This is a genomic window from Spongiactinospora sp. 9N601, assembly GCF_044326295.1.
In the GTDB taxonomy this organism is placed as follows: Bacteria; Actinomycetota; Actinomycetes; order Streptosporangiales; family Streptosporangiaceae; genus Spongiactinospora; species Spongiactinospora gelatinilytica.
In genome coordinates this window covers 514267-743365 of sequence record NZ_JBIRBB010000001.1, presented here as the reverse complement: position 1 = coordinate 743365, position 229099 = coordinate 514267, and the positions used below count along the sequence as shown (strand labels likewise).

General features: G+C 71.3%; 208 protein-coding genes, 2 tRNA genes, 2 pseudogenes and 1 riboswitch (2 of these 213 running past the window's edge). Of the genes and pseudogenes, 109 read left to right on the top strand and 103 right to left on the bottom strand.

Going from position 1 to position 229099, the window contains the following annotated elements; translation table 11 throughout:
* Positions 1-843: the 3' portion of an SRPBCC family protein gene (locus ACH34R_RS03275; protein WP_397559770.1), read on the top strand. 15 nt of this gene lie to the left of the window's left edge; the window shows 843 of its 858 coding nt (coding positions 16-858); the start codon falls outside the window, past its left edge; its stop codon occupies positions 841-843.
* A 568-nt stretch (positions 844-1411) separates the two neighbouring features.
* On the opposite strand, the gene ACH34R_RS03270 is transcribed toward ACH34R_RS03275, so the two are convergent.
* Together ACH34R_RS03270 and ACH34R_RS03265 are read right to left on the bottom strand one after the other, a co-directional pair.
* A complete protein-coding gene (locus ACH34R_RS03270; protein ID WP_397559769.1) occupies positions 1412-1765 on the bottom strand; it encodes a hypothetical protein in 354 nt (117 codons plus the stop codon).
* Complete coding sequence (locus ACH34R_RS03265; RefSeq protein WP_397559768.1) at positions 1762-3615, bottom strand: hypothetical protein; 1854 nt, start codon at positions 3613-3615, stop codon at positions 1762-1764. Before ACH34R_RS03265 ends, ACH34R_RS03270 begins: the two co-directional genes overlap by 4 nt.
* 562 nt (positions 3616-4177) lie before the next feature.
* Between ACH34R_RS03265 and hemW the strand changes: the two genes are divergently transcribed.
* Complete coding sequence (gene hemW / locus ACH34R_RS03260) at positions 4178-5410, top strand: radical SAM family heme chaperone HemW (protein ID WP_397559767.1); 1233 nt, start codon at positions 4178-4180, stop codon at positions 5408-5410.
* A 27-nt stretch (positions 5411-5437) separates the two neighbouring features.
* Here hemW and ACH34R_RS03255 read toward each other — a convergent pair whose 3' ends face one another.
* The gene (locus tag ACH34R_RS03255) at positions 5438-6253 is read right to left on the bottom strand and encodes a DUF3097 domain-containing protein (RefSeq protein WP_397559766.1); all 816 of its coding nucleotides are present in this window, start codon (positions 6251-6253) and stop codon (positions 5438-5440) included.
* 235 nt (positions 6254-6488) lie between these two features.
* Between ACH34R_RS03255 and hrcA the strand changes: the two genes are divergently transcribed.
* Genes hrcA through ACH34R_RS03240 form a run of 3 tightly spaced genes read left to right on the top strand, consistent with a single transcriptional unit; the run spans position 6489 to position 9405 of the window.
* Complete coding sequence (hrcA, locus tag ACH34R_RS03250; RefSeq protein WP_397559803.1) at positions 6489-7502, top strand: heat-inducible transcriptional repressor HrcA; 1014 nt, start codon at positions 6489-6491, stop codon at positions 7500-7502.
* Positions 7503-7523: 21 nt separating this feature from the next.
* Complete coding sequence (gene dnaJ, locus ACH34R_RS03245) at positions 7524-8660, top strand: molecular chaperone DnaJ (RefSeq protein WP_111170494.1); 1137 nt, start codon at positions 7524-7526, stop codon at positions 8658-8660.
* Positions 8661-8673: 13 nt separating this feature from the next.
* A complete protein-coding gene (locus ACH34R_RS03240; RefSeq protein WP_397559765.1) occupies positions 8674-9405 on the top strand; it encodes a 16S rRNA (uracil(1498)-N(3))-methyltransferase in 732 nt (243 codons plus the stop codon).
* Between the two features lie 10 nt (positions 9406-9415).
* Here ACH34R_RS03240 and ACH34R_RS03235 read toward each other — a convergent pair whose 3' ends face one another.
* Entirely contained in the window at positions 9416-10120 is a 705-nt protein-coding gene (locus ACH34R_RS03235) for a hypothetical protein (RefSeq protein ID WP_397559764.1), read from the bottom strand.
* Positions 10117-10596: a SigE family RNA polymerase sigma factor gene (locus tag ACH34R_RS03230; RefSeq protein WP_397559802.1), complete on the bottom strand. Its 480-nt coding sequence runs from the start codon at positions 10594-10596 to the stop codon at positions 10117-10119. The genes ACH34R_RS03235 and ACH34R_RS03230 overlap by 4 nt, the downstream gene beginning before the upstream one ends.
* Before the next feature lie 268 nt (positions 10597-10864).
* Between ACH34R_RS03230 and ACH34R_RS03225 the strand changes: the two genes are divergently transcribed.
* The 10 genes from ACH34R_RS03225 to ACH34R_RS03180 all read left to right on the top strand — a co-directional run bounded on the left by ACH34R_RS03225 (position 10865) and on the right by ACH34R_RS03180 (position 19877).
* A complete protein-coding gene (locus ACH34R_RS03225) occupies positions 10865-11218 on the top strand; it encodes a histidine triad nucleotide-binding protein (RefSeq protein WP_397559763.1) in 354 nt (117 codons plus the stop codon).
* A gap of 124 nt (positions 11219-11342) precedes the next feature.
* On the top strand, positions 11343-12398 hold the full coding sequence (locus ACH34R_RS03220; protein WP_397559762.1) for a PhoH family protein: 1056 nt from the start codon (positions 11343-11345) through the stop codon (positions 12396-12398).
* A complete protein-coding gene (gene ybeY / locus ACH34R_RS03215) occupies positions 12395-12874 on the top strand; it encodes an rRNA maturation RNase YbeY (RefSeq protein ID WP_397559761.1) in 480 nt (159 codons plus the stop codon). The genes ACH34R_RS03220 and ybeY overlap by 4 nt, the downstream gene beginning before the upstream one ends.
* Positions 12871-14175: a hemolysin family protein gene (locus ACH34R_RS03210; RefSeq protein ID WP_111170488.1), complete on the top strand. Its 1305-nt coding sequence runs from the start codon at positions 12871-12873 to the stop codon at positions 14173-14175. Before ybeY ends, ACH34R_RS03210 begins: the two co-directional genes overlap by 4 nt.
* Positions 14176-14647: 472 nt before the next feature.
* The gene (locus ACH34R_RS03205; RefSeq protein ID WP_146607776.1) at positions 14648-15301 is read left to right on the top strand and encodes a hypothetical protein; all 654 of its coding nucleotides are present in this window, start codon (positions 14648-14650) and stop codon (positions 15299-15301) included.
* A gap of 10 nt (positions 15302-15311) precedes the next feature.
* On the top strand, positions 15312-15638 hold the full coding sequence (locus tag ACH34R_RS03200) for a cytidine deaminase (RefSeq protein WP_111171198.1): 327 nt from the start codon (positions 15312-15314) through the stop codon (positions 15636-15638).
* Positions 15635-16546, top strand: a complete 912-nt coding sequence (gene era, locus ACH34R_RS03195) for a GTPase Era (protein ID WP_397559760.1) — start codon at positions 15635-15637, stop codon at positions 16544-16546. The genes ACH34R_RS03200 and era overlap by 4 nt, the downstream gene beginning before the upstream one ends.
* A 254-nt stretch (positions 16547-16800) precedes the next feature.
* Positions 16801-17070 carry a hypothetical protein gene (locus ACH34R_RS03190; protein ID WP_397559759.1) on the top strand — a complete coding sequence of 90 codons (270 nt, stop codon included), beginning with the start codon at positions 16801-16803 and terminating at the stop codon, positions 17068-17070.
* Positions 17071-17777: 707 nt separating this feature from the next.
* Complete coding sequence (locus ACH34R_RS03185; RefSeq protein ID WP_397559758.1) at positions 17778-18851, top strand: transporter substrate-binding domain-containing protein; 1074 nt, start codon at positions 17778-17780, stop codon at positions 18849-18851.
* A 3-nt stretch (positions 18852-18854) separates the two neighbouring features.
* Positions 18855-19877, top strand: coding sequence for a hypothetical protein (locus tag ACH34R_RS03180; RefSeq protein WP_397559757.1), 1023 nt, complete (start codon positions 18855-18857; stop codon positions 19875-19877).
* A gap of 44 nt (positions 19878-19921) precedes the next feature.
* Here the strand turns inward: ACH34R_RS03180 and ACH34R_RS03175 are convergent, their stop codons facing one another.
* The gene (locus tag ACH34R_RS03175; RefSeq protein WP_397559756.1) at positions 19922-20779 is read right to left on the bottom strand and encodes a carbohydrate-binding protein; all 858 of its coding nucleotides are present in this window, start codon (positions 20777-20779) and stop codon (positions 19922-19924) included.
* A gap of 241 nt (positions 20780-21020) precedes the next feature.
* Here ACH34R_RS03175 and ACH34R_RS03170 point away from each other — a divergent pair, with 241 nt between their 5' ends.
* The gene (locus ACH34R_RS03170; protein ID WP_397559755.1) at positions 21021-22439 is read left to right on the top strand and encodes a carbohydrate-binding protein; all 1419 of its coding nucleotides are present in this window, start codon (positions 21021-21023) and stop codon (positions 22437-22439) included.
* A 212-nt stretch (positions 22440-22651) separates the two neighbouring features.
* Here the strand turns inward: ACH34R_RS03170 and ACH34R_RS03165 are convergent, their stop codons facing one another.
* Positions 22652-23638, bottom strand: a complete 987-nt coding sequence (locus tag ACH34R_RS03165; RefSeq protein WP_397559754.1) for a GNAT family N-acetyltransferase — start codon at positions 23636-23638, stop codon at positions 22652-22654.
* A gap of 68 nt (positions 23639-23706) precedes the next feature.
* Complete coding sequence (locus tag ACH34R_RS03160) at positions 23707-23952, bottom strand: DUF2630 family protein (protein ID WP_397559753.1); 246 nt, start codon at positions 23950-23952, stop codon at positions 23707-23709.
* 247 nt (positions 23953-24199) lie between these two features.
* Between ACH34R_RS03160 and leuA the strand changes: the two genes are divergently transcribed.
* Positions 24200-25885: a 2-isopropylmalate synthase gene (leuA, locus tag ACH34R_RS03155; RefSeq protein ID WP_397559801.1), complete on the top strand. Its 1686-nt coding sequence runs from the start codon at positions 24200-24202 to the stop codon at positions 25883-25885.
* Between the two features lie 42 nt (positions 25886-25927).
* Here the strand turns inward: leuA and ACH34R_RS03150 are convergent, their stop codons facing one another.
* Positions 25928-26629, bottom strand: a complete 702-nt coding sequence (locus ACH34R_RS03150; RefSeq protein WP_397559752.1) for a TetR/AcrR family transcriptional regulator — start codon at positions 26627-26629, stop codon at positions 25928-25930.
* Positions 26630-26760: 131 nt separating this feature from the next.
* Here ACH34R_RS03150 and ACH34R_RS03145 point away from each other — a divergent pair, with 131 nt between their 5' ends.
* Entirely contained in the window at positions 26761-27705 is a 945-nt protein-coding gene (locus ACH34R_RS03145; protein WP_397559751.1) for an NAD-dependent epimerase/dehydratase family protein, read from the top strand.
* A gap of 921 nt (positions 27706-28626) precedes the next feature.
* Here ACH34R_RS03145 and ACH34R_RS03140 read toward each other — a convergent pair.
* Positions 28627-29937, bottom strand: a complete 1311-nt coding sequence (locus tag ACH34R_RS03140; RefSeq protein ID WP_397559750.1) for a Glu/Leu/Phe/Val dehydrogenase — start codon at positions 29935-29937, stop codon at positions 28627-28629.
* A gap of 193 nt (positions 29938-30130) precedes the next feature.
* Here ACH34R_RS03140 and ACH34R_RS03135 point away from each other — a divergent pair, with 193 nt between their 5' ends.
* Entirely contained in the window at positions 30131-31702 is a 1572-nt protein-coding gene (locus ACH34R_RS03135; protein WP_397559749.1) for an alkaline phosphatase D family protein, read from the top strand.
* Here the strand turns inward: ACH34R_RS03135 and rocD are convergent.
* The 5 genes from rocD to ACH34R_RS03110 form a co-directional block, all read right to left on the bottom strand.
* A complete protein-coding gene (gene rocD / locus ACH34R_RS03130) occupies positions 31686-32903 on the bottom strand; it encodes an ornithine--oxo-acid transaminase (RefSeq protein ID WP_111167220.1) in 1218 nt (405 codons plus the stop codon). The two genes, ACH34R_RS03135 and rocD, sit on opposite strands and share 17 nt — an antisense overlap.
* On the bottom strand, positions 32900-33703 hold the full coding sequence (gene ddaH / locus ACH34R_RS03125) for a dimethylargininase (RefSeq protein WP_397559748.1): 804 nt from the start codon (positions 33701-33703) through the stop codon (positions 32900-32902). The genes rocD and ddaH overlap by 4 nt, the downstream gene beginning before the upstream one ends.
* Before the next feature lie 133 nt (positions 33704-33836).
* Positions 33837-34286 (bottom strand): Lrp/AsnC family transcriptional regulator, encoded by a 450-nt coding sequence (locus tag ACH34R_RS03120; protein WP_199536880.1) that lies wholly within the window; start codon positions 34284-34286, stop codon positions 33837-33839.
* Between the two features lie 73 nt (positions 34287-34359).
* Positions 34360-35076: a DUF5941 domain-containing protein gene (locus ACH34R_RS03115; protein ID WP_397559747.1), complete on the bottom strand. Its 717-nt coding sequence runs from the start codon at positions 35074-35076 to the stop codon at positions 34360-34362.
* Positions 35073-36665 carry a CDP-alcohol phosphatidyltransferase family protein gene (locus tag ACH34R_RS03110; protein WP_397559746.1) on the bottom strand — a complete coding sequence of 531 codons (1593 nt, stop codon included), beginning with the start codon at positions 36663-36665 and terminating at the stop codon, positions 35073-35075. The genes ACH34R_RS03115 and ACH34R_RS03110 overlap by 4 nt, the downstream gene beginning before the upstream one ends.
* A gap of 147 nt (positions 36666-36812) precedes the next feature.
* Between ACH34R_RS03110 and recO the strand changes: the two genes are divergently transcribed.
* On the top strand, positions 36813-37541 hold the full coding sequence (recO, locus tag ACH34R_RS03105; protein ID WP_397559745.1) for a DNA repair protein RecO: 729 nt from the start codon (positions 36813-36815) through the stop codon (positions 37539-37541).
* 21 nt (positions 37542-37562) lie between these two features.
* A complete protein-coding gene (locus ACH34R_RS03100) occupies positions 37563-38339 on the top strand; it encodes an isoprenyl transferase (protein ID WP_397559744.1) in 777 nt (258 codons plus the stop codon).
* 41 nt (positions 38340-38380) lie between these two features.
* On the opposite strand, the gene ACH34R_RS03095 is transcribed toward ACH34R_RS03100, so the two are convergent.
* From ACH34R_RS03095 to ACH34R_RS03070, 6 genes are all read right to left on the bottom strand, one after another.
* Entirely contained in the window at positions 38381-38929 is a 549-nt protein-coding gene (locus tag ACH34R_RS03095) for a CGNR zinc finger domain-containing protein (protein ID WP_397559743.1), read from the bottom strand.
* 123 nt (positions 38930-39052) lie between these two features.
* A complete protein-coding gene (locus ACH34R_RS03090; RefSeq protein WP_111167228.1) occupies positions 39053-39442 on the bottom strand; it encodes a Fur family transcriptional regulator in 390 nt (129 codons plus the stop codon).
* Positions 39439-40272 (bottom strand): metal ABC transporter permease, encoded by an 834-nt coding sequence (locus tag ACH34R_RS03085; RefSeq protein ID WP_397559742.1) that lies wholly within the window; start codon positions 40270-40272, stop codon positions 39439-39441. Before ACH34R_RS03085 ends, ACH34R_RS03090 begins: the two co-directional genes overlap by 4 nt.
* Before the next feature lie 33 nt (positions 40273-40305).
* On the bottom strand, positions 40306-41097 hold the full coding sequence (locus ACH34R_RS03080; RefSeq protein ID WP_397559741.1) for a metal ABC transporter ATP-binding protein: 792 nt from the start codon (positions 41095-41097) through the stop codon (positions 40306-40308).
* A gap of 105 nt (positions 41098-41202) precedes the next feature.
* A complete protein-coding gene (locus tag ACH34R_RS03075; protein WP_397559800.1) occupies positions 41203-42219 on the bottom strand; it encodes a metal ABC transporter substrate-binding protein in 1017 nt (338 codons plus the stop codon).
* A gap of 115 nt (positions 42220-42334) precedes the next feature.
* Positions 42335-42778, bottom strand: coding sequence for a DUF6703 family protein (locus tag ACH34R_RS03070; RefSeq protein WP_397559740.1), 444 nt, complete (start codon positions 42776-42778; stop codon positions 42335-42337).
* Positions 42779-42846: 68 nt separating this feature from the next.
* On the opposite strand from ACH34R_RS03070, the gene ACH34R_RS03065 reads away from it, so the two are divergent.
* From ACH34R_RS03065 to ACH34R_RS03025, 9 genes are all read left to right on the top strand, one after another.
* Positions 42847-43149, top strand: a complete 303-nt coding sequence (locus tag ACH34R_RS03065; protein ID WP_397559739.1) for an antibiotic biosynthesis monooxygenase family protein — start codon at positions 42847-42849, stop codon at positions 43147-43149.
* A 39-nt stretch (positions 43150-43188) separates the two neighbouring features.
* Entirely contained in the window at positions 43189-44571 is a 1383-nt protein-coding gene (locus tag ACH34R_RS03060; RefSeq protein ID WP_111167232.1) for a glycine--tRNA ligase, read from the top strand.
* A gap of 156 nt (positions 44572-44727) precedes the next feature.
* The gene (locus ACH34R_RS03055; protein WP_397559738.1) at positions 44728-44895 is read left to right on the top strand and encodes a hypothetical protein; all 168 of its coding nucleotides are present in this window, start codon (positions 44728-44730) and stop codon (positions 44893-44895) included.
* A complete protein-coding gene (locus ACH34R_RS03050; RefSeq protein WP_397559737.1) occupies positions 44892-45902 on the top strand; it encodes an AAA family ATPase in 1011 nt (336 codons plus the stop codon). The genes ACH34R_RS03055 and ACH34R_RS03050 overlap by 4 nt, the downstream gene beginning before the upstream one ends.
* Complete coding sequence (locus ACH34R_RS03045) at positions 45902-47209, top strand: DUF58 domain-containing protein (protein WP_397559736.1); 1308 nt, start codon at positions 45902-45904, stop codon at positions 47207-47209. Before ACH34R_RS03050 ends, ACH34R_RS03045 begins: the two co-directional genes overlap by 1 nt.
* The gene (locus tag ACH34R_RS03040) at positions 47206-48153 is read left to right on the top strand and encodes a VWA domain-containing protein (RefSeq protein WP_397559735.1); all 948 of its coding nucleotides are present in this window, start codon (positions 47206-47208) and stop codon (positions 48151-48153) included. Before ACH34R_RS03045 ends, ACH34R_RS03040 begins: the two co-directional genes overlap by 4 nt.
* Before the next feature lie 18 nt (positions 48154-48171).
* On the top strand, positions 48172-49026 hold the full coding sequence (locus tag ACH34R_RS03035; RefSeq protein WP_397559734.1) for a S1C family serine protease: 855 nt from the start codon (positions 48172-48174) through the stop codon (positions 49024-49026).
* Between the two features lie 9 nt (positions 49027-49035).
* Positions 49036-49710, top strand: a complete 675-nt coding sequence (locus ACH34R_RS03030; RefSeq protein WP_397559733.1) for a response regulator transcription factor — start codon at positions 49036-49038, stop codon at positions 49708-49710.
* Complete coding sequence (locus ACH34R_RS03025; RefSeq protein ID WP_397559732.1) at positions 49707-50906, top strand: ATP-binding protein; 1200 nt, start codon at positions 49707-49709, stop codon at positions 50904-50906. Before ACH34R_RS03030 ends, ACH34R_RS03025 begins: the two co-directional genes overlap by 4 nt.
* Positions 50907-52674: 1768 nt before the next feature.
* Here ACH34R_RS03025 and ACH34R_RS03020 read toward each other — a convergent pair.
* Together ACH34R_RS03020 and ACH34R_RS03015 are read right to left on the bottom strand one after the other, a co-directional pair.
* A complete protein-coding gene (locus ACH34R_RS03020; protein ID WP_397559731.1) occupies positions 52675-52974 on the bottom strand; it encodes a hypothetical protein in 300 nt (99 codons plus the stop codon).
* Positions 52958-53305, bottom strand: coding sequence for a hypothetical protein (locus ACH34R_RS03015; protein ID WP_111169903.1), 348 nt, complete (start codon positions 53303-53305; stop codon positions 52958-52960). The genes ACH34R_RS03020 and ACH34R_RS03015 overlap by 17 nt, the downstream gene beginning before the upstream one ends.
* Positions 53306-53500: 195 nt before the next feature.
* Between ACH34R_RS03015 and ACH34R_RS03010 the strand changes: the two genes are divergently transcribed.
* Complete coding sequence (locus ACH34R_RS03010; RefSeq protein ID WP_397559730.1) at positions 53501-54994, top strand: multiprotein-bridging factor 1 family protein; 1494 nt, start codon at positions 53501-53503, stop codon at positions 54992-54994.
* 93 nt (positions 54995-55087) lie between these two features.
* Here the strand turns inward: ACH34R_RS03010 and ACH34R_RS03005 are convergent, their stop codons facing one another.
* A complete protein-coding gene (locus ACH34R_RS03005) occupies positions 55088-56176 on the bottom strand; it encodes a methyltransferase domain-containing protein (RefSeq protein ID WP_397559729.1) in 1089 nt (362 codons plus the stop codon).
* Between the two features lie 681 nt (positions 56177-56857).
* On the opposite strand from ACH34R_RS03005, the gene ppdK reads away from it, so the two are divergent.
* From ppdK to ACH34R_RS02990, 3 genes are all read left to right on the top strand, one after another.
* Positions 56858-59503 carry a pyruvate, phosphate dikinase gene (gene ppdK, locus ACH34R_RS03000; protein WP_397559728.1) on the top strand — a complete coding sequence of 882 codons (2646 nt, stop codon included), beginning with the start codon at positions 56858-56860 and terminating at the stop codon, positions 59501-59503.
* A gap of 60 nt (positions 59504-59563) precedes the next feature.
* Positions 59564-60796, top strand: coding sequence for a deoxyguanosinetriphosphate triphosphohydrolase (locus ACH34R_RS02995; RefSeq protein ID WP_397559727.1), 1233 nt, complete (start codon positions 59564-59566; stop codon positions 60794-60796).
* A 61-nt stretch (positions 60797-60857) separates the two neighbouring features.
* Positions 60858-62051 carry an NAD(P)/FAD-dependent oxidoreductase gene (locus tag ACH34R_RS02990; protein ID WP_397559726.1) on the top strand — a complete coding sequence of 398 codons (1194 nt, stop codon included), beginning with the start codon at positions 60858-60860 and terminating at the stop codon, positions 62049-62051.
* A 49-nt stretch (positions 62052-62100) separates the two neighbouring features.
* Here the strand turns inward: ACH34R_RS02990 and ACH34R_RS02985 are convergent, their stop codons facing one another.
* Entirely contained in the window at positions 62101-63045 is a 945-nt protein-coding gene (locus tag ACH34R_RS02985) for a M23 family metallopeptidase (RefSeq protein WP_397559725.1), read from the bottom strand.
* Positions 63046-63200: 155 nt separating this feature from the next.
* Here ACH34R_RS02985 and dnaG point away from each other — a divergent pair, with 155 nt between their 5' ends.
* The 4 genes from dnaG to ACH34R_RS02965 all read left to right on the top strand — a co-directional run bounded on the left by dnaG (position 63201) and on the right by ACH34R_RS02965 (position 68512).
* Positions 63201-65081: a DNA primase gene (gene dnaG, locus ACH34R_RS02980; protein WP_397559724.1), complete on the top strand. Its 1881-nt coding sequence runs from the start codon at positions 63201-63203 to the stop codon at positions 65079-65081.
* 287 nt (positions 65082-65368) lie between these two features.
* Positions 65369-66472 (top strand): RNA polymerase sigma factor RpoD, encoded by a 1104-nt coding sequence (gene rpoD / locus ACH34R_RS02975; RefSeq protein ID WP_397559723.1) that lies wholly within the window; start codon positions 65369-65371, stop codon positions 66470-66472.
* A 181-nt stretch (positions 66473-66653) separates the two neighbouring features.
* Positions 66654-68027, top strand: a complete 1374-nt coding sequence (locus ACH34R_RS02970) for an amylo-alpha-1,6-glucosidase (protein ID WP_397559722.1) — start codon at positions 66654-66656, stop codon at positions 68025-68027.
* Positions 68024-68512, top strand: a complete 489-nt coding sequence (locus ACH34R_RS02965; protein ID WP_397559721.1) for a hypothetical protein — start codon at positions 68024-68026, stop codon at positions 68510-68512. The genes ACH34R_RS02970 and ACH34R_RS02965 overlap by 4 nt, the downstream gene beginning before the upstream one ends.
* Here ACH34R_RS02965 and ACH34R_RS02960 read toward each other — a convergent pair.
* The gene (locus ACH34R_RS02960) at positions 68500-68811 is read right to left on the bottom strand and encodes a YtxH domain-containing protein (RefSeq protein WP_397559720.1); all 312 of its coding nucleotides are present in this window, start codon (positions 68809-68811) and stop codon (positions 68500-68502) included. The two genes, ACH34R_RS02965 and ACH34R_RS02960, sit on opposite strands and share 13 nt — an antisense overlap.
* A 160-nt stretch (positions 68812-68971) precedes the next feature.
* Here ACH34R_RS02960 and ACH34R_RS02955 point away from each other — a divergent pair.
* Positions 68972-69047, top strand: a tRNA-Asn gene (locus ACH34R_RS02955).
* Between the two features lie 71 nt (positions 69048-69118).
* Here ACH34R_RS02955 and galK read toward each other — a convergent pair.
* Positions 69119-70240, bottom strand: a complete 1122-nt coding sequence (galK, locus tag ACH34R_RS02950; protein ID WP_397559719.1) for a galactokinase — start codon at positions 70238-70240, stop codon at positions 69119-69121.
* Positions 70241-70289: 49 nt separating this feature from the next.
* Here galK and ACH34R_RS02945 point away from each other — a divergent pair, with 49 nt between their 5' ends.
* Positions 70290-71210 carry a 1-aminocyclopropane-1-carboxylate deaminase/D-cysteine desulfhydrase gene (locus ACH34R_RS02945; protein WP_397559718.1) on the top strand — a complete coding sequence of 307 codons (921 nt, stop codon included), beginning with the start codon at positions 70290-70292 and terminating at the stop codon, positions 71208-71210.
* Here the strand turns inward: ACH34R_RS02945 and ACH34R_RS02940 are convergent.
* Complete coding sequence (locus ACH34R_RS02940; RefSeq protein ID WP_397559717.1) at positions 71144-71818, bottom strand: DUF6766 family protein; 675 nt, start codon at positions 71816-71818, stop codon at positions 71144-71146. The two genes, ACH34R_RS02945 and ACH34R_RS02940, sit on opposite strands and share 67 nt — an antisense overlap.
* A gap of 98 nt (positions 71819-71916) precedes the next feature.
* Positions 71917-72306, bottom strand: a complete 390-nt coding sequence (locus ACH34R_RS02935; RefSeq protein WP_397559716.1) for a hypothetical protein — start codon at positions 72304-72306, stop codon at positions 71917-71919.
* Positions 72307-72397: 91 nt separating this feature from the next.
* Between ACH34R_RS02935 and ACH34R_RS02930 the strand changes: the two genes are divergently transcribed.
* Together ACH34R_RS02930 and ACH34R_RS02925 are read left to right on the top strand one after the other, a co-directional pair.
* A complete protein-coding gene (locus ACH34R_RS02930) occupies positions 72398-73390 on the top strand; it encodes an acetylxylan esterase (RefSeq protein ID WP_397559715.1) in 993 nt (330 codons plus the stop codon).
* A gap of 256 nt (positions 73391-73646) precedes the next feature.
* Complete coding sequence (locus ACH34R_RS02925) at positions 73647-75128, top strand: MFS transporter (protein ID WP_397559714.1); 1482 nt, start codon at positions 73647-73649, stop codon at positions 75126-75128.
* Between the two features lie 46 nt (positions 75129-75174).
* On the opposite strand, the gene ACH34R_RS02920 is transcribed toward ACH34R_RS02925, so the two are convergent.
* The 3 genes from ACH34R_RS02920 to ACH34R_RS02910 form a co-directional block, all read right to left on the bottom strand.
* A complete protein-coding gene (locus ACH34R_RS02920; RefSeq protein WP_397559713.1) occupies positions 75175-75408 on the bottom strand; it encodes a hypothetical protein in 234 nt (77 codons plus the stop codon).
* A 196-nt stretch (positions 75409-75604) separates the two neighbouring features.
* The gene (locus ACH34R_RS02915; RefSeq protein ID WP_397559712.1) at positions 75605-76318 is read right to left on the bottom strand and encodes a lytic polysaccharide monooxygenase; all 714 of its coding nucleotides are present in this window, start codon (positions 76316-76318) and stop codon (positions 75605-75607) included.
* An 89-nt stretch (positions 76319-76407) separates the two neighbouring features.
* Positions 76408-76953 (bottom strand): GNAT family N-acetyltransferase, encoded by a 546-nt coding sequence (locus ACH34R_RS02910; protein ID WP_397559711.1) that lies wholly within the window; start codon positions 76951-76953, stop codon positions 76408-76410.
* Between the two features lie 72 nt (positions 76954-77025).
* On the opposite strand from ACH34R_RS02910, the gene ACH34R_RS02905 reads away from it, so the two are divergent.
* A complete protein-coding gene (locus tag ACH34R_RS02905; protein ID WP_397559710.1) occupies positions 77026-77646 on the top strand; it encodes a GNAT family N-acetyltransferase in 621 nt (206 codons plus the stop codon).
* Between the two features lie 5 nt (positions 77647-77651).
* On the top strand, positions 77652-78497 hold the full coding sequence (locus ACH34R_RS02900) for a phosphotransferase family protein (RefSeq protein WP_397559799.1): 846 nt from the start codon (positions 77652-77654) through the stop codon (positions 78495-78497).
* Here ACH34R_RS02900 and ACH34R_RS02895 read toward each other — a convergent pair.
* Both ACH34R_RS02895 and ACH34R_RS02890 read right to left on the bottom strand, forming a co-directional pair.
* Positions 78488-78685 carry a DUF397 domain-containing protein gene (locus tag ACH34R_RS02895; RefSeq protein ID WP_111166467.1) on the bottom strand — a complete coding sequence of 66 codons (198 nt, stop codon included), beginning with the start codon at positions 78683-78685 and terminating at the stop codon, positions 78488-78490. The genes ACH34R_RS02900 and ACH34R_RS02895 overlap by 10 nt on opposite strands.
* Before the next feature lie 3 nt (positions 78686-78688).
* Positions 78689-79546 (bottom strand): helix-turn-helix domain-containing protein, encoded by an 858-nt coding sequence (locus ACH34R_RS02890; protein ID WP_397559709.1) that lies wholly within the window; start codon positions 79544-79546, stop codon positions 78689-78691.
* Positions 79547-79608: 62 nt separating this feature from the next.
* On the opposite strand from ACH34R_RS02890, the pseudogene ACH34R_RS02885 reads away from it, so the two are divergent.
* The 7 genes and pseudogenes from ACH34R_RS02885 to ACH34R_RS02855 form a co-directional block, all read left to right on the top strand.
* Positions 79609-79967, top strand: a pseudogene (locus ACH34R_RS02885) (zinc ribbon domain-containing protein); the annotation flags it as partial.
* Between the two features lie 150 nt (positions 79968-80117).
* On the top strand, positions 80118-80732 hold the full coding sequence (locus ACH34R_RS02880; RefSeq protein WP_397559708.1) for an MFS transporter: 615 nt from the start codon (positions 80118-80120) through the stop codon (positions 80730-80732).
* 117 nt (positions 80733-80849) lie between these two features.
* Entirely contained in the window at positions 80850-81461 is a 612-nt protein-coding gene (locus ACH34R_RS02875) for a copper resistance protein CopC (protein WP_397559707.1), read from the top strand.
* Positions 81462-81743: 282 nt separating this feature from the next.
* On the top strand, positions 81744-82022 hold the full coding sequence (locus tag ACH34R_RS02870) for a hypothetical protein (RefSeq protein WP_397559706.1): 279 nt from the start codon (positions 81744-81746) through the stop codon (positions 82020-82022).
* 74 nt (positions 82023-82096) lie between these two features.
* Positions 82097-83446, top strand: a complete 1350-nt coding sequence (locus tag ACH34R_RS02865) for a hypothetical protein (RefSeq protein WP_397559705.1) — start codon at positions 82097-82099, stop codon at positions 83444-83446.
* 59 nt (positions 83447-83505) lie between these two features.
* Positions 83506-84084, top strand: a complete 579-nt coding sequence (locus ACH34R_RS02860) for a hypothetical protein (protein WP_397559704.1) — start codon at positions 83506-83508, stop codon at positions 84082-84084.
* Between the two features lie 39 nt (positions 84085-84123).
* Positions 84124-84699 carry a TetR/AcrR family transcriptional regulator gene (locus ACH34R_RS02855; protein WP_397559703.1) on the top strand — a complete coding sequence of 192 codons (576 nt, stop codon included), beginning with the start codon at positions 84124-84126 and terminating at the stop codon, positions 84697-84699.
* 19 nt (positions 84700-84718) lie between these two features.
* Here the strand turns inward: ACH34R_RS02855 and ACH34R_RS02850 are convergent, their stop codons facing one another.
* Positions 84719-86896 carry an alpha-galactosidase gene (locus ACH34R_RS02850; protein WP_397559702.1) on the bottom strand — a complete coding sequence of 726 codons (2178 nt, stop codon included), beginning with the start codon at positions 86894-86896 and terminating at the stop codon, positions 84719-84721.
* An 86-nt stretch (positions 86897-86982) separates the two neighbouring features.
* On the opposite strand from ACH34R_RS02850, the gene ACH34R_RS02845 reads away from it, so the two are divergent.
* Positions 86983-87810: a hypothetical protein gene (locus tag ACH34R_RS02845; RefSeq protein WP_397559701.1), complete on the top strand. Its 828-nt coding sequence runs from the start codon at positions 86983-86985 to the stop codon at positions 87808-87810.
* Between the two features lie 104 nt (positions 87811-87914).
* Here ACH34R_RS02845 and ACH34R_RS02840 read toward each other — a convergent pair whose 3' ends face one another.
* Positions 87915-89183 (bottom strand): M14 family metallopeptidase, encoded by a 1269-nt coding sequence (locus ACH34R_RS02840; RefSeq protein WP_397559700.1) that lies wholly within the window; start codon positions 89181-89183, stop codon positions 87915-87917.
* A gap of 184 nt (positions 89184-89367) precedes the next feature.
* Between ACH34R_RS02840 and ACH34R_RS02835 the strand changes: the two genes are divergently transcribed.
* Positions 89368-90390 (top strand): LacI family DNA-binding transcriptional regulator, encoded by a 1023-nt coding sequence (locus ACH34R_RS02835; RefSeq protein WP_397559699.1) that lies wholly within the window; start codon positions 89368-89370, stop codon positions 90388-90390.
* Here ACH34R_RS02835 and ACH34R_RS02830 read toward each other — a convergent pair.
* From ACH34R_RS02830 to ACH34R_RS02820, 3 genes are read right to left on the bottom strand one after another with little or no spacing between them, the layout of a single operon-like run.
* Positions 90380-90850 (bottom strand): hypothetical protein, encoded by a 471-nt coding sequence (locus ACH34R_RS02830; RefSeq protein ID WP_397559698.1) that lies wholly within the window; start codon positions 90848-90850, stop codon positions 90380-90382. The genes ACH34R_RS02835 and ACH34R_RS02830 overlap by 11 nt on opposite strands.
* Positions 90843-91439, bottom strand: coding sequence for an RNA polymerase sigma factor (locus ACH34R_RS02825; protein ID WP_397559697.1), 597 nt, complete (start codon positions 91437-91439; stop codon positions 90843-90845). Before ACH34R_RS02825 ends, ACH34R_RS02830 begins: the two co-directional genes overlap by 8 nt.
* A 41-nt stretch (positions 91440-91480) precedes the next feature.
* A complete protein-coding gene (locus ACH34R_RS02820; protein ID WP_397559696.1) occupies positions 91481-92767 on the bottom strand; it encodes a S8 family peptidase in 1287 nt (428 codons plus the stop codon).
* A gap of 102 nt (positions 92768-92869) precedes the next feature.
* On the opposite strand from ACH34R_RS02820, the gene ACH34R_RS02815 reads away from it, so the two are divergent.
* Positions 92870-95521 (top strand): CHAT domain-containing protein, encoded by a 2652-nt coding sequence (locus ACH34R_RS02815; protein ID WP_397559695.1) that lies wholly within the window; start codon positions 92870-92872, stop codon positions 95519-95521.
* Positions 95522-95601: 80 nt separating this feature from the next.
* Positions 95602-96027: a hypothetical protein gene (locus ACH34R_RS02810; protein WP_397559694.1), complete on the top strand. Its 426-nt coding sequence runs from the start codon at positions 95602-95604 to the stop codon at positions 96025-96027.
* Between the two features lie 91 nt (positions 96028-96118).
* Here the strand turns inward: ACH34R_RS02810 and ACH34R_RS02805 are convergent, their stop codons facing one another.
* The 4 genes from ACH34R_RS02805 to ACH34R_RS02790 form a co-directional block, all read right to left on the bottom strand.
* On the bottom strand, positions 96119-97054 hold the full coding sequence (locus ACH34R_RS02805; protein WP_397559693.1) for a LysR family transcriptional regulator: 936 nt from the start codon (positions 97052-97054) through the stop codon (positions 96119-96121).
* Positions 97055-97239: 185 nt separating this feature from the next.
* A complete protein-coding gene (locus ACH34R_RS02800) occupies positions 97240-97497 on the bottom strand; it encodes a hypothetical protein (RefSeq protein WP_397559692.1) in 258 nt (85 codons plus the stop codon).
* A 636-nt stretch (positions 97498-98133) separates the two neighbouring features.
* A complete protein-coding gene (locus ACH34R_RS02795; protein ID WP_397559691.1) occupies positions 98134-101001 on the bottom strand; it encodes a BTAD domain-containing putative transcriptional regulator in 2868 nt (955 codons plus the stop codon).
* A gap of 241 nt (positions 101002-101242) precedes the next feature.
* Positions 101243-102025, bottom strand: coding sequence for an enoyl-CoA hydratase/isomerase family protein (locus ACH34R_RS02790; protein ID WP_397559690.1), 783 nt, complete (start codon positions 102023-102025; stop codon positions 101243-101245).
* Between the two features lie 478 nt (positions 102026-102503).
* Between ACH34R_RS02790 and ACH34R_RS02785 the strand changes: the two genes are divergently transcribed.
* The 3 genes from ACH34R_RS02785 (at position 102504) to ACH34R_RS02775 (ending at position 105861) form a co-directional block, all read left to right on the top strand.
* Positions 102504-103055, top strand: a complete 552-nt coding sequence (locus tag ACH34R_RS02785) for a snapalysin family zinc-dependent metalloprotease (RefSeq protein WP_397559689.1) — start codon at positions 102504-102506, stop codon at positions 103053-103055.
* A 103-nt stretch (positions 103056-103158) separates the two neighbouring features.
* A complete protein-coding gene (locus ACH34R_RS02780; RefSeq protein WP_397559688.1) occupies positions 103159-104508 on the top strand; it encodes an MFS transporter in 1350 nt (449 codons plus the stop codon).
* A 99-nt stretch (positions 104509-104607) separates the two neighbouring features.
* Entirely contained in the window at positions 104608-105861 is a 1254-nt protein-coding gene (locus ACH34R_RS02775; RefSeq protein WP_397559687.1) for a M28 family metallopeptidase, read from the top strand.
* Positions 105862-105900: 39 nt separating this feature from the next.
* Here the strand turns inward: ACH34R_RS02775 and ACH34R_RS02770 are convergent, their stop codons facing one another.
* The 3 genes from ACH34R_RS02770 to ACH34R_RS02760 all read right to left on the bottom strand — a co-directional run bounded on the left by ACH34R_RS02770 (position 105901) and on the right by ACH34R_RS02760 (position 110590).
* Positions 105901-106272, bottom strand: coding sequence for a hypothetical protein (locus tag ACH34R_RS02770; protein ID WP_397559686.1), 372 nt, complete (start codon positions 106270-106272; stop codon positions 105901-105903).
* Between the two features lie 30 nt (positions 106273-106302).
* On the bottom strand, positions 106303-109806 hold the full coding sequence (locus tag ACH34R_RS02765) for a CHAT domain-containing protein (protein ID WP_397559685.1): 3504 nt from the start codon (positions 109804-109806) through the stop codon (positions 106303-106305).
* Between the two features lie 226 nt (positions 109807-110032).
* Positions 110033-110590, bottom strand: a complete 558-nt coding sequence (locus tag ACH34R_RS02760) for an AAA family ATPase (RefSeq protein WP_397559684.1) — start codon at positions 110588-110590, stop codon at positions 110033-110035.
* A 273-nt stretch (positions 110591-110863) separates the two neighbouring features.
* On the opposite strand from ACH34R_RS02760, the gene ACH34R_RS02755 reads away from it, so the two are divergent.
* A complete protein-coding gene (locus ACH34R_RS02755) occupies positions 110864-111919 on the top strand; it encodes an amidohydrolase family protein (RefSeq protein ID WP_397559683.1) in 1056 nt (351 codons plus the stop codon).
* Between the two features lie 18 nt (positions 111920-111937).
* On the opposite strand, the gene ACH34R_RS02750 is transcribed toward ACH34R_RS02755, so the two are convergent.
* On the bottom strand, positions 111938-112870 hold the full coding sequence (locus ACH34R_RS02750; protein ID WP_397559682.1) for a GlxA family transcriptional regulator: 933 nt from the start codon (positions 112868-112870) through the stop codon (positions 111938-111940).
* Positions 112871-112923: 53 nt separating this feature from the next.
* Here ACH34R_RS02750 and ACH34R_RS02745 point away from each other — a divergent pair, with 53 nt between their 5' ends.
* The 14 genes from ACH34R_RS02745 (at position 112924) to ACH34R_RS02680 (ending at position 129218) form a co-directional block, all read left to right on the top strand.
* Positions 112924-114141: an MFS transporter gene (locus tag ACH34R_RS02745; protein ID WP_397559681.1), complete on the top strand. Its 1218-nt coding sequence runs from the start codon at positions 112924-112926 to the stop codon at positions 114139-114141.
* Complete coding sequence (locus ACH34R_RS02740) at positions 114138-115724, top strand: amidase (protein ID WP_397559680.1); 1587 nt, start codon at positions 114138-114140, stop codon at positions 115722-115724. Before ACH34R_RS02745 ends, ACH34R_RS02740 begins: the two co-directional genes overlap by 4 nt.
* Before the next feature lie 108 nt (positions 115725-115832).
* Positions 115833-116663, top strand: coding sequence for a metallophosphoesterase family protein (locus tag ACH34R_RS02735; RefSeq protein WP_397559679.1), 831 nt, complete (start codon positions 115833-115835; stop codon positions 116661-116663).
* A 337-nt stretch (positions 116664-117000) separates the two neighbouring features.
* Positions 117001-123189: an RHS repeat-associated core domain-containing protein gene (locus ACH34R_RS02730; RefSeq protein ID WP_397559678.1), complete on the top strand. Its 6189-nt coding sequence runs from the start codon at positions 117001-117003 to the stop codon at positions 123187-123189.
* On the top strand, positions 123189-123449 hold the full coding sequence (locus ACH34R_RS02725; protein ID WP_397559677.1) for a hypothetical protein: 261 nt from the start codon (positions 123189-123191) through the stop codon (positions 123447-123449). Before ACH34R_RS02730 ends, ACH34R_RS02725 begins: the two co-directional genes overlap by 1 nt.
* A gap of 335 nt (positions 123450-123784) precedes the next feature.
* A complete protein-coding gene (locus ACH34R_RS02720) occupies positions 123785-124414 on the top strand; it encodes an SUKH-4 family immunity protein (protein ID WP_397559676.1) in 630 nt (209 codons plus the stop codon).
* Positions 124415-124761: 347 nt separating this feature from the next.
* Complete coding sequence (locus ACH34R_RS02715) at positions 124762-124986, top strand: hypothetical protein (protein ID WP_397559675.1); 225 nt, start codon at positions 124762-124764, stop codon at positions 124984-124986.
* Between the two features lie 218 nt (positions 124987-125204).
* Complete coding sequence (locus ACH34R_RS02710; RefSeq protein WP_397559674.1) at positions 125205-125564, top strand: hypothetical protein; 360 nt, start codon at positions 125205-125207, stop codon at positions 125562-125564.
* A gap of 540 nt (positions 125565-126104) precedes the next feature.
* On the top strand, positions 126105-126560 hold the full coding sequence (locus tag ACH34R_RS02705) for a suppressor of fused domain protein (RefSeq protein ID WP_397559673.1): 456 nt from the start codon (positions 126105-126107) through the stop codon (positions 126558-126560).
* 94 nt (positions 126561-126654) lie between these two features.
* Positions 126655-126909, top strand: coding sequence for a hypothetical protein (locus ACH34R_RS02700; RefSeq protein ID WP_397559672.1), 255 nt, complete (start codon positions 126655-126657; stop codon positions 126907-126909).
* 67 nt (positions 126910-126976) lie between these two features.
* On the top strand, positions 126977-127318 hold the full coding sequence (locus ACH34R_RS02695; RefSeq protein ID WP_397559671.1) for a hypothetical protein: 342 nt from the start codon (positions 126977-126979) through the stop codon (positions 127316-127318).
* A gap of 89 nt (positions 127319-127407) precedes the next feature.
* Positions 127408-128049 carry a hypothetical protein gene (locus tag ACH34R_RS02690; RefSeq protein ID WP_397559670.1) on the top strand — a complete coding sequence of 214 codons (642 nt, stop codon included), beginning with the start codon at positions 127408-127410 and terminating at the stop codon, positions 128047-128049.
* Between the two features lie 309 nt (positions 128050-128358).
* Positions 128359-128514 (top strand): hypothetical protein, encoded by a 156-nt coding sequence (locus ACH34R_RS02685; RefSeq protein WP_397559669.1) that lies wholly within the window; start codon positions 128359-128361, stop codon positions 128512-128514.
* 101 nt (positions 128515-128615) lie between these two features.
* Positions 128616-129218: a hypothetical protein gene (locus ACH34R_RS02680; RefSeq protein WP_397559668.1), complete on the top strand. Its 603-nt coding sequence runs from the start codon at positions 128616-128618 to the stop codon at positions 129216-129218.
* A 224-nt stretch (positions 129219-129442) separates the two neighbouring features.
* Here ACH34R_RS02680 and ACH34R_RS02675 read toward each other — a convergent pair whose 3' ends face one another.
* The 3 genes from ACH34R_RS02675 to ACH34R_RS02665 form a co-directional block, all read right to left on the bottom strand.
* Complete coding sequence (locus ACH34R_RS02675) at positions 129443-129997, bottom strand: EF-hand domain-containing protein (protein WP_397559667.1); 555 nt, start codon at positions 129995-129997, stop codon at positions 129443-129445.
* 153 nt (positions 129998-130150) lie between these two features.
* Positions 130151-130369 (bottom strand): DUF397 domain-containing protein, encoded by a 219-nt coding sequence (locus tag ACH34R_RS02670; RefSeq protein WP_397559666.1) that lies wholly within the window; start codon positions 130367-130369, stop codon positions 130151-130153.
* Positions 130360-131181, bottom strand: a complete 822-nt coding sequence (locus tag ACH34R_RS02665) for a Scr1 family TA system antitoxin-like transcriptional regulator (RefSeq protein ID WP_397559665.1) — start codon at positions 131179-131181, stop codon at positions 130360-130362. The genes ACH34R_RS02670 and ACH34R_RS02665 overlap by 10 nt, the downstream gene beginning before the upstream one ends.
* A gap of 145 nt (positions 131182-131326) precedes the next feature.
* Between ACH34R_RS02665 and ACH34R_RS02660 the strand changes: the two are divergent.
* Positions 131327-131719: pseudogene (locus ACH34R_RS02660) on the top strand (ATP-binding protein); the annotation flags it as partial.
* Positions 131720-131812: 93 nt separating this feature from the next.
* On the opposite strand, the gene ACH34R_RS02655 reads toward ACH34R_RS02660, so the two are convergent.
* The 11 genes from ACH34R_RS02655 to ACH34R_RS02605 all read right to left on the bottom strand — a co-directional run bounded on the left by ACH34R_RS02655 (position 131813) and on the right by ACH34R_RS02605 (position 149774).
* The gene (locus ACH34R_RS02655; RefSeq protein WP_397559664.1) at positions 131813-133045 is read right to left on the bottom strand and encodes a TIGR02679 family protein; all 1233 of its coding nucleotides are present in this window, start codon (positions 133043-133045) and stop codon (positions 131813-131815) included.
* A gap of 372 nt (positions 133046-133417) precedes the next feature.
* Positions 133418-137500, bottom strand: a complete 4083-nt coding sequence (locus ACH34R_RS02650) for a TIGR02680 family protein (RefSeq protein ID WP_397559663.1) — start codon at positions 137498-137500, stop codon at positions 133418-133420.
* Positions 137500-138651: a TIGR02678 family protein gene (locus ACH34R_RS02645; RefSeq protein WP_397559662.1), complete on the bottom strand. Its 1152-nt coding sequence runs from the start codon at positions 138649-138651 to the stop codon at positions 137500-137502. Before ACH34R_RS02645 ends, ACH34R_RS02650 begins: the two co-directional genes overlap by 1 nt.
* The gene (locus tag ACH34R_RS02640) at positions 138648-140180 is read right to left on the bottom strand and encodes a TIGR02677 family protein (RefSeq protein ID WP_397559661.1); all 1533 of its coding nucleotides are present in this window, start codon (positions 140178-140180) and stop codon (positions 138648-138650) included. The genes ACH34R_RS02645 and ACH34R_RS02640 overlap by 4 nt, the downstream gene beginning before the upstream one ends.
* An 84-nt stretch (positions 140181-140264) precedes the next feature.
* Positions 140265-141101 carry an NAD-dependent epimerase/dehydratase family protein gene (locus ACH34R_RS02635; protein WP_397559660.1) on the bottom strand — a complete coding sequence of 279 codons (837 nt, stop codon included), beginning with the start codon at positions 141099-141101 and terminating at the stop codon, positions 140265-140267.
* Positions 141102-141106: 5 nt separating this feature from the next.
* A complete protein-coding gene (locus ACH34R_RS02630; protein ID WP_397559659.1) occupies positions 141107-143326 on the bottom strand; it encodes an FAD-dependent oxidoreductase in 2220 nt (739 codons plus the stop codon).
* The gene (locus ACH34R_RS02625; RefSeq protein ID WP_397559658.1) at positions 143323-145557 is read right to left on the bottom strand and encodes a hypothetical protein; all 2235 of its coding nucleotides are present in this window, start codon (positions 145555-145557) and stop codon (positions 143323-143325) included. Before ACH34R_RS02625 ends, ACH34R_RS02630 begins: the two co-directional genes overlap by 4 nt.
* A gap of 22 nt (positions 145558-145579) precedes the next feature.
* Positions 145580-146431, bottom strand: coding sequence for a carbohydrate ABC transporter permease (locus tag ACH34R_RS02620; protein ID WP_397559657.1), 852 nt, complete (start codon positions 146429-146431; stop codon positions 145580-145582).
* Positions 146428-147360: a carbohydrate ABC transporter permease gene (locus ACH34R_RS02615; protein ID WP_397559656.1), complete on the bottom strand. Its 933-nt coding sequence runs from the start codon at positions 147358-147360 to the stop codon at positions 146428-146430. The genes ACH34R_RS02620 and ACH34R_RS02615 overlap by 4 nt, the downstream gene beginning before the upstream one ends.
* A complete protein-coding gene (locus ACH34R_RS02610; protein WP_397559655.1) occupies positions 147357-148718 on the bottom strand; it encodes an ABC transporter substrate-binding protein in 1362 nt (453 codons plus the stop codon). The genes ACH34R_RS02615 and ACH34R_RS02610 overlap by 4 nt, the downstream gene beginning before the upstream one ends.
* Before the next feature lie 84 nt (positions 148719-148802).
* Positions 148803-149774, bottom strand: coding sequence for a LacI family DNA-binding transcriptional regulator (locus tag ACH34R_RS02605; RefSeq protein ID WP_397559654.1), 972 nt, complete (start codon positions 149772-149774; stop codon positions 148803-148805).
* Positions 149775-149927: 153 nt separating this feature from the next.
* Here ACH34R_RS02605 and ACH34R_RS02600 point away from each other — a divergent pair, with 153 nt between their 5' ends.
* Complete coding sequence (locus tag ACH34R_RS02600) at positions 149928-151070, top strand: mandelate racemase/muconate lactonizing enzyme family protein (protein WP_397559653.1); 1143 nt, start codon at positions 149928-149930, stop codon at positions 151068-151070.
* Between the two features lie 93 nt (positions 151071-151163).
* Here the strand turns inward: ACH34R_RS02600 and ACH34R_RS02595 are convergent, their stop codons facing one another.
* From ACH34R_RS02595 to ACH34R_RS02585, 3 genes are all read right to left on the bottom strand, one after another.
* The gene (locus ACH34R_RS02595; RefSeq protein ID WP_397559652.1) at positions 151164-155021 is read right to left on the bottom strand and encodes a ricin-type beta-trefoil lectin domain protein; all 3858 of its coding nucleotides are present in this window, start codon (positions 155019-155021) and stop codon (positions 151164-151166) included.
* Positions 155022-155717: 696 nt separating this feature from the next.
* A tRNA-Ile gene (locus ACH34R_RS02590) sits at positions 155718-155791 on the bottom strand.
* Between the two features lie 81 nt (positions 155792-155872).
* The gene (locus ACH34R_RS02585) at positions 155873-156103 is read right to left on the bottom strand and encodes a hypothetical protein (RefSeq protein ID WP_397559651.1); all 231 of its coding nucleotides are present in this window, start codon (positions 156101-156103) and stop codon (positions 155873-155875) included.
* Positions 156104-156179: 76 nt separating this feature from the next.
* On the opposite strand from ACH34R_RS02585, the gene ACH34R_RS02580 reads away from it, so the two are divergent.
* Together ACH34R_RS02580 and ACH34R_RS02575 are read left to right on the top strand one after the other, a co-directional pair.
* Positions 156180-157247, top strand: a complete 1068-nt coding sequence (locus ACH34R_RS02580; RefSeq protein WP_397559650.1) for a LacI family DNA-binding transcriptional regulator — start codon at positions 156180-156182, stop codon at positions 157245-157247.
* An 80-nt stretch (positions 157248-157327) separates the two neighbouring features.
* Positions 157328-159031 (top strand): AMP-binding protein, encoded by a 1704-nt coding sequence (locus ACH34R_RS02575; protein ID WP_397559649.1) that lies wholly within the window; start codon positions 157328-157330, stop codon positions 159029-159031.
* On the opposite strand, the gene ACH34R_RS02570 is transcribed toward ACH34R_RS02575, so the two are convergent.
* From ACH34R_RS02570 to ACH34R_RS02545, 6 genes are read right to left on the bottom strand one after another with little or no spacing between them, the layout of a single operon-like run.
* On the bottom strand, positions 159032-160051 hold the full coding sequence (locus tag ACH34R_RS02570; RefSeq protein ID WP_397559648.1) for an ABC transporter permease: 1020 nt from the start codon (positions 160049-160051) through the stop codon (positions 159032-159034).
* Entirely contained in the window at positions 160048-161064 is a 1017-nt protein-coding gene (locus ACH34R_RS02565) for an ABC transporter permease (protein WP_397559647.1), read from the bottom strand. The genes ACH34R_RS02570 and ACH34R_RS02565 overlap by 4 nt, the downstream gene beginning before the upstream one ends.
* Complete coding sequence (locus ACH34R_RS02560; RefSeq protein ID WP_397559646.1) at positions 161061-162557, bottom strand: sugar ABC transporter ATP-binding protein; 1497 nt, start codon at positions 162555-162557, stop codon at positions 161061-161063. Before ACH34R_RS02560 ends, ACH34R_RS02565 begins: the two co-directional genes overlap by 4 nt.
* 55 nt (positions 162558-162612) lie before the next feature.
* A complete protein-coding gene (locus tag ACH34R_RS02555; protein ID WP_397559645.1) occupies positions 162613-163650 on the bottom strand; it encodes an autoinducer 2 ABC transporter substrate-binding protein in 1038 nt (345 codons plus the stop codon).
* A 26-nt stretch (positions 163651-163676) separates the two neighbouring features.
* Complete coding sequence (locus ACH34R_RS02550; protein ID WP_397559644.1) at positions 163677-164510, bottom strand: BtpA/SgcQ family protein; 834 nt, start codon at positions 164508-164510, stop codon at positions 163677-163679.
* Positions 164507-165640, bottom strand: coding sequence for a M42 family metallopeptidase (locus ACH34R_RS02545; protein ID WP_397559643.1), 1134 nt, complete (start codon positions 165638-165640; stop codon positions 164507-164509). The genes ACH34R_RS02550 and ACH34R_RS02545 overlap by 4 nt, the downstream gene beginning before the upstream one ends.
* 153 nt (positions 165641-165793) lie before the next feature.
* On the opposite strand from ACH34R_RS02545, the gene ACH34R_RS02540 reads away from it, so the two are divergent.
* The gene (locus ACH34R_RS02540; RefSeq protein WP_397559642.1) at positions 165794-166606 is read left to right on the top strand and encodes a DeoR/GlpR family DNA-binding transcription regulator; all 813 of its coding nucleotides are present in this window, start codon (positions 165794-165796) and stop codon (positions 166604-166606) included.
* On the top strand, positions 166603-168132 hold the full coding sequence (locus ACH34R_RS02535; RefSeq protein ID WP_397559641.1) for an FGGY-family carbohydrate kinase: 1530 nt from the start codon (positions 166603-166605) through the stop codon (positions 168130-168132). Before ACH34R_RS02540 ends, ACH34R_RS02535 begins: the two co-directional genes overlap by 4 nt.
* Here the strand turns inward: ACH34R_RS02535 and ACH34R_RS02530 are convergent.
* Positions 168120-168968 carry a BTAD domain-containing putative transcriptional regulator gene (locus ACH34R_RS02530; RefSeq protein WP_397559640.1) on the bottom strand — a complete coding sequence of 283 codons (849 nt, stop codon included), beginning with the start codon at positions 168966-168968 and terminating at the stop codon, positions 168120-168122. The two genes, ACH34R_RS02535 and ACH34R_RS02530, sit on opposite strands and share 13 nt — an antisense overlap.
* Positions 168969-169080: 112 nt before the next feature.
* Between ACH34R_RS02530 and ACH34R_RS02525 the strand changes: the two genes are divergently transcribed.
* Complete coding sequence (locus ACH34R_RS02525; RefSeq protein WP_397559639.1) at positions 169081-169299, top strand: DUF397 domain-containing protein; 219 nt, start codon at positions 169081-169083, stop codon at positions 169297-169299.
* A gap of 86 nt (positions 169300-169385) precedes the next feature.
* Here ACH34R_RS02525 and ACH34R_RS02520 read toward each other — a convergent pair whose 3' ends face one another.
* Positions 169386-170270, bottom strand: a complete 885-nt coding sequence (locus tag ACH34R_RS02520) for a helix-turn-helix transcriptional regulator (protein WP_233507120.1) — start codon at positions 170268-170270, stop codon at positions 169386-169388.
* Positions 170271-170541: 271 nt separating this feature from the next.
* Positions 170542-170799, bottom strand: coding sequence for a hypothetical protein (locus ACH34R_RS02515; protein ID WP_397559638.1), 258 nt, complete (start codon positions 170797-170799; stop codon positions 170542-170544).
* A 337-nt stretch (positions 170800-171136) separates the two neighbouring features.
* Between ACH34R_RS02515 and ACH34R_RS02510 the strand changes: the two genes are divergently transcribed.
* Positions 171137-173974 carry an ATP-binding protein gene (locus ACH34R_RS02510; protein WP_397559637.1) on the top strand — a complete coding sequence of 946 codons (2838 nt, stop codon included), beginning with the start codon at positions 171137-171139 and terminating at the stop codon, positions 173972-173974.
* 196 nt (positions 173975-174170) lie between these two features.
* Here the strand turns inward: ACH34R_RS02510 and ACH34R_RS02505 are convergent, their stop codons facing one another.
* Positions 174171-177599 (bottom strand): M28 family peptidase, encoded by a 3429-nt coding sequence (locus ACH34R_RS02505; RefSeq protein ID WP_397559636.1) that lies wholly within the window; start codon positions 177597-177599, stop codon positions 174171-174173.
* 355 nt (positions 177600-177954) lie between these two features.
* Between ACH34R_RS02505 and ACH34R_RS02500 the strand changes: the two genes are divergently transcribed.
* From ACH34R_RS02500 to ACH34R_RS02490, 3 genes are all read left to right on the top strand, one after another.
* Positions 177955-178377, top strand: coding sequence for an ATP-binding protein (locus ACH34R_RS02500; RefSeq protein WP_397559635.1), 423 nt, complete (start codon positions 177955-177957; stop codon positions 178375-178377).
* 206 nt (positions 178378-178583) lie between these two features.
* The gene (locus ACH34R_RS02495) at positions 178584-179750 is read left to right on the top strand and encodes an alkaline phosphatase PhoX (protein ID WP_397559634.1); all 1167 of its coding nucleotides are present in this window, start codon (positions 178584-178586) and stop codon (positions 179748-179750) included.
* A gap of 183 nt (positions 179751-179933) precedes the next feature.
* A complete protein-coding gene (locus ACH34R_RS02490; protein WP_397559633.1) occupies positions 179934-180428 on the top strand; it encodes a beta-class carbonic anhydrase in 495 nt (164 codons plus the stop codon).
* Positions 180429-180551: 123 nt separating this feature from the next.
* On the opposite strand, the gene ACH34R_RS02485 is transcribed toward ACH34R_RS02490, so the two are convergent.
* From ACH34R_RS02485 to ACH34R_RS02465, 5 genes are all read right to left on the bottom strand, one after another.
* Positions 180552-181859 carry an amidohydrolase/deacetylase family metallohydrolase gene (locus ACH34R_RS02485; protein WP_397559632.1) on the bottom strand — a complete coding sequence of 436 codons (1308 nt, stop codon included), beginning with the start codon at positions 181857-181859 and terminating at the stop codon, positions 180552-180554.
* 22 nt (positions 181860-181881) lie between these two features.
* Complete coding sequence (locus tag ACH34R_RS02480) at positions 181882-182379, bottom strand: RidA family protein (protein ID WP_111165554.1); 498 nt, start codon at positions 182377-182379, stop codon at positions 181882-181884.
* 84 nt (positions 182380-182463) lie between these two features.
* Positions 182464-184053 carry an aminotransferase class V-fold PLP-dependent enzyme gene (locus ACH34R_RS02475; protein ID WP_397559631.1) on the bottom strand — a complete coding sequence of 530 codons (1590 nt, stop codon included), beginning with the start codon at positions 184051-184053 and terminating at the stop codon, positions 182464-182466.
* A 739-nt stretch (positions 184054-184792) separates the two neighbouring features.
* Positions 184793-185764, bottom strand: coding sequence for a LysR family transcriptional regulator (locus ACH34R_RS02470; protein WP_111165553.1), 972 nt, complete (start codon positions 185762-185764; stop codon positions 184793-184795).
* Positions 185765-185863: 99 nt separating this feature from the next.
* Positions 185864-186910 (bottom strand): LLM class flavin-dependent oxidoreductase, encoded by a 1047-nt coding sequence (locus ACH34R_RS02465; protein WP_397559630.1) that lies wholly within the window; start codon positions 186908-186910, stop codon positions 185864-185866.
* A gap of 69 nt (positions 186911-186979) precedes the next feature.
* Between ACH34R_RS02465 and ACH34R_RS02460 the strand changes: the two genes are divergently transcribed.
* The 5 genes from ACH34R_RS02460 (at position 186980) to ACH34R_RS02440 (ending at position 189882) form a co-directional block, all read left to right on the top strand.
* Complete coding sequence (locus ACH34R_RS02460) at positions 186980-187198, top strand: DUF6158 family protein (protein ID WP_397559629.1); 219 nt, start codon at positions 186980-186982, stop codon at positions 187196-187198.
* The gene (locus tag ACH34R_RS02455) at positions 187191-187472 is read left to right on the top strand and encodes a hypothetical protein (RefSeq protein WP_397559628.1); all 282 of its coding nucleotides are present in this window, start codon (positions 187191-187193) and stop codon (positions 187470-187472) included. Before ACH34R_RS02460 ends, ACH34R_RS02455 begins: the two co-directional genes overlap by 8 nt.
* Positions 187473-187545: 73 nt before the next feature.
* Positions 187546-188334: a putative hydro-lyase gene (locus ACH34R_RS02450; RefSeq protein ID WP_397559627.1), complete on the top strand. Its 789-nt coding sequence runs from the start codon at positions 187546-187548 to the stop codon at positions 188332-188334.
* A 60-nt stretch (positions 188335-188394) separates the two neighbouring features.
* The gene (locus ACH34R_RS02445; RefSeq protein ID WP_397559626.1) at positions 188395-188898 is read left to right on the top strand and encodes a TIGR02611 family protein; all 504 of its coding nucleotides are present in this window, start codon (positions 188395-188397) and stop codon (positions 188896-188898) included.
* Positions 188899-188931: 33 nt separating this feature from the next.
* Positions 188932-189882, top strand: coding sequence for a hypothetical protein (locus tag ACH34R_RS02440; RefSeq protein WP_397559625.1), 951 nt, complete (start codon positions 188932-188934; stop codon positions 189880-189882).
* Here ACH34R_RS02440 and selD read toward each other — a convergent pair.
* The 11 genes from selD to ACH34R_RS02385 all read right to left on the bottom strand — a co-directional run bounded on the left by selD (position 189867) and on the right by ACH34R_RS02385 (position 197344).
* A complete protein-coding gene (gene selD / locus ACH34R_RS02435; protein WP_397559624.1) occupies positions 189867-190877 on the bottom strand; it encodes a selenide, water dikinase SelD in 1011 nt (336 codons plus the stop codon). The two genes, ACH34R_RS02440 and selD, sit on opposite strands and share 16 nt — an antisense overlap.
* 72 nt (positions 190878-190949) lie before the next feature.
* Entirely contained in the window at positions 190950-191285 is a 336-nt protein-coding gene (locus ACH34R_RS02430; protein ID WP_397559623.1) for a hypothetical protein, read from the bottom strand.
* 4 nt (positions 191286-191289) lie between these two features.
* A complete protein-coding gene (locus ACH34R_RS02425; protein WP_397559622.1) occupies positions 191290-191751 on the bottom strand; it encodes a hypothetical protein in 462 nt (153 codons plus the stop codon).
* A gap of 117 nt (positions 191752-191868) precedes the next feature.
* Positions 191869-192042, bottom strand: coding sequence for a hypothetical protein (locus ACH34R_RS02420; RefSeq protein ID WP_397559621.1), 174 nt, complete (start codon positions 192040-192042; stop codon positions 191869-191871).
* The gene (locus tag ACH34R_RS02415; protein WP_397559620.1) at positions 192030-192605 is read right to left on the bottom strand and encodes a hypothetical protein; all 576 of its coding nucleotides are present in this window, start codon (positions 192603-192605) and stop codon (positions 192030-192032) included. The genes ACH34R_RS02420 and ACH34R_RS02415 overlap by 13 nt, the downstream gene beginning before the upstream one ends.
* Complete coding sequence (locus ACH34R_RS02410) at positions 192602-193123, bottom strand: hypothetical protein (RefSeq protein ID WP_397559619.1); 522 nt, start codon at positions 193121-193123, stop codon at positions 192602-192604. Before ACH34R_RS02410 ends, ACH34R_RS02415 begins: the two co-directional genes overlap by 4 nt.
* 31 nt (positions 193124-193154) lie before the next feature.
* On the bottom strand, positions 193155-193895 hold the full coding sequence (locus tag ACH34R_RS02405; protein ID WP_397559618.1) for a hypothetical protein: 741 nt from the start codon (positions 193893-193895) through the stop codon (positions 193155-193157).
* Positions 193896-194052: 157 nt separating this feature from the next.
* Entirely contained in the window at positions 194053-194373 is a 321-nt protein-coding gene (locus tag ACH34R_RS02400) for a GroES family chaperonin (protein ID WP_397559617.1), read from the bottom strand.
* Positions 194374-194448: 75 nt separating this feature from the next.
* Entirely contained in the window at positions 194449-195273 is an 825-nt protein-coding gene (locus tag ACH34R_RS02395) for an ABC transporter ATP-binding protein (protein ID WP_397559616.1), read from the bottom strand.
* On the bottom strand, positions 195270-196292 hold the full coding sequence (locus ACH34R_RS02390) for a FecCD family ABC transporter permease (RefSeq protein ID WP_397559615.1): 1023 nt from the start codon (positions 196290-196292) through the stop codon (positions 195270-195272). The genes ACH34R_RS02395 and ACH34R_RS02390 overlap by 4 nt, the downstream gene beginning before the upstream one ends.
* Entirely contained in the window at positions 196289-197344 is a 1056-nt protein-coding gene (locus tag ACH34R_RS02385) for a FecCD family ABC transporter permease (protein ID WP_397559614.1), read from the bottom strand. The genes ACH34R_RS02390 and ACH34R_RS02385 overlap by 4 nt, the downstream gene beginning before the upstream one ends.
* 96 nt (positions 197345-197440) lie before the next feature.
* Here ACH34R_RS02385 and ACH34R_RS02380 point away from each other — a divergent pair, with 96 nt between their 5' ends.
* Positions 197441-198454, top strand: a complete 1014-nt coding sequence (locus ACH34R_RS02380) for an ABC transporter substrate-binding protein (RefSeq protein ID WP_397559613.1) — start codon at positions 197441-197443, stop codon at positions 198452-198454.
* Here ACH34R_RS02380 and ACH34R_RS02375 read toward each other — a convergent pair.
* Positions 198451-200862 (bottom strand): helicase-associated domain-containing protein, encoded by a 2412-nt coding sequence (locus tag ACH34R_RS02375; RefSeq protein ID WP_397559612.1) that lies wholly within the window; start codon positions 200860-200862, stop codon positions 198451-198453. The two genes, ACH34R_RS02380 and ACH34R_RS02375, sit on opposite strands and share 4 nt — an antisense overlap.
* 210 nt (positions 200863-201072) lie before the next feature.
* Entirely contained in the window at positions 201073-201579 is a 507-nt protein-coding gene (locus ACH34R_RS02370; protein ID WP_397559611.1) for an ATP-binding protein, read from the bottom strand.
* 265 nt (positions 201580-201844) lie between these two features.
* On the opposite strand from ACH34R_RS02370, the gene ACH34R_RS02365 reads away from it, so the two are divergent.
* Both ACH34R_RS02365 and ACH34R_RS02360 read left to right on the top strand, forming a co-directional pair.
* Positions 201845-202666, top strand: coding sequence for a helix-turn-helix domain-containing protein (locus tag ACH34R_RS02365; protein WP_397559798.1), 822 nt, complete (start codon positions 201845-201847; stop codon positions 202664-202666).
* A complete protein-coding gene (locus ACH34R_RS02360) occupies positions 202667-202903 on the top strand; it encodes a DUF397 domain-containing protein (protein ID WP_111165537.1) in 237 nt (78 codons plus the stop codon). It abuts the gene before it with no gap.
* 441 nt (positions 202904-203344) lie between these two features.
* Here the strand turns inward: ACH34R_RS02360 and ACH34R_RS02355 are convergent, their stop codons facing one another.
* Positions 203345-203926: a histidine phosphatase family protein gene (locus ACH34R_RS02355; protein ID WP_397559610.1), complete on the bottom strand. Its 582-nt coding sequence runs from the start codon at positions 203924-203926 to the stop codon at positions 203345-203347.
* Between the two features lie 112 nt (positions 203927-204038).
* Between ACH34R_RS02355 and ACH34R_RS02350 the strand changes: the two genes are divergently transcribed.
* Positions 204039-204902, top strand: a complete 864-nt coding sequence (locus tag ACH34R_RS02350; protein ID WP_397559609.1) for a Gfo/Idh/MocA family protein — start codon at positions 204039-204041, stop codon at positions 204900-204902.
* Here the strand turns inward: ACH34R_RS02350 and ACH34R_RS02345 are convergent.
* Genes ACH34R_RS02345 through ACH34R_RS02330 form a run of 4 tightly spaced genes read right to left on the bottom strand, consistent with a single transcriptional unit; the run spans position 204892 to position 208323 of the window.
* A complete protein-coding gene (locus ACH34R_RS02345; RefSeq protein WP_397559608.1) occupies positions 204892-205500 on the bottom strand; it encodes a hypothetical protein in 609 nt (202 codons plus the stop codon). The two genes, ACH34R_RS02350 and ACH34R_RS02345, sit on opposite strands and share 11 nt — an antisense overlap.
* On the bottom strand, positions 205497-206819 hold the full coding sequence (locus ACH34R_RS02340; RefSeq protein ID WP_397559607.1) for a hypothetical protein: 1323 nt from the start codon (positions 206817-206819) through the stop codon (positions 205497-205499). Before ACH34R_RS02340 ends, ACH34R_RS02345 begins: the two co-directional genes overlap by 4 nt.
* Positions 206816-207616, bottom strand: a complete 801-nt coding sequence (locus tag ACH34R_RS02335) for an ABC transporter ATP-binding protein (RefSeq protein ID WP_397559606.1) — start codon at positions 207614-207616, stop codon at positions 206816-206818. Before ACH34R_RS02335 ends, ACH34R_RS02340 begins: the two co-directional genes overlap by 4 nt.
* A gap of 14 nt (positions 207617-207630) precedes the next feature.
* Complete coding sequence (locus ACH34R_RS02330; protein ID WP_397559605.1) at positions 207631-208323, bottom strand: DsbA family oxidoreductase; 693 nt, start codon at positions 208321-208323, stop codon at positions 207631-207633.
* Between the two features lie 63 nt (positions 208324-208386).
* Between ACH34R_RS02330 and ACH34R_RS02325 the strand changes: the two genes are divergently transcribed.
* The 8 genes from ACH34R_RS02325 (at position 208387) to ACH34R_RS02290 (ending at position 216566) form a co-directional block, all read left to right on the top strand.
* Positions 208387-208788, top strand: a complete 402-nt coding sequence (locus ACH34R_RS02325; RefSeq protein ID WP_397559604.1) for a winged helix-turn-helix transcriptional regulator — start codon at positions 208387-208389, stop codon at positions 208786-208788.
* A gap of 32 nt (positions 208789-208820) precedes the next feature.
* Positions 208821-208882, top strand: a riboswitch (cobalamin riboswitch).
* 108 nt (positions 208883-208990) lie between these two features.
* Entirely contained in the window at positions 208991-209935 is a 945-nt protein-coding gene (locus tag ACH34R_RS02320; protein ID WP_397559603.1) for an ABC transporter substrate-binding protein, read from the top strand.
* Positions 209936-210012: 77 nt separating this feature from the next.
* On the top strand, positions 210013-211023 hold the full coding sequence (locus ACH34R_RS02315) for a FecCD family ABC transporter permease (RefSeq protein ID WP_397559797.1): 1011 nt from the start codon (positions 210013-210015) through the stop codon (positions 211021-211023).
* Positions 211020-211799, top strand: coding sequence for an ABC transporter ATP-binding protein (locus ACH34R_RS02310; protein ID WP_397559602.1), 780 nt, complete (start codon positions 211020-211022; stop codon positions 211797-211799). The genes ACH34R_RS02315 and ACH34R_RS02310 overlap by 4 nt, the downstream gene beginning before the upstream one ends.
* On the top strand, positions 211796-212473 hold the full coding sequence (locus ACH34R_RS02305; RefSeq protein ID WP_397559601.1) for an adenosylcobinamide amidohydrolase: 678 nt from the start codon (positions 211796-211798) through the stop codon (positions 212471-212473). Before ACH34R_RS02310 ends, ACH34R_RS02305 begins: the two co-directional genes overlap by 4 nt.
* Positions 212474-212634: 161 nt before the next feature.
* Positions 212635-214230, top strand: coding sequence for a hypothetical protein (locus ACH34R_RS02300; protein ID WP_397559600.1), 1596 nt, complete (start codon positions 212635-212637; stop codon positions 214228-214230).
* Positions 214230-215783: a serine/threonine-protein kinase gene (locus tag ACH34R_RS02295; protein ID WP_397559599.1), complete on the top strand. Its 1554-nt coding sequence runs from the start codon at positions 214230-214232 to the stop codon at positions 215781-215783. The genes ACH34R_RS02300 and ACH34R_RS02295 overlap by 1 nt, the downstream gene beginning before the upstream one ends.
* A gap of 111 nt (positions 215784-215894) precedes the next feature.
* Positions 215895-216566: a response regulator gene (locus ACH34R_RS02290; RefSeq protein ID WP_397559598.1), complete on the top strand. Its 672-nt coding sequence runs from the start codon at positions 215895-215897 to the stop codon at positions 216564-216566.
* On the opposite strand, the gene ACH34R_RS02285 is transcribed toward ACH34R_RS02290, so the two are convergent.
* Entirely contained in the window at positions 216527-217210 is a 684-nt protein-coding gene (locus ACH34R_RS02285; RefSeq protein WP_397559597.1) for a hypothetical protein, read from the bottom strand. The genes ACH34R_RS02290 and ACH34R_RS02285 overlap by 40 nt on opposite strands.
* Positions 217211-217420: 210 nt before the next feature.
* On the opposite strand from ACH34R_RS02285, the gene ACH34R_RS02280 reads away from it, so the two are divergent.
* Together ACH34R_RS02280 and ACH34R_RS02275 are read left to right on the top strand one after the other, a co-directional pair.
* The gene (locus ACH34R_RS02280) at positions 217421-218092 is read left to right on the top strand and encodes an SDR family NAD(P)-dependent oxidoreductase (protein ID WP_397559596.1); all 672 of its coding nucleotides are present in this window, start codon (positions 217421-217423) and stop codon (positions 218090-218092) included.
* 7 nt (positions 218093-218099) lie between these two features.
* The gene (locus ACH34R_RS02275; RefSeq protein ID WP_397559595.1) at positions 218100-219167 is read left to right on the top strand and encodes a threonine aldolase family protein; all 1068 of its coding nucleotides are present in this window, start codon (positions 218100-218102) and stop codon (positions 219165-219167) included.
* On the opposite strand, the gene ACH34R_RS02270 is transcribed toward ACH34R_RS02275, so the two are convergent.
* From ACH34R_RS02270 to ACH34R_RS02260, 3 genes are all read right to left on the bottom strand, one after another.
* Positions 219164-220576, bottom strand: a complete 1413-nt coding sequence (locus ACH34R_RS02270; RefSeq protein WP_397559594.1) for a phytoene desaturase family protein — start codon at positions 220574-220576, stop codon at positions 219164-219166. The two genes, ACH34R_RS02275 and ACH34R_RS02270, sit on opposite strands and share 4 nt — an antisense overlap.
* Positions 220577-220610: 34 nt before the next feature.
* Positions 220611-220907, bottom strand: a complete 297-nt coding sequence (locus tag ACH34R_RS02265) for a DUF3467 domain-containing protein (protein ID WP_111169603.1) — start codon at positions 220905-220907, stop codon at positions 220611-220613.
* 78 nt (positions 220908-220985) lie between these two features.
* Complete coding sequence (locus tag ACH34R_RS02260; RefSeq protein ID WP_397559593.1) at positions 220986-221654, bottom strand: DUF305 domain-containing protein; 669 nt, start codon at positions 221652-221654, stop codon at positions 220986-220988.
* Positions 221655-221776: 122 nt separating this feature from the next.
* Between ACH34R_RS02260 and ACH34R_RS02255 the strand changes: the two genes are divergently transcribed.
* Positions 221777-222508 carry a DUF3105 domain-containing protein gene (locus tag ACH34R_RS02255; protein ID WP_397559592.1) on the top strand — a complete coding sequence of 244 codons (732 nt, stop codon included), beginning with the start codon at positions 221777-221779 and terminating at the stop codon, positions 222506-222508.
* 15 nt (positions 222509-222523) lie between these two features.
* Here the strand turns inward: ACH34R_RS02255 and ald are convergent, their stop codons facing one another.
* Positions 222524-223639, bottom strand: a complete 1116-nt coding sequence (ald, locus tag ACH34R_RS02250) for an alanine dehydrogenase (RefSeq protein ID WP_397559591.1) — start codon at positions 223637-223639, stop codon at positions 222524-222526.
* A 188-nt stretch (positions 223640-223827) separates the two neighbouring features.
* Between ald and ACH34R_RS02245 the strand changes: the two genes are divergently transcribed.
* The 4 genes from ACH34R_RS02245 (at position 223828) to ACH34R_RS02230 (ending at position 227160) form a co-directional block, all read left to right on the top strand.
* Positions 223828-225297, top strand: a complete 1470-nt coding sequence (locus ACH34R_RS02245; RefSeq protein ID WP_397559590.1) for a SecDF P1 head subdomain-containing protein — start codon at positions 223828-223830, stop codon at positions 225295-225297.
* Between the two features lie 134 nt (positions 225298-225431).
* Positions 225432-225680 carry a hypothetical protein gene (locus ACH34R_RS02240; RefSeq protein WP_111167381.1) on the top strand — a complete coding sequence of 83 codons (249 nt, stop codon included), beginning with the start codon at positions 225432-225434 and terminating at the stop codon, positions 225678-225680.
* 145 nt (positions 225681-225825) lie between these two features.
* On the top strand, positions 225826-226698 hold the full coding sequence (locus ACH34R_RS02235; RefSeq protein ID WP_397559589.1) for a DUF5753 domain-containing protein: 873 nt from the start codon (positions 225826-225828) through the stop codon (positions 226696-226698).
* Positions 226699-226788: 90 nt separating this feature from the next.
* Entirely contained in the window at positions 226789-227160 is a 372-nt protein-coding gene (locus ACH34R_RS02230) for a hypothetical protein (RefSeq protein ID WP_397559588.1), read from the top strand.
* Positions 227161-227367: 207 nt separating this feature from the next.
* On the opposite strand, the gene ACH34R_RS02225 is transcribed toward ACH34R_RS02230, so the two are convergent.
* A complete protein-coding gene (locus tag ACH34R_RS02225) occupies positions 227368-228744 on the bottom strand; it encodes an NCS2 family permease (RefSeq protein ID WP_397559587.1) in 1377 nt (458 codons plus the stop codon).
* Between the two features lie 264 nt (positions 228745-229008).
* Between ACH34R_RS02225 and ACH34R_RS02220 the strand changes: the two genes are divergently transcribed.
* Positions 229009-229099, top strand: the 5' portion of a protein-coding gene (locus ACH34R_RS02220) for a helix-turn-helix domain-containing protein (protein ID WP_397559586.1). The gene runs 77 nt beyond the window's last position; the window shows 91 of its 168 coding nt (coding positions 1-91); its start codon is at positions 229009-229011; its stop codon lies beyond the right edge, outside the window.

The following is a 229099-nucleotide window of genomic DNA, read 5'->3' as shown; positions in this document are numbered from 1 at the left end:
ACGATGACCGCCCGGGTGGAAGCGCCGATCGCGGAGGTGCGGCACGCGCTGACCGACCCCGCCGCCATGCGGGTGTGGCTTGCCGAGCATGCGGAGGTCGATCTGCCGCACCGCTACGCATTCTGGGGCCGACACACACCGGAGGGTGACGCGCCGCACCAGAATCCGGCCTACGCCGACGAGCGGGCGTTGCGGTTCTCGTGGCTGCTCGACGGCGAGGAGACCACGGTGGAGATCGACCTGGTCGCGGAGAGCGAAAAGGTCACGCTGATCACGCTCTCGCAGACCCACTTCGACTTCCAGGACGTGATCCCCGGCAAGAGCATCCGTGGGGTGCTCCATACCTTCTGGACACTGGCCATCGCCAACCTCGTCGATCACCTGGAGGGGCGCGAGCCCACCCCGAAGCCCGACTTCACCTCCACCGCCCCGGAGCTGTGGGCGCGGGTGGAGATCGACTCCCCGGTGGAGGAGGTGTTCGACTCGCTGATCGACTCGGAGAAGGCGTCCGCGTGGTTCGGCATGCCGATCGGGATCGAACCGCATGTAGGTGGGCGCTTCGCGATGGGCGGGCTGGACGTCGACCCCCAGCCGGCCAAGATCCTCGACCTGGTGCCCGGCGAGCGGCTCTCCATCGACTGGGGAGCCGGGATGGGAGTCGGTACATGGGAGCTGGCAGGTTCCGGAGGGAAGACCAGCCTCACCCTCGTGCAGAGCGGGTTCGACACGGCCCGCCCGCCCTACCCGGCCTGGACCGGCATCCTCAGCGGCATTGCCGAGCTGCGCCGCTTCCACGAGCTTCCCAACTGGCGCCCCATCTGGGTCCAAGAGGAGGCCGCCTGATCGCCTGCGCCTCTTTCGCGCACTGACCATGCGATCTTGTCCATGAGGTGAGCGCCCAGCGGCCGACCTGCTCCAAGGGGGGCGGCATGGCTGCCCGGACCTCTCCGGGGCGGTGGCCTGCTGGACGGCTATGTGACTGGTGGCCGATTTCGCTTCAAGGGATTGCCGGGTCGCGCGGTTCCCGCCTGCTGCCGCGCCGTCCTGCTAGCTGGGGCGGCGGTATCCCTTTGCCTTTCCGCCGTGCCCCGGTCCTCGGCCCTCTCGTCTTCAGCCCGCGCGGCAAGCGGGCGTGCTCAGAGGTGACCGGCTGGGGCGATGTGTGTGTGGGCGTGGTGCGTTCGGGCTTGGTGGGTGGGGCGAGTCGCAGCTTCCGATCGGAGCCTCTTCCCACCGCTGGACCGATCTTGAGTCCCGGGGTCAGACCGTGCCCTCACCCGTGGGGGCTCACAGCCAGAAACGCAACATCGACCAGGAGCGTCCTCCTCCTCAGCACCACCCCGCATGAACACCGCCGGCCCAGCCCACAGGTCTCACTCACTTGCGGTTACCGGGCACCGGGTCTGCCCTATCAGCCGATGAGGAGGGTGGTGAGGGCGGCGACGGCCTGGCTGAGGGTGGTGATGGCGGTGACGCGGCGGGCCATTCGTTCCAGGGTGTCGGACAGTACGTCGGCGTCGGGGTCGTCCTCGGCAAGTTCGTCTTCGATCCGGTCGGCCTCGCGCAGTACCGGCCTGGCCTGGTCGCCCAGTTCCTCGCGGTACCGTTCGACCAGGTCACGGATGTCGGCCAGCAGTCGTTCCGCCTCGCCGGGCGGAGTGGCCGGGCCGCGGATGTGCTGGACGGCTCGCGCCCCCGTACCGACCGCCATCGGCCCCTGGACGTTCCCGCCGCTGATCTGGATGCCCTTGTTGACCTCGCTCAATTCGCGCTCCCCGGCTGCCCCTGTTGCTGTTGATGTTGCTGCTGCCTGGCCTGGGCGTGCGCGCCCGCCGCGACCGGGCCGGTCACCGTGCCGCCGGTGATGATGGCGCCGTTGTTGATCACCGTCGCCGCCTGCTGCCGGTAGGCGGTGGTGTCGATGTCGCGGGCCTCCAGATAGTCGAGCACCGCCTCGGTCAGCCGCTGCTCGATCAGCTTGGTGTACTTGTCGGCGTCCAGCACATGGGTGAACCGGTCCACGTCGATCGCCGCGCCCAGCTCGCGTACGCTCTCCCGCGCCCCGAACGGATAGACCAGGTAACGGGCGGGATTGCGCTGCCGAAGGCCGCGGCGGATGTTCTGGACGGCCGTGCGGATCAGCCGCCCCGGTGCGAACACCACGTCGGCCACCAGGTCGTTACGCCCGGACAGCGCCGCGCGCCAGACCACGATCGGCTTGGGCAGGGCCGGCAGCTTGTCGATTTCGTGGAACTGCGCCGCGACCGGCGGCAACACCGTCACCACGAGCTGGGTGTAGAGCATGCGGCCCTCCACCGCGAGGTGGATGAACGCCGAGACGACGATCCCCCGATCTTCGGCCGGGGCGAGCAGAAAGCCGTCCGCGTTCCTGATCTCCTGGCCGTCCACGTTGACGGTGACCCGCTGGTAGTGGCGTACGCCGCCCTGCGGATGCCGGCTCACCGCGTCGATGGTGTCCTTGCGGGCCGCGTAGTGCGGCATCCCGGAGCCGGGGTCGATCAGCGGGTGGCTGTTGTGGGAGCCGTGCCAGGAACGAGCGCGGGCGTCCGGCCAGTCGCGGCGGGTGAACGTGCCGCGCACGGCGAGGTGGTCGGTGATGTGCAGGCCCGTGATGACCTGCGCGGGGTCGCGTACGGCGTCGCGCATCTGGAGCAGCCGGGAGCGCACGAAGTCGTGCAGATCGACGACGTCGATCTCGACCTGCCGGTCTCTGACCGGATCGTCGCGGCCGGCGGAACCGGCGGAGCCCGGGGACCGGCCGGGCGGGCGGCGCAGGCGGTCAAGTTCGACGGCGATCGACCAGGATCGGTGGACGTCTCCGGCGCCGACGAACGGGTTCTCCGCGCCGTAGAGGGTGATGTTGCCCCACTGGGCCCGCGCGATGTACTCCAGCCGGTCGCGGTGGGCCGCGATTCCGTCGTCGGTGAGCCCGTCGTGGAAGCCGGGCTTGAGGCGTTCGGACAGGGTCAGGTACCACATCACGCGGTAACCGATCGCGAGTGCGAAGGGCAGCGCGGCGATGACGAGCGGCCCGAGCAGGGCGCCGGGCGAGGGGAGTTCGCCGGGCGCGGTGTCGAACCCCGTACCGATGCCGCTCATGATGATCAGGTAGCCGCAGACGGGCAGCAACAGCCCGGTCGCCAGCAGGAGCGTGGCTTTGGACGTGGCCGGCCCGCGGCGTACGGCGGGCGCAGACAACAGGACGAGCGGCACCCAGGGCAGGATGAACAGCACGGCGGGCCAGACCAGCAGGGACACGATCAGAAGCACCGTGATGAAGGCGTCGCGCAGCACGGAAAGGCGTTCGGCGCGCAGGCAGTGGGCCACCACCGGGACCAGATCGACGCCGCCGAAGGACGGCGCGACCGCGCGGTACCGGTCATCGAGCAGCTCGCGCAGCACCCGATCGCGGAACCGGCCGTTCAGGTAGGCCCCCGCGCACAGGTAACGGGTGGCGTTCTGGAGGGGCGCGGGCGGCGCGGCCTGTTGCGGTTGCGGCGCGGGCTCGGCCGATCCCGGGGCTACCGATGGCCCGGTGGGCGGTCCGGATGGCGGCGTGGGCGCGACGGAGGGCCGGAGCGGCCAGCCGGACACGGACGGCTCAGAAGGCGCTGATGGCCCTTGGGGCGGGAAGGCTCCGGTGTGTGGTTCCAGGGAAGGTGGGGCCGTAGAGGGCTCGGAAGGTGGGGCTGTGGGGTCGGAGGGCCAGGGTGGCCGGCCGGGCATGGACGGCTCAGATGGTCCGTTGGACGGCCCTTGCGCCATGTAGGGCTCGTACGGGGCAGAGGGCGTCGGCGGCCCTTGGGGCGGGGAGGCTCCGGCATGCGGCTCGGACGGCGGTGGGGCCGCAGGGGGCTCGGGAGGTGGGCCGGACGGTGCGGGGGAGGGCGGCCAGGGCGGCGGTGATGCGCCCGGTGTGCCCGATGAGTCCGCAGGATTCGATGACTCCGGAGGTGGCGCGTGCGGGTCGGGAGGTGGGCCGTCCGCACTGTGGATGTCGTCCATCGGCGCTCCGTAAGGGGGTCTTCACAGCATATCCCGGGACAAGGAACACCGAGAGTAGCGATCCGGTAACCCCGCTTACCGCATCTCCTCACGCTGGAGCCCCAGGCTCTTGATGGCCTCCGCATGCCCCCGGCGGCGGCAGACTGAAGGGGTGCCTGCCATCCTTCCCGACGGTGAAGCCGTCCCGGCGTCCGGCGAGCTGCCCGCGAGCGCGTTCGACGGGTTCGGCGCGCGGCCGTTCGGCTTCTACGTGCATGTGCCGTTCTGCGTGACCCGCTGCGGCTACTGCGACTTCAACACCTACACCAGCGGCGAGCTCGGCCCGGGGGCCTCCCCCCGCGACTACGCCGACACCGCGATCGAGGAGGTGCGCCTGGCCCGGCGGGTGCTGGAGCGGGACACGGGCGCGGTGCCGCGCGTCGAGACCGTGTTCGTCGGCGGCGGGACGCCCACCCTGCTGCCACCGGCCGACCTGGTGCGGGTCCTGCGGGCGATCGACGGGGAGTTCGGGCTGGCCCCCGGGGCCGAGGTCACCACCGAGGCCAACCCCGAGTCGGTGGACGCCGCCGCGCTGGCCGTACTGCGCGAGGGCGGCTTCACCCGGATGAGCTTCGGCATGCAGAGCGCCAGCGAGCACGTCCTGCGGGTGCTGGACCGGCGGCACACCCCGGGCCGCGCCGCCGAGACCGTACGACTGGCGAAGGCCGCCGGCTTCGAGCACGTCAACCTGGACCTCATCTACGGCACGCCGGGCGAGTCCGACGCCGACTGGCGCGCCTCGCTGACCGCGGCGCTCGCCGCCGGCCCCGACCACGTCTCGGCCTACTCGCTCATCGTGGAGGACGGTACCCGGCTGGCCGCCCGGATCGGCCGCGGCGAGCTGCCGATGCCCGACGACGACGTGGCCGCCGACCGCTACTTGATCGCCGACGAACTGCTCACCGCGGCCGGTTTCGCCTGGTACGAGGTGTCCAACTGGGCCGCCTCCGAGGCCGCCCGCTGCCGGCACAACCTGCTGTACTGGACCGGCGGCGACTGGTGGGGCGTCGGCCCGGGCGCGCACAGCCACGTCGGCGGCACCCGCTGGTGGAACGTCAAACACCCGGCCGCCTACTCCGCCCGCCTGGCCCAGGGCGTCTCGCCCGCCCACGCGCGCGAGGTGCTGGCCCCCTCCGACCAGGTCGTGGAGCGGCTGATGCTCCAGCTCAGGCTCTCCTCCGGGCACCCGCTCTCGGAGGTGGACCCGGCGGCCCGCCCGGCGGTGCACCGGGCCATGGCCGAGGGGCTCCTGGACGAGAGCGCGCTGGCCGGAAACGATCAGATCGTCCTCACCCTGCCCGGACGCCTCCTCGCCGACGCCCTGATCCGCGACCTGATCGTGTGAGCCACCCGGTCCCTGCGAGCCAGGAGATCAGTCGTCGCCCGGCGCCGCGGTCACGAAGTCGATCAGTTCCTCCACCCGGCCGAGCAGTTCGGGCTCCAGGTCGGCGTAGCCGGTGACCGACCCCAGGATGCGCCGCCACGCCTCCGCGGGGTCCAGCCGCCACCCCAGGGCCGCGATGACCCCTTCCTTCCACGGTGTGCCCCGGGGCACCGTGGGCCAGGCCGGGATGCCCACCGCCGCGGGCTTGACGGCCTGCCAGACGTCCACGTAAGGGTGGCCCACCACCAGTACGTGCGGCGAGTCGATCGCGGCGGCGATCCGGCTCTCCTTGGAGCCGGTCACCAGGTGGTCGACCAGGACCCCGAGGCGCCGGCCCGGCTCGGGGCCGAACTCCGCGACGATCGCGGGCAGGTCGTCCACCCCCTCCAGGTACTCCACGACCACGCCCTCCACCCGCAGGTCGTGCCCCCAGATCTTCTCCACCAGGGCCGCGTCGTGCACGCCCTCGACGTAGATCCGGCTCTCCCTGGCGACGCGGGCACGCAGGCCCTGGACCGCGACGGACCCCGACGCGCTGCGCGCCGGTCCGCCCGCGGACGCGGCGGGCCGGACGAGGGTCACCGGCCTGCCGTCCAGCAGGAACCCCGCGGGGGCCAGCGGGAACACCCGGCGCCGCCCGAAGCGGTCCTCCAGGGTGACCGCCTCCTTGTCACAGCCCACCACCGCGCCGCAGAACCCGCTGTCGGGATCTTCCACCACCAGGTCCCGCTCGGCGGGCACCTGAGGGATCTGTCCCTTTTTCGGCCGTCGCCAGTTTCCGGCGAGCACGTCACGCCCGTACATGTCCGCCGACGCTAGCAAAGACGATCGCAAAAGCGGCGCCCGACGGCTTCGCGACCACGCGCCGGCCATCGTCCGAAGCCCCCGCACGGGCTTTTCCGCCCGGGGCGGAGGATCTTACCCGCCCGTGTTATCGCACCCCGCGCACGGTGGCCGTACACTTGGCACTCGGGAACACAGAGTGCCAGCGCTGGCGTTCCCGAGTGGGACCGACGCGGATGGCAGGGAGGTGAGCACGTTGGTCGACGACCGAAAGCTCGCGGTCCTCCGCGCCATCGTCGAAGACTACGTCTCGACCAACGAGCCGGTCGGATCGAAGGCCTTGACCGAGCGGCACAACCTCGGCGTCTCCCCGGCCACCGTGCGCAACGACATGGCGGCCCTGGAGGAGCTGGGTTACATCACCCAGCCGCACACGAGCGCGGGCCGGGTGCCGACCGACAAGGGCTACCGGCTGTTCGTCGATCGGCTGTCGCAGGTCAAGCCGCTGTCCGCGGCCGAGCGCCGGGCGATCGAGACCTTCCTGGCCGGCGCGGTCGACCTCGACGACGTGGTCACCCGCACCGTCCGGCTGCTGGCACAGCTCACCCGGCAGGTCGCGGTGGTCCAGTACCCGGCGCTGAGCCATTCCACGGTCCGGCACATCGAGCTGGTGCCGCTGACCGAGCGCCGGGTGATGATGGTCCTGATCACCAACACCGGGCGGGTCGAGCAGCGGGTCATCGAGCTGCCCGACGTGATCGACGACTCGCGGATCGCGCACATGCGGGCCGTGCTCAACGCCTGCCTCGACGGGTGCGGCCTGGCCCAGGTGCCCGACACCGTGGCCGACCTGCCCGACCGGATGCCCGTCGAAGACCGTTCGAGCATGGTGACCATCCTTTCGGTGCTGCTGGAGACGCTGGTCGAGCGGCACGACGAGAGGCTGGTCATCGCCGGTGCCGCCAACCTCGCGGCGGCCGACTTCACCATCGGCCTGCGCGAGGTCCTGGAGGCGCTGGAAGAGCAGGTGGTGCTGATCCGCCTGCTCGGTGAGACCACCGACACCTCCGCGATCACCGTGCGGATCGGCTCGGAAAACCCCTATACCGGTCTGCGCGGCACGTCGATCGTGGCGGCCGGTTACGGCTCGGGTGACCAGCAGCTCGCCCGGCTCGGCGTGCTCGGGCCGACCCGTATGGACTACCCGGTGACCATGGGCGCGGTTCGCGCGGTGGCACGCTATGTCAGCCAGATCCTGACTGCATCATAAGAGGCCGAAGAGGTTCGATAAGTGGCTAAGAGCGACTACTACGGCACCCTCGGGGTTCGCCGTGACGCCAGTGCGGAGGAGATCAAGAAGGCCTACCGCAGGCTGGCACGCGAGCTGCACCCGGACGTGAACCCCGACCCGGCCACCCAGGAGCGGTTCAAAGAGGTCACCCAGGCCTACGAGGTTCTGTCCGATCCCAGTAAGCGGCAGATGTACGACCTGGGCGCCGACCCCTACGCCGGCGCGGGAGCGGGAGCGGGCGCCGGTTTCGGGGCGGGGTTCCCGTTCAGCGACATCATGGACGCCTTCTTCGGCTCCGCGGGCGGCGCCCGGGCTCCGAGGTCGCGGGCCAGGCGCGGGCGCAACGCGACCATCCGCGTGGAGCTCGACCTGCGCGAGGCGTGTTTCGGCACCACTCGCGAGCTGATGGTCGACACGGCCGTGGTCTGTGAGGTGTGCCAGGGGTCGGGCGCGTCCGCCGGCACCCACCCCGACACCTGCGACATGTGCCAGGGCCGCGGTGAGGTCTCCCAGGTCACCAGGTCCTTCCTGGGCCAGGTCATGACCTCGCGGCCGTGCCCGCAGTGCGGCGGCTACGGCTCGATCATCCGGCACCCCTGCCAGGAGTGCTCGGGCGACGGGCGCGTCCGCACCCGCCGTACGATCAAGGTCCGCATCCCCGCGGGCGTCGAGGACGGCACGCACATCCAGCTCGCCGGGGAGGGCGAGGTCGGCCCGGGCGGCGGCCCGCCCGGCGACCTGTTCCTGGAGATCGTCGAGAAGCCGCACGAGATCTTCGAGCGGCGCGGCGACGACCTGCACTGCACCGTGCAGATCCCGATGACCGCCGCCGCGCTCGGCACGGTGCTCACCGTCGAGACCCTCGACGGCAAGGAGGACCTCGACGTGCGCCCCGGCACGCAGTCCGGGCAGGTCATCCCCCTGTACGGCAAGGGCGTCCAGCGCCTCAACGAGACCGGTCGCGGCGACCTGCTGATCCACTTCAACGTCGAGACGCCCAGCCGCCTCGACCCCGAGCAGGAAGACCTCCTGCGCGAGCTGGCCAGGATGCGCGGTGAGGAGCGTCCGCCGGGCAAGTTCGCCCCCGGGCAGCAGGGCTTCCTGGCGCGGCTGCGCGACGCCTTCAACGGCCGCTGAGCCGGTCGCGGCCATGACGGTTCCGGTCTTCCTGGCCGAGAGGCAGCGGCTCGCGGCGGACACCATCGACCTCGGCGGCCAGGAGGGCCGCCACGCGGCCACCGTACGACGGCTGCGCGCCGGCGAGCGGGTCGATCTCACCGACGGCCTCGGCCTGGTCGCCGAGTGCGTGGTGACCGACGTCGGCAAGGACGCCCTGCGCCTCGCCGTACGGCGGCGCTACGACGTACCGGCGGCCGAGCCGCGCCTGGTGGTCGTCCAGGGCCTGCCCAAGGGCGACCGGGGCGAGCTGGCCGTCGAGATGATGACCGAGGCGGGCGTCGACGTCATCGTGCCGTGGGCGGCGGCGCGGTCGGTCACCCGCTGGAAGGGCGACCGCGCCGCCAAGGGCGCGGCCCGCTGGCGGGCGACCGCCAGGGAGGCCGGTAAGCAGTCCCGCAGGTTCCGGCTGCCCGAGGTGACCGACCAGGCCGAGACGCCGGAGGTGGCGGCGCTGCTGGCCGGGGCGGCGCTGGGCGTGGTGCTGCACGAGGAGGCGGGCGTGCCGCTGTCCGGGATGAGCCCGCCCGCCAAGGGCGACATCGTCGTCGTGGTCGGGCCCGAGGGCGGGATCACCGGCGAGGAGATCGACGGCTTCCGCGCCGCCGGGGCGGTGCCCGCCGTGCTCGGGCCCACCGTGCTGCGCACCTCGACGGCCGGGGTCGTGGCCGCGGCGCTGCTCTCGGTCCGCGCCGGGCGCTGGTGACCCGGCGCGGTCAGTCTTCGATCGCGGTGTTGGTGCCGAATCCGCTGGACAGCGGGCTGGCCACCTCGGTGGGGGCCGGTTCGGGATCGGACGGCGGGCACTCCTCCGGTGGGCACGGGCCGCTCGGCGTGGGCTCGCTCTCGGTCGGCGTCGGCGCGGTGGTGGGGGCGGTCGTCGGCGTCGGGCTCGCCTTGGAGGGGCAGTCGGCGCCCTTGCCGGACGACTCGGGCCGCGGTGGCTCGGGCTCGCCGGCCGTCGGGTCGCCGTTGGGCGTCGGGCAGGTCTCCTTGTCCGACGGGGTCGGCGTCGGCGACTTCGAGCGATCCGGCGTCTTGGTGGTCGGCGGGGCCGCGCTGTTCCGCGTCGGGCTCGGGGGCGCCGGCGGCACGCTCGTGGCCTGCGGCGGCGCCTTGGGGCCGCGCGAGGTCGCGTTGATCGTCGGCGGGGTCCGGGTCGCCTCGGTCAGGCCGACCGACTGCTCCCGGGCGTCGCCGCCGCGCAACTGCGGCACGGCGATCACGACGGTGGCGGCGACCAGTACCGCGCCGGCCACCGAGGCGGCGGCGCGCCACCACACCAGGCGGCCGTGCCCGCGTTTGTGCTGGATGCGGGCGCGGATGATCTCCAGGCCGTCGGGGGAGGGAACGACCTCGTCCGCCTCCGCGCGAAGCACACGACGAAAGAGATCGTCGTACTCGTCGGGGGACTCGGTCATGACAATTGCTCCAACACGGTACGTAAGGCGGCCATGCCGCGGGCCGTATGGCTCTTCACCGCGCCCTTGCTGATGCCCATCGCGCTGGCGATCTCAGCTTCGGACAGGTCACCGTAATACCGTAGAACCAGGGCTTCTCGCTGGCGGGTCGGCAGACTTCGCAGCGCTTCGATGACGGCGGTCCGCTCCAGCTCGCCGATCGCGCCGTTCTCCGCGCTCGGCGCGTCGGGCAGCCCCTTGGGCGCGTACTTCTCCACGACCGCGCGGTGGCGCAGCACGGATCTCGATCGGTTGACGACCGATTGGCGCAGGTAGGCGAGGGCCTTGTCGGTGTCGCGGAGTCTGCGCCAGGCGCCGTGCAGGGCTACGAAGGCGTCCTGGACCACTTCCTCCGCGGTGGCGTTGTCGCGGACCAGCAACACGGCGAGACGCACAAGTGACCGATAGTGCGCGCTGTACAGCGCGGTCACGGCCATGTCGGCGTCCCACCCGACGGGCACTGCCCCGAGCGACCTGTCGGCCACGAGGGTCTCGGTGGTCACATCATTAGGACGCGTGGCCTTCGCGGAGGGTTTACTACGCTCATCCGGTTCGTTTGGGGGCATGACCCAGTCGTGTCCTCGCCGGTGGCCTCGCCCGATTGTTTCTTACGCAGAAGTGTTGCACAGACACAATATCCGGCAGGATCTTTGCTTGCAGCCCGCCACGGGTTACCGATTGGCAACGGCGGCTGCCGCTAGGGTATTGGCCGTGGAGACCGACTGCCTGTTCTGCAAGATCGTGGCCAAGGAGATCCCAGCGGAGATCGTCCACGAGACCGGCCGCACCCTGGCGTTCCGCGACATCAACCCGCAGGCCCCGACGCACGTGCTGGTGATCACCAAGGGCCACCACGCCGACGCCGGGGCGGTGGCCGACGCCGATGAGGGGCTGGCCGACGAGATGCTCAAGGCCGCCCGCGCGATCGCGCGCGAGGAGGGCGTGGCCGAGGAGGGTTACCGGCTGGTCTTCAACACCGGGGCCGCCGCCGGCCAGACGGTCTTCCACGCGCACCTGCACGTGCTGGGCGGGCGCGATCTGCGCTGGCCGCCGGGCTGAGCCCGGCGCGCACCCGCGGAGCGGGCGGGCGAAAAACGGCTGAGCGCGAGCGGGGGCTTCCGGGCTACCATTACGGATGAGAACGCTGTCCGAACCGGGAGGCGATCAGGCCGCGAGCCTGCCCATGTCCGAGCTTAACGAATCACGATCAAAGAGCCCCGTACCGGCCCTGGCCAAGACCCAGGCCAAGGTGGTCATCCCCGACGACTATGCGATGGTCGGCCTTCTCGGGTCGCGGGACGAGTTGCTCAAGGTCATCGAAGGCGCCTTCCGCGCCGACATCCATGTCCGCGGCAACGAGATAACCATCACCGGCAGCCCCGAGGAGAGCGGCGCCGTGGTGCGCCTGTTCGAGGAGCTGATCGAGCTGCTGCGCGGCGGCACCCCGCTCACCGTCGATGCGGTGGAGCGGAGCATCGCCATGCTGCGGATGAGTTCCGACCGCCCCGCCGAGGTGCTGTCCCTGGACATCCTGTCCTCCCGCGGGCGCACCATCCGGCCCAAGACCGTCAACCAGAAGCGCTACGTGGACGCGATCGACAAGCACACGATCGTGTTCGGCATCGGCCCCGCCGGCACCGGCAAGACCTACCTGGCGATGGCCAAGGCCGTCAAGGCGCTCCAGAACAAGGACGTCAACCGGATCATCCTCACCCGCCCCGCGGTGGAGGCCGGTGAACGGCTCGGCTTCCTGCCGGGCACCCTCTACGAGAAGATCGACCCCTACCTGCGCCCCCTCTACGACGCGCTGCACGACATGCTCGACCCCGACTCGATCCCCCGGCTGATGGCGGCGGGCACGATCGAGGTCGCCCCGCTGGCCTACATGCGCGGCCGCACTCTGAACGACGCCTTCATCATTCTCGACGAGGCCCAGAACACCTCGCCCGAGCAGATGAAGATGTTCCTCACCCGGCTGGGCTTCGGCTCCAAGATCGTGGTGACCGGTGACGTCACCCAGATCGACCTGCCGGGCGGTACGGAGAGCGGCCTGAAGGTGGTCAGGGAGATCCTCGACGGCATCACCGACATCCATTTCAGCATGCTGACCAGCTCCGACGTGGTCCGTCACCGGCTGGTGAGCGACATCGTGGACGCCTACGGCCGCTACGACGCCGCAGTGCGCCAAGGCGAGCCCGCGGCGATCAAGGGCGCCAAGCGCCCACGGGGGCGATCATGAGCATCGAGGTGGCCAACGAGTCCGGCGTCGAGGTCGACGAGTCCGCGCTCGTCGGCCTGGCCGGTCACGTACTGGCACGGATGGGCATCCATCCGCTGGCCGAGCTGTCGCTGGTCGTCGTCGACGAACCGGCGATGGCCCAGCTCCACGAGCAGTGGATGGGCGAGCCCGGTCCGACCGACGTGCTGGCGTTCCCGATGGACGAGCTGCGCCCCGGGTCCGGCGGCGGGCGTCGCGACGACGACGCCGGGGCAGACCCGGCGCTGCTCGGAGATGTGGTGCTGTGCCCGCAGGTGGCCGCCAAGCAGGCGGCCGAGGCCGGGCACAGCGCGAAGGAGGAGCTCGAACTCCTGTGCACGCACGGCATCCTGCACCTGCTCGGCTACGATCACGCCGAGCCGGAGGAACACGCCGAGATGTTCGGTTTACAAGATGAGCTCCTCAAGTCGTGGCGGGAGGTGCGGCCGGAACGGTGAGTGCCGCCAACGGGTGGTTGCTCTCGGCCGTCGTTCTGGTAGTGATCGGCGGCCTGATCGCAAGCGCTGAGACCGCGCTCGCGCGGATCTCCCGGGTACGGGCCGACGAGTTCGTCCGTGACTCCCGGCGCGGTTCGGCACGCCTGCGGGCGATCGTCGCCGACCCGCCGCGCTACCTCAACCTGCTGCTCCTGCTCCGGCTGAGCTGCGAGCTGGGGTCCACCGTGATCGCCACACTGATCTTCATCGACCTGCTCGGCGACGAGGGCGGCGCCTACGCCGTCGCGGCGGCCACCATGATCCTGGTCAGCTACGTGATCGTCGGCGTCTCGCCGCGTACGCTGGGCCGCCAGCACGCCGAGCCCATCGCACTGGCCTCCGCGCCCATCGTGTACGGCCTGACCCGGATCTTCGGCCCGCTGCCGCAACTCCTCATCCTGCTCGGCAACGCGCTCACTCCGGGCAAGGGCTTCCGCGAGGGGCCGTTCACCTCCGAGGCCGAACTACGCGACCTGGTCGACCTGGCCGAGGAGCGCAGGGTCATCGAGCCCGACGAGCGCCAGATGATCCACTCGGTCTTCGAGCTCGGTGACACCCTCGTCCGCGAGGTCATGGTCCCGCGCACCGACATGGTCTTCATCGAGCGCGGCAAGACGCTCGACCAGGCCCTCTCGCTGGCGCTGCGGAGCGGCTTCTCGCGCATCCCCGTGGTCGGCGAGAACGAGGACGACGTGATCGGCATCGCCTACCTCAAGGACATCGTCCGCCGCGTCCACGAGGCGGGCGAGGCCGGGGGCAGGCAGCGGATCGACTCGCTGATGCGGTCGGCGACCTACGTCCCGGAGAGCAAGCCGATCGACGAGCTGATGCGCGAGATGCAGGCCAGGCAGATCCACCTGGCCATCGTGATCGACGAGTACGGCGGTACGGCCGGGCTCGTCACCATCGAGGACGTGCTGGAGGAGATCGTCGGGGAGATCACCGACGAGTACGACCAGGAGGCCCCGCGGGTCGAGCCGCTGCCCGACGGGTCGGTACGGGTGACCGCGCGGCTGCCGGTCAGCGACCTCGGCGACCTGTTCGGCCGGGAGATCGACGTGGACGACGTCGAGACCGTGGGCGGGCTGCTGGCGCACGCGCTCGGCCGGGTGCCGATCGCGGGCTCGGAGGCGGAGGTCGCGGGGCTGCGCCTGACGGCGGAGAGCCTGGCCGGGCGGCGCAACCGGATCAGTACGGTGGTGGTGCGCAGGGTCAGCCCGTCGTCCCAGGATCGCGTCGGCGCAGGGGCCGAGAAAGACTGAAATCTCCGCCTTTGGGGTGCGAATCCCCTGCTTACGCGGCAGATGCCGCGAGCGGCGACGAAGGCGGCAAGTCTTTTTCAAGTGTTCTGCAAGCCGGATGGGTCACTCTGAATACGCGACGCCCGCTACGGCGGGCGGCAAGGGGATCCGGATCGCCGGAAGGGGTTCGCGGCGTCAGGGTTCCGGGGGGTACAGGGACGCGTCGCGGTCGCCGGCGGCCGTGACGCGGCTCGATGTAAAGGGTGTTCTCGCCCGCGACGGTGCGGGTGAGAACACCCTTTAATGCTGTGTGGGGCTCGATGCTTTGTGGGGCTTGGCGCGGTATCCGGGGAAGGTCGGGCTGCCCGGCGATTGCCGTCATTGTCGCGTGGGAAGGACAGCGGCGGGGGAGTCCGGGGGGTGCGCTGTGTGCGTCAAATGGGGCTTTGGGTGGATCGGCGTCCGGGGGAGGGCCGCCGCCGGGCCGGTGTCCGTGAGTGCCGTGGCCCTGATCGCGTGCGCGGCACTGGCCGGGTGCGGGGCCAGGACGGCGATCTACGCCGACGTGTCGGTGGCCAGGGAACAGGCCCGGATTCGCGAACTGCTGCGCGACCTGCCCGGGCTGCCCGACGGGTTCTCGGCCCGGCCGAGGGAGGGCTGGAGCCCGCCGTTCCGGCTCGGCGACACCGACTGCAAGACCCTGCTGGACGCCGTCGCCGGACGCCCGCCGTCCGCCGGTGAGCTGCGCACTCACGCCGAGGCCACCTACTACGGCGACCGCGTCGGCGAACTCGCCGGCGCCAGCGTGGCCAGCTACGCCGCGGGCGCGAACGCGAGCTTCGACGCGCTCGGCGACGCCCTGGACGGCTGCGCCCGGATGGTCCGCCGCAACCCCGCAGGCGGTACCACGCTGGCCCTCGCCGACCAGCCCTCCGCCGTCGACGAACTCGAACTCGGCGACGGCACCGCGGGCACCCGCCTGTCCGGCAGGCTGAACGGCTACCCCTATGACATGCACGTCGTCTTCGTCCAGTCCGGCCAGACGCTGATCTCGATCGTGCACGCCGCGATGGGAAGCGCCGACCCCGCCCGCACGGAGGCGCTGGCCCGTGCGGTGACGGCCAGGATGACCGGCGAGGCTGAGTAACCTAGAGCACGTGACTGAGGCGACGCTCGACCCCGAAGACTCCAAGATCATCACGTTGGCCCGTGCCGCCCGCGCGCGCACGGGGGCAGCGCAGGGCGCCGCCGTACGCGACGAGACCGGCCGCACCTACTCCGCCACCAACGTGGCGCTGCCCTCGCTGACCCTGTCGGCCCTGCAGGTCGCGGTGGCGATGGCGGTCTCCAGCGGGGCCGCCGCACTGGAGGCCGCCGCCCTGGTGACCGCGGACGGCGGGCCGAGCGAGGCCGACCGCGCCGCGGTCGCCGACCTCGGCGCGGCCACCCTGCTCACCGCCGGCCCGGACGGCACGCTTCGATGAGCGGGGCCGAGCCCGACTTCCGCTCCGGCTTCGCCTGTTTCGCCGGGCGGCCCAACGTCGGCAAGTCCACCCTGATGAACGCCCTGGTGGGCACCAAGGTCGCGATCACCTCGGCCAAGCCGCAGACCACCCGCAGGGCCATCCGCGGCATCGTGCACCGCCCCGCCGCCCAGCTCGTCATCGTCGACACCCCGGGCCTGCACCGGCCCCGCACCCTGCTCGGCGAGCGCCTGGACAGCCTGGTGCTGTCCACGCTCACCGAGGTCGACATGATCGGGTTCTGCATCCCCGCCACCGACCCGGTGGGCAAGGGCGACCGGTTCATCGCCGAGAAGCTGGCCGCCGTCAAGAAGACCCCGGTGGTGGCGGTGATCACCAAGTGCGACCTCGCCTCGCGGGAGCAGATCGCCAAGCAGTTGCTCGCCGTGTCGGAGCTGGCCGACTTCGCGGAGATCGTCCCGGTGTCGGCGGTGTCGGGGGAGCAGCTTGACACACTCACCGACATCCTGGTGGGCCACCTGCCCGAGGGGCCGCCACTGTACGCGGGCGGCGAGCTTACCGACGAGCCGGAGCAGATCCTTGTCGCGGAGCTGATCCGCGAGGCCGCCCTCGAGGGCGTACGCGACGAGCTCCCGCACTCGATCGCCGTCGTGGTCGAGGAGATGCGCCCCCGCGAGGGCCGCGACGACCTGCTGGACGTCTTCGCCGAGATGTACGTCGAGCGGCCGTCCCAGAAGGCGATCGTGATCGGTCACCGCGGCGAACGCCTCAAGGACGTGGGCACCCGCGCCCGCAAACAGATCGAGGCCCTGCTGGGCACCCGGGTCTACCTCGACCTGCACATCAAGATCGCCAAAGACTGGCAACGCGACCCGAAACAACTCCGCCGCCTCGGCTTCTACGACTGACCCCCCAAGCCGCCCCGCCACACCCTGTGGCGGGTCGCCCTTCTTGTACACCGGATAGCGCCTCATTCCATGCTGAGGATTGATTACTGGACAGACGTCGTCAGGGTGACCAGGGTGTGACTTCGACATTTCCTGAATCGCAGCCTGCGATATATTGACCAGCCCGGAGGGGGAGCGTAATATTCGCTCCTGTTTGGGATGTTCGCCGAGTCGGTGAAGATCCGAAGGCAACCGGTGTGGAAATGAGGCTCCTTATGGCGGGAAAATGGGAGGCCGATCCGGCGGTGGGCTTCAAGCGTCGGCTCGGAAAGTCGGCTCACGAGCTGGGCACGACCGGGGGCAACGCGAGCTGCCCCGATATCTGGGAGCTGGACAACGGGGATGTCGCAGTGATCGGTACCGAGCTTTCCGCCGCGTATCGCGACCGGCTCCCCAAGGGCGTTTCCGTGGACCCGGGGGAGAGCCTGGTGGTCATTCCGCGTAGTACGATTATGGCCGCAAAGGCAGACATCCCGGATTCATGACCTGTGGAATGGCGCCGTCGGCCCGGCGGATTGCACTCGTGAGATTATCGCCCCCAGTGACGCTGGCCGGGAGGGCGTTCGGCCACATCGGCGGGCGCGCGGTGAGGCGCTGGAAGCGATCCTAGTGCGAGCAGGCTGTTTTGCAAGGCGCCTTAGGTATCCTGCCCTGGGGCGCAGCGCCATTAATGGGCGACCAATATGTGGGAATATAGGTCTGAATCGAAAATTCCCGCCGGAACCGGACGGCGGGTATGCGGCCGTCCGGTTCCGGTGGTGGGTTCTGGTGGTGTCGGCGGCTCGGCTGTTTCGCCGTACTGCTCTCGCGGGCCCGGCCCGGCCTGGACCGTGCCGGGGGGAGGGTGCGGGCATCTCGGTGGGGGGCCGAAACCCGTCCGGCTTCGTAAACATCACGGACACCCCAGAAGGCTGGTGTGATGTGGCGTACCTGACAGGTCCTGGTATTTCGCGTTAGATGGTGTGCTTCGGCGGGATGGCCGATATCCGGTGCCGTGCGGGGCCGTGTGGGATCTGTTATAAGTGAACGCTCACGCGAACGACCGGTACGACGTAGCCTGCCGGGAAACGACCCGGCGGTCCGGGGGACCGGTGAATCCAGGGAGCGCGCCGTGCGACGCTACACACCATGGGGGAAGGGGCGGGCCGGGGACGGGGGGTTACCGCCCGCCGTTCCGTCCGGGGAGCCGGCGGTGACCGCCGCAGAGCCGGAGTCAGGGCCGGGGGCGGCCGAGCGGTCGGCGGCGGAAGTGGAACGTGCCGCCGCCGAGGAGGCCCGGCTCAGGCGGCGGCGCGGGGCGCGCAGGTTCAGGCTGTACGGCTGGCTGGTGGCGCTCACGGCCGCGCTGGTGGCGGGCGGCTGGATCGTGTGGAACACCGGGCCGCCGACCGAGGCCGAGTTACGCGAGCGGGCCGGTCTGACCGGCAAACAGACGCTGCGGATCGGCGTGAAGGACGACACTCCGGGCATCGCGTGGTTCAACGGGAAGACCCGCGTCTATGAGGGCTTTGACATCGACATCGCGCTGATGATCGCCGAAGACCTCGGGTTCGGCAAGAACCAGGTGGAGTTCCTGGCCATCGAGACCGAGGACCGCGACAAGATGCGGGCCACGAACGAGCGCGGCGAGCCCTCTGACGTGGATCTGGTGGTGGCGACCTTCAGCATCACGCCGAAACGGATGGGCAATCCCGGGATCGGGTTCTCCTCGCCCTACCTGCTCACCGAGCAGTCCGTGGTGACCAGGGACGACTACAAGGGCAAGGTCACGTCCCTGTCGCAGCTCGCCGGGAAGAAGGTGTGCACGCTCGGCACCTCCACCTCCGAGAGCGCGTTACAGACCGCGCTGAAGCGTACCGGCGCGAAGGTGATCGGCATGAACCGCATCAGGGAGTGCATCAAGGGGCTCGAAGACGGAACGTACGAGGCGGTGAGCACGGACGCGGCGATCATGGCGGGGTTCGTCTGGCAGTCCCGTGGGAAGCAGAAGCTGCGCCACCATGACGTCGGCCTCGAAGGCAGCGAAAGCTGGGCGGTCAACAGCGGCACGAACACCGCCCTGCGCACCCTGGTGGACCTCGCGCTCTACCGCTCGTTCACCGATCCCGCCAACCGCCGCTGGGAGGACGCCTACGACCGGCACATCCAGCCGATGAAGTCCGGCAATCGGCTCATCGACATCGCCCGCGAAAGCCAGCCGTGCCCGAAGGTGCCGGAGGTCCGCCGCTGGCCCTGGGAGCGCGGCACCTCGGCCCCGGTGTGCTAGCCGGTGGAACGGCAGAGCCCGCGCGGCGGGAGAGCGGCCGGGCGCAGGCCGGTCTACCGGCGGGCGCGCAACCAGGAGTGGCTGCTGGCGGTGCTGCCCGCCTTCCCGGTGGCGCTGCTCGTCCTGCGTCTTTGGTGGGCGGGCCGGCAGGACACCCAGACGCTGCTGCTGCTCGTGCAGCACGTCAGCCCGCTCGGGATGCTCAGCGTCGTGCTGCTGACCTTCGTGTGGGTGGTCCCGGTGGTGGTGCTCGCCGGGCGGGTGCTCGGCCTGCTGTACCGGGTCAGCACCGGGCGGTCCTCTTGGCTGGTGCGGATCGCCGACCTGCTGCCCGACTGGGTGGTCGTGCTCGCGGTGTTCGTGGCCATGCTCGGCTGGCAGCTCCGGTTCCTGCCGGTGCTCGCCATGCTGGCGCTGTCGGCGGCCGGGCTGACGGTCCGCGACCGCCGTCCGGAGGGCGAGACACTGGTCCACGCGATGTGCGTGGCGGTCCCGATCATGGCGGCGGTGCTCGTGTACGTCGCCGTTTACCCGGCCATCGCGATGGCCTGGGCGGAGTCCGACGTGCCGACGTTCCTGCTGCTGGCGGTGCCGCCGGGGATCGCGCCGCTGCTCACCGGGCCGGTGCCGCGGCTCGCCGCGGGGCTGATCGCGCACGGGGCGGCGCTGGCGCTGGCCGTGCTGCTGCCGCCTACCACAGGCGTCGTGGTGCTCCAGGTGCCGATCCTGCCACTGAGCGCGATGGAGGTCACCACGCCCGCGGGGCGTGAGGTCGTGGTCGGCTACGTGATCGCCGACGACCAGCGGATGATGAGCGTGCTGGCCCGCTCGGGGTCCGTCCGTTTCATCCGCAACGACTCGCTGGTCTCCCGGGTCCTGTGCCCGGAGCCGGGAGACGTGCCCCGCAGCCGAGTCCATCTGCGCCACTGGTACGTCGAGCAGAGCATGATCTCGTGGCTGGCGCCCGATCCGCTCCCGGTGACGCCGGACCCGCGCTGCGAAGGCCGTCCGCCCGCCGCCCCGTGACCCCAGGCGGGTACGGCGGGCGGCGGAGGATCAGGGCAACCGGCTCACGAGCGCGCCCACAGGGCGGGGACGTTCGGCGGCTCCCAGCCCGGCAGCGCGGTGTGGGCCTGCAGACAGCGGTAGGACGAGCCGTTGTAGGTGACCGTCGCGCCGGCGGTGTAGGCCGTGCCGGCCGCCCACGTCGTCGGCCCGCCGGTCGGTCCGCCGGTGGGACTTCCGGTGGGACTTCCGGTGGGGCTGCCGGTCGGGCTGCTGGTCGGCTGACCGGCGATGTTCAGCACGAAGTCGAACGTCGCCGTACCCGGCTGCACGTTCATCAGCAGGCGCGGGTCGAAGATCGTGTCGGTGTTGTTGCGCGGCTCACCCGGGAAGTAGAGCTGGGTGGTCAGGACCGGACGGCCGGGGGCCTGGACCTTGACGTGGATGTGCCGGGTACGGCCCGGGTACAGGCCAGGGATGATCGTGGTCAGGTTGTAGTAGCCCTGGGCGTTGGTGAACTGGTGCCCGCGGAAGGTGTACCCGACGTTGTCGTAGTTGCCGTTGTTGTCGGCCTGCCAGAAGTCCATCAGCACGTTGGCCAGCGGCTGGCAGGCCAGGTTGAACACGTAACCGCTGACGACGAGCCGGGTGCCGCTGCCCGGCAGCGTGCTGCGCTGCGGGGAGTTCGGCTTGAAGTAGGGGCCCTCGGTCTGCGCGGGGGTGCGGTCTTCGGGTTCCTGGCAGTACGGCGTTGGCTCCAGGCTCTGCCCGGGGGCCATGCTGCGGGCCAGTGCGGGAATCTGGGGAACCAGGAGGGGGATAGGCGCGGCCATGACGGCGGCCCTCAGCAGGGTCTTCCGCGAGATGACCTTGCCGTCCTTCCCGCTCGGGTCCCTCTCAGCGCCGGTGTGCTCGGCGTCCACTGTGATCTCCTTGGCTTTTGGGGGGCGGCATGCCCGGATCCGGCCTGATATCGAGGCCGGGACCAGGTCACTGTCCCAAAAACTGACATCGCGGCCCTGAAAGCGAGTACCCCACACTTTTCCATAACGTCGCGGTATAGACGGATGCACATAACGGTGTAATAGGTTCCAACTGATAGGGCCGCTCCTGGTGTCTTGACCGTTACGTTAACGGCGCACCCCCCGACACAAGGAGAGATACATGCTCCGCAGTAATGCCGTGACGGCGGGCATCACGCTCGCTCTCACGTTGGTGGCCGCTCCGGCCATCGCCTTCGCCGCGGCCGGCGGCGCGGGAGCACCGGAGCCCGCCCCCGCCCCGGCCGCTCCGGCGTCCGTTTATGCACAGGTCAAGGTGGCCGCCGCGGCGGCCTCGGATCCCTCCCCCGAATACATCGAACAGACCAAGAAGGACCTCGGCCTCACCACGCAGCAGGCCGAATTGCGCATCGCCAACGAACTGGCGGCGGGTCAGCTCGAACCCCTGCTCCGCGGCCGGCTCGGTAGCGCCTATGCCGGTACCTGGGTCACCGGCCCGCTCGCCTCCCTCGTGGTGGCGACCACCGACGCCGCGCAGTCCTCCGTCATCCGTGAGGCCGGCGCCGAGCCGAAGGTCGTCCAGCACTCCCTGGCCACGCTGGACGCCGCCAAGGTCTCCCTGGACCGGGCGCTGAGCAACAACGCCGAGATCGCCACCTCGTGGGGCGCCGACGTCCAGACCAACCGGGTCGTCGTGCGCACCCCGAACCCCGCCAAGGCGAAGGCCAAGATCAAGGCCGCCGGCGTCGACGCGAGCCTCGTCGACGTGGTCAAGTCCAGCGAGCGGCCCGTCCTGTACGCCGACGTACGTGGCGGCGACGCCTACTACATCGGCTCCAGCAGCCGCTGCTCGGTCGGCTTCTCGGTGACCAAGGCCGGCTCGCAGGGCGGCTTCGTGACCGCCGGCCACTGCGGCTCCACCGGCGCCAGCACCACGGGCGTCAACCGCCAGGCGCAGGGCACGTTCCGCGGCTCCTCCTTCCCCGGCAACGACTACGCCTGGGTCGAGGTCAACAGCCAGTGGGTGCCGCGCGGCATCGTCAACGCCTACAACGCCGGCATCGTGACGATCAACGGCTCGACCGTCGCGCAGCCCCAGGCGCGGATCTGCCGTTCCGGCTCCACCACGCAGAACCACTGCGGGAGCGTCCAGCAGCTCAACACCAGCGTGACCTACCCGCAGGGCACGGTCTCCGGCGTGACCCGCACCAACGTGTGCGCCGAGCCCGGTGACTCCGGCGGCTCGTTCTACTCCGGTGACCAGGCCCAGGGCATGACCTCCGGTGGTTCGGGCAACTGCAGCAGCGGTGGCACCACCTACTTCCAGCCGGTGAACGAGGCCCTTCAGGTCTACGGCCTCCAGCTCGCCGACAGCGACGGCCCCGGCCCGACGGGCAGCCCCACGACCAGCCCGACCGGTGGTCCGACCGACCCGCCCGGCGGCACCTGGAAGACCTACACCTCCTACAGCGCGGGCGCGACCGTGACCTACGGCGGCACGACCTACACCTGCCTCCAGTCGCACACATCGCTTCCCGGCTGGGAGCCGCCGAACGTGCCGGCTCTGTGGAGCGCGTCCTGACGGTGAAAGCCTGACGGCGAGAGCCCGACGGTAGGAGATCGAGAGTGGCCCTGGGCCGGAGGCCGCCCCTCCAGTGCCCCGGCCAGGGCCCCTTCAATGCCGGTTCCTGCCCGGCCACCGCCCGTGGTCCGTTGACCGGCACCCCTCGTGGGGCGGGACTACCACACCTCTCCCGCCCCACGAGGGCATGTTCATGTCGGCGGCCGGTCCGCTCAGATCGTCTTCTGCCACTCGTGCCAGGTGTCGAGCGGGCGGAACCCCAGCGCCTCGTTGATGGCCCGCATGTGCGCGTTCGAGGTGGCGTTCCAGGTGATCAGCCGGTGTACCGCGGGCTCCTCGTCCAGCAGGGTCAGCGCGTTGGCCGTCTTCAGCAGCATGCCGAGCCGGTGCCCGCGGTGCGGGCGCAGCACCACGGTGTCACTCTGCCGGCCCCACCCGCCGGCGCCGTCGTCGAAGAAGACCCGGGTGAGGGCCGCGGGCGCGCCGGTGGCGGTGTGCCTGGCGATGACGGCTCTGCCACCGGCCCCCGCCTCGTGCAGCCGCCGCTCCAGCCCGCCTACCCTGGCGGCGTCCCACACCTCGTCCTCGATATCGAGGTCGCCGGTCGGCGCGTCGTTCATCCCGGCGTACAGCAGGGCGAGGTCGGCGTGCAGCCGTTCGGGGGCCGCGCCTCGCCAGGCCTCCAGTTCGTAGCCGTCCGTGTGGCGGGCCGCGAGATCGCGTGCGGACTCGAAGGCGGCCCGGTCGGCCGTACGCAGGTCGAGGACCTGGCGGATCACGGTGGTGGCGGCGGTGAACCCGTGGGCCTGCGCGAACGCGGCCCCCGGGCCGCCCGCCGCCGCGGCCTCGGCGACCAACGTCCGCCTGCCCGCGGCGCGCGCCTGCTCGGTGGCGTGCGCGAGCAGCGCCGAACCGACGCCCCGGCGGCGGCTCCCCGGGGCGACGGCCATCTTCGGGATCAGCGCCAGGTGCGCGTTGTCCCGCTCGGGCAGCGCCAGCGTGTATCCGCCGGTCACGATGCCATCGCGGACGTGGGCGTACGCCTCGGCGTCGTCGTCCCAGCCGATCAGGGCCCACATGCGGAAATGCCGGGGCGAGGACAGCGGACCGGGATCGTCGATCTCGTGCGCCGCCCGATACACCGAGTAGTAGCCGTCGGCGAGCGCGCCGCCCGCGTTATCGACATGCAGAATCGACATGGGCTATAGGCAATCCCATATACCCGCGGCGGCGCCAACCGTTTTGCGGTGCCACCATTACCGGGCGGCTACTGCTGGTAGGAGTCGACCTCGTCGATCGGCCGGGGCGCGGCGTCGAGCGGGTCCTCACCGAACTCCCGGCGGGCGCGCCGCCGGCGGAGCAGATCCCAGCACTGGTCGAGCGCGCGCTCCAGCGACACGATCCGGTCGTTCTCGTCCTCGGCGGACACCTCGCCGGCCGCCAGCCTGGCGCGCAGCTCGTGCTCCTCGGCGATCAGGCCGTTGATGCGGGTCAGGATGTCGTCGTCTTTCATGATCGCCCCCTGTTCCTCGTCTCTTCGGACTCTAGCCCGCCGACCGGCACGGCTTCACCTGCGCATCTGCTAACCTCCATAACGTGCTGCGTGGCCTGCTCCTTATGTGCCGCGGCGGGGGCCTTTCCTAGGCCGGCTCCCTCGCCGCGGAGCGTGTCATGCGCGTCGGCCATCTCGACGAGGCCCCGACGAAGAGCACGAGGAGCACCCGACCGTGAGCGATTATCCGCGGCAACGACCCAGTGGCATGCCGGTGGACCGGTACGAGCCCTACCAGCCCGTACGCCTGACCGACCGCACCTGGCCCGACCAGGTCATCACCGAGGCCCCCCGATGGTGCGCCGTCGATCTCCGCGACGGCAACCAGGCACTGATCGACCCCATGGACGCCCACCGCAAGGTCAAGATGTTCGACCTGCTGGTCCGCATGGGATTCAAGGAGATCGAGGTCGGCTTCCCCGCCGCCTCCCAGACCGACTTCGACTTCGTCCGGCAGATCATCGAAGAGGACATGATCCCCGACGACGTGGTGATCCAGGTCCTCACCCAGGCCAGGCCCGAGCTGATCGAGCGCACCTTCGAGTCGCTGCGCGGGGCCGGGCAGGCGATCGTCCACCTGTACAACTCGACCTCCACGTTGCAGCGCCGGGTGGTCTTCGGCCAGGACCGCGAGGGCATCACCGCCATCGCCGTCGAGGGCGCCAAGCTGTGCAAGAAGCTCGCCGAGGCGATGACCGACACGACGATCTTCTTCCAGTACTCTCCCGAGTCCTTCACCGGCACCGAGCTGGACTACGCCGTCGAGGTGTGCAACGCCGTCAACGAGGTGTGGCAGCCGACCCCCGACCACAAGGTCATCATCAACCTGCCCGCCACCGTCGAGATGGCCACCCCCAACGTCTACGCCGACCAGATCGAGTGGATGAACCGCCACCTGGCCCACCGCGACTCGGTGGTGCTGTCGCTGCACCCGCACAACGACCGGGGCACCGCCGTGGCCGCCGCCGAGCTGGGATACCTGGCCGGGGCCGACCGCATCGAGGGCTGCCTGTTCGGCAACGGCGAGCGCACCGGCAACGTCTGCCTGGTCACCCTGGGCATGAACCTCTTCTCCCAGGGCATCGACCCCGAGCTGGACTTCTCCGACATCGACGAGATCCGCCGGGTGGTCGAGTACTGTAACCAGCTTCCCGTCCACCCGCGGCACCCGTGGGGCGGCGAGCTGGTCTACACCGCCTTCTCCGGCTCCCACCAGGACGCCATCAAGAAGGGCTTCGAGCACCTCGCGATAGACGCGGCGGCGGCCGGCGTGCCGGTGGAGGAGTTCCGCTGGGCGGTGCCGTACCTCCCGATCGACCCCAAGGACATCGGCCGCAGCTACGAGGCGGTCATCCGGGTGAACAGCCAGTCGGGCAAGGGCGGCGTGGCCTACATCATGAAGGCCGACCACCAGCTCGACCTGCCGCGCAAGCTGCAGATGGAGTTCTCCAAGGTGATCCAGGCCCGCACCGACGCGCAGGGCGGCGAGGTGACGCCCGCGCAGATGTGGGAGGCATTCACCGACGAGTACCTCCCCAACCCGGCCGCCCCCTGGGGCAGGCTGGGCCTGCTCGCCCACCGCACCGACTCCCAGGTCGAGGACAAGGACCGGATCGGCGCCGATCTGCGCATCGACGGTGAGATCCGCGAGGTCGGGGGTGTGGGCAACGGCCCGATCTCGGCCTTCTGCGACGCCCTGGCCGGTGTCGGCGTGCAGGTGCGGGTGCTCGACTACACCGAGCACGCGCTGAGCGCGGGCACCGACGCCAAGGCCGCCTCCTATGTGGAGTGCGATGTGGACGGCAAGGTGCTGTGGGGCGTCGGCATCGACGCCAACACCACCACCGCCGCCCTGAAGGCCCTGATCTCGGCGGTCAACCGCGCCGCCCGCTGACGCGTCCTGCGGCACGGCGGGCGGCCCGCGCCCGCCGTGCCGTCATTCCGGCAGGCCGATGAAGCGGCCCATGCAGGCCATGTTGTAGTCGAAGATCTCCGCCGGATCGAGGATCGCGTTGGCGAACTGGCCGAACACCTCCAGGCTGACCGCCCCGAACAGCGCCGTCCAGGCCGAGATGGCACGGGCGATCACCTCGTCGGACAGGCCGGGCATGACGCGGCGCAGCCGTTCGGCGTCGGCGGGCCAGGCGTCCCGGGGAGGGGCGGGAAAGCCCGCCGGCGGGCGCAGGCGGCCGGCCTCGTGCGCGGCGGCCAGGATGGCGCCGTAGACGGTGACGTCGCGGATGGCGGGTGCGACGGTGTCCTGGGGAGCCTGGTAGCCGGGCACCGGCGAGCCGTACAGCAGCGCGTACTCATGCGGGTTGGCCAGCGCCCAGCCGCGTACGGCCCGGCAGACGGCGAGCCACCTGCCCATGTGGTCGCCGGGCGGACACGCGCGGTCGGCCTGCTCCACCGTCTCGCCGATGGAGTTGTAGCCGTCGATGATGAGGGCCGTCAGCAGGTCATCGCGGCTGGGGAAATAGCGGTAGATGGCGGAGGAGACCATGCCCATCTCCCGTGCGACCGCCCGCAGTGACAGCCCGGTGGCCCCGTGGGTGGCGAGCCGCCTGCGTGCGATGTCGGCGATCTCCCTGGTCAGCTCGGCACGGACTCTCTCCCGTGCGGTGCGCCCGGCGTTCATGGGCCCACCTTAGCAGAGCACCAGAAGGAAACGAGAGCACTGCTCTTGACACAGCCGCACCTTCTGGAGAGCATTGCTCTCGTAACGGTTCGCCGATCTACTCGGGTCCCGAGGGAGAAGGACAGGTCGCCATGGGCAAGCACGTCGTCGTGGGAGCGGGACAGGTCGGCAGCGAGCTGGTCAGGCAACTGGCCGGGCTCGGGCACGAAGTCGTCGTGGTGAGCAGGTCGGGCTCGGGCCCGGACCTGCCCGGCGTACGGCGGGCCGCCGCCGACGCCGCCGACCAGGCCGCGCTCACCGCTCTCACCCGGGGCGCCGACACCCTCTACAACTGCGTCAACCCGCCCTACCACCGCTGGCCGACCGACTGGCCGCCGATCGCCGGCTCGCTGCTCGGCGCGGCCGAGACCACCGGCGCGGACTATGTCATGCTCGGCAACCTGTACGTGTACGCCCCGCCGACCGGCCCGATGACCGAGGACCTGCCGCTGCGGCCGGAAAGCGTCAAGGCCCAGGTACGCGTCCGCATGTGGGAGCAGGCGCTCGCGGCCCACCGGGCGGGCCGCATCCGCTGCACCGAGGTGCGCGGCTCGGACTTCTTCGGGCCCGGCGCGCTCGACCAGTCCCACCTCGGCGAGCGCTTCGTTCCCCGGCTGCTGGCCGGCAAGGCGCTCAAGCACATCGCCGACCCCGACCAGCCGCACAGCTGGACCTACATCCCCGACGTGGCCGCCGCCCTGGCCATCGCCGGCACCGACGAGCGGTCCTGGGGCCGCGCCTGGCACATCCCCACGGCCCCGCCGATGAGCTACCGCCAGGTGGCCGAGCGGATGAGCGAACTGGCCGGGGTCGCCATGCCCAAGGTCGGCTCCTACCCGGCGTGGATGATCGACGCCCTCGGCCTCGCCAACCCGATGCTCGGCGAGATCAAGCACATCCGCTACCAGTTCGCCCGGCCGTTCGTACTGGACTCCTCGGCCTTCCAGAACACGTTCGGCGTCGCCCCCACCCCGGCCGGCGAGGCGCTGTCGGCCACCGTCGCCTGGTGGCGCGAGCGTGCCGCGGCGGCGGCGTGAGCGGCCATGCCGCGCTCGGCCGAGGCCAGCAGGCCGCGCATCCGCGGCGGCGACAGCCGCGCGATCAGCGAGAATCCGTCCGGATCATGGTAGGGGGAGGACGAGGTGGCCACTCCCACCACCGTCGTGCCCGAGATCGCCGGGCCGCCGCTGTGGCCCCTGACGATCTGGCAGTTGCGGGTCACCAGCATCCCCGGCCCCGGGGTCCGCGCCTCGGCGGCCCGCCCGGAGCAGCGGTACATCGCATCGCCCGGATAGCCCAGCTCGGAGGGATACCCGAGCAGGCTCAGCGCCTTCACCCGGCCGTCGCCCCTGCGGTTGGACACCGGCCGCAGGCCGGGGCCGGTGACGTCCTCCAGCCGCCGTCCGGACGCGTCCGGCTCGACGCCCACCACCCCCACATCGTGCGGGATCACCCCGGTGGAGTAGGACCGGGTGCGCCAGGGGCGCGCCACCCACGTGCGGGCGGCCCGCCACACCCCGAGCGGGGCGCCCCCCGCCCCGGAACCGCCGTAGGCGGGCACGAACGTCACCTGGTCGTACCAGCGCCGCGCCTGCCCGTCGTTGTCGAACAGGCAGTGCGCCGCGGTGAGCACCAGGCTGCGGCTCCGCGAGGCGACCACCGCCGCCCCGCAGCGGCGCTCGGCACCGGTCAGCGGGTCGCGGCTGACCAGCAGCCCGGTGACCCGCTCCGGCAGGGCCCTGGTGTACGGCCGGGCCACCGGCGCGTAGCCGAAGCGGTCACCGCCCGGGGTGCGGACGAGTCGTCGCGGGACCTCCTCCGGGACGGCGGCGTACGCCACCGTCCCAGGGAGTGTGGAAACAAGGAGAACCAGCATCGAACCCAGCCGCGTGATCACACATCTCCGGTTACCCTACGTGACCGGCGGCAACCCGGGTGAGCGGTAAAGCCCCCCTCTATCAGGGATAAAGGCCCCTGAGCCGGTGCGCCTCGGCGACCCGGGAGACGCCGATCGCGTGCGCGGCCCGCCGAAGGGTCAGTCCTTCGGCCGCGGCCAGCGCGCCGACCTCCGCGTAAGCCTGCTCCATCAGGTCGCGCAGCTTGACCTCGACCTCGCCCGCGCTCCAGGTGTAGGCCTGCATGTTCTGGACCCACTCCAGGTAGGACACGATCACCCCGCCCGCGTTGGCCAGGATGTCGGGGACCACGGTGACCCCCGCGTCGGCGAGGACGTCGTCGGCCGCCGGAGTGGTCGGCCCGTTGGCGCCCTCGACGACGAGCCGGGCCCTGACCTTTTGCGCGGTCTCGGCGGTCAGCACGCCTTCCAGGGCGGCCGGCACCAGCACGCCGACGTCGAGGCCCAGCAGGTCGGCATGGCTCAGCGCGTCGGCCCGCGGATAACCGGCGACGCCGCCCGCCTCGGCGACGTGCGCGCGTACCGCCGCCACGTCGAGCCCGGCGCGGTCGATGATCGCCCCGGTGGCGTCGGAGACGGCCACCACGCGGCACCCGGCGTCGGCCAGGTAGCGGGCGGCGGGCGCGCCGACCTTGCCGAAGCCCTGCACGGCCACGGTGACCCCGGCCGGGTCGCGGTCGCCGAGCGCGGCCATCGTGGCGATCTGCACACCGCGCGCGGTGGCGCCCGCCCGGCCCAGCGAGCCGCCGAGGATGGTCGGCTTGCCGGTGACCACCCCGGGCACCGAGTAGCCCGCGTTCACCGAGTAGGTGTCCATGATCCAGGCCATGGTCTGCTCGTCGGTGCCCACGTCGGGGGCCGGGATGTCCTGGTCGGGGCCGATCAGCGGCAGGATCTCGTTGACGTAGCGGCGGGTGACCCGCTCCAGCTCGCGGGTGGTCAGCGTGGCCGGATCGACGCCGACGCCGCCCTTGGCGCCGCCGTACGGGATGCCGACCAGCGCGCACTTCCACGTCATCCACATGGCAAGCGCGGTGACCTCGGACAGGTCGGTGTCCGGGTGAAAGCGGATGCCGCCCTTGGCCGGGCCGCGGGAGACGTTGTGCTGGACGCGGTAGCCCTGGACGACGTCCATCCGGCCGTCCTCGCGGCGGACGGGGACCGAGACGGTGAGCGAACGCCGCGGGGTCGCGAGCATCCGGTGCAGGCCGTCGTCGAGGCCGAGGTGCTCGGCCGCCTGGCCGAGCTGGAAGAGTGCGGTGTCGAGGGCCTGGCGGCCGGCGGAACCGGCCGCGGGAACCGCGCCGGTGCTGATGGTGGTGGCCGACGCCGTTGGCGGCACCATGACGGTCATGAAGACCTCCGGTTGGGCGGGGCGCACGCGCCCCGCGAGTCGGGTCGTTCGGGCGGAGGCGGGGCGCCGTTGCCCCGCCGCCGATATCCCATCTTGATCCAACAACGTGATCGTGTTCATGGGAACGTGCCAATATGACAGGCTTCGACGCGGAGAATGTACCGTTGTGTCGCACCGGAAGGCGGGGTGTCCCGTGACGGATCTCTTGGTCGGCCCCATGCTCCGCTACGCCGACGCCACCAGCGCGAGCGTGTGGGTGGAGACCGCGCGGCCCGGGCGGGTCGCGGTGGAGGCGGGCGACATACGTGTGGAGACCGCCACGTTCACCGTGCACGGTCACCACTACGCGATCGCCGACCTGGTATGGCCGGAGCCCCCGGCGGCGGAGGGCGGCGTGCCGTACACGGTGGAGCTGGACGGCGAGCGGGTCTGGCCGCCCGCCGGCGGCCCCGCCGCCCCGCCCAGCCGGATCAGGCTGCCGTCGGGGGCCCGGCCGCTGCGGATGTTGTTCGGCTCCTGCCGTACCAGCGTGCCGCACGACGCGGCGCACCTGCTCTCGCACGGCGTGGACACGCTGCGCGAGCACGGCGTGCGGCTGCGCGAGACCCCCGACGCCGAGTGGCCCGACCTGCTGCTGCTCCTCGGCGACCAGGTCTACGCCGACGCCCCCGGCGGCGAGGTGCTGCAGGCCGTCCGCGCCAGGGGCGGTGAGCCGGCCGGGGAGATCGCCGACTTCGGGGAGTACGCGGCGCTGTACCGGCAGGCATGGGCCGAGCCGGAGATCCGCTGGCTGCTCTCGACGGTACCGTCCGCGATGATCTTCGACGACCACGACCTGCGGGACGACTGGAACACCTCCGCGGCCTGGCGCGAGAAGATGAGCGCGCAGCCCTGGTGGCGGCGCAGGCTGGTCGCCGGGCTCGGCGCGTACTGGGTCTACCAGCACCTCGGCAACCTGTCGCCGGGGGAGCGGGCCGCCGACCCGCTGCTGTCCCGGCTGCGCACGCACGAGGGCGACGGCGGCGACCTGCTCGACGCGTTCGCCGCCAGGGCCGACGAGGACCCCGCGCACAACCGCTGGAGCTACGCCCGCGACCTCGGCGACACCCGCCTGATCATGCTCGACACCCGCTGCGCCAGGCGGCTCACCCCCGGCGACCGGCGGATGCTCGACGACGGCGAGTGGGAGTGGTTCACCCGGCAGATGGACGCGGACGGCCGGCGCGTGGTGATCGGCTCCTCCATCCCGGTGCTGCTGCCCAGCGGCATCCACCACGTGGAGAGCTGGAACGAGGCGCTGTGCGACGGGGCCTGGGGCCGCCGCGCGGCCCGCTGGTCGGAGGTGTTACGGCAGGCGGTCGACCTGGAGCACTGGGCGGCCTTCCGGCGGTCGTTCACCGACATGTGCCGGCTGCTGGCCGCCGCCGGCGGGACGGTGATCGTGCTGTCCGGCGACGTCCACTACTCCTACCTCGCCGAGGTCCGCGGGCTGCCGGTCTACCAGGTGGTGTGCTCGCCGATCCGCAACCCGCTGAGCCGGGTGCTGCGGCTGGCCAACGTGGTGGCGTCGGTGGCGGTGGCCGGGCTCGCCGGCGGCCGGCTGGCCCGGCTCGCCGGGGTGCCCCGCCCGCCGCTGCGCTGGCGGCTGCGCCGGGGGCCGTGGTTCGGCAACACGGTGGCCACCCTCACCCTCGGCGAGGTGCCCTCCGTGTACTGGCACAGCCCCGGGCGCGGGGAGCGGCTGACCGCTAACGGAGGTCGCTGAGCGCGTCCGCCAGCCGGTCCACCGCCCAGTGCAGGTCCTCCTCGGAGATCACCAGCGGCGGGCCGATCCTGATCGTGCTGCCGTGGGTGTCCTTCACCAGCACGCCCCGGGCGAGCAGCGCCTCGCCGACCTGCCTGCCGGTGGCCAGCGCCGGATCGATGTCCACCCCCGCCCACAGGCCGCGCCCACGGACCGCCGTCACGCCGTGCCCGGCCAGGCCGCGCAGCCGTTCGTGCAGCACCGCGCCCAGCACCCTGGCGCGCCGCTGGAACTCCCCGGTGCGCAGCAGTTCCACCACCGCGATGCCGACCGCGCAGGCCAGCGGGTTGCCGCCGAAGGTGGAGCCGTGCTGGCCGGGCTTGAGCACGCCGAGCACGCCCGCGTCGGCCGCGATCGCCGAGACCGGTACCACGCCGCCGCCCAGCGCCTTGCCCAGGATGTAGACGTCCGGGACGACGCCCTCATGGTCACAGGCGAAGGTCTCGCCGGTACGGCCGAGCCCGGACTGGATCTCATCGGCCATCATCAGCACGCCGCGCCGCGAGCAGATCTCCCTGACCTGGGTCAGGTAGCCGTCCGGCGGCACCAGCACCCCGGCCTCGCCCTGGATGGGCTCGATCAGCACGGCCACCGTGGTGTCGTCGATCGCGTCCCTGATCGCGTCGGCCGAGCCGTACTTGACCACCCGAAAGCCCGGCGTGAACGGGCCGAAGCCGCCCCGCGCGTCCGGGTCGGTGGAAAAGCCCACGATCGTGGTGGTCCGGCCATGGAAGTTGTTCTCGGCCACGAGGATCGTGGCCATGTCCGCGGGCACGCCCTTGACCTCGTAGCCCCACTTGCGGGCCACCTTGATCGCGCTCTCCACGGCCTCGGCGCCGGTGTTCATCGGCAGGATCATGTCCTTGCCGGTGAGGTCTCCGAGCGCGGCGCAGAAGTCGGCGAACCGGTCGTGCAGGAACGCGCGGCTGGTCAGCGTGAGCCGGTCGAGCTGGTCGCGGGCGGCGGCCAGGATCGCCGGGTTGCCGTGCCCGAAGTTCAGTGAGGAGTAGCCCGCCAGGCAGTCGAGCAGACGCCGGCCGTCGACGTCGGTGACCCACGCCCCCTCGGCGTGTTCCACCACGACGGGCAGCGGGTGGTAGTTGTGCGCGCTCCTCCGCTCACTCCGCTCGACGTACTCCGCGGTCTTCGGCAAGAGAGTCATTTCCGGATCTCCAGGGTGCAGCACTTGGGTCCGCCGCCCGCCTTGCGAAGCTCGGACGTCTGTACCGGGATCACCTCGTAACCCCGGCGCTTCAGTTCGAGCTGCAGGTCGGCGGCCTCATGATTGATGATCACGTTCTTTCCGTCACAGACCGAGTTGAGCCCGAAGGCCGCGGCGTCGGCCGGTGTGGCGATCAGCGCGTCGGGGAACAGCCGTTCGAGGACCGCCCGGCTGCCCGGGGTGAACGCCTGCGGCAGGTAGGCGATGTCCCGGCCGCCGAGCGGGCACAAAGCGGTGTCAAGGTGGTAGTACCGCGGGTCGGCCAGCCCTAACGTGATCACCGGGTGGCCGGTGAACTCCTGGACCTCCCGGTGCGCCGCCACGTCGGTGCGAAACCCGGTGCCGGCGAGCACGAGGTCGTCCACCACCAGCAGGTCGCCTTCGCCCTCGTTGGTGTACGACGGGACCTTGACCTCGGTGAAGCCGTGGCCGGTGAACCACCGCAGGTAGGCCCCGGCCTCGTCGGCGCGCTCTGGGTGGGTGAACCGCGCGCCGTACACCCGGCCGTCCACGACCAGGGCGCCGTTGGCGGCGAAGACCATGTCCGGCAGGCCCTCCACGGGGTCGATCAGGTCGACGGTGTGGCCCAGTTCCTCGTAGACCGACTTCAGGTCCTCCCACTGCCGCACCGCGAGGTCGCGGTCGGCGCCCCTGGCGGGGTCCATCCAGGGGTTGATCCGGTATTCGACCGCGAAGTAGTCGGGCCGGCACATAAGGTAACGCCTGCGTGGCACGCTCATCCTGGCTCCATCGAAGTTGAGGGGCCGCCGTGCGGACACATCGCCGTGCGGAAGGGCGAGATCAGCATAAGAACGCGCGTTTGCGCAGGCCAAGTGCGGTGTGTTGCGCGTGTGCGCGGATCGGTTGCGTTGTTCAGCCGATCAGCGGCGATCCGTTGACCAGCCGGGTGAGCACGACCGCGCTCTTGGTGCGCACCACGAACGGCTCGGCCGCGATCCGCTCGATGACCTGCTCGACGTGCCGCATGTCGGAGGCCCTGATGTGCAGCAACGCGTCGGCCTCGCCGGTCACCGTGCAGGCCGAGACGACCTCCGGGTGGCGGGCCACGGCCACCCCGATCTCGGCGGGCGAGGTCTTGCCCCGGCAGTACAGCTCGACGTACGCCTCGGTGGTCCAGCCCAGGGCGCGCGGCGCGACCCTCGCGGAGAACCCGGTGATGGCCCCGATCCCGCGCAGCCGATCGACCCTCCGCTTGACGGCGGAGGCGGACAACCCGACCTCATGCCCGATCTCGGCATAGGTCGCCCTCGCGTCATCGACGAGGGCCTTGATGATGGCGCGATCCAGCCCGTCCAACTCCACAGTGCATGTCATAGCCGAAAAGGGGGCCGCGTGGGTAACGCGGCCCCCTCGGGCGTACGGATGGCGGGTGCGTTCAGCCGCGCTCGGCGTCGCCGGTGGCCTGCTCCTGCACTTCCTCCGGCGATGCCTCCAGGTCGTCGGACTCCGCCGCCCGCGACGCCGACGCCTTGTCCAGGCGCACCCAGCTCGTCACGCTCTCCACCGCGAACAGCACGCCCAGATAGAGCGTGAGCACGGCGACCACCCAGGTCGCCACGCCGAGCGCGGCGCCGGCGCCGATCAGCAGCAGCCGGACCTCCCACCCCAGACCGGCCAGGAACACCCAGGCGGGCGGCCAGATGCTCTGCCGGGTGCGGTACACCGTGTCGTAGGTGTGGTAGCCCACGACGTAGACCAGCACGAACAGCAGCCACTTGGGCACGTCCGCGGTGATGCCCACGAGCAGCAGCACCAGGAACTCCCCGCCCCTGATCAGCGGCGGCACCAGCCAGTCGAACCGCCCCAGGTGGTCGCGGGTGGCCGTGGGGCCGACCAGCAGCACCATGACGAGCGCGGGGACCAGCAGCATCGGTCCCGGCTCCAGCATCCCGGCCGCGCCGATCGCGGCCACGGCCACCAGCGACGCCAGGGCGGCGGGCACCGGTGGCAGGCCCGCCTTGGTGACCCGGCGCAGCCCGGCGAGCAGCGGGCCGTCGTCGCGGTAGGCGAGCAGCCGCGCGGTCTGGATGCGGCGGCGCTCCTCGTCGGGGTCGGGCTGGGTGACAGGGGTGCGCTGAGGCTGGGTGATCATGCGAGCGACCTAACGAGACGTCCGGTGAGCGTGTACGCGGCGGCGATGGAGCCCCAGATGACCAGGGTCAGGAAGGTGATCCGCGGTTCGAAGAAGGCGGCGGTGATCGCGATGGCGGCGAACCGCTCGCCGATCGGGAAGACGATCATCTTGCGGGCCCAGTGGACGGCGCGGACGCGCCCGGCCCGCGACCACATCCGCAGCAGCCCGCGCACGCCGGTCTGGCGGGACAGTTTGCGCTCGGCCAGCTTCTGGCGCAGCGCGGTGTCGGCGCTGACGGCCAGGTCGAGCGTGGGCAGCAGGGACGGCGGCTTGCGCCGGCTCGCCGCGCCGTAGGAGAAGTCGAGCAGGTGCCGCACCGACTGCACGGCCAGCGCCACGAGCGCCAGCGTCCACACGTCGCCCTGTCCCGCCACCGCGGCCCCGATGGCCAGCCCGGCGAAGACGACGTACTCCTTGAACCTGTCGAAGGTGGCGTCCAGCCACGCGCCGAGCACCCCGAACTTGCGGGCGTACCGGGCGACCTGGCCGTCCACGCAGTCGAAGACGAACGCGAAGTAGATGAGCACCGCGCCCGCCACCGACCCCGCGCGGGTCCCGGTGGCGAAGCCGGCGGCAGCCGCCACCCCCAGGAAGATGGAGATCAGCGTCACCTGGTTGGGGGTCAGCCCGCGCCGGGCCGCCCAGCGGGCGATGAAGCGGGAGTAGGTGCTGACGAAGTACGTGGTGAAGAAGCCGTCGGCGCCCTTGACCGCGTTGTTGAGCCGGGCGCGGTCCTCGTCGAAGCCGGCCATCTCGGCGACGGCCTCGTCGGCGGCCTGCCGGCCGGAGATCCGGCGGAAGAACAGGTCGCGCCGGCCCCGGACGCCGACGGACACACCCCGGCGTACCAGGCACAGCACCAGCAACTGGGCCAGGTCGTCTTCCGGGCCGAGCAGATGGGCCATCCCGGCCAGCTCGCGGGCCGCCTCGGCCAGCGTGGCGGCGTGCTTGTGGTGCAGGTGCAGAGGCCCCAACAGGACCGCGTTGGGGCGGGTCACCGCGTGGAAGGCGGAGCCGACCGAGATCACCCTGGACTTGCCCACGCGGGCGCGGACCGCCAGCCCCTCGTAGAGGCGGTCGGAGATCTCCGGCTCGGCCTCGTCGATGGGCACCCGGTCGTCGTCGCCCTCGCCGTTGTCGTCGGCGTCGCCGTTCTCACCTGCCAGACCCTCGCGCAGCTCGCGCGGCTCCTTGGCGACCAGGGCCAGCGCGCCGCGCTTGGACTTGGTGATCTGGTAGATCAGCTCGTCGTGGATCAGCGAGTCGGCGGGCAGGATGAGCAGGCTCTCCGTGGCGTCCTCGACCGCGTCGGCCAGCGCCCGCAGATCGCCGGCCAGATCGGAGGTCGTGACCAGGGTGCCGGGGTAGCCCTCGTGATCGCGGGCGCGGTCGGCGCGGACGATCGTGACGGGGTGGGGATCGAGTGACGCGAGCTGGCCGTGCAGCCGGCCGGTGACCGTGGGGGAGCCCGGCAGCGCGGCGAGGAGCGGCCGGTGGGCGGGCGGATTCGGGCCGGGGGATGAACCCAGCAGGACCACGCGGGTCATGACACCCTTTCAGGCAGCGTGCAGTTGCGGGTAAAGATGGCGCGAGAGAGGTCGCCAGACGGCAAAGTCTAGTGACCTATCGGTCAAGAGGGTCCATCCGAGCTTTACCTGTGATTCATCCGCGACGCTCGATCCTAGACTGGGCGGGTGAGTCTCTACCGTGACGAAGGCGTCGTGCTGCGCACGCACAAGCTGGGCGAGGCCGACCGGATCGTCACGATCTTGACCAGACGCACCGGCAAGGTGCGCGCCGTGGCCAAGGGCGTGCGGCGCACCACCTCCAGGTTCGGCGCGCGGCTGGAGCCCTTCACCCATGTCGACGTGCAGTTCCACACCGGGCGCACGCTCGATGTGGTCACCCAGGCCGAGACCCTGCGGCCGTACGGCGAGCGGCTGGCGGCCGACTACCCCCGCTACACCGCGGGCAGCGCGATGCTGGAGACGGCCGACAAGCTCACCGTCGCCGAGAAGGAACCGGCGCTGCGCCACTTCCTGCTGCTGGTCGGCGGCCTGCGCGCGCTGACCGACGGCGAGCACGAGCCCCGCCTGGTGCTCGACGCCTACTTCCTGCGCTCCCTGGCCGTGGCCGGATACGCCCCCGCCCTGGAGACCTGCGCGCGCTGCTCGGCCGAGCCGGTGCGCGCGTTCGCCATCGTGGCGGGCGGCGTGGTGTGCGGCGACTGCCGTCCGGCGGGGGCGTCGGTCCCGGCCGTGGAGACGGTCGCGCTCATGCTCGCCCTGCTGCGCGGCGACTGGGCGTCCGCGGACGCCTCACAGGCCCGCCATCGCACCGAATGCAGCGGCCTTGTCGCCGCTTATCTGCAATGGCACCTGGAGCACGGCATACGCTCTCTTCGGCATGTAGAGCGCGTATGACCGGCGCAGAAGGAGCAACAGGTGAACGTCCGTCCCCCGTCCCAGCATCCGTCCGGGGCCATCGCGCCCCCCATCCCGCGTGACCTGGTCCCCAGGCACGTGGCGATCGTGATGGACGGCAACGGCAGGTGGGCCAAGGCGCGGAACCTGCCTCGCACCGAAGGCCACAAGGCCGGCGAGGCATCGCTGTTCGACGTGATCGAGGGCGCGCTCGAACTGGGCGTCCCCTACCTTTCCGCCTACGCCTTCTCGACCGAGAACTGGCGGAGGTCGCCTGATGAGGTGCGGTTCCTGATGGGCTTCAACCGCGACGTGATCCGCCGCCGCCGCGACGAGCTGAACGCGATGGGCGTCCGGGTCCGCTGGGCCGGGCGGCCGGGGCGGCTGTGGAAGAGCGTCATCAAGGAGTTGCAGGACGCCGAGGAGATGACCCGCGCCAACCGGGCACTCACCCTGCAGTTCTGTGTCAACTACGGCGGTCGCGCGGAGATCCTGGACGCGGTCGTCAAGCTGGCCCAGGACATCGCCGACGGGCGGGTCCGGGCCGGGAAGGTCACCGAGCGGACCTTCCACCGCTACCTCGACGAGCCGGACATCCCCGACGTCGACCTGTTCGTACGGTCCTCCGGCGAGCAGCGCACGTCCAACTTCCTGCTGTGGCAGTCGGCCTATGCCGAGATGGTCTTCCTGAACCGGCTGTGGCCCGACTTCGACCGCCGCGACCTGTGGGAGGCGTGCGAGATCTACGCCAAGCGCGACCGCAGGTACGGCGGCGCGGTGCCCAACGAGGCCGTCTGACCCTTGCGCGGGCGTGCCCGGGGGGCACGCCCGCCGGCGCCTCAGGCCCTCCTGCGCGCCCGGTAGGCCGCCACGTGCATCCGGTTGCCGCAGGTACGGCTGTCGCAGTAGACCCGCGACCGGTTGCGCGACTCGTCGAAGAACACACGCTCGCAGTCGGGCGCGGCGCAGGTGCGCAGCCGCTCCCACTCGCCCTCCACCAGCAGGTGCGCCAGCGCGATGCCGCAGTCGGCGGCCAGGTGCTCGGCGACCGACGCGCCCGGCGCGAAGTAGTGGACGTGCACCGGGTGGCCGTCGTGCTCGGTCAGCCGGGGCGTCATCCGCGTCTCGCCGAGCAGGGTGTTCAGCCGGATCACGGCGGCGGCCTGGTCGGGCGCGGTGAACACCCGATGGAAGGCGTCACGCAGCGCGCGGACCTGGGCGAGGTCGCCAGACCCCAGCTCGTCCACGCCGCTCACCTGCCAGCGCTCGACGAGCTCGCCGAGCTGGACGAGGTCGGACAGGCACTCTTCGCCACCAGCCGTGGGGGAGGTGTTGATCAAGTCCACCACGGTGCTGAGCGAGTGCACCATGTCGTGGCCGAATGGCATGGTCGCTCCTTCGGGGCCGGTTCTCGCGTGTCGAGAAGCGTATAACCCCAGTGGCGGCACCAGCCTATCTCTTCGTGGCCGATGTCTGACGTAATCTCGCCACGGGCCGGTTACGGACGGCCGTCAGCCCGCTTTCCGCCCGGCCGCACAGGAGGAACAGGTGCCGAAGACCTCGACGGTGTGGGTTATGTCACTGAACCCGTGCTCCCTGCCCACCGTCTCGGCCCAGCGTTCGACCGCCGGGCCGGCGACCTCCACCGTACGCCCGCAGCGGCGGCACACCAGGTGGTGGTGGTGCGTGCCGCTGGCGCAGGCGCGGTAGACGGCCTCGCCGTCGTCGGTGCGCAGCACATCGACGTCACCGTTGTCGGCGAGCGCCTGCAACGCCCGGTAGACGGTGGTGAGCCCGATCTTGGCGCCTTCCGCGCGCATCTCGGCGTAGATGTCCTGGGCGCTGCGAAAACCCTCGCTGTGGCGGAGGATGTCGAATACGGCATCGCGGCGGCTGGTCATCGTCTGGACTCCCCGGTTCGGTTCCGGCGTATGAATGTACCGACACCGAGAGCCAGGGCGAATCCCAAGAGGGCGAGCAGCACGATCCCCGCCCCCGGCGCGACGTTGACGTAGTACGTGTATCCCAGACCGCCGACCGTCGCCACCACCCCGAAGACCATCGCCAGCAGGAGGGTCGTCCGAAACCCCCGGGTGAGCTGCTGGCTCGCCGCCACCGGGACCACCATGAGCGCGCTGACCAGCAGCAGGCCGACCACGCGCATCGCGATCACGACGGTGAGCGCGGCGGTGACGGCCAGCAGCAGGCTGAGGAACCGCACCGGCAGGCCGCTGGCCTTGGCGACCTCCGGGTCCTGGCAGAGCAGGAACAGCTCGCGGCCGAACGCCAGCACCACGCCGAGCACCCCCGCGCTCAGCGCGCCGATCACCAGGACGTCGCCCTGGGTGACGGTGCTGACCGATCCGAACAGGTAGGACATCAGGGTGGCGTTGCTGCCCTCCTCGGAGAGCCCGATGAGCAGCACGCCGCCCGCGATGCCGCCGTAGAACAGCAGCGCGAGCGCCACGTCGCCGCCGGTCCGGCCGCGCTCGCGTACCAGCTCGATGGCCACCGCGCCGAGCACCGCCACCACCACGGCGGTCAGCGTCGGGGCGGTGCCGGTCAGGAAGCCGAGGGCCACCCCGGTCAGCGCGACGTGGCCGATGCCGTCGCCGAGCAGCGCGAGCCTGCGCTGCACGATGAAGGTGCCCACGGCGGGCGCGGACAGGCCGACCAGCAGCCCGGCGACCAGCGCGCGCTGCATGATCGGGGACTGGAGCAGCTCAAGCACCGTGGGCCTCCCTGCCGGGCGCGTTCGGAAAGGTCACTCGCCGGCCGCGGCCGTGCCGGGCGACAAGGTGAGCGGTCCGCCCTCGACCGGCTCGGCGTGCGGATGGACGTGATCGTGGCCGGGCAGCGCGTGCGCGCCGACCGCGCTCGGCGGCGCGCCGTCGTGCGCGACGCGGCCGTTCTTGATCACCACCGCGCGGGTGATCAGCGGCTCCAGCGGGCCCAGCTCGTGGGCCACCAGGACCACCGTGTGGCCGCTCGCGACCAGCTTGGACAGTGTGTCGGCCAGGTTGGCCTGGCTGGCCGCGTCGACTCCGGCGGTGGGCTCGTCCATCACGAAGGTCTCGGGCTCGCCGGCCAGCGCCCGGGCGATCAGCACCCGCTGCTGCTGGCCGCCGGACAGCGCGGCCACCGGGTCGCCGGCGCGGTCGGCCAGGCCGACCGCGGTGAGCGCGCGGGCGATCGCCGCGCGGTCGGCGGCGCTCGCCGGGCGCAGCCGCCGCTGGCGGGCGATCCTGCCGGAGGCGACGACTTCGCGGATGGTCGAGGGCACGCCGCCGCCCGCCAGCAGGCGCTGCGGCACATAGCCGACCCGGTGCCACTCGCGGAAGCGGGCGGGGGGCACGCCGTACAGCTCGGTACGGCCGGCGGTGAGGGGCACCAGGCCGAGCAGGGCGCGAATCAGGGTGGACTTGCCGGAGCCGTTCGCGCCGAGCACGGCCACCACCTCGCCGGCGCGGATCTGCAGGTCCACGCCGCGCAGGACGGCGCGGCCGTCCAGGCTGACGTGGCCGCCGGTCATGGCGAACACCGTCTGTTGGCTCATCGGGTTGCGCGGGGCGAGTCCCGGGGCGTGCGCCGAGGGAGAGTGACCGCGTCTCCTTTCGGTTACTTCAGGTGAGTGTAGTGGGGGCGATCGAATTGATCATGATCAGGTGCAGTTGAGCGCGGTGCGCAGCGTCGCCAGGTTGGCGCGCATGGCCGTGAGGTAGTCGCCCGAGGCGGGCTTGCTCTCCAGCGGGTCGAGCACCGCGGTCTTGGCGCCGACCTGCTCGGCCAGCACCTCGGCGACCTTGGGGCTGACCAGCGCCTCGGTGAAGATCGTGGTGACCTTCTCCCGCTTGGCGACCTGCTCCACCTCCGCCAGCCGGGCCAGGGAGGGCTCCGCCTCGGGGTCGATGCCGCTGATGCCGACCTGCTCCAGCCCGTAGCGGCCGGCCAGGTAGCCGAAGGCGGCGTGGCTGGTGACGAGCGCGTGCCCGGCGCAGGAGCCGAGGCCCCGCTTCATCTCGGCGTCGAGCGCGGTCAGCTCGGCCGCCACGGCGGCGGCGCGGTCCTTGTGGGCCTTGGCGTGCGCCGGGTCGGCGGCGGCGAGCCGGTCGCCCAGCTTGTTCGCCACGATGGCGAACCTGGACGGGTCGAGCCACAGGTGCGGGTCGTAGGAGACCGCCTCGCCCTCGTGGGCGTGCGCCGCCTCGCCCTGCTCGCCCTGCTCGCGCTGTTCGGCGGAGTGGCCGCCCCCCTGGCCGGCCTCTCCCTCGTGCTCGTGCTCGTGGGCGTCGCCGGTGGCGGGCAGCTTCGGTACGACCGTGGCCGCGTCGAAGCCCTTGTCCTTGGCGTTGTGCTCGACGGCCTCGTCCAGCGCGGGCTGCACGCCCTTGATGTAGACCGTCAGATCGGCTTCGGCCAGGCTGACCACCTGGCGCGGGGTGAGTTCGAGGTCGTGCGGCTCGACGCCGGGCTTGGTGAGCGGGACGACGCTCACATCGCCCCCGCCGACCCGCTCGGTGAGCCATTGCAGTGGATAGAAGGCGGCCATCACCTGGGGCTTGGCGTCGCCGCCCGCCCCCTGGGCCTGTCCCGCGCCGCAGGCGGCGGTGGCGGCCAGCAGTGCGGCCCCGGCGGTGAGACCGGCGGTGCGGCCCCATGGACCGGAGAAGTAGGACATCACATAACAAGTATGGCCCGGAATGAAAACCGTTGTCAAAAGTGGCGACAGTGGGGTGAAGTTCGCGATCTGCTCCTACCCGGCAAATCCCGACATCTCGGCAGGTCAGAATGGGTCAGAAGAGCCCGAACCGGTCGGCGGCCAGCAGCGCCAGGAACGTCAGCAGCGCCACCCGCATCAGCCGTCCCCCCACGCGAAGCGATGGCCACGACATATAGGCCAGCCACCCCACGAAGCCGGCCACCGGCAGCACGGCCACCCCGCCGCGCCAGTCCGGCACCGCGAACCCGACGAGCAGCAGGGCCACCATCAGCACCGGGACCACCCAGCGGGGCAGCCCGAACAAAAAGACCAGCGGGGCGGCGCTGCGCTCCTCGACCGCCTTGCGAAAGCCGGTCGCGCCCGGGGTGAAGAACTGCTCGCCCTGGGGCAGCGGCCGGCGGCTCTTGCCGCCCCTGGGCGGGCCGCCCTTCCCGTCGCCGGGCTCCCCGGCGCGCCTGGCGAGCGGATGGGACGGCACGCGCCGACCCTCGGAGTTGGGATCACGCTGTTCGGCCACCCGCCGAGCCTATCCCCGGAAGGGCGTCCCGGTGCGTTCCACCTGCTCGGATCTGGCATGCTTGGCGGATGCTCGCGATCATCCGTTACTCGGTGCCCGACGCGCGGACCGGCGAGTTCGCCCAGCAGGCCCGCGAGATCCTCGACCTGCTGGCGAGCCAGCCCGGATACGTGCGCGGCCGGCTCGGGCGCTCGGTCGACGATCCCGGCCTTTGGGCGCTGGTCTGTGAGTGGGAGGGCGCGGGCTTCTACCGGCGGGCGCTGTCGGCGGCCAGGCTCGTGATGTATCCGCTGATGACGATGATGCTGAACGAACCCAGCGCCTTCGAGGACGTGGACCCGCCCGTGTCCCCTAAGCTGGGATCTCGTTGAAATTCCTCGCCGACCTCCAGCCGGATGGAGACATACCCAATGGCACGACGTACCGACGTGATGGACACCATCGTCAGCCTCGCCAAGCGCCGCGGGCTCGTATACCCGTCGAGCGAGATATACGGCGGGCTGCGGGCGTCGTGGGACTACGGACCGCTCGGCGTGGAGCTGAAGAACAACGTCAAGCGCGAGTGGTGGAAGGCCGTCGTCCAGGGCCGCGACGACGTGGTCGGCCTTGACTCCTGCGTGATCCTGGCCCGTGAGGTCTGGGAGGCCAGCGGCCACGTCGACACCTTCAAGGACCCGCTGACCGAGTGTCAGTCCTGCCACAAGCGCTTCCGCGCCGACCACCTGGAGGAGGCGTTCGAGGCCAAGCACGGCCGCGCCCCCTCGGGCCTGTCCGAGGTCACCTGCCCCAACTGCGGCAACAAGGGCGCCTTCACCGAGGTCAGGCAGTTCAGCGGCCTGCTGAAGACCTACCTCGGCCCGGTCGAGGACGAATCCGGCCTGGCCTACCTGCGCCCGGAGACCGCCCAGGGCATCTTCATCAACTACCTCAACGTGCAGCAGTCGGCCCGCCGGAAGATCCCGTTCGGTATCGGCCAGATCGGCAAGTCCTTCCGCAACGAGATCACCCCGGGCAACTTCATCTTCCGCACCCGCGAGTTCGAGCAGATGGAGATGGAGTTCTTCGTCAAGCCGGGCAGCGACGAGGAGTGGCACCAGTACTGGATCGACGAGCGCTACCGCTGGTACACCGACCTCGGTATCAAGGAGGACAACCTCCGGCTCTTCGAGCACCCCGAGGAGAAGCTGGCCCACTACGCCAAGCGGACCGTCGACATCGAATACCGCTTCGGCTTCAGCGGAGGCGAGTGGGGCGAGCTTGAGGGCATCGCCAACCGCACCGACTTCGACCTGACCTCGCACGGCAAGGCGTCGGGCACCGACCTGTCGTTCTTCGAGCAGGATTCGGGCGAGCGCTACGTCCCCTACGTGATCGAGCCGGCCGCCGGCGTCGACCGCTGTGTGCTGACCTTCCTGCTCGACGCCTACGCCGAGGACGAGGCCCCCAACGCCAAGGGCGTGCTGGAAAAGCGCACGGTGCTGCGGATCGACCACCGGCTCGCCCCGGTCAAGGTCGCGGTGCTGCCACTGTCCCGCAACACCGACCTGTCGCCCAAGGCCCGCGACCTCGCCGCCGCGCTGCGCCGCCGGTGGAACGTCGAGTTCGACGACGCGGGGGCGATCGGCCGCCGCTACCGCCGCCAGGACGAGATCGGCACGCCGTTCTGCGTCACGGTCGACTTCGACACCCTCCAGGACGACGCGGTCACCATCCGCGAGCGCGACACCATGGGGCAGCAGCGGATCGGCATCGACCAGGTCGATTCCTACCTGCGTCAGCATCTCAACGACTGAGCATCTCAAGGCTGGGCGGAGACCTGCCGTGACGGCCCGGGCGCGGAAGCGCCCGGGCCGTTCTCGTGCCCGCCTTACACCGGTTTTCGGCGTCCTTTGATGACATAGGCCATGTCGAGAAGTGATGAGGATGACGAAAGATACGGAGATTCGGCAATGGCACGCACGACACGCTTGAGGTCCGCGGTGTGGGTCCTGGCACTGAGTGGCGGCGCGTTCCTGGCGACCGGGAGCGCCGCCGCGCCCGACCCCGTCCCGACCGCCCAGGTGCAACTGCGGCTCGTCGTGGACGACTGCCCCTACCCGGCGGTGACCGAGCCGTGACAGGGCCGCCGCCGACCGGCGAGACGCCGGACGCCGACCGGCTGGAGCGGGCCCTGTTCGAGGTCAAACGCGTCATCGTCGGCCAGGACCACATGGTCGAACGACTGCTCGTGGCGGTACTGGCCAGGGGCCACTGCCTGCTGGAAGGCGTGCCCGGGATCGCCAAGACGCTCGCCGCCGAGACCCTGGCCACGGTGCTCGGCGGGACGTTCTCCCGGGTGCAGTTCACCCCCGACCTGGTGCCCGCCGACATCATCGGAAATCGGATCTACCGGCCCTCGGCGGAGCGCTTCGACATCGAGCTGGGCCCGATCATGTCCAACGTCGTGCTCGCCGACGAGATCAACCGGGCCCCCGCCAAGGTGCAGTCGGCGCTGCTGGAGGTCATGGCCGAGCGGCAGGTCAGCATCGGCGGCAGGACGCACCCGGTGCCCGCCCCGTTCCTGGTGCTCGCGACCCAGAACCCGATCGAGTCCGAAGGGGTCTACCACCTGCCGGAGGCGCAGCGCGACCGGTTCCTGATGAAGATCGACGTCGGGTATCCGACGGAGTCGGAGGAACTGGCGATCCTGTACCGGATGAGCGCGGACGCGCCGCGGGCCGTACGGATCCTGGACCCGGACCGGCTGGTGGACCTTCAGCGGGCCGCCGCGCAGGTGTTCGTCCACCACGCGGTGGCCGAGTACATCGTGCGCCTGGTCTACGCGACCCGGGAGCCCGGGCGGTTCGGAATGGCCGGGCTGGGCGCGGTGCTGGCGTTCGGGGCCGGTCCGCGGGCCACGCTCGGCCTGGTCGCCGCCGCGCGGGCGCTGGCGCTGCTGCGCGGCCGGGAGTACGTGCTGCCCGAGGACGTGCGCGACCTGGCCGCGGACGTGATGGCCCACCGGCTGGTGCTGTCCTTCGAGGGCCTCGCCGACGGAGTGCGGCCCAGGGAGATCGTGGCCGACATCGTCGCGGCGATCCCCGCACCGGTCGTGGCGCCGCACCGCAGGGAGGCGGTGGCCTGATGCGGCACCTGCTCGCCGGGCGCGCGCTGCGCCGCCTGGAACTGACCGTCACGCGCCGCCTGGACGGCCTGTTGCAGGGCGACCACCTCGGGCTGGTCCCCGGGCCCGGCACCGAGCCGGCGGAGGCCCGGCCGTACCTGGTGGGCGACGACGTGCGGCGGATGGACTGGAACGTCACCGCCAGGGTCGCCGAGCCGCATGTGCGGGACCGCATCGCGGATCGTGAGCTGGAGACCTGGGTGCTGCTCGACGCGAGCGCCAGCATGGACTTCGGCACCGGGGACATGGAGAAGCGGGACCTGGCGCTGGCCGCGGTGGCCGCCGTCGGCTTCCTCACCGAACGCGCGGGCAACCGGATCGGCGCCCACATCTTGCACGGCGGCCCGCCGGGCGGGGCGGGGGCGCGGCACGGTAGGGGGGTGGCGCGGATGTGGCGCGGCCTACGCGGCGGGACCGGGGTACCGCGTGGCCCGGGCGGTGGGTCCGGGGCTTTGTCCGGTTCGGCTGGTGGCGGGGGCACGCCTTCCGGTTCGGGCGGTGGGTCCGGGGCTTTGTCCGGTTCGGCTGGTGGCGGCGGTACGCCTTCCGGTTCGGGCGGTGGGTCCGGCGGGTTGTCCGGTTCGGCCGGTAGCGGGGGCACGCCTTCCGGTTCGGCGGGTGGTGCGGGGGAGTCGCGTGGTCCGGGCAGTGGGTCCGGGGCGTTGTCCGGTTCGGCTGGTAATGCGGCGGCACCTTCCGGTTCGGCGGGTGGTGCGGGGGTGCCGCGCGGTGTGGTGGGCGGGGCGCGGGTGGTGCCCGCCCGTGGTGGCAGGGCGCACCTGATGGCGCTGCTGCACGCGATCTCCGTGCTGCCCAGGGCCGCGCCGGGGGAGCGCGGCCGGCCCCTCGGCCCGCACGCCGAACGGCTCGCCGGGATGCTGCGCAGGCGCGGCCTGGTCGTCGTGGTCTCCGACTTCCTCGACGACCCCGGCACCTGGGAACGGCCGCTACGGCGGCTGGCCGCCCGCCACCAGCTCCTGGCCGTGGAGGTGATCGACCCGCGCGAGCTGACCCTGCCCGATGTCGGCATGCTCACCCTCGTGGACCCCGAGACCGGCAGGCGCAGGGAGGTCTCCACGGCGAGCGCCCGGCTGCGCGAGCGATACGCCGCCGCTGCCGCCGCCCAGCGCGGGGCCGTCGAAGCGGCGCTGCGCCGTACCGGGGCCGCCCACCTGCGGCTGCGCACCGACCGGGACTGGGTCACGGACCTGATTCGGCACGTCCTGACCCAGCGCAGGGCCGCTGCGGCGGCGGGAGGGCCCGGATGAGCCTCCTTTCACCCGTCTGGCTCTGGCTCCTCCTGCCCGCGCTCGGTATCGGGGTCGTGTATGTGGTCATGTTTCTACGGCGTAGCCAGTACGCCGTCCGGTTCACCAACCTGGACCTGCTCGACAAGGTCGTCCCCCGGCGGCCCGGCTGGCGCAGGCATGTACCGGCCGCGCTGTTCGGGCTCATGCTGGTGTCGCTCATCGTCGGCTTCGCCCGGCCCACGGCCGAGGTCCAGGTGCCCAGGGAGCGGGCCACCATCATGGTCGCCTTCGACGTGTCGGCCTCGATGCGGGCCACCGACGTCGCCCCCGACCGGTTCAGCGCGGCGCAGCAGGCCGCCCGCCGGTTCGTCCAGGGGCTGCCCCCTCGTTTCAACCTCGGTCTGGTGGCGTTCTCCGGTACCGCGTCGACAGCCGTGCCGCCCACCACCGACCGCCAGGCCGTACTGACCGCCATCGGCCGGCTCACCACCGGCTCGGGCACCGCCATCGGAGAGGCGATCTTCTCCTCGCTGGACGCGATCCGGTCCCTGGACGCCGAGGCCGGCGACGCGCCGCCGCCCGCGCACGTCGTGCTGCTCTCGGACGGTTCGAGCACCACCGGCCGGCCCGTGGACGCGGCGGTCCAGGCCGCCACCTCGCGCGGCGTGCCGGTCACCACCATCGCGTACGGCACGCCCACGGGCGTGGTGGACCTCAACGGCGAGTCCGTGCCCGTCCCGGTGGACGGGCCCGCGCTGCGGGATGTGGCCGAGGCGACCGGCGGCGGCTTCCACGAGGCGGCGTCGGGGGATGAGCTGCGGGCCGTCTACGACACGATCGGCACTTCCGTCGGGTACCGGCTGGAACGGCAGGAGATCTGGATGTGGTTCGTCGGGTTCGCGATGATCTGCGCGGTCCTGGCGGCGGGGACGTCCATGCTGTGGTTCTCGCGGATGATCTGACGGCGGGAAGGGATTCTGATGCGCGACCAGCCGGACCTGCTCGGCCTCGGCAGTCCACGCGGCCCCGACTTCCTCCGCACCCCTCCGGACTCGCCCACGCCACTCGGTTCGCCTCCATCCGAAGCTCCCAGGTCCCGCCGGGGCGGCCCGCCGGTGCGGGTGGCCGTGGTCGCCGCCCTGGTGGCGGCGCTGGTGGGCGGCGCGGCCGGGGTCGCCGGGGTGCGGCTCAACGGCGCGACCGCCGCGCCCGCCGCAGCGCCGCCGCGTTCGGCGGCGGGCCCCGTGGCCTCCGGCCGCGCCGAGGTCGCCGCGCGGGTACTGCCCAGCGTGGTCTCGGTGGAGACCGGCCGCGGCAACGGCTCGGGCTTCGTGATCGACGCCGCCGGGCACATCCTCACCAACGAGCACGTCGTGTCCGGCAGGACCAGGGTCTCGGTGGTCTTCAACGACGGCGGCCGGGCCGCCGCCCGGGTGGTGGGCTCCGACGCGGCCAACGACCTGGCCGTGCTCGCCGTGGACGGCGGACGTTCCCCGGCTCCCGCGACGCTCGGCCGTTCCGCCGACGTCGCGGTGGGCGACGACGTTCTCGCCGTGGGCTCGCCGCTCGGTCTGGCCGGCACGGTGACCTCGGGAATCGTCAGCGCGGTGAACCGCGAGGTACCGTTGGGCGAGGGTGGCGGCACGACCACGGCGCTGCAGACCGACGCCTCCATCAACCCCGGCAACTCCGGCGGCCCGCTGGCCAACGGCCGCGGCGAGGTGATCGGCGTCAACACGGCGATCCTGTCCGGAAGCGGCGGCTCCATCGGCATCGGTTTCGCCATCCCCATCGACCGCGCCGCGGAGGTCGCGGCGCGAATCATCCGGAATTAGGTTCGTGACATGCGCCTTCTTGTGGTCGAGGACGAAGAGGACCTGGTCGCGGCACTGCGGGTCGGCCTGGTCCGGGCCGGGTACGCGGTGGACGTCGCCTACGACTTCGCCGAGGCCGAAGAGAAGATCCACATCAACGCCTACGACCTCGTCCTGCTCGACCTGAACCTGCCGAACGGCGACGGCTTCGAGCTGTGCCGTGCCGTACGGGCCGGTGAGCACGGCCAGAAGGTGCGGATCATCATGGTGACCGCCCGAGACCGGCTGGACGACCGGGTCAGGGGGCTCGACGAGGGCGCGGACGACTACCTGGTCAAACCGTTCGCCTTCCCCGAACTGCTGGCGCGGGTGCGCGCCCTGCTGCGCAGGGACGGGTCGGCGGGCCGTACGGCGGTGCTGGAGGTGGGCGGCCTGCGGCTGGACACCGCCCGCGTGGAGGCGTTCCACGGCGAGCGCCGCCTGCCGCTCACGCCCAAGGAGTTCGGGGTGCTGCACTATCTGATGACCCGCCCCGGGCACGTGGTCTCCAGCGAGGAACTGCTGGAACACGTCTGGGACGAGCACACCGACCCGTTCACCAACACGGTCCGGGTCACCGTCGGCAACCTGCGCCGCAAGCTGGGCGCCGAGGGCGTCATCGAGACCGTGATCAGCCGTGGTTACCGGCTGAAGGAGCTCGGGTGAGACACCTGCCCGCCTTCATGCAGACGATCCGCTTCCGGCTGACCGTCCTGTACTCCGGGCTGCTCTTCCTCCTGGCCGCCACCGTGCTGGGCGCGCTCTACTACGGCGTGGCATCCTCCACCGAGGAACGCCCGGTGTCGAAGGAGTACGCCGAGGTCGTCAACCGGTCCGGGACGGTGCTGGGGCACGAGCCGGTCGTACGGGTCCGGGAGTGGGAGAACCTGATCAACCTCAAGACCCTGGCCACGCTGCGCCGCTACGCGTTGGTGGCGCTCGGCGGGCTGCTGGTGGCGAGCCTCGGGATCGGGTGGATGCTGTCGGGGCGGGTGCTGCGGCCGGTGCGGTCGATCACCCGCGCGGCGGCCGAGATCCAGGCGACCGACCTGTCCCGGCGGATCCGGCTGAGCGGGCCCAAGGACGAGCTGCGCGACCTGGCCGACACGGTGGACACGATGCTGGACCGGCTGGAGGCGGGCTTTCGCGCGCAGCGGCAGCTCATCGACGACGCCTCACACGAACTGCGCAGCCCGCTGGCCATCATCCGGGCCAACGTGGACACGGTACTGACCTCGCCGGACAGTACCGAGGAGGAACGCGTCCGGGCCTCGGCGATCGTGGACCGGGCCACCACCCGGATGACCCGGCTCGTGGAGGACCTGCTGGCCACGGCCCGGCGTACGGCTCCCGCGCTCGCCGACACCGACGTGGACGTCGGCACGGTCGCCACCGAGGCGTGCGACGACTTCGAGACCCTGGCGGCGGGGCGCGGCATGCGGCTCATCCGCGCCGCACCGGCCGGGCTGGTCGCCATCGGCGACCACGACGCGCTGCGCCGCGCGGTGGGCAACCTGCTGTCCAACGCGGTACGGCTGGCTCCGCACGGCAGCGACATCCGCGTGGCGGCGGGCCGGTCGGCCGGCTGGATCTGGGTGGCGGTCCGCGACGCGGGGCCGGGGTTGTCGGAGGACGACAGCCAGCGGGTGTTCGACCGGTTCTGGCGGGGTGGGGGCGGGCGGCGCGAGCGCGACCGGCGCACCGGGCTCGGGCTGGCCATCGTCCGCCAGATCGTGGAGTCGCACGGCGGGCACGTACGGCTGTTCACCCGGCTGGGGCAGGGCAGCACCTTCGTGCTCTGGCTCCCGGCGCGCGGCACCGACGCCCGCGGCACCCCCGCCCCCGAGCACAACCCCCTCTGAGAGGTTCGCCCCGCCAATCGCCTTCGCCCCGCGTTGGGTGCTGCCTTCCGAAATCGTCTTCGCCCCGCCCTGGGTGCTGCGCTTCCGAAATCGTCTTCGCTTCGCTCAGGCGTCTTCCTTCGTGTCGGGCTCCGCCCGACGCCGCCGCTACCGGTCCTGCCCTTCCATGCAGGCAAGAGGCCCCGATCGTCTTCGCTTCGCTCAGCCGCACGGTGGCCCCGCCTCCGCCGGACCGTCCGCGCTCCGGCGCACAATCGCCTTCGCTTCGCTCAGCCGCTCCCACCAGCGGACCGGCCGCGCTCCGCGCATGCCCAATCGCCTTCGCTTCGCTCAGCCGCGTTCTTCCATGTCGGGCTTCGCCCGCCGCGCCCCGGCCCATAGTGTGGGGCGGGGCGTCGTGGGGCCGGGCCATGAGGTACGGCAAGCCTTCCCTCACCGTGCCCTCGTACCTGGTCGCGTTCTGTGCCCGGCGTTTCGCGTGTGTCGTTGCCGCTCACCGTACCTAGCACCGCCTAAACCCGCCCCTCCCCGGCAACCGCGCCCGCCATTACCCACCTCCACCCCACCGTCCTTCGGGCAGTGCCCCGCCTCCGGCGGACCGGCCGCGCTCCGCGCGCCCAAATGCCCTCGCTACGCTCGGACGATCTTCCCTGTGTCGGGCTTCGCCCGACGTCGCCGCCACCGGTCCTGCCTTCCCGAACGGCCAAGAGACGCCAACCGCCAGCCCTCGCAGCCCCGCAGCACAGGACGGCAGTACGGGACAGGCCCGCGATCTAGGCAAGCCGTCCTCCCGCCGCGTCCCCGTGCTCGATTGTGCCCCGTGCCCGGCATTTGCGAGCGCCGTGCCGCTCGCCTACCTGGCGTCGGCTACAACGCCGATGGCGTCCCACCGAGTGGTGTGCATGGGAATGTTCAAGTCGGGAGATAGCGCAGATCAGCCACTCCGGGTTGCGAGAAGTTCCACCATCCCGCGGGTGGTGATCTTTCTCGGCACTACACGCCTGCTGTAGGCCCCACTCCGTTACCCACCCTCCCCATTCCCACCCGCCCACCAGCAGACCGGCCGGGCTCCGCGCATACCCAATCGCCTTCGCTTCGCTCAGCCGTGTTCTCTCGTGTCGGGCTTCGCCCGACGCCGTCGCTACAGGTCATGCCCTTCCGAACGGTCAAGAGGTCCCCTGCGTCGATTCCACAATTCCGGAGGTGCAAGGGGCGGCATGTGGTCGGCTGCGATGTACGGCAAGCCTTCCTCTCGCCGCGTTCCCATACCCGGTCGCGCCCTGGGCCCGGTTTTCGCGAGCGTCGAGGCCGCCCGCCGTACCAAGAGCGTGAGGCGGGCAGGGGCCACGACGGCGGACGGCCTTAAGAACTCGGCACCGTCTTCAACCGGTTTCTGGATGCCGTCTTCGCTGGGCTTACCTGTTTGCGGCCCGCTGGGTCTCTTCGCGGTGATGTACCTGTGATCACCTCGACCGGCGACGTCGAACCGGTCCAGACACCATGACCCGGCTGGTAAGACCCGTCTATCCCAGGGCTAGTACGCGCCCTCCCCGTAGATCTCGACTATGAGTGCGATCACGGTCAGCCCTACTCCAGGAGGCACAGACCATGAAAAGAGCGCGGGCGGGCGGCGTTGTGGGGTACGCCGCCCGCCCGCGCGGCACGGGCTACCAGGTCCCGTGCGGCGCGGTCCGGCCAGGGAAGGTGGGCCGCCGCGCGGTGTGCGGCGCGGCGGCGTTGTACTTCCGCGCCACGCCGCCGCGCCCGATCATGAGATGCCCTCCCACGCGTCCCCGGCCCTGACCACCGTCGCGCCGTCTGTGCGGATCGCGGTGAGTACGGCCGGGCCGTACACGTACCCGACGCCGACGAACGACAGCCGCGCGTACCGCACCCGGCCACGGCCCTCTGGGCGGGCGGCGAGGGCGTCGAGCATGGCCCGTTCGGCGGTCTCCGGGCTGTCGGTCACGCCGCAGGTGCGGTACGCGTCGCCGGCTTCGACCTCCCAGACCATGAGCAGGAACCGTACCGTGCGCCCAGGGAGGAAACCGTCAGGCAGGGCCCACACCACGAGGCCCCTCCACGGTCCCGGCTGCCGGGTTCAGCAGCGCGTAGTCGCGTACCAGCGCCTCGACGGCCCCGGGCACGGTACCGCGATGGACGTACAGCGGGATGCCGGGCCTGAGCTGTCGCGGGCTGTGCCACCAGATGCCGTCGGCCTTGACCACCGCGACCAGGCCGAAGCAGAGCGACACCAGCATTCCGCCACGATCCCTGGCCATGAAGGCGTGAATGCCGTGCGCGGCGAGCGCGTCCTTGAGCCGGTGGGCGGTTTCGTCCTCGGGCGCGGTCGGGCCGGGGGGCCTGCGGTGCGGGTAGGCGAGCATGAACGCGTCCATCAGCCGCGCCCCAGCGAGCCGTAGGCGTCCGGGCCGGCCACGCCGTTGAGGCTACACGCGGCATGCGGTCTGCTCGCCGCAAACCGTGACGTATGGGCTGGATAGCCGTGGTTCCCCTTTTTCAAGGGCGCTGTATATCCTTCCATTGGTCGCACCCTCCGTGCGGTAACGCGCTGCAATTTACCTGCGCACCAGGTGTTTTCCGGGCGCTGGGTTTATGCTGATCTCGGCCAGTGGTTCGGGCAAGGCGTGATTGCCAATGGCGTTCGCTGGCACTCAGTGGCATTCATGGGGCAGGTGCAGATGCCGAGACCACGCAAGCAATTTGACCCATATGAGTCGATGGCCGTCTATTTTGGATCTCGTATCCGTGCGTTGCGTGACACCTACGAGGTCCGCGTCGGCGAAAGCCTGAATTTAGGCGATTTGTCCGCCAAAGCGGGGTATGCCCGGTCTATGCTGACGGCGATCGAGCGTGGAGAGGTACTTCCTGATAGACGTACGAGGGTGCAGGCGCTCGACGACGCGCTGGAAGCGAAGGGTGAACTGGTGGCCGTGTGGCCTTTGGTGCAGCGGCTCGGGCGTATTCCCATAACCGATTTAGTGCTATCAACGACGGCGGCCGAGGGCTACCGTGGAAGTACAACACAAGCCGCACATCAGGAAGAAGAAGACGTGGAACGCCGCCTTTTGCTCAAGCTGACGAGCCTCGGGCTGCTCTCACAAGCTGTCGTAGACGAGCCCGCCAGGCAGATGCTCGAACGAGTCCTCAACCGATCCGCCGACGTTGCGGAGACCTACACCGTGCAAGACTGGGAGATGGCGTGCGCAGATCATATGCATGCGCTGCAAACCCAGCCACCGGCCGTGGTGCGGTCGGGAATCACCGGCGATGTGATCGCGCTTCAGCAGGCGCTGGCGGCCCCCGGCGTCCGTGCGCCCGCTGACCTGCAGCGCGTGGCATCCCAGATGGCAATCATCCAGGCGAATGTGCTGACCCGATTGGGCGAATACGACGCTGCTCGCCGCTGGTGGATCACCGCTCGACACGCTGCCGATGCATCCGGGGATCTCAACATGCGTGTCTGGGCCATGGGGTATGAGGCTGTGTTCGCGCTGTACTCGCCGCGTTCGCCGCACACGACGGTCGCGCTCGCTCAAAAGGCTCGCGCACTGGCCGGAAAGACACCGGACACTGGCCTGAGGCATGCGGTGGCGGCGGAAGCCCAGGGGCTTGCAGTGTTGGGGCGTGACAAGGAGGCTTTGGAGGCGCTGCACTACTTGCATGACATATGCGAGCGAGTGCCCTCCACCAAGGGGTTCGCATGGGGGCCGGACTCGATATGGTTCGTGACTTCGTGGGTGCATTCGTTCGTGGGCTCTGATCGGACGGCGGACGAGGCGTGTGACAAGGCCTTGGCGGCCGAGCGGAACTCATCCCGCTATCAAAACCGGGTCAATGTACAGCTTCATCGGTCGATCAGGGCCAGCAGGGTCGGTGACTACGAGCGCGGGCTTCGGGGAGCGACGGAAATGATCGACGGCCTGCCCGCTCAATACCGTAGCCTTATGATCTTGAACACGGCGCACCGAGTGATCGACGCGGTGCCCATCGAAAAGCGCGCGCAGCTCAAGGGCTTCGGGGACTACCAGGCTGCTATCAAGCCCCCGGCATTCGGAGCGGCCTGAGCGGCCACGAGTTGACGTACGGCTGTGGCGCTCACGGAGTGGATCAAGCTCCCCCTGGGGTGAACGGTATCCGCACCGGCAGAGACGTTGATGTCATTCGATTGCCTGCTGGGGTGTGTCCAGCCATACCTGCTGCCCGTCCGGGGTGACGGTCATCCCGAATCGGTGGCGGCCGGGCTCACCCCAGTCCACCCAGCGGAAGTAGGCGTCGGTGACCTCGTCCCACAGCGGCCGGTCGCCGACCTGGTAGACCTCATAGTCGTCGGCACCCGGAACGTGAGTGATCAGCGCCCACTGCGCCGGGGCGGCCGGGTCCGACAGCCATGTCAAGAACCGGCCGTCTTGCTGATCGGTGCTGAGGTGGAGCCCGGTGAGCGCCGACATCGCCAACGCCGCACCCGGCGGTGCTTCCGTGATCGTGCGGGGGTCGATGCGTGTGCGGGTCTCACGGTCCGGGCCTCGTTCTGCGTTCGCGGCGATGCGCTGGGACCGCATCATCATGTACGCGGCGTACCCGGTGAATTTGCCCGAGGCGGTGCCGTCCGGCTTGACGGTGAGGCGTAGTGCCGCATGGCCGGCGGCGTAACCGGGGTCGTAGGGCAGGACGATCCGGCCACCGGGGCGGGTCTGCTCCACCCAGGTGTATGGCACGGTGCGGATACCGCAGGTGATGTGTACACGGTCGAATGGCGTCCGCTCAGGGGAACCGTCCGCGCCGTCGCCGGTGATCAGGTGTGGGTGCATCCCGGCGTCGCTGAGGTTCTTCGCGGCCTGTTCCGCGAGTGCGGCGTCCACCTCGATCGAGGTGACGTTCTGCTGGCCGACGAGATGGGACAGGAGGGCGGCGGTCCAGCCGGTGCCCGTGCCGATCTCCAGCACCCGGTGCCCGGGGCACGGGTCCAGGAGGTCAAGGAAGTCGGTGACGGTGCCGGGTGCGGAGTTGGAGGAGGTGTAGAGCCCGCCGGCTTCGGCTCGGAGGTCGGTTGCGCCGTCGTCGAGCTGAGTGACGATGGGGAGCCGTGAGTAGACCGCATCGAGCCAGGTGGCGGGGTCGGCGTCGCGGTCAATGATCGTCGTGGTGTCGCCGGCGACGAGGCCCATGGGGGGAATGAACTGATGCCGGGGCACCGCTCGCAGCGCCCGTTTGACAGGGGTGCTGATGTCGCCGATGTCGTCGATCAACCGCTCGATTCGTGCCGCGAGGCTAGCGTCCGCTACTTCTTCTCGTCTTTCGGGTCGCCCTCGTGCGTGCCGCTGGGGGCCGTACTGTCGGGATGTCCAGCGGGGGGGGCTTTGGAAGCGGCTTGTCCTCCTTTGGCTTACCTTCGTGCTCGCCGCGTGTGGCGCTCATCCTGCCCTCCTGCCCTCCTGACCCCGGATCGGTCGCCTGACGTGACGGTACGGATACCGTGCGGTTCCCGCCGGGCAGGCGACCGCCCCTGCCTGGTACAGGCCACGGTGAGTCGCCGTAGCCGTACATGATGCTGCACGAGGAGGGCGGCTGGGGGCCGGCGAGGGTGGTGATCGGCATACCAAGAGCATCGCGTCCCGCCCCCGCGTCGCACATCGCCCGGCTGGCTCGAATGCACATCAGCCGATCGGTTGATACGCCCTTACGCCGCCCCGTAGGCCACGCCCGCCCGAGGGAAATTGGTTTACACCAATTGGTATAAACCAATTTACTGATCGATCTGGGGCAAGGGTGTATTAGATCCGGATGCCAATTGGATTAGACCTCATCGTCCTGTCTGACCTGGGTAAACGTATTATTTCCTGATGGGTGACGTTTCGTCATCATGTTCGTCGGTACAGTCCCAGGTAAGGCGGATCGATGCCTACGTTGGCGGCGGAGAAGGAGCTGCGGTGCCGAAGTTTGTTTACGACTTCACCGAGGGGAACAAGGACCTCAAAGATCTCCTGGGCGGCAAGGGCGCCAACCTGGCCGAGATGACCAACCTGGGGCTGCCCGTTCCTCCGGGCTTCACGATCACCAGCGAGGCGTGCCGCAGTTACCTCGCGGACGGGGCCTTCCCCGCCGGTCTCGGCGACGAGATCGAGGCGCACCTGGCGGAGCTGGAGCGGCGGATGGGCAAGCGGCTCGGCCAGGCCGACGATCCGCTGCTGGTCAGCGTGCGGTCCGGGGCGAAGTTCTCGATGCCGGGCATGATGGAGACCGTCCTCAACATCGGGCTCAACGACGAGTCCGTACGCGGGCTGGCCAAGCAGGCCGGCGGCAACGACCGCTTCGCCTGGGACTCCTACCGCAGGCTCATCCAGATGTTCGGCAAGACCGTCCTCGGCATCGACGGCCGTTTCGAGGAGGCGCTGGAGGACCTCAAGGGGTCCCGCGACGACCTGGACCTGACCGCCGCCGACTTCCAGCGCCTGGTCGAGGTTTACAAGGGCATCGTCCGCGACACCACCGGCAGGGACTTCCCGGCGGACCCCCGCGAGCAGATGCGGATGGCCGTGGAGGCGGTCTTCGAGTCCTGGAACGCCCCCCGCGCGATCCTCTACCGCCGCCAGGAGCGCATCCCGGCCGACCTGGGCACGGCGGTGAACATCTGCACCATGGTCTTCGGCAACCGGGGCATGGACTCCGGCACCGGCGTCGCCTTCACCCGCGACCCGGGCACCGGCCAGCAGGGCATCTACGGCGACTACCTGCAGAACGCGCAGGGTGAGGACGTGGTGGCGGGCATCCGCAACACCGTCCCGCTCCAGGACCTGGCCACGATCGACCCGGCCGCGTACGACGAGCTGCTGGCGATCATGGAGAAGCTGGAGAACCACTACCGCGACCTGTGCGACATCGAGTTCACCATCGAGCGCGGCAAGCTGTGGATGCTTCAGACCCGCGTCGGCAAGCGCACCGCCGCCGCGGCCTTCCGCATCGCCGTACAGCTCGCCGACCAGGGCCTGATCGACTTCGACGAGGCCGTCACGCGGTGCAGCGGCGAACAGCTCGCCCAGCTCATGTTCCCCCGCTTCGACAGCAAGGTGAAGGCCAGGAAGATCACCACGGGGATGAACGCCTCGCCGGGCGCGGCCGTCGGCAGGGCCGTGTTCACCTCCGAGCGGGCCGTCGAGCTGGCCGGGCAGGGTGAGGACGTCATCCTGGTACGCCGCGAGACCAACCCCGAGGACCTGGGCGGCATGATCGCCGCCAGGGGCATCCTCACCAGCCGGGGCGGCAAGACCTCGCACGCGGCGGTCGTCGCCCGCGGGATGGGCAAGACCTGCGTGTGCGGCGCAGAGGAACTGGAGGTCGACGTACGCGCCGGGCGGCTGACCGCCCCGGGCGGCGTGGTGGTCGAAGAGGGCGACGTGCTGTCCATCGACGGCACCACCGGCGCGGTCTACCTGGGCGAGGTGCCCGTCGTGGACTCCCCGGTGGTGGAGTACTTCGAGGGTACGGCGGACCCGTCCGACGACCTGGTACGGGCCGTGGACCGGATCATGCGGCACGCCGACCAGGCCCGCGCGCTCGGCGTCCGCGCCAACGCCGACACCGGGGAGGACGCCGCGCGGGCCAGGCGGTTCGGCGGCGAGGGCATCGGGCTGTGCCGTACCGAGCACATGTTCCTCGGCGAGCGGCGCAGGCTCGTGGAGAACCTGATCCTGGCCGCCGACGGCGAGGAGCGCCAGGCCGCGCTGGACGCGCTCGAACCGTTGCAGCGGGCCGACTTCGAGGAGATCTTCACGGCGATGGACGGCCTGCCGGTGACCGTCCGCCTGATCGACCCGCCGCTGCACGAGTTCCTGCCCGACATCGTGGACCTGTCGGTGAAGGTCGCCACCGGCCGCGGATCGGACCGGGACGCCACGCTGCTGGAGGCCGTCAAGCGCCTGCACGAACAGAACCCGATGCTCGGCCTGCGCGGCGTACGGCTCGGCCTGGTGATCCCCGGGCTGTTCGCGATGCAGGTCAGGGCCATCGCCGAGGCCGCGCACAGCCGCCGCGAGCAGGGCGGCGACCCGCGCGCCGAGATCATGATCCCGCTGGTCGGGGCCGTGCAGGAGCTGGAGCTGATCCGCGAGGAGGCCGTCGCCATCCTGAGCCGGACCGGCGTCGAGGCGCTGGTCGGCACCATGATCGAGGTGCCGAGGGCCGCGCTCACCGCCGGGCAGATCGCCGAGGCGGCCGACTTCTTCTCCTTCGGCACCAACGACCTCACCCAGATGACCTGGGGCTTCTCCCGCGATGACGTGGAGTCGGCGTTCTTCGGGAAGTACCTGGACCAGGGCATCTTCGGCGTCTCGCCGTTCGAGACGATCGACCGCGACGGCGTCGGACGGCTGATGCGGATCGCCGTGGAGGAGGGCAGGCGCACCCGTCCGGACCTCAAGCTGGGCATCTGCGGCGAGCACGGGGGCGACCCCGAGTCCGTGCGCTTCTGCCACGAGGTGGGGCTCGACTACGTGTCCTGCTCGCCGTTCCGCATCCCGGTGGCCCGCCTGGAGGCGGGCAGGGCGGCCATCGCGGGCACGACGTCGGACACCCGCTGAACGTTTCCCCGACATTGGTGGCATAAGGCTGGTGGTGAGGGAATAGTCTCAAGTCCACTGATGCGTTCGTACAGCGAGCATGACCAGGAGCGATGGGTGCCGGAACCGCCCGGCAACCCCGAGCGCGGCGCGTTCGAGCGCGACCGCGCCCGGGTGCTCCACTCCTCGGCGCTGCGCAGGCTGGCGGCCAAGACACAGGTGGTCGGCCCGGGGGAGACCCTGGGCAGCGGCCAGCAGGTGCCCCGGACCCGGCTCACCCACTCCCTGGAGTGCGCCCAGGTGGGCCGGGAGATGGGCAAGGCGCTGGGCCGTGACCCCGACCTGGTCGAGACCGCCTGCCTGGCCCATGACCTCGGGCACCCGCCGTTCGGGCACAACGGTGAGAGCGTGCTGGACGAGCTGGCCGCCGGATGCGGCGGCTTCGAGGGCAACGCGCAGAGCCTGCGGCTGCTGACCCGCCTGGAGGCCAAGGTCGTCACCGAGGACGGCCGCAGCGCGGGGCTCAACCTGACCAGGGCCGCGCTCGACGCCGCCACGAAGTACCCCTGGCCCGGCCGCGGCACCGGCCCGTTCGGCGTCTACGCCGACGACCTGCCGGTCTTCGCGTGGATGCGGCAGGGGGTGCCCGAGGGCAGGGTGAGCTTCGAGGCGCAGATCATGGACTGGGCCGACGACGTGGCCTACTCGGTACACGACCTTGAGGACGCCCTGCACTCCGGGCACGTCACCCTCGGCGCGCTGCGCTCGCCCGCCGAACGCGCCGAGGTCTGCGAGCGCACGGTCGGCTGGTACGCGCCCGGGGCCGACCGGGCCGAGCTTGAGGCGGTGCTCGCCCGCCTGGTGGACCAGCCGTACTGGCCGCGCGACTTCGACGGCAGCCTGGCGAGCCTGGCCGCGCTGAAGGGCCTGACCAGCGCCCTCATCGGCCGCCTGACCCGCGCGGCCCAGCTCGCCACCGTCGAGGCGTACGGCGAGCGCCCCGGCCGCCACGACGCCGACCTGGTGGTGCCCGCCGCGGCCCGCGTGGAGTGCGCGCTGCTGAAGGGCATCACCGCGCACTACGTGATGTGCAGCGCCGAGCACAACGCCGTCCAGGCCCGGCAGCGCGAGCTGGTCACCGAGCTGGCCGCCGAGATCATGCTCGGCGCACCGGGCACGCTGGAGCCCGCGCTGCGGCCTGCGTTCGCCAAGGCGGAGGACGACGCGGCGCGGGTGCGCGTGGTCATCGACCAGATCGCCTCGCTGACCGACACCTCGGCGGTCGCCTGGCATGCGCGGCTCACCGGACGCTGACCCCCGCGCAGGCGGATACTTGTGATCGCCGAGCATCCGATCACGTGGAAGAGGAGACCTAATGGCGGGACATGTCATCATCGGTGCTGGTCTGGCGGGGGCGAAAGCCGCCGAGATCCTGCGGGAGGAGGGCTACGAGGGCCCCGTCACGCTGATCGGCGAGGAGGACCTGCGGCCCTATGAGCGGCCGCCGCTGTCCAAGGACTACCTGATGGGCAAGAGCGAGCGGGCCGCCGCCTTCGTCCACGAGCCCGACTGGTACCCGGCCAACTCCGTCGATCTGCGGCTGGGCGCCGCCGTCACGGCGATCGACCTCGACGCCCGCACGGTGACGCTCGCCGGGGGCGAGGCCCTGCCGTACGACAAGCTGCTGCTGGCGACCGGCTCGTCCGCCAGAGGGCTCGACGTCCCCGGCGGGGAACGCGCCAAGCGGCTGCGGACCTTCGGCGACAGCGACGCGCTGCGCGCGGCGTTCGCCGGCGGCGGGCCGGTCGTGGTCGCCGGGGCGGGCTGGATCGGCCTGGAGACCGCCGCGGCGGCCCGCGAGGCGGGCTGTGAGGTCGTGGTGGTCGAACAGGCCCCCGGGCCGCTGCACCGGGTGCTCGGCCCCGAACTCGGCGAGGTCTTCGCCGGGCTGCACCGCCGCCACGGGGTCGGGTTCCGCTTCGGCGCCTCGATCGCGGAGATCACCGCCACCGAGGTCCGCACCTCGGCGGGCGAGAGCCTGCCCGCCGCCCACGTGATCGCGGGGGTCGGCGCCGCGCCCAACGTGGCGCTCGCCCGCGCGGCGGGCCTCGCGGTGAACGAGGGCGTGCTGACCGACGCGTCGCTGCGCAGCACCTCCCACCCCGACGTGTTCGCGGCCGGCGACATCGCCGAGGCGTTCCACCCCCTGTACGGCAGGCGCGTACGCGTCGAGCACTGGGCGAACGCCCTGCACGGCGGCCCGGACGCGGCACGCGCGATGCTCGGCCGGGAGGTCGCCTACGACCGGGTGCCCTACTTCTTCACCGACCAGTTCGAGCTGGGCATGGAGTTCAGCGGCGACATCGAGGGCTACGACGAGGTGGTCTTCCGCGGGCCGGCCGGCGACCTGGAGTTCGTCGCGTTCTGGCTGCGCGCGGGCAAGGTGATCGCCGGGATGAACGTCAACGTGTGGGACGTCACCGACCAGATCCAGGACCTGATCCGCGCCGGGCGGGCCGTGGACCCGAAGGCCCTGGCCGACCCGGAGGTGCCGCTCGGCTCCCTGTGATGCCCCCGGGGCGGGCGGGGCACGCCCGCCCCGCAGGAGGCCCCAGAGGTCAGGACGTGGAACCGGTCGTCGCGTGCGGAGGCGAGGGGTGGACCACGGTCGGGACCGGGTTGGGCCGCGGCTTTTTCTTCTTCTTCCCGCCGTCGGGGGTCTCCGGCGGGGGAGTGGCCGCCTTGCTGGTGCAGAGGATGCGGCAGGCCGGCTCGGCCCCGCTCTTCTTCCGCATCTCCAGCACCCTCTCGCGGGGGGAGAACGTGCGGTTGCCGTCGCGCCAGGCGTCCAGGTAGTCCCACGGCTCGACCATGCCGCGCCGGACCCACCACACGTCGGCGCGGGTCTTCCAGGAGATCGCGAAGTAGAGGTTTGTCGCGTTGCCCGCGGCGTTGCCCGAGTTGCCGATACGGCCGAGGGTCTGCCCGGCGTTGACCTTCGTGCCGGGGGCGAGGCCCGGGGTCACCGAGTCGAGGTGGCCGCCCAGGTAGCGCACGCCGTCCACGCCGATGATCGACACGAACCGCCCCTCGCGGTCCTTGCCGAGGTCGCTGGAGGCCCGCCACCCGTCGTCGCCGGAGACCTCGTCCACGGTGCCGTCGATGGGCGCGATGAACGCGCAGCCCCGCTCGGCCCAGATCGTGGTCTTGGGCAGCACCAGCAGCTTGCGCGCGTACTTGGCCTCGCAGCCCTTGACCGGGAACGCGTAGGTGTACTTGGAGACCTTCGGCGGCGGCACCTGCACCGGCACGTCGGCGGGCGGGCGCTGTACGGCGACGCGCGCCTCCCCCGAGGGACCGGCCCCCTTGACGAAGACGCCTCCCTGGACGGGGATGGTGGCGATGACCTCGGGCGCGGTCTGTGGCGCGGTGGCGACCGGCGAGACCGTGACGACGCCCGCCACTCCGCCCGCCGACGCGCAGGCGCCGGTCAGGAACACCGCGCCGGCGGCCGTGGCCGCCGCGGCCAGACGCCCCGAACGTACGTGATGTCCTGATCGCATCTTCTCCACCTGCGTACGCTATCCCGTTGTGACTCGCCGGGAGTCATTACCTTTGTAGCGGACTGCCGGTTTGGCCATGACCCGTTCGGGAAAGTCCGGCAGCTATCCCGGGCACCCAGGCGCGTTCTGTCGCCCCCCGCCAATAGACTCGCGGCGTGGCAGGCCGGATCAGCGATGACGACATCGCGCACGTCAGGGAGCGCTCACCCATCGCCGACGTGGTGGGCGAGCACATCCAGCTCCGCAACGCGGGCGGCGGAAACCTGAAGGGCCTCTGCCCCTTCCACGAGGAGAAGAGCCCGTCCTTCAACGTCACCCCCGCCCGCGGCTACTGGTACTGCTTCGGCTGCGGCGAAGGCGGCGACGTCATCACCTTCGTCCGCCGCCTTGAGCACCTGACCTTCTCCGAGGCGATCGAGCGGCTGGCCCAGCGGGCGGGCATCCAGCTCCGCTACGAGCAGGGCGGTTACGTCCCCGGGCGGGAGCAGGGCGAGCGCACCCGGCTGATCGAGGCGCACCGCGCGGCGGCCGAATACTACGCCGAGCTGCTGGGCGGGCCCGAGGCCGGGCCCGGGCGCAGGTTCCTGTCCGAGCGCGGGTTCGAGCGGGTCGACGCCGAGCACTTCGGGGTGGGGTTCGCCCCGCCCGACTGGGACCGGCTGGCCAGGCACCTGATGGGCCGCGGCTTCACCGCCGCCGAGCTGATCAAGGCGGGCATCGCCAAGGAGGGCCGCCGGGGGCCGATCGACCGGTTCAGGGCGCGCCTGGTGTGGCCGATCCGCGACATCACCGGCGACGTGATCGGCTTCGGCGCGCGCAAACTGCTCGACAACGACGAAGGCCCCAAATACCTCAACACCCCCGAGAGTCCGCTCTACAAGAAGAGCGAGGTGCTCTACGGCATCGACCTGGCCAAGCGCGAGATCTCCAAGCGCTCGCAGGCCGTGGTGGTCGAGGGCTACACCGACGTGATGGCCTGCCACCTGGCCGGGGTGCCCACCGCCGTGGCGACGTGCGGCACGTCGTTCGGCGAGGGGCACATCAAGATCCTCCGCCGCCTGCTGCTCGACCAGGCCGAGTTCCGCGGCGAGGTCGTGTTCACCTTCGACGGCGACCCGGCGGGCCAGAAGGCCGCGCTGCGGGCCTTCGCCGAGGAGCAGAAGTTCGTCACGCAGACCTTCGTCGCGGTGCAGCCCGACGGGCTCGACCCGTGCGACCTGCGGGTCAAGCACGGCGACGCGGCGGTCAGAGACCTCGTGGCGAGCCGTGAGCCGCTGTTCGCGTTCGCCATCCGCAGCACGATCTCCCGTTACGACCTCGCCACCAACGAGGGCAGGCTGGCCGCGCTCGACGCGGCGGCCCCGATCGTGGCCGCCATCAAGGACCGCGCGCTGCGCCAGATGTACGCGATCGACCTGGACCGCTGGCTCGGCTTCCTCAACGAACAGCTCGTCATCGGGCGGATCACGGAGATGGCCGGGCACGCCGCCCCCGCCTCCGCCGCCGGGCAGCAGCCGCGCCGCGCCGCGCGGCCCGCCCCGCCGCGCCGGGCCCCCGACCCGGCCGATCCGGGCGTGCGGGTCGAGGCGGAGGTGCTGAAGCTCGCCGTACAGCGGCCCGCGCTGCTCGGCCCCGGCTTCGACGCGCTCGGCCCGCAGGCGTTCACGCTGCCCGAGCACGTCGAGCTGTACGCCTGGATTCTCGGCGCGGGCGGCACCGCCCAGGCGGGCCCCGGCGGGCGTGAGTGGGTCGACCGGCTGCTCGACGGCGTGCCCGACGCGACCCGTCCGCTGATCACCCGGATGGCGGTGGAGGAGCTGCGCACCGAGGTGGGCGGCGAGGAGCGCTACGGGGCCGCGATGCTGGCCGCCCTGGAGGCCATCGCGGCCGACCGCGCCATCGCGCAGGTCAAGTCCCGGTTGCAGCGACTCAACCCGGTCGAGGAGCAGCAGGAGTACAACCGCCTGTTCGGCGAGCTGGTCGCCCTGGAGCAGCAGCGCCGGGTGCTGCGCGACCGGGCCGCCGGCAGCCCCTGACCGCGGCAGGCCGGCAGGGCGCGCGCCCGCCCGGCGCCACATAGGGTGACCGTGAGCGGGCCGCGCGAATGTCCCCGGGCGGCGCGTCCGCCCAGGAAAAGATCGCGTAATGGGCTTTACTTTCCGGTGGCCGCTTCTGCCAAACCTTAATCAGATCTCATTTTGGTAATGACCCGAGCCTTACCATCTGTGACAAAAATAGGTCTGCCGTTTTACGGGCCCAATACAGCAGACTGTGTTCCGTGGGTGCATCGGTGCTGCCAAGTGGGTCGCCATCGGTAGACCAGGTGGCGGACCTCGTCGCGAAGGGAAGAGAGCGCGGAAGTGTCACTGTCGATGACGTGGCCGCCGCGCTCGATCGATCCGAGCTGCCGTCAGACGCGCTGGAGCGCGTCGTCCGGATGCTCGCCGAGCAAGGGGTGGAGGTCCTTGAGCCGCAGGGCGATGAGGAGACCGCTCGGGTCGATGAGGAAGACGCCGGCAAGCGGGCGCCGACCAGCGATCTCGTGCGCATCTACCTGCGCGAGATCGGCAGGGTGCCCCTGCTGACGGCTGAGGAGGAGGTGGAGCTCGCCAAGTCCATCGAGGCCGGCCTGTTCGCCGAGGAGAAACTGGCCGGTGGCGTGCTGCGGCTCGCCCATCCGGAGTTCCAGGAGCTGGTGTGGGACGGCAACCGGGCCAAGCAGCGGCTGATCGAGGCCAACCTGCGCCTGGTCGTCTCCATCGCCAAGCGCTACGTCGGGCGCGGCATGCTGTTCCTGGACCTCATCCAGGAGGGCAACCTGGGCCTGATCCGCGCGGTGGAGAAGTTCGACTACACCAAGGGCTACAAGTTCTCCACCTACGCCACCTGGTGGATCCGCCAGGCCATCACGCGCGCGATCGCCGACCAGGCCCGTACCATCCGCATCCCGGTGCACATGGTGGAGACGATCAACAAGCTGGTGCGCGTGCAGCGCCAGCTCCACCAGGACCTCGGCCGCGAGCCCGCGCCCGAGGAGATCGCGCTGGAGATGGACCTCCCGGTCGATCGGGTCGTGGAGATCCAGCGGATCGCCCAGGAGCCGGTCTCCCTGCAGTCGCCGATCGGCGAAGAGGACTCCGACCTCGGCGACTTCATCGAGGACGCCGACGCGGTGGTGCCGATGGAGGCCGCCGCGTTCATCATGTTGCAGGACCAGCTCGACGACATCCTGGCGACCCTGTCGGAGCGCGAGCAGCGCATCATCCAGTTGCGGTTCGGCCTGTCCGACGGCCATCCGCGCACGCTGGAGGAGGTCGGCAGGGAGTTCGGGGTGACCAGGGAGCGCATCCGCCAGATCGAGTCCAAGACGCTCGCCAAGCTGCGTCACCCGACCAGGGCGCAGATGCTCCGCGACTATCTCGACTGACCGCTCGGCCGGCGCTCAAGGGCGCACGATCGCACAACTGAACATATCAACAGGAATGCCTCTACCCATCGGCCGGGCGGAGCCCGCAGCAGGCCCCAGAGCGCGTTTCTTGATCACCACAATTCAATGGGATAACACCCCAGGGGTGTTCACTCAGGACATAACACCGCAAACTAAATGAATGGAGGCGCGGCCCTCGGCTGACGACGCCGCGCTCGGGCGCGAGGCACTCTCCGTGCTCGACGCGAACTGGACGGGCGCGGCCACGGTGCCCGCCCCCGGGCTCTATCCGCACCAGTGGAGCCTCGACTCCGCCTTCGTGACGATAGGGCTGGCCAGGACCAACCCCGAGCGGGCCAAGGCCGAGCTGGCGGGGCTGCTCGGCGGCCAGTGGCGGACCGGCATGGTCCCGCACATCCTCTTCCGCACGGCGGGCGGCTACTTCCCCGGGCCCTCGGTCTGGCGCTCCCACGAGCACGCCGCCGCGCCGCGCCACGTGGCCACCTCGGGGCTGACCCAGCCGCCGCTCCAGGCCCTGGCGGCCTGGTGGATCTGGCGGTACGCGACCGGGCGCGAGGCGGCGGACGCGTTCGTGCGGCGGCTCTACCCCTCGCTGGCGGCCCAGCACCGCTACCTGGAGACGGCCCGCGACCTCGGCGGGGCGGGGCTGGCGGCGATCGTCCACCCGTGGGAGTCGGGGATGGACGACAGCCCGCTGTGGGACGAGCCGCTCGCCGCGCTGCCCGCCGTGCGGTACGCCTACCACCGCGAACTCCTGCCGGGCAGGCACCCGGACAACCACCACGACAGATACGTGTCGCTGGCCCTGGGCTACCGCGACTCCGGATACGATCCGGCCTACCTGCGCCAGGAGCACCCGTTCGCGATCGAGGACCCGATGTTCAACGGGATCTGGCTGGCCTCCTGCGAGGCGCTGGCCGAGCTGGCGCCGGTGGCGGGCGCCGACCCGCGCCCGCAGCGGGAGGCGGCCGAACGGATCAGGACGGCCATGACGGCCCGCCTGTGGGACCCCTGGGACGGCCTGTACTACGCCAGGGACCTGCGGACGGGGACGCCGATACCCATGGCCTCGGTCGGGTCCTTCACGCCGCTCGTGGACCCGTACCTGCCCACCGACCGGGTGCGGACTCTGGTGACCACGCTGGAGTCGGGCAGGTTCATGGGTGCGGCCGGATACCCCGTGCCGAGCATCGACATCCGGGCCGCGCAGTTCGACCGCTCCCGCTACTGGCGCGGTCCCTCGTGGGTGAACACCAACTGGCTGCTGCGGCACGCGGCGCTCGGGCACGGGCTGGTCGACCTGGCCCAAGCCCTCACCGCCTGCACGCTGCGCCTGGTACGGCAGGCGGGCTTTCGCGAGTGCTTCGACCCCTTCGACGGCAGCGGCCGGGGCTGCCGCGACTTCTCCTGGTCGGCCGCCCTGACCTTGGACCTGCTGGCGGACGCCGACTCGCGGGAGCCCGGCGCGCACCCGGCGGCCGGACCCCAGGCCGGATCGGTGGCCCGGGCGCGGCCGGGTACTTTTGGGGCATGAGGTTCCCCATCGGCGCGCGCCGCCTGCCGCCCGGCGTCGAGGTCGATCCCCGCGACCGCGTACTCGCCCACGCCGGGACCGCCGACGACGAAGGGCACGATAACGGGCACGTGGTGGCGACCGACCGCGCGCTCTACCTGCCCGGCGGCACCCGCCTGCCCTGGTATCTCATCGACCGCGGCGAGTGGGACGAGGCGGGGCTGCGCCTGCTCACCACCGACGGGGCCAGGCACGTGCTCAGGGTGCCCGAGCCCGGCCGCCTGCCCGATGTGGTCAGGGAGCGGGTGACCTGGTCGATCCTGGTCAGCAGGCACGTGACGCTGCCCGGCCGCGGCGGTGTCCGGCTGGTCGCCCGCCGGGTGCCCGACCAGGAGCAGCCGGCCTGGGAGTTCGTCTTCGACGAGGGTCTCGACCCCGACGACCCGGGGCTGCGGGCGCTCGCCGAGCAGGCGCTGGAGAGCCTGCGCCGCAGCTACGGCATCTGACCGCGGCCCGGGCCGCCCCGGTTGACCGGGTGCGACTCCTGGTTCCAGACGTCGCTGGTGTCGTCTTCCTTGTGCAGGAACGGCACCCGGTCGCCGAGCATGTCTCCCGCCTTGCTCCTGGCCGCCCCGGCGGCCTGTGAGACCCGCGCGCCGAACAGGCCCGCGGCCTCCTGGACCGCCGGGCTGTCCACGACTCGCTGCGCGGTCCGTTTGATCTGCTCGTAACGCTCTCGCCCGGCCCGGCTGCCCAGGATGTATCCCACGGCCAGCCCGATGGCGAACATCGCCCGATATCGCACCTGTCCCACCTCCGCCTGTCGTAGATCCCCCGCTACCCCGCTATCGGGCTCCCTACCCCGTCGGATGGTTGGAGCACGCACCCGCGGATGTGCGCTAATCTAGACCCGCGCGCTGCGGACGGAGCCGAAAGGCCCGGCAGATCCACAGGTGCGTGCGCGGTCCCGCGTAGCTCAATCGGCAGAGCGTCCGGCTGTTAACCGGCAGGTTACAGGTTCGAGTCCTGTCGCGGGAGCCACGAGAAAGGCCCTCGGGGTGACCCTGGGGGCCTTTTCGCTTGCGCCGGCGCGGGCGGCGGGCGGCGGGGGCTCAGATCAGGCGGCGGGCTCCGGCCGAGGGCACTGCGGGCAGGAAACGAGGGGCGGCCCAGTCGCGCTCGCCGTACGCGGCCGTCACGCTGTCCTGTACGGCCTGGAGGCGGGGGGTCGGCACCAGGGCGATGACCGAGCCGCCGAAGCCGCCTCCGGTCATTCTGGCCCCGCGAGCGCCACCGCGCACGGCCGCCTCCACCGCCACGTCCAGCTCGGCGCAGGAGACCTCGTACTGGTCGCGCAGCGACAGGTGCGAGGCGTTCAGCAGCGCGCCGACCTGCTCGACCGCCCCGGCGCGGAGCAGCCCCACGACGGCCTCCACCCGGTGGTTCTCCGTCACCACGTGCTGGACCCTGGCCCGTTCGTCGCCGCTCAGCGTGCTCAGGGCCGCCGCGAGGTCGCTCACGTCGCGCAGCGCCGCGACGCCGAGCCGCTTGGCGGCGCTCTCGCAGTCGGCCCGCCGCCGCGCGTACTGGCCGTCGGCCAGCTCGTGGTGGACACCGGTGTCGATGATCAGCAACGTCAGGTCGTGCGCGGCCACGTCGAGCGGGATCGTGCGGCTGCCCAGGCTCCGGCAGTCCAGGAACAGCGCGCGGCCCTCCGCGCCGAGCGCGGAGGCGGCCTGGTCCATGATCCCGCAGGGCATGCCGACGAAGTCGTTCTCCGCCCGCCGCGCGGCCACCGCCAGGTCCATCCGGCCCAGACCGAGCGCATAGAGGTCGTTCAGGGCGAAGGCCACGGCGACCTCCAGCGCGGCGCTCGACGACAGACCGGCCCCGGCCGGTACGTCGCCGTCGATCGCGATGTCGGCCCCGCCCACGGCGTGCCCGCCCGCGCGCAGCGCCCAGAACACGCCCGCCGGGTAGCGCGCCCACCCCGCGGCCCGCTCAAGGGCGTCCAGCGTGACGGGCTCGGCGCCGGCCTGGAGGGACAGCAGCCGCACCACGCCGTCGTCGCGGCGGGAGGCGGCGGCGTTCACCCCCCATGGCAGCGCGAAGGGCAGCACGAGGCCGTCGTTGTAGTCGGTGTGCTCGCCGATCAGGTTGACCCTGCCGGGCGCGTGCCAGACGCCCTCGGGGGCCGTGCCGTACGCATCGCGGAAGGCGTCGACAACGCGCATGGGCGCACACTCCTCCAAGTCAGGGAAACCTGACGTAGGTTAGCGTGCCGTGGACATCACCCCGCTGACCAGCGTCGCCGACGAACGGCTGGGCGGCGTGCGGTTGCTGCTCAAGCGCGACGACCTGATCGACCCGGAGATCATCGGCAACAAGTGGCGCAAACTACGGCACAACCTGGCCGGGCTGCGCCCCGGCCGGCCGCTGCTCACCTTCGGCGGGGCCTACTCCGGGCACCTCCGCGCGGTCGCCGCCGCCGGCAGGCGGCTCGGAGTGCCCACGATCGGCGTGGTCAGGGGCGAGGAACGGCTGCCGCTCAACCCCTCCCTGGCCCTGGCCGCGACCTGCGGCATGCGGTTGCGCTACCTGGACCGTACGACCTACCGGGCCAAGCACACCCCAGAGGTGATCGCCGCCCTGCGCGCCGAACTCGGCGACTTCCACCTGATCCCCGAGGGCGGCAGCAACGCGGCCGGGGTCCGCGGCTGCGCCGAGCTGCCCGCCGAGATCACCACCGGCTACGACGTCATCTGCTGCCCGGTGGGCACCGGCGGCACGCTCGCCGGGATCGCGGCCGGCCTGCCGCCCGGCCGCCGCGCGCTCGGCTTCGCCGTGCTCAGGGGCGCGGGCTACCTGGCGGGCGAGGTGGCCCGGTTGCAGCGCGAGGCGTACGGCGAGCCGACCGCCAACTGGGATCTCGACCTGGACCACCACTTCGGCGGCTACGCCCGGGTGCCGCCCGGGCTGGAGGCGTTCGCGGCCGGCTTCGAGGACCGGCACGGGCTGGAGGTCGAGCGGATCTACGTGGCCAAGATGCTGTACGGCATCTACGAGCGGGCCAGCGCCGGCCGCTTCCCGCCCGGCACGCGGGTGGTCGCGGTGATCACCGGAAGGCGCTCGCTGCCTCAGCCCTCCACGCCGGTCGCCCCGTGCGCGGCGCCCACCGGCTTGGACTCGGGCGATCCGCGCTGACGCAGGTAGATCGACAGCGCCACCATCGAGGCGACCGCCAGCATCTCCGACTGCCAGTTCTGCAGTGTGCGGTTCCAGAATTCGGGCGACAGCATGTACGCGCCCCAGTCGAGCGGGTCGCTGAGCCGACTCAGCCGCTCGCCGTTGAAGGCGGCGAGCCCCGCGACCGACTGGCCCAGCCAGGACAGCACGAAGATCAGGCCCATCGCGATGCCGAGCGAGTTGGCGTACAGCACGTGCGCGAGCCCGCGCGAGCGGGCGAACCGGGAGGAGCCCTCGTCGGCGTACCGGCCCACGCCCTGCTCCCGGTCGGACTCCCTGCCCTCCTGGCCGGGCGGCTTGGACTCCGGCGACCCCCGCTGCACCAGCCACACGGTGACCAGGATGAACGCCAGGAACTGCAGGTACTCCGACTGCCAGTTCTCCGCCACGTCCACCGCGTACTCGGAGGAGGTCACATAGGCCGCCGGCGAGATCGGCTCGCCGCCGCCGGTGATCTGCCGCTGGTTGTAGTCGGCCGCGCCCGCGAACGCCTGGCCGACCAGCGAGGCGAGGAAGGCCAGCAGGAAGAACAGGGCGAGCGCGTTGTCACGGATGAAACGGGTCATCTGCCGCCCCTCACCTGTGCAGCAGCCCGGCGGTGCAGAACCACGCCAGGCCCACGACGATGATCGTCAAGGTCGCGTAGAAGACGAACCGCACGGCCTCACGCCTCCACTTCGCAGTCGTAGGGGCCGGGCGGGTCGGGGCGGCAGCCCGCGCCCCTGACCAGCCAGCCCCTGGCGAATCTGTGCAGGAAGACCGTGTCGGTGGTGAGGCGTACCTGGGCCTCGTCACCCCACACCGAGACCTGCCTGACCGTGCCCCCGCCGGGCAGCCCGAGCCGCAGTACGGCACTCGCGCAGCCGCCCTCCTCCTCGGCCAGCGACTCGGCCGCCTCGGGGGCGAGCAGCGCGCACGCCGCCGCGCCCTGCCCGTCGCGCACCGCGTCCAGGAACCGGGCGGCGGCGGCCTGTGCGGGCCCCGCCCCCGCGGGAGCCGCGCAGCCGCAGGCGGCCACCAGCGCGGTGGCGCAGACGATCAGCGGCACTCTCATGGCGTGGCCCTACCCAGGACGGCGGCGCTTATGGGTCCCGGCAAAAGGGGTGGTTTTGCCATGTTTCACCGGAATCCGCGATCATTGCGGCATGGCGCTGTTCGATATGCCCCTCGCCGACCTGCGGGACTTCATGCCGCCGCGCGCCGAGCCCGAACGGTTCGACGAGTTCTGGCAGAAGACCCTGGAACAGGCCAGGGCGCATCCGCTGGACCCCGTGCTCACCCCGCAAGATGTCCCGCTCGACCTGGTGGACGTCGCCGAAGTGACCTTTTCCGGATACGGCGGGCACCGCATCGGCGGGTGGTTCGTCCGGCCCCGGGACTCGGCCGGACTGCTGCCCTGCGTGGTGCGCTATCTGGGGTACACGATGGGCCGGGGGCACGCCCACGAGTGGCTGGCGTACCCGGCGGCCGGGTTCGCCACGCTGGTGATGGACACCCGGGGGCAGGGCGGCGGCTCGGGCGTCCCCGGATACACGCCCGACCCGGCGGGGAGCGGTTCACCGGAGGTCCCCGGCTTCCTCACCAGGGGCCTTTCCGCGCCGGAGGACTACTACTACCGCCGCGTCTACGTGGACGCGGTGCGCGCCGTGGAGGCCGCGGCCGTCCTGCCGGGCGTGGACGCCACGCGGATCATCATCGCCGGGGGGAGCCAGGGCGGCGGCATCGGGCTCGCGGTGGCCGGGCTGGTGCCGGAGATGGTGATCGGCGCACTGCTCGACGTGCCGTCCCTGGTCTGCTTCCGGCGGGCGACCGAGATCAGCAACGTGGGCTCGCGCGCGGAGATCACCGAGTACCTGCGCACGCACCGGCGCGACGTGGAGGAGGTGTTCGGCGTGCTCGGGTACTTCGACGGGATGCACTTCGCGGCCCGCGCCACCGTCCCGGCCCGGTTCTCCGTCGCGCTGATGGACCAGATCTGCCCGCCCTCGACGGTGTTCGCCGCCTACAACCACTACGCGGGGCCGAAGGAGATCCGGGTCTGGCCCTACAACGGGCACGAGGGGGGCGGCGGCGAGCAGGAGGCGGAGAACCTGGCGGCGGCCCGCCGCCTCGCCTTCGGCGACCCCGCCACACGCTGAGCGCCGGGCCCGCGGCGGGGCCCTGGGGCGGGAGACCGTGTGGGGGCCGCGTCCGGAGCCGGCTCCGGACGGCACGCCGGTACGGGCCGCGGGCCGGCCCTTCCGGCGGGACCACACACGATCTCCACCCCTTTTGGTACTGCATCCCTTTCCGTTATGTAATACGGCGGGTGGGTCAGGTGGGGATTCACCCCGTTGTCATGGAGGTCGCGGCAGGGTAGGAGTTGACCTCATGGAGGTCAATCAAGCACGGTCCGTGACGGAGACAGGACGACGCCGCTGGGCCGCGCTCGGCGTTGGCTTGATCGCGTCCTTCATGACCCTGCTCGACGTCAGCATCGTCAACGTCGCGCTGCCGTCCATCCGCCAGGCCCTGCACGCCCCGGAGAGCGCGTTGCAGTGGATCGTGTCCGGCTACGCGCTGGCGTTCGGGCTGACGCTCGTGCCCGGCGGGCGGCTGGGCGACGCGCGCTCCCGCAAGACGATGTTCATGACCGGGCTCGTGGTGTTCATCACGGCCAGCGCGGCGGCCGGGCTGGCCCGCGACGTCTGGTGGCTGGTGACCGCCCGGTTCCTGCAAGGGATGGCCAGCGGGCTGATCAACCCGCAGATATCCGGGCTGATCCAGCAGTTGTTCCGCGGGGCCGAGCGGGGCAAGGCGTTCGGGTCGCTGGGCACCACGGTCGGCATCGCCACCGCGGCGGGGCCGGTGCTCGGCGGCCTCATCCTCGGCGTGGCCGGTACCGAGGAGGGCTGGCGCTGGGTGTTCTACGTGAACGTCCCGGTGGGCCTGCTGGCGCTCGCGCTGGCCAGGCACCTGTTCCCGGCCGGGGAGACCAAGCGCTGCGAGAGCCTGGACCCGATCGGCATCGTGCTGCTGGGCTGCGGGGTGGGCTCCCTGCTGCTGCCGTTCGCCCAGGCCAGGGAGTGGCACAGCCCCGCCAAGTGGCTGCTGCTGCCGCTGGCCGCGGCGCTGCTCACCGCCTTCGTCCTCTGGGAGCGCCGCTACGCCCGGCGGGCCACCCCGCTGGTGAACCTCTCGCTGTTCACCAAGCGCTCCTACGCCCTCGGCGCGGCGCTCATCCTGCTCTACTTCGCGGGCTTCACGGCGATCTTCTTCACCTTCACCCTCTACCTGCAGAGCGGGCTCGGCTTCAGCCCGCTGGCGGCCGGGCTGGCGATCACGCCGTTCGCGCTCGGGTCGGGCGTGGCCTCGATGGTGGGCGGGCGGATCGTCTCCCGTTACGGCCGCACCCTGGTCGCCGTCGGCCTGTGCCTGGTGCTGACCGGGCTGCTCGGCACGCTGGTGGCCGTACAGCTCGCGACCGGGCCCGACGTGGCCTACGCGATGGCCGCGCCGCTGCTGGTCGGCGGTGTGGGCAGCGGCCTGGTCGTCTCGCCCAACGCGACGATCACGCTGTCGGAGGTGCCGGTCGCGGGCGGCGGGAGCGCCGCGGGCATGCTCCAGACCGGGCAGCGGATCGGCGCGGCGTTCGGCGTGGCGGCGGTGGGCTCGCTGTTCTTCGCCACGGTGGCCTCGACCGGGGGCGACTGGGCCTCGGCCTTCGAGCACGCGCTGCTCATGCTGTGCGTCTTCGTGCTGGCCGCGCTCTGCCTGGCGGTGGCCGACCTGGTGAAGGGACGGCGTGCCGAACACTCGCCGGAACACCCACAGGAGGAGCAGCGCGGCGCCCACTCGCCGGAACGGCCCGGCGGCCATCCCCGGCCCGGCGAGTGACCCGGCGTGACGGCGTACGGCCCGCGGTCAGGTGTACGGCGGGCGGCTACTGGCCCTGGCGGGACAGCCGGTCGAAGAGGTCGAGCGCCGCCTGGCGCACCGGGGCGGGCGTGAGCCCCTGCAACACATCTCTGGCCTGCGGGATCGTGCGCGTGGTGGCGCACGTGATGGCCACCGACGCGGCGGCGGCCTGGTCGAGCGAGCCGGCGGGCAGCTTGTCGGCCATCTCCCGGGCGCTGGAGGCGAGGTCGAGGTTGTCCCTCATCGGCGGGGTGGTCATGGGCCCTCCTTGACTTGCGGCGGCTCAGGGCCATTGTCGGCCACACGGGTCCTTCCAGGATGACGCACCCCTGCGGAGCGAGGCGTCACCGGTGCCTGTTCTGGCGCATCCGCGCCCCAACGGGCGAACCCGCACCCGGCCGGGTGCGGGTCCGCGCCAGGGCTCATCAACGTGTGGGGGTCATGGTAGCCCTGTGTTACACCTGTTGCCAGAGGGAGGGTGCGTTGGGCGGCTCCCAGCCGGTCAACGCGGTGTGTCCCTGAACGCACCGGTAGGTCGAGCCACCGTAGGTGACCGTGCTGCCGGGCTGGTAGTTGGTCCCGACGGCCCAGGTGCCGCCAGGGGTCGTCGGCTCATCGGTGGGCGTGGGGGTGGGGTCGGGCGTCGGCTGGGGGCCGCCGGGACCGACCTGCAGGTCGACGCAGGCGTAGAAGGCGTTGCCGGTGTCGTAGACGTTCCAGACCGCCAGCAGCTTGATCCGGCCGGTCCTGCCGCCCAGGTTCACGTTGTGCGAGAACGTGGCGGGGGCCTGCCTGCCGTTGTCGTTGAACGAGGCGATGCGGGTGCCACCGATGAAGTACTCCCACGTGCTCGTCCGGTGCTGGGCCGTGATCTTCCAGGTCAGCGAGACGTTGTTGCCGACGGAGGTAGCGGGCCAGGCCCTGCTCTCGTCATCGAGCTGGCTGAATCGTCCTACGCCGCCGCTGCAACTGCGCAGCCCCTTGGGGCCTTCGACGCTCTGCGGCTCGTAGATGATGGGCCCGCAGTTCGAGACGCGGCCTTGCGCGCACATCGCCTGGCGGCTGGGCGGGTTGGAGATGTAACCGTGCGCCATGGCCGGCTGTGCGATGAAGACCGTCGAGCCGATGGCCATGATCGCCGCGGCCAGTAACGTGATCGTTCTTCGCATGTAGTGCTCCTTTATGGCTGGGGTAAGCTAAACATAAAGGAAAGTTTCCTAACAGTAAATCCCTTGGCAACCGAATTTCGCGGCGTCTGTCAAGATTTCCGTACGTGTCCGGCCGCGGCCGGCCGTTCCGGGCCGGCGTTCCAGTTGTAGATGCGGACCGTGCGGTCGCCGTGCCAGGTCTCGGTGTGGTCCAGCCGGAAGCCCAGCCCTTCCGCGATCCGCCACGACGCCGTGTTCGGCTCCTGCACCAGGCACCACAGTTCGGTCAGCCCCAGGTCCCGCCCGGCGTGCTCGAAGACCGCGCGGGCCGCCTCCTTGGCCAGCCCCTGACCCCAGTACGGCCGGGCGAACCGCCAGCCGATCTCGACCCGCCCGTTCTCCCACGGGGCCAGGCCGCAGTCGCCGACCACCTGCCCGTCCGCCGCGCGCACCACCGTATAGAGGGTGAACCCCCGCTCGGCCAGGCAGTCGATCTTGCGTTTCTGCTGCCCGCGAATGCGTTCCGCACTCCACGGCTCGCCGTCGGCGATGTAGCGCACGGCCTCGCGGTCGGCGAACAGATCCACGAAGAAACCCAGGTCGGCGGGCTCCGGCGCGCGAAGGATCAGTCGTTTCGTGGACAACGGCAGCGGCATTTCCGGCACCCTCCTGGTTTCCCCCGACCCCCTGGTACGGCATTCGGTCCGGGCGAGCGGGAGAATACGGCAATGCCCGACCAGCGACGAACGATTCGCCCGGATTTTGCTACCAAGCCCACGCTCGACGGCGAACTGGTGACGCTCCGCCCGCTCAGCGTGGACGATCTGCCCGCGCTGCTGCCGATGCTCAAGGACCCCGAGGTGGCCCGGCTGACCGGCAGCCACGCGACGGACTTCGACGACGAGCGGCTGCGGGCCTGGTACGCCACGCGCGCCGACCAGGACGACCGGCTGGACCTCGCCGTGGTGGAGCGGGCGACCGGGCGCTGCGTCGGCGAGATCGTGCTCAACCAGTGGGACGAGGGCAACGAGAGCTGCAACTTCCGGGTCGCCTTCGTGCCCGAGGCCGTCGGCAGGGGCCTCGGCACCGAGGCGGCCCGGCTGATCGTCGGCTACGGGTTCGAGAGGCTCGGCCTGCACCGGATCTGGCTGGAGGTGTACGCGTTCAACCCGCGGGCCCGCCGCTCCTACGAGAAGGTGGGGTTCGTCGCCGAAGGCATGCTGCGTGACGCCCTGCTCTGGGAGGGCGAGCGGGTGGACGCCACGGTGATGTCGATCCTCGCGCCGGAGTGGGCGCGGCATCGCGGCCGGCCCGCCGTGCCTGCCGGCACGGCCGGAGGCCGGCGGTGACGGAGATCGTCGAACGGCACCGCGCGCTGCTCGGCCGGTTGCTGCCCGGCGACGACCTCGGCGGGCTCGACGTCCGCGAGGGGCAGTTCCACCATGTGGTGATCGGCACGGCCCGGGTGGTGTGCCTGCCCCGCACTCCGGCGGCGGCGGCCCGGCTGCCCGCCCGCGCCGCCGTACTGCGCGCGCTGGCCCGCTTCGGCCTCGGCTTTCGCACCCCCGTCCCGCTGCCGCCCGCCTCGGACGGGACGCGGTACCTGGTGCTGGACCGGATCCCCGGAACGCCGCTGCCGGACGGCGAGCCCGGCGACCCCCGGACCGCGGCGGCGATGGCGGGGCAGTACGCGGCGGTGCTCGCCGGGCTGGCCAGGGCGGGAACCGACCCGGACGTGCGCGAGGCGTTGCCGCACCAGGAACCGGACCGCTGGCGGAGGTTCGCGGACGATGTGCGCGCCGAGTTGTACCCGCTCATGTCGGGCCAGGGACGGCGGCGCGCGGAACGCGAACTCACGCCGCTCGCCGGCCTGCCCCACCTCACCGCGGCTGTGGTCCACGGCGACCTCGGCGCGGCCAACGTGCTGTGGGAGGTCACCGGGGGAGTGCCGCGCCTGGCCGGGATCGTCGACTGGGACGAGGCCGGGCTGGGCGACCCAGCGGAGGACCTGGCCGCCATCGCCGCGAGCCACGGAACGGGCCTGCTGGAGCGGATCATCGCCCTGACGGGCGGGCCCGGCGACGCGCTGCGGGCCAGGGCCGACGTCATCCGCGGCACCTTCGCCCTGCAACAGGCGCTGTCGGCGCACCGCGACGGGGACGCCGCGGAGCTGGCCGACGGCCTGGCCCGTTACCTCTGATCGCCGCCCCGCCGGATCGCCCGGACGAAGGCCGCCCACTCGCCCGGAGTGAACAGCAGGCCGGGGCCGCCGGGATCTTTGCTGTCGCGGACGGCGACGACGCCCGGCAGCATGGCGACCTCCACGCAGTCGTCGCCGGTGCCCGAACTGCGGGTGCTCTTGCGCCACCGCGCGGTGGTGAGGTCCATTCGTCAGCCCTCCAGGCGATCGACCAGGTCGGAGAGGTACGCGATCGAGGCGTCGGCGCTCAGCGCCGAGTCGCTGAGGTGCCGGAACATCAGCCGGAACCGGTCGAGCTCACCGGTCTCCTCAAGATAGAGCCCGTCGGCGGGCGTCTCCAGATAGACGATGCTGCGGTCGGTGGGATCGGGGAAGTCGAGGATCACGAACTGCCCGGCCAGCCCCGCGTGCGGGCCCGCCGACATCGGCAGGACCTGTAGCTTGACGTGGGACAGCGGGCTGGTGTCGATCAGCCGGCGCAACTGCCGCTCGTGGACCTGGGGCAGGTGGACCGTGCGCAGCAGGGCGGCCTCGTCGATGACCGCCCACAGCCTGGTCGGGTCGTCCTTCTCCAGGATGCGCTGGCGCTCCATGCGGGCGGCCACCCGGCGCTCGACCTCCGCCGGGTCGCGGACACTGGCCGCCCGGGTGATCGCGCGCGCGTAGTCGGGGGTCTGCAACAGGCCGGGGATGAGCCCGAGCTGGTAGGAGCTGATCGCCGCCGCCTCGGCCTCCAGCCCGACGTACGGGCCGCGGAAGACGTCTCGGTAGACCGTCCACCAGGCGGGGTGACGCGCCTCGCGGGCGAGCGTGACCAGGCCGTTCACCACCTGCTCGTCCTCGACTCGGTAGGCCGCGCACAGGACCCGGATCACGTGGACGTCCGGCCGCCTGGTCAGGCCGTTCTCCAGCCGCGAGATCTTCGACGTCGACCATTCGAGCTCGTCCGCGGCCTGCTGGATGGTCATCCCCGCGGCGTCGCGCAGCCTGCGCATCTCACGGCCTAGCCGGCGCAGGCGCAGGGTCGGGCTTCGATCTCCATCGCTCATCGGACACCTCCGAGGAAACCCCCACCTTCAGGCAGACGAGGAATCGGGCCCCTGGGCAGCAGGCCTGGTACGGGCGCACGCTGGTGGTGGCCGGCCGCTGGTTCCCCTCTTCCAAGCCGTGCTCGGCGTGTGGATCCCTGCAAGAGAAGATGCCGCTGAACGTCCGCGAATGGGAGTGCTCCTGCGGGGCCGTCCGTGATCGGGGCGTCAACGCGGCCAAGAACATCCTCGCCGCCGGGCTGGCGGAGAGCTGAAACGCCTGTGGAGCTGGTGTAAGTCCTCAAGGGGAGTCCTCCTCGGCGGGCGGTCGGCGGTGAAGCAGGAATCCCCCTCCTTTCAGGGAGGGGAGGAGTCAAGCGGTCTTCCTTCCTTGGGCAGGTGGTGCGGGTCTCACCGATCGGGGGATCGGCCAGGCCCGTGAACGCATGATGACTCTGAGTATATGACCTCGCGCTCTTCGTGACCGATGCGTTGCCCGGACCAGGAGGGCGCGAGGAGAGGCGCCGGTCGTACGGCCCGGTGCGGTGGTGCCTGCTGGACCACCGCTCGGGGCGGCTGTCAGGATGGCGGGGTGACTTCGTGTCTGTCCTCCACGCGCCTGGCCCGGGCCGCCGTCTTCGCGGCGGTCTGCGTCATGGTCTCGGTGGGCGGGCACGCCTTCGCCGGGGGCGGGTTCGTCGCCCCCGGGGTGCTCGCGGCGGGCGCGGCGGGCGCGTTCGCGCTGGCATGGGTGCTGAGCGGTCGCGAGCGCGGCCTCGGCGTCGTGCTGGGCGCGACGATCGCGGCGCAGATCGTGCTGCACGAACTCTTCGACCGGGCGCCGCTCCCCGCCGATCCGCCGCCTGTCCCGCTCGGGGTTCCCGGCGGATGGCATCACCACCCCGGTGGCGGGATGACCGCCGCCCATCTCGTGGTCGCCCTGCTCACCGGGTGGTGGCTGTATCGGGGCGAGAGCGCCCTGTGGCTGATGGCGCGGCTGTGGGGGATGCCCGTCCCGCCCGTGCCCGGCCGGCTCGCGCTCACCGTGCCGTGCCCGCAGGTCGGGCCGGTACGGCCGGCCGTGCCGTCCGACGCGCCCGCGCCGATCGGCGCCCTGGACGTCGCCGCGCCGATCCACCGGCGCGGCCCTCCGGCGCGCCGCCACGCCGGCCGGACCGCCCCGCTGGTCTTCGCGACGCGGGGGTGACGGCCGCCGGCGTGCCCGGATCGCGCCGGGCCGCGGAAGTGTGCCCCGGGCGCGGTCTTCGTGCCGTACGTCCGAAAGGCCCGGAATTCCGGGCCGTCGTCCTAGATGGAGAAAACGATGGCAATCGTGCCGCGTTTCGCGCGCAGTGGCCTCGCGGTGGTGCTCGGCTGCGCGTTGTTCCTCGCCCTCACCGCCGTCGCCGCCCCCGGCGCGCTGGCCCACGACCGGCTCAAGAGCAGCTCGCCCGCCAAGGACGCCAAGGTGTCGGAGCTGAAGGAGGTCGAGCTGGAGTTCACCTCCAACGTCAAGTTCCCCGTGGTCGTCCTGCGCGGGCCGGGGGACAAGGCGGTGAAGGTCGACAAGCCGGAGACCGGGGACCAGAAGGTCACCACCGCCGTGCCCGGGCCGCTGGAGTCCGGCCGCTACGTGATCGCCTGGCGGGTGGTCTCGTCGGACGGCCACCCGATCGAGGGCGAGATCCCCTTCGAACTGACCGCCCCGGCGCAGGAGAGCGCCGAGCCCAGCGATGAGCCCACCAGCGAGCCCACCGCCGAGCCTTCTTCTGGGCCCGCCACCGAGCCCGCCTCGCCGGTCGCGGCGTCCGGCGACGACACGGGCGGTCAGGGGGGCACTCCCGGCTGGATCTGGCTCGCGGTGGCCGCGGTCGTCGTGGTCGGCGGCGGTGTGTGGCTGGCGATCGGCCGCAAGCGCCCGGACGAGGCAGGGTGACCTGGTAGTCCGCCTGGTGTGATCGCACCCGATGCGCATCCGACTCCGGAACGTGATGTGAAGCCACTTCCCAAGCCTTTTGATACGTGGTGCCATACGTTCCGGGGCGGACGCACAGGGGCGGGGAAATGTCGGATCAGGCCGGCCGGACCGTTTTCATCGGTGTCATCGCATTGATCATTGCCATCCTGGCCTGGCTGTTACCCGGCCCTTTTCACATTAACGACCGGCCCACCGGCCGAGCCCGACCGGGAACCTGAGCCGGAACCCGAGCCCGGCCCGGTGTCCTCCGCGCGCGCGGCCGGCTTCCCCGGCCAGGTCCAGGTGCCTCCCGGGGCCACCCTGACGGTCTACCGCCATCCCCGGCTCGCCGCGCCCGTCATGGGCCATCTCCAGAACGGCTCCATGATCCGCATTCTGTGCACCGCGCAGGGCGACACGGTGCTGGGCGGCAACGGAGTGTCCAGCAGCCTGTGGAATGGCATAAATGGTGGCTTCGTGCCGGACGTCTTCATCTATACGGGAACGGACCAGGCGACGATGCCCAATTGCCCGCCCTGACGCGCCCCGTGCCGGGGACACCGCCCGGCAGGTTTGCCGCACACTTCCGCGTGGAATCCGATGGTGTGGAGTCAATGGTGAAAATCGCACTCATCGGGGCCGGGAGCCGCTGCTTCGGGCCCGCCACGCTGCGCGACGTATTCCTGTCCGAGCCGCTTTCCGCGCTGCCGCTCGAAGTCCGCCTGATGGACCTCGACTCCGCCGCCCTGGAACGCGCCCTCGGCTACGCCCGCCACCTGAACGACCGGCTCGGCCGCGGGCACCGGATCTCGGCCACCGCCGACCTGGACACCGCGGTCCAGGGCGCGGACTTCGTGATCACCGCGTTCGAGCATCGCCGCGAGCACTACTGGGCGATGGACTTCCACGTGCCGCGGATGTACGGGTTCAAGCAGCCCTACGGCGAGAACGGCGGCGTCGGCGGCATCTTCCACACGCTGCGCAACCTCCCGCCGATGATGGAGGTCGCGCGGGCGATCGAGCGGCTGGCCCCCGGCGCGTGGCTGCTCAACTACACCAACCCGGAGAACCGCCTGGTCGAGGCGGTCTCATCGCTGACCGGCGTCAAGGCGGCGGGGCTGTGCCACGGCATCGTCACCGGACGCCGGCAGGTCTGCCGGCTGCTCGGGCTCGCCGATGAGCACCTGGAGGCGTGGGCGGCGGGCATCAACCACTTCACCGTCTTCGAGTCGCTGCGCGACCGCCGTACCGGCGAGGACCTGTACCCGCGGCTGCGCGAGACCGAGGCGCGCGGCGACGAACTCGCCCGCTGGCAGGAACTCGCCCTCGGCCGGATCATCCTGCGCCGCTTCGGCCGCTGGCCCTCGCCCAGCTCCAACCACTACGGGGAGTACCTGGCGTGGGGGCACGACTTCGTGCTCTCCGGCGTCCAGTACTACTACGACCCCGCCCGCGGCCACCCCTGGGAGACGGGCGAGCCGCCGAAGTTCATCTATGAGCTGACCGACCACCACACCGGCGGACCATGGCCGGGCCCACCGAAGGAGCGGCCCGGGGAGCCGGACGACCCGCGCGAGGCCCCGCTCGAACCGTCGATCGAGTTCGGCATCCCCGTCATCGAGGGGCTGACCTGCGAGGAACGAATGATCGACGCGGTGAACGTCGTCAACGGCGGGGCCATTCCCAACCTGCCGGCCGACTCGGTGGTGGAGGTCCCGGCCGTGGCCGGCGCGGGCGGCATCCGGCCGCGCCGGATGAGCCCGCTGCCCGAGGCGCTGGCGGCCCTGCTGCGCACCCAGCTCTCCATCCACAAACTGATCATCGAGGCGTACCGGGAGCGGTCGAAGGACGCCCTGCTGCAGGCGGTGCTGCTCGACCCGGTGGTCGACTCCTACCCGCGCGCCGTGGCCATGACCGATCACCTGCTCGACCTGCAAAAGGACGTCCTGCCCCCGCTCCGGTAGCCCTCGCCCGCTGCTCGACCTCCGGTGACAAGGGCCGGATAGTGCCCCCGGGAGGCGGTATGGAAGACGAGCGGCGCGCGCCGGCCGATGATCTGCGGCGGCTGGTCGGCGGCCGGTCGCTCGATCCGCTGGAGATCCTGTTCGAGGCCGGTCCGGAGGGCGGGCGGCTGCGGGCGCTGCTCGCGGACCACAGCGCGACCTGGGCGGACGTACTGCTCGGCGACGACGACGAGGCGGCCGAGCTGCCGGCGATCCGCCTGATCGCCGCGCTCTATCCCGGCGACGCGCCGTTCGACCCCCGCCGCGCTGGTGGGCGACCCCGCTGGGCCGCGCGGTCGCCAGGTGGGCCGGTCACCCGGGCGCGTCGGCCGTCCCGGCCTCGGTCGCCGCCGCGATGCTCGGCATCACCCGCCAGGGCGTACACGACCTGGTACGTCGGGGCAAGCTCGACCGCGACGCCACCGGGTCGGTCACCACCGCCTCCATCCGCGCCCGGCCGGCCCGGATCGGGCGGGTTCGCGGCCAAGGTGAGGAGGGTCCGTGTACAGCGATGCGAGCTTGACCGTGATGCCACCGGGTCGGTCACCACCGCCTCCATCCGCGCCCGGCCGGCCCGGATCGGGCGGGTTCGCGGCTAAGATGAGGACGCCTCCGTCTCGTCCATCGAGGAGCACCCGATGAGCCCGCCCGGTCTGCGCCGGATGCGCGCCGACGCCCGCCGCAACTACGAGTCGCTGCTGGCCACCGCGCACGCCATGTTCAGCGAACACGGCACGGACGCCTCCCTGGAGGAGATCGCCCGCCGCGCGGGGCTGGGCATCGGCACCCTCTACCGGCACTTCCCGACCCGCGAGGCACTGCTCGAAGCACTGCTGCACGACCGCATGGAAGGTCTCGCGGCCGAGGCCGGCGCGCTGCTCGCCGACCCCTCGCCGCGCGCCGCGCTGTGGCGCTGGCTCACCGCCTTCACCGAACGCGCATTCATCTACCGTGGCCTGCCCGCATCCGTGATGGCCACCCTCCGGGACGAGACCTCGGAGCTGGCCGCCTGCTGTCATCGCCTGAACACCGCGGGCGCGGCGTTGATCCGCCACGCCCAGGACGCCGGGGAGATCCGCGCCGACGTCGCCCCGGCCGATGTCATGGCCATGGCCGGCGCCATCGCCTGGGTGGGCGAGCAGACCCCGGACGACCCCGAGCGGCGCTCGCGGCTGCTCACCCTGCTCGCCGACGGGCTCACCACCGGCGCCTGACCCGCCGCGCCCGGCTCGGCTATCGCCTGCGCACCTCGATCAGCATGGCCTGCTGCGGGTCGAGGGTGGGCATCGGCAGGCCCGCGGTCGCCAGCACCGGGCCCGGTACGTCGATCCAGCCGGTCAGGGCGGCGGCCACCCACGCGGGTGGCTGCCGGTGCCGCCCGCCGGGCGCGCCGACGTCGGTGCGGACGCGCAGCCGGTAGTCGTGCCCGGGGGACAGGCCGGGCAGCGGCACCCGGCCCGACTGGAGCTCGGCGGAGGTGGCCACCCGGGCCCAGCAGTACAGCGCGGCGGCCGAGCCGGGGGCGAGCACGCCGTACAGGAACTCCTCGTCGTTGACCAGGTCGGCGCGCACCACCTCGCCGCTGTGCAGCAGTGGCCGGAACTCCTTGTAGAGCGCCGCCCACGCGCTCACCCTGGTGATCTGGTCGGGCGTCAGCCCGGTGAGGTCGAGTTCGATGCCCGCGTGCCCGAACAGCGAGGTGATCAGCCGGAAGGTGTCGCTGGTGAACCGCCGGGTGCTCGGCGCGCGCTCGGCGCCGAAGTGCGCGCCGATGAGTTCGAGCGGCACGAGCTGGCCCGTCCAGCGCTGGATCATCTGCCGTTCCACCGGGTCGCTGGAGTCGGAGGCCCACACCCGGTCGGCGCGGCGCAGGACGCCGAGGTCGATCCGCCCGCCACCGCTGGCACACGACTCGATCTCCAGGCCGGGGTGCAGCGCCCGCAGCCTGTCCATCAGGCGGTAGGTGGCCAGTGTCTGGGCCCGCACCCCGGGGCGGTCCCGCCCGCCGGGCTCGCGGCTGACCGCTTCGAGGAGTTCGCGGTTGTGGTCCCACTTGATGTAGTCGATCCGGTATTCGGAGATCAGTTCGTTCATCCGGCCCAGCAGGTACTCCCAGGCGCCGTCGTTCGCGACGTTGAGCACGTACTGCTGGCGCGAGGGCGGCCCGACCCCCGCCGACGGCGCGAGCAGCCATTCCGGGTGCGCGCGGGCGAGGTCGGAGTCGAGGTTGACCATCTCCGGCTCGAACCACAGCCCGAACTGCATGCCCAGCTCGCGGACCCGTTCCACCAGCGGGGTCAGGCCGGAGGGCCACACGGTCTCGTCCACGTACCAGTCGCCCAGCCCGGCCGTGTCGTCGCGCCTCCCGCGGAACCAGCCGTCGTCGAGCACCACCCGTTCCACGCCCACCTTGGCGGCCGTCTCGGTCAGCGCGAGCAGGCGGTCGAGGTCGTGGTCGAAGTGGACGGCGTCCCAGGTGTTCAGCAGCAGCGGGCGCGGGGAGACCGGGTGGTGCGGGCGGGCGCGCAGCATCGAGTGGAAGCGCGCGGAAAGCCCGTCGAGCCCGGCGCCGGACCAGGCGAAGTAGCAGGTGGGCGTCTGGTACTCGGCCCCGGGCGCCAGCCGTACCTCGCCAGGGCGCAGCAGTTCGCCGCCGCCGATCACCCCGGCGTGCGCCCCGGCCCCCTCCGGCAGCCGCTCGGCCAGGTAACGCTGGTCGCCGCTCCAGCCGACGTGCAGGGCCCACACCTCACCGGACCGGAACCCGAACCCCGGCACCCCGGCCACCAGCAGGTAGGGCGAGTCGGTGCCCGGCTTGCCGCGGCGGACCTCGCGGACGTGCGCCCCGTGGGTGAGCGCGCGGCGCTGCGGCGAGCGTTCGCGCAGCCACCTGCCGGTGAAGTCGAGCACCTCGGCGGCCCGGCGCGGGATCGGCAGCATCGCCGTGACCCCCGCGAGGTCGTAGTCGGGGTGGGCGGCGCGCGCCTTCAGCGTCGCGGTGACCGCGAGCACGCCGTGCGCGTCGAGCCGATAGACGACCGTGATGTCGAGGTCGGAGATGTCGTCGTCGAGCAGGAGCACCAGCTCCCCGCCGCCGTCGGGCAGGTCGCGCTGCTCGGCCCTGGCCAGCCGGGGCCGCGGCGTCGTCCCGGAGCCGCCCCGATGGCCCAGGTGGCCGGGGGTGCCCACCCAGCCTTCTGCCTCGGTGGGCCAGACCGAGAGCAGCCGCGGTACGTCGAGCGAGTTGATCGGCACGGCGGGGCCGCCGGTCAGCGCGAGCGCGGCGAGCCCTTCCGGCGACAACTCCCCGAGGTCTTCACCCCAGTGCAGCACGGTGGGGACCGGAGTGGTCAGATCGACGGCGAATCCCACTCCGGCCGCACGAAGATAGGCGACTTCATCGCTTGACATCGGGTCATGCCTCCTTTGACTCGCCTGTTGCGGTCATCATCGCGCCCGGTCGTGATGCCGCGCTCGAACGCGGCTTGAGGGGAAGGATGAACGAAACGGGCCCGCCGTACGTAAAGGAGGGCATGGTGGTGTTACGACTGCTCGCGGTCGCGGGCATGGTGTCCGGTCTCGTCGTCGCCGGAGCGGGCATGGCCTGCGCCTGCACGTGCGCCGAGCTTCCCCCGGCGGAGTCGGTACGGCAGTCGGCGGCGGTGTTCACCGCGACCGTGGTGAGCGTGCGGCCGGAGAAGCCGGCGATCGACGAGGGACAGGTGACGGCGACGCTGCGGGCCGATCACGTCTACAAGGGCGGGCGGCAGGCCCTGGTCAAGGTGTCCACGCCCGCGCAGAGCCCGGCGTGCGGATACTCCTTCGAGCGGGGCGCGCGTTATCTGGTGTTCGCCAAGAAGGAGCAGGGCCGGCTGACCACGATGCTCTGCTCCGGCAACCGCCGCGTCCCGGCGGGCACCCGCGCGCTGCGCGCCGGTGACGGCACGGGCACCGACAAGATCTCCCAAAAGCTGATCAAGGCGCTGGGCGACCCGGGGCCGCTGATCTCCGCCAAGAAGCCCAAGCCCCGCACGGACCGAAAGGCCGACGCCACGTCACCCGCCCCCGAGTCTTCCGCCGTGCCCGAGTCCGGCTCGGAGTCCGCCGCCCCGGCGCCCGACCCCGCTCCCGTGGTGCCCTCGCCGACGCCCGGCCACGGTTCGCCGCCGGTCACGGCGCCGGCTCCCGGCATGGAGACCCGGGCGCACAGCGAGCCCGCGCCCACCGGCCCCGCCCCGGGCGTGATCGCCGCCGCGGCGGGCGGTTCGGCGCTCGCCATCGGCGGGGCCGCCGCCTTCCTGACGGCCCGCAGGCGCAGGCGCTGAGCCGCCCCCGAAGGCCGCCGTCCCCAGGGGGTACGGCGGCCGTTGGGGGCCGGTGTTATGGGCAGGGGCGTCCGCCCTGACGGGCGCTCACCCCTTGGGCCCGCTCAGCAGTACTGCGACTCCTTGCCGATGATCCGGTACACGCAGTCCCCGTACTCCAGGAACCGCAGCACGGCCTCCCGGTTGCGGGTGGTCTGCGGCACGATCTGCTCGTCCGGCGGGTAGAACCCGGGGCTGGCCGAGCGCGGATACATCTCGAACGTGTAGCTGAAGATCTTGTAGACGCCCCACATCCAGTCGTTGATCGTCCCGTCGGTGATGTACAGGTCGCTGGACTGCTCGGGGGTGTAGCCGTTGGTGCCGGCCATGTTCCGGCCCAGCGTGGCGTGCGCGTTCTGGTCGTCCACGGTCAGCCCGGGGGCGGTGTCGGCGTAGGTGTAACCGTAGGGCCACAGGACCAGCTCACTGTAGGTGTGCCAGTCGATATGCGCCTTGATCTGCTGCTTGCCGCCGACCACCCGGCTGCGTACCCAGTCGGCGGTGGCCTTGACCTCGCGGGCCGACTCGGGGCCGGTGCCACGGTAGGTCTCGCTGGAGGGCGTGGGCGAGGAGCCGCCGCAGCAGCCCCACCGGTAGTTCCAGTTGCGGTTCATGTCGGTGCCCACCGCACTGCCGGCCGGCTGCCGGTTCTTGCGCCAGGAGCGGTAGGTGCCGGAGGCGATGTCGTACTCGCCGCCGTCGGGGTTGAGGTCGGGCAGGATCCAGATCTCCCGGGAGTCGACCAGGCCCCTGATCCGCGCGTCCGTGGCGTAGTTGTCGGCGAGCAGGTGCATCTGGTAGAGCGCCATCTCGACGGTGAGGTGCTCGCGGGCGTGCTGGTGGGCCGTGAAGAGGATCTCCGGCTCGGCCTCGTCGGTGCCGACGTTGTCGCTGATCTTGACGCCGACGAGTTGCCTGCCCTGGTAGGAAGTGCCGTAGGTGAACTTGCTCACCAGGCCGGGGTGCGCCGCGACGATGGCGTTGATCTCGGTGTTCATCTCGGCGTAGTTGTGGTACCCGGAGTCCGACGGCGGGAAGTCAGCGACACCGGCGCCGGACGGGTATCGAGGGCGCGGCACTTCCACGACCTGGTAGCCGAGTCTCCTGATCGCCGTGACCTCGGCCTCGGTCGCGGTGACCAGTACCGACCTGTCGGCGATCTCCTCGATCGCGGCACCGGTCGCCGCGACCGAACTGCGCTGTTTCGCGTCGGCGGGCCCCTGAACCCGGTACTGCTTGTTGGGCGGTGGTTCGGCGGTGGCCCCGGCCACGGTGCCGCCGGTCAGGCAGAGCACTCCGAGGACGGCCAGCAGGAACGTTAATCGGTGTTTCACCAGTTCCTCCACGGCGTGAGGTTGGGGGGTGTGACTCACGCCTGCAACTGAGAGTGGAGAATGACTGTGAACCGCAACAGGCCCAATTTCCGCGTCTTGTGACCGGTGAAAGCGGGGGTATAACGTTTTATTTCAGTAGGAAAACGTTATACCGAACTTTCCTCTATATGGAGGGCTGGTACAGGTGCGCAGGCCGCCGGGGCTGGCCGCCGTCGCCGAGCGGGCGGGGGTGTCGGTGTCGCTGGTGTCCAGGATCCTCACCGGTGACTCCGGGCTGCGGGTGCGCGAGAGCACCCGGCAGCGGGTGCTCAGGGCCGCCGCCGACCTCGCGTACGTCCCGCACGTCTCCGGCCGCGCGCTACGGCTGGCCAGGGCCGGGGCGATCGGGCTGGTCGCGCGGGACGTGGGAGACCCGGCGCACGCCGAGATCATTCAGGGCGCGCGGCTCGCCGTCGCCGCCCGCGGGCAGGCGCTGCTGCTGGCCGGTCCGCCCGAGCCGGCCGCCGGCGCATCGGCGCTCGACCGGCTGGCGGGGGAGGGGCGCGTCGACGGGCTGCTGTGGCTGGGCGGCTTCGACGACGACCTCGCCGCACGGGCCGCCGCGCACCTGCCGGTCCTGCTGGTCGGCGACCGGCCGCGGGCGGGCGTGCCCGGCATCCGGATCGCCGACGAGCGGGCCGCGGCACTGGCCGTCGCGCATCTGGCCGGACTCGGCCACCGCGACATCGGCTTCGTGGGCGGCGACGCGGCCGGCGACGCCTCGGTACGCCGCCTGGCGGGCTTCACCGCGGCGCTGCGCGGGCACGGGCTGACGGTCCGCGAGGAGTGGATCGTCTCCGGCGGGTGGGGCGCGGCGGACGGCCACGCGGCGATGGGCGCACTGCTCGCGCCGCCGGGCCGCCCCAGCGCGGTCGTGGCGGCCGACGTGGTCGTGTGCGTGGGCGCGCTGGCCGCCGCGCGGGAGCGGGGGGTGGCGGTGCCGGGCGAGCTGTCCGTGGTCGCCGTCCACGACGCGTGGTTCGCCGCGCACTGCGCCCCGCCGCTGACGGTCGTGCGCCTGCCGCTGCGCGAGCTGGGCGGCCGGGCGGCGGAGCTGATCATGGACGGTGACCTGGACGGCCCGGCCGGCGGTCACCTCATCGACGGCCCGCCCGAGCTGGTACGGCGCGGCTCCACGGCCGCCCCCGGCCCGCCGATCACAGGGTGATCCAGCCGGTCGAGACCGCGATGCCGGTCGCCGTACGGCAGTGCAGCCGAAACCGCTCGGCCGGTTTGGCGCCGATGGCGAAGAACCCCACCTCGTCGATGGTGGTCTCGCACACCGCCCCCGACTCGGCGCGCAGGTGGATCCGCCCCGGCTGGGGCGGCACGAGCTGCCCGATGAGGGTGTCCTCGGTCACCTCGATCTCGATCGTCAGCTCCCTGGACACGAACGTCAGCGCCCGCAGGGACGCCGAGTCGGCGGCCCTGGTGAGCGCCAGGGCGTTCTCCTCGCCGAACTCCGAGTCGTAGGCCAGCTCGGCGAACTCGGCCAGCTCGGCGTCGATGTTGCGCCACGCGAAGGCCGTCTTGGCCGCCTCGACGAAGTCGCGCGGCACGCTGTCCACGGCATTCAACGCCGCGCCGAGCCGGGCCAGCAGCTCTTCGTCGCTCCACTGCTCAGACATGGCGCTCACCTCTGGACGGCTCGGTCTCGGACTCCATCAAAGCGGCCAGTGCGGGGTCGCTGCGGAGTTTGGCCAGGCAACGCGCCCGGGTCGGGCCGACGCTGCCGATCGGGATGCCCAGGCGCGCGCTGATCTCCTGGTAGGGCAGCTCGTCCAGCAGGAGCGCGAGCATCCGGCGGCATCTCGGCGGCAGCGTCATGAACGCCGCGTGGAGCACGGCGTTGCGCTCCGCCGTCTCCACCTCCTCCTCGATCGGGCCGGTCCGCTCGTCGGCGGTCATGTCGAAGCCCAGCGGATCCTCGGCGGTCTCGCCGCGGTGCCTGGACCGCAGCAGCCGGGAGCACTCGCGTTTGGCGGTGATCGCCAGCCATGCGCCGAGCTTGCCCGGTTCGCGAAGTTCGCCCAGATGCTCCACCGCGGCCATCCACACCTGCTGGGCCACGTCGTCGGTATCGCGCCGGTCCAGCCGGTATTGGCGGCAGATCGACCACACCATTGACGCGTACCGTTCGACGAGATCGTTCCACGCGCCCTGGTCGCCCATGTTCGCCCGGGTGACCAGGGCGGAGACCGCCAGGTCCGTCGGCATCGCGCCTCCCTTGCCTTGATCCGCCGCCGACTCCCTCCGGTTCAGCCGCGGGCCAGGTGGATGCGCGCGGCCTCCTTGGCGCTCACGCCCCGGTCCTGGGCGATGGCGGCGATCGCCCCGCCCACATGGGCCGTGGCGAAGGAGGTGCCGTCCCACTCGGCGTATCCCTGGCCGAAGTCGGTGATCTCCCCGGTCCGCTCGACGGTGCCCGAATCGTAATTCATCCGCACCATTTCCACATCACCTGGCAGGAACAGGCCACGCCGGTTGGTGCCCGGGGCCCAGCAGTCGGTCCAGGGGGCCTCTTCCTGGCTCGGCGAGAAGAACGCCCGGCCGCCCTCCTCGTTGAGCGCCCCGACGCCGATCACGGTGGGGCTGGCCGCCGGCCACATCGGGACGGTCGGGTCCAGCGGGGAACGGCCGATCTCCTCGGCCATGAAGGCGCCGCTCCACCAGTCGTCGGGCCGCCCGTGGTTGCCGATCGCGGCGACCTTCACCACGCCGGGGGTCCGCTCGCAGGCGCGGGCCAGCACCAGCGGCTCCTCACCGTCGGCGGTGGGGCCGCCGAGCGCCATCACCAGGATGTCCAGCTCGTCGGTCTGGGCCTGGACCATCTCCTTGGCCAGCGTCCAGGAGGTGGTGGTCAGGGTGTCGGGGTCGAGTACCGGCCTGATCACGATCTCCGCGCTCGGCGCCTGCTCGGCGGCCAGCGAGCACACCAGCAGGCAGTGCCCGCCGAAGGACACCCAGTCGGAGGCGCGCGGCAGCAGCCCGTCGTGCGCGGCCAGGTAGCGCCCGGCCAGCTCCTCGTGCGCGAACAGCGGCGTGTCGATCACGCCGACCCGGACCGGCGGCCGGTCCGCGTCGACCCGAGCGGGCAGCGCGAACGACTCGCCGGTCTTGAGCGGCCGGGGGTGGCCGGTGTTGCCCCCGCTGTACGGCGAGCCCTCGGGGTTCTCGTAGAAGCGCTCCTTGGCGACCGTTGGATGCCAGCCTGAGTGAGTGCCCGAGTATTTCCGGCGGATATAGAAGAGCAGCAGGTCAAGATGGGTCAGCTCTTCATGGGATGAGTAGGTGCCCTCACCCGCCTTCTTGGCCAGGCCGATCAGTTCGGTCCGGTTGGGGAGATTCTCCATGGCGGCTTCGAGGCCGTCGAGTTCGCGCAGCGCCAGCCCCAGCGGCTCGCTCTCCTCCCGTTCGACCGTATGCACATGGAGATCCGCCAATTCCTTGTCCAGCAGGCTCTCGTCCTTCAGATCCACCACCACGCGAGTCGCGTGGAACGCCTCGGTCTCGCGGCGGACTATGCCGTTGAGCTGCATGGCCATCCTCTCTGCCCCTCCTGATGGAGCAACCGTCGTCATCCACAGAGGCGGGATGTCGCCCGATTGATACATCACAGGCAAAAGATCTTGCGAAAGACTTCGATGGTGGACACGAGCCCTTCCGACGCAGGCGCCGAGTTGCTGCGGCTGGCCGAAGCCGACCCGGCCCGTCTGACGATCATCGCAGGGGAGACCGTCGAGCGGGCGCGCGCCCGGGGGGACTTCGCCCTGGCCTCCGTGGCGGCACGCGCGCTCGGGGTGGCCGGGCTCCACCTGGACGACCTGGACGTGGCCGAGCGGCGCCTGCGCGCGGCGATCAAACTGGCCGTCCGGGCCGGATCGGCCGAGCTGGCGGCGGAGGCGCGGGTCCGGCTCGCGTTCGTGTGGTGCCTGCGCGGGCGCATCCCGTACGCGATGCGGGAGATCGACCGGGCGCTGCCCGCCCTCTCGCGGGTGGGCAGGGCGCGGGCCGAGGCCCAGCGCGGGGTGATCTACAACCACCTCAAGCGGCCGGAGGAGGCCCTGGGCAGGTACCGCGTGGCGGTGCCGGTGCTGCGCAGGGCGGGCGACCGGCTGTGGTTGCAGCGGGTGCTGTCCAACCGAGGCGTCGTACACGGCTACCGCCAGGAGTTCGCCGCCGCCGAGGCCGACCTGCGCGAGGCCGAGGCACTGTGCCAGGAACTCGACCTGGACCTGTCGGCGGCGATCGTGCAACTGAACATCGGCTGGGTCAACGCCATGCGCGGCGAGGTCCCGGCCGCGCTGCGCCACCTGGACCTGGCCGAGCGGCGGTTCCGCGCGCTGGACACCCACCAGGTCTGCTGGATCCTGGTCGACCGCAGCGAGCTGCTGCTTTCGGCCGGGCTGATCGCCGAGGCCAGGGAGGCGGCCGAGGAGGCGGTGGCGGAGTTCGAGCGCAGGCGGCGCGGGATCGGCCTGCCCGAGGCCCGGCTGCTGCTGGCCCGGGTCGCCTTCCTGGAGGACGACCACGTCAGCGCGGTACGCGAGGCGGGGCAGGCGGCCGTGGAGTTCGGCAGGCAGCGCAGGTCCCGGTGGGCGGCGCTGGCCCGGTTCGTGATGCTGCGCTCCCGGGTGGCGGGCAGCGTGCCGCCCGCGGTGACCGTCGGGCGGATGGAGCGCTGCGCGGCCGACCTCGCCGCGGCCGGCTGGCCGGGGTCGGTGACCGAGGCGCGGATGCTGGCCGGTCAGCTCGCGCTGCGGCACGGCTGGGCCGAGCGCGGCGGCCGGGAGCTGGCCGAGGCCGGCCGGGGGCGCAACCGCGGCCCGGCGATCCTGCGGGTCCGGGCCTGGCACGCCGAGGCGCTGTCGCGGCTGGCGCGGGGCGACCGCAGGGGCGCGGCGGTCGCCATCGGTACGGCGCTGCGCGTCCACGACGACCATCGGGCCACCCTGGGCGCGACCGACCTGCGGGCGCACGCCTCGCGTTACCGGGTGGAGGTCGCCGACCTCGGGTTGCGGATGGCCCTGGAGAGCGGCGACGCGGCCCGCGTGCTCACCTGGGCGGAGCGGGGCCGGGCCAGGCACCTGCTGCAGAAGCCGCCGCGCCCGCCGGACGACCCCTACCTGGCCGACTCCCTGGCCCAGCTTCGCGCGCTGTCGGGGGAGATCAACGAGCGGCGGGCCAAGGACGCGCCCGTCGGGCGGCTGGTCCACCGGCAGGTGGCGCTGGAGCGGGAGATCCGCGACTACTGCCGCAGGCAGGCCGGCGGCTCACCGGCGGCGGCGGCCGTGGTGTCGGCCCGCGAGGTGGCCGGGGCGCTGTCCGGCTGCGCGCTCGTGGAGTTCGTTCAGCTCGACGACGCGCTGCACGCGGTCACGGTGGTGGACGAGCGGGTGCGGCTGCACCGGCTGGGGCCGTACGGGCCGATCAGGTCGCTGGCCGAGCGGGTGCCGTTCGCGCTGCGCCGGCTGGCCCGCCACCACCAGGTGCCGGGGAGCAGGCCCGCCGCGGCGGCGATGCTGCGCGACGCCGCGGCCCGGCTCGACGCCGCGCTGTTGCGCCCGCTGGCCGCCGAGGTCGGCGACCGCCCGCTGGTGCTGATCCCCAGCGGGTCGCTACAGGCGCTGCCCTGGTCGGTGCTGCCGTCGTGCGCGGGCCGTACGGTGAGCCTGGCGCCGTCGGCGACCCTGTGGCACGCGGCGGGCCGCGTGCCGGCGGGGGAGGGGCCCATCCTGGCGGCCTCGGGCCCCGGCCTGCCGGGGGCGCGCGCCGAGGCCGAGGGCGTGGCGTCGATCCACTCCGTGCCCGCCATGGTGGACGGCGCGGCCACCGCCGAGTCGGTGCTCACCGCCCTGGACGGCGCCCGGCTCGCCCACCTGGCCGCGCACGGGCGGCTGCACGGCACCAACCCGCTGTTCTCCTCGCTGCGCCTGGCCGACGGCCCGCTCACCATCTACGACCTGGAGCGGCTGCGCCGCGCGCCGCAGATGGTGGTGCTGGCCGCGTGCGACAGTGGGCGGTTCGTGGTCCGCGCGGGCGACGAACTGCTCGGCCTCAGCGCGACCTTCATGGCGCTCGGCGCCCGCGTGATCATCGCTCCGGTGCTGTCGATCCTGGACACCGAGACGACCACGCTGATGATCGCCATGCACAAGCTGCTCGCCGCCGGGCACTCGGCCGCCGCCGCGCTGGCCCAGGCACAGGCGCAGATCGCCGGAGAGAACTTCGAGTCGTCCGCGGTGGCCGCCGGGTTCGTGTGCATGGGGGCGGATTTCGCGCTGACCGCCGCGGGTTGATGCGCGTCCGGAGGTATCAGATCGGCCGTCGGTGTCTCTGTTCAGGTGTGGAAGCAGCGCTTCGCATCGGAAGGCACGACATGAATCCCAGGAATGCGCGGATCTCCCAGATCCACACCACCCAGAAGGGTGGCCGGATTCCCGACACGACGCCTAACGCTCCGGAGGTGGCCGGTGAGATGCCGGCGTCCAGCTTCGACCTCGTCGTGGAGATCGAGGCGGGCATGCAGACCATGACCGGCGGGCCGTACACGCTCACCGTCTCGGCGATCGACGACAGCACCGGCGGCGGCGCGCCCATGCTGGACCCGCAGATCCCGCCGCAGCGCTTCGGCACCCCGCCCTTCCAGCGCGCCGGCGACGGGTTCGCACTGGTGCAGACGTTCAACATCCCGGTGCCCGCCACCGGCGTGCGCGGCCATCTGTTCCATTACACCGCCGTGCTGCACAACGAGGACTTCCAGATCGTGTCGATGCAGACCACCGACCGGTTCCTGCTCATCTGACGCAGGCGGCCGAATGGACGCGGATACCGAACAGGGGCCGGTATCCGAGCGTCGGAGGACCGCCCGTGGCCGGAAGAGGGGGCCCGGGCGGTCACTGCTGCGAATCGGAATGAACGCCCGCGCTCATCGCACTCCACGATTTCGCCTCCGTCAGCAGATGTGAATGGACGGCGGAGAGCACGACATTGGCGCTCGCCCCGGTGCGGGTCGCCAGATAGAGGGTGTTCAACGGCCGGGTGGCCGGCTCGTGCAGCGGCCGGATTTCCCCCCGCGCGAGCTCGCCGGCGCACAGGTAGGACGGCACCACCGAGATCCCGCCGCCCGCCTTGACCGTGGCCAGTACGGCACGCAGGTCGGGCACCACCACCTGCGCGCCGCACGACGGGCGCTCGGCGAAGACGGTTTGCCAGTAACGCCGCACGATGGGCAGGTTGTCGGCGTAGGCGATGATCGGGATCCCCTTGAGCGCCGCCGGGCCCGCGCTCGCGACCTGCTCGGGCGGCACCCGGCCGGCCAGCGCCGCCGGTCCCACGAGCAGGAACTCCTCGTCCATCAGCGGCGTTTCGACGATCCCGTGCCGCCGCGGCTGCGCCGTCGCGACCACGAGGTCGTGCAGACCGGCGGAAAGGTCGTCCAGCAGGTCGTTGGTCGGTCCGAAGCCCACCCGTAATCGCAGCCCGTCATGGATCAGCCCGGCCAGCGCGGGCAGCAGCAGCGTCGAGACCATGTCGGCGGGGCCGGCCAGCGAGAGGGTGCGTTCGGTGAGGTCGAGAGGGTCCTGCCGGCGCAGTACCGCCGCCTCCAGCGCGTCGATGTGCGCGCCGGTCTCCTCGGCCAGTTCTTCCGCCGCCTCGGTCGGGATCGCGCCGCGCGAGGTCCGCAAAAAGAGCAACTGGCCGATCTCTTTTTCCAGATTACGTATCTGACAGGTAACGGTCGGCTGTGAGATCGCCAGCAGTCCCGCCGCCTTGGTGAAGGACCCCGTCCGATACACCGCGAGAAACGACCGGAGCAAAGTCAGTTCCACGGATTCCGCTCCTCTTGCTCGGTGACGGCCCCTCCGTTCACCGAACTATGACACGCATCATGGAACGAGTGAATATCGAACCGGCCCGCGTATTCCTGGCGTATTCCGCGGGAAAGGGGCCGGGCGGAGTGCGGCTCGCCCGGCCCCGGCCTTCGTCAGACCTCGCCTCGCCCAGATCTCGACGCTCAGCACCGCCCTCGGGTGACGATCGCGGTCTTGGCATGATCGCGTTCGGCGGCCACCGCGCCGTCCTCGTCCCGCAGCACCCGGCGGCGCGGCGCGAAGTGGCCGGAGGAGCGCTCGACCTCCACCGCGCCCGGCCCACGGCGGACGACGCCCCACCCGACGTCCAGCACCACCGGCCACGCCCCGCCGATCGGCGGGAGCGCCACGCGCAGCGTGTCGGGGGCGCGGCAGCTCTGCCCGGTCCGGGCGTCGGGCACGCTCCACCCGGGCCATCGCCCGCACGTAGTGGTCGCCGCACCCGGCCCGCGGCGGACGACGCCCCGCCGATCGGCGGGAGCGCCACGCGCAGCGTGTCGGGGGCGCGGCAGCTCTGTCCGGTCAGGGCGTCGGGCACGCTCCACCCGGGCCATCGCCCGCACGTAGTGGTCGCCGCACCCGATCTCGTCGCAGGGGTTGCGCCTGCTGCCGTCGCGTGCAGGCAGTGCCCTGCCCGGACCTCGCGGTAGGTCTCGGGCTCGGTCGCGATCTGGATGATGTCCGGCGCGTATCCGCCGGCGATCCTGGGCGCCACGGTGTTGGCGAACACCGCCCGGTTGTCGGCGGGGATGGCCTGCGCGACCGGCCTGATGTTCGGGTTGATCTTGTTGAACTCGGCGAAGAGCGCTCGGAACTGCGCCTGCCGGTTGGCGTCCCCCAGGTGGACGAAGGTGAGCGTACGCCCGCGCCGCGGCTGCCACCGCCTTCAGCATGTTCCGTCCGGTGCGGCCCGTTGGTCGGCCGGCGTCGCGTTCGCCGGTTTGTGCTGTCATGAGCGCCCCCGGTAGCAGTCGCGAGGGGGAAATCGATTTCTCGCGACCGCCGACGGGTTCGGCGCCGGTGCGGGAGTACCCGCCTCACCAGCGGAAGAGGCCGGCCTCCCGGGCGGCGCGCAGGTCGGCCGCCTCTGGTGCGTCGATCTCCTCGAAGAGCTTCAGGGCCCGCCGCCAGGCGTCGTCGCCGAACTCCGGCTCGTCCAGGCCGTGCCGGATGTGCCCGAGTTCGTAGAGGGTGCGGGCCTCGGCGTACGGGGCGCGGAGGTCGTGGCTGATCCGCAGCGCGGTCACGCAGTGCCCGAGCGCCGCGCCGAGGTCGCCCCTGGCCCGCTCGGCCTTGGCCAGGTCGACCCTGACCAGCATCTCGACCCTGGCCAGCGACATCCGCCGGCAGATGTCCAGGCACCGCTCGTGGAACTCGACCGCGGCCCGGTGGTCGCCCTGCTCGTAGCGCAGGTTGCCCAGCGAGTTGAGGGTGTTGGCCTCGGTGTAGTGGTCGCGCTCGGCGCGGGTCATGCCGAGCGCGTCGCGCAGCGTCGCGTCGGCCTCCTCGAAGGCCCCCATCTTCACGTAAACCGTGCCGAGGTTGTTCAGCACCGCGCTGACGCCCAGCGGTTCGGGCAGCGCGAGCCGTACCGCCAGGCTCTCGCGCAGGTAGTCGACCGCCTCGCGGTAGCGGCGGCGCATCGTGTAGACCGCGCCCAGGTTGTTCAGTGCGCGGGCCAGCCCCGGCCGGTCGCCGAGGTCGCGGCACAGCCGCCAGGCCCGGTGCAGGTGGCGGCTCGCGGTGGGCAGGTCGTGCCGCCGCTCCGCGGCCAGGATGCCCAGCGCGTTGCGGGCCAGGATCTCGGCGGGCTCGTCGCCGTCGCGCAGCGCCGCCTCAAGGACCGCGCCGGCCGCCTCCTCCCACTCGCCGAAGAAGCCGCGCCCGAGGAAGCCGCCCATGGAGTCCATCAGCCGGGCGATGGGCAGCACCCGGATCGCGGGGGAGCCGGTGGCCTGGAGGATCGTGCTGACCAGGTTGGCGCGCTCCTGTTGCAGCCAGCGGGTGGCGGGCGCGGACCTGCTGAGCGGGTGCGGCCCGTGGTCGCCCTCGGTACGGCCGACCGGCGTCAGCCCCACCGCCCGGTCCACCGTACGCGCGGTCGCCAGGTAGTGATCGACCAGCCGTTGCAGTGCCGCGGAGCGCTCGGCGGCGGTGTCCTCCTCGTTGCCGCGCTGCCTGGCATAGGCCCGCATCAGATCGTGCATCTGGTAGCGGCCGGGCTCGCGGGTCTCGATCAGGTAGGCGTCCACCAGGCTTTCCAGTACGGCCTCGGCGGCGGGCTCGCGCATGGCGAACATGGCCGCGGCGGCGGAGAGGGTGATGTCGCTGCTGTTGGGGATGCCGAGCATCCGGAAGGCGGCGGCCTGGCCGGGCCGCAGCGCCCGGTAGCTCAGCTCGAAGCTGGCCCGCACCCCGAGGTCGCCGATCCGAAGTTCGTCCAGCCGCCTGCGCTGGTCGGCCAGCCGCGCGGCCAGGGTGGCCAGGCTCCAGCCGGGCCGTGCGGCGAGCCGCGCCCCGGCCACGCGGACCGCGAGCGGCAGGTTGCCGCAGGCGGCGACGACCTCAAGGGCCGCCTCCGGCTCGGCGGCGACCCGCCGGGGACCGGCGATCTTCCCCAGCAGTTCCACCGCCTCCTCGGCGGGCAGCACGTCCAGGTCGATCAGGCGGACGCCCTCAAGGTCGGCCAGCCGCGCCCGGCTGGTCACCAACACGGCGCAGCTCGGCGTGCCCGGCAGCAGCGGGCGCACCTGGGCGGCGTCGCGCGCGTTGTCCAGCACCACCAGCACCCGCCGCCCGGCCAGCATCGAGCGGTACTGGGTGGCGCGTTTGTCCTCGGCCTCGGGGATGTGCGCGCCGCTGGCCCCGAGCGCGCGCAGGAAGTCGCCGAGCACCTCGGCGGCCGGGGTGTCCCTGCCGTCGGCCCCGTGCAGGTTGGCGTGCAACTGGCCGTCGGGGAACCGGTCGCGCAGCAGGTGCCCGACGTGGATGGCCAGCGTGGTCTTGCCGAGGCCCCCGCCGCCGCCGACCGCGGCCACCACCACCGGCGAGCCCTCGGACTCGCCGCGCAGCATCTCCGACAGCAGCCGCACCTGCTCGGCCCTGCCGGTGAAGTCGGGGACGTCGGCGGGCAACTGCGCGGGCACCTGGAGGTGGGCGGTGGCCCGCCCGGTGGCGGCCGGCGTCACGTCGCCCGCCAGTACCTCCTGGTGCGTGCGCTGGAGCGCCTGGCCCGGCTCCAGCCCCAGCTCCTCCACCAGGTGCCGCCTGGTCCGCTGGTAGGCCTCCAGCGCCTCGGCCTGCCGTCCGAAGCGGTGCAGGGCCACCATGAGCAGGCCGACCATCCGTTCGCGCAGCGGGTGGTCGGCCACCAGCTCGCGCAGCTCGGCGACCAGCGGCTCTTCCGGGCCTGAGGTCAGGTCGGCCTCGATGCGGTCTTCCAGGGCGAGCAGGCGGGCCTCCTCCAGGCGGGCCGCGGGCACGTCGCGCACCCCGTCGGCCACGCCGACCAGCGCGGGGCCGCGCCACAGCCGCAGCCCGTCGCGGAGCAGCCTGGCGGCGAGGCCGTGGTCACCGGCCCGTTGCGCGGTACGGCCCTGCTCCACCAGCCCCTCGAAGCGGTAGAGGTCCACCGTCGAGGGGTCGGCCCGTAACAGGTAGCCGCCCGAATGCGTCTCCAGGGACGCCTTGGGCGCCCGGCCGTCGTCCGCCTCGATGACCCTGCGCAGCCGGGACACCAGGCGCTGGACGGTGTTCCTGGCGTCGGGCGCCCGCGCGCCCCACACCTGGTCGATCATGCGCTCGAACGTGACCACCCGGTTCAGGTTGAGCAGCAGCAACGCCAGCACGCTGCGCTGCTTGAACCCGCCGGTGGGGACCGGTCCGCCGGGCCGCCAGACCTCCACCGGTCCCAGTATGCGAAACTCCACGGCACCCTCTCAGGATAAGTAGCCCCCATAATAAAATTACGGCCACGACCCTTCAAATGGGTGCATGGGGGGTATTTTACTCATTAAATTCCATAGAATGCGGTATTCGCAAACGCCTCTTGTCAATGGATATTTCACCTGAGGCGCGTCACGGTTCCGTGAAAACCGGTGGCTCGGAAACGGTCATGTATCCCGCGAGTAATACCGCGGCGGTCCTTCACCGGCGGTGGTAGCGCCCGGCGCGCCCGGACAGGAAGGCGTCGACCGCCTCGCGGTGGTCGTCGGTGGCCACCATCGCATGGAACTTCTCCGCCTGCAGCGCCGCGGCCTGTTCCCTGGTCAGCCCGGGGGCGAGGGCGGCGCACGCCTTGGCGGCCTCCACCGACAGCGGGGGCCGGGAGGCGATGCGCCGGGCCTTGGCCAGGGCGGCGGGCAGGAGTTCGCCCGGCGGATGGACCTCGGTGACCAGCCCCCACCGCAGCGCCCGCTCCGCGGGATAGCGGTCGCCGGTCAGCAGGATCTCCTTGGCCGGGCCGAGGCCCACGACGCGGGCGAGCCGCCAGAAGCTCGCGATCAGCCCGACGTTGACGCCGGAGGCGACGAAGAAGGCGTCACCTGCGGCGATCCTGATGTCGCAGGCCAGGGCCAGTTCCAGACCGCCGCCGGCGGCGGCGCCGTTCACCGCGGCGATGACCGGGGCGCGGAAGTCCTCAAGGGCGTGCAGCACGCCGTCGAAGCCGGTCAGGAACTCATCGATCCGGTCGCCCGTCAGCCCCATGTCCTTGCGCAGGTCCGCGCCCGCGGTGAAGGTGCCGCCGGTACCGGTGAGGACCAGGCAGCGGATCTCAGGGTCGCGGTGCAGGCCCCCGACGATCTCGATGATCCGCTCCCGGACGGCCCGGCTGAGCGTGTTGACCGGCGGGGAGTTCAGGGTGATCAGCGCCACGTGCGCGGCGGGGTGGGTCAGGGTGACGATCTGGGCCGGATCGGCGTTGTTCATGGGCCTCCTTGGTGTTGCGAGAATAGGGCGTTACGGCCTTCCGAAATATGCGATGCCACATATCCCCGGTCGCGGAGATGGCCTCCTTCGCTGTTCACGGCCGCCCGGCCGCTGTATGTGGCATGGTGGCACGCCGGGCGGCGGGTGTCCTTTATTCCGGCGCGGTGGTTGATCCACGATCTCATTGTGCGGTGCGCCGTGCGGGAAGGCGACGCCGGGGCGGGCGAATGCGGGCGTTTTGCGCGCGGGCTTTCCGTTGCGGCCGGACCCGTCGGGGGCCGGGAGGCGGGCGCGCCTGCTGTCAGGACTTATCCGGACATGGCGTTTTCCCTGGTCAGCAGTACATAACACGATGATAGAGGGAATATGCGTCATCCCTGGAGACCTGCCGCGCGCTTACCTTGACACCATCCCTTACTCGGGATTCCACCGCCGGTTTCGCCGGCGCACCCCCCTACCCCCGAGGAGACAGGTTCACGTGTCAAGGTTCCTCCGTACCATCGTCGCGCTGGTCCTGGGATCGGCCTTCCTCGCCGTGCTGTCGCCTGCCCCTCAGGCCACGGCCACCGCGGCGAGGGTGCTCAAGTACGATGCCAGCCGCGCCGCAGAGTTCCGCGGCGTGGTGGATCAGGCGGCGCAGATCTGGAATTCCAGCGTCTCCAACGTCCAGCTCGTGGCGGGCACGCCCGCCGACTTCGTGGTCTACGCCGACAACGGCTGGCCCCGGGCGCAACCCACCAGCCTGGGCCGCGGATACGTCTGGATGGGCAGGCAGGCCACCTCCCAGGGCCACAACCCGCTGCGGATCGCCACCCACGAGATCGGCCACATCCTCGGCCTGCCCGACCGGCGCACCGGGCGCTGCACCGACCTGATGTCGGGCGCGAGCGCGGGCACGAGCTGCACCAACCCCAACCCGAACACCGCCGAGCGCGCCGAGGTCGAGCGCAACTTCGCCGGCTGGCCCGTCACCCCGCAGGTGGAGTTCAACAAGATCTACGAGGATCGCGCCCTGGAGCCGGTCCGCTGATCTCCTGGACCTAGGGCCCTGCGGGCCCTAGGTCCATGCGCCTGCATGCTCTAGGGCTTTTGTCTGATGTGTCCGCGTATGCGCTGGTCGTATCGTCACCGCCATGACGAAGAGAGCGAAGAGAGCATTGAGCGCGGGCCTGGTGGCGATGGTGTCACTGGTGGCCTTCGAGTACATGGCGGTGGCGATCGCGATGCCCGTCGTGGCACGCGAACTCGGCGGATTGGAACTCTACGGCCTCGCCTTCAGCGGGGCCATGGCCGCGGGTGTCGTCGGCACGGTCCTGGGCGGGCGGTGGGCCGACCTGCGCGGCCCGGCCGCCCCGCTGTGGACCGGCGCCGTCGCCTTCGGCGGCGGGCTCCTCCTCGCCGGGCTCGCCCCGGCCATGGAGGTGCTGATCGCGGGACGGCTGGTGCAGGGCTTCGGCGGCGCGCTGGTCAACGTCTCGCTCTACGTGGTGGTGGCCCGGGTCTATCCCGAGGACCAACATCCGAAGATCTTCTCCTTGTTCGCGACCGCGTGGGTGGTGCCGTCCATGATCGGCCCCGCGGTGGTCGGCGTCATCGTGGAGACCGTGGGCTGGCGGTGGGTGTTCCTCGCCGTACCGGCCTTGACCGTCCTGGCCGGACTCGCGCTGGTACGCGGCCTGGCGGGCCAGCCGATCACCGGCGGGCAGGCGGAGCCCGCCCCGGGCCTGTTGCGCAAGGTGAGCTGGGCCGCGCTGACCGCCGTCGGCGCGGGCCTGATGCAGTACGGCAGCGGCGGCAACCTCGCCCTGCTGCTCGCCGGGCTGGTCCTGCTCGGCCTGGCGCTGCCCCGGCTGCTGCCCCGCGGCACCCTGCGCGCCGCGCGCGGCCTGCCCGCCGTGGTGGCCCTGCGCGGCATCGCCGCGGGCGCGTTCTTCGCCACCGAGGTGATCACCCCGCTGATGCTCATCAACGAGCGCGACCTGTCACCGGTCATCGCCGGACTCGCACTCACCGGAGGCTCGCTGACCTGGTCCTTCGCCTCCTGGTTGCAGGGCCGTGAGGTCTTCGGGCGCAAGACCAACCTGCTCGGCGGCTCGGCGGCGATCGCCCTTGGCATCCTGCTCATGGGCCTGGTGACCTTCGACGCGGTGCCGGTGGCGCTGGCCTACCCGTCGTGGATCGTGGCCGGGTTCGGCATGGGCCTGGTGTACCCGACCCTGTCGGTCCGCACGCTCGAACTGTCCGCGCCCGGCGAGCAGGGGGTCAACAGCTCCGCGCTCCAGGTGGGCGAGATGGTCTTCTCGGTCGTGTCGGTCGCCGTCACCAGCGCGCTGTTCGTCGCCGCCGCCTCCGGCTACTGGACGGTGTTCGCCGCGGGGCTCGTCATCGCGCTGTCCGGCCTCTGGGTCGCGCCGCGCGCGGCCGGGCGCGGCGCCCTGGCGGACGCCGCGACCCCGGAGGCCGTGGGGTCGGCCGCACGCTGAAATCAGGGGCTCCAACAGGTGCGGCCGATCGCGGGACCGCGGCGGGGTCCCGCGCTCACAATTGGGCGGAGATTTACCGACACCAGGAGGGGCCTTCAGATGCGACTCGGCACCGTGCGCCTGACCGGCGAACCGGACGGCGACGCGGCGCGTGTCGCCCCGCCCGGCCTCCCCTGGACACGGCTGGACGACACGCTGGTCTACTGGACCGAAGACGACGATCTCTGGGTCTCCGCGGCCGAGCGGGCGCGCGCGAGCGGCCTGCGGCCCGAGGAGCGCCCGGCCCCGGCGCGCCCCGCCGACCTGCGCCTGGTGACGCAGGTCGGGCGGGTCTTCCAGCACGAGCACCCCGACGTCCCCGTGCTGGTGGACAAGGGCCGGTACCTGATCATCGCCGCCTCCGACGCCCTCCTCCCGCGCATCGCGCCGCGCGCGGAGGTCTGCTTCCGCGTCGAGCCGCTGCCCGCGGAAGGCGTCGTCTTCCGCACCCTGCCCCGCGCCGAGCGCGCCCCCGTCCCGCACATCGAGGCGCTGACCGGCCAGGTGTCCGGCGAGCGTTACCTGGAGGTGCTCGGCGAACTGGTCGCCTTCGGCACCCGCCACTCGCTGAGCACAGGCTTCGGCGCCGCCGCCGCCCTGGCCAGGGACCGCCTGGAAGAGCTCGGATACATCGCGCGGCTGGCCCCGATCAACGTCGGGTCGGGGCGCTGCCACAACGTCATCGCCGACCGGCTGGGGAGCGGCGAGCCCGCCGTACGCGGCGTGGTGATGCTCACCGCCCACCTCGACTCCGTCAACCTGGCCGGCGGTCCCTCCGCGCCCGCCCCGGGGGCCGACGACAACGCCAGCGGCGCGGCCGGCCTCCTGGAGATCGCCCGCGTGCTGGCCGGCCACCAGACCCACGACGACATCCGCCTCATCCTCTTCGGCGGCGAGGAACAGGGGCTGCACGGCAGCACCCAGTACGTCGCGAGCCTCGGCCCCACCGAGGCGGCCCGGATCAAGGCGGTCGTCAACATGGACATGATCGCCACCCTCAACACCGCCCGGCCCACCGTCCTGCTGGAGGGCGCGGCCCTGTCGAAGGGCCTGATCGACTCCCTCGCCGCCGCGGCGGCCGGCTACACGGAGCTGGCCGTGCAGACCTCGCTCAACCCGTTCAACAGCGACCATGTGCCGTTCATCGACGCCTCGATCCCCGCGGTCCTCACCATCGAGGGCTCCGACGGTGCCAACACCCACATCCACACCGCGGGCGACACCCTCGACCACATCAACACCGACCTGGCCCTCGACATCCTCCGCATGAACCTCGCCACCCTGACCCAGGCCGCCGATCCCCCCACCCCCTGACCCAACCAACGCCCCTCGGCCGGCACGACCAATTGCGGTTCAGGGGGCCGGGAAGGTGATGCGGATGGTGTGGGTGTCGGGGGGCGTGCCGGCGGCCAGGGTTCGGGCGGCCTCCGTGCCGTCGGTGTGGAAGTGGATGGTCACGGCGTGGGTGGTGGTGGGGGTTTCCAACTCCACTTGGACCGTGGCGGATTCCGCGTCGCGGAGGGATTGCCGGCGGCGGTCGCGCCAGGCGAGCCAGAGGGTGGTGGCGGCGGCGGAGATGGCGCCGCTGGCCAGGTTGGCGCAGATGCCTGTCAGGATTTCGGTGGCGGGGCCACGGTCTCCCGTGGGGCGCTGGGAGTGGGTGAAGTCGCCCAAGGACGCCAGATCCTTGGGGGTGAGGCCGCTGTTCTCAAGTTCCAGGCGCAAGGGGACTCCGAGTAGAGAGGTGGAAGCGCGTCAGGCGTGCATGACCCAGGGGGCGGAGAGTTCGGTGGCGGGGGTGGCGGCGTTCAGGGCCCGGACCAGGGCGGCGGGGGTGGGGTCGGTGCCCAGGGTACGGGTCAGGGCGGCCACGATCAGGGGGGACCAGGTCGTGTCGTGGATGGGACGGAGCGGGGAGATCACGAGGTCGGCTCCGGCGCGGAGGAAGGCGGTGGCGGTCGGGGGTTCACTGACCCGGCCCAGCGGAACGGCCCGGCCGCCCGCGCAGATCGTCAGCACCACGACCAGGCCAGGGTTGACGTCCAGGGCGGCCAGTTCTGAGGGCAGCACCCAGCGGTCGTGGAGGCGGAGGGCGGCTGCTCCGCCGAGTTCGGGGACGGGTTCGCAGTGGGTCGACAGCCACAGGAGGTCGGCGGTGCGGGCGCTGTAGCGCAGCCGCTCCCAGGTGACCTGTTCCCGGACCACCGGGACCGTGCCTAACAGAGCCGCGACGGCCCGGGCCTCCTCGAAGGCTCCGGGGAGGCCGAGCGCGCTCTGCGGGCCCATCGGGTCGCCGAGCACCTCGACCCGGTCGGGAAAGGGCACCGTCGCCAACCCGAAACGGGGACGCCGGCCGTGCCGCCGTACGACCACATGGTCCTGCGCCAGCGAACGTCCGGTGGCGTCGGGAAGGTTCTCGACCGGAACCTGCTCCCACGGCTCGCGCAACCGCAGCGACACCTCCTTCGCCTCGCCCACCGTCTCCCGGAGGGCCGCGGCCAGGCGTTCCGCCGCCTCCGGGACCGCCGGAGCCACCCGGAGTGCGCCGACCGCACCCTGTGCCTCGGCCCGTCCGACCGCGATGTCCGCCACCGTGACGTCCCGCGCGGACTCGGATCGGCAGACGATCGCATGCGCCGCCGTCGTGCCCTGGACCAGGTCGAGCGCGGCCGACCCGGGACGGGCGAACCAGCCGCCGATCTCCTCGCGCAGCCGGTCGGTATGCGCGGGCAGCACGTCCTCGGCCCTCGCCCGCAACGCGAACACCTCCCGGACGGTCCGGGCGTCCTCGGGCGCGAGGCGTTCCAGAGAGGCGTTCTCGATCGAGCGGAGGTCGCGCACCGGACCCGCCTCGGCGGCGGTCTGCCGCAGCTCTCCGATCTTGGCAATGGCCTCCTGGAGCCGCACCGGCAGCCGGTGGAACGCGTCCCAGTACCGGCTCTGGCGTTCGTCGATTCGCGCCCACGCCCCGTCGGGGTCGTCGACGTCCCGCAGCCGGAACGCGAGCCTGCCCCCATGGGCCGCGACGAACTCCGCCGCCCAACGGTGTTCCGCGGCGGCGGCACGGGCGTCCCCGAACGCCTCGGCCGCCGGACCGGGCAGGAAGGTGAGTGCCAGCAACCGATCGACGTGCGCGGCGATCCCGAGACGTTCGGCCTCGGTGACCTGCGGACCCGTCTCGGCGACCTGTGCCGGGGCCCGCTCCTTCGTCGGCGCGGCCACCATGAGATCGAGTCCCACGTCGCGTCGCGCCTCAGGAGAACCGCCGCCGGCCAGCGCCCAGGCCGCACCGGCCCATCGCGGGACGCCCCAATAGCGGTCGAGCAGCGCCAACAGCCCTTGGGTGTAGAGGATCTCGAACATCCGGCTCTTGACGTTGTCGATGGGCGCATTGCCGAAGAGGTTCGGCCGGCCGTCTCCTGCGGGCAGCCGCTGTAACGACTCCAACAGGGTCTGGAGGCCGGGCGACCACAGTGTGACCGGGCCTTTGGAGTACCGCAGGAGATCGAACCAGGTCCCGAGCCCATCGGCCGGAACAGAGAGCAGTTCGGCCGCCGCGTGCCAGCGCGCCGCCCCCCTCTCCCCGGTAGGCGACAGACGCCGGCGCGGCTCGTCGTCCTCGGAGGTGGGCAGGCCTAGCAGCGTTTCGACCATGACCTTCTGCGCCTGGACGAGCCCGTCACCGGGAACGGATTCCAGCGATGTCCCGAACCTGTCTCTGGCGACTCCAAGGGTGCCGTTGCGCAGCAGTACGTATCCGATGTCGGCCTGGATTCCGGCTGTGTAGAGCGGGACGTGGTCGGCGCCCATCGCCCAGCCGGCCAGCGTGAAGGCCGACAGGTGGTCGTCCAGCGAGGCCAGCCGGGCCGCCTGGCGCGACAGTCTGCCGCCCAGCTCGCGGTGGTTGCCGCTGAGCACGGTGGCGCACAGGCAGAGAAAGCCGTGCCAGCGGATCACCCGGGCCGATGCCCCGATCTGGTGGGCCAGCTCGGCGGCTTCATGGTGCGCCGTGGCGAGCAGGTCATGGTCGGCCGGGGCGGCCACGTCGACCAGGTGGGTCAGCGCCTCGTACGCGGTGATCGGATCGTTGCCGTGCCCGGCGTTCTGGGCCAGCGTCAGCAACTGCCAGGGCTGACGCCTCCACCGGCCGGGATCGTTGAAGATCGATCCTGGGCGGAAGGGGTTCGGGTCGTACTCCGTGCCATGGCCGAGGCTCTCCTCGGAGCGACCGGTGTGGTGGGACATACGGTGGCTCTGGTGCGCGATGTCATTGAGGATGGTGGCCCTCGCCTCCGGATCGAGCCTTTCGGCCTCCCGCTCGGCCTGGGCGTACCAGTCGGCCGCCTCGTCGAGACGGCGCAGGTCGCGCAGGGTGTTCGCACCGTGCAAGCGGAACGTCACGACCTGCTCGGGCAAGATCTTCGGAAGGTCGGGTTCGAGGGTCAGCAGGAGGTCGAGCGAGTCCTGGATGCGGCCGCTCTCCCTGGTGATGGACGCCGCGCAGCTCACGGCGAGCGCTCGCGCGACCGGATCCTCGAACAGCGCGCAGACGATCGGATAGGACGTCAGGGGCTGCGGTGCGAGGTGCCAGATCTTCTTCTCGACCACGAAGGTGAGGAAGGCGACGAGCGCCGCGAGTCCTTCGTCGCGTTCCTCCGGGGACAGCGCGCCGATCTCGGTGGCCTGTTCGCAGAGAGAGGCCGCGCGTAAAGCCCTGTGGCCGAGCCCGCGCAGGTAAGGCTCGTTCTCTCGGACGGGCGTGTCAGTGACGTCCTGCTCGGGAGCCTCCTCAATGAGGGTGCGGAGATCGGAATAGCGTCGCGTCCGGTTCTCGGCCTCGTCGTGGAGCGCTCCACCGACCGCCGAGGCCACGCCCCGGGTCTGCCGCAGGAAGACATCTCGGAACTCCGGTCCGCGTTCCCTCAGCCAGGACTGGACCCGAGCGTCGGCGGCGCCGCTGATCTCCCGTGTGCCGAGGTGGCCGAGAGTGTCCGAGACCATGATCCACACTATCGCCGCGAGCTGTGGGTCCGGGCTGCGCACGACCAGCTCGACATGGCCCTCCAAGGGGCGCGGCGCGAGCCCATGGGCCTCGTTCTCGAGCAGATAGGCCAGCAAGAACCCGAAAAGAGCGAGCTCCTGCCGTCTCTCGGCCTCGTCCAGAGGGTCGAGTAACGCCGGGTCCCCGCACAGTTCGACGGCCCTGAGAACGACCGCCCCGATCTCCTGCGCCTTTGTGTCGACCTCGTCCTCGCCCACCTCAGAGGAGGCGCACTCGTCGATGATTTCCGAAAGGCCGATATCTCGTCTCCGCGTACTTTCGACTTCCCTGATGAGAGCGGTTCCGACCCGAGCGGCGAAAGCGCTTCTCTCCCCGGACCCCATATCGTCAACCCTACCCAGACATGGGCCAGAGGGAATGATGGCGAAGAACGGGGTGAACCGGTCGCGGGCCGCTTTGTCTCGCCCGCCGTTCCCGTATCGGCTACCCCGAGGTGACCTGCTCCGGCTCGACGTACTTCTTGATCACCTTGGCCCGGTCGGACAGCGTGCCCGGGCTGATCGGCACGCACTCGTAACCGAACGACGCGTACGCCTCCTGATGGATCCGCTCGAAGCGCAGCGACTCCTCGAAAGTGATCCGCCGCGCGGCCGTCGGAGTGACGGACCCCAGGTTCTGGACGAAGAAGACCCGCTGCTCATAGATCCGCTGATCCTTGATGCGTTCCAGTTCGCGGGACAGGATCGCCGGGACCGGATGGCCGAGGTAGACCGCCAGGGCGTAGGTGCAGACAGGGGAGCGGTCGTAGAACTGCACATCGCCGGGCAGGGCCGCGGCCTGTTCCTGCCGCCGGCGCTGCAAGGTGGTGATCGCCGCCGTGAAGGACGGCTTCGTCCACGGCTCGGGTTCGCCCTGGGCCTGCCGCAGGGCGATGACGTCCGTCGCCGCCTCCTCGATGACGGTGTGGCCGTCGCTCTCCAGCCGGCGCAGGATCGCGGTCTTCCCTGATCCAGGCGTGCCGGTCAGGATGTAGCGCTTCATCGATCGTCCCCATATGTCGTGGAGCCGGATGTCACCGCCGGATGGGCCGCGCCTGTCGCAAAGGGCCTGATCCGCCGCGGCCTCGGCGTCCGCCGTCAAAGGCGTCGACGCCGCCATGGCGCGGGTTTCCCGCAACGCCGCGCCGCCCGGCCGGTACGGCAGCCACGGTACCACCGCCCCCGGTTTCGGGCACCGAAGGCGTTCTGCCCCCTTGACACACCAATTCGGAATGCCATTCTGTATGATGGAATACTCCTCGAACCGGATCAAGGGATGAGCATGCCGTACGATCCGCCGCTTTCCACCTATCGCCCGATATCGCAGCTCAACGTCCCCGTCCACGAGGTCGAGCGGGCCACCCTGCCCGCCGTGGACGCCCACATCCACCTCGGCCGCTGGCTCAGCGACGACGGCGACTGGATGGTCAAGGACGTCTCCGCCCTGATCGGCATGATGGACGAGCTGAACCTGCGCGGCATGGTCAACCTCGACGGCCGCTGGGGCCGGGAGCTGGCCGAGAACATCGAGCGGTACGACGCCGCCCACCCCGGCAGGTTCGCCACGTTCTGCCACGTGGACTGGTCGCTGGCCGCCGAGCCGGGCTTCGGCGAGAAGCTGGCCGCCCAGCTCCGCCGTTCGGTGGCCGAGGGCGCGGCCGGCCTGAAGGTCTGGAAGGACGTCGGCCTGCGGGTGCGCGACCACCGCGGCGAGCTGCTGATGCTGGACGACCCCCGGCTGGACCCGCTGTGGGCCGCGGTGGGGGAGTGCCGCGTGCCCATCGCCCTGCACACCGCCGACCCGGTGGCCTTCTTCGAGCCCGCGGACGAGCGCAACGAACGGCTCGAACAGCTCAACGCCCGCCCCGACTGGAACTTCTCCGGCCCGGAGTTCCCGCCCTTCCAGCGGCTGATGGACGCGATGGAGGCGATGATCGCCGAGCATCCGGCGACCACCGTGATCGGCGTCCACGCGGGCTGCTGGCCGGAGAACCTGGCCTTCGCCGGCCGGCTGCTGGACACCTACCCCAACTTCCACATCGACATCGCCGCGCGGATCGCCGAGCTGGGCCGCCAGCCGCGCACGGCCCGCGCGCTGATGTTGCGCCACCCTGACCGCGTTCTGTTCGGCACCGACGAGATCCCGCCCCACCGCGCGGTCTACCGCATCCACTTCCGGTTCATGGAGACCGGCGACGAGGCGTTCGCGCACTCGCTGGACGACCCGCCGCAGATGGGCCGCTGGACGATCTCCGGCCTGCACCTGCCCGCCGAGGTTCTGCGGCAGGTCTACACCGGCAACGCCCTGCGGCTCGTACCGAGGCTCGCCTGATGCCCCCCGCCGCGCGGCTCAGCGGAACGAGCGCCGGTAGGACGCGGGCGTGGTGTGCAGCGCGGTGCGGAAGCGGCGGCGCAGGTTGACCGCGGAGGACAGGCCGACGCGCCGGGCGATGGTCTCCACGGGCAGGTCGGATTCCTCCAGCAGGGCGCGGGTGGCGGCGAGGCGGCGTTCGAGCAGCCAGCGGGCCGGTGGGACGCCGAGCTGTTCTGCGAACTGGCGGGTCAGGGTACGTACCGAGGTGCCGCTCCGGGCGGCCATGTCCTCCACGGTGATGGGCGCGGAGAGGTTCGCGAGCAGCCACTCCAGCAGCGGGGCCAGCGAGGCGGGCATGGAACCCGTGGTCGGCAGCGGCGGGTACTGCCGCTGGCATCCCTCCCGGTGCGGCCCGGCGGCGAGCTGGCGGCCGATCCGCATGGCGTGCGCGGCCCCGAACTCCCGCAGCACCTGGTGCAGGCACAGGTCGATGGTGGCGGCGGAGGCGCCCGCGGTGGCCACGTCGCCGTGGTCGATGTAGATGACCGTGTCGTCCAGGTGGATGCCCGGAAAGCGGGCGGCGACCTCTGCGGACAGCTCCCAGTGGACGGAGGCGCGGCGGCCGTCGAGCAGCCCGAGGGCGGCGGGCACGAAGATGCCCGAGCAGACGGCGACGATCCGCCCGCCCCGGGCGTGGACGCCGCGCACGGCGTCGAGTACGGCGGGCGTCGGCCCGACCGACCAGCTCGCGATGATCGCCGTGTCGGCGTCGGCGAGCGCCCCGAGGCCGTGCTCCACCTGGATGGGGATGCCCAGCGTGGTGGTGAGGGTGCCGGGGTGTTCCGTGCAGAGCCGGAAGTCGTAGTGTTGCGGGATGTCCGGGCCGTGGTAGCCGAAGACCGCGGCGGCGGAGGTCACCGGATACAGCTCCTGGTTCGGCCCGACGAGTGCCACTACGCGGTGGGTCATGGCGCGAATGTACCTGATGATGTCATCTGGGACACCTGTCACGATCGACCGCGATGTCCAGTATTGAGCGCGTGACATCGCTGTGGACCAGGAACTTCACCTTCTACTTCGGCGCACGGGCGATCTCGCTCCTCGGGGACGCCCTCATGCCGGTCGCGTCCGCGCTCGCCGTCGGGCAGCTCTACGGCATAGCCGGGGTCGGCTATGTCCTGGCCGCCTTGACCACCCCGTTCGTCCTGTTCATCCTCTTCGGCGGCGTCTTCGCCGACCGGATCGGCGCCCGCACCATGATGATCGGCGCGGACGTGGTCCGCGTCATCACCCAGGGTGTCGTGGCCGTCGCCTTCTTCACCGGCGATCCGCCGCTGCCCCTGCTGCTGGCCATGTCCTTCCTCGCGGGCGCCGCCGCGGCCATGTTCCAGCCCGGGGTCAACGGCATGGTCCCCCAGGTGGCCAAGGACCCGCAGCGGGCCAACGCGACGCTCAAGTTCGCCGACGCGGTGACGCAGCTCGCCGGGCCCGCGCTGGCCGGGGTGCTCATGGCGGTCACCGGGCCGGGCTTCGTCTACACCCTGGACGCGGCGACGTTCCTGGTCAGCGGGGTGTGCCTGGCGCTGGTCCGGCTGCCCGCGATGCCGCGCGCGACGAGTACGAGGATGCTGTCGGACCTGCGGCGCGGCTGGGAGGAGTTCCGCGCGCGGACCTGGATGTGGTCGGTGATCCTGGTCTGGGTCTTCTTGGGCGTGCTGGTGGTCGGGCCGTACGTGCCGCTGTCGTCGCAGATCATCGGCGCGGACTACGGGTGGGTGATGGCGGCGCTCGGGCTCGGTACGGTGCTCGGCGGGACGCTCGCGCTCAGGTTCCGCCCGGTCAGACCGCTCGCGGCGGGCGCGATGGCCCTGTCCGGGTACGCGCCGATGCCGCTGATGGTGGCGCTCGGCGCGCCGCTGCCGGTGCTCATGCTGGCGCACGTGGCCGGCGGGTGCGCCTGGGCGTTCTGGTCGGTGATGTGGTCCACCAGCGTGCAGACGCAGGTCGCGCCGGACGTGCTCAACCGGGTCACGGCCTATGAGGTGGCGGGCTCGGTCGCCGGCATGGCGGTCGGGCAGGCGCTCGCCGGGCCGGTCACCACGCTGATCGAGCCCCGCGACTTCATGGCCGGCTCGGCGGCCGTGGGGGTCGGCGTGGTGTGCGCCCTGCTCCTGATCGCCCCGGTACGCCGACTACGCCGTGCCGGCCTGAACGACGCCGAACTACGCTCGACACCATGAATCTCACGAATCACGTGCGGTTACTCGCGGTGCTCGCGCTGGCCACGGGGTTATCGGTGGCCGCGCCGGCGCAGGCCCACACCCCGGGCCCCCGCCCCGCCCACCCCCACCTGCGCGGTCTGGACCTCGACCGCGCCACCGTCCTGGACATGGGGCGGGCCATGGACAGGGGTCGCTTCGACTCCGTCACGCTCACCCGGTTCTACCTGGACCGCATCCGCGCGGTGGACCCGCTGCTGAACGCCGTCGTGCAGACCAACCCGGACGCGCTGAAGGAGGCCGAGCGCAGCGACCGTGCCCGGCGCCGGGGCGTTCGCGGGGTCCTGCTCGGCATCCCGGTCCTGCTGAAGGACAACATCGACACCGCCGGGCCGCTGCGCACCACCGCCGGCTCGCTGGCGCTGGCCGGCTCCCGCCCGGCCCGGGACGCCGTCCTGGTCCAGCGGCTGCGCGCGGCCGGCGCGGTGATCCTCGGCAAGGCCAACCTGTCGGAGTGGGCCAACTTCCGCTCCAGCCCGTCCTCCAGCGGGTGGAGCGCCGTCGGCGGCCAGACCGCCAACCCGCACGTCCTGGACCGCAACCCGTGCGGCTCCAGCAGCGGCTCGGCGGTGGCCGTCGCCGCGAGCCTGGCCGCCGTCACCATCGGCACCGAGACCGACGGCTCGATCGTCTGCCCCGCGGGCATCAACGGCGTGGTCGGCATCAAGCCCACCGTCGGCCTGGTCAGCGGCGCGGGTGTGGTACCGATCTCCGCGCGGCAGGACACCGCCGGGCCGATCACCAGGAACGTGACCGACGCCGCCGCCGTGCTGTCGGTCATCCAGAGCGGCGGCCGTGACCATCTCAATGCACTGGACCGCGACGCGCTGGCGGGCAGGCGCATCGGCGTCTGGCGCTCGGCCGCCGCGGGCGAACCCGAGGTGCTGGCCACCCTGGACGCCGCCGTGGCCACCCTGCGGGCCCGCGGCGCCACCGTGATCGACGACATCGAGCCGCCGCACCTCGACCAGGTGGCCGAGGCGGAGTTCCCGGCGCTGCTGACCGAGTTCAAGCACGACCTGAACGCCTACCTGGCCGCGACCCCCGGCAGGCATCCCCGCGACCTGGCCGGGCTGATCGAGTTCAACAAGCGGCACGCCGGCACCGAGCTGCGGTACTTCGGGCAGGAGCTGTTCGAGCAGGCGCAGGCCACCAGCGGCGACCTGAACGACCCGGAGTACCGGGCGCTTCGCGACAAGGCGACCACCCTGGCCCGCCAGGCGATCGACTCCGTGGTGAGCGACCACCGGCTCGACGCGGTGCTCGCGCCCACCAACAACGCCGCCTGGGTCACCGACCTGAAGCGCGGCGACGACTTCACCGGCTTCGTGGCCAGCTCGCTGCCGTCCGCGGTGTCCGGCTACCCGGCGATCACCGTCCCCGGCGGGTACGCCAAAGACGTCCTGCCGCTGGGCGTGACGTTCTTCGCGGGCCGGCTCTCAGAGCCCGCGCTGATCTCCCTCGGGTACGCCTTCGAGCAGGCGAGCGCGGTCCGCAGACCGCCCGCATACCTGCCCACCCTGCCTCCGGCGGCGCGGCCGTGACCGACCCGGCGGCCACCCGCGGTGGCCGCCGGGCCCCTTTCCCGATCGGCGGGGGCCTTAAGATGGGGGCTGGACGTGCCGGGGGTCTCGACGTTGTGAGGACGGCCATTGCCGAACAGGTCTTTAGTCGCCATCAGCGACCTGCACGTGGGCTACGAACGCAACAAGACCGTCGTCGAGGGCATCCGGCCCGCCTCGCCGGACGACTGGCTGCTCCTCCCCGGTGACGTCGCCGAGCTGCTCGACGACTTCACCTGGGCGCTCAGCCTGCTCCGCGACCGCTTCGCCAAGGTCGTGTGGGCCCCGGGCAACCACGAGCTGTGGACGCACCCCGCCGACCGCTCGCCGCTGCGCGGCGTGCCGCGCTACGAGCACCTGGTGGAGATCTGCCGCTCACTCGATGTGGTGACGCCCGAGGACCCCTACCCCATCTGGGACGGGCCGGGCGGCCCGGCCGTGATCGCGCCGCTGTTCGTGCTGTACGACTACACCTTCCGCCCGGACGGCGCGGACACCACGGAGGCGGCCCTGGAACGGGCCTACGACGCCGGCGTGGTGTGCAGCGACGAGATGCTGCTGCACCCCGACCCCTACCCTTCGCGCGCGGCGTGGTGCGCCGCCCGGCTGAAGGAGACCGAGCGGCGGCTGGAAGATCGCCCGGACGGCCTGCCGACCGTGCTGATCAACCACTATCCGCTGGTCCGCGAGCCGACGCGGATTCTGCGTTATCCGGAGTTCGCGCTGTGGTGCGGTACGACCGGCACGGCCGATTGGCACCTGCGTTTCCAGGCGGCCACCGTCGTTTACGGCCACCTGCATATTCCGCGCACCACATGGCACGACGGCGTCCGTTTTGAAGAGGTCTCCCTCGGTTATCCCCGTGAATGGGGCCCTCGCGCTACCACCCCCGGCGCTTTGCGGACCATCCTGCCGAATTGACCCGGCGACATCTGCTTGTCGTTGACCATGCGCAACGTCAATTTCGCATGAATTCCTCCAGCTCTCCGGGCCCCGGTGCAGGTAGCCGGGATCGCCCGCCGAGCATACGTTAGAGCCGTACTCGGCGCCATTGTTCTCCGCACATCCCCATACGCGCATAAGGGGTGACGGAGGGTCGCTTAGCAGATTACGGGTTGCCACCTCGGGCGACGGCTGATTCCCTACACGTTTGTACGGGGCCAACCGGCGATCACCCTTTCACCCCCCGAGGAGAATTCCATTGGGTGCCCTGCATCGGTTCAAACGTGCCCGAATTTCGATTCCCTTATCCGCGTTAATGCTGCTGGCGCCGCTTATCGTGCCCGCGGACGCGGCGGTCGCACGGGCCGCGCCGCCCGTGCCCCAGGTACGGCAGGCCGGCGCTCCCGCCGCCCGCGCGATGCCGCCGGAAGTCCGGCCGGACACCGCCGTGGACCCCGCCAGGCGGCCCCCGGTGGTCCCGCCCGGGACCAAGGCCGGCGGCGAGCCCGTCAAGCTCGCCGAACGGAAGTTCGCCGCCCTGGCCGAGCGGGCGGACGCGGCCACCGTCAAGGCCGCCGCCACCGCGACCGCGCAGCTCAAGGGCCGCCGCGCGACGAGCGGCCCGCCCGCGGCCAAAGCGGAGGACGGCTTCACCGGTCTGTCGCTGCGTCCCGGCTTCGTGCTGGGTGACACCTCGCTCGTGCTGTACTTCGGCTCCGGCCAGGTCGATCCGGCCTGGACGGGCGCGCGGATGCGGCTGTACGAGTCCGGATCGCAGACCGAGCAGGCGTCCACGCTGGTCTCCCGCGAGGACTTGACCGCCACCGCGCTGTCGTGTGGCGGGGCCGGGGACTTCTGCCGGTCGTTCGGGTCCGCCGACGGGTGGACGCTGACGACCGGTAAGGAGTACTTCGTCACGGCCGCGGCGGTCTACGACGACGGCCGGGAGGTCATCTCGCCTCCCTCCGACATCTCCGTCCCCCGCCAGACGATCGACCCGCCGCCGATCCCCGGCGAGCAGGCCATGGGCTGCGGCTGCGGCAACGCGCTGGCGCTCACCTCGGCCGGGCAGGCGTCCCGGGGGCTCGGGGTGAACACCGGCACCGGCGCGTATGTGCGCACCGAGACCGACTTCGCGATGGCGTCGTTCGGGCCGCAGTTCGCCACGTCACGGACGTACTCCTCGATGAACCGGGGGGCGAGCCTGTACGGGCTGGGCTGGGCCTGGTCGTACGACATGCGGGTCACCGAGGGCGAGGGCGGCGTGGCCGTCGTGCGGGCCGAGGACGGCGCGCAGGCCCGGTACACCCCGCTGGCCGACGGGAAGTACAAGCGCCCGGCCGGTGTGCGGTCCAACCTGCGCAAGTCCGATGACGGGTGGACGCTCACCACGCCGCGCCAGGTCCGGTACGGCTTCGACACCGCCGGGCGGCTGACTTCGGTGCGCAACGCCCGCGACGCCGGGGTCACGCTGGCCTATGCGGGTCTGGGCGTGATCATCACCGACGCCTCCGGGCGGAAGGTGGAGGTGCGGATCGAGGGCGGGCTGATCCGGGAGATCCGGCTGCCGGACGGCCGCAACGTCAACTACTTCTACACCGGCAACCTGCTCACCTCGATGCTGGACGCCCGCGGCTTCACCTGGAAGTACACCTACCATGCCAACGGCCTGCTGCATCAGGTGATCGACCCGCACCGGGTCGCCATCGTCACCAACGCCTACAGCGAGGACGGCCGGGTCACCGAGCAGCGCGACGGCCTGGGCAAGGCGACCACCTTCGGGTGGGACGCGGCCGAGCATGAGGCCAAGACCACCGACCCCGACGGCGTGGTGGTCTGGGACGGGTACCGGGGCAACACGCTGGTCTACTCCCAGCGCGGCACCGGCGACTCCGACAACCACCGCTACGACCGGGACCTGAACCGCGACCTGGTGGTCAACGGCAAGCAGCACCAGCACGAGGCGATCTTCGACGCCAACGGCAACCGGATCCAGACCAACGCGCCCCGGCCGCTGGGCTACTCCGAGAAGACCACGTTCGACGAGCGCAACAACCCGACCCAGCACACCGACGCCAACGGCAAGGTGTGGAAGGACACCTACAACGAGTACAACGAGCTGGTCCGCAGCGTGGACCCCGAGGGCAACGAGATCACGCACGAGTACGACTCGCGCGGCCTGCGGGTCTCCACCACCGACCAGCGGGGCAAGGTCACCCGATTCGAGTACCTGCCGCAGGGCGGCCCGAACGCGGGCCTGGTCAAGGCGTCGGTCTCCCCGGAGGGGCGGCGCGCCGAGGTGGAGTACGACCTCACCGGGCGGCGGATCGCGTCGATCGACCCACGCGGCACGGTGCCCGGTGGTGACCGGGCGGCGTACACCACCCGGTACGCCTACGACGCCCAGGACCGGCTGACCGGCACGCGGCAGCCCGGCAAGAACAACGCCTGGCGCAGCGGTTTCGACGAGACCGGCCGCCTGGTGCGCAGCCAGACCCCGCTGGGCCAGACCACGAACTACACCTACTACGCCAACGGCCTGCTGGCCAAGGTCGACGACGAGCGACGGACCAGCGTCCACACCTACACCGACGCCGGCCGGGACGCCACCGCCCAGGTGCTGCTGCGCACCCGCGCGCCGATCGTCACCTCCTACACCTACAACGCCAAGGGCCTGCTGAAGACGGTCACCTCGCCGCTGGGCAACGAACCGGGCGCGGACAAGGCCGACTTCACCACGACCTACTTCTACGACGCCAACGACAACCCGATCCGGGTCCGCCACCCCTACCCCGGCGGCGGGTTCACCGACCGGGACATCAAGGCCGACCCGCTGGACCGCACGACCGGCAAGATCGACGAGCTGAACAAGGAATCGACGTTCGGCCGGGACAACAACGGCCAGGTCACCAACGCCACCGACAACCTCGGCCGCACCACCCGGATGGCGTACGACGACGCCGGGCGGCAGACCGAGATCACCGACGCGGCCGGCAAGACCACCAAGACCGTGTACGACCCGGCGGGCAACCCGATCAAGGAGACCAACGCGGTCGGGGGCGTCACCACCTGGAAGTACGACGACGACGGGCTGCTGATCGCGGTGACCGAGCCGCGCGGCAACATCGAGGGCGCCGACCCGGACAAGTACACCACCCGGTACGAGTACGACCGGGCCGGTCAGCAGACCAAGGTCATCGACCCGCTGGGCAACACCACGACGGCGGCGTACGACGCGTCCGGCCGGGTGGTCGCGATCACCGACCCGAAGAACCGCACCACGCACCAGACGTTCAGCGAGGACGACCAGCTTCGCACGGTGCACACCCCGGAGACGCCGTACAACCCGTACGACCCGGAGGCGCGGTCCACGGTCTACACCTACAGCATCGACGGCCTGCTGGAGTCGGTCCGCGACCCGCTCGGCCGCTACACCCGGATGGCCTACGACGACGCCGGGCGGCTGATCACGAAGGCCGATCCGCTCTCGCGCCGGGTCGAGGTCACCTACGACGCCGAGAGCAACCCGCTCACCGCGATCACCATCAACGGCCCCGAATGGGTGCCGCCGGAGGAGCGCGCCAAGCGCACGGTCACCAGCACCTACGACATCCTGAGCCGCCGTACCAAGACCACCCTCGGCTCGCAGGGCCCGGTCTACACCTTCGGCTACGACGCCAAGGACCGCGTCACCGCCTACGGCGACCCGACCGGTGTCCGCGAGGTCGGGTACGACGACGAGGACCAGATCAAGACCGTCACCCGCAAGACCGCCGGGCTGGCGGACCAGACCTTCGGCTACGCCTACGACGAGCGGGGCAACATCACCTCGCGCACGTACCCGGACGGCACGAAGGTCTCCGCCGAGTACGACGCCGACAGCCGGCTCACCGCGCAGAGCGTCGCGGGCGGAGTCGCGGGCGGCGCTTCGGAGTGGACGTTCGGGTACGACGTGTCGGGCCGCCGTACCTCCACCACCCTGCCCACCGGCGGCCTGACCGAAAAGCGCGCCTACGACGAGTCCGGCCGCCTGACCGGCATCGCGACCGGTCGTGCCGACCAGGACCCTGTATCGGCATTCGACCTGACCCTCGACCAGGTAGGCAACCCCACCAAGGTCGTCACCCGGCGCGGCGACCGCACCGAGTCGGTCGCCTACGCCTACGACACCGTGGACCGGGTCACCTCGGCCTGCTACTCGGCCACCTCGTGCGCCACCGGCTCGCAGATGGCCGGGCGGATCGACTACACCTACGACCTGATGGGCAACCGCCTGTCGCAGAAGCGCACCGGCACCGCCGGGAACGACACCACCACCTACACCTACGACGTCGCCGACCAGCTCTTACGCGAGACCGTCGCCAAGCCCGGCAGCACGATCTCCAAGAACTACACCTACGACGTCAACGGCAACCAGACCACGGCGGGCTCGGACAAGTTCACCTACAACCTGGACAACACCCTGGCCACCGCCAAGGTGGGCAATAACACCACCAGCTTCACCTACGACGCCACCGGCCTGCGCCTGTCCGCCTCCACCACCGTGGCCACCACGACGGGGGCCGGGACGCCGACTCGCGTGACGGCGGTCGGCACCCAGCGCTGGGCCTGGGACGTCAACGGCACCCTGCCGCAGATCGCGCTGGACACCACCACCAACGCCTCCGGCGCGGTCGTGGAAAGCCGCGGCTTCACGTACGGCCCGGACGACGAGCCACTGGCCCTGCTGACCGGCGGGGGCGCGCACGCCTACACCCACGACTGGCTGGGCGGCGTGGCCAACATGCTCTCCCCGACCGGCGAGGTCGAGGCGGGCTACGACTACGACCCCTTCGGCAACCCCCGCACCGGCACCACCCTCACCCCGGCGACGGCCAACAAACCAGGACCCCCCGAAACCGCCAAGTCCGAGGAAGCCGCACCCGACAACCCCCTCAAGTACACCGGCGCCTACCAGGACGACACCACCGGCAACGGCAACTACTACCTCCGCGACCGCAACTACAACCCGGGCACCGGCCGCTTCACCAGCGTCGACCCGATGCCCACCGGCAACAGCGCCACCTCCGCCTACACCTACGCGTCCAACAACCCGCTGGTGTTCACCGACCCCACCGGCATGCGCGACGACAACGGCCCCACCACCAACGGCGACACCGCCCCGGGGCAGGAGGCCGACCCCGGCCCCAGCCCGGAGGACGTGGCCAAGGCCCAGCAACTCCAGAACAAGAGCCTGCTGGACGTCGTCCTGGAGGCCGGCGGCCAGATCCTGATGGAGATCCTCGGGGTCAACGACGTCCTGAGCTGCCTCAAGGGCGACCTGGGCGCATGCGTGTCGATGATCGTCGGCGCGCTGCCCTGGGGCAAGATCTTCAAAGCCCCGAAGATCATCGAGGCCATCTGGAAGGCCGGCAAGGCCGTCATCACCTACTTCCAGCAGATCAAGTGGGCAAGGGCCATCCTCCGAGGAGCCCAGAAGGCAGCCGAGGCCGCCAAGGCCGCCGCCGCCAAGGCCGCCCGCGAAGCCGCGGCCAAACGCGCCGCCGCCAAGGCCGCCGCCGACGCCCTGGCCAAGAAACTCGCCGCCGAAGCCGCCGCGAGAGCCAAGGCCATGGCCGCCAAGGCAAAGGCCAAGACCAAACCCAAGGCCCCCGACCCCAAGTCCCGCGGCACCAAGGCCGACACCTGCCCGAACAGCTTCGCCACCGGCACCCTCGTCCTCCTGGCCAACGGCACGGCCAAGCCCATCGAAGACGTCGCCCTCGGCGAACAGGTCCTCGCCACCGACCCTGAAACCGGCGAAACCTCGGCCAAACCGGTGGTCCGCCTGATCGAGGGCGATGGCAAAAAGAACCTCGTCACCCTCACCATCGACACCGACGGGAAGAAGGGCACCGCCACCAGCGACCTGGTCGCCACCGACGGCCACCCCATCTGGGTCCAGAGCGAACACAAGTGGCTCAAGGCCGACCAGCTCAAACCCGGCATGTGGCTGCGCACGAGCGCCGGCACGTATGTCCAGATCACCGCGATCAAGACATCAACCGCCAAACAACGCGTCCACAACTTCACCATCGCCGACACCCACACGTACTATGCCCTCGCAGGCACTAGCCCGCTCCTCGTCCACAACTGCGACGGCGACGTTCATTGGGTCAACGAGAACGCAAATATGAGCTCGGCGGCGCGAGCTTATGATGCGGGCGCAGAAGGTTCCAGAGTCGGCGCGGCTCCGGCGCTGCAGTACTATAAGGCCGACGGGACGACTCTGTCTCAGATCAAATTCGATGGGTTTGACCAGGTCAACGGTGTGATGATCGATCGAAAACTGAGCGTCACAACCTTCAACAAGACATACCGGCAGGCCAGGAATCAATCTCTAGCGCTTGAGCAGAACGGTTACACAGGTCGGTGGGAGGTTCCAACCGCGGCCGAGGCCGCGCGGGCCAGGAAGGTTCTCGGTGACCTTCTGATCACCAATATTCAAGTGAGGGTTGTGCCCTGATGGACGTCAACAAGGTCCTGGCGAGCGCATTCGTGAGCGTTGTCGTCTCGATCGACTTGACAGACGACGACGACATCGACCCGGATATCGCCACGGACATTCTCGAACCTGCTGCGGCTCTTTTCCGCGATCTATCGGGAGAGGGACGGCGTGAAGTCACCTCCTTGATTCTCGGGTGTGCCGAGCTGGAAGAGAATCCGGAGCGAAGGCGAGCAATTCTGGCGCTACCCGAAGCTATCGGTCTTCTCGATGTAGACTGATTTAGGGGCGCCCTGCTGGGATCATGCGAACGCCGTGTAGGTCTCCCTGTAAACAGCCTAGGGAGACCTACACATCGTTTGAAAGGCATGTTGCTACTCGAAGCAGCCTTGGTGGAAGGGGGCCCAACCTCCCAAAAGGGCGAAATGAGTATACCGTCAGATGTCCCCCTGTCGCGCGCCATATCTCGCCATCGCCGCGATGTGCGGTGGGCCTGGATTTCGGCCTGGGGATACTGGGCTACTACCTTGGGATTCATGCGCTCGAATGGAACGGCTGCTCATCTAGTAAAATCCACGATGGGCAAGCCGCGCAGCCTGACTGACCGGTTACCTCCTTGCCTCTCAAGCGACGCCGAGGACAGGCCGGCGGTCTGCTGAAGAAGGCGCTCAAGGAGATTTACTGGGCAGAGCGGCACCCGAAGAGTACGCTGAGCTGCCCAAGCATTGGCTCGCGAATAGGTGTTATGAAAAATCATCATTATTCGGCCGATTTTGTGGAACCCGTGCAAGACGATGTGGCTCGCGCATTCCTCGTCAAGGTCGGGCTACCGGCTCGGTCCGGCATCTTCGCGGCTACCGAGACCGAGCGCGGGTACGTGGTCGGCGGAAGGAACGTTCTGCGGCTAGGCTACGGGACTGAGAGCGAGGGCTCCTATTACCTGGACTGCCACGACGGCTCGGTGCTCTATGTAGAGGAGTATGAATCCACTGAATATCATGTGAATGCTTCGCCGCAACACTTCACGGAGTGTCTGACGGTCTCTGCGGCGAAGACGTCGGGCATCGCGCTGGAGGCGGGTCCTGACGAACTGGAAGAGCTGGCGGCTTCCCTCGAGACGGAGATGAGCGGATCGACGCCTCGTCCCTGGCCGGCGACTCCGGATTCTGGCATTCTCTACTGTTCGACGTGGCGAACGGGGACTACCGGCACGCGACATGGGGCGCACGTCTGGCGATTAGCCTGACGGGATCGTTTCCCAGTCATGGATCAGCGGTTCATGAAAGGCGGGCTGCTGTTGAACCGGCCTCCTGTCCTGAGGGGACTGAGAACGCGGGCCGCGTGTATTGCTAGAAGCAGGGCACGTTAGGAGACTGTTCCTACGCTCGCGAACTACCTTGCCGACAAGGTCGGGCCGCCCGGCGACAGTGGAAGTGATGGCTGCTACGCCAACATTGTCGAAGTCACTAGGTGGTTGTGATCTCCTGACCACGCCCAGTTGGGCATCGTCAGATGCTAGCTCATTCGAGAGCGTAGGCGTAGCCTTGGGCCAAGCGGTAGGGCCCGTCTAGAGGGTCATTGGCTGGAGGGAAATTGGATATCGTCTGGCAGGCGATTGGCCTGTTCATTGCCGCTGCGGGGACTTCAGCGCTGACTGCGACTTTGATGTGGTGGAGGAGGTGGCTGAACCCTGCGTTGAGCGATCTCCGCACCGAAATTGCTTCGCTGAATGACCGGCTGGATGATCATGCCGGTCGTCAACGCGGGAAGGATGGCTCGCGCGGCGATCATATGAAGGGACGGCCTGAGAATGGCTAGTATGAATGGCTGGATACCGGCCATCGCTGCCGGCCTTGGTGCGGGAGCCGGCTCGTTGCTCGCGTCCCTGTGGAAAAGGAAGACAGAACAAGCGGTTAGCGGTCTTCGACGCCAACTCCGTAAACTGAAGTGCGAAATCCACGGTATGACAAGCGCCGCTGATGACTAGAGGGAAGCCGAATTATTGTCCGGGGAGCAGACACGATAGATCTCTGGGAATGAACCCCTCGATAGAGGTGTCCGGCGAGTTGCTTGCCGAGCTGACCGGGCGGGGCCTGGGGCCGGACGCCGCAGAGTGGCGAGAACTGCTCGAAGGCGTGCGCCCGGCCACTTTCCCGGGGAACGTCGCCGAGAAGATGTACTGGGTGGATCTGTACCGGCGGCGTCGGGATAGTGCCGCCGCTCGCGGAGACACCGGGCTCGCCGCCGAGCTTGGGCGTGTCGTGGAAGAGCTCGGCGGCGCCGAGGGCGGCCATCTCGTCCTGGTCCTGGTCACCACTGCTGGGCATGGTCGCTTCATCTGGCTCGACTCGGATCTATCATCAATGGTGACCGTCTTCTGCGCGCCACGGCGGTAGCACGATCGATGAACCGGCGACGACACCTGGACGCCCTACACGAGGCCGCCAGGCGGGCGATCCAGCGGAGATGACAAGTACACTGGGAGCGCTCTCGCCCGAGGCCGCCCCGGCCCATATCCCTCAGGTCGCAGACCCCGGAGCTGCCGCGGGGCCGGCGGTGGGGGAACGGATCTGGGCCAACAGTTTCGACAGAAGCACCGGTGACTGCTGGCTGGCTTTCAAGTTCACCGACAATCCGGCCCGCAGTTTGCATTCAGGGATCAGCCGTTGCGGCGAGGATGGCCACTGAGGACCGGCCCTGTCCCGGATATGGCGTCGCCATGGTGGGGTGGCCCTCTATCGCGGTGTAGTCGTCGCATAGGGTGCTAGCGGCATAGAGTGTGGAAACGGCGGAGAGGTCTCATGCGATTGCGAGATCATTGGGGCTATGATCGACGAAGATGAGCGGCTGGCCGCTCTGGAGTGCCATGTTCGAGGCTTTGGGATGGGCGCATTGTAGAGCCTGTAGCCTAGGGGCGCGGGCCGATTCTGGAGAGGGTGCCACGATTCTCCACCTACCGTGTGTTTCCCGCCAGGGCGGGTGAGGCCTGGGTCTACGTTACGGTGGGGTGCTCGCTTGTCGGTGCCACCGGCGAGGGGATGGAGTTCTTCGTCATGTCGCCCTTCGCTGACGAAGCCCATTCAGAAACTCTGGCGATGGTTGGCCACTTTCACTCCTTCGAGGCCCACCGGTTCGATGTCGGGGCGGTCGTCGACATCGGCCGCCCTTGGATGGGTGAATCACGTATGGATCACCTGCTCGTCAGCCTGCCCTATCCGTACGGCCCGGGTCTTGAATGGGCCTCCCGTGAGGCCGGTCGGGTGCGGTTCTTGTGGTTGCTCCCGATCTATGAGGCAGAGTTCATCAAGAGCAGGACGCTGGATGAGTTCGAATCTCTGTTGGATGACGCGGGTGTGAACGTTCTGGACGCCAAGCGAGATCCGCTTGCCTGAGGTCACCCCCGTGTCGGTGGCCATGCGAGGCTGATGGTTGCGGCCAGGGCAGCATGGGCTGGTCTCTTGCCAGGCTTCGAAGACGAGGGAGTGGATGGACGAGGTGGAGCTTGAGCGACTGGGCGGCTTAGCGGTCGAGTATCAGAAGTCCGGGTGCGGCATCGCTGAAATCGTTGGACTGCTTGTCGATGGTCAGCCGAACTTGCGGTTGATGCCCTTCAGCCTGGCCCGAGTGCTGCGATCGGCCTTCGGCCTTTCGATCTATGACCTTCACTACATCACCGCATGGCTGCAAGGCCATATCTCGCTGGAAGCCTTGGAGGAACACCTGGGAAGGACGGCCCCGTAGTTCTTACCCGACGGTCTGCCAGGCTCAGGGGGTGACTGCATTGGATCGACTGCTGGGGTGAATAAATGTGGGCAGGAAGCACCTTCGGATCAACCGGCTCGGCTTCGCGGAATATGAGGACATGGTTGAACTTTCTTGTGCTGTGGATACTGTGAAGCTGGCGGGAGACTTGAGTGCCATCGTGGAGCGGGTGCTTTCGGGGGACCGTGAGCTGCTTGATTCGCTGACTGATGGTGCCCAGGCAGACTTCGTCGTTCCACTGGGGATGTGTGCAGAGCTGCTGTTCAGCGGGCAGTATTCGGTTGTGGAGCTGGTCTCTGCGGCCTGCACCGTTAGGTACTGCGCGGAGGCGCACATGCGGGAGTTCCCCGAAGATCTTGTGCAGACGCTGTCTAGGCTTCCCCGGTGAACGCTAGGGAGACTGTGGGTTCTGCGGCCTATCCCAGGCCCGGTGTGCTTCTCGCTCGACTCGCGCGTTTGGTGGGTGAGTCGGTTCCTGTGAAGGAAGCTCCCGGTGACGTGTTTCTCCCGCGGTTGGCGGAACGGCTTGCATTGCAGACCTATGATCTGTTCCTTGTCGCGGGCGTGCCCGTTCCCGATCATGCACTGCTCTTCGATGAGAGTGCGCGCCTCCATATCGGTCGGCTGATGGAGTGTGCGCTTCGGCTGTCCACCGCCGGCAGGGGGCGGCTTCGGGAGCATGTTCGTTCCCTGCCCACGCACATGGATGCCCCTGCGTCCAGGAAAGAACGGCCTTGGGAGTCTTATCCTCCCGGCTATGGTTCTCTCCTCATACGTATGCTCGAGCTACGTAACATGAATTGGACCTTGGCGGTGAAGGCCAGGTACCTCACCTACGGTGGCATGGCCCTGTCTGCCTCGACTATTGGCGCGGTGGCCCGTGGTGTCCGGCGGCCCGATATCGACACGATCAACGGGTTCGCCGCCATACTCGGTGTTCCGGCATCCGTTATCACCTGCCTGATCGGCATGCCCGACACGGTGGCGAGCTACCGCCCGTCAGAGGAGATCGTGGAGTTGGCTCGGCTGCTCTGGGAGGTACGGCAGTTGACCGAGCGGCAGATGGGCCAGGTTTCCGCACTCGCTCAGGAACTGTGTCATGAAGGCGGCGGGGGGTAGGGGTGCGAAGAATCCCGCGCACATCGGCCGCAGGCTATTCGGTCGCTGATCGACTGCGGATCTGGTGCGACCCCTGCGACGTCCGGATTCGATCGGCCGATGCGGATGGGGTGTATGTGGAGTGGCCATGGCGGCAGGTCGATCCCGGTTCGCCCGCGTGGAAAGGGACGATGGGTTTTCCACGGGATGGTGAGCACTGGGAGTGGTCGAACACTCCGTGGCGGATTGAGCCGGATCTTGAGGGGTTGGGTGGGGGAGATCTGTGCATAGTCGGCATACCTGTCACCGAGGTGGAGGTGGTGGTCATCCATGAGTACGACCCGCCAGGTGAGTTCGGGGTGGGTGCCCAGGCCGACTGTGGGGATCGGCGTCTGCCCGGTCGCCCACCTCGACGAGGAGGAGGCCGGTTACGTGCTCTATCTGGACAGTGGCGACCCGATTGAGATCGAGCACCTCGGGACATGAGCGGGATATCGGCTCATTGGCCGATGCGCGGGACGGCAGTACCGGCCTGGCGGGGATCGCCTTCCACTATGGCCGTCGGCAGCTTGATTCAGGAGACTTAAGTGGGCCAGGATCCTCAGCGTAAACGCGCTGCGATGGTTGTAGGCGCAGATGTTGCGCTGGCCATCCGCGGGTGGCCGCGGGCTCAGGTCGCAGTCTTTGTGGCCGGCTGCGCCGAGCGCATGGTGCAGATTTTTACCGTCCTGCATGGGGGTGATCCCGCGCGGAACGGTGACGTCGATATCGTCGTTCAGCTCATGGCGGATTTATGGGATCTAAGGGTTCCGGCGGGTGCCTTTCGGGGATACGTGGCATCTCTGGAGGGCTTCCGAGAGCTTAAAGCATCAGAGGAAGAGGTCGTCAGGACCGCGGAGGTTTTTTCTTTTTATTCGGTGCTTGTGCTGCGCTACTCGGCTCTTTATCGTGCTGGCGCGGACGTAGAGGATGCGCTCCGGTGTGCGCACGTATGCCTGACTGCAATGGGGCAACTGGATCAGAATCTTATGGGCGCCGGCTTCGCCTCACACGAGGCCGATTCACAATCGCGTTTTGTGCAATTGCTCTCTTCGGGTGAACTTAGCGTGGATTTCCTTTCACGTATCAGCGCGGGCAACCAAGCTATCGGTGGGCAGCGCGCTGCAGTGATATGCGGTTGGAATCGATGACGAATCCTCCTGGAGCGTCTTGGCCTTCTGTGACGGGACCCTGGCGCTTGAGAAGCTTGATGACAGCGGCATCGCGCCTCGTCACATGAAGTCTGTTTCACGCGCGGAGATGATCCGGGTGATGGCCATGCTGGCTCAGGGTGGCCTGATGGCTCTCCAGCAGTTGGATTGGCTTCCTGGTTACCAGCGACCCGAGCAGAGGCGGCGTCACATGTCGGCCAGGGTCAGGGGGGTGGGAGGGGTGGGCCGAGGAGCCAGTTGCCGGGGGCGTTGGTGTCGGTGCTGAGGTAGAACTCCTCGATCGCGGCGCGGAACTCGTCGTGGGTGATGGTGCCGCTGCCGTTGCGGTCGAGGCGGTGGAAGGCGGCGCCGGAGGTGGACGGGTCGATGCCGAGGGCTTCATACATGCGGACGTATTCGTCGGCGGTGAGGGTGCCGCTGTTGTTGGTGTCGAGTGCGCGCATGAGGGCGTCGATGATGGGCATCACGATGTGCCCGAAGTTGGCGGGGACGGAGATGTGGGTGCGCATGGCGGTGATGAACTGCGGCAGGCCCACCTCCTGGTGGGCGTCTGGGGCGCCCGCTTCGACCAGGGCGTCCCACCAGCGGGTGAAGGCGTTGTGGAGGGCGTTCTTGTTGGTCTCGTCGCCGTCGGGGGCGACCGCGGCGAAGATTTCACCTGTCTGGTCGAAATCGGCGCGGGTGAGCCGGCCGTCGTGGGTCTGGTCGAACCAGTTGAACAGGATGGTGAACTTCTGCTGGGTGCTGTCGTAGGCCACGGGGGTCTCCTTGTTGCTGAGAGGCGGTTGTGGCGGAGGTTCGTTGCTTCCTCGTCAGCAGGTACACCTATGGTAACTATGCGTAGTGATATTTCAACTCTGTGTAGTTACATGAATGTGTGGCGGCCCCGGGGTGTTGCCGGGGCCGGGGGGTCAGTCGAAGAGGCCGTTCTTGGCGCCGGTGATGAACTTGTCCCAGGCGGCGCGGCGGATGATCCAGGGGTGGGTGTCGGGTTGTTCGGTGTCGCGGAGGGCGACGCGGCCGTCGGAGAGGTGTTTGGCTTCCAGGCAGTCACCGCCGAGGTCACTGGACGCGGTAATCCATCCGGTCGGCTCGGCGAGCTCGTCGCGGATTTCCTTGTTCAGTTCCATGACGCAACTCTCTCCTTGATGCGTTGAACTGACAAGTAGTCCGGAAGCGCCGCGCTACGTACTCGTTCGAGTCGATCCATGACCTGCTTGATCTGGTCGGGCTTGTCGACTACTCGACCGTGCAGGGCCGATTCGACGTATGCGGCCGTCGTCGTTCCCTTCTCCTGTGCCAGGAGAATCGAGCCCGCCAGCATCGTGGTGCATGCGGCTTCGTAGGGGAGGAGTTGGATTGTGAACCACTCGGTAGCGGTGAGCTCGATGAGGTGCTCCAGTTGTCGCAGGGTGACGGAGCTGTTTCCGACCGGGCGGTACAGGATGCCTTCGTCAAGCACGGCGAGGAAATGCGGAGGTGTCGGCCCGTCGAATATGGCCTGCCTCGCCACCCTGGCCTGGACGGCCTCCTCCACCTTCTGCGGCGTTGTGTGCGGCACACCCGCGAAGATCGCGCGGGCGTACTCCTCGGTCTGCACCAGTCCGGGGACGATCAACGGAGCCGTGGTGAGGAGCTTGTCGGCTCGTTGTTCGATCGGGGGCCACTGGCGGAACCATTCGGCCACGCCCTTTCCGCTCACGGCGGGCCAGTGGGCGAGGAGTTCGCCGTCCAGGCCGAGGGCCTTTTCGCATAGCTCGACCAACTGCCGGGTCGGGTTCTCGTCACCCCGCTCCACATTCCCGATCCGGCTTTTGCTGTACCCGACGACATCCGCGAGCTGGACCTGTGTCAAACCCGCCTCGATTCGATATTGGCGTAATGCCGCGCCGAAACGGGCCGCCGGGCCGACGGTGGGGTCGAGCTTTTTGGGTGCTGGCATCGGTGCCTCCCGTTCCAGCTCTGCTGGCCGCGTGCCAGCAGAACTCTGGGATTCGCTCTGCGTTGTTCGCGCAACCAAGGTAGCCCGGCCCCGGCAGTGTTCGGGGTGGTTATCGGAGTACCGAGCGAGCACGCAGGTGGTGAAGATGGCAGCGCACAAAATGCGAATGGTCGGCGAGATGCGCTTTCCCGGGCGTACCGACATCATAAGCGATGTCCGTATTTATACCGTTCGATGGCTCGCTATCGAGCATCCCGAATCCGCCGAGGACGACAGCCTCATCTACAATCTCCGCCTCCTCACCACCGAAATCGCCGCGAATGCCATCAAGCACACCCTTTCCGGCCGATGGAAGCGGGGAACGTTCAGAATCCGCGTGTGGCTCGGTGCCCACAGCATCCGGGTCGAGGTGTCCGACCAGGGCTCCTGGTCCGGGCCGCGGCTGCGTGATGACCCCACCGGGACCGGCGGGCGTGGCCTGCGCATCGTGGCGGCGACCGCCACGCGCTGGGGGGTGGCCAGGCGGGGGTTCGGGCGGGTGGTGTGGTTCGAGCTTCCGGTCGGCCCGGTCGCCCCGGTCGGCCCCCGGGCCGCCATCGTGGCGATCCCCCGGCAGCGAGCCCGGCCGGGGTCAGCCGGTCAGGTCGGCGATCAAATCGGCGAGGACCAGCTCCTCCTCCACCCGGACGCCGCGCGCGGCCATCGTCGCGGACAGGCCCGGGTCCCATGGCGTCGGGGACGGGCGGCCGGTGAGCCGGGCCGGTGACGATACGGCCTGGTAGGCGGCGGTGTCGAAGCGCCAGGGGCGGAAGCCGAGCCGTTCGTGGAGCGCGGTGGCGATGGCGACCCCGCCCCAGTCGAAGTCGCCGTGGTAGGCGAACGTCGCGCCCCCTGCCGCGAGGAGGTCGAGCAGCCGCCAGACGGCTGCCGACGGACGGCCTCCGCCGCACACCAGGGGCGGGCAGGACGAGCCCAGTTCGTCGGCCGCGGCGGCGACCACCACGGGATTCTCACAGACCCGCACCAGGTCCGCCGCGAACGGCGTCTCGTGGCGGCGGAGCTGGCGCAAGGTGAGTACGCATGGCTCGCCCGCTGCTTGGGCGGCGCGCAGGATGCGTCCGGTGGGGGTGCGGTCGTCACCGGGGAGACCGAGGCAGAGGACGAGGGAGGACAGGTCGTCGAGGTGCACCCCGACCGCCGCCCAGGCCGCACGGCGGGCGTCGGCGCCGCCTTCGCCCGCGTACGGCAGGCCGGACAGGGCTCGGGCCGCGGACAGGGCGAGTGTGGCAAGCGGCCTTCCCTCGTCCAGGGCGTGGGCGTCGCCGCAGGTCTCGGCGGCCAGGCGGCCGAGCGGCAGACCGGGGGAGGGCAACCGGGCAAGTACCGCGGCCAGCGCGCCGAGCAATGGACGCGCCTCCGCCGCCGTCCCGGCGAGCCTTCTGACCAGCCCGGTGGACTCCAGCCATGCTCGCCAGCCGGCGAGTTCGGGCCGCCCGGCGACCAGCGCGTCGAGCCGGGCGAAGGCGTCGTTCCAGGCCGCGGCCAGTGCCGCGGTCTCACTCGCCAGGTCACGGACCGGGCCGCCCAGCCGTACGACGGCCTCGGGCAGGCCGCCCTCGGCGACGCCACCCGCGCGCAGCACCCGATCCACGTCCTCCAGCGACACCGACAGCGAGGCCCCCGCGCCCGCCCGGCGGCCGAGCAGGACCTCGATCGCGCGGCGCTGGGCCGGGGTGGCGGCGGAAAGTGTGACCGTGCCGGTGAGCGGCCTGCCCTGCTCCATCCGGCGGCGGGCGCGGTCGAGCAGCCAGGCGGTGTCGTCTCCGCCGAGGAGTCGGCGCAGTCTTTCGCCGGGGGCGTTCATGTCGGCGGGGTCTTGGTCGGGTGGCGCTGGGGCGGTGTGGTGGTGGGTGTCATTGTGTTGGTCGGTGGTGGTTGGTGGTGGGTTTGGTCGGGTGGCGGGGTGGTGTCGTTCCCGGCGGGGAGTCGGCGTGGTCTTTCGTCGGGGGCGTTCATGTCGGCGGGGTCGTGGTGGGGTGGCGCTGGGGTGGTGTGGTGGTGGGTGTCATTGTGTTGGTCGGTGGTGGTTGGTGGTGGGTTTGGTCGGGTGGCGGGGTGGTGTCGTTCCCGGCGGGGAGTCGGCGTGGTCTTTTGTCGGGGTCGTTCATTCGGGCTGGGTGGGCTTGGTTCGGGTGGCCGGGTGGCGTCGTGACCTCTAGGGAACTGCTCGGGGCGATCATCCGAACAGGTCGTCTTGTTGTGAGATGGGCCGGGGAGTGGCGGTGGGGAGGACGACCGAGGGTGGGTCGGTGCGCCGCCGTTCGTGGCCGTCCCAGCGCCACGGGGTGACGAGGACCGCGTCGATGCCGTCGCGGCGGGAGAGCTGGCAGATGGCCAGGCCCGGCACCTGCGGGTAGCAGCCCCATTCGCGCTCGCTGGTCATCACCACGTCCATGTCGAACGTGGCCAGCAGCCCCAGGCACTTGGCCCGCGAGTCATCGTCCACCCCCGCGAACGCCTCGTCCAAGGCGACGAGGCGCGGCGCGTGCGGGTTGCCCGCCGACTTGTAGTGCGCCGAGGCGGCGGCGAACAGCGGTACCGACGCCGCCAGCACCCGCTCGCCGCCCGAGGCGGGGCCGGTCGCGGCCCGCCACTGCCCGTCCTGGAGTCGCTGGATGGCGAACTCATGCCAGGCACGGTAGTCCAAAGCCCTGGTCAGCGCCTCGATCCAGCCTGCGGCCGGATTGTCGGCGTGCTCGCGGGCGATCCGCTCCTGAAGGAACGCCCCGACCGCCGTACGGTCGGCGAGCGACCACGCGTCCACGGTCTGCCGCAGCTTGTCGCGTACGCGGTCCAGCCCTTCGGGCGCGTTCTTGGCCGTCCGCCACAGCAGCCGCAGCCGCATGCCGGTGGAGGTGGGGCGGGCCTCCAGTTCGGCGTTCATCTCCCGCACCTCGGACTCGGCTACGGTGATCAGCTCGTGCAGTGTGCCCGCGACCTCGTTGAGCAGGTGGTTCTCCAGGATCTCGCGCTCCTTGGCCGACAGCAGCCGGGCCCGCTGCGCGGTCTCCTGCTCCAGCGCCGCGGCGAGTTCGGGGACGTCCCTGGACCGGCCGTGGAACAGCACGTCCACCACCATGACCCCGTCGCGCAGTGTCAGCCCGACGCTGTGCCCGTGCCTGGCCATCGCGTCCGACAGCAGCTTGTGCTCCTCGGCGACCTTCTTCTGTATCCGGTCCCAAGGGGCGTCGCCGTCGTCCACGGCCTCCAGCTCGGTGTTGACCGTTCTGGCCAGGAGTACGGCGGGCGTGGCCGCCCATTCGCCGCCAGGGTCGGGGACCTCCAGTTCGGGCAGCGCGACGCGCAGCAGGCCGGTCGCCGCGAACGCCTGGAACTCCAGCACGGCCGCGTCACGCGTCTCGGCGGCCTGGGTGATCTGACCCCGCAGGGTGCCGCGTTCGCCCTCGGCCTTGCCCTGTGCCTGCAGGGCGTCCCGTTCGTGGCGGCGGGCCGCGTGCTCGGCGGCCGTGCGCTCGCGCAGTTCGCGTTCCACCTCGTTGAGCCGCCGGTACAGTTCGTCCACGGCTGACCCGGCCGTCTCGGCCAGCGCGCGGTACGTCTCGCCCGCGGCCTCCGCTTCGCCACGGGCGGTCGCGGCCAGCTCTGCGGCTTCCTGGAGCCGGTCCCTGGTCTTCGCGAGATCGTCCTCGGCCGCCACGGCCGTCTCGTGGGCGCTCCGCCACGCCTGGCCGGTGTGCCACAGCCCGGCCAGCGCCACCCGGTAGCCGGAGATCGCGGCCTTCACCTGGCCGAGCGCGGACGGGTCCTCGGGCAGGCCGACGTCACCGGCGAACTCGGCGGCCCGCCGGCCGGCGGATCGCAGCTCCTCCTGCCGGGCCACGAGCACCTGGGTCGCGGCGGTGTGCCCGGCGTCGAGTTCGCGCCGCCGCTCGTCGGCGGCGGCCCGTTTGACGTGGGCCTCCCGCAGCGGGGCGTCAGGCGGCAGCGCGCGGTGCTCGGCGGCGAGCGTCGCCCGCCGGACCTGGAGGGCGTCCAGTTCGGCGCGTACGTCGCCGATCGCCTGCTCGGCCCGGCCCAGCTCGTCGCGAAGCGCCGCCAGCCTGGTACGCCGGGCCGCCTCCCTGGCCCCTTCGCCGATGTGATGGGCCGCGTCCTTGCGCCAGGCTCCGGCGAGCACGCCGTTGGCCCAGCGCCCGTCCACGGCGACCCACGTCCCGCCGCCGTCGCCGAGCCCGATGCTCTCCAGCACGGCCAGCACCGCGGCGTCGGACAGCGCCGCCGCCTGCGGATCGGCGCGGTCCACCGCCGGGCGCAGCACGGCGGCGCAGGATGGCCCGGGTGGCGGCTCGCCCGCCACGATGACGGTGTCGTCGGCGGCGAGCAGGCTCCCCTCGGGCGTCACCCACGCGTCCAGGACGCCCGCCGCCTCCAGCGCCGCCTCCAGTCCGGCCCGGTGCGCGGCCGGTACGGCGTCGGCGAAGTCGACCACCTTCCACAGCGGCGCGCCGGGACGTCCGGCGCGCACGGCGGGGTCGCGGGTGTGCGGGACCGGAGGGATGTCGTGCCCGCCCGCCTCCAGCCGGGCGATCTCCTGCGACAGTGCGGCGGCGGCCTGCCGGGCGTCGCGGAGCCGGGCGTCCAGCTCCGCGCCCGACCGGCCCAGGGCGTCGGTGGCCGCCCGAGCCGCGTCGTTCACGGCGGTCTCGGCGGGGTTCGCGCCTTCGGCGGAGACCGCCCAGCTCTCCAGGGCGGCGATCGTCTCGTCCGGATCGTCGAGCCGTAGTTCGCCGAGACCGGCGAGGTAGAGGGTGTAGTCCTGGACCAGAGCGGCGCTCGCCGCGTCCGCCGCCCGCTCGGCGGTGGCGATGCGCTCGGCGGCGGCGTGCAGCTCCCCGGTCAGCCGATCGACCTCCGCGCGCGCCGACCTCACCCGGGCCTCGGCCTTCCCTACGTGCTCGATCAGCCGCTCCAGCTCGGCCGCGGCCTGCTCCTGGCGCGCGGCCAGTGCCTCGGCCTCGCGGCGGGCGGCGGCGGGTTCGGTACCGGCCCGCTCGAAGAGGGCGAGGTGATCGCGCTCGCAGCGGGCCGAGCGGGCGGCGGCGAGAGCCTGCTCCTTGGCCTCCGCCAGTTCGCCGGCCGCGGCGGTGGCCTTGCTCCGGGCCGCCTCGGCGCGCTCCCCACGCTGCCGGGCCTCGCCTTCGAGTCGGGTCTGCTCCCGCTCGCTGCGGCTCGCGTGGGCGGCCAGCCTGCCGGCCTCGTCGCCCATCTGCTTGAGCCGTTCGGCGTCGCGCATCTCCGGGCTGCGCCGCAACGCCTCTCTGCGGGCTTCCAGCAGGCCGCGCCGCGCCTCCAGTTCCTCCAGCGCGGCACGGGCCCTGGCCAGCTCGGCCTCGGCGGCGGCGTGCCGGCTCTCCGCCTCGCCGAGATCGCGGCCCAGGTGCTCATAGCGGCTCTGCGCCTGGCGCGGCCCGGCGGCTTTGCGTCTCGCGGCGATCGAGGCGTATCTGCGGTAGTGGAGGAGGAAACCGGCCGCTGCCCGGCCCGCGTCCTCCAGCCCGCGCAGCGCGTCGCGTTCCTCGTCGAGGCCGCGGAACGCCTCGGCGACCGTGGTGATCAGCGCGGGGCTGAGCGGTTGAAGCGCTTCGGTGAGCGCCCGGGAGAGCAGCTTCTCGTCCGGCTTCTTGGAGAGTTGCGGCTGGCGGAGCTGGATGAGCAGGTTCACCAGCGCCTCATAGCGGTGTTCGCCGAGCCCGAACAGCGCCTCGTCCACCGCCCTGCGATAGTCGGCGGCCTTGTCGTAGACCATGCCCTGTCCTTCGACGGACTCTCGCAGCTTCTCCCTGGTGAGCACCACCCGGCCGGAGGAGAGCAGGTGCAGGTCGGTCCCGATGCGCTGAGGGGTGAGGAAGAACCAGTGCCGGACGATCCCGCGGTCCTTGACCGCCTTCAGCCCGCAGCCGATCGTGCGGAACTCCTCCGCGCCGTCCGGGGAGCGGCGGCCGAACTCCAGCCACGTGTAGCCCAGCCGTTCGGGATGCGGATGCCTGCCGCCGAGCAGCAGGTTCCAGTCCATCCGCTTCTGCCGGTCGCCGTCGGGCTCGACCCGGTGCGGGGCGAGGTCCCCGTCCAGCAGGAACGGCAGTGTCAGCGCCAGGACCTTGGACTTTCCGGTGCCGTTGTTGCCGCGCAGCAGCAGGCGGCCATCGTGGAAGTGGAACTCCTCCACGTCGTAGTAGAACAGGTCCACAAGTCCGGCTCGCAGCGGCTTCCAGCGCTCGGAGGTGGGAGAGGGGGGCATCACGTTCCTTTGATGACGGGGTCGTTCAGGGCGTAACGGGCGATGGCGGGAAGCCCCACGGCGGACTCCCCCTCGACGCGGACCAGCCGCAGCGCCGTGAGTTTGGCCAGGGCCGTGGCCAGCAACCCGTCTTCGGCGCCCGGGTCGGTCACGCCCTTGCGCCAGAACGCCGCGTGCTCGTGGGCGGCCCGGCGGACGAACTCCTTCAGCTCCTCGATGGTCGCCTCGCCTCGGCCGGCCAGCCGCTCGGCGACCAGGAGCGTCACATGACCGTCGGTGCGCTGCTCAGGCATGCGTACGTCGGTCAGCTCGTCGTCGGGGTCCACCATCGCGATGCCCTCCGCGCGGATCTCGGCCACCAGCCCGGTCGCCTCCTCCACCCGCCGGACCAGGGCGTGCCGCTGGGAGGCCAGGTAGGCGCGCTCGGCCTCGTCCAGGTCATCGAAGTAGATCACCGGGTCCTCCAGCAACCTGCGGGTCAGCCCGCGGCGCAGCGCCTGGTTGCGCAGGTCGTCGGTGTCGGCGATGGGCTCGGCGGTGAGTGCGGCGAGGCGTTCCTCGAACGATCCCGCGCTGATCGTGGAGGGGCCCCGGGCGCCGGTGAGCAGCGCCGCGAGCACCGGCCTGCGGACGTCGTAGAGCACGTCGCCGGTCGCGCTCAGGTACGCCTCCTCATCGCCCGCGACCCGGCGCAGTACCCCCCAGTCGAGCAGCATGCGGACCACGGCGACCAGGTCGGCGCGTTCGGCCCGGCTGTCCAGGGTGAAGGTGAAGTCGAGTTCGGGCTCGGCGGCGGCCGACAGCACCTCCTCGGCCAGGCGGCCGAGGGTGGTCTGCGCGTCGGCCCGTTCCAGCATCGCCAGGGCCAGGCAGAGCAGGACGTATCGGCGTCTGCCGTACGGCTCGCCCGCCCGGCCACGCGCGGGGTGGGTCGCATCACGCGTGTCGGAAGCGCTCTTGAACAGGCGCGCGGCGCCGGAGTCCACTGTCAGCCGCCAGCCGGTCTCGCGGGTGAGCCACTCGCGCAGCGCGGTCAGGTGGCGGCGGACCAGGACCAGCGCCTCGGCGTCGCGTTCGGCCGTCAGCAGCGGCCTGGCCAGCAGCGCCCGCAGCGCGGTACGGCGCTGGGCGACCTCCTCTTCCGGGGTCATCGGGCCGTCATGAGATCGCTGATCTCTATCTCGTGCTCGGGGCCGGTGAACACACCGTCCTCGGTGTGGATCTCGACCTCGCCGCCGCCGGGGACCATCGTCAGGCGCACCTCCATCGAGCCGTCGCCGGTGACGGTCTTCACCTCCGCCTCGCCGGGCCGCCGGGCGGCGAGCGCGTCGCCCAGCAGCCCCAGGAACAGCCGGAACGCCCGCGGATCGAGCACGCCCAGCTCCGACAGCATGATCGGGCCGCCGGTGTGGAGCGCGGCGCGGGCCGCGGCGGTCTCGGCCGCCTCCCGCTCGGCCGCCTCGCGCAGCAACCTGCGCGCCTGGGCACGGTCGGTCACGGTGTTCGGCCTGCCGCGGCGCTCGTAGGAACCCGTCCGCCGGAGCTGGGGTGAGATCCTGATCGGCGGGGCGTCCCGCCAGGGGATCCCGGGTGCGGTCTCGCGCCATTCGTCCAGCGTCGCGGGCGTGACCGTCAGATGCCGTGCGGACGTCAGGCCGAACGCCGCCCGCCACAGCCGGTGCGCCGCCTCCTCATCCGGCGCCTCGGCGAACCATCGGGCCAGGGTACGGAAGTCAGCGGACCGGTCGGAGCGGCCCGAGCGCCGTTCGTTGAGCAGCCCGACCGCGTCCACGAGCTGCTTGATCGCCGTGATCGCCGCCTGGCGCAGCAACCGCGCCTGCGACGGGCGGCCCGCGCCCGAGGTGACGAACCAGTCCTGGAGGCCACGCCAGCGGTTGAGCCAGGAGGCCAGGGCGCTCTGTTCGGCTCTGCCGTACGCGTCGGCGGCGTCCTCCCCGTCCGGCACCGCGTCGGCGGCCTCCCTGCGCGCGGCCAGCCGCAGCAGCTCCACGTGACCGGACGATTCCAGCTCGGCCAGCAACGCCGCGATCCGCGCGCCGGAGTTGGCCAGGTCGGCGATGAAGCGGTCGATGTACTCGATCAGCCGCTCCTTGTAGGCGATGAAACCCGCCTCGTCGCCGTCGGAGAAGTCGATCGCGCGGCGGAGTGAGGACATGAACGCCTGCGCGTTGTCGGCCAGAGAGGAGAACCGCTCGGTCAGGGAGAGCAGCAGCAGATGCACCCGGGCCGGGTCGGGCTCGGGCTCCTGGGCCAGCACGGCCAGCGACCGCAGCCGCTCGGCGATGTCGCTCAGCGCCACGGACTGGAGCGCCCCGCGCCGCCCGATCGCCTCCTCATAGAACGCGATCGCCTGCTCGGCCGCCTGACCGGCCAGGGTGAGCTGGAACAGGTATCGCTTGCGGTGGAAGTCCTCGACCGAGGTGACCCTGCCGGTGTCGGCGTCCGCGCGCAGATTGCCCCACTCGCACAACTTGTCGAGCGCCTGCCCCAGCGCGTCGTCGTCCTCCCGCCGCAGCTCCGCGGCCACGTCCTCGGGGCGCAGATGCACGATGAAACGTTCCTTCGCCCGTGCGAAGGCGCGCAGGATCGCGCGGTAGAGGGCCGCGTTGGGCGCGCTCAGGTGGGCGAAGGGGTGATGCTCCTGGGTAGGCGAGGCCATACGGACAGTCTCTCCGCCGGACGGCGTGCCGTGTCCGCCGTTCGGGGAAGATCGTTGGAACTGATCGAGATCATGCGCTTCGGGCTACAGGACGAAGCGGGCGGTGAAGCCAAGTAGGTCGGTGGCCCGGGTGAGGTCGATGGGCACTGTACGGCCGGGGAGTGGGGTGCGGAGGTCGGTGGACGGGTGGTAGTGGCGCATCAGGTCCTCGGTCGGGTGGGGGACCAGGGTGGTGGGGGCCGCGACCAGTACCGGAAGTGCGCCAGGACCCGGCACCTTCAACGCCAGCAGGCAGGCGCGGGCCGCGTCGCCGGTCTCCAGGTACGCCCACAGGCCCCGCGCGTGCAGGCCCGGGTCGGCCGCGCACGCGGTGGCGAAGTCGCGCAGCCGCTCGTCCACGCCCCCCACGTACGGCAGGCGCAGCGAGACCACGCTCATCCCGTGCCTGCGCGCCATCATCCGCGCCGTCAGGTCGTCGGCCAGCTTCGACAGCGCGTAGGGGTCCTCGGCCTGGGAGGGCAGGTCGTGGTCGATCGGCGCGTAGGCGGGGTGCAGGTCCCGGGCGGCGAACGGCAGCCCCGAGGCCGCCTGGGACCCGGCCACGCACGCCCGCCGTACCCCCGCCAGGCCCGCCTGTTCGAGCACGGTGAAGGTGGACTGGGTGTTGACCGCGAACACCTTCTCGGCCGGTTCCCGCTCCGGGGTCGGGATGGCGGCGAGGTGGACCACGGCGTCGGCCCCCTTCAGCGCGGCGCGTACCACCGCGGGGTCGGTCGCGTCGCCCCTGACCACCGGGTCGGCGGGCAGGTCGCCGGGGTCGTCCAGGACGAGCGCGGTGGCCGGGACGCCCGTGGCGGCCAGCAGGTCCAGCACGGCCCGCCCGATGCGGCCGGCCGCGCCCGTCACCAGTACCCGCCGCATGTCGCTCACCTTCCGTCCTGGGGAGCGTACGCGCGGACCGCCACCACGTGCGCCGAGGGCGCGCCGTTGGTGGCCTCGACCACCACGCGCAGCGCGTCGGCCCGCACCGGCGCGGGCAGAACGTGCACGTTGCGCCGCCGCCGGTTCTCCCGCGTCCCGGCGACCGCGTGCCAGGAACCGCCTCGCCGTACCTCGACCCGATAGTCGCGCAGCAGCGTCGGCAGCACCTCGAACGGCGTGCGGTGGTGGTGCAGGTTGATCAGGTCCTCGTTGACGTCGTCGTCGGCGATCACCTCGATCCGCCCGATCGTCACCGGCTCCGCCCAGGCCAGCTCCAGCGCGGCGGGCAGCGTGCCGGAGACCCACATGTGCGGCCCGGCGTACGGACGCTGGTAGCCGTCCAGCGCCTTGCCCGGCGCGAACGCCTCCGTGTCGCCCGTCTCCAGGCAGAACGTCCGGCGCAACAGCCCGGCGTCCGTCCACTCGCGCAGCGGCTGGGGACGTTCGTCCTGCGGGCGCAGCGGCACCCTGGTGAAGCACAGGACGCCGGGCGCTGGCCGGTCGGCGACGTGCAGCCGGACCAGCGGGTTCGCCTTGAGGACCAGGAAGGCGTTGCGCGGGGTGTCCGGCCGCCAGTCCAGGCCCAGGTCCACCCACTGCTTCTCGCCCGCCGTCAGCGGGATCGCGCTGGTGGCGACCAGTTCGCGCGGTACGTAGTTCTGCCCGAGCACGGGGTCGTGCAGTTCCACGGTCAGGGCGGTGTCACCACCAGCGTCCAGCAGCAGCCGCAGCCCGCCGAGGGCCGGGTCGGCGGGCAGTACCAGACCCGCGTCCGCGTCGAGCGGCCACAGGTCCGCCGGATCGTCCACTACCAGGCGGGTCAGCGTGCCGGACGCCGACGCCGTGGCCGCGCCCGCCAGGTCGGCCGGGTCGTCGAGCCGCAGGCCGACGATGGAGGCGTCCTCGCGCAGCAGCGTCCGTTGCAGGTCGGCGGCCGGAAGGTCGCGCGGGCGGGTGCCGCGCTCGGCGCACAGCGCGGCGGCGGTGCCCGCGGCCTGGCCGATCGTGGCGCAGGTGGCCATCACCCTGGTCGAGCCGAAGGCCACGTGGGAGGCGGAGATGTTGCGCCCGGCCATCAGCAGGTTGGGGACGTTGACCGAGTAGAGCGAGCGGTAGGGGACGTGGTAAACGCCGTCGGCGTAGCGCTGCTTGGCCCCTGCCTCGGTCGCGTACATGCCCTGCGGCGGATGCAGGTCGATCGACCAGCCGCCGAACGCCACCCGGTCCTCGAACGGCGTCTGGCCGAGTACGTCGTGCTGGGTGAGCACGTAGTCGCCGAGCAGCCGGCGGTACTCCCGCTTGCCCGGCAGCGCGCCCACCCACTCCAGTGTCATCGTGTCGGCGTCGAACCTGCCGGAGTTCTTGATGTGGTCCCAGATGCCGTAGACGACCGACCACAGTTCGTCCCTGATGCGGTCGTTGTCGTGGACGGTGTCCAGTTCGCCGCCGAACTCGATCCACCAGTACGCGCAGCCGTTGTCGCCGGCCTTGATGATGCGCCGCTCGGGGATCGAGGTGGTGGTGATGTCCTTGGCGAAGCCCGGCGGGACGTACCGGACCGGCTCGCCCGCGTCCTTGGTGTAGAACAGCAGCGTGCTGCCGAGGGTGATGTCGTCGGGCTCGTCCGGGGCCCACGGCTCGCCGTACTCGGCCCGGCCCTCGCGGCCGATCCGGTACCGGGCCCCGGCGAGGTGGCCGATCAGGCCGTCGCCGGTGCAGTCCAGGAACATCGCCGACTCGAAGGTGATCAGCCGCTCCGAGCCCATCATCCAGCCGGTGACGGAGGCGATCCCGTCCTCGCCGGGAAGCCCGGCGTCCACATGGCGGACATCGGTGTTGAGGTAGAGCGAGATGCCGGGCTCGGCGCGGACCGCGTCCAGGACCGTGGTGTCCCAGAAATAGGGGTTTCCCAGTGGGTTGCGGTACTGGTTCTCGACGAGCAGTTCGCCCATGATGCCGCCCTCGCGGGCGTGGTGGTTCTTGCCGTGGCCGGTCGCGCCGCACACCCAGACGCGCACCTCGCTGCTGGAGTTGCCGCCCAGCACCGGCCGGTTGCCGACCAGCGCCACGGTACGGCCGAGCCGGGCGGCGGCGATGGCCGCGCACACTCCGGCCAGGCCGCCGCCGACAACGGTGATGTCGTGATTGACGGTTTCTTGTCTCATTCGCTCAATCCGTAGTAGATGCGCGGCGCACCGTCCAGGACCACCCGCACCTTTCCGTTGCGGACGGGCAGGGTGCGCTCGCGGCCGATGCAGTCCACCTCGCGGACCGCCGCGCCCGTGGCGGGCAGCAGCAGCGGGGTCTTGGTGGGCCAGTGGTCGGCCCACGCCTCCTTGTGCGGATACCACTGGCCGGGGCCGTGGTCGGCGTTCAGCAGGTAGCCGTCCTTGCGGCTCCACAGGATCGAGAACCCGTCGAACAGCAGACCCTTCAGCTCCGGATCGGGGAACGTCATCCACCGCAGGAACCGCGCGCCCTCCAGGGTCCGCGTGGCCGTCGCGTACGCCAGCAGCGCCGCCTTGGCACTGGTATCGCGGTTCAGCAGCCCGAAGTGATATTCGGGGTTGGCCGGGTCGGCCTCCTGCGGGTGGTGGATCGTGCTGTCGTGCGGCTGGTACCAGTTCACCCCGTCAACGCCCTCCGAGACCGCCAGCGCCAGGGTGAGCAGCACGTTCTCCGCCGCCTGCCGGTGATCGTCGTTCCACCACCGGTTCGGCCGGGTGCAGGCGTACGCCTCGGTCAGCCACAGCTCCTTGCCGCCGCCCTGCTCGTCGACGATCCTGCGGGCCTCCTTCAGCGAGCCGAGGAAGTTCCAGTACGTACCGTTCTCGCCCTGTTCCCACTCCTCTGGCGGCGGCGCGTAGTCGGGGGTGAAGTTGCCGCGCCCCGGGTGAAAGGCGAACGCGTCGATCAGGTCCCAGCCGCCCGCCTCGATGAACTTCGCGGTCCACACCGTGTCCATGCCGCCGAGGCCGCAGTTCATCAGCTTGATGCCGGAGCCTTTGAGCCGGTCGTGGATCGGCCGCAACCCGTCGCGGATGTACTCCGGCACCCGCTTGCCCTGCATCCACGGGTTGTTCAGCTCGTTGGCGACCTCGAAGTACCGGGCCCTGGATGCGCGGGCGACGGCCGCGCGGTCGTCGGCCCAGGCGGCGACCTGCTCCGGCGTGCCGTCGAAGACGACGCCGCCGAGCTGCACGTTGTGCGGGACGCCGAGCGCGTCCAGCTCGGCGGGGGAGTGGCCGGGCGCGCCGTCGTAGGAGATGCGCACCGACTTCACGCCGATCTTGCGCATCAGCTCGCCGACCGACTCCTTGTCCGGCTTCAGCATCCAGAAGTAGTTCGCGACGCCGAACCGGCCCTCCGCCTGGTACTCGTAGGGCTTGAGCGTGGCGAGGTTCGTCCTGGCGAACGCCTCGTCCTCGCCGGAGGCGGCCTTGACCTCGGCGAACAGGATGCCCTGCGGGGAGCCCGCGACCGTGAAGGTCTCGTCCCAGACCGCGCCGGGCGCGAGCCGCCTGGACAGCGCGCCGCGCCCGGCCGTCCTGCCGTCGAAGTCGCGGACGGACCAGGTCAGCCGTACTCTGCGCGCGGCGGCCGAGCCGTTGACGACCTGGGCCCGAAGGCGCATCCGCGCGTTCGGCTCGTGGACGCCGAACGGCCGGTCGCACCAGGCGTCCACGCTCAGCGGGGCTCCGGTGGCGATCCCGTCAGCGGCCTGCGGGCGCATCGCGCCGAGCACCAGGTCGGCCTCCGTCACGTTCCCGGTCGTGGCCGGGGCGTGGATCCAGGTGGCGTTCGTGAAGCCGGGCGTGGTCTTGTCCAGGCGGAAGTACGCGCCGGTGCCAGGCCAGGTCTCCTGGTAGAGCGCGCCCGCGTTGACCTCGTACGGCACGCCGCCGCGCGGGTCGCGGGTCCACCGGGTGACGGGTACGTAGCGCTCGGGCGCGGACGGGGCGAGCACGGTCCTGGCGAACATGAAACCGGAGGGCGTCAGCGTGGTGCTGCCGCTCACCTCCCAGCGCAGCCGCGCCCGGCGGGCCGAGACGGTGAACAGGCCGCGTACCTTGACCTGCCGGGCCGCCGCCGACATCGTGTAGTCGACCTGAATGGCGGGCCGGCCGTCCACGGTGACCGGTGATGGCGTGCCGCCGAAGGTGCGCTGCTGGCCGAGCACGGTGTCCTTGATCATGAAGTGGCTGAGCCGGACGCGGTCGGCGTCGTCGCGTACCAGGATCGAGCCGTCCTGCTCGGCGATCAGCGTGATGCCGTCGGCCTGGATGGAGATCGGGGCCGCCGTACCGCTCGCCCTCGACGGCGCGGCGGGTGTGGCGGCGAAGGCGGCGGCGGCGGAAAGCGCCTGGATTGCGACACGGCGGGAAACTTCAGCCATGGGGGGTGCCTTTCGTGAAATGTCAGCCCTTGATGCCGGTGAAGCCGAGCCCGGCCACGATGTGCTTCTGGAACACCAGGAAGACCAGCACCGGAGGCGCGAGCGCCATCGCCATCGCGGCGATCAGCTCGTCCTGCGGAGCCTGCTCGGCCAGATTCGCCAGGGCCACGCTGATCGGCTGCTTCTCCGGGTCGGTGATGGCCACGAGCGGCCAGATGAAGTCCTTCCAACTGTGCATGACGGCCAGCAGGCTGATCACGGCCAGGATCGGCCGGCTCATCGGCAGCACGATCCTGGTCAGCAACTGCCAGGTGTTCGCCCCGTCCACCCGGGCCGCGGCGAACAGCTCGGCGGGCAGCGCGTCGAAGAACCGCTTGGCCAGCAGCACGTTGAACGCGTACGCCCCGGACGGCAGCCAGACCGCCCAGTACGAGTCCACCAGCCCCAGATCGATGACGGTCAGGAACAGACTGGTCATCGAGACCGTGTAGGGCACGAACATGGTGGCCAGGATCGCGCCGTAGACGTACCTGCCGAACCACGGCCGCAGCACCGACAGCGCGAACCCCGCCGTGATCGCCACGACGAGCTGCACCGCCCACGAACCGCCCACCACCTGCACGGTGTTGAGGAGGTAGTGGCCGATGCCGAGGTCGTCCCAGGCGGTGGCGAAGTTCTCCGGCCGCGGGTCGGCGGGCCACAGGGCGAGCGGCCTCGCGATCAGGTCGGCGCTCGGCGACACGGCGCCCTTGACCGTCATGTAGATCGGGCCGAGGCCGATCACCACCAGGAAGGCCAGCGTGAGCGCCTGGATCGTGCGCAGCCCGGCCCGGACGGCCGGGCGGCGCTCCTCGACGCGGGAGATCAGGCTCATGACGCGCTCCAGCTCCTGGTGGCCCGCAGGTACACCGCCGACAGCAGGCCCAGCACCACCGCCAGCAGGAACGACAGCGCCGCCGCCTGGCCGTACGCGCCGTCCTGGAAGGCGTACCTGAAGATCAGCAGCAGCACGGTGAGCGTGGCGTTCTCCGGGCCGCCGCCGGTGAAGACGTACGGTTCGGTGAAGACCTGCATGGTGTTGATGAGCTGCATGAGCAGCAGCAGGCCGACCACCGGGCGAAGCTGGGGCAGGGTGATGTGCCACACGCGCGTCCAGATCGAGGCCCCGTCCATCTGGGCTGCCTCGTACAGCTCGGACGGCACGCCGACGATCGCGGCCAGGTAGATCAGCACCGCGCCGCCCATGCCCGCCCAGGTGGACTGAAGGACCAGGCTGACCATCGCCGTGTCCGGCGAGTCCAGCCAGGGGTAGGGCCCCAGCCCGACCAGGCCGAGCAGCCCGTTGAACAGGCCGTGCCCCGGGTCGTAGAACCACTTCCAGAGCAGGATGGCCACCACCGGCGGTACCACCACGGGCAGGTAGACCAGGAAGCGGAACAGGCCCGCGCCGCGGCGCACGGTGGACAGCACCACGGCCAGCACCAGCGGCGCGGGGAAGCCGATGAGCAGCGCCAGGCCGACGAACACCAGCGTGTTGGCCACGGCCTTGCCCAGCAGCGGGTCGGCGAACAGCGCGCCGAAGTTGGCAAGGCCCACCCAGGTGGCGGGATCGACCAGGTTCGTCTCCTGGAAGCCGATCAGCAGGCCCCTGACGATCGGCCACCAGGAGAACACCCCGAACACCACCAGCGCGGGGATCAGGAACACCAGCGCGGTCAGCGTCTGCCGGCCCTTCCCGGCGGCGCGCCTTGAGCGCTCCAGGGGTTTCGCGGTGATGGCGGGGCTGGTAGGGACGGCACTCACTTCCGGGCCGCCGCGAGCTTGGCGTTGACGTCGGCCTCCGCCTTGGCCAGCAGCTCGTCCACCGAGGCGTCCTTGTTCGTGAGCACCGCCTGGACGACGGTGTCGAGCACCGAGTACACCTGCTGGGCCAGTACGGCGGGCTCGGGGCGCAGGGTGAGCGCGGGGGTGCCTTCCAGCCAGCGGCGGAAGTGTTCGAGCTTGACGTTCACGTACGGCTCGACCGCCTCGTCGATCTTGGTCTGCTGGGCGGCGTCGAACATCGGCAGCGTCGGCACGCCCACCGCGGACTCGGGGTCGGCGGCCAGCTCCTTGGCCCGCTGGGCGGCGGCGGCCGGGTCGTACTGCGGCTCGGCGTAGGCGAACAGCAGCCACTTCACCGCCGCGGCGGCCTTCTCCGCGGTCGCCGACTTGGGCACCAGGTAGACGTCACCGCCGGTCAGCGTGGCGTTGCCGCCCGCCTGGGGGAGCGGGCCGATGCCGAACGCGTCGGTGTTCTCCATCCCGTAGGTCATCTTGGCCAGCCGGTACGTGCCCGGCGTGCCCATGTACATCCCGATCTCACCGGCGGCGAACCGCTTGATCACGTCGTTCTGGTCGTTGAGCTGGGAGTCGCCCATGGAGTCGTCCGTCCAGCGCATCTCCTTGAGCAGGCCGAGCGCCTGCTTCACCGGGGTGGTGTTGAAGGCGGCGACGTGCTTGCCCCCCTCCTCGCGCTGGACCTCACCGCCGTGCGTGTAGGCGAGCATGGTGAGCTGCCAGCCGCCCTGGTTGCTCTTCGACTCATGGACGAAGCCCGCCTTGCCGGTCTTGGCGGAGATGGCCTTGGCCGCGGCCCGGACCTCGTCCCACGTCGTGGGTGGTTCGTCGGGGTCGAGCCCGGCCTTGGTGAACAGGTCGCGGTTGTAGACCAGGCCCTGGGCGAAGGGGGCCTGCGGGACGCCGTACACCTCACCGGCCGCGTCGCTGAGCGGGCGCAGCACCTGCGGGTTGAACTCCTTGTAGTGGGCCCACGCCGACAGCTCCTTGGTCAGTGGCCTGACCTGCTTTCTGGCGATGAGGCCCTGCGGCTCGGTCAGCGGGACCTTGATCACCTCTTCGACCTTGCCGCCCGCCAGCTTGGCCGAGAACGTGAGCGGGTCGAACACCGTGGTCGAGCCCTGCACCTTGATCCCGGGATTTCGCCGCTCGAAGTCCGCCACCATCTTCTTGAACTGCTCCAGGCCCGGTTTGTCCGTGGCGGGCGGCATGCCCTGCACCCGGATCACGACGGTTTCGGGCCCGCCGGAGGAGGGGGAACCGCATCCGGCCAGCGCCGCGGTGAGTACGGCGCAGCCGAGGAGGCCGGCGGTCAGCTTCATGATGACTCCTGTGGTGGAGGTGGCGCATGTCGAGATGGCGGTAGGGCGCGGTGGCCGTACCGGGGTTTCGCGGAAAGAGGGGGCTCAGCCCGGGGCGGGGCCCGTGGAGGCTCGGGGGATCAGGCGCGAGCCGATCTCGGCGGACCGCGCCTCGCCCCTGCCGGTGATGGTGTCGATGAGCAGGTCGGCGGCCCGGGTGGCGACCTCGTCGGCGGAGATCCTGATCGTGGTGAGCGACGGGGTGGAGGTGGCGGCGAGCAGCGTGTCGTCTATGCCGATCACGCTCACCTGGCCGGGCACCGGCACGCCGAGCTTGGCGAACTGGTGCAGCACGCCGACGGCCACCAGGTCGTTGTGCGCGAGCACCGCCGTCGCCTCGCCGGCCGCGACGAGCGTCGCCGCGTGCACGCCGGTCTCGAAGCCGGGGTCGTAGGGACCCAGCTCGGTCAGCGTCAGGTCGTGGGCCTCGAAGACCTGCCTGATGGACTTGCCGCGGCCGTGCTCGCCGTGTTCGGCGTTGACGAAGACGCACCGGGTGTGCCCGTACGCCTTGAGGTGCTCCGCCGCCTGCGCGATCCCCTGCGACAGCGAGATGCGCAGCTCGGGCAGCCCTTCGACGTGCCGGTTGACCAGGACGGTGGGCATCTCGGCGCCCAGCTCGCGCAGCCTTTCGGCCGGCAGCGTGGAGGCCCACAGGATCAGGCCGTCCACCTGCTTGGACACCGCGGCGATGGTCTCCAGCTCGTCGTACTCCCGCTCGTCGGTGTCGGCGGCCAGCACGGTGTAGCCGAGCCGCCGGGCGCGGGCCTGCATCGCCTTGAAGATCGGCGGGAAGAACGGGTTGGCTATGTCGGGGATGATCAGCCCGAGCGAGCCCGTCCTGCCGCCGCGCAGCGAGCGGGCGGCCGGGTTGGGCGAGTAGCCCAGCTCGGCCGCCACCTCACGGACGCGCTTGAGGGTCTGCGGCTGCACCTGATCCGGCGCGGTGAACGCGCGGGAGACCGTCGAGACGGACACCCCGGCCGCGCTCGCCACCTGCTTGATCGTTACCGCCACCGCGTCCGTCCTTCCGTGTCACTGGTACGGAGGATCGTTGCAAACGTTCCCGGAATGCGTCAAGAGCCTGTTGTAACCGGCCTACCCAAACTCTTGGAGGCTCTGCCATGATGCAGTGCTGAGTGATTGCGGGATCGTTTTCAAAGGAGTCAGATGAAGATCACCGGCTGGGAACTGCTCACCCTGCCCGATCACGGCGACAGCATGATGCTGCTGGTCATCGACACCGACGAAGGGCTGTACGGCCTCGGCGAGGTCGGCATCCGGTCCAGGCAGAAGGCCGTGGCCGGGGGCATCGAGCACCTGGGTGAGCTTCTGATCGGCGAGGACCCGACCCGGATCGAGCACCTGTGGCAGGTGATGTTCCGGCGCGGCTTCTTCCCGGCCGACCGGTTCCTGTCGGCCGCCATCGCCGCGGTGGACGTGGCCCTGTGGGACATCCGCGGCAAGGCCCTCGGCGTGCCGGTCTACGAGCTGTTCGGCGGGCGGGTGCGCGATCACGTACCGGCGTACACCCATCTGGGCGACGACTACCACGACATGGAAGCGTTCCTGGACAAGGCGCGCGGCCTGGTCGCCGACGGCTGGCGGCACCTGCGCTTCCCGGTACCGCACGAACCGGACGGCGTACTCGACCAGCGGGCGGCCATGCGGGCCGGGATCACGCTGTTCCACCGGATGCGGGAGGCGGTGGGCGAGGAGGTGGAACTGATCCTCGACGTGCACACCAGGCTTGACCCGCCGGAGGCGGTCACCCTGTGCCGGGAGATCGAGGCCGCCCGGCCGTACTTCGTGGAGGACCCGCTGCGCAGCGAGGGCCTGGACGCCTACCGCATGCTCCGGGCCCGCACGGCGGTACCGCTGGCGGCGGGCGAGCAGTTCGGCTCCAAGTGGGAGTTCCAGCGCCTGGTGGAACCTGACCTGATCGACTACGCCCGCGTGGACGTGGGCGTCGCGGCCGGCCTCACCGAGGCCAGGAAGATCGCCGCGATGTGCGAGACCCACTACATCAGGCTCGCCACCCACAACCCGCTCGGCCCGGTGACCGCGGCCTCCTCACTCCACCTGAACCTCGCCACCCCGAACGCCGCCGTCCAGGAACACCAGGCCCACCCCGAACCCGCCATCGACGCCCTCTTCACCGCCCGCCCCGCCATCACCGCCGGCCGTATCGAACCCCCGACCCTCCCCGGCCTCGGCATCACCCTCGACCGCGCAGCCGCCCGCCACCACCAGGCCACCGCCGCCGAACGCCCCCACCTCCGCACCCGCGACGGCGCCTTCACCAACTGGTGACCAATGGCGGCGCTGGTGCTCGGCGGGGGCGATGGGCTCTTCCGACTTCGGCTGACGAAGACCGCCCGCCGGTGGCCGGCGGGCGGTCGGTGGTCAGGCCCCGGTCGGCAGTGACCAGATCTCGTACGGAGTGAACTCGCAGGTCGCGAGCGTGAACGGTTCCCGGTAGGCGAGCTGGCGAACGCTCAGGCACAGTCCGGACGCCGTGTTGAGCACGGTCCCGTTCGCCTGCTGCCGCCACAGCCTCGACGCGTCGCCGGAGTCACAGGTGGCCATCACGATCTTCGTGCCCGGGGTCCGGCCGCCCTTCTCGGCGGTCACGCACCTGCCACCCCTGCCCTTCACCTGGCCGTCCGAGCCCACGGTGAACCGCTGGGGCTCGGTGTGGTTGCAGTCCCATACCGACAGAGCGGCACTGTCCCCGTCGTCGGCGCACCAGTTTCCGCTCATGTGAGTGATGGTGTCCGCGGCCGGCGGGCCGAGCACCACCAGATCGAACCCGGCCGTCGCGGCGCCCGTGCCGTCGACGGTCTTGACGGTCACCTGGTGGAACCCCGCGGCGGTGGGCGTGCCGGAGATGGTGCCCGAACCGGCGTCGATGGCCAGGCCCGGCGGCAGGCCGTCGGCGGTGAACGTCCTCTTACCACTGCCGCCGGTCGCGGTGACGGTGATGCTTACCGGCTTGCCGACGTTCGTGACCTGGTCGCCTGGCACCTTGACCACCAGTTTCTCCGGGTCGGGGCCCGGGACGGGCAGCTTCCACTGCTGGGCGGCGGCACCGGTGCAGCCGGCCAGCGTGAACTGCGTCCGGCTCTTCAGCTCCGGCGCGTTGAGGCAGCGGCCCGAGGCGGGGTTGCGCAGCGTGCCGTCCTTGCTCTGATGCCAGATCTGCGAGACGGCGCGACGGCATTCGTCGATCACGATCGGCGATCCGTCGCCGGTGGCGTCCGCGGCCACCGTGAGGCACTTGCCCCTGACCTCCAGCATGCCGTCGGCGCGGACCGTCCAGCGCTGCGTGTGGCCCGAGTTGCACTCGTACACGACGATCTGGTTGCCGTTGTTGGTGGCACCGAGCCAGTCGTCGGCGCACCACTTGTCCGGGCCGGTGATCAAACCGTGGTGGACGCTCCAGCTGAAGAACGCCCGGCCGGTGGTGCCGGTGCCGTTCGTGGCGGTGACGGTCGCCATGCCCTCGCCGACGGTGGCCGCCTTGCCGGTGATCCGGCCGGTGGTGGCGTTGATGGACAGCCCCTGGGGCAGTCCGGTCGCCCGGTAGGTGAGGTTCGCCTTGCTGCCGGCGGTCCTGATGTCCACGTCGGTGCCGACAAGCGGGTCCTGGCGGCCGGGATTGGCGATAGCGCCGAAGTCCGGGGCGGTGGGCAGCGTCCACACCTGGGTCGCCGCCGCGGTGCAGGCGGCCAGGAGGAGCTGGTCGCCCTGACCGGTGGCCGGTGCTGCCAGGCACCGGCCGGACGCCGGGTTGCGCAGCGTCCCGTCCGCCTGTGGCCGCCAGACCTGCGGCTCGGCCGCGCCGCACGCGGACAGCACGATCGGGGTCTTCTCCGCGGTGCCGCCCTTGGCCGGCGTCAGGCACCTGCCCATGCCGAGCAGCCGACCGTCCTCGCGTACCGTCCAGAGTTGTCCCCGGTCGTTCGTGCCGCAGGGCCACAACTGGACCGGCGCGTCGTCGGCCTCGCGATCGTCGCGGTCGTCGAGGCACAGGCCGTTGACACCGGTGATCGCGCCGTCGCCCACCTGCCAGGCGAAGGTCTCCGTCACGGTGGCCGCACCGGTGGTGGCGGTTAGTGTCACGTCGGCCGACTGCGCGGTGCTGGGGGTGCCGGAGATCAGGCCGGTGCTCTGGTTGATCGTCAGTCCGGTCGGCAGGCCGGTGGCGCGGTACGTCACGGCGCGGGTGGTGTCGTGGTTGGTGACCGAGATCCGCCGCGCGACCGAATCGCCCTTGCGCGTGACCAGCATGCCGGGGTTCTTGGCGGTCAGCGAGGGATTCGGCTCTGCCGACAGCTTCCAGCGCCGGCCGGCGCCGCCGTCGCAGGGGGCGAGGGTGAGCTGGGTCCCCCAGTGGCCGGCGGGTGCGGACAGGCAGTCGCCGGTCGCGGGGTTACGCAGGGTTCCGTCGCTCTCCGGCCGCCAGACCTGCGTGGCGGCGCCCTTGCACGCGGACAGCACGATGAGCCGGCCGTCGGCGGAGGTGTTGTCCGAGGCGGTCAGGCAGTGGTTCGCCGTCGCGCCGTTCCAGAACACGATGTTCCCGTTGCCCCGGGCGACCCAGTTGTGGCCGCAGCCCCATAGCTGGATCTTGTTGCCCTCGGTCGTGAGCGAGGACTGGTTGTCGATGCACAGGTCGTTGAGGCCGGTGATCCCGCCGTACCCGTGGACGACCTCCCAGACGAAGCTCGCCGCCGCCGACGCGGTGCCGTCGGTGGCGACGACCTCGACCGTGCTGGCGCCGGCCGCGGCCGGCGTGCCCGAGATGACCCCGGTCGCGGCATCGATGGACGTCCCGGCGGGCAGCCCGGTCGCGCTGTACCGCAGGCCGCCGGCGCCGGTCGCCTTGATCTTGGAGATCGTCACCGCACGACCCGTGATCGTGAGCTGGCGCCCCGGGTTGGTGATCCGGATCGGCCCGCAGGCCGTGCTGAGCAGGCGGTTCGGCGATCCCGCACCCGCGTCCCCGACCACGTCGGTGCTCGCGCACTCGGCCAAGGCGTCGGTGACCTGCTGCGGGGTCGCCTTCGGGTGCGCCGACAGGTAGGCCGCGGCGGCACCGCTCACCAGCGGCGCCGCCAGCGAGGTGCCCCCGGTGGTGGTGAGAGCGGCGTCGCTCTTCCAGTCCGACGTGGTGATGTCCGCGCCGGGCGCGAAGAGGTCGATGCACTTGCCGTAGCTGTAGCCGGCCCGGTTGTCGTTGCGGTCGGTGCCGCTGACCGTGATCGCCTCGGGGACCCGTTGCGGCGACAGGTCGCACGCGTCTTCGCTGGAGTTGCCCGCGGCGATCACGTACGTGATCCCGGACTTGCTGGAGTTGCGGATCGCCTCCTCCAGGTCCGGCTGGATGGCCGTCCCGGTGGTCCAGCTTATGTTGACCACGGCCGGGCGCTGCGCGCTGCGCGTGATCCAGTCGATGGCCTTCAGCGCATTGGCCGAGTCGCCGTGCGCCTCACAACTGCCGACCACCCGCACCGGGTGCACCTTGGCGTTCTTGGCCACGCCCCAGGTGCTGCCGGCGGCCACGCCCGCCACCGCCGTGCCGTGGCCCGAGCAGTCGCCGTGGTCGGTCCCCGGCGGGCCACTCGTCACCCGCCCGCCGAACTCCTGGTGCGTGGCCCGCACCCCGGTGTCCATGATGTAGATGCCGGTGCCCGACGCGTCCGTGTAGTCGAAGGTCCCGCTCAGCGACTGCCCGACCTGGTCGATGCGGTCCAGCGCCCACTGCGGGTCGTTCTGCCTGGACTGTGCCTGCGGCGCGCCGCTGGGCGTGGACCGCGGCCGTGACGCCGCGTCCTTCTCCGGCTTCATCGGCGGGGACGGCACCACCAGGACGACGTCCTTGCGGACCGAGGCCACCAGTGGGTCCTTGGCCATCGCCGCCGCCTGCTCCGGCGACAACTGCGCGGAGAACCCGTGCAGCGCCGTCGTGTACACGTCCTTGAGCCGCCCCCCGACCCGATCGGTCAGGTCGCGGGCCGCCTTGGTGATCCGGTCCTCGCCCCGCAGCGCCGGCCGGTCGGCGAACCGCACGATGTAGCTGTTCGGGATCGGCTTGCCGGCGATCTCCTTGTCCTTGCCGGGCGGACCGTGCTCCTGGGTGGGAGAGGCGGTCGGCGTGGCCGAGGGTTGCGAGGGTTCGGGGGCCGCCTCGGCTGCGGCCACGCCTTCGGCGAGGAGCGCGGTGGTGAGCGCGGCCAGGGCCGTGGCCCGTGACAGCACCGATATGGTCCGGGCGGGTAACGGCCTTACTGACGTTCCGTATATCACCCGTCGCAGAATGCGAATCATTGACATCCTGTTCTAGCTAAGCCTTCGAAATGCACTGGAATTAGTGCGGCCACAGCCTAGTACGACAGTCGGCGAATTCACAGAGAAGGCAGCCGTGCGGAGCGCGGCCATTCCCCGCGACAATTAATATGCGGAATTCCGTCAAATGCTCGTAATGCCCATGCGTTTACGCCCCCCGCAGGGGCCCCGGACCAAGGATGCCGCTCACGCAGGAGGAGGCGGCCCGCCCGGCGCTCGCTCCGCGACCGCCGGGATCTGCCGGTAGGGGGCCGAGAACACCGGCGCGCCGGCGGCGGTCTCGGCCGATTCACCGGCCATCTCCAGGTGTCAGTCCCTGAAAGCGTGGAAACGGTTCTACGCCACAGCGCTCCTCAGTAGAACACGTCTCGTCTACCTTTATCTGCGACCCCTGCACCAGCGTTTACCCGGAGGCACCCAAGCACCTCTTCCGCACCGGTCAGCGGCACGCCAAGCACTGACGCGAGCGTCGCTCTGGTGCCGCGGAAGGTCGCCGTGGGGGAGGCGTCCGAAACCGCAGGTCTCCCTTCGGTCTCCCATCTCGATCAACGCCGACTCACGGATCTGGCGGAATCAAGGGAACACCAGGTTGAGCGCGGTGTTGCAGAGTAGGGCGGGTGGGACTTGAACCCACGACCCACGGATTATGAGTCCGATGCTCTGACCAGCTGAGCTACCGCCCCCCGAAGGCGCGGAATGATCTGCGGCTTCGGCAAACCTGTGTGAACGTACCATGTGAACACACCTGGTGCACAGCATAGGATTCACCGATTCGGCCGCGGCTGCAAGCCGGGGGTGGGGCGGCGGGGGTGGGTGTCGGGGTCGAGTTTGGTGGCGGCGGCGCGGAGGGTGGCGGCGAGGCGGGCTCGGGTTTTCGGGATGCGCGGGCGGGGGCGGGGGCGGTCCGGGACGACGGGGGCGTCGGGGAGGGCCGAGTGGAGACGGGAGCGGTGCCGCATGGCGGCTTCGTGGGCGATCACCTGGAGCGGGTCCATGGCGGCCTCCTTAATCGATTAAGAGCTTAATCGATTAAGGGCGTTGCGGCAAGGGGCGGGCCGCTACGTTGGGAGCATGGCGGCGCGTGGCAACAAGGTGACCCTGCAGACGATCGCCGACCAGGTCGGCGTCTCGCGGGCGACCGTGTCCTACGCCTTCTCCCGGCCCGACCAGCTCAGCGACGCGCTGCGCAGGGAGATCCTGCGGGTGGCGGCCGAGCTGGGGTACGCCGGGCCGGACGCCGCCGCGCGGTCGCTGCGGCTCGGCCGGGCGGGCGCCCTCGGGCTGTTGTTCACCGAGACGCTGTCCTACGCCTTCGCCGACCCCTACGCCATCGACTTCATCAGGGGGCTCACCGGGGCCGTCGAGGACGCCGGGGTGGGGCTGTTGCTGCTGCCGTTGCAGGGCGGCGGCGGCAGCCGGGCCGCGACCGTGCGCGACGCCGTGGTGGACGGGTTCTGCATGTTCTCGCTGCCCGACGGGCATCCGGCCGTGGTGGAGGTGACCCGCCGCAGGCTGCCGGTCGTGGTCGTGGACGAGCCCTACCTTCCCGGTCATCCGTTCATCGGGATCGACGAGCGCACGGCGGGCACGCAGGCCGCGCGCCACCTGCTGGACCTCGGCCACCGCCGGATCGCCGCGATCGTCACCGGCCTGTACCACGACGGCGCCGGCGGCTGGTGCGGCCCGGAACGCCGGGACGGCGCGATCTTCCAGGCCATGCGCACCCGCATCCTGGGATACCGCGCGGCGGCCGAGGAGGCCGGGCTGAACTGGGACCGGGTGCCGATCTACGAGGTGCCGCGCAACCTGCGCGAGCAGGCCAGGCAGGCGGCCCGCGAGGTGCTGCGCCTCGCGCCGCGGCCCACCGCGCTGCTGGCCAACACCGACATCCTGGCGCTCGGCGCGATGGACGCGGCGGCTGATCTCGGCCTGCGCGTCCCGGCGGACCTGTCGATCGTCGGGTTCTCCGACAGCGGAGCCGAGGAGGCCGGGCTGACCACCGTACGGCAGCGCGGTCCCGAGACCGGCGAACTGGCCGGCCGGCTGCTGCTCGCCGCCGACCCCGCGCCGCCCGGCCGCACGATCGTCCCGCACGAACTCGTCGTCCGCCGCTCGACCGCGCCGCCATCCGGCCAATGAGCCCGCGCGTGGCGCGGGCGCAGGGCGGGCACAATCGCCCTCGGTCACGCCCCATCGCCTACCGCTGAGGAGCGCCAACCGTGCCCGGTTCCGCAGATTCGTTCCGCGCCGCCCGCGACGCACTGCTCCGGTTCTCGCACGACCGTGCGGCCGCCGCCCGGGAGTTCCACTGGCCGGAGTTCGGCCCGGTGTTCAACTGGGCCACCGACTGGTTCGACGAGATCGCCCGGGGCAATCCCGCCACCGCCCTGTGGATCGTGGCGGAGGACGGCAGCGAGACCAGGCTGTCCTTCGATGAGCTGGCCCGGCGTTCGGACCAGGTGGCGACCTGGCTTTCGGACGCCGGAGTACGGCAGGGCGACCCGGTCATCGTCATGCTGGGCAACCAGGTCGAGCTGTGGGAGACCACGCTGGCCGTCATGAAGCTCGGCGGGATCGTGATGCCGACCGCCACCGCCGCCGGTCCGGCCGACCTCGCCGACCGGGTGGCCCGCGGCGGCGCGCGCTTCGTGATCGCCAGGGCGGCCGACACGGCCACGTTCGAGCGGGTGCCGGGGGAGTACACCCGGATCCTCACCGGGGAGAAGGACGCACCGGGGTGGCTGCCCTACCGCGAGGCGTACACCGTGAGCCCGCGCCGCTTCACCGCCAGGACCGCGCCCGGCGACCCGCTGCTGTACTACTTCACCTCCGGGACCACCTCCCGTCCCAAGCTGGTGGTGCACACCCAGGTGTCCTATCCGGTGGGGCACCTGACGACGATGTACTGGCTCGGCGTGCGCCCCGGCGACGTCCACCTGAACATCAGCTCGCCCGGCTGGGCCAAGCACGCCTACAGTTGCCTGTTCGGCCCGTGGAACGCCGAGGCCACGGTCTTCGTCGTCAACCACGCGCGCTTCGACGCCGCGGCGCTGCTCGACCGCGTCCGCGCGGCGGGCGTGACGACGTTCTGCGCCCCGCCCACGGTGTGGCGGATGCTGGTGCAGGCCGACCTGTCCGGAGGTCCGGGCGCGCTGCGCGAGGCCACCGCCGCGGGCGAGCCGCTGAACGCCGAGGTCATCGCGCAGATCGAGCGGGCGTGGGGGCTGACCGTCCGCGACGGGTACGGCCAGACCGAGACCACGCTGCTGGTCGGCAACTCGCCGGGCGTGCCGGTGCGGCCCGGGTCCATGGGGCTGCCGATGCCCGGCGTCGGCGTCGAGCTGATCGACGCGGCCACCGGGCTGCCGGGCGATGAGGGCGAGGTGTGCCTGGACCTCGCCGCCGGGCCGCGCAACCTGATGGCCGCCTACCTCGCCGACGAGGGGCCGGTCACGCCGGGCGCGTCCGACGGCCGGTACCACACCGGCGACATCGCCGTCCGCGACGCCGACGGCTACATCACCTTCCTGGGCCGGGCCGATGACATGTTCAAGGCGTCGGACTACCGGATCAGCCCGTTCGAGCTGGAAAGCGCGCTGATCGAGCATCCGGCGGTCGCCGAGGCCGCCGTGGTGCCCGCGCCCGACGCGATCCGGCTGGCGGTGCCCAAGGCGTACATCACCCCGGCGGCCGGCTGGGAGCCGGGCAGGGACACCGCGCTGGCGATCTTCCGGCACGCCCGCGAACGGCTCGCGCCCTACCAGCGGATCCGCCGCCTGGAGTTCGGCGACCTGCCCAAGACGACCTCGGGCAAGATCCGCCGTGTCGAGCTGCGGGCCAGGGAACAGGGGGCCGCCGCCGCGCCCGGGGCGCACGAGTGGCGCGACGACGAGTTTCCCGAACTCCGCGCGGGCGGCCGATGATCACCCCGGTCTTCCGGTGAGGAGGCCGCGCAGGCGTTCCAGGAGCCGTCCACGGCGCAGTTCCACGACCATCACGACCAGCAGGATCAGGCCCTGGGCGATCTGGTAGAGGAACGGGCTGAGCCGCATGATGTTGAACCCGCTGGCCAGCACCTGCAAGGCGATCGCGGCCAGCACGACCCCGGCCACCGAGCCGCGCCCGCCGAACGGGTCGGTGCCGCCGAGTACCGCGATCACGATGGCGAGCAGCACGTACGAGCCGCCGTAGTCGGGGCTGGCGCTGGTGGACTTGGCCGCGATCACGATGCCGGCGATCCCGGCGAGCAGCCCGCTGATCAGGTAGGTCCGCATCAGCACGCCGCGCTCGTCCACGCCGGAGTACCTGGCCGCGACCGGGTTCGCGCCCACCAGGACGATCCTGGTGCCAAGGCCGGTACGCGAGACGATGTGCCAGATGAGCAGCGCCGCCCCGATGAAGATCAGGAATGCCACCGGCACGTACGCGATCGTCGCGTCACCGAGCCACAGGAACGTGCCGGGGAAGCCGTACTGCGCCTCGCCGTCGGTCCACAGGATCGCGATGCCGTTGAAGATCTGCATGGTGGCCAGCGTGGCCAGGATGGGGGAGACCCGCACCCGGGAGACCAGCAGGCCGTTCACCGCGCCGCAGGCCATCCCGACCAGCAGCGCCGCCGCGCAGAACGCCACCAGCAGCAGCGGGCTGGTCGCCGTCTCGCCGCCGGCCGCGATGTAGAGCCCGGCGGTGGTGAGCGCGGCGAGGTTCGCGGTGGCCACCACGGACAGGTCGATACCGCCGGTGATCATGGTGAGCGCCATCGCCAGCGCGAGCAGCCCGATCTCCGGCACCGAGTAGGCGATCGACTGGAAGTTCAGCGTCGTCGGGAACACCGTCGGCGCGAGCGCCGAGAACACCACGACGAGCAGCAGCGTGAGCGCCACCAGCCGTGTCACGTGCGCGTTGCGCAGGGCGACCCCCGCCACGGTCCGAACGCCCGTCATGACCGCACCTCCGCGAGGATCGGGGTGGATTTGCGTCTGCCCTGGCCAAGAGCCTGTAGGCCGACGCCCAGAAGGACGAGCAGGCCGACCGCGAGGCGCTGCCAGGCGCTCGGCACGCCGAGCAGGATGAGGGAGTTGTTGATCACGGCGATGAGCGTGACGCCGAGCACGGTCCCGAGGACCGAGCCCCGCCCGCCGAAGATCGACGCGCCGCCGATCACGACGGCCGCGATCACGTCCAGCTCGCCGCCGACCAGGTCGTAGGGGTTGGCCTGGCGGCTCAGCGTCACGTGCATGAGCCCGCCGAACCCCGCCAGCGCCCCGGCGAACAGGTAGACGAACGTCTGGACGCGCCCGACCCTGATCCCCACCCGGCGGGCGGACTCCACGTCGCCGCCGATCGCGTAGATCGACCGGCCCAGCATGGTGCTTCGCAGCAGCAGCGCGACCAGGACGCACAGCACCGCCACCGGCAGCGCGAGGAGGGTCATCCGGGCGGTGCCGCCGCCGGTGGTGACGGCGAACAGGTCCGAGCGGGCCAGCGTCTCCAGCCCGGTGGGCAGATTGGAGAGGTACTGGGAGCCGACGAACGCGATCAGCGCACCCCGCACGATGCCCTGTGTGCCCAGGGTGACGATCAGCGTCGGCAGCCGGAATCCGGCGACCATGGCCGCGTTGAGCCCGCCGAGCACCGCCCCGGCCAGCGCGGCGAGCGCGAACGGCCAGACGGTCCCGTCCGCGCCGAGGTCGTTCATGAGCACGATGACGCCGTAGCCGCTGAAGATCGCGATGGCGGTGAACGAGACGTCGATGCCGCCCGAGACGATGACCACCAGCATGCCGAGCGCGAAGGTGAGGTCGACCAGCAGCGACCTGACCACGTTGGTGAGGGTCGCCGGGCCCAGGAATCCGGGTTCGACCACCCCCATCATCAGCACGAGGAGAACGATGAGGCCGGCCAGCAGCCCCTCGTTGTTCTCCCCGCGCAGCCGGGAGAGTCGGTGGGCGTTCACCCGGTCAGCCCGTCCGTGACGGCCTGGACGCTCATCCGGTCCGAGGTGATCTCATCGACCACCCGGCCCCGCCGTACGACCAGGACCCGATGGCAGACGCCGACCAGTTCGGGCACGTCGTCGGAGATGACGAGCACCCCCATGCCGGCGCGGGCGCGGTCGCGCAGCACCTGGAGGATCCCTTCCTTGGAGCCGATGTCCACCCCGACGGTGGGGCTGTTCAGCACCAGTACGCGCGGCGAGCGGGCCAGCCACTTGCCGAGCACCACGCGCTGCTGGTTGCCGCCGGACAGGGTGCGCACCGGCGCGGTCACATCGGAGGTCTTGATCCGCAGCGACTCGACCGCGGTGGTGACCGTGCGCTGGACGGCCTCGCCGCGCAGCCGCCCGGACCGCGAGACGAGCCGGTCGATGCTGCCCGCGATGAGGTTGCGGCGGATCGACTGGCCGAGGAACACGCCCTGGGTCAGCCGGTCGCCGGGCACGTAGGCGATCCCGGCGCGGATCGCGTCGTGGACCGAGCGCACCCGGACCGGCTCGCCGTCCACGAGGATGTCGCCGGTGTCGGCGGGCCGCATGCCGAAGATCGCCTCGGCGATCTCGGTACGACCGGAACCGAGCAGCCCGGTCAGCCCGACCACCTCGCCGGCCCGCACCGAGAACGACACGCCGGCGAACTCGTGCCTGCGCCCGAGCCCGCGGGTCTCCAGCACCGGGCGGGCGTCGGGGGGCAGGTCGGTGACGTCGCGGTCCTCGGTGACGTCCTGGCCGGTCATCACCCTGACCAGGGTGGGCCGGTCCAGGTCCTTGACCTCGCTCGCGCGAACGACCTCGCCGTTGCGCAGCACGGTCACCCGGTCGGAGATCCGGAAGACCTCCTCCAGCTTGTGGCTGACGAACACCACCGCGAGGCCCTCGGCGCGCAGCGTGTCCACCAGGGCCAGCAGCGCGTCCACCTCCCGCCAGGTGAGGGCGGTGGTGGGCTCGTCCATGAACAGGACCTTGGCGTCGTGCGCGAAGGCCCGGCAGATGGCCGCGAGCTGGCGCTGGGCGACCGGCAGGTTCTCCACCCGCTCGCCGAGCTCCAGGGAGACGCCCAGGCGTTCGGTGGTGGCCCGGGCCAGGGCCATCGCGTCGCGGCGGGAGACCAGCCGCCGCCGCGACGCCACCCGGGCGACCATTGCGATGTTCTCGGCGACCGACAGGTTGGGAAACAGCGACAGATCCTGGTGGATCACCTGGATTCCCAGCTCGACGGCCCGGGTGGGGGTGAGCCGGCCGACGTCGTGGCCGTCGAGCGTGATGGTCCCGGAGTCGGGCTGCTCCACGCCGCTCACTATCTTGATCAGGGTGGACTTGCCCGAGCCGTTCTCCCCGGCGAGGCAGTGCACCTCCCCGCGGCGGATGTCCACATCCGCGTCGCGCAGTGCCGCCACGCCCCCGTACGTCTTCCTGACGCCGCGGGCGCGCAGCACGATCGCCGTTTCCGGCATCCGCGCTCCTTCCGGCGGGGCTGGGGCCGCACGCCGGTCCCAGCCCCGGGATGGTCTAGAACTTGTATTCGGCGGCGTTGGACTTGTCCACGTCGATCCAGGCGTTGCCGTGGAAGGTCGTGGGGTTGCCGGGGAACCGCTTCAGCGACTCATAGCCGGGCAGCCCGAGGTTCGTGCCCTCCTCGAGCTGCTTGCCCTCGGCCAGCAGTTGGGCGATCTTCAGCATGGCCTTGCCCGCGACCGCGGGGTCCCAGAAGAAGATCTTGTCGATCGAGCCGTCGGCGAAGTACTTCTCCGAGACCGACGGGATCGAGGTGCCCATCACGCACACCTTGTCCGAAAGGCCCGCCTCCTGGACGGCCCGGCCGATGCCGGCGACGTCGGTCGCGGCGCTGCCGATGATGCCCTTGATGTCCGGATTGCGGGTGAGCAGTTCCTTGGTCCGGTCATAGGCGACGCCGGTGTTCTCCTGCGACTCGATCGGGTCGGCGACCCGCGTGACGCCCTTGAACTTCTCCTGCGCCCGCGCCTGGGCGCCCGCCGCCCACTCCATGTGGGTCTTGGCGGTGAGGTGGCCGACGAAGTTCGCGTACTTGCCGGACTCGCCCATGCACTTGGCCAGCTCGTCCATCATGTGCGCGCCGTACGCGGTGTTGTCGAACGCCTCGATGTCGGCGTCGGTGTTCTTCTGGTCGCTGGCCTCGTGGGTGACGACCTTGATGCCCGCGTCGCGGGCCCGCTTGAGCACGCCCTCCAGCGACTCCGGCGAGTTGGGGACGACCGCGATGGCGGTCGGCCGCTGCGGGATCAGGTCCTGGATGATCTTGACCTGCTTCTCGGGACCGGCATCGTCGGCGCCGGTCTGGGTGGCGTCGATGCCGGTCTCCGTGGCGAACTCCTTGACGCCGGTCTCCATCCGGTTGAACCAGCCGACGCCGGTCAGCTTCACCACGGTGACGAAACGCAGGTCGGCGGGGGCGGCGGTGTTCCCGCCGCCGTTCCCGCCGTCCGAGCGGAGGTCCGCGCTCGAACCACAGGCGGCGAGGGCACTGGCGGACGCGACGGCCACCAGGAGCGTTGAGATCTTGCGCATTGAGGGCTCCTGTCCGGAGGGTTGATTCAGGCGCCGCCCCTGCGCGCCGGCTCCCAGTGGCCGGACTCGGCGGCTGCGGAGACCAGGCGCTTGACCCGCTCGGGGTCCACCTCGTTCCACGTGACGCCGTCGCGCTTGAGGGCGGTGCCGACGATGCAGGCGTCCGCGATCGCCAGCATCTGGCCCACGGTCTGCGGGTTGACGCCGGTGTTGGCGATGACGGGTACCTCTCCGACCGCCTCCTTGGCGGCACGGAGCTGCGCGACGTCCACGCCGGTGCCGGTCACGACACCGGACACGCACACCGCGTCGGCGAGCGAGCTGAACACGGCCGACCGCGCGGTGAGCGCGATGTCGCGGGGCGCGATCGGCGCCGCGAACTCGGCGGTGACGTTGTAGAACATCTTCACGCCGTCCGCGCCGATCCGGTCGCGGAAGGAAAGGGTCTCGGCCGGGTCGGTGTTCCACACCCCGAAGTCGCCCGCGTAGGCCCCCGTGAACACTTCGCGGACGAACAACGCGCCGGTGGCGTGGGCGAGGGCGAGCGCGGCCTTGGGGTCCCAGAGCACGTCCACGCCGAAGGGGATCGGCAGGTCGCGGCTCAGCTCGGCCACCGCCGCGCCCATCACCGCCGTGGTCTCCGGCCCGGCCACCGTCCGGTACGGCCGGTCGCCCTCGTTGCAGAACATGACCGCGTCCACACCGCTGTCCGCGAGGTGCTCAAGGTCGCGGCGGACGGCATCGACCACGCCGCGCACCCCGGCCGACCTGTCGTGCAGCGGCTGGCCCGGCAGCGGCGGGAAGTGGGCCATCGCGATGACGGCCTTGCGCTTGCCGAACATCTCCTGGAAAAGGGTCATGCCATCCCTCCGTTGCGAAGTTGCGCCGCGCCGCGCGACAGATCGGTGTCGCGCAGGCGGGCGTTGAGTGCGACGAGCAGATCGGTGGTCGCGACGACGTCCGAGAGCTGCCCGGTTTCCGTGGGCGCGTGGGTGTAGCGCACCGGGATGCCCACGCCGACGGCGGCGATGCCCTCGGCGGTGGCCATCGGCACGAACGCCGCGTCGGTGATGATGCCGACCATGGCGTCGTGCTGGAGCGGGACGCCGGCGTCGCGTCCCGCGGCCTCGACGGCGCGGACCAGCCCGGGGTGCGGGATGAGCCCGCCCAGGGTGCCGCGCCCGTGGAAGGAGAGGCGGGAGAGCGTCGGGCCGCCGCCCAGCGCGACCGAGCCGACCCCGCTGAGGTCGGGGGTGTCGGTGGCGGGGGCGACGTCGACGTTCACCACCACGTCGGGGGCGAACCGCGACACCAGTGCCAGCGTGCCCCTGACGTGGAACTCCTCCTGGGTCGTGAACGCGACGTGGACGGGCTGCGGTGGCGGGTCGGCCAGCAGCCGGTCCACGTACGCCAGCAGCGCGGCCACGCCGACCCGGTCGTCCAGCGACTTGGCGGCGAACCGGCCGCCGGCCAGCTCGTCCCAGGTGGGCGCGTAGGTGATCGGGTCACCGACCCGCACGCCCATGCGCGCCGCCTCCTCCCGGCTGTTCGCGCCGAGGTCGAGGTAGAGGTCGGTGGCCGGGCGGGCCACGTACTTCTCCTCCGGCGGGGTCAGGTGATGGCTTTTCACGCCGACGACCGCCGGTATGTCGCCGTCGCGGGTGTGGACGACCAGCCGCGCGGCCGGCAGCACCCGCTCCGGCATGCCGCCGAGCCGGTGTACGCGAAGCCAGCCGTCCGCCTCGATGCCCCGCACGACCAGCCCCAGCTCGTCGAGATGGGCGCTGACCAGGATGCGCGGCCCGTCACCGGAGCCGCCAAGGGTCACCGCCACCTGGCCGAGCCGGTCCACCACGGGCGTGAGCCCGCGTGCGGTGAGGTGGTCGGCCACCGCGGCGGTCAGCCGGTCCTCGTTTCCCGCGGGGGCGGGCGTCGCGGACAGCGACCTGATCAGCCCTGACAGATCGCCGAGCGGGTCCCAGGAGGTCAACCTGCACCTTCCTTCCTGCGCGAAGTTGGGCGCCAGTTTGCACGGTTACGTGCAGAGCCGTCAAGGTTTCTGCGCGGAAGCGTGCAATGGCACCGGGTTCTGCGCTTTCTCCCGTGCACGGATTCGCGTATGGTGCTGCCACCGGGAGGGGAGATGCTCACGAGTCAGCGAAGGCGCGAGATTCTGCGCAGGGTGGCGGAAGAGGGCTACGTCGAGGCCCGCGCACTGGCCGGCGACCTTGCGGTGGACCCGTCCACCATCCGGCGCGACCTCGACGCGCTCGCCCGGGCGCGGCAGATCACCCGGGTCAGGGGCGGGGCGCGTCCCGCGCCGAGCGGGGCGGCCGACGTGCCGTACGTGGTCAAGCAGCAGGAACGGCTGCACGCCAAGACGGCCATCGCCCAGGCGGCGGCCGAACTGGTCGCCGACGGCATGTCCGTGGTGCTGGACAGCGGGTCCACGATCTACCAGGTCGGCCTGGCCCTGCGGGAGCGGCGCGGGCTCACCGTGGTCACCAACGACCTGCGCACGGCCAAGATGCTGGCCACCGTGCCCGACATGCGGCTGCTGGTCTCCGGCGGCGAACTCCTCGGGTCGGTGTACTCGCTGGTCGGCCACGCGGCCGAGACGTTCGTCCGCGACGTCGCGGTGGACATGGCCTTCCTCGGCGCCGACGCGATCGAGGTGGCGGCGGGCATCACCAACACCAACAGCCTGGAGGTCCCGCTCAAGCGGGCCATGATGGAGTCGGCCGGCCGCACGGTCGTGTGCGCGGACAGCAGCAAGTTCGGCAGGCGCGCGCTGGTCAAGGTGGCGGCGCTGGACGAGGTGGGGCTCGTGCTCACCGACACCGAGCTTCCCGAGGGGGAGGCCGGGCCGTACGGCGGGGTGCTGCGCAGGGTGCCGGTCGCCGAGACCCCCGCGCCCGATCCCGGCGACGGCGACGCCGAGGCGGTGTTCGCGTGAGCGTGCCGGCTTCCGCGGGCCGCTTCCTGGGCATCGACGTCGGCACCGCGTCCAGCAAGGCGGTGCTGGTAGCCGAGGACGGCACGGTGGTCGCCTCCGCGACCCGCCCGCACGAGACCGCCAACCCCCGGCCCGGCTTCTTCGAGCACGACCCCGAGGGCGTGTGGTGGGCCGACACGGTCGCGCTGCTGCGCGAACTACGCGAGCGCGCGGGCCTTTCCGCGGTCGCCGGGGTCTGCGTCAGCGGCATCGGGCCGGTGGCGCTGCTCACCGACGCCGCCGGACGGCCGCTGCGGCCCGCGATCCTGTACGGCATCGACACCCGCGCCGGCCGGGAGATCGGCGAGCTGACCGCGCGGCTCGGCGCCGAGCGGGTCGCCGAGGCCGCGGGCAACCCGCTGACCAGCCAGGCCATCGGCCCCAAGCTGATGTGGGCGCGCCGCCACGAGCCGGAGACCTGGGCGCGGGCCCGCCGCTGGTACCAGGCGTCGAGCTGGCTCGTCCACCGGCTGACCGGCGAGTACGTGATGGACCGCTACTCCGCCAGCGCCTCGGACCCGATGTACGCGCTCGACGCCCACGACTGGTGGGACCCGGCCTGGGAGGCGCTCCGGTCTGAAGGGGCCCCCGGGCTGGAGCGTCCCCGCCTGGCCGCCCCCGGCGAGGTCGTGGGCGAGGTCGCCCCCGCCGCCGCTGACGCGCTCGGCCTGCCCGCGGGCGTGCCGGTGCTGGCCGGCACGATCGACGCACTGGCCGAGGCGTACAGCGTCGGCGTGCGCGACGTCGGCGACATGATGGTCATGTACGGCTCGACGATGTTCTTCATCCAGCACGCCGCCGCCCCCGCCCGCCACCCCGGCCTGTGGAACAACGCCTCGCTGACCGGCCGGGGCTTCTCGGTGGCCGCGGGCATGGCCACCTCCGGCCTGGTCACCGGCTGGTTGCGCGACCTCACCGGCGTCGGCTACGCCGAACTGGCCGCCGAGGCGGAGCGGGTCGCCCCCGGCAGCGACGGACTGGTCCTGCTGCCCTACTTCGCCGGGGAGCGCACGCCCATCGCCGACCCCGACGCCCGGGGCGTGTGGGCCGGGCTCACCCTGCGGCACACCCGCGCCCACCTCTACCGTTCGATCCTTGAGGGCGTGGCCTTCGGCGTGCGCCACAACATCGAGGCCATGGCCGAGGCCGGCGCCGACCCCGCCCGGCTGGTCGCGGTCGGCGGCGGCGCGACCGCGCTGTGGCCGCGCATCGTGACCGACGTGACCGGCAGGCCGCAGGACCTGCCGTCCACCACGGTCGGCGCCTCCTACGGCGACGCCCGCCTGGTCGCCGACGCGCTCGGCGTGGACACCTCCACCTGGAACCCCGTCAAGGAACGCCTGGAGCCCGACCCCGTTCCCCGCGACCGCTACGACGAGCTGTACGGCGTCTACCGCCGCACCTACCAGGCCCTGCGTGCCGACCTGCACCTGCTCGCCGAGATCCAGACCGGCGCGGCCGGCCGGCAGAACGGTCAGCAGAGCTGACTGCTGATCCCGTTGATTCCGTGACCCGAATCAACCGAGACGACCGTGAATCCGGCTGAATCGGCGGCCAGGTCCAGGCCCGGGTCCCGGCGCGCCACGCGCTCGCGCAGATGCTCGATGGCCGCGCCCGGCAGGGCGCCGGCGTCGGCGAGCCGTTCCCGGTAGGCCGCGTAGACCGAAAGCGCCTCGGCGGGCCGGCCGGAACGGTAGCAGGCCAGCATCAGCAGACCCGACACCTCCTCGTCCGGCGGGCCGTCACCGGCCAGGCGGGACAGCTCGGGGATGATCCGGGCGTGCCTGCCCAGCCGTAGTTCGGCCTTGAGGAGGGCGATCACCGCCGCGCGGTGCTCCTCCTTCAGCACCTGCCGCTGCTCGGCCGCCCACCGGCCGGTCAGCCCGTTCAGCGGCTCGCCGGCGATCAGGCGTTCCGAACCCCATTCCCGCAGTGCCGCGCGCAGCAGCCGCACGGCCTCGGGGTCGTCGTCGTGCAGCCGGGCATAGCCCTCCCGCGCCTGGTCGCGGAATCGGTGCACGTCCACCTCGGCGCGCTCGGCGCGCACCCGGTACAGGCCGCCCTTGCCCTCGGGCAGCAGGTGGCCGCCCGCCCGCGCCCTGCCGAGGTGGCGGCGCAGGTCGCTCGCGTAGTGGTGGATGACCTTACGCGCGCTCTTGATCGGCTCGCCGTCCCACAAGGTGCCGATCAACTGCTCGATATGTACCGGATCGGTCTCTGAGAGCAGGAGTACGGCCAGGAGTAAACGCTGTTTACGGTCGCCGAGATGTACCCACACTCCCTCCCGATAAGCATCGACTTCACTCAACAATCGAAACCGCATCGCCCCTCCTTCGCGAACTACGAGCCGCCACCCGGCGTGATATCCGATCCTCTTTTCCAGCGGGCGGCACCGGCACCCCCGCCAACAGCCCCACAAGGGAAAGGACGTAACGATGGAAACCGCACAGGAAACCCGGCGGCGAGACGCCGAATGGTTCAAGGCCACCGCCAGTGACAACGGCGGAGGCTGCGTCGAGGTCGCCAGGCGCGGCGAGGGGGTTTCGGTCCGCGACTCCAGGGACCCCGCCGGCCCCGTGCTCCACTTCAGCGGTAAGGAGTGGACGGAGTTCATCGCCGGGGTGCACGCCGGGGAGTTCGACCTGACGACCTGACACGGGGTTGTGCCTGGCGGGGGGAAGGTGCCCGCCGCCCGTCCGCGCACGGGCGGCGGGCGGCCGGGGCGCCATGGCCACGGCGGTCAACGCGCCGATCCGCCGATCTCGGCGCGCAGGGCAGCGAGGAATTCGCGTGCCTCGTCCTGATAGATCGCCGTTCCGCTGAGCAGATTCCATTGCCGTTCGTAGATGGCGACGTCTTCTGCGGCGTTGGCGTTCAGCCGGACATGGGTGGTCTCGACCTGGACGAAGGTGTCCTCCGCGCTTTCGTCACCGATGTACACCGTGAACCCGTGCGCCGGGCAGACCACCGCTTCCCTGTTGTGCGGTATCAACCCGATCGAGACGTTCTCCAGCGTGCTCAGGGACGAGACCCGGTCCAATTGGGCCAGCAGCAGTTTGGCCGGGCCGGGGCGGCATCTCAGCGCCGCCTCGGTGACCAGGAATTCGAAACGCCGGTTTTCCTGATAAAGTGCGAGCTGGCGTTGCAGGCGGGCCGCCACCGCCATCGCCAGATCGCCCTCCGAGTAGGGCGGGTCGAATAACAGAAAGACCCGACGGGCATACTCGGCGGTCTGTAGCAGGCCGGGGACGAGCGTCGGCTGGAAGACCCTGACGAGCTTGGCCTGGTCCTCCTGCTCCCGGATGTCGTCCTGCAGATGGGGTTGCCGTTGCAGCGCCGTCCGCCAGGTGTGGATCTCGGTGAACGCCGACTCGGTCAGGTCGACCAGCCACTCGCGCGTCTGCGTGGAGGACTCCACCGCGTCGGCCCACGCGGTCACCTCCGGCATCGTCGGGATCACCGTGCCCGACTCGATCCTGGAGATCTTGGATTGGCTCATGCCGATGCGATGGGCGAGGTCCCGGCCGGAGATCCCGGCGAGGTCGCGCAGCCGGCGCAGCTCGGTGGCCAGCCGCTGTCGCTTGGTCAGATGTACTCCGCCATCACCGCTGCTTCCGTCCCGCACAGCGCCCCCCGTGGCAGTCACGCAATTGAACATCCTTGGATTACCTGATTTAGCGTGATTCCAAATGATGTAGCACTAAATCAGGTCGGGTCGGGGATGTCAAACCAGGCGCAGTCCGGACATCTCTCCCGCTCGGCCGTGTCAGGCGGGCCTCATGCCCGCTGGCCGGCCTCCGATGATTCGGGATGATGCGGATTGATGCGACACGACGACGCCGGGCCTGCCGACTGGCAGGCCCGGCGCCGGTGGATCAGCCGAGGGACGTGCGGTTTCAGTCGAAGACGTAGCGGACGTCGACGCCGCCGTGCGCGGCGTTGGCCGTGGTGCCGTTGATGTTGTTGACATTGCCGGACAGGTGCCCGTTGCCCAGGGCCTGGACGATGCTCTCGCCGAACAGGTTGCCCGACTGCGCCGCCTCGAGGTTGCGCGTGCGGTTGTTCCAGGAGTCCGCGTGGGCAGGCGCCGACAGCAACGAGACCGCCGCGGCGAGGGCGATGACGGCACCTGTGACACACAGCTTCTTGATCACTTGAGCTCCCTGCCGAGTTGGTTGACCGTTGTGGATCAATGGCATGGTCATCCTATAACCCTGCGTGCCGGATCAGTAGCGGATCGTGACGCCGATTTGATCGGCGTGCGGCCATGCTCGGCAGGGGAGGTTCGCGCCCGGCAATCGCCCCGAATCACCGCAGATCCCGCCAACAGTCCTTATGGTGGGCTGCGCGAGGAGGGCGGGGATTGTCGCCCTTACGTAGATGTAGCCGAGAGGGTTGACCGGGAGACGGAAGGTAGTGGATAAAGTAAACCGGGAGGGGGCCCCGTATTACAGATCTGTCCGGACCTTATCGGAGCCGCCGATGTCGAGCATGGCCGCATCCATTCTGGTGGGCCGTGACGCGGAGCTCGCCGCGCTCCTCGACGTGATCACCTTGCCGCCGGCGATCGCCCTGCTGGAAGGCGAGGCGGGCATCGGCAAGACACGCCTGGTGCACGCGGCGATCGACGGGCTGCCGGTGCGCGAGCGCACCGTGTTGCTCGGACACTGTCACCAGATTCGGGAGCCGTTCCCTTACGGCCCTGTCTTTGATGCGTTGAGGCATGTGTCGGGTCTGTCGGCAGACGGGCTAAATCCAGTCATCGGGGCGCTACGGGGGTATTTGCCGGAGTTGGCGGGAGAATTGCCGCCCTCGCTACCGCCGCTCGACGACCCGAGGGCCGAGCGGCATCGGCTGTTCCGCGCGGTCCACGCGCTGCTCGCCGCGGTGGCCCCCGCCGTGCTCGTGGTCGAGGACCTGCACTGGGCCGACGACGGCACCCGTGACCTGCTGCGCTTCCTGACCGACGAGCCGCCGGAAGGGTTCGCGCTGATCGTCACCTACCGGCGCGAGGATCTACCGGTCCCCGGCCTGCCGTTCGGGCGCGCGCACCGCAGGCCGCCGGGCACCCGCGGCGGCGTGATCGCGCTCAGGCCGCTGGCCGCCGCCGACGTCGGCAGGCTGGCCGGGGCGCTGCTCGGCCGCTCCGACCTGAGCGAGGCGTTCGCCGCCAAGCTCCAGGAACGCACGGCGGGCATCCCCTTCGTGATCGAGGAGGTCGTGCGCTCGCTGCCGGGCGGCGAGCGCGACCCGCTCGCCGGAGAGGGCGGCGCGGACGCGCTGGAGGGCATCGGCGTGCCGCTGCTGCTGCGCGAGGCCATAGCCGAACGCCTGGCCGGGCTCTCGCCCCCCGCGCTGAGCGCGGTGCGGGCCGCGGCCGTGCTGCGCGTGCCCGCGAGCGAGGAACTGATCGCCGCCGTGGCCGGCGGCGCCTCCGAGGCCGGGCTGCGTGAATGCCTCAAGGCCGGCGTCCTGCACGAGCACACCGAGGGCCGGTACGGCTTCCGCCACGCCCTCGCCCAGCAGGCCGTCTACGACGCGATCCCCGGCCCCGACCGCCGCCTGCGGCACGAGCGGGCGATGGCCGCGCTCGCGCCACTGGACCCGCCGCCGCTGGTCCAGCTCGCCTTCCACTCCCGCCGCGCGGGCGCGATCCAGGCATGGCAGCGCTACGGCGCCGCCGCCGCCGACCACGCCGCCTCCATCGGCGACATGCCGATGGCGGTCGACCTCATGGAGGGCATGCTCGCCGACTCCGAGCTGCCCAACGCCGTACGCGGCCCGATGGTGCTGCGGCTCAGCAGGGTCGCCGCGGTCGGGCTGTCCCACCGGCGGGTCGTGGGCCTGGTACGCCGGCTGCTGGCCGACGACTCGCTGTCGCGCGAGGTACGCGGCGAGGCCCGGCTGAACCTCGGCGTACTGCTGTGCAACCAGGCCGGCGAGGTCGCCGCCGGGCGGAGGGAGACCCTGGCGTCCCTCGCCGACCTGGAAGACCGTCCGGACATCGCGGCGCGCGGGCTGGCGCTGCTCGCGATGCCTCCGTGGGGTGATGACTCGCTGGCCACCCATCTGTCGTACATGGAACGCGCGGAGAAACTGGTGGCCACCACCGGCGACCCCGAGCTGACCACGGCCGTGCACGCCAACCGGGTCGCGCTGACCATGCTCGTGGGCGCGCCCGAGGCCGCCCAACTGGTCGGCACGCTGCCGGCGAGCGACCCTTCGGCCGCGGTGCGCAGGCAGGTGGCCCGGGGGTACGCCAACTTCTGCGACGCGGCCGTCGCGCTCGGCAACTACGACACCGCGAAGAGCTACGAGGCCGAGACCAGGCGGCTGGCCGAGGAGACCGGGGCGCAGTACCCGGACTATCTGGTCCAGTTGTCCTCGCTGCGCCTGGACTGGCTGACCGGCCACTGGGAAGGGCTTTGGGACCGGGCCGCCGCGGTGGTGCGGATGACCGCCGAGACGCCGCTGGTCGCGGTGGACGCCCGGCTGGTGCTCGGCATGCTGGCCGCGGCCAGGGGCGAGTGGGACGAGGCGGAGAACCACCTGCAAGAGGCCGGGCCGAACGACGCCGACTCGGGCTTCCTCCCGGTCATGTGCTCGGCGTCCGGCGGGCTGATCGAGCTGTACCTGATCCGCGACATGGTGGACGAGGCTGTCGCCGAGGCCGGGCGCGCGATCGGCAGGATGCGTCACAAGGGCATCTGGGTGTGGTGCGACCGGCTGGTGCCGCCCGCCGTGAGCGCGCTGCTGCGGGCCGGGCGCGAAACCGACGCCGCCGAGCTGGTCGCCGACTTCGAGGCGGGCGTGGTCGGCCGCAGCGCCCCGGCCTGCCTGGCCGCGCTGGAGATGGCGCGCGGGATCCTGGTGGAGTCGCGCGGCGAGTTCGAGGAGGCCGCCGGCCTGTACGCGCGGGCCCGCGCCGCGTTCGAGCCGCTGCCGCAGCCCTTCGCCGCGGCCAGGGCGGCCGAGGCCGAGGCGGGCGCGCGGCTCGGCCTCGGTGACCGCGCCGCCGCCGCCCGGCTGCTCGCCGACGCGGCCGGCCGCTTCGCCGGGCTCGGGGCGACCCACGACGCCGCCCGCTGCCGCAGGACGATGCGGGAGATCGGGGTGGAAAAGCCGCCGCCGAGGGGCCGCAAGAGCGGCGGCAACACGCTGTCGCCCAGGGAACGCGAGGTCGCCAGGCTGGTCGGGCTGGGCCGCACCAACCGAGAGATCGCCGAGGTGCTGTTCCTGTCGCGCCGCACGGTCGACACGCATGTCGCCAACGTGCTGCGCAAGCTCGGCGTCCGCTCGCGCGGCGAGGTGACGCCCCCGCCTGACTGAGCCGTTCGCCATGGCACCTCCCTTCGTTCGCCGGGCCTGCTCGTGCTCTGGATGAGATGGGACGGGATGTGGCGAGCCCCGGCCGGTGGCATCGCACTGGGGCGAGCGCGCTGCCACCGGCCGGGGACCGGTGCCCCCTTCCTCTGGGGTCTGGGATGGATTTGACCGTGCTTGTTCGCCGTGCCTTACGCGTGCCTTACAGGGTGATGCTCCAGGAGTCGAGCGTCCCCTGGTCCTGCGGGTAGACGTCGGTGACCTGGAGGGTCCAGGTGCCGACGGCGTTCTGGCTGACCGGCACCGAGTAGGTCCTGGTCTCGTACGGCGTGCAGTAGGTGCCGCCGTACTGGTCCACCAGATAGGTCGCGCCGTTCGGGGCGCGCAGGGTGAGGTGCAGGTCCTCGGCGCAGGGGTGGTCGATCGTCACGCTGAGCCGGACCGGGGACTCGGCGCGTCCGGTCGCCGTGGAGCTGACCGAGCTCGACACCGTGGTGTAGTCGTAGACCGGGTAGTCGGTGTCGTTGGTGAAGGTCCGGTCACCGCCGTCGTCGCCCACGGTCAGCCGGTAGGTCGCCGTGTGCGTCGCGGTCTCGCCGCTGCCGGTGATCGTCACGTTGTACGTGCCGGGCGGCGTGTTCCCCGAGGTGGAGATGGTCAGGCTGGACGTTCCACCGGAGGTCACCGTGGGCGGGTTGAGCGTGGCGGTGGTTCCGTCGGGCAGCCCGGCGGCGGCCGACAGGTTCACCGTCTGGGGGGTGCCCGCGGTGGTGGTCGTGCCGACCGTGGCGGTGGCCTGGCCACCGGGCTCCACGGTGCCGGACGCCGGGTTCACCGAGATCGAGAAGTCGCGCTCGTTGCCGGGACCGCCGACGGCGAGCTTCCAGATCGCGTACGCCGAGGCGTCCCCGGCCCGGTCCAGGATCGTGTCGTTGATGTTGTTGATGTTGTCGCACGCCTGGTGGTAGCAGGAGTCGTACGCCTGGTTGGCGCTGCCGCCCCACTTGGTCGCCTGGCCCGAGGTCTTGCGCGCGCTCGCGCCCGCGGCCACGCCGGAGGTGGCGATGCCGGCGTTCCTGAAGGAGGCGTCGTCGGACCGGTTGGCGCCCTCGACGTTCTCCTCGGGGGACAGGTTCAGCCCGTCGTAGAACGCCTTCAGGTGCTGGGCGGCGGTGGTGGAGATGTTGTTGATGAAGTAGCCGCCGTTGCGCGAGCCCACCATGTCGTAGTTGTGGTAGACCTTGATCTTGCTCCGCTCGGTGGAGCTGAGCGAGTTGACGTAGAAGCGGGAGCCGTTCAGGCCCTGCTCCTCGTCGGTCCACCAGCCGAAGCGGACGTGCTTGGCCATCGTGGGCCGCTTCTCCGCCAGGGTCAGCGCGACCTCCAGCAGCATGGCCGAGCCGGAGGCGTTGTCGTTGATGCCGGGGCCCGCGCTGACACTGTCGAGGTGCGCGCCGGCCATGATGACCTGGTTCTCATCCCCGCCCGGCCAGTCGGCGATCAGGTTCGGGCCGGAGCCGCCGGTGCAGCCGGAGGTGCACGGCTGGCGGACCACGGTGTAGCCGGCCTCGCGCAGCTTGCCCTCGATGAAGGAGACCGACGCGGTGTAACCGGCGCTGTAGGAGCTGCGGGTGCCGCCGTTGCCGGTGGCGATCGTCTGGAACTGCTGAAGGTGCGCCTTGACATCGGTCACGCTGATGTCCGGCGGATCGATCTCACCGGGACCGCCGTCGTCCACCCGCAGGCTGTAGGTCGCCGTGTGCGTGGTCTTGCCGGTGCCCTTGACCGTGATCGAGTAGGTCCCCTCGCCCACGGAGGAGGCGACCTGGAAGGTCGCGGTCGAGGAGCCGCCGCTGGTCACCGAGGTGGGGTCGAAGCGCACGGTGACGCCGTTGGGCACGTTCTCCGCCGTCAGGCCGACGGTCTGCGCGTTGCCCGCGGTGGTCTGGGTGTCGACCCGCGCCGAGATCTCCTTGCCGGGCTCCGCGGTGCCGGAGGAGGGGGCCAGGGAGATCGAGAAGTCGTCGCCCGGCTGGCCACAGGCCGGCTCACCGGACTGCGTAGGCACGCTCACCGCGTTCCAGGCGTTCTTGACCGTGTTGCACTCGGCGCTGTTGGCGCCGTACAGCTCGACCACGGCGGCCATGGACGCGGAACGGACGTTGGCGTACCGCCAGCTCGACGTCTTGCGGCCGAGCGCGCCCATGAAGACCTTGCCGGCCTTCTGGATGCCGATGCCGGTCACCGACGAGGGGCCGCCGGTGCAGATCGGGCTGTTCGGCTTGCCGCCGCCGGGGCTGCTGCCCTCGGCGACCAGGTAGAACCAGTGGTTCAGCGGGCCGGCCGCGGCGTGCACCTCGGTGTTGGGGATCTGCGTGGACCAGCAGTTGGGGTCCCGGTTGACCAGGCTCGGGTTGTACATGTTGCGGATCGGGCCGTTGCCGACCAGGTTGACCTCTTCGCCGACCAGGTAGTCGGGCTCGTCGAGGTTGGCCGGGTGGTTCACGTAGTACTCGGTCAGCGCGCCGAAGATGTCTCCGGTGCCCTCGTTGATGCCGCCGTTCTCGTTGCCGGAGCCGGCGCCGCCGGGCGTGGTCTGGAAGATCGCGTGACCGTACTCGTGCGCCACCACGTCGATCGGGGTGGCCTGCTTGGTGTTGGCCTGGTTGTGGCCGAAGTTGGTGTAGCTGCCGTTCCAGAACGCGTTGACGTCGTTCAGGCCGACCCGCGCGGGGAACCCACGGCCGCTGCCGTTGATGCCGTTGCGGCCCAGCCACTCGCGCAGCATGTCCCATTCCTTGCCGACGGCGAACAGGACGTCGACGCAGGCAGTCTCCAGGTTGGTGCCGCTGCCGTTGCCCCAGTTGTCGTCGGGCCCGGTGTAGGCGGTGCCGCCCTGGCCGCCACAGGAGATGCCGGGCCGGCCGGAGTCGGTCATGGAGTACTGGCTGCCGGACTGGGAGGTCCCGATGGTCACCGGGTTGCCGTTGTAGTGGCCGTTGCCGGTGCCCGCCAGGATCTCGTCGTAGGAGTCGGCGATCTTGCCGGACCTGGCGTCCACGAAGACGTGCTGCTTGCTGGGCTTGCCCGAGGCCAGGCCGGAGACCACGACCTCCCAGGCGAGCTTGGGCTTGGCGCCCCAGGCCAGGACGACCAGGCGCGGCTGCGCGCTGTCGTCGACCCGGCTCAGCTTGGTCTTGGCGGTGGTCAGCGCGCGGCCGGAACCGACGCTCGCCTTGGTCGGCACGTTGCTCGGGCTGGGGCCGGAGGCGGCGGCGGTGTCGCGTACCCGGCCGCTCGCGTCGGTCACCACGACGGCGTCGCCGCCGACGACGGGGAGGCCCTTGTAGGTGCGCTCGTAGGCGACGTAGTGCATCCCGCCGGCGCCCGGTGTGACGCTCAGGCGGTGGTAAGCCTCATCAGGACCCCTGCGGAGTTCGTCGAGCCCGCTGAAGACCGCCTTGTCGGCGGCGGCGGCGGCGAGCGACTTGGGGTCGGCGGCGGCCTTGACGGCATCGGCCGCGGCGGGTGTGGCCCCAGGCGGGGCCGCGTACGCCGACGACGCCGGTAACGCCGTCGATGCGACCACGGCGACGCCTAACGCCGCCGCGAGGAGGGTCGTGCGTTTCACTTGATTCCTTTCGGCTCTCCCTGGCCTGGCCGCCGGTCGGCGGCCGTCGGCCCACCGCGTCGCCGGAGATCGTCCGGCGGCGCGGTGATCGGGAAACGGGGGGTGAAGGATATGTAGCGGCCAGAACGGGTTTGGAGGGGTGATCGGCCCGTTCTGCCCTGTGCCGCCCGACGCTAAGGTCTCGCCTCACCGAGAAAAATCCGTAACCGTATCGGTAGCCCATACCTAAATCGGCTGAGCAGCCCGCATACGTACCCACCCGGTCTGGAGGGTCGCGCGGGCGTCGCCTATGGTGGCCGGGGGGTGGGAGACGGCCGCGAGGCCGAGGCATGTGATGAGGCGGTTCCCAGTGCAGGTGAGTCATCAGTCCCTTCATCGCTTCTCGCCGCGGCCGGCTCCCGGTGAGATCGTTTTCGGCGTCGCCGAGCTGCAGGCCGTACGGGCGTACGCCGCCGCCTACGTCCGGGCGCTCGGGCTCGCGGACGACTGGGTCGCCGACTTCCTGGTCGCGACGAACGAGGTCGCCACAAATGCCGTCATCCACGGCGCCGGCGTCGCCCGGCTGCGGGTGTGGGACGCGGGCGGGCAGGTGGTGGCCGAGGTGTACGACGAGGGCGTGTGGCCGCGGGCGGAGGGCGAGCCCGAGCTGGAGCCACCGGGCCCCTACCCGACCGGGGGGATGGGGCTGTGGCTGGCGCACACGGTGGCCTCGGGCTTCCGGCTGAGCACCGGGGCGACGGGCACGACCGTGACGCTGTGGTTCGACCGCGGCTGCTGACGGGCCGCCAGAGCCATGGGCTACTAGGGCAAATCTTCCATACCAGGAGGAAACTCTCTGTTTCCGGCTATATACGATGTGTTGCTACTTGGAAACCTCCGGCGTGACACCTGGTGTTCACCCCGTCACCGGCTGCGCGCCAGACGGGCGGCCTACCTTTCGTCCGGGGCGCGTACCCCGAGCGCCCCGGACGAAAGGAGTCGCCGATGAAACGCCGTAACTTACTCCGCGCATCGGTGGTCGGCGCGGGGGCGCTGGCCTTCACCGGAAGCCTGTGGGAGGGCGCGTTCGCCGCCCCCGCCCAGAACGCCACCGGCCCCTACGGCCCGCTCCAGCCCGCCGACGCCAACGGAATCCAGTTGCCCGCGGGCTTTTCCAGCCGGGTGGTCGCCCGTTCCGGTCAGACCGTCCCCGGTACCTCCTACACCTGGCACGCGGCCCCCGACGGCGGTGCGTGCTTCGCCGACGGCAGCGGATGGATCTACGTGTCCAACGCCGAGATCGGCAGCGGCGGCGGCGGCGCGTCGGCGATCCGGTTCGACTCGGCGGGCACGGCGACGTCCGCCTACCGGATCCTCGGCGGCACCAACCGCAACTGCGCCGGCGGCGCGACCCCGTGGAACACCTGGCTTTCCTGCGAGGAGGTGGACACCGGGCGGGTCTGGGAGACCTATCCGTTCAGCGGTTCGAGCGCCACGGCGGTCGTCCGCCCGGCGATGGGGCGCTTCAACCACGAGGCCGCCGCCTGTGACCCGGTGCGCCGGGCCATCTACCTCACCGAGGACAAGTCCGACGGCTGCTTCTACCGTTTCCTGCCCACCACCTGGGGCGACCTGTCGTCCGGCACCCTCCAGGTGCTCCGCGCGGGCACCGCCACCTCCGGCTCGTTCACCTGGGCGAACGTACCCGACCCCGACGGCTCGCCCACCGCCACCCGCAACCAGGTCTCCGGGGTCAAGCGGTTCAACGGCGGCGAAGGGTGTCACTATGCCAGTGACACCGTATGGTTCACCACCAAGGGCGACAACCGCGTGTGGCAGGTCAACCTGGCCGCCAACACCTACGAACTCGCCTACGACGACAACCTGGTCACCCCCGGCACGGCCCCGCTGACCGGCGTCGACAACATCACCGGCGCCGGCTCCGGCGACCTGTACGTCGCCGAGGACGGCGGCAACATGGAGATCTGCCTGATCACCCCCGATGACAAGATCTCCGTCTTCCTGCGGATCGGCGGCCAGAGCTCGTCGGAGATCGCCGGTCCGGCCTTCACTCCCGCGGGCGACCGCCTGTACTTCTCCTCCCAGCGCGGTACCAGCGGCTCCTCGTCCGGCGGCATCACCTACTGCGTGACCGGTCCGTTCCGCACCTGACCCTCCTTCCGTCCCGACGCCGGGCCGGGTGCGTCCATCTGGGGCACGCGCCCGGCCCGGCGCGTGACGGCGTTTCTCGTTCTTGCCACCATTCGGTCACAATGGGTGAAAATCCCTATTGAAAGTGTCGGGAAAATACATAATCCTGAGGGTGGTATCCGGCCGCGGACGAGAGGGAACCCGATGAGCGTCACCGATGAGGTACTGACCAATGCCGAGCGCTACGCCGCCGCCTTCGCCCTGGGCGATCTGCGGCTGCCCCCCGCCAAGCGGCTCGCCGTGGTCGCCTGCATGGACGCCCGGCTCGACCCCTACGCCGTGCTCGGCCTGCGCGAGGGCGACGCGCACGTGATCCGCAACGCGGGCGGCGCGGTCACCGCCGATGCCCGCCGCAGCCTGGCGATCAGCCAGCGGCTGCTGGGTACCCTGGAGATCATCCTGATCCACCACACCGACTGCGGCATGCTCACCTTCACCGACGACGCGTTCAAGGCGGGCATCCAGGCGGAGACCGGGATCAGGCCGGACTGGGCCGCCGAGGCGTTCTCCGACCTGGAGGAGGACGTCCGGCAGTCGATCGCCAGGATCAAGGGCGACCCCTTCATCCCGCACACCGACCGGGTGCGCGGATTCATCTACGAGGTGGAGACGGGCAGGCTGCGCGAGGTCAAGCCCTGAAACCGGCTCCTGAAACCGGCTCCTGAAACCGGCTTGTGGAAGCGGCTTGTGAAACGGCGGCGCGGACGCCGGGGACCTCGCCCCAGGCGTCCGCGCCCCCGGACCGCTCCCGCGGGAGCCGGTTCAGTGCTCGTGCTCCTCTCCGCCGCCGCCCAGGCCGGGGGCCCACGGCTTGGCGGTCATCCCGTTCAGGTCCCAGACCACCTCACCGGCGCGGACCGTCAGCTCACAGGTGAGCTTCTGGTCTCCGGCGAGCTTGAACCCGAAGCTGTCGGTGTAGCCGAACGCGCCCTTGTCCAGGGAGAAGACCGCGATGTCGGCGGGCGCGCCCACCGACAGGTGGCCGAGGTCGGCGCGCTTGACCGCCTGGGCGGACTTCCAGGTGGAGGCCGCCACCACGTCCTTGAGCGGCATGCCGAGGACGAGGAACTTCGACATGACGTTGGCCATGTCCTTCATGCCGGAGTTCATGCTGGTCACGTGCAGGTCGGTGGAGAGCGTGTCCGGGGTGAAGCCCTCCTTCATCCCCGGCACCGCGACCTTCCAGGCGAAGCTGCCGCCGCCGTGCCCGACGTCGAACAGCACGCCGCGCTTGCGGCCGGCCCACATGCCCGGGTTGAGCTTGCCGTCCTCGCCGAGTTCGCCGCGGTTGCCGGAGTAGGCGTGGGTGTAGATGTCGCCCGGCCGCAGCTTCTCGGTGAGCAACTGCGCCAGCGGGCGTTCGGGGCGATTGCTGCCGAAGTCCACCATCACCGGGATGTTCGCCTGCTCGCCGGCGCTCACCGAGCGTTCCACCGGCTTCCAGTCCATGCCCTCGTAGTGGGCGGTCTTGATGCCGACGATCACCCCCGGGTACTTCTTCGCCGTCCGCGCGGCGGGCCCGGCCCGCATGTCGTTCAGATCCTGTTCGTACCTCCCGCCGGCCATCCCCTTGCCCACGATGTTGAGAAAGGCCAGCACCCGGGTCTTGGACTTGTCGATCACGTACTTCTTGAACTCGCCGAAGTTCTTCCAGCCCGCCGAGCCGGTGTCCACCGCGGTGGTCACCCCGGCCCGGAAGGTGAAGCCGTCGGGGGCGACGGCCAGCACGCCCGACGCGTAGGCGTCGTTCCTGCCGGTGAACATGTGGGCGTGCAGGTCGATGATGCCGGGCGTGACGTACTTGCCCGACGCGTCCACGGTCCGTGTCGCCTGGGCCGGGTCGATGCCCGCTCCGACCTTGGCGACCTTGCCGTCCTTGACGGCGACGTCCGTGACCGCGTCGATCCCGTTCTTGGGGTCGATCACGTGACCCTGGCGGATCACGAGGTCGTAGGCGGCCTCGGCGTGCGCCGGCGGGGCCGCGCCCGCCGTACCGGCGACCAGGGTGAGCAGTGCCGGAAGAACGGCGCGGCCGAGGAGGGACCCCGGCGTTCGCGATCGCGGTCTCATGCCCATCTCGTCCCGTCCGCGCTCATCTGACCGCGATGCAGTCGATCTCGACGAGCGAGTCGCCCGGGATGCCGGACTTGGCGGCGATGGTGGTGCGCACGCCGGGCTTGGCGCCGAACCGGCCCTTGAACACCTCGTTCATCCCGTCGTAGTCGGCGAGGTCGTTCAGGTAGACGTTCACCTTGAGGACCTTCTCCATGGAGGAGCCGACCGCTTCGAGGTTGCGCTTCAGCTCCTTCAGCACATGGTCGGTGTGCGCGCGGATGTCACCGGGGAAGTGCGCGCCGATCCCGGAGAGGAACACCAGGTCGCCGTAGGTGACGACCGGGCTGAACAGCGGGTCCTTGGGCGGCTGGCCGCCCGGCCAGTGGACCTCCTTACGGGGCTTGTGGCCGTGCCCGCGGCCGGCCGCCTCCACGTCGTCGGCCGCGGCGGCGGTGGCGGTGGCGAGGACCGGCACCGCGGCGACCGCGGCCACGGCCGGCGCGCTGCGCATGAAGTCCCGGCGGTTCGAGGTCACGCTTCCTCCTTCTTCCACGCCGCTAGGGCGTGCTGGGGTTCTTCGGTGTCGCGATGGGTTCGGGGGGTCGGAAGGCGGGCGGGGTCAGCCCGCACGGGTGGCCGTCCAGGTGGCCTTGAGGTACTCGCCCATGTCGAGGTCGCCGCGCATGGAGCCGCCCGCCACGGTGCCGGTGAAGGTGAAGTCGAGGGCGTCGCCGTGCGACTCGGGGTACACGCTGCGCAGCCGTACGGTGTCGCCGCTCACGGTGCCGGTCAGCTCCCGCGTGACGAACTCCCCGGTGTGGGAGCCGGTCACCTTGTCGCCGCTTTGGGTGAGTTGCAGCCGGTGCGCGGTGGAGCTGCCGGCCAGGTACTGGATCTTCACCGCCCAGGTGCCGCCGACCTGGACCGTTGGCGGCTTCGGCGGCTCCGGCGGGGCCGGCGGGTCGCGCAGCACCTCCACCAGCCGCCGGGCGATGACCTTCTCGTCGCCGGGGGAGAGCATGTACGGCGTGATCGACACGCCGGTCCTGCCCGAGCCGCCCGTCTGGTTCAGCGCGATTCGCGGCTCGTCCTGGTAGAGGGTGTCCATCACGGTCTTGCCGGACACGCCGAGCCGCTGCTCCTCCCACAGGATGCGCAGCGACGGCGTCCGGTTGGACAGGCCCTCGGGCTGCACGACCTCGGTGGTCACGCCCTGGACCGAGGAGACCCGGCGGGCGATGTACCGGAGCCAGGACTCCCAGCGGGCGTACTCGGCGTCGTGGTCGCGCCGCACCCACATCTCCACCGCCATGAGCATGCCCATGGCCTCTTCCTTGCCGACCTTGAAGCCGCGGGCGAAGCCGTGGTGCGGGGCGCTGTGCACCCAGGCCGCCCGGACCAGGTCCTCGCGGCCGAGCAGCAGCCCGGCCGACTGCGGGCCGCGGATGGCCTTGCCGCCGCTGTAGGCGACCAGGTCGGCGCCGTAGCCCAGGTGGACGTTGGGGATGGTCAGGATCTCCGCCGCCGCGTCCACGAGGACCGGCACGCCGCGCGGTTTGGCCACCTCGGCGATGACCTTGGTATTGAGTTCGCTCTTGTCCACGCGCGGCCCGGCCATGATGTAGACCAGCGCGGTCTGCGGCCCGATCGCCGCCTCCAGCTCCTGGCGGGTGGAGACCTCCACGATCTTCACCCCGACCGCGCTGATCGCCGCCTCGTAGACGTTGCGGGAGTGCTTGGGGATGATCACCTCGGTCTTCTGGAAGCCGGCGAGATCGGGGATGCGCACGTGCAGGTCGGGGTTGCCGCCGGCGACGCAGGCCGCGGTGGCGTGCGTCATACCGGCCGCGCAGCCCGAGCTGACCAGCCCGAACTCCGCCTTGGTCAGCTCGGCCAGGCGCCTGCCCACGGCGTCGGCCAGCTCGTCCAGATGGACGTACTGCCGGGACGCCTGGTCGATCGCCTCCCGCACCTGGGGCAGCATCAGCGAACCGCTGAGGATGGTGAACGTGCCGCGCGCGTTGATCAGCGGGCGTACGCCGATGGCCCGGTAGAGGTCCTTGGCGGCGGCGGCCCCGGCGGGGACGGCGTGCGCCGCGGCGGCGGCTTCGGCGGCGGGGCTCAGTAACGGACCCAGCGCGAGGGCGCCGCCCACTCCCGCGCTGCGTTGGAGGATCTTACGACGAGACAGAGCGTCAGCACGCACCATGGCCCCCAGGCACCTCGTATGTCGTGGCCAGGCCAACGCTATGGAGGTGGGGGACGGGTGTTAAGCGCGTTTTTCTGATGACCGTATTCGTGAGGCGAATGAACGGCGCGCATCCGCCGGGTGAAGAATCGGCGGCCAGGGGGCTGAAGTGCGAATTTCCCCTGGTAGATCCGGTGAACGAGCGCGCCAGGGGCTCCTCGCCGGTGGGCGGGGGCTGCACCTGGCGGCCGGAGAAAGGCCGGTCGGCGTGGTCGGCGTCGCGGCACAACCGATCTGATGCGATCGCGCCCTAACTATACCGATAACTCCTGGTAAGAGCTGTTCGCCCCCCTTGCAGGGCATTGGGGTGGCCGGGGCCGGGGCCGGCTAGGTAACCCGCATCCGTAACGCGGGCGTTTCCCCGGAAAGCCGATGTCATTACGGAGTCACGGCCCGAGTGATGCCCGCATGGGAGCGGCGCTCGGCCTCGCGCCCGGGGCGGTTCGACGGCCGGGGCCGGGCCGTCGCGGGCGGCGTCCGCGCGGCGGAGCGCCCATGGGGCCGCGGGCCCGACCCGGGCCGGGTCCGCCATGCGGGGTGAGCGGTACCAGGGAGCTCGTCGCGCCCGGGATGAACGGACGCTTTCCGGGCAGGATGAATCGCTCACGGTGCCGGGGTGTTTTCCATAACGCCGGCATATGCACCGGGGTGATAGATGTTGTGGCCATGAGGGCTGGATGTTATGGCCTTCGGATATGGGTTAGGGCATGGTCCCGAATCCCGGGTGGGCGCCGAGCCAGTTCAGATAGCGCTGACTGCGGCGTACCGCGTCCATGTGGGCGGCCTTGGCGTGTACCACGAGGGCGGGGGCGGCCTCGGCGGCGGGCGACTCCGGGTGCCAGCCGAGCACCTGCCGCCAGCGCAGCGGCGCGCCCACGATGGGCAGCAGGGTGACCCCCGGGGTCAGCCGGAACGTCGCCTGGCACAGCGCCACGGCCCGGCCGAGCTGGGCCAGGTGGACGCAGGTTGCCACGTCGGTCTCGTAGATCGTGCGGGGGGTGAAGCCGGCCCGTGCGCAGGCCGCGGCGAAGCAGTCGGCGAAGCAGCCGTCCCCGGGCGCGACGGCCCAGTTCTCCTGGGCGAGCGCGCCCAGTTCGACCTCCGGCTCGCCCGCCAGCGGGTGGTTCTCGCCGAGCAGGATGCACACCGCGTCCAGGGCCACCGCCCGCCAGGAAAGGTTCTCGCCGGACGGCGGAGAGCTGTCTCCGCAGACCCCGACGACGGCGAAGTCGAGCCGGCCCACCATCAGCATCTCTGACAGCTCGTTGGCCGACCAGGAGGTGTGGGTGCTGACGCTGGCGTTGGGATGCGCCGCGGCCAGCCGGTCCACCAGGCCGCCCAGGATGGGGCTGTTGGTCGCGCCGATGCGGTAACGCTGCTGTTCACCGTCGGCGTTGTCGGCGAACCTCGCGAACCGGGCGGCCTCCTCCTGTAGCTGGCGGGCGGCCGGCAACAGCACCCTGGCACGGGTGAGCACCAGCTCTCCCAACGCGGTAGGCCGCGCCCCGGTGTGGTCACGCTCGAACAGGGCGCCCCCGAGCGCGCGCTCGATGCGCTTGAGCTGGGCGGTCAGGGCGGGTTGGGCCAGGCCGAGCACGGTGGCGGCCTTGGATACGCTGCCTGCTTCCGCGACGGCACGAACTATCCTGAGGTGGCGGAGCTCCAGATCCATAGCCGAACGGTATGGCCCGGACGTCCCCCTGCCAATGAGAAAATGTCACGAAGTTTGACGATTCTGAGTCGGAACGTTCCTAAATCAGGTCTAACTTCGCTAATCGGTCATCTTGTATGCTTTGGCGATCAACTCATACGAGCGTATACGATTCTCGCCGCCGTGCATCGTCGCCGTGATCATCAGCTCGTCCACGCCGGTCCGCTCGCGCAGCTCTGACAGCCCGGCCCGGACGGCGTCCGGCTCGCCGTACACGACATTGGACAGCCAGGAGTCCAGGAACTCCTCCTCGACCATGGAGTAGGGGTACTCCTCGGCCTCCTCCGGAGTGGGCACCGGCGAGGGCGTGCCACGGCGCAGCCGCAGCATGGCCAGGCCCCCGGTACGGGCCAGCCGGTGCGCCTCGCGGGCGGTGTCGGCCGCGACCGCGCTCACCCCGATCATCGCGTACGGCCGGTCCAGCACGGCCGACGGCTGGAACGCCGAGCGGTACAGGGCCAGCGCCGGCTCGGTGTTGGCGGCGCTGAAGTGGTGGGCGAACGCGAACGGCAGCCCGAGCAGCCCCGCGAGCTGCGCGCTGAACCCGCTGGAGCCGAGCAGCCAGACCGGCGGCCGGCCCGCCGGGTCGCGCGGCACCGCCAGGATGCGCTCGAAGCGGTGGCCGGGCTCGAAGGAGCCGTCCAGGAACGACACCAGCTCGCTGACCTCCTGCGGGAACCGGTCGGCGTCGCCGCGGCGCAGCGCCGCGGCGGTCGCCCCGTCGGTGCCCGGGGCGCGGCCGAGGCCCAGGTCGATGCGGCCGGGGTGCAGCGCGTGCAGCATGCCGAACTGCTCCGCGATGATCAGCGGGGCGTGGTTGGGCAGCATCACCCCGCCCGAGCCGAGCCTGATCGAGCTGGTGTGCGCGGCCAGGTGGGCGATGAGCACCGCGGGGGAGGAACTCGCCACGCCCGGCATGCCATGATGCTCGGCCACCCACAGCCGGTGGTAGCCCCAGCGCTCCGCGTTGCAGGCGAGCTCGGTGCTCGTGCGCAGCGCCTGTGCGGGGGTGTGGCCGGCGCTCACGGTCGCGAGGTCCAGCACCGACAGCGGAACTTCGGCGTCGCCCTTGGCGATGCCCCTGATCTCGTCGCTCACGTCGGGCACAACTCAAAGCATGCCCGGCCCTATTCCAGGTGACGCCAGGTCTCTGGTGGGTAAGCGTGAACTATGACAATGGGTATAGATCCTCGGGTACTCCCGGAAGAAGACCTGCTCCGCGAGCTGCGCCACGTCCACGTGACGCGCACCGAGACGCTGCGGCACGGATCCGACGACGCCCTCGACCACCACACGGTCCGCACCAGGGAGCTGGAGGCCGAGTACCTGCGCCGCCACCCCGAGCGGGAGATCGACCCGGGACGCCTGAGGGAAGGAGCGCGACAACGTGTCTAGACATGCGCCGCATGCACCGCGCTCGCCGCATTCGCCGCCGAGGAGCCTGCATGACGTCCAGGCGCTCACCGACGCCGACACCACCGTGTACGAGGCGGTCTGCTCGCTCGCGGTGGACGGCCGGATCGCCCACGTGCCCGACGTGGCCCAGATGACCGGGCAGCCCGAGCACGAGGTACGGCAGCGCCTGGTGCGGCTGGTGGAGAACGGCTGGCTGAACCAGAAGGGCGAGGGCTTCGCACTGGGCCCGCACGACTGGGGCCTCGAATACTGACCCCCGGACCCTGGATCCTCCGGACGGTCCAGGGCGATCATGGAGGGAGACTCCGGCGATCCCGGGAGGATCGATGACCCCTGCCGACCCCGGCGCGCTCGCACCGGCCAGGGCACGTGAGCTGTTCCGGGGCGGGCTCCGCACGCCCACCGCCGGGTGGTGCCGCGGCTGGACGCAGGCCAACCTGCTCGCCGTGCCCCGCGCCCTCGCCTACGACCTGCTGCTGTTCGGGCAGCGCAACCCCAAGTCCTGCCCGGTGCTCGACGTGGGCGACCCGGGGGCCTTCGGTACCGAGATCTTCGGCGGCGACCTGCGCACCGACCTGCCCGGCTACCGCGTCTACGAGAACGGCGAGCCGGTCGCCGAGCCGGCCGAGGTGACCGGCCTGTGGCGGGACGACCTCGTGGCCTTCCTGATCGGATGCAGCTTCACCTTCGAGGACGCGCTGGTCCAGGCGGGCGTCCCGGTACGGCACCTTGCGGCGGGCACGAACGTGCCGATGTTCGTCACCTCGCTGAAGTGCCGGCCCGCGGGGGCGCTGGCCGGGCCGCTGGTGGTGTCGATGCGGCCGGTCCCCGCGTCGCTGGTGGCCGAGGCGGTCCGGATCACCGCGCGCTATCCGGCGGTCCACGGGGCCCCTGTCCATGTGGGCGACCCGGCCGAGATCGGGGTGACCGACCTCGGCAGGCCCGATTTCGGCGATCCGGTGGAGGTGCGGCCCGGTGAGGTCCCGATGTTCTGGGCGTGCGGGGTGACCCCGCAGGCGGCGGTGATGGCGAGCGGGGTGCCGTTCGCCATCGGGCACCTGCCCGGCCACATGGCCGTCACCGACGTGCGCGACCACCGCTTCCTGGTCCCCTGACCCGTTAATGCGGACACTCCCAATATCCTGTGAAATGACAGGACATTACGAGGGGGTCAGGTGGCGGTCTCAGGCGGCGGTGCTCCGGAATCTCCGGACGGTCCGGCGACCACGCCCGGTCAGCGGGCGGGCGTGGAGGTCGGCGACGCCGACGCTGTGAAGGAGGGCGCCGCGCGGCGTTCCGGGCTGCGCGGCTGGCGCGAGGGCATCCGGGCCACGCCCGGCGGCAGCCTGGCGCTGAAGATCGGGGTCGGCGTGGTCGGGGCGGTCCTGGTGATCGGCGGCCTGATCATGGTGCCCTTCCCGGGGCCCGGCTGGCTGGTGGTCTTCGCCGGGTTCGCGGTACTGGCCACCGAGTTCGTCTGGGCGCTTCGGGTGCTGCAGTTCGGCAAGCGCACGCTCGCCGCGTGGACCGACTGGCTCAAGCGGCAGGGCTGGACGGTCCGCATTCTCATCCTCGCGGTCACCCTGCTCGCTGCCGGGGCCATCGTCTGGCTGGGCCTGAAACTCAGCTTGGGGATTGATGTCGTCCGAATGGCATTGTCCTATTTTGGAATGGCTTAAGGATTTGTCGCTCGCGGGGCTTAGGATGCCCGCGTGAGATTATCGATCCGTACTGGCGTGGTGGCGGGTTGCCTGGCGTTGTCCGCGTCGCTGACCCCCGCCGCGGTGGCCCAGGCCGCCGAAGACACGGAGGTCGAGCTCCCCGGCACGGGAGTCGTCCTGCATGAGAAGTCCACCGACCGCCTGCTGGTCACCGCCTACATGGTGGGCGACGACGTCTACCTGCGCGGCAAGGGCGGCGACGCGTTCGCCAAGAAGTCCGGCTACACCGAGATCACGGTCTCGCCCGGCGGCGCGCGGGCGGCCGGGCTGCGCGACAAGTACGCCGGCAGCGGCTATGACCAGGTGGCCATCATCGACCGGGCGACCGGGACGGCCAAGTTCATCAGGACCGTCAAGAAGCCCTTCATCACCGCGGCGCTCTACTGGTCCCGCGACGGGCGCAAGATCTTGGGGACCACTCAGCGCAAGGTCGGCAAGAAGTGGCTCACCCACGGCTTCTCGGTGATCGACGTGGCGGCCGGCACGCACAGCGAGGCCAGGCTGCCCAAGCCGCTCAAGGACCACAGCTTCGAGTGGAGCCCCGACGCGCGCAGCGTCTACATCGTGCAGGAGGGCAAGCTCCTGGAGTACGGGCTGGACGGGAAGCCGCGCCGCACCCTCGACGTGGGCGTCACCGCGTCCGGTGACGACGTGTTCTCCCCCTCCGGCAAGCGGTTGCTCACCTGGTGCCCGAAGAGGTACCGGGAGCCCGTGTGCGTGGCGGCCCGCGGCACCGGCAAGGTCGTCAAGCGGCTCGCGGTGGAGCCGGAGCACCTGTGGGGCTGGTGGGACGAATCCCACCTCATGATGGTCTACAAGAACGACGGGGCCTACCGTTCGGTCGTCACCGACCTGAACGGCAAGACCACCCGGGTGCTCGCCGACATCACCTCCTCCGCGTGGAAGAACGACGACATCTACCTGTCCTACACGCGCAGGTGAGCCGCGCCGCGGATCACGACCGGATGCTCGCCGCGCGGCGTCAGCCGGCCGATGACCGGCGCGCCGGGGATCTCCCCGGCGATGAGCAGCCCGCCTGAGGTCTGGGCGTCGGCGAGCAGGAGCAGCAGGTGCTCGCCGGCGTCGCCCGGATCGAGGTGCGGCGCCACCCACTCCAGATTGCGCCGCGATCCGCCCGGCACGTAGCCGTCGCGGATCGCCTCCCAGGCCCCCTCGATGACCGGTACGGCGGCGGCGTCGAGTTCGGCGGTGACACCCGAGGCGCGGGCCAGTTTGTACAGGTGGCCGAGCAGCCCGAAGCCGGTCACGTCGGTGGCGCAGCGCACGCCGGCCGCTGTGGCCAGGGCGGCGGCGTCGGCGTTGAGCGCGGTCATCACCTCCACCGCCTGGGGAAAGGTCTCGCCCGTGGCCTTGTGCCTGTTGTTCAGCACGCCCGAGCCGATCGGCTTGGTCAGGGACAGCGGCAGGCCGGGGCGGCCGGCGTCGTTGCGCATCAGGCGATCGGGGTCGGCCAGGCCGGTGACCGCCATGCCGTACAGCGGCTCGGGGCCGTGCACGCTGTGGCCGCCCGCCAGGTGGCAGCCCGCCTTGGCGGCGATGTCGGCCCCGCCGCGCAGCACCTCGCCGGCCACGTCGTACGACGGGCCCTCGCGCGGCCAGCACAGCAGGTTCAGTGCGACCAGCGGCCGGCCGCCCATCGCGTACACGTCGGACAGCGCGTTGGCGGCGGCCACGCGTCCCCAGTCGTAGGGGTCGTCCACGACCGGTGTGAAGAAGTCGGCGGTGCTCACCACGGCCTGTCCCGCCGAGATCCGCACCACGGCGGCGTCGTCGCCGGTGTCCAGGCCCACCAGCAGATCGCCCTGCGGCGTGCCCCCGGTCATTCCGGTCAGCCCGGCCAGCACGGCTTCGAGTTCACCGGCCGGGATCTTGCAGGCGCAGCCGCCGCCCTGGGCGTAGTGCGTCAAGCGGAGCATCGGTACCTCCCTGTCGTGGGGGACGTGCCACGGGCCGTTTCGTACCCCGCCGCGCACCGGGCCACGCGGCGCTCAACGGCCTCTCCCGCGGCGCAGATGCTGCCGCAGGGCATGCCCGGCCAGGCGGAGCGCCGCGCCCCGGCGGCCGGGAGCGACCAGGCCCGCCATCCGCAGCGGCAACCCGAGACCCCGCCAGACGCGCACCCGCCCGCTTCGCCCGATCGCGACGGCGAACGGCGCACCACACCCCGTCCGCGGCGGCAGCGGGTACTCAGCCGCCAGCCCGGGGTCCCGGCACGACCGGATCACGACCGGCACGCCCAGCACCCCGGCCAGCCGTACCGCGATCACCGAGCAGCCCCCGCAAGCCGCGTCATGCACCACCACGACCCGCGCCACATCGCCCATCACGTCACCCTCCACTGATTCCGCAGGCCAGTGAGATGACCGTGGCCAGGGCGGTCGCGAGCGCGAGTGGGCGGTGGGCGGTCCGCCAGCGCGCGTCCCAGCTCCCGCCTCGGGTGGGGCCGTCGTGGGCCACGGTGGCGGCGGCTGCGGCCCAGCGGGCGGCGGCGAATCCGGTCGCGGCGGCGAGCGCCCCCGCAGGGGGGACGGCCAGCAGCAGCGCGGCCAGCAGCAGGTGGGGGAGCGCCGAGGGCGAGTAGGTCCGCATCCCGGTGCCCATCTCGAACCCGAACTGCAACGCCCCTGCGACCGGCCCGCGCAGCACCACGTGCTCGGGCACCAGCCGCCGGTTCTCCGGTACGGCGAACCGCAGCACCCCCGCCTCGCGGAGCAGTACCGCCGCCGCGGCCGGTGCGAGCAGGGCCGGGCGCAGCGGGCCGGGCAGCAGCGCCTGGAGCACCCCGCCCACGGCGACGGCGCAGGCGGCGACGCCGCACGCCCCGGCCAGGAGGCCGAGGCCGAAGCAGGCCAGGGCGGTGGGTCCGCGCCAGACCGGCGCGCTCAGCAGGAACGCCGAGTTGTGGCTTCACGTGCTGCCCGAGTTGGCGTATCCGGCGTTGAGCCCCGCCCAGAGGAACATGACCAGGGCGGGCGCGTCCAGCCCCGCCAGCGCCCAGGCTCCGCCCGCGATCGGCACGGCCAGCGTCTCCGGGCGCAGCATCGCGCGCCGCGCGGCCGTACCCGCGGTCACAGTTCGCACATGGCGATGGTCAGGCCCCGGTAGCGGGTGCCGTCGCGCCAGGTCACGGTGGTCATCGCGTCGGAGCAGCGGTAGAGGTCGCCGCCTGAGGTCCAGCGCCAGGCGGTCCTGGTGTCCCGGGAGCCGCAGAAGGAGTCGGTCCGGTGGGCGGTGTACTCCTCGCCGACCTCGGAGTTGGCGCGGGAGCCCTCGAAGTGCCAGTTGGCGTCGTTGCAGGGGTAGGAGCCGATCCGCCAGCCGCCGTAGCAGGCGGCGGGTCCGGAGAACCAGTTCGCATCCGAGGCGGAGTATCCGTCCGGGTAGGCGTCCTTGCAGTCGCCGGAGGTCCACTCCGAGGACGGTCCCCGGGAGGCGCGCGCCGCGCGGCGGCTCAGGTACCAGTCGAACGGCGTGAGCGTGGCCGCGAGGGCGGCGACGGCCAGACCGCGCAACAGGGTGGCGCGCGAGATCGGCGGCCCGCCGATGAGCGCCCGGATCCGGCTGGGTTCCCGGTCCTCGTCCGGCCCTCCGGGGCCGCCGTTCGGGCCGATCTCCGGGATGGTGGCGGTGAGGTGCGTGCTCATGCGCGTCCTCCTTGGTTCGCGGGTACGGCGGGCGCGGGCAGGACCCGCGTGAGGAGGGCGGGGACGTCGGTGTCGGCGTAGACGAAGGCCCGGTGGGCGATGACGCCGTTCGCGCGGACCAGGTAGAGGCAGGGCGTGTAGCCCTCGTACATCTCCGCCCACGCGGCGGGGTCGGCCAGCGGCGCGCCCTCGCCCGGCCCGTCCGTGCCGGCGAGGCGCCGCGCGGCCTCCTCCGCGGCCACCAGGCCGATCAGCCGGACGTCCGGCCGGTCGGAGGCGAACGCGCGGGCCTGCCGCCACAGCCCGGGGCACAGCGCGCAGCCGCCGTCCAGCAGGACGACGAGTGAGACGTCCTGTCCTCCGGCGGGCGACAGCCCGGCGGGCGCGAGCCGTGCGGCATCGCCGCCGCCCTCGGCCCGCTCCAGGCCGCGCAACCGCGCGTAGACGGCTCCGACGGCGAGCACCGCGAACGCGGACACCCCCATCGAGCACAACGCCAGTGCCGTTCCGACGTTCACCGCCCACCTCGTCCAAGAGCATGCGCGGCGGTCATGCGGACCACCGGACCCGGATGGTGGTGAGGACGGTGTCCACGGCGGTGCCGGCGGCCTGGCCGCGGGTTTCGTCGCGGCCGGGGCGGGTGGGGAAGACGACGGTGTAGGCGGCGGTGCCGGTGGCGTAGACGTAGCGCCACTCGAACGGTGTGCCGGCCAGGGCGGCGCGTGTGGCCGGGTCGAGATCCAGGCGCTCCTTCCATACCTCGGCCTCGCCGAGCCGTGCGCCGCGCCATTCGGGCAGGCCGTCCTTCGCCGCCCTGGCGTCCCGGATCATGACGACCAGCCGGTCGCCCATACCGACCACGAACGTGCCGTACTGGCGTATACCAGGACCGGCCGTGCGGCGCGGGGTCAGCGTGGCGCCCTGCCGCGAGTCGCGGAAGCGGACCGACGTCGTCAGCTCGTCGAGGACGGCGGGACGCGGCGCGGGACCGCCGAACCAGGTCGTGGCCTCGTGGTAGGGACCCACCCAGACCAGGCAACTGCGCGACCGGTCCGCGGCCTCGTAGAGCACGAGGTCGTACCCCCTGCGTCCGCGTACCTCACGCCGCGCCCCCGGCAGGATCTTGCCGGGGATCACCTTGTGCTGCCCGGCGGGCGCGAGGTCGTAGGCGCGCAGCAGCCGCGGCCCGGCCATCCGCGTGTGGCCGTACCACTCCAGCCCGCCCGCCTGCTCCGGCAGGTCCACCGTCACCCGCGCGCCGTCCGCCGCCCGCAGGACGGCCTGCGCCATCGTCGCGACCATATGCCCCTCGACCTGCCCTCATCGACAGAAGTCACAAAACCCGGGTCAGGCTATGCACGCGGGCGGGCCGTCCCCTGGCGAGGACACGCCACATGGTCAACGCTTGAACCGCACCCGGTTCACCCTGGGCGCGACGAGGTGGGGCTCAGAGGTACAGGCCGGTGCCGTGGTCGGTCTGCGGGGTGGCCACGGCGTGCAGGTCGCGCTCGCGCATCACCAGGTAGAGCTGTCCCTGGACCTCGACCTCGTACTGTTCTTCGGGGTTGAACAGCACCCTGTCACCGACCTTGACCGAGCGCGCGTTGACCCCCACCCCGCACACCTCGCCCCAGGCGAGCCGGTTGGCCATCTTCACCGTCGCGGGGATGACGATTCCAGAGGTGCTGCGGCGTTCTTCCGCCTCGCCGACCGCCTTGATCATCACGCGGTCGTGCAGCATCTGGATCTCGAACTTCGGGTCAGCCACAGGGGAAGTCTATGCATCCCTGGGACCACAATTGTGGAAAGCGTTGTCTTGGCGGGATTGACGGTCCAGCGCCGGTCAGCCGCTCGTGGCGGGGGCGGGGCTGCGCCGGCGCGACTCGGGGACGATGAGCGGGGTGCGGCTCTGCGGGTCTTCGATGATCTCGCAGCGCAGCTCGAAGACCTCGGCCACCAGGTCGGCGGTGACGATCTGCGCGGGGTCGCCCTCCGCGATGATCTGGCCGTCGCGCATCACGATCAGGTGGGTGGCGTAGCGGCACGCCTGGTTCAGGTCGTGCAGTACCGCGACCAGCGTGTGGCCCTGTTCGTGCAGGTCGGCGCAGAGGTCCAGGACCTCGATCTGGTGGGCGATGTCCAGGAAGGTGGTCGGTTCGTCCAGCAGCAGGATCGGCGTCTCCTGGGCGAGGACCATGGCCAGCCACACCCGCTGGCGCTGCCCGCCGGACAGTTCGTCCACCGGGCGGTCGGCCAGGTCGGCCACGTGCGTGGCGGCCATCGCCGCGTTGACCGCCGCCTCGTCCTCGCGCGACCACTGGCGCATCAGCCGCTGGTGCGGGTAGCGCCCGCGGGAGACCAGGTCGGCGACGGTGATCCCGTCCGGCACGATCGAGCTCTGCGGCAGCAGCCCGAGCCGCCTGGCCACCTCCTTCGACGGCAGCGAGGTGATCACGCTGCCGTCCAGGTAGACGGCCCCGGTGCGCGGCTTGAGCATGCGGGCCAGGGCGCGCAGCGTGGTGGACTTGCCGCACGCGTTGGGACCGATGATCACGGTGAACGACCGGTCCGGGATGGTGATCTCCAGGTTCGTGGCGATCTCACGCTCGCCGTACCCGAGGGTGAGGTCGCTGCCGTGCAGGCGCGGGCCGGTGCCATCGATGCTCAACGTCGTTCCTTCCGCAGGAGCAGGACCAGGTAGCCACCACCGAGTGCGGCGGTGAGCACGCCGACCGGGAGCTGGACGGGCGCGAGCACGCGCTGCGCCGCGAAGTCGGCGAGCACCAGCAGCACCGCGCCCATCAGCGCGGACGCCACCAGCGTGACGCCGGGGGAGCGGGTCAGGCGGCGGGCCAGTTGGGGCGCGGTGAGCGCGACGAACGCCACCGGGCCCGCCGCGGCCGTCGCCACGCCGCACAGCGCCACCGCGACGGCCATCGCGCAGCCACGGACGCGCTGCACCTTGATGCCCATCGCGGCGGCGGCGTCGTCGCCCATCTCCATCATTCGCATGGGCCGCGACAGCGGCACGCACAGCGGCAGCAGTACCGCCAGGGCGAGCGCGACGGGCACGGCGTGCTCCCAGCCGCGCCCGCCCAGGCTGCCGGTCAGCCATGCCGCGGCCGTTGCCGCGTCGTTGATGTTGGCGCGGGTGAGCAGGTAGGAGTTGACCGCGAGCAGGATGGCGTTCACGCCGATGCCCACGAGCACCAGCCGGTAGCCGTGGACGCCGCGCCGGTAGGCCAGTGCGTAGACGCAGACCGCGGCGAGCGCGCTGCCGGCCAGCGCGCCGCCCGCGATCATCGCCGACGCCCCTCCGGCGACCGTCGCGATGATCGCCCCGGTGGCCGCGCCGGAGGTGAAGCCGAGGAAGTCGGGACTGCCGAGCGGGTTGCGGGTGAGGCTTTGGAACAGCGCGCCGCTGACCGCGAACGCCGCCCCCACCAGCAGCCCGGTGACCACGCGCGGCGCGCGCAGCCTGCCGACGATGAACTCGCTCGCCGGAGTGCCCCCGCCGGTCAGCGTGGCCACCACGTCGCCGATCGGCAGCGGGAAGTCGCCGGTGGCGATGGCGAGCACCGCGACCGCCGTGCCCGCCACGACCAGGCCCGCGGCGACGATGATCCCGCGCGGCGACAACCGGATCGAGACCCGCCGGGCGCGCAGGGCACTGATGCCTTGGCTCATAGCGCGGCGAGCCTCCCCCTGCGGACCAGCGCGATGAAGAACGGCGCGCCGAGGATCGCGCACACGATGCCGGCCTGCACCTCGCCCGGCCGCCCGATCAGCCGCCCGGCGATGTCGGAGCCGAGCAGCAGGATGGGCGCGAGCAGCGCGGAGAGCGGCAGCACCCACCGCTGGTCGGGCCCGGCCAGCGCGCGCACGGCGTGCGGCACCGCGAGGCCGACGAAGAAGACCGGGCCGATCGCCGCGGTCGCCGAGCCGCACAGCAGCGTGATCGCCACGGCGGCCAGCAGGCGGGTGCGGCCGACGCTCATGCCGAGGGCGCGGCCCGCGTCGTCGCCGAGCGCGAGTGCGTTGAGCGGCCCGGCCAGCAGCACGCCGAGCAGCACCCCCGCGGCCATGAACGGCACGAGCTGGGCGACCACGTCGCCGCCCTGCCCGGCCAGCGAGCCGGACATCCAAAAGCGCATCCGGTCGTAGGTCTCGGTGTCGATCCTGAGCAGGGCGGAGGAGGCCGCGGTGAGCACCGCGGCCATCGCCACGCCGGCCAGCGCGAGGCGTACCGGACTGGTCCCGGTGCGGCCGGCCGAGCCCAGCGCGTAGACCGCGGCGAAGGAGAGCGCCGCCCCGGCGAAGGCGAACCAGACGTAGGCCGCCGGGCTGGTCCAGCCGAGCAGGGCGAGCGCGATGACCACGCCGAACGCCGCCCCCTGGCCGATGCCGAGCAGCCCCGGGTCGGCGAGCGGGTTGCGGGTCAGGCTCTGCATCAGTGCCCCGGCCAGCCCGAGCGCGGCCCCCGTGCCGATGCCGAGCAGGGTGCGGGGCACCCGGAGTTCGCGGATCACGACGTGATCGGCGGAGCCGGTGGGCTCGGTCAGCGCCTCGACGACGGTGGCGAGCGGCATGGGCCGCGCGCCCAGCACCAGGCTGAGCACGGCGACCAGCAGCAGTAACGCGACTCCGGCGGCGAGGCCGACGCTCCGTGCGGCGTTGGCCTTTCGCGGCGCGTGGCGGGACGTCTCAGGTGTGGTCGCCGCCAGGGTGGCCGGGCTCACTCCACCCCCTCCTTCCGGTGTGCCGCCGAGGCCGGGCTACCCTCAAGCGCACGAATGAAGGTTAGCCTAACCTCATAAGATCGTATGGGAGGGGTCATGTCCAATCCTGTCCTGCACCGCCGGGGCTTCCTGACCGCGGTGGCGGGCTCCGCCGCCCTCATGGGGCTGGCCGCCTGCGGGGACGCGGGCGGCGGCACGGCGGCTTCCCCCGCGGCGAGCGGTGGTGGGTGGGCCTTCACCGACGACCGCGGCAAGAAGGTGTCCCTTTCCGCACGGCCCACCCGGATCGTGGCACAGGCCGGCGCGGCAGCGGCCCTGTGGGACTTCGGGGTGCGCCCGATCGCGGTCTTCGGCCCGCACCGGCTCAAGGACGGCGGGCGCGACCCGCAGGTCGGCGAGGTGGACATCACCAAGGTCGAATCGCTCGGCAACGTGTTCGACGAGTTCAACGTCGAGAAGTACGCCTCGCTGCGGCCGGAGCTGCTGATCAGCGGGATGTACGTGAAGGACGAGCTGTGGTACGTGCCGAAGAAGTCGGCGGCGGCCATCGAGAGCGTGGCGCCCACCGTCGGCATGCGGATCTCCGGCCCGCCGCTCGACAAGATCATTGGCAGGTACGCGGAGCTGGCGGCCTCCCTCGGCGCCGATCTCGGCGCTCCCGCCGTGGTGGCCGCCAAGTCCAGGTTCGAGGCCGCGTCGGCCAAGCTGACCGAACTGGCCGGGGAGAAGAAGCTGAAGGTGCTCATCATGTCGGGCGGCCCGGACAGCATGTGGGTGGTCGTTCCCTCGGATCACGCGGGCGTCACCTACATGAAGTCGATCGGGCTGGACGTGGTCGTGCCGGAAAAGCCCGACGCCGGGGGCTTCTTCGAGACGATCAGTTGGGAGAACGCCGACAAGTACGCGGCGGACGTGATCCTTTGTGACGACCGCGCGCGGTCGATGACCCTGGCGGAGATGAAGCAGAAGCCGACGTTCGCCAAGCTGCCCGCGGTCGCGGCGGGCCAGACGTTCCCGTGGCGGGCGGAGGAGCGGTTCAGCTATCTCGGCCACGCGGGGGTGCTCGAAGAGCTGGTCGCGGCCCTCACCAAGGCGAAGAAGCTCGTCTAGCCGGGAAGGTGCGCGCCGCGGACCTCGACGATCTCGGCCAGCGGGAACTCCAGATAGTCGCCCGCCTCCTCACACCAGGCGTCGAGGACGCCGCTGCGCAGCTCGCCGTGGCTGATGGTGGCGGTCAGGCCGCCGGTCAGCGTGATCGCCGCGCGCACCCCGCGGTCCACCACGAATCCGAGCAGCGACTGCTGCGCGGTGGGCAGGCGGGTGGCGCCGCGGCCGATGACGGCCCAGGTGCGCCCGCCCGGGCGGGGCTCGGTACCGGCCGCGCCGAGCAGCCGCCTGGCGTGCTCGCGGGGGTCGGGCGGCGGCTCGGCGATGTCGCCCGGCGGGGCCTCCAGCTCGGCGACCTGCCCGCCGGGCAGCAGGATGAGCCGCCCGCCCCGAGGTTCTTCGATCTTGGCGCGGCGGATCGTGATCTCGCCGGTGTCGTCGATCGGCACCGGCGCGTACCCCGCCTCGCGCAGCGCCGCCAGGGTGCGGTCGGCGGGGGCCGAACCGGCCAGCACGGTGGGGGCCAGGGCGCGCAGGCCGAGCCGGGACAGCCGCCGGTTGGCGGCGATCTCGGCGAGCAGGGCCGGGTCGGACGCCTGCACGATGCAGGTGACGCTGGACACGGTCACCTCGCCGTGCCGGCGCGCCACGTCGTGGACGAGGTAGCTGAGCGGCTGCGGTACCGTGCCCACGGCCGCGAGGTCGTCGAGCAGGCCGTCGGGGGTGTCGCCCGCGTCGAGCGCCCTGCGCACGCTCTGCGGGGAGAAGCGCCAGACCGAGGCCGCCGCCGCGCCGCGTGACTCCCGGTCGGCGGCGCGGTCGAGCAGCGCGGCCAGCTCCGCCGAGGGCGGGCCGGTGACCACGGCCGTCAGGTCGGCTCCGAACAGCGCGCTGCGGCGTACGCCGGCCAGCGCCCGGGTGGAGCACTCGACCAGCGCGGGGTCGTGCTCCACGGCCGGGGCGTGGTCGTCGTGCTCGGCGCCGGCCACCCGGTCCAGCGCGGCGAGCGCCCGGCCGAGGTCGGTGAGCGCGTCGTGGGCGATCAGGCCGAGCAGCCTGGCCTCGTCCAGCACGGCCGGGGCGATCTCGGCCAGCAGCGCGGGGTCCAGGGTGGGAGCGTGCCAGCCCACGTGCCGTACCAGACCCGCGCGGTCGGCGTGCGCGGTGGCGTCGGGCAGCCCGGCGAGCACGCCGAGCACCGAACGGCGGATGCGGGCGATCATCGACCCGGCCGGGTCGTCGCCGAGGACCGTCGCGTACTTGCCGTTGACCTTGCGCAGCGAGGAGCGCTCCATCCGCCACCATGCGGCCAGCAGCGCGCGCAGCCGGGTCGCGCCGTCGTCCAGCCGCCAGTGGTCGAAGCGCTCGGTGGGCACCAGCCCGCCCGCCGCCTCGTCCCAGGCCAGCAGCCTTGCCACCGCGCAGATCTCCAGCAGCAGCCGGGTCTCGTCCTCGTCGCAGGAGGTCTCCTTGGCGACCCTGCGCACCTCGCGCACGCCCACCCCGCCGCTCTTCAGCAGCGGCAGCGGCGTCTTGGCGGTGTTGTCCAGCAGTGCCGCGCAGCGCTCGACCACGTGCGGGGCCGCCAGCGCCATCAGGTGATCGACCTCCTCGGGATCGACCGGCAGCGTGGCGAGGTCGGGCGGGACGGCGGTCAGCGGCGGGTGCCAGCCGGGCCCGCGTACGGCCAGCGCGACCTCGCGCGGCATCTCCGCGACGTTCCAGCTCGGCCGGAACAGCAGGCCGTGGTCGGCCGCCCATTTCTCCGCCGACCCGGGCACGACGAACAGCCCGCCGTCCACGTCGCGTACCGGGCCCTCCCAGGCGAACTCCTCCGCCAGCCCGCGCGCGCCCCGCGGGGCCTCGGCCAGCAGCGCCGCCACCTGCGCGGGGTCGGACAGGATCTCGGACACCCGCAGCGCGGCCCGCCGTTTGGGGCCGTGGGAGGGCACGCCGAGGTTCTTCGCCAGGGCGCGCAGCGCGTCCGCGCTGATCGTCCAGGAGTTGAGGTAGTGGGCCAGCGGCTCGCCGAGGCCGCACGGCGCGGGCCACCAGCGGGCCAGCGCGGGGGCCAGGCGCACCCGGCCCTCGTCGTCGGGCCAGGCCAGGGCGTACTCGTACAGCCGGTCCAGCCAGGGGCGCACGTCGTCCTCGGGTACGGCGAGCAGCGCGGCCAGCCCGGCCACCGTGGGAGAGCCGCCGATCACCAGGCACGCCTGGGCGATCTCCAGGCAGGGCAGCGGCAGGCCGCGGACCGCCTCCGTCATCGCGATACCGTTGCCCAGCCGCTGCGCCAGGATGTCCAGGCGGCGCGGCCAGGGGGCGGCGAGGGCGTCGGGCCGGTTGGCAAGGACGCGGGCGAGCCTGTCTTCGTCGAGGGTCTTCAGCCAGCCGAGCAGGTGATCGTCCATCTCTCAGCTCTCTTTGGGGGTCGCGCGCGGGACTAACCGAGGGCCGTAGGCAACCACGGTAATGCAGATCAGATGCCTGACGGGGGAGAGCGGCCCACAATGGAACGCGTTGTGTGGGCCGCGCGGCACCGACGCCCGCTCCGCGTGGCGAGATGAGCGCGCCGGGCGTCCCGGCGTCGCCGTGCCGCCCGGCGGCTGCCTGCTATCCGGCTATCCGCCGATGACGGCCCAGACGATCTTCCCGTACGGCGGCAGCGGCGACCAGCCCCACCGCGCGCTCAGCGACTCCACGATGTGCAGGCCGAGCCCGCCGGGCTCCAGCGGCCCGGGGTGGCGCAGCACCGGGCCGCTGGCCTCGGGGTCGGAGATGGCGCAGGTGACCATGGGGCCCCGGCGGACCAGCGACAGGCGGATCTCCTGGACGCGCCGGGAGTACTCGCCAGGAGCCAGCCGAAGGCCGTGCCGCAGGGCGTTGGTGGCCAGTTCGGAGACGATGAGCGAGATGTCCTCGCACAGCGAGGGCAGGCCCCAGCCGGTGAGGGTGCCCGTGGCGAAGCTGCGCGAGCTGTGCACGGAGATCGCGTTGGGCGGCAGAACGAACGTGGCGCTGGCCGTCGCCGCCGGCGAGAGGCCGGTCACCAAGTCTCGCGCGGCGTCGGGCCACCAGCCTGCGGGCGGCCACCAGCCGGGCGCGGTCGAGTGACCGGACGCGCGCACAGCTCCGGTATGGCCGGTATGAGCGGACTGCACAGGATCATGATGATGCAAACTAGCGTGCATGTGCAAGAGCGGATGCACGTGCATCCGGGACATGCAACCGCTACCGTTACCCCTGAACCAGTACTTCTAAAGCAAAGGAGGAACTTGATCGCGGGCAGATCCAACCGCCCGCAAAAGTGACACACTGTGAATGAGTAAAACGACCTAGGAGCAGCACGTGTCGATGGATCCGCCGGGAACCGGTTCCACTGTTCGTCGCATCATGCTCGGCGCGAGCCTGCGCCGGCTGCGCGAGAGCAGAGGGCTCACCCGTGAGGCGGCCGGGTTTCACATCCGGGCCTCGGAATCCAAGATCAGCCGCATGGAACTCGGCCGGGTCGGATTCAAGACGCGTGACGTAGAAGACCTGCTCACGTTGTACGGCGTGCTCGACGACGCCGAGCGGCGGAGCCTGCTGGAGATGGTCCGCGAGGCCAACACGCCAGGTTGGTGGCACAAATACGGTGACGTGCTGCCCGGCTGGTTCAACACCTACGTCGGGCTGGAGGAGGCGGCGAGCGTCATACGCACCTACGAGGTGCAGTTCGTTCCCGGCCTGCTGCAGACGACGTCGTACGCGCGAACCGTCGTCCAACTGGGATATCCCGACGATTCGGCACAGGACATCGAGCGACGTGTGCATCTGCGCATGCAGCGGCAAGAACGCTTCACCAGGAAGGACGGCCCCCGGTTGTGGGCCGTCATCGACGAGGCGGCGCTGAAGCGGCCCATCGGCGGGCCTGCGATCATGCGCGAGCAGCTCCATCACCTGCTGGAGGTCGCCACCCTGCCCAACATCACCATCCAGGTGATGCCCTTCAGGTTCGGCATGCACGCAGCCGAGGGTGGCGCGTTCAGCATTCTGCGGTTTCCCGAGTCCGATCTTTCGGACGTCGTTTACGTCGAGCAGCTCTGGGGTGCCCTCTACCTGGACAAACGTGAGGACGTTGACCCGTACCTCACCGCCATGGAGCAGTTGTGCGTGGAAAGCACCACTCCTGGGGGCACTGCCGAGATCCTCGGCGAACTTCTCAGAGAGATATAAATGAACCACACCTACAACGGCATGCCCGCACATGACCTGATCGACGTGAGCTGGCGCAAGTCCCGGCGGAGCAATTCGACCGGCAACTGCGTCGAGCTGGCCAAGCTTCCCGACGGAAGCGTCGCGGTCCGCAACTCCAGGTTCCCGCAGGGCCCCGCGCTGATCTACACGCGCGAGGAGATGCGGGCGCTGGTCCTGGGGGTCAAGGACGGCGAGTTCGACAGCCTTCTCGTGTAACGCCGTTTCTCACATCCGGCGCACCGGCCGAAGGAGATCGGCGCGCTAGATGCGTTACGGGGTGGTCTTGCCCGGCGGGCGGACACCGGCTCACCACCGGTTCCGGCGACCGGGAATCGGGGCATGCTCGGCCGGATGACCGTGCGTCCGACGGTGGACGCCTTACGGACGCCCGGCGGACGACACATGCGGCCATCCGCGTCACCGGAGGCGGGGACACCGCGCACGACGCCCGCCACCGGCCGTGGAAGCGGCCGTCCGGGTGCGGTATCCCGCCATGCGCGGGGGGCCGGACGAGCCCGGATGAGCACGGCCCGGCGCACACCTGATGGCGTCGGCGCGCGCCCATCATGTCGCGCGCCCGCGAAGACCCTCCCGTGCGGATATCCCGGGTGCCGTAGCCCACGCGGCGCCCTCCTTCCACACGACCGCCCGACGAGATTAGACGCGCGAGTTCCACTGGAGGATTACCGGCTTTTCGTGTTCGTATCCGAGTTCGCTGTAGGTGCCGGTGTCGAGCTTGAACATCCGCCCCTCCCCGGGCGGCAGGCCCAGCCACCGGGCCGCCAGCACCCGCAGCACGTGGCCGTGCGCGACCACGGCCACCGCGCCCTCCGCCGCGCGGGCGCGGGCGATCACCTTGTCGGCGCGTTCGCCCACCTGGGCCGCTGACTCGCCGGGGTGGTCGGCGTCGCCGGGGATCACGCCGTCCCGCCAGAGGTACCAGCCGGGATGCGACCGGCGGATCTGCGGCGTCGTGATGCCCTCGTACCCTCCGTAATCCCACTCCCACAGGTCCGGCTCCACCTCATAGCCGGTGAGGCCGGCCAGGTCCGCCGTGGCCCGGGCCCGCTGGGCCGGGCTGACCAGGACGGCGGCGAACGCCCGCCCCGCGACCAGCGGCGCGAGCGCCCGCGCCTGCCCCTGGCCCCTCGCGGTGAGAGGCACGTCGGTACGCCCGGTGTGGCGGCCGTCGCGCGACCACTCCGTCTCCCCGTGTCGTAGCAGCAGCATCTCGTCCATGGTCCTTCCATCTTCTCCCGCAGGGCGGCGAGGCCCGTGGCCGGGGAACCCCGTGGGCCCCCATAGGCTCATCGGAGACCTCGAAGTCGGAGGCGTCTAAGGAGGAAACAGGATGGATCCGGTCCGGGTGGGGCTGGTGGGGGCGGGGCCGTGGGCCGCGCGGATGCACGCGCCGGTGCTCGCGGCGGGGCCGCACACCAGCCTGGCGGGCGTGTGGGCGCGGCGTCCCGAGGCCGCCGCGGGGCTCGGCGCGCCCGTCTTCACCCGGCTTGAGGATCTGTTCGAGGTGTGCGAGGCGGTGGCGTTCGCGGTGCCGCCGGCCGTACAGGCCGAGCTGGCGGTGCGGGCGGCCCGTGCGGGCAAGGCCCTGCTTCTGGAAAAGCCGCTCGCCGCCGACCTCGACGGCGCCGAGCGGGTCGCCGCGGCCGTGGCCGAGGCCGGGGTGCTCTCCCAGATGGTCTTCTCCTGGCGCTACGCGAAGGGCGTGCGGGAGTTCCTGGCCGAGGCGCGCGCGTGCGAGCCGTTCGGCGCCCAGGCCCGCTACGTCTCCGGCTCGCTGCGCCCGGAGTCGCCGTTCGCCACCCCCTGGCGGCTGGCCCGCGGCGCGGTGCTCGACATCGGCCCGCACATGATCGACCTGGTGGACGCGGCCCTCGGCCGCGTGGTGGACGTCCGTGCCCGCGGCAGCGTCCTCGGCTGGGCGGGGCTGCTGCTCGAACACGAGGGCGGCGCGCTCAGCGAGGTCTCCCTGTGCATGAGCGCCCCCGGCGAGCGCGACGCGGCCGTCACCGTGTACGGCGAGCGAGGCCGCGCCCACGTCGACCACACCGCGCTCGGCGACGACGTCGTGTTCCCGGCCATGGCCGCCGAGTTCGCCACGACGGTCAGAAGCGGCGTACCGCACCCCCTCGACGCCGCCCGCGGCCTGCACGTGCAGCGCCTGATCGCCGCCGCCGAGGCCCAGTTCACCTCCTGAGCGGCACGGCCGACAGCAGCAGCCCCGCCGCGTAGACCGCCAGTGCGAACGCCCACGAGCCCGGATCCTCGGCGGGCCGCAACGGCACCAGCCACCACGGCCGGAAGTCCCGTGGGTGGCCGCCGGCCGCGTACAGCATCACCATGAAGGCGACCAGCGGCGTACTCAGCGCCGCCATCTGCCCGAGCACCCGCCCCACCCCCAGCGCCGCCCCGGCCAGAAAGAAGAACGTCCTTCCACCCTGCCCCAGCCACTCCTGCCCCAGCCCGGCCAGTGCCCCCGCAGCGAGGCAGCCCGCCGCCGCCACGGACAGTACGAAGGCCCAGCCGGTGCTCCACAGGCGGAGCGGCCGGGGCGGGGCCGTCTCCAGGTCCCGGTGCTCGGACCGCGTGACCAGGGCGACGGCGGCGGCCAGCACGATGGGTACGGCGAAGGTCAGCGGGACGAATACGTCCCGCGCCGCCAGTGGGGGCCGTATCCACAGAGCCACCCGCCCCCACAGCGGACAGGTGAGGAGCAGCCCGGCCATGATCGCGCCGGCCGTCGCCGCGTTCCGGGCCCGTCCGCACAGCAGCGCGCCGCGCGCTGGGGAGGTCACCGGGTCCTGGGCCAGTCGGGCAGCGGGGCCTTCGGGGCCGCGCGGTCACAGGAGCCCAGTGAGTCGATGGCCGCCTCCAGCCACCGGTCCTGGACGGCGGTGTCCAGTCGCATGAACTTCTCGATGTCGCGGTCCAGGCCGCGCCACCCGGTGCCGCCGGGCAGCCCGGCCCGCAGCGCGAGGATCGAGTGGATGTAGAACGTGATCGGGGCGGCGTCCGCCGACTCCGGGTAGAGCCGGTCACCGCAGGGCAGCCGGTCGCCCTCGCGGGACACGACCGTCTCCAGGATCGACTGCGTCAGGCCGGACACAGTGGGCATGGCGTCGCCGATGTGGACGGACGCGCCGGGGCCCGCACCGGCCAGGCCGTACTGGAACAGCCGCACCGGGAAGCCCTTCAGGGTGCCGGCGCCCTGCCGGGCCTTGGTGTAGGCCGAGGTGACCAGCGGACGCAGGTACTCATCGCTCGGCCACAGGCACACCGTGCCGCCCTGCCCGGCGGGCGCGCAGGCGGGGGCGGTGGGGGGCGTGCGCTTGACCGGGATGGGGCCCGAATAGGTGACCAGGAACACCGCGGACGCCACGGCGCCTGCGACCACCAGGCCGCGCAACAGCATTCCGCCCCAGTGCTGGGCGCCGTCCAGCGACGACACGACGATCAGCGACAGGCCGCCCAGCAGCAGCCAGCACACGATGCCCGCCGCCAGGTCGCCGGGCAGGAAGCCGGCAGGGTCCCAGCGTTCGCCGAACACGGGATAGAGCAGCCCGCTCCGGCTGCGGCCGTCGTAGGCGACCAGGGCCCCGCCGAAGTACAGGGCCGCGCCGAGGGCGACGGGGACCAGTTTGCGCGGCCACAGCGAACCCACCGCGATCCCGATCGCCGCGCCGAAGACGAGGAAGGCGGCGTTGAGCGCGAGGAGATCCCACGGCAGTTCCCCGGCGGGGTTCACCTGGGCGGTCTGCCAGAAGGCCAGGGCGGTCATGACCGCGTACCCGGGCAGCGCCCACAGGCACACCGTCGCCAGCAGCGACAGCAGGCGGGCCGATCGGCCGCGGGCCGCGCCGTCCTCCAGTACGGCGTGCCCGGCGCGCCGTGCGTCGCCGGCCAGCCACGCCGCGATGACCGCCGTCAGCGGGCACAGCACGGCGCCCGCGGCGGAGTTCAGGGCGAGGCCGGTGTTGATCCACCGGCCCAGCCAGTTCTGCTGGTGCTGGAACGCGAGCCACACCGACGCGCCCCACAGCAGCGGGATGCCCGCCAGGGCGGGGCTGCGCCGCGCCCGGACCCACACGATCCGCAGGCCGGTCAGGGCCCTCATCGTTCGTCCAGGGACATCGGCGACCGGTCTTCTTTGGACATCAGCGCCAAGTACGCTCTTTCGACCTCAGAGGTGGTGACGCCGCCGGGCTCGCCCGCCAGGGCGACCAGCTCCGGCACCTCTCCAGTGAAGATCACCCGTCCGTCCTTCAGCACGACGGCGCGCGCCGCGAGTGCGGCGACGTCCTCCACCAGGTGCGTGCTGACCACCACCGTCATGGTGGCCGGCAATGCCTTGATCACCTGCCGCAGCCGGACGCGCTGCTCCGGATCCAGGCCGTTGGCGGGCTCGTCCAGCAGGATCAGATCCGGCTCATGCACGATGGCCTGGGCGATGCCGACCCGGCGCAGCATGCCACCGGACAGCTCACGCAGCCGCCGGCCGCCCGTTCCCGCGAGATCCACGAGTTCGAGCACCTCGTGAATGCGGGCCCGTAGATCGGGCCGCCGATATTTCCGCAGCCAGGCGGCGTATTCAAGGGTCTCGGCCACGGTGAAACGCGGATGGAAACCGAAATTCTGCGGAAGCAGCCCGATCCGGCGTCGCAGCCGGGCGGTCTTCCGCGCCGCCTGCCACGACAGGAGCCGCGGCGTCGCGGTCATCCGGAGTCCGTGGACGACGATCTCGCCCTCCTGGATCGGATATGCCGTCGAAAGGAGATTCATCAACGTGGATTTGCCCGCCCCGTTCGGCCCCAGCAACGCGGTCACCCCGCGAGGCACGGTGACACTGATGTTCTTCAGCGCCACCGTGCGGCCGTAGCGGTGGGAGAGTTCGGAGATCTGCACCGCGTCCATGGGTTTCAGTGTGCTCAGGTGTGCGTTTCCGGTGGCGGGGTTTCGGTGGTTTGCCAGGAGTGCCGCAGTAGGTCGGTGAAGACCTCGGTGGGCTGGGCTCCGGCGATCACGTGGGTGTGCTGGAAGACGAAGGACGGGGCGCCGGTGATGCCGAGGGTGTGGGCCTTCGCCGTGTCGGCGCGTACGGCGTCGGCGTGGGCGTCGCTCGTGAGCACCGCCTGGACGGGGCCGGGGGGCAGGCCGGTCGAGAGGGCCAGGGCGGTGAGGGTCTGGTGGTCCGAGAGCAGGGCGCCTTCGGTGGCGAAGGCGCGCATCAGGCGGTCCCACAGCGCGTCGGCGCGGCCGTGTCCGGCGGCCAGGTGGATGAGGCGGTGCGCGTCGAAGCTGTTGACCGGGCGGGCCTCGGCCATGTTCAGGCGCAGGCCGAGTTCGGCGGCGAGGCGGTCCAGCATGGTGATCGCCTCGTCGGCCTGGGCCGGGGACAGGCCGAGGTCGCGCTGGATCCGGCGGGGGACGCGCAGCGGCGGGTTCGCGGGGTCGTCGTGGCGCGGGCCGGTCGGGTCGAGTTCCAGGCTGCGTACTCGCACGTCCACGCGGTCGCGGTGGGCGAAGCCGGCGAGTGCGGCCTGGAAGCGGTGCCTGCCCAGGTAGCACCAGGGGCACACGACGTCGGTCCATATCTCAACGCTGATCCTCTTGCCGTCCATGAGGCTCACGCTAGGATATGAGCTTTCTTTTGGTAAGAGCGTACTTTTCAGTAAGCTCCTGACATGTCCAATGCCACAGATGCCCCCGCGACGCTGAACGACGTCTTCCAGCGGGACTGCCCCGGCCGGGTGGTCATCGAGCACATCACCGGTCGCTGGGGAATGCTCATCCTGGTGGCGCTCTGCGAGCGGCCCATGCGCTTCTACATGCTGCGCGACCGGATCGGCGGGATCAGCGAGAAGATGCTGTCCCAGAACCTCAAGACGCTGGTCCGCGACGGGCTGGTGGAGCGCGAGGTCGAGCCGTCCACGCCGCCCAAGGTCACCTACCGGCTCTCCCCGCTCGGCCGCGAGCTGGCGTGCGCGGTGCGCACGCTGGTCGCCTTCATCGGCGAACGGGTCCCCGCCATCATGGCCGCGCAGCGGCGTTACGACCGCGGGGACGGCCTGCCTGACGGGGATTGATACCGTTTGCCGGACGCGCTGCGCACAGCGAAGTCCGGTGGGAGACCGGCGCTGTCCCGCAACTGTGACGGCCCCTGTGAGGGCCGAAGCCAGGTCGCCTGTGCGCCGCGCCGACGTCACAGCCCTCGCGGAAAAGGGTGATCCGTCGCTTCAGCGGGTCTCTCGGTTCCAGCGACTCTGGAAAGGATTCCTTGTGAGGCCCATGAGATCGGCCTTCGCGGGTGTCCTGCTCGGAGTGCTGGCGCTGGCCGGATGCGGTCAGACAGGCACGACGGGCGGGCAGACCGCCGCCTCGGCGACACCCGCGGCCTCCTCCGGCGCCGGATTCCCGGTCACCGTACAGGCCGGCAACGGCTCGGTGACCATCGCCGAGCGCCCGCGCCGCATCGTCTCGCTCAACCCCACCGCCACCGAGAGCCTGTTCGCGATCGGTGCCGGACCGCAGGTCATCGCCGTCGATGACCTGTCCAACCACCCGAAGGAGGCGCCGAAGACCGCCCTGTCCGGGTTCAAGCCCAACGCCGAGGCGATCATCGCGCAGAAGCCGGACCTGGTGGTGCTCAGCAACGACCTCGGCGGCGTGGTGACCGCCCTGCAGAAGGTCAAGGTACCGGTGCTGCTCGAACCGGCCGCGACCAAGCTGGCCGAGAGCTACGACCAGATCACCGACCTCGGCGCGGCCACCGGCAACGCGGACGGCGCCGCGAAGGTCGTGGCGGGCATGCGCGAGAAGATCGAGAGCCTGGCCGCCGCCGCGCCCAAGGACCACAAGCTCACCTACTACCACGAGCTGGACGTCACGCCGTACTCCGCGACCTCCGGCACCTTCATCGGCGAGATCTACGGCCTCTTCGGGCTGCGCAACATCGCCGACGAGGCCCCCGACGCGGCGGGCGGCTATCCCAAGCTGTCGGCCGAGTTCGTCGCCAAGGCCGACCCCGACCTGATCTTCCTCGCCGACGTCAAGTGCTGCGGCCAGTCCAGGGAGACGCTGGCCAAGCGGCCGGGATGGGGCGGCCTTTCGGCGATCAAGAACGACCGGGTGGTGCGGCTCGACGACGACATCGTCTCCCGCTGGGGGCCGCGCGCGGCCGAGTTCGCCCAGGTCGTCGCCGACGCGGTCGAGAAGGCCGCGGCGGACAGGTGACGCACTCCCCGTCCGCCCGTCAGGGCCGGCCGCCGCACGCGACCGCCCCGGACGGGCAGGCGCGGGCCTCGGCGCGGCTGCGGCCCTGGTGGGTCGCCGTCGCGCTGGTGGTCCTGCTGGGCAGCCTGCTGGCCGGGCTGCTCACGGGGGCCGCCGATATCCCCGTCCCAGGAGTCGTGCTCCAGGCCGTGGACTGGCTGCCGTTCGTCTCGGCGGACCACGGGCTCTCCCCGGTCGAGCAGGGGGTGCTGATGGAACTGCGGCTGCCCCGGGTGCTGATCGCCGCCGTGGTGGGCGGCCTGCTCGCCGTGGCCGGGGCCGGATACCAGGGCGTCTTCCGCAACCCGCTGGCCGATCCCTACCTGCTCGGGGCCGCCGCGGGGGCCGGGCTCACGGTGACGCTCGCGATCGTGCTGATCGGCGGGGACGCCGGGGCCGCGCTGGTGCCGCCGATGGCGTTCGGCGGCGCGGTCGGCGGGGTCTTCCTGGCGTACGCGCTCGGCCACACCGCCCGGCGCGGCGGCACCGCGACGCTGGTCCTGGCCGGGGTCGCGGTCACCTCCTTCCTCACCTCGATCCAGACCTTCGTCCAGCAGCTCAAGGTCGAGGAACTCCAGCGCATCTACGCCTGGATCCTCGGCGACATCGGCGGCGGCTGGGAGGACCTGTGGCTGGTCGCCCCCTACGCCGCGTTCGCGGCGGTGGCCATGCTGCTGCACGGCCGCATGCTGGACGTGCTGTCGGTCGGCGACGACGAGGCGGTCAGCCTGGGCGTGCGCGCCACCCGGGTACGCCTGGCCGTACTGCTGGCCGCGTCCCTGGCCACGGCGGCGGCGGTCGCGGTGAGCGGGCTGATCGCGTTCGTCGGCATCGTGGTCCCGCACCTGGTGCGCCGCCTGGCGGGCGGGTCCTACCGGGTGGTGCTGCCGCTCTCGCTGATCGGCGGGGCGGCCTTCCTGGTGCTCGCCGACCTGGTGGCGCGGACCGTGCTGGCCCCCGCCGAACTCCCCATCGGCGTCGTCACCGCGTTCGTCGGCGCGCCGTTCTTCGTCTTCGTGCTCCGGGTCACCCGCAGGGTGGACACATGAGCATGATCTCCGTCAGCGGGCTCACGGTCACCCTGGACGGCCGCGAGGTGCTCCGCGGCGTCGATCTCGGCGTGCGGCGCGGCGGCTGGCTGGCGATGATCGGCCCCAACGGGGCCGGGAAGTCCACGCTGCTGCGCACCCTGGCCGGGGTGCTGGACGGCCAAGGGGAGATCCTGATCGACGGAACGCCCGCGGCCGGGCTGTCGCCGCGGCGGCGGGCCCGGCTGGTCGCGTTCGCCCCGCAGACCCCCGCGCTGCCCCCCGACATGACCGTCTTCGACTACGCGCTGCTCGGCCGTACCCCCTACATCCGCTACCTGGGGCGGGAGAGCCGCGCCGACCGCGAGGTCACCGCCGGGGTGCTCGACCGGCTGGACCTGGGCGGGTTCGCCGCGCGACGGCTGGGCCACCTGTCCGGCGGCGAACGGCAGCGCGTCGTGATCGCCCGCGCCCTCGTCCAGCAGGCGCCCGTACTGCTGCTCGACGAGCCGACGACCGCGCTCGACCTCGGGCACCAGCAGCAGGTGCTCGAACTGGTGGACCGGCTACGGCTCGCCGACCGGCTCACCGTACTGTCCTCCTTGCACGACCTGAGCCTGGCCGGGCAGTACGCCGACACCATGACACTGATCGCGGGCGGCGCGACGGTCGCCTCCGGGCCCCCGGCACAGGTGCTGACCGAGGAGTTGATCGCCGCCCACTTCGGGGCGACCGTGAAGGTGGCGGCGGGGCCGGACGGAAGGCCCCATGTCCACCTGCTGCGGGGGGATCGATGAACGACGGCCCGGTGCTCGGCCTGCGGACCGAGGACGGCGCACGGCTCGGGGCGCTGCTGTGGGAGTTCGGCCCCGGGTGGCGGATGATCTCCTCGGCGGTGCTGGGTGGCGGCATCGGGCCGCGCGAGTGGGTGCTGAACGCCCAGGTCGTCGCCGGGTACTCGCGGATGGACCCGGCCGAGCACCTGGCCGCACTGGGCCCGGCCGCCAGCGCGGGTGTGGGGATGATGACCGCCGCGAAGGTCGAGCGGTACACCCTGGCCGCCGACGGCGGCGTCCGTGCGCTCGCCACGGTCGGGCTGCGGGTGCCGACCTGGGCCGCCGCGCCCGAAGGAGCGCAGGACCCGGAACCGGCGCCGCTTCTCGGCCACCGGGCGACCGTGCCGGGGACGATCAACATCATCGTGGCCGTGCCCGTGCCGATGACCGACGCGGCACTGGTCAACGCGGTGATGACGGTGACGGAGGCGAAGACCCAGGCGCTGGCCGAGGTGGGGTTCCCCGGTACCGGCACGGCCTCGGACGCGGTGTGCGTCGCGGCGCCGATCGGCTCGGCCACGGGGGAGCCGGGCGAGCCCTTCGGCGGGCCGCGCTCGACCTGGGGGGCGCGCGTCGCGCGGGCCGTCCACAGCGCGGTACGGCAGGGCGCGGACGACTGGGACGCCCATCGGTGACGGGCGTTCCGCTGTGCGGCGCCGTCGTCGGACACGTATGTGACCCGATTTGATAACGCCGTAGGGCGATATTTGGCTTAGTGGCGATACTTGTATTGACTTATCCAGGCCGGTTGGGAACCTTGTCGTATCCCGTTGACTGCTCCAGTGGGGGAGGCGTGATGCGGCGCCGTGGTCCGTTGATCCGGCTCGCGCTCGGTGCGCTGGCCGGTGTGGCCGGTGTGACCTCCGCGGCCGTACCGGCGCTGGCGCACGAGCACCCGAGCGGCATCACCGACCTCGTCACCCCCGCCGTGGTGCGCGTCGAGGCGGTGGCGCACGTGGAGATCACGTTGCTCGACCATGTCGGCGAGCTTCAGCATGTGGAGCGGTCCTACGAGGTGCCGATCGGCAGCGGTACCGGCGTGGTGGTCAACCCCGAAGGCGCGGTCGTGACGCTGACCAGGGTGGTCAAGTCCGATGACGACGCGGCGGTCTACGCGGCGAACAAAATCTTCGCCGACCACCACAAAGTGGACATTGAGCAAGATTTTCGGCGGCACCGGCTGGACGACGCGACCCTGAACCGGCACCTTCAGCAGTGCTATCCGCCGAAGACGGCCACCGCGACCTGCCTTACCAAGGTAACCCCGCAGATCAAGATATTTCCGAACATCTCGCCCGCCGACAAGGAAGGGATCAACGCCGAGATCGGTTACACCGGCGACGATCCCGACAACCCCGCCGTGCTCCTCCCGGTGGGCCGCGCCGACGGCGGCGCCGGCCTGCCGACCGCTCCGCTCGCCGCGCGCGTGCCGGACAAGCCCGGCTCGCCGGTCTCGGTGGCCGGGTTCACCGGCAGGCCCGCCGCCGACCGCCCGCATCTGATCGACATCGCGCACATCGACGCCGGTGGGGCGGGCCAGGCGGGCCGCCCGTTCAAGGACCCGGAGGGCAAGGCCGACGAACCGCGCAAGACCGGCGAACTCATCGCCAAGGGCCTGGCCGGAGCGCCCGTGATCGGCGACAAGGACGGGGCCGTCGTGGGGCTGCTCGCGGGCGGCGCCGGAGAGGGCCGGATGATCGGCGTCAGGGAGGTCACCAAGGCGCTGGCCGAGGCCAAGGTCGAGCCCCGGCGCGGGCCGCTGGACGCGGCCTTCGAGGTGGCGCTGACCCGGTTCCACACGAAGTACTTCGGCGACGCCGTACCGGCCCTGCGCCGCGTCCTTGAGCTGTACCCGGGGCACGTGGTGGCCGCCAAGCACCTGAAGACCGCGCAGGAGAAGCGCGGCGGGCCCGACGACGCCGGGGCCCTCGCCGCGCCCGTGCAGGCCGGCGGTGACGTCCCGCTGTGGCCGTTCATCGCCGGGGCGGGCGTGCTGGTGGCCGCCGTGATCGGCGGCACGGTGCTGATCCTGCGCCGCCGGGCGCGCCCGGACACCGTCGCCGCGGTGCGGACGACGCCGACCGCCGAAGCCGATCGGAGGGTCGTCCCCGCCGTACCGTCCCCGCCGCAGGCCGCCGGGCACGACCCCGCGCTGGGCGAGCCGTCGGCGGCCGACGTGACGCGGATCGTCGCGCGCTCGGCGGTGCCGCCGGGCCTGCCCGCCGTACCGGAGGGCGCGCAGGGACCGTCGCTGCTCACCGCCCGGCAGCCCACGGCCCCGCCCACCGGCGTACCGGGCAGGGTGGGGCAGCGGTTCTGCACCGCCTGCGGAATGGGCCTCGGGCCCGCCCACCGGTTCTGTGGCTACTGCGGCCACCCGGCCGAGACGTGATGCCGGTGAACGAGCGCTCGCTGATCGGCCAGGAGGTGGCCGGCTACCAGGTGGAGGAGATCGTCGGCCGGGGCGGCATGGCCGTGGTCTACCTCGCCATCGACACCCGGCTCGACCGCCGGGTGGCGCTGAAGATCCTGCATCCGGCGCTCAGCGCCGACGACCGCTTCCGCCAGCGCTTCGTGCTGGAGTCGCGGATGGTCGCCGGGATCGACCACCCCAACATCATCCCGATCTACGAGGCCAACGCCGACGGCGAACTGCTCTACATCGCCATGCGCTACGTCGCCGGGATGGACCTGCGCCGGCTCTTCCTGGACCGGGGCCCGCTGGAGATCAGCCAGGTCAACCGGATCTTCGCCCAGGTGGCCGCGGCGCTGGACACCGCGCACGCGCACGACCTGATCCACCGCGACGTCAAGCCCGCCAACATCCTCGTCGCCGGGGGCGCGACCGGCGAGCACGTCTACCTCACCGACTTCGGCATCACCAAGCACCAGTCCTCGATCTCCGGGCTGACCCGCACCGACCAGTTCATCGGCACGCCCCGCTACATGGCCCCCGAGCAGATCAACAAGGACCGTGTGGATGGGCGCTGCGACCAGTACGCCCTGGCGTGCGTGGTCTACGAGGCGCTGGCCGGGCGGCTGCCGTTCCAGCGGGACAACGACATCGCGCTGCTGTGGGCGCACCTGGCCGAGACGCCCGCGCCGCTGAGCGGCCTGCGCCCGGAACTCCCGCTCGACGTGGACGGGGTGATGGCCCGGGCGCTGGCCAAGTCGCCCGACCAGCGGTATCCGAGCTGCGCCGACTTCGTCTCCGAACTGCGGGACGCGATCGACGGCAGGGCCGTGCCCACGGTGGCCGGGCCCGCGCCCGCCCCGCCGGACGCGGCCCCCGTCACGCGGCCTTCCCCGGCGCCACCGGGCGCGCGGCGCGGCAACAGGGGGATCATCGTCGCCGCCGCGGCGGCCGTGGCGCTGATCGTGGCGGTCGCGGCCGTGCTGGCCGTACTGCTGCGCGGCGGCGAATCCGGATGGACCCGGTACGCGGGCTCGGCCGCCGCGCCGCTGCGGTTCGAGCATCCCGGCGACTGGACCGCGCGGACCCACACGGACGTGTTCGCGGTGGCCTCGCCGCACGGGGCCGCCTTCGAGCGGCTCTTCGTCACCCCGGTCAGCGCCGACTGGAGCGAGGCCAACCGGCTGCTGCGCGATGACCCGGAGACGGCCACCGGCCTGTTCGTGCAGGTCCTGGACACACTCGACCCCAACGCGGGCGCGCAGGACCTCCAGGAGACCCTGCGTTCCTCGCTGCCCGGCACGGTCAGCATCACCTCGGGCGTCGTGCAGGTGCCGGTGGGCGGCAGGCCGGCCGTGCGGATCGAGGGGACGCTCGCCGACCCGCAGGGCGGCGGCAGCCTCGACCTCATCGGCTACGCGGTGGACCGGCCGGGCGCGGCGGCGCTGCTGGTGTACTTCTGCGCGCCCGGCACCTGCCGGGACGAGGTGGCGCAGCGGATCGCCGGGAGCGTGGAACTGCGGTCCTCCTGAGGGACCGGCACTTGGGACTCACTTGGAATCGGGTTGCCTGGGCGATTTGTCCGGTATGCAGGGACGGTTCCGCACTCTAGGCTCCGGCTGACGCCACTCGGAGGTACTGCCATGGAGCCCAGGGACGCGATCCGCGTCGTGATCGCCGACGACCAGGCGATGGTCCGCGCGGGACTGCGCATGGTCCTCGAATCCGAGGCCGACATGCGGGTGGTGGGCGAGGCCGGCGACGGGGTGGACGCGGTCGCGGTGGCCCGCCGCACCGCCCCGGACATCGTGCTGATGGACATCCAGATGCCCCGCATGGACGGCCTGGCCGCCACCACCGAGCTGCTGTCCCGGCCCAGCCCGCCCAAGGTGATCGTGCTGACCACCTTCGACAGCGACGACAACCTGTACGCTGCGCTGCGCGCGGGCGTCAGCGGCTTCCTGCTCAAGGTCTCACCGCCGGAACAGCTCGTGGACGGCGTACGCGTGGTCGCGGCCGGAGAGGCGCTGCTCGACCCGGCCGTCACCACGCGGGTGATCGCGTCCTTCGCGGGGCGGCGCGACCCCGTGCCGCCGCCCCGCCTCGGCCTGCTCACCCCCCGCGAGCTGGAGGTGCTCGGCCTGCTCGCCAGGGGGCACAGCAACGCCGAGATCGCTCGCACGCTGTTCGTCGGCGAGGCCACCGTCAAGACCCACGTCGCGCGGGTCCTGATGAAGCTCCACCTGCGCGACCGCGCCCAGGCCGTGGTGTTCGCCTACGAGGCGGGCGTGGTACGTCCGGGCGCCTCCGGATAGAACGCCGCCCACTCCGCCGGGCCCATCCGCAGGATCCGCACGCCGACCGAGCCGAGCGCCACCGCGGGCAGCGCCCAGAACGGGATCGTCGCCGGCCCGTACGGCACCAGCATCGACCCCAGCACGCCCGCGGCGACCAGCGCGGGCACCCACCAGTGCGCCTGCCCGGCCCGCCAGACCGCCACCGTGAGCAGCGGCAGCCCCACGATCCCCAGGTACAGCCACGGGATGGTGAACCCGAAGATCACCCCCGGCAGGTCCAGCACCTCCCCGGCCAGCCGCTCGGCCTCCTCCGCCGGGTAGCGCTCCCCGAACCACCAGGCCACCGGGTCGGTGAGCAGCAGCGCCGACATGCTGCCGTAGCCGACGACGGTCATCGCCCCGGCGATGTGGCCGAGCGTCACCGCCCGCCGCCGTACCAGGTGGAGCAGCCCGAACGCGGCGAACGCGGTGAGCAGCCAGCTCCAGTGGTAGAGCACCGACTGCAACTGCGCCATGGCCGGATCGTCGCCGAAGCTGACGGCCTCCCGGTCGTCCCCCCAGGTCCCCGGGTCCACGATGACGGCGGCGGTCTGTAGCAGCGGGGCCACGATCAGCAATGATCCGGCGGCCACGCGCCTGAAGGTGGTCGGGTCGTCGAGCACGAAAGCCCCCTGGTCGCTCGTGGACGGCGGAGGCCGTGCCCGCCCGCCGTACTGTCGGAGGGGACGCTATCCGCGCGTCCCGGCACGGGTCGTCCGCCCGGCGGTGGACGACAGGTCCGCCGCGCGGCGGAAAACGGGCGGCCTGCCCGTGGCGGGCCGCCCCGCGCCGTAAGCTCGGTTGCGTCATCGATCGCGCGAGGGGAGCGGCTGTTGAGCGCGAAAGTGATCGTGGTCACCGGGGCCGGCGGCCCGGCCGGGCAGGCCGTCGTCCGGCGGCTGACCGCCGAGGGGGACACGGTGCTGGCGGTGGACGCCCACCACCACCCCGACGTCGAGGGCGTGGAACGCCACACCGTCGATCTGCTCCAGCCGCACGCCGTGGGCGACCTGGCCCGCGACGTCGCCGCCCGGTACGGCAGGGCGGACGGCGTCGTCCACCTGGTGGGCGGGTGGCGGGGGGCCAAGTCCTTCGCCGAGACCTCGCTCGCCGACTGGGAGCTGCTGCACGGCCTGCTGATCCGCACGCTCCAGCACGTGTCCCTGGCCTTCGACCCTTTGCTGCGCAAGAGCGGCGACGGCAGGTTCGTGATCGTCTCGGCCGAGGTCGCCCGCTCACCCACCCAGGGCAGCGCCGCCTACGCGGCGGCCAAGGCCGCCGCCGAGGCATGGACCCTCGCGATGGCCGACGCCTACGCGGGCACCCGGGCCGCCGCCACGATCCTGGTGGTCAACGCCCTGGTCCACGACGCCATGCGGGCGGAGAACCCCGGCGCGACCTTCCCCGGCCACACCGACGTCAACGACCTGGCGGAGATCGTCGCCGGCCTGTGGGAGGCCCCCGCGGTGGAGATCAACGGCCGCCGGCTGGACCTTTCCAAATGACCGCCTCGTGACCGTCGTACGACGCAGGCACGATCCGCGGGCGCGCGGGTTCGCCAGCGACAACCAGGCGGGCGTCCACCCGGAGGTGCTGCGGGCCCTCGCGCTGGCCAACGAGGGCCACCAGAGCGCCTACGGCGACGACGTCTACACCGAGGCCATGGAGGAGGTCTTCCGGGCCGAGTTCGGGCCGCAGGCGCACGTCTGGCCGGTGTTCAACGGCACCGGCGCCAACGTGGTCGGGCTGCGCGCCATGTGCGCCCCCTGGGAGGCCGTCATCTGCGCGGAGAGCGCCCACGTCCACACCGACGAGGGCGGGGCCCCCGAGGTGACCGGCGGGCTCAAACTGCTCACCGTGGCGGCCCCGGACGGCAGGCTCACCCCGGAGCTCATCGACCGCCGCGCCCACGGGTTCGGCGACCCGCACCGCGCGCAGCCGAAGGTCGTCACCATCTCCAACGCCACCGAGCTGGGCACCGTCTACACCCCGCAGGAGACCGCGGCCATCTGCGCGCACGCGCACCGGCTCGGCCTCCGGGTCCACCTGGACGGCGCGCGGCTGGCCAACGCCGCCGCCGCGCTGGACGTTCCGCTGCGCGCGCTGACCACCGACGCGGGCGTCGACGTGCTGTCCTTCGGCGGCACCAAGTCCGGCCTGATGTACGGCGAGGCGGTCGTCGTGCTGAACCCCTCGGCCGCCGGCGGCCTTGAGTACGTCCGCAAGACCGCGATGCAACTCGGGTCCAAGATGCGCTTCGCGTCCGTCCAGTTCGAGGCGCTGCTCGGCGGCGACCTGTGGCTGCGCAACGCCCGGCGGGCCAACGCGATGGCGGCGCGGCTGGCGCGGGCCGTACGCGAGATCCCGGGGGTGGAGGTGCGCACGCCCGTGCAGGCCAACGCCGTGTTCGCGGTGCTGCCCGCCGCCGTCGCCGACCGGCTGCGCGAGCGCTTCGCCTTCTACACCTGGGACGAGTCCACCGGCGAGGTCCGCTGGATGTGCTCCTTCGACACCACCGAGGACGACGTGGACGCCTTCGCCGCGGCCATCGCCGAGGAGCTGGCGGCCGGACGGCGCTAGGACTCGCGCAGCGCCAGGCGGGCCGCCTCGCGACCGCCCATGCCGTGCGCCCCCGCGCCCGGCGGGGTGCTCGACGAGCACAGGTAGACGCCGGGCAGCGGGGTGCGCCACGGGCGCGGCGACAGCACCGGCCGCGCCGCGAACTGCCACAGGCTGGCCAGCCCGCCGCCGATGTCGCCGCCCACCAGGTTGGGGTTGTGCCGCTCCAGGTCGGCGGGCCCCCGCGCGCTGCGCGCGAGCACCAGGTCGCGAAAGCCCGGCGCGTACCGCTCGATCTGCGCCTCGACGGCCTCGGTCATGTCGACGCCGGAGCCGTTCGGCACATGGCAGTAGGCCCACAGGGTGTGCCCGCCGCGCGGGGCACGCGTGGGATCGGCCGCGCACGGCTGCACCACCAGCACGTACGGCCGGCGCGGGTGCCGCCCCGCGGTCACCTCCGCCTCGCTGTGCGCGATCTCCGCGAGCGTCCCCCCGAGGTGGACCGTGCCCGCCCCCGCCACCGCCGGGTCGCGCCAGGGCACCGGGCCGGACAACGCCCAGTCCAGCTTGAACACCCCCGGCCCGTAGCGGAACCTGCTGAGCCTTTCCCGGTAGCCCGCCGGCAGCCGCGGCCCGGCCATCCGCAGGAACTGGCGCGGGGTGACGTCCAGCAGGGTCGTCCGGGCGGGCGGCAGCTCGCCTAGGTCGCGGACCCACCGCCCGCTCACCGTCTCCCCGCCCAGCTCGCGCAGCCTGGCGACCATCGCGTCGGCGAAGGTCTGGGAGCCGCCGCGCGCCACCGGCCAGCCGGCCAGATGCGCCAGCGAGGCCAGCATCAGGCCGTACCCGGCGGAGATCGGCGCGCGCAGGTCGAGCATCGAGTGCGCGGCCATCCCGGCCAGCAAGGCCCGCGCCCGGGGCGTGCGGAACACCGTGCGGGCGAACACCGTGGCGGGCAGCAGGGCCGAGGCCCCGAACCGGGCCGCCGCGACCGGCGCCCGCGGCACGCCGAGCGGCGCCAGCAGCGTGTCCAGCAGCGGCAGCCCGGCCCGCGCCGCCGCGCCCACCGTCTCCAGCCAGGCGACGCCGTCGCGGCCCAGCCCGGCGGCGGTCCGCGCGGGGTCGCGATGGACCAGCACCGCGGGCCCGTCGTCGAGCGGATGCGCGGCCGGGATGGGCGGATGCGCGAACTCGACCTTGAGATCGAGGTCCCGGAACGCGGGGGAGGCCACCGCGATGGCCAGCACCGACGCGCACACGTCGTGCGCGTAGCCGGGCAGCGTCAGCTCCTCGGTACGCAGCCCGCCGCCGAACCGCCGGGCGCCCTCCACCAGCAGCACCCGCCTTCCGGCGGCGGCCAGCGTCAGCGCCCCGGACAGCCCGTTGGGGCCCGAACCCACCACGACCGCGTCGAAACCGTCGGCCGGCACGTATGCCTCCCCCGTAAGGCGGCCACCCGGTCTTTCAGACCTTGTGGCCGGTCTCCTTCTCGTAGGCGGTGAGCTGCTGCTCAAGCGCCTTCATCAGCTCGAAGACCTGGCTGGGAGGAAGACGGATACGGCTGACGATGCGGGTCGGGACGCTCAGGATGCGCTGCCCGGACTGCGGGTCGCCGGTGAGCTGCGGTGGCCTGGTGATCACCGCGAAGTCGAGGACGAACCCATCGCGGGTGTGCCAGACCGATGCGAAGTTCGCGTAGATTCCCGCTTCGACCTCGGCCGAGATGCTCACCTCAAGATGGCTCTCCGGCTCGTCGTTCACTGTCTCTCCGTCCTTCGCGGCAGTGGGGGTGGGAGGGGGAGGGTGGTTTCGGCGCCCCCGGCCTCAGGGCCGGACGCGTCAGTCGAGGATCGTCGGGTACGGCTTCGCGCCCCGGGCGCGGAGCAGGTCGGTCATCAGTTTGATCTCGCCGCTCTGGCCGGCGCTGATGTGCCTGGCCATGGTGGCGACCTCCTCACGGTCGGAAAGGCGCAGCAGGCCGTCGGCCATCTGCACGCCTCCCTCATGGTGACGGATCATGAGCTGCAGGAACAGGACCTCGGCCGCCTTGCCCTCGGCCTGTCTCAGCCGCTCCATTTCCGCGCGGGTCGCCATGCCGGGCATCGGCGCCCCGGCCGGCGCCGCCGGTTTCGCCCGGCCCGCGGAGTGTCCGTGACCGGACATCCAGGCCATCCTCGGCCGCTCGCCCGCCTGGTTCAGCCCCCACTGCTGAAGCCAGCCCATGAAGATCCCGCGCTGGGCGGTCTGGGTGAGAATGATGTCGCTGGTGAGCGCGCGCAGCGTCTCGTCCTCGGTGACATCGTGTGCGGCGAACGCCATCTCGACGGCCTGGGCGTGATGGAACGCCATGTCCCGCGCGAATCCCGCCTCCGGCGAGACGTCGGAGGGCGTGCCGTACCGGCCGGCGAAGAAGACGGCGGCGGCGACGGCGGCCAGCACGGTACAGACCGCCACGATGAGCAGCGGGCGGCGCCGCGGGCGTGCGGGAGTTTCAACGGGGACGTCCATCGTTTGCTCAGCGTACCCGTGATCTCCGGTAAGCGGCGTGAGGAGAACTTAAAGCCCTTATTCTCCACATACGTTGGTTCGGAATAAGGTGACCCCTGATTGGGCCCGCCGATGGAGGAATGATGTCCAAGGAGAAGGCGCAGGCGAGGCGTGAGCATCTGGCGCAGATGCGAGCCGCGCAGAAGCGCAAGGAGCGCCGTACCGCCATGCTCATGTGGGGCGCGGGCGGGCTCGTCATCATCCTGCTCGTCGGCGTGGTCGCGTTCTACCTGATCAGGGAACGGTCGACGACCTCGCTGGGCGAAGTGGTCACCGCGAAGTACCCGGCCAGCCAGCACAAGGAGACCAAGATCTCCTACAAGGAGAACCCGCCGCTCGGCGGGGAGCACAACAGCGTCTGGCAGCGCTGCGGCATCTACGACGAGCCGGTCAACAACGAGCACGCGGTCCACTCCCTGGAGCACGGGGCGATCTGGATCACCTACAACCCCTCCCTGCCCAAGGCCCAGGTGGAGACCCTCAAGAAGCTGGCAGGCGAGGAGTACATGCTGCTCAGCCCGTACCCCGGGCTGCCCTCGCCGATCGTCGCCAGCGCGTGGAACAACCAGCTCAAGCTGTCCAGCGCCGATGACCCCAAGCTCCCGCGGTTCATCAGCAAGTACCGCAACAACCCGACCAACACGCCGGAGTTCGGCGCCTCCTGTGAGGGGCCGTACAGCACCGACAAGACGGCGGCCCAGAAGGAGATCCCGGCCGTCGCGCCGAGCGGATCGCCGGACACCATGGGCACGCCGCCCGCCACGGCCGAGCCCAGCGCCCCCGCGACCGGCACCCCGGAGCCCAGCGCCTCCTGAGCCGCCGGAACGGCCCTAGGTCAAGATCTCTTCGACGCCCGCGAACTCCAGCCCGTGCGCCTCGGCCACGGGCTTGTTCGTCACGTGGCCCTCGTGCGTGTTGAGCCCCCGGGCGAGGGCCGGATCGGCCCGCAGCGCCGCCCGCCAGCCGAGGTCGGCGATGGTCAGCGCGTACGGGACGGTGACGTTCGTCAGCGCGTAGGTCGAGGTGTGCGGGACCGCGCCCGGCATGTTGGCGACGCAGTAGAACACCGAGTCGTGGACCCGGTACGTCGGGTCGGCGTGGGTCGTGGGACGGGAGTCCTCGAACGAGCCGCCCTGGTCGATGGAGATGTCCACGAGCACCGAACCCGGGCGCATCCGCGCCACCAGATCGTTGCTCACCAGCTTGGGGGCCCTGGCCCCCGGTACCAGGACCGCCCCGATCACCAGGTCCGCCTCACGGACGGCGCGCTCGATCTCGTAGGCGTTGGAGGCGATGGTCTGGCAGTGGCCCTGGTAGACGATGTCGGCCTGGCGCAGCCGGTCGATGTTCTTGTCCAGTAGCAGCACCTCCGACTGCATGCCCAGCGCGATCACCGCCGCGTTCATCCCGGCGACCCCCGCCCCGATCACCACCACGCGGGCCGCGTGCACCCCCGACACGCCGCCCATCAGCACCCCGCGGCCACCGCCCTGGCTCATCAGGTGATAGGCGCCCACCTGCGGGGCGAGCCGTCCGGCCACCTCCGACATGGGCGCGAGCAACGGCAGGAAGCCGCCCGCCGTCTGCACGGTCTCGTACGCGATGCCGGTGATCCCCGACTCCAGCATGGCCGTGGTGCAGGGCGCCGACGCGGCCAGGTGCAGGTAGGTGAACAGGACCTGGCCCTTGCGCATCCGGTGGTACTCCTCGGCGACCGGTTCCTTGACCTTCAGCACCAGGTCGGCCTGCCCCCACACCTCGTCGGCCGACGACACGATCACCGCCCCGGCGGCGGCGAAGTCGTCGTCGGGGATCGCCGACCCGGTCCCGGCCTCCCGTTCGATGAGGACCTGGTGCCCGTGCCTGACGAACTCGTGCGCTCCGGCCGGGGTTAGCGCGACGCGGTATTCGTTGTCCTTTACCTCGCGCGGAACTCCGATCTGCACGGCTCCTCCTCGCGTAGCCCCGTCTTTCACTGTGCGTTCCCCCGGGGCGGGCGACCACGCGCAGGGTGGAGGGAATCGGCCGGGCTTGATGACAATTTGTCGGGGAAGCAATGCCTTTACGCGAGGATTACGCGTCGTTGGCGACGATCGGTAGGCTCGTTCCCGCCAGCGAGCAACGTCATGAACATATGGGGTCCACACCGATGGAGAAGCAGCCGGTGGAGAAGCGGCCGGATTCCGGCGAGGAGCCGGCGGCGCCCTCGTCCGCATCGCCCGCCCCGGCCGATGACGAGCCGAAGGCCAGCCGGGCGACCACGGCGCTGCTCGCGGTCGCACTCGTCCTGGTCGTGGTCATCACCGGGGTGCTCGCCACCGTCGCGGTGCTGATGACGGTGAACCCCGACGCGCTGCCAGGGGGGACACGGCCGAGCAGGCTCGCCGAGCCGATCTTCTTCGCGCCGCTGACCGGCACCCAGCCCGCGCCCTGCCCCGGTCGCGAGGCGCTGCTCGACGAGGCGGGCACCACCTGCTACTTCATGGCCCACGGGGTGGCGGTCACGTCCGTGCGCACCATCGAGACCGTGCGCGAGCCCACCGGCACCTACGCGGTGCGCATCGCGCTGCCCGCGCCGTTCCGCGACCAGGTGGGCGCTTTGACGCAGGAGGCGGTGCGGGAGCGGATCGTGGTCGTCGCGGGCGATCGGGTGATCGCGGCCCCGCGCGTGGCGCAGGTCATCACCGAGGACACCCTCAGCATCTCCGGCTCCTTCAGCAAGGACGTCGCCGACGGCATCGCCGCCAAACTCCGCGGCCCGGCCGCCTGCCCCCCGGGCACCGTCCCGAGCCCCCTTCCCCAGAACGGCACCACCACAGGGGACACCGGCACCCCTCCCGGCACCAACGGCACCGGTGGCACTGGCGGTACCGGTGGGCCTGCGGGCACTGGCGGCACTGGCGGTACCGGTGGGCCTATGGGCACTGGAGGTACGGGTGGGCCTGCGGGCACCGGCGGTACCGGTGGGCCGGTCGGGCTCGGCGGGGCCGGCGGAACGGCGGCCGACGGGGTGATGGCGCCGGTCGGTGCGGCGGCGCCGACCGGAGGCACCGGTACGGACGGGTCGCCCCTGGGCGACGGCTCTACCGGAGGCGCTCCCACGGCGGGCACGGGCACCGGTACGGCCGGTGTCCCGTCGGCGGGGAGCGGGACCGGTACCGGAGGCGCGCCGACGGGCGGGACCGAGACCGGCGCGACGCCGCCGGGGGCCGGGAGCCCGACGCCGGAGGCCACGTGCGTGCCGGAGGCGCCCGCCGGTACGGGGACGGGCACCGGAACAGGCCCGGCGACCGGCACGGGCCCGGCGACCGGCACAGGGACGGGTACGGGCACCGGGACGGGGCCGGTGACCGGGCCGACCGGGGGAGCGACCGGACAGGGGACCGCCCCCATGCCCGGCAACGGGACGACGGCGGCCCCCGTCGGGATCGTGTCGCAGAGCACGCGGGGCCTGGACCACAACCTCGATCCGCGCTTCGGAAGCTGCCGCGAGGCCGACGAGGCGGGGTACGGTCCGTACTTCCGGGAGACTCACCCGGAGTATCACTATTACCCGGACAAGGACCACGACAACGTGGTGTGCGATCACGACGAGCTGGGCTGACCGGCGCTTGGCCCCGAGTTCGCCGTGAGCGGACATCGTTCACTCTGGGTAAAGACAAATTGACTGTGCGTTAGAGTGCGGTTAAGTTCACGCGTAGGCAAGTCCACGCAGCACACCTCAGCTCGGAGTCGATGATGGCTTTGAAGTTCCTCGGCAAGGACCCTGGAAGTGACGTTGACGACTGCCCGTCGGTCTGGGTCGATGAGACCGACGGCAGCATCGTGATCCAGGGCAGGGAAGTGCAAGACGCCGAGACACGGGTCCTGATGACATCGCTCAACCCCCTCGCGGAGGGCGAGCGGGTGGTCCGCATCCCCTTTCGCATGGCGCCGCTGCTCCTCGCGGCCTGCCGGGACGCCGACCTCGGGAGTTCGCATTCGTGACGCGGGCCGCCCGGCCCACGTCACCGTGGCCACGCCACACGTCCAGCACCGTCGGCGGCCGGCTCCCCGACGCGCCCGAGCAGGCCGGTACGCCATCTGACGCCTGTGAGACGGTATGGGATCCGGACAAGCAACATCGACGCGCGTGACGCCGGCGGACCGCCGGCCCAACGCGACGCAGTCATCGAGCAGCGTCCTCGCCGCCCGCCGGCTGATCGCGCAGCGGCTGCGCGAGCTGCGGCTGGACGCGGGGCTGAGCGCGCGGGCACTGGCCGCGGCGGCCGGCTGGCACGAGTCCAAGTCCAGCCGCATCGAGAACGCCAAGACCCCGCCCTCCGATGACGATCTACGCGCGTGGTGCGGGGCCTGCGGCGCGGACGGGGAGGTAGAGGAGTTGATCGCCGCCTCCCGGCAGGCCGACGAGATGTACGTCGAGTGGCGGCGGGTACACCGGGCCGGGCTGCGCCGCACCCAGGAGTCCGGCATCGCGCGCTACGAGGCCACCCGGCACTTCCGGGTCTACTGCTCGCACGTGGTGCCGGGGCTGCTGCAGACCGTCGCCTACGCCCGCGCGCTGCTGGCCTCGGTGGCGGCGTTCCGCGGGCTGCCCGACGACTCCGAGGCGGCGGCACAGGCGCGGCTGACCCGCTCCCGCGTGCTGCACGAGGGCGACCACCGCTTCGCCATCCTCATGGAGGAGTCGGTGCTGCGTTACCGCATCGGCGATGCCGACATCATGGCCGGCCAGCTCGACCACCTGCTGACCGTCATGGCGCTGCCGCGCGTCTCACTGGGGGTGATCCCACAGACCGAGTCGCGCCGGCTGTGGCCGGTCGAGGCCTTCCACATCTTCGACGACCGGACCGTGAAGGTCGAACTGCTCACCGCCTCGGTCAACGTCACCCAGCCCCGCGAGATCGCCCAGTACGCCAAGGGCTTCGACGAACTGGCGGCGATGGCCCGCTTCGGCAGGCACGCCCACGAGCTGATCACCCAGGCCCGCGGCGTGCTCGACTGATTCGTCCTCGTGAGGGCGTCGGCCAAAGTCGTGTGCAAGTTCGTGCAAGCCCGTTGAGGGCGGGAGAGCCTCGTTCCTATCGTCGGAGTCATGCCTCCCAGCGCATCGGGTCCCGCCGTGGCCCGCCGCGGCGAACTCGGCCGACAGCGTCGTCTGCTGATCGACGAGAGGCGAACGGTAGTGGTCGGCGGACGCGAGGGGCGTGCCATGGCTCGTGGCGACTGGACCATCGTCGGCAGGGTGGCGATCCGGTATGCGAACGGCCGGCAGGTCGTGGTCGCGGCCGGCGGCCGGTTCAAGTCCCTCGATGAGGCCATCGGCCACTGGGAGAGACAGGAGGCCGAGCGGCGCAACCGGGAGCTGGCCGAGCTCGGGCATGTCGTCAACACGGCGTTCAAGCGCATGGAGCGGGCCTGCCGGCGGCTGAACGAGATCAAGTTCGAGACGGGGGATCTGGTGTGATGAGCACTCTCGGAGGCCGGACGACCCCGTCACGCCGGCGCCCCTGACCATCGTGACCGTACCCGGAGCAACACCCGGCCTCCGAGAGACCAGTACGCAGGGCCGATGTCCCTCCGCACCGCCCCGCGGCGGTGCCCTCGGACGCCTGCCGCGGGAAGCCGGTCCCGCGGCAGGTCCCGCGGCCATATCGGCCACGGCGACCTGTCGTCAGCCGTCGAACAGGCCGACGCTGAAGAAGGCCACGAACATCGCGGCCACCACGTACAGCAGCGGGTGCGCCTCGCCCGGCCGCCCCCGCCCCAGCTTGATCGCGACGTAGGCGATGAGTCCCGCGCCCAGCCCCGTGGTGATGCTGTAGGTGAAGGGCATCAGGGCGATCGTCAGGAAGGCGGGGATCGCCAGGTCCAGGTCGGTCCAGGGCACGTTTCGCGCCTGCGTCATCATCAGCGCGCCCACCAGCACCAGGGCGGGGGCCGCCGCCGCGGCCGGCACGACCGTGGTGACGGGGGTGAACAGCAGCGTCAGCCCGAGCAGCGCCCCGGTGACCAGGCTGGCCAGGCCGGTACGCGCGCCCTCGCCGACCCCGGCCGCCGACTCGACGAAGACGGTGTTGGCCGAGGCGCTGGCCGTACCGCCGATCGCGGCGGACACGCCGTCCACGGTGAGGATCGCCCCGAGGCGCGGCACCTGGCCCTGTTCGTCCACCAGGCCCGCTTCGTCGCTGACGCCGATGATGGTGCCCATCGCGTCGAAGAAGCCGGACAGCACCAGCGTGAACAGCACGACGGTGGCGGTCAGCGCGCCCGCCGTACCGAAACCGCCGAACAGGTCGAACGCGCCGAGCAGCCCGAAGTCGGGCGCCGAGACGATCGAGGTGGGCACCCTGGGGGCGACCACCCCCCACTGCGCCGGATCGACGGCGAACGCGGTGCCGACCACGATGGCCAGCACCGTCGTGGCCACGATGCTGATCAGGATCGCCCCAGGGACGCGCCGGGCGTAGAGCACGATCATCAGCAGCAGCCCGAAGCAGAAGACCGTGACCGGCCAGCCGGAAAGGTGGCCGGTGGTGCCGAGCTGCACCGGCGTGCCGGTGCCCCTGGCCACGAAACCGGCGTCCACCAGGCCGATGAGCGCGATGAACAGGCCGATCCCGACGCTGATGGCGTGTTTGAGGGCGAGCGGGATGGCGTTCATGATCATCCGTCGTACGCCGGACACCGCCAGCACCACGATGGCCAGCCCTTCGAGCACCACCAGGCCCATCGCCTGCGGCCAGGTCATGTGCGGCGCGGCCTGGTAGGCCACCACGGCGTTCAGCCCGAGGCCCGCGGCCACCCCGAAGGGGGCGTTGCCGACCACCGCCATCAGCAGCGTGCTGACCGCCGCCGCCAGCGCCGTGGCGGTGGTGAGCTGCGGGATCGACAGCCTGGCGCCGGTGACGTCCACGGCCCCGGCCAGGATGATCGGGTTGAGCAGGACGATGTAGGCCATGGCCACGAACGTGGTCACCCCGCCGCGTACCTCGGCGGCGACCGTGCTCCCGCGGGCCCGCAGGCCGAAGAAGCGGTCGAGTCGGTCCACGATCCTCCCTTGCCCCGGCGGGGGGACGAGACCGGTCCTACCCAGCTCCGGGCGGCACGATGTCGCCCACCCGCCAGAGCGCCCGCCGAACGTCCCGTACGGCGCGGCGGCGACGATTCACGTAACGGCGGCGTCGTGACCGGCGATGAGTTTTACACACAGGGCTTCTAACCGGTCACGGTTCCCGGCGAGGCGCGGCGGTCGTTCGCCGCGCGGCTGCCGGACCCGCTTTTCGACTTCGCCGAAAAGCGCCTGTCAGAGCCCGTGCGGACGCTCGGCGTGTTCCTGGAGTACTCGGGGTCGTGGAACACCTGCGCCGAGCGCCTGCATGTACGTGCCAACACGGTGAGGTATC

Coding starts and splice junctions, on each gene's coding strand:
- ACH34R_RS03255 (WP_397559766.1), bottom strand. CDS start 6,253: ATGTACGGGCGTGACGTGCTCGCCGGAAACTGGCGACGGCCGAAAAAG.
- ACH34R_RS03240 (WP_397559765.1), top strand. CDS start 8,674: ATGACGGTTCCGGTCTTCCTGGCCGAGAGGCAGCGGCTCGCGGCGGAC.
- ACH34R_RS03235 (WP_397559764.1), bottom strand. CDS start 10,120: ATGACCGAGTCCCCCGACGAGTACGACGATCTCTTTCGTCGTGTGCTT.
- ACH34R_RS03230 (WP_397559802.1), bottom strand. CDS start 10,596: ATGGCCGTGACCGCGCTGTACAGCGCGCACTATCGGTCACTTGTGCGT.
- ACH34R_RS03220 (WP_397559762.1), top strand. CDS start 11,343: ATGTCCGAGCTTAACGAATCACGATCAAAGAGCCCCGTACCGGCCCTG.
- ybeY (WP_397559761.1), top strand. CDS start 12,395: ATGAGCATCGAGGTGGCCAACGAGTCCGGCGTCGAGGTCGACGAGTCC.
- era (WP_397559760.1), top strand. CDS start 15,635: ATGAGCGGGGCCGAGCCCGACTTCCGCTCCGGCTTCGCCTGTTTCGCC.
- ACH34R_RS03190 (WP_397559759.1), top strand. CDS start 16,801: ATGGCGGGAAAATGGGAGGCCGATCCGGCGGTGGGCTTCAAGCGTCGG.
- ACH34R_RS03170 (WP_397559755.1), top strand. CDS start 21,021: ATGCTCCGCAGTAATGCCGTGACGGCGGGCATCACGCTCGCTCTCACG.
- ACH34R_RS03165 (WP_397559754.1), bottom strand. CDS start 23,638: ATGTCGATTCTGCATGTCGATAACGCGGGCGGCGCGCTCGCCGACGGC.
- ACH34R_RS03160 (WP_397559753.1), bottom strand. CDS start 23,952: ATGAAAGACGACGACATCCTGACCCGCATCAACGGCCTGATCGCCGAG.
- leuA (WP_397559801.1), top strand. CDS start 24,200: ATGCCGGTGGACCGGTACGAGCCCTACCAGCCCGTACGCCTGACCGAC.
- ACH34R_RS03150 (WP_397559752.1), bottom strand. CDS start 26,629: ATGAACGCCGGGCGCACCGCACGGGAGAGAGTCCGTGCCGAGCTGACC.
- ACH34R_RS03145 (WP_397559751.1), top strand. CDS start 26,761: ATGGGCAAGCACGTCGTCGTGGGAGCGGGACAGGTCGGCAGCGAGCTG.
- ACH34R_RS03140 (WP_397559750.1), bottom strand. CDS start 29,937: ATGACCGTCATGGTGCCGCCAACGGCGTCGGCCACCACCATCAGCACC.
- rocD (WP_111167220.1), bottom strand. CDS start 32,903: ATGACTCTCTTGCCGAAGACCGCGGAGTACGTCGAGCGGAGTGAGCGG.
- ddaH (WP_397559748.1), bottom strand. CDS start 33,703: ATGAGCGTGCCACGCAGGCGTTACCTTATGTGCCGGCCCGACTACTTC.
- ACH34R_RS03115 (WP_397559747.1), bottom strand. CDS start 35,076: ATGATCACCCAGCCTCAGCGCACCCCTGTCACCCAGCCCGACCCCGAC.
- ACH34R_RS03110 (WP_397559746.1), bottom strand. CDS start 36,665: ATGACCCGCGTGGTCCTGCTGGGTTCATCCCCCGGCCCGAATCCGCCC.
- ACH34R_RS03095 (WP_397559743.1), bottom strand. CDS start 38,929: ATGCCATTCGGCCACGACATGGTGCACTCGCTCAGCACCGTGGTGGAC.
- ACH34R_RS03090 (WP_111167228.1), bottom strand. CDS start 39,442: ATGACCAGCCGCCGCGATGCCGTATTCGACATCCTCCGCCACAGCGAG.
- ACH34R_RS03080 (WP_397559741.1), bottom strand. CDS start 41,097: ATGAGCCAACAGACGGTGTTCGCCATGACCGGCGGCCACGTCAGCCTG.
- ACH34R_RS03075 (WP_397559800.1), bottom strand. CDS start 42,219: ATGTCCTACTTCTCCGGTCCATGGGGCCGCACCGCCGGTCTCACCGCC.
- ACH34R_RS03065 (WP_397559739.1), top strand. CDS start 42,847: ATGCTCGCGATCATCCGTTACTCGGTGCCCGACGCGCGGACCGGCGAG.
- ACH34R_RS03060 (WP_111167232.1), top strand. CDS start 43,189: ATGGCACGACGTACCGACGTGATGGACACCATCGTCAGCCTCGCCAAG.
- ACH34R_RS03055 (WP_397559738.1), top strand. CDS start 44,728: ATGGCACGCACGACACGCTTGAGGTCCGCGGTGTGGGTCCTGGCACTG.
- ACH34R_RS03045 (WP_397559736.1), top strand. CDS start 45,902: ATGCGGCACCTGCTCGCCGGGCGCGCGCTGCGCCGCCTGGAACTGACC.
- ACH34R_RS03040 (WP_397559735.1), top strand. CDS start 47,206: ATGAGCCTCCTTTCACCCGTCTGGCTCTGGCTCCTCCTGCCCGCGCTC.
- ACH34R_RS03035 (WP_397559734.1), top strand. CDS start 48,172: ATGCGCGACCAGCCGGACCTGCTCGGCCTCGGCAGTCCACGCGGCCCC.
- ACH34R_RS03030 (WP_397559733.1), top strand. CDS start 49,036: ATGCGCCTTCTTGTGGTCGAGGACGAAGAGGACCTGGTCGCGGCACTG.
- ACH34R_RS03015 (WP_111169903.1), bottom strand. CDS start 53,305: ATGGACGCGTTCATGCTCGCCTACCCGCACCGCAGGCCCCCCGGCCCG.
- ACH34R_RS02995 (WP_397559727.1), top strand. CDS start 59,564: ATGCGTTCGTACAGCGAGCATGACCAGGAGCGATGGGTGCCGGAACCG.
- ACH34R_RS02990 (WP_397559726.1), top strand. CDS start 60,858: ATGGCGGGACATGTCATCATCGGTGCTGGTCTGGCGGGGGCGAAAGCC.
- ACH34R_RS02985 (WP_397559725.1), bottom strand. CDS start 63,045: ATGCGATCAGGACATCACGTACGTTCGGGGCGTCTGGCCGCGGCGGCC.
- ACH34R_RS02970 (WP_397559722.1), top strand. CDS start 66,654: ATGGAGGCGCGGCCCTCGGCTGACGACGCCGCGCTCGGGCGCGAGGCA.
- ACH34R_RS02965 (WP_397559721.1), top strand. CDS start 68,024: ATGAGGTTCCCCATCGGCGCGCGCCGCCTGCCGCCCGGCGTCGAGGTC.
- galK (WP_397559719.1), bottom strand. CDS start 70,240: ATGCGCGTTGTCGACGCCTTCCGCGATGCGTACGGCACGGCCCCCGAG.
- ACH34R_RS02940 (WP_397559717.1), bottom strand. CDS start 71,818: ATGACCCGTTTCATCCGTGACAACGCGCTCGCCCTGTTCTTCCTGCTG.
- ACH34R_RS02935 (WP_397559716.1), bottom strand. CDS start 72,306: ATGAGAGTGCCGCTGATCGTCTGCGCCACCGCGCTGGTGGCCGCCTGC.
- ACH34R_RS02930 (WP_397559715.1), top strand. CDS start 72,398: ATGGCGCTGTTCGATATGCCCCTCGCCGACCTGCGGGACTTCATGCCG.
- ACH34R_RS02920 (WP_397559713.1), bottom strand. CDS start 75,408: ATGACCACCCCGCCGATGAGGGACAACCTCGACCTCGCCTCCAGCGCC.
- ACH34R_RS02915 (WP_397559712.1), bottom strand. CDS start 76,318: ATGCGAAGAACGATCACGTTACTGGCCGCGGCGATCATGGCCATCGGC.
- ACH34R_RS02910 (WP_397559711.1), bottom strand. CDS start 76,953: ATGCCGCTGCCGTTGTCCACGAAACGACTGATCCTTCGCGCGCCGGAG.
- ACH34R_RS02905 (WP_397559710.1), top strand. CDS start 77,026: ATGCCCGACCAGCGACGAACGATTCGCCCGGATTTTGCTACCAAGCCC.
- ACH34R_RS02895 (WP_111166467.1), bottom strand. CDS start 78,685: ATGGACCTCACCACCGCGCGGTGGCGCAAGAGCACCCGCAGTTCGGGC.
- ACH34R_RS02890 (WP_397559709.1), bottom strand. CDS start 79,546: ATGAGCGATGGAGATCGAAGCCCGACCCTGCGCCTGCGCCGGCTAGGC.
- ACH34R_RS02875 (WP_397559707.1), top strand. CDS start 80,850: ATGGCAATCGTGCCGCGTTTCGCGCGCAGTGGCCTCGCGGTGGTGCTC.
- ACH34R_RS02865 (WP_397559705.1), top strand. CDS start 82,097: ATGGTGAAAATCGCACTCATCGGGGCCGGGAGCCGCTGCTTCGGGCCC.
- ACH34R_RS02860 (WP_397559704.1), top strand. CDS start 83,506: ATGGAAGACGAGCGGCGCGCGCCGGCCGATGATCTGCGGCGGCTGGTC.
- ACH34R_RS02855 (WP_397559703.1), top strand. CDS start 84,124: ATGAGCCCGCCCGGTCTGCGCCGGATGCGCGCCGACGCCCGCCGCAAC.
- ACH34R_RS02850 (WP_397559702.1), bottom strand. CDS start 86,896: ATGTCAAGCGATGAAGTCGCCTATCTTCGTGCGGCCGGAGTGGGATTC.
- ACH34R_RS02845 (WP_397559701.1), top strand. CDS start 86,983: ATGAACGAAACGGGCCCGCCGTACGTAAAGGAGGGCATGGTGGTGTTA.
- ACH34R_RS02830 (WP_397559698.1), bottom strand. CDS start 90,850: ATGTCTGAGCAGTGGAGCGACGAAGAGCTGCTGGCCCGGCTCGGCGCG.
- ACH34R_RS02825 (WP_397559697.1), bottom strand. CDS start 91,439: ATGCCGACGGACCTGGCGGTCTCCGCCCTGGTCACCCGGGCGAACATG.
- ACH34R_RS02820 (WP_397559696.1), bottom strand. CDS start 92,767: ATGGCCATGCAGCTCAACGGCATAGTCCGCCGCGAGACCGAGGCGTTC.
- ACH34R_RS02810 (WP_397559694.1), top strand. CDS start 95,602: ATGAATCCCAGGAATGCGCGGATCTCCCAGATCCACACCACCCAGAAG.
- ACH34R_RS02790 (WP_397559690.1), bottom strand. CDS start 102,025: ATGAACAACGCCGATCCGGCCCAGATCGTCACCCTGACCCACCCCGCC.
- ACH34R_RS02780 (WP_397559688.1), top strand. CDS start 103,159: ATGACGAAGAGAGCGAAGAGAGCATTGAGCGCGGGCCTGGTGGCGATG.
- ACH34R_RS02775 (WP_397559687.1), top strand. CDS start 104,608: ATGCGACTCGGCACCGTGCGCCTGACCGGCGAACCGGACGGCGACGCG.
- ACH34R_RS02760 (WP_397559684.1), bottom strand. CDS start 110,590: ATGAAGCGCTACATCCTGACCGGCACGCCTGGATCAGGGAAGACCGCG.
- ACH34R_RS02755 (WP_397559683.1), top strand. CDS start 110,864: ATGAGCATGCCGTACGATCCGCCGCTTTCCACCTATCGCCCGATATCG.
- ACH34R_RS02750 (WP_397559682.1), bottom strand. CDS start 112,870: ATGACCCACCGCGTAGTGGCACTCGTCGGGCCGAACCAGGAGCTGTAT.
- ACH34R_RS02745 (WP_397559681.1), top strand. CDS start 112,924: ATGTCCAGTATTGAGCGCGTGACATCGCTGTGGACCAGGAACTTCACC.
- ACH34R_RS02740 (WP_397559680.1), top strand. CDS start 114,138: ATGAATCTCACGAATCACGTGCGGTTACTCGCGGTGCTCGCGCTGGCC.
- ACH34R_RS02730 (WP_397559678.1), top strand. CDS start 117,001: ATGCTGCTGGCGCCGCTTATCGTGCCCGCGGACGCGGCGGTCGCACGG.
- ACH34R_RS02725 (WP_397559677.1), top strand. CDS start 123,189: ATGGACGTCAACAAGGTCCTGGCGAGCGCATTCGTGAGCGTTGTCGTC.
- ACH34R_RS02710 (WP_397559674.1), top strand. CDS start 125,205: ATGAACCCCTCGATAGAGGTGTCCGGCGAGTTGCTTGCCGAGCTGACC.
- ACH34R_RS02700 (WP_397559672.1), top strand. CDS start 126,655: ATGGACGAGGTGGAGCTTGAGCGACTGGGCGGCTTAGCGGTCGAGTAT.
- ACH34R_RS02685 (WP_397559669.1), top strand. CDS start 128,359: ATGAGTACGACCCGCCAGGTGAGTTCGGGGTGGGTGCCCAGGCCGACT.
- ACH34R_RS02670 (WP_397559666.1), bottom strand. CDS start 130,369: ATGGAACTGAACAAGGAAATCCGCGACGAGCTCGCCGAGCCGACCGGA.
- ACH34R_RS02665 (WP_397559665.1), bottom strand. CDS start 131,181: ATGCCAGCACCCAAAAAGCTCGACCCCACCGTCGGCCCGGCGGCCCGT.
- ACH34R_RS02655 (WP_397559664.1), bottom strand. CDS start 133,045: ATGAACGCCCCCGGCGAAAGACTGCGCCGACTCCTCGGCGGAGACGAC.
- ACH34R_RS02650 (WP_397559663.1), bottom strand. CDS start 137,500: ATGCCCCCCTCTCCCACCTCCGAGCGCTGGAAGCCGCTGCGAGCCGGA.
- ACH34R_RS02645 (WP_397559662.1), bottom strand. CDS start 138,651: ATGACCCCGGAAGAGGAGGTCGCCCAGCGCCGTACCGCGCTGCGGGCG.
- ACH34R_RS02640 (WP_397559661.1), bottom strand. CDS start 140,180: ATGGCCTCGCCTACCCAGGAGCATCACCCCTTCGCCCACCTGAGCGCG.
- ACH34R_RS02635 (WP_397559660.1), bottom strand. CDS start 141,101: ATGCGGCGGGTACTGGTGACGGGCGCGGCCGGCCGCATCGGGCGGGCC.
- ACH34R_RS02630 (WP_397559659.1), bottom strand. CDS start 143,326: ATGAGACAAGAAACCGTCAATCACGACATCACCGTTGTCGGCGGCGGC.
- ACH34R_RS02625 (WP_397559658.1), bottom strand. CDS start 145,557: ATGGCTGAAGTTTCCCGCCGTGTCGCAATCCAGGCGCTTTCCGCCGCC.
- ACH34R_RS02620 (WP_397559657.1), bottom strand. CDS start 146,431: ATGAGCCTGATCTCCCGCGTCGAGGAGCGCCGCCCGGCCGTCCGGGCC.
- ACH34R_RS02610 (WP_397559655.1), bottom strand. CDS start 148,718: ATGAAGCTGACCGCCGGCCTCCTCGGCTGCGCCGTACTCACCGCGGCG.
- ACH34R_RS02600 (WP_397559653.1), top strand. CDS start 149,928: ATGAAGATCACCGGCTGGGAACTGCTCACCCTGCCCGATCACGGCGAC.
- ACH34R_RS02585 (WP_397559651.1), bottom strand. CDS start 156,103: ATGGACCCGCTCCAGGTGATCGCCCACGAAGCCGCCATGCGGCACCGC.
- ACH34R_RS02580 (WP_397559650.1), top strand. CDS start 156,180: ATGGCGGCGCGTGGCAACAAGGTGACCCTGCAGACGATCGCCGACCAG.
- ACH34R_RS02570 (WP_397559648.1), bottom strand. CDS start 160,051: ATGACGGGCGTTCGGACCGTGGCGGGGGTCGCCCTGCGCAACGCGCAC.
- ACH34R_RS02560 (WP_397559646.1), bottom strand. CDS start 162,557: ATGCCGGAAACGGCGATCGTGCTGCGCGCCCGCGGCGTCAGGAAGACG.
- ACH34R_RS02555 (WP_397559645.1), bottom strand. CDS start 163,650: ATGCGCAAGATCTCAACGCTCCTGGTGGCCGTCGCGTCCGCCAGTGCC.
- ACH34R_RS02550 (WP_397559644.1), bottom strand. CDS start 164,510: ATGACCCTTTTCCAGGAGATGTTCGGCAAGCGCAAGGCCGTCATCGCG.
- ACH34R_RS02540 (WP_397559642.1), top strand. CDS start 165,794: ATGCTCACGAGTCAGCGAAGGCGCGAGATTCTGCGCAGGGTGGCGGAA.
- ACH34R_RS02530 (WP_397559640.1), bottom strand. CDS start 168,968: ATGCGGTTTCGATTGTTGAGTGAAGTCGATGCTTATCGGGAGGGAGTG.
- ACH34R_RS02525 (WP_397559639.1), top strand. CDS start 169,081: ATGGAAACCGCACAGGAAACCCGGCGGCGAGACGCCGAATGGTTCAAG.
- ACH34R_RS02510 (WP_397559637.1), top strand. CDS start 171,137: ATGGCCGCATCCATTCTGGTGGGCCGTGACGCGGAGCTCGCCGCGCTC.
- ACH34R_RS02495 (WP_397559634.1), top strand. CDS start 178,584: ATGAAACGCCGTAACTTACTCCGCGCATCGGTGGTCGGCGCGGGGGCG.
- ACH34R_RS02490 (WP_397559633.1), top strand. CDS start 179,934: ATGAGCGTCACCGATGAGGTACTGACCAATGCCGAGCGCTACGCCGCC.
- ACH34R_RS02485 (WP_397559632.1), bottom strand. CDS start 181,859: ATGAGACCGCGATCGCGAACGCCGGGGTCCCTCCTCGGCCGCGCCGTT.
- ACH34R_RS02475 (WP_397559631.1), bottom strand. CDS start 184,053: ATGGTGCGTGCTGACGCTCTGTCTCGTCGTAAGATCCTCCAACGCAGC.
- ACH34R_RS02470 (WP_111165553.1), bottom strand. CDS start 185,764: ATGGATCTGGAGCTCCGCCACCTCAGGATAGTTCGTGCCGTCGCGGAA.
- ACH34R_RS02460 (WP_397559629.1), top strand. CDS start 186,980: ATGGGTATAGATCCTCGGGTACTCCCGGAAGAAGACCTGCTCCGCGAG.
- ACH34R_RS02450 (WP_397559627.1), top strand. CDS start 187,546: ATGACCCCTGCCGACCCCGGCGCGCTCGCACCGGCCAGGGCACGTGAG.
- selD (WP_397559624.1), bottom strand. CDS start 190,877: ATGCTCCGCTTGACGCACTACGCCCAGGGCGGCGGCTGCGCCTGCAAG.
- ACH34R_RS02430 (WP_397559623.1), bottom strand. CDS start 191,285: ATGGGCGATGTGGCGCGGGTCGTGGTGGTGCATGACGCGGCTTGCGGG.
- ACH34R_RS02415 (WP_397559620.1), bottom strand. CDS start 192,605: ATGAGCACGCACCTCACCGCCACCATCCCGGAGATCGGCCCGAACGGC.
- ACH34R_RS02405 (WP_397559618.1), bottom strand. CDS start 193,895: ATGGCGCAGGCCGTCCTGCGGGCGGCGGACGGCGCGCGGGTGACGGTG.
- ACH34R_RS02390 (WP_397559615.1), bottom strand. CDS start 196,292: ATGAGCCAAGGCATCAGTGCCCTGCGCGCCCGGCGGGTCTCGATCCGG.
- ACH34R_RS02380 (WP_397559613.1), top strand. CDS start 197,441: ATGTCCAATCCTGTCCTGCACCGCCGGGGCTTCCTGACCGCGGTGGCG.
- ACH34R_RS02375 (WP_397559612.1), bottom strand. CDS start 200,862: ATGGACGATCACCTGCTCGGCTGGCTGAAGACCCTCGACGAAGACAGG.
- ACH34R_RS02365 (WP_397559798.1), top strand. CDS start 201,845: ATGCTCGGCGCGAGCCTGCGCCGGCTGCGCGAGAGCAGAGGGCTCACC.
- ACH34R_RS02360 (WP_111165537.1), top strand. CDS start 202,667: ATGAACCACACCTACAACGGCATGCCCGCACATGACCTGATCGACGTG.
- ACH34R_RS02355 (WP_397559610.1), bottom strand. CDS start 203,926: ATGGACGAGATGCTGCTGCTACGACACGGGGAGACGGAGTGGTCGCGC.
- ACH34R_RS02350 (WP_397559609.1), top strand. CDS start 204,039: ATGGATCCGGTCCGGGTGGGGCTGGTGGGGGCGGGGCCGTGGGCCGCG.
- ACH34R_RS02340 (WP_397559607.1), bottom strand. CDS start 206,819: ATGAGGGCCCTGACCGGCCTGCGGATCGTGTGGGTCCGGGCGCGGCGC.
- ACH34R_RS02335 (WP_397559606.1), bottom strand. CDS start 207,616: ATGGACGCGGTGCAGATCTCCGAACTCTCCCACCGCTACGGCCGCACG.
- ACH34R_RS02330 (WP_397559605.1), bottom strand. CDS start 208,323: ATGGACGGCAAGAGGATCAGCGTTGAGATATGGACCGACGTCGTGTGC.
- ACH34R_RS02325 (WP_397559604.1), top strand. CDS start 208,387: ATGTCCAATGCCACAGATGCCCCCGCGACGCTGAACGACGTCTTCCAG.
- ACH34R_RS02320 (WP_397559603.1), top strand. CDS start 208,991: ATGAGATCGGCCTTCGCGGGTGTCCTGCTCGGAGTGCTGGCGCTGGCC.
- ACH34R_RS02310 (WP_397559602.1), top strand. CDS start 211,020: ATGAGCATGATCTCCGTCAGCGGGCTCACGGTCACCCTGGACGGCCGC.
- ACH34R_RS02305 (WP_397559601.1), top strand. CDS start 211,796: ATGAACGACGGCCCGGTGCTCGGCCTGCGGACCGAGGACGGCGCACGG.
- ACH34R_RS02300 (WP_397559600.1), top strand. CDS start 212,635: ATGCGGCGCCGTGGTCCGTTGATCCGGCTCGCGCTCGGTGCGCTGGCC.
- ACH34R_RS02295 (WP_397559599.1), top strand. CDS start 214,230: ATGCCGGTGAACGAGCGCTCGCTGATCGGCCAGGAGGTGGCCGGCTAC.
- ACH34R_RS02290 (WP_397559598.1), top strand. CDS start 215,895: ATGGAGCCCAGGGACGCGATCCGCGTCGTGATCGCCGACGACCAGGCG.
- ACH34R_RS02260 (WP_397559593.1), bottom strand. CDS start 221,654: ATGGACGTCCCCGTTGAAACTCCCGCACGCCCGCGGCGCCGCCCGCTG.
- ACH34R_RS02255 (WP_397559592.1), top strand. CDS start 221,777: ATGTCCAAGGAGAAGGCGCAGGCGAGGCGTGAGCATCTGGCGCAGATG.
- ACH34R_RS02245 (WP_397559590.1), top strand. CDS start 223,828: ATGGGGTCCACACCGATGGAGAAGCAGCCGGTGGAGAAGCGGCCGGAT.
- ACH34R_RS02240 (WP_111167381.1), top strand. CDS start 225,432: ATGGCTTTGAAGTTCCTCGGCAAGGACCCTGGAAGTGACGTTGACGAC.
- ACH34R_RS02230 (WP_397559588.1), top strand. CDS start 226,789: ATGCCTCCCAGCGCATCGGGTCCCGCCGTGGCCCGCCGCGGCGAACTC.